This is a genomic window from Alcaligenes sp. SJTW-7, from assembly GCF_047716895.1.
Lineage (GTDB): Bacteria > Pseudomonadota > Gammaproteobacteria > Burkholderiales > Burkholderiaceae_B > Alcaligenes > Alcaligenes ammonioxydans.
Map to the genome: position 1 here is coordinate 3,091,464 of NZ_CP136682.1, position 230,686 is coordinate 3,322,149.

The following is a 230,686-nucleotide window of genomic DNA, read 5'->3' on the forward strand; positions in this document are numbered from 1 at the left end:
ACGCCACCCCCAGACCAATAAGGCGGCCATCCGGTTCGCCCTGGGCCTGACGCGCCAGTACCCCATCCACATCGACGGCCGCCAAGGCGCGGCGCAGGCTTTCCGGGTAATTGCCCGAGTCGTAGTGCTTATTGGCCACGTTGACATAAGGCATTTGTCCGCCTTGCACCAGATTCATCAGGCGGATTTCCCACGGGGTCTTGCCTACCGCCAGCGCGATCTGATCCATCATCTGTTCAATGGCCAGGCAAACACCCGTGCGGGCAACGCCGCGATACGGCATAAAGCCCGGCTTGTTGGTTCCCACGCCGCGCGTGCGGCAGCGGTACCCCCGAAAATCGTAAGGGCCGGGCAGATTGCCCAAGGCTTGACCGACCTCCAGACCCACCGTAAAGGGCCAGACGGAATACGCTCCGCCATCAATATCAATTTCGGCATCCAGAGCCAGCAAACGGCCTTCATCGCTGATGTGTGCTTTGAGCCGGTACTGGTGCTCCCGGGTATTGGCCCCCGCAATCAAATGCTCGCGGCGGTCTTCCATGAAACGGAACGGCTTGCGAAAGGTCTTGGCCAGCCAGGCCACACACAGCTCTTCCTGATGCAGCACGCACTTATAACCAAAGGCACCGCCCACATCAGGAGAAATCACACGCACCTGCGCCTGATCCATCCCCAGGAACTGGGCAATACCGGTGCGGTGCATGTGAGGGATCTGACTGCCGCAATACACCACCAGTTGATCGGCCTGGAAGTCCCAATACGCCAGTACCGCTTTGCCTTCCATCGGCAACATGCACTGTCGCGACAGACTGACCGAATGCTCGATCACGCGGTCGGCACGGGCGGCATGCTCTTCAAAAGCAATGTCTGAGCGCAAGGTCACAAATACATTGTCCTGCCAGCCTTCATGCAACAGCTCACCTTGCGCGGCCAAGGACGCCTGAACGCTGCCATAGACCGGCAACTCATCGTACAGAGCCTCTATCTGCTCCAGAATGTCCTCAGCCACGGCACGGCTTTCACCAAAGGCCAGGGCAACGGGTTCGCCAACATAGCGCACGCTGCCCAAGGCCAGCGGTGGCATGCGGGAGGACTGATAACTGGGCAGGGTGGAAGCGGCGTAAATATCCTGACAATCGGGCATATCGGCGCGGGTAATCACCTGCGCACGTGCCCTGTCTTCAATATTGATCTGACGAATTCGGGCATGGGCCATGGGACTGCGCAAGAAGGCGACTTCCTGCAGCCCCGGCATGGTCATGTTGCCGATGAAGTTGCCCCGGCCATTGAGATGGCGCGCATCCTCCTTGCGAAGAACGCGCGCGCCCACTCCTTGGCCACCCAGGCTTGACGGGTGACTGTGCTGACTCATTTCACTACCTTAAGAATGTACTGCTTAACCGCGCTTGCCCAACTCGCTGAAAGTGAAGTTGTCCAGGGCGCTTTCTGCCACCCGGAACCAACTGGCTTCCTGCTCCTGGAAGGTCTTCCAGCTTGGATAAATCTTGGCAAAATCGGCGTTGCTATCCGACAACTCCTTCCACAGCTCCTGAGACTTGTCGTAGGCAGCCTTCATGACGTCTTTGGGGAAGTAGCGCAGTTTGGCGCCATCGGCCACTAGCTTGCGCAGGGCGCCGGGGTTCAGGGCATCGTATTTGGCCAGGCACAGCATGGACTGCTCGTTACAGGCGGTCTCGAAAGCAGCCTTGAAATTGGCAGGCAATGCTTCCCAGGCATCTTTATTGACCATGGAGGTCAAGGACGCACTGCCTTCAAACCAACCGGGGGAATAGTAGAAGGGAGCAACTTTGTTCAAGCCCAGCTTTTCGTCGTCGTAAGGCCCAATCCACTCGGCAGCGTCAATCGTGCCTTTTTCCAGCGAGGAGTAAATATCGCTGGGAGGAATCTGCTGAGGCACCGCGCCCAGTTTGGACAAGACCATGCCGCCAATTCCACCGATGCGCATCTTCAGGCCCTGCAGACTTTCCAGGTCCTTGATTTCCTTGCGGAACCAGCCCCCCATCTGCACGCCCACGTTACCGGCTACAAAGTTCACGATGTTGTATTGGCTGTACATGTCACGCAGCAATTTCAGGCCGCCACCGTAGTGGATCCAGGAATTGTGCTGACGGGCATTCATGCCAAACGACAGGCCAGTGTCAAACGTCACGGCGGTGTTCTTGCCCACAAAAGCGGTACTGAGCACGTGATTGCATTCGACGGTACCATTGCTGATGGCATCCATATTCTGCGCGTAAGGCACCAGTTCACCACCGGGAAAAGCGCGAATCTCGAATTTGCCCTCGGTCAGTTCGCTGACACGTTTGCACAGTGCCTCGGCCGAGCCATAAATGGTGTCCAGGCTTTTGGGCCAGCCGGTGGACATGCGCCAGCGCACGGTGGGACTGTTTTGTGCAATTGCAGGGGCAGCTACCGCTGCCAGACCCGCACCGGCGACCGTTGCCGATTTCAACAGAAAACTACGACGCTCCATCACTCACCTCTTTGTATTTTTTAATGTATTTACACCCCTTGCTCGACAGGGGTCTGGGTTGTGCCCGCCAGTCTGGCCTGATGCCCGGACAGCAGCGGTCCAAACCTTGCCAAACCGTCCCCCCCGAGGGGCCAGACGGACGTTCCAAGCGGTGTCACTGCCCTGTGAAATTCACATTTACCGCTTCGATAATAGTAAGTGTGCTGATTAATTAATTTTTGGTCAAGCAGGGAAACTACTGACGCATGTCCTTGATGGGATAAAGGAAAGACGCATCAATAGCTTAAGCCTCAACTAGCGCAATCCCTTATAAAAACGATATTTTATTTTTCAATTTATACAGTATACTGACTAAATTGAATGCATAATCTGGAGACGACTTTGAACTGGATAAAAATTTCCGAAACCGACGCCATCGACAACGAAGAGTCCCTGGCTATCGACTGGCAAGGCAAGAAATTGGCCCTGCATAAACTGGACGACGAGTTCTACCTGACCGACAACGTCTGTACCCACCAATATGCCCTGCTCTCTGACGGCTATCTGGAAGATGGCTGTGTGGAATGCCCCCTGCATCAGGCCAAGTTCTGTTTGCGCACGGGCAAGGCCATGAACGCGCCGGCCACGGTGGATATCAAGGTCTATCCGTTACGCATTGAAGGCAATGATATTTTGGCCGACCTCAGTCAGGCCTGAGTTTTTTCCAGCGGACGAAACCAGCAACATCATGGCACACCACACCTCCGTACTGATCATCGGCGCAGGCCAAGCGGCGTCGGTACTGGCACGCGAACTGCGCGGCCTGGGCTATAGCGGCAGCATTACCGTGGTAGGGGAGGAGACTCACCTTCCCTACGAGCGCCCACCACTGTCCAAAGACGTGCTCAAAGCCAGCGCGTCCACCGAAAGCGTTTTCCTGCAAAAGGCCGAGTTCTATCAAGAACAGAATATTGAGCTTGTACTGGGCACCTCGGTGCACTCTCTCGATTGTGCGTCACGCCAAGCCCACCTGAGCAATGGTCAAACCTGGAGTTTTGAACACGCCGTGCTCGCCACGGGCGGCGCGGCCCGCGAACTGGCGCTGCTGCCTGCGACCCAGGCTAACGCCTTGTACCTGCGCACGCTGGATGATGCCTTGCGTGTGCAGGCCCGTTTGCATCCAGGCGTGCGTGTGCTGGTGATTGGCGGAGGCTTCATGGGTCTGGAGCTGGCCTCGACCGCCCATGAAACCGGTGCACAGGTCACCGTGGTTGAGGCAAATGAGCGCTTGCTGGCCCGCAACGCCCCTGCCCTGCTATCGCATTGGTTGCTGGAGCGCTTTGAATCGCAAGGTATCACGGTATGTTTGGGCCAGGGGGTAAGCCAGGCTCATTTTGCAACGGACAAGGAACATCCGGTTGAACTGGAGCTTAAGGATGGTCAGCGTTTACAGGGTGATGTAGCGCTGGTCGCCGCTGGCCTGACCGCCAACTCCGCCTTGGCCCGAGCCAGCGGCATTGCCGTAGACGAGATGACCGCCGGGATTATTGTGGATCGTCAGGGCCGCACCAGTGTGGCGGGCATTTATGCCGCAGGCGATTGCACCACACAGATTTGCCCCGACACGGCGGTGCGCACTCGCACGGAATCCTGGCAGAACGCCAACGAGCAAGCCCGTCAGGTGGCCCATGTGATTGCCGCACAGCCAGCGCCTGCCGCGCCCGTGAGCTGGTTCTGGACAGATGTGCTCGGTTGCAACATTCAGATGCTCGGTCAGGGCAGTCCGGATCTGGACTATCAGGTACGCGGCGTCATGGACAGCCAGGCCGATGCCATCAGCTTCATGCTATTGGCTTTCGAAGGCCCCTATTTGCGACATGCAATCGCCGTCAATGCCGGAGCGGACTTGCGCGCCTTGCGCAGCATCATGGAGCAGAACGTGCCCGTCGATCCAGCTATCGTGCTGGACCCATCGACCAAGCTGCGCCAGTACGTGAAAGAAGCGCTGCGTACAGCCCACGTCTAAAAAACAGAAGCGGCCTGCGCCGCCTTGTCATCACGATTCATTAAAGAGTTATCAGAGGAGAACCCCATGTATCAGACGCAAACGGTGATAGGCCAGACGGTCGGGTCCAAAGACCGCCCTGTCGAGCAATGCACCTGGCCCGAGGATGTACTCAACACGATTCCCGATTGGGTCTACACCAGCAATGACATCTACAACCGCGAGATGGAGCGGATTTTCCACGGTGACACCTGGAATTTCGTGGCCCTGGAGGCCGAAATTCCCGATTCGGGTGACTACAAGCGCTCGTATGTGGGCGCCACACCCGTGGTGGTCGCTCGTGCCGAAGATGGCAGCATCAACGTTTTCGAAAATCGCTGTGCACACCGTGGCGCTGAGTTCTGTCGCCACAACCAGGGCAACACTAATGAGTTTGTGTGTCCCTACCACCAGTGGTCCTACAGCCTGAAGGGCGACCTGCAAGGCATTCCCTTCAAGCGCGGCGCCAATAAAGAAGGCGGCATGCCGCGCAGTTTCAAAAATTCCGAGCATGGCCTGAAAAAGCTGCATGTGACAACGCACAATGGGGTGATTTTTGCGTCCTACAGCGATAAGGTCGAGCCGATTACGGAGTACCTGACCCCTGAGATTCTGAAGGACTTTGAGGCCGTGTTTCCCGGCAAGAAACTCAAGATTCTGGGTTACTACCGCAACGAGCTGCCTTGCAACTGGAAGATGTACCACGAGAATCTGAAGGACCCCTACCACGCGACCTTGCTGCATTCGTTCCTGGTGGTCTTTGGCCTGCTCGTAGCGGGCAACAAATCGCAGATGTATGTGGACCCTGTGCATGGCCGTCATGGCTATATGGCTTCGGCCAAGTCCGAGGACAAGTACGCCGAGGTCAGCGAGGACAACAAGAAGGAAATGCGTTCCTTTGTGGACGATATGCGTCTGCGCGACGAACGTTTCCTGGACTACATCAAAGAGTTTGATTCGCCTTGGTCAGTAACCATGCAGACCATCTGGCCCAACCTGATTGTTCAGCGTGAAATGAACACCTTGGGCGTGCGTCAGATTGTCCCCAATGGCCCCAACAGCCTGATCATGCAATGGACCATGTTCGGCTATGAGGACGACACTGAGGAGATGACGCGACATCGTCTACGTCAGGGCAACCTGATGGGACCGGCCGGTTTCCTGGGCCTGGAAGACAACGAGGCCATGAAATTTGTGCAAGAAGGCGTACGTCGTTCCAGTAGCGAGGTGAACATCATCAAGCTGGATGAGAGCAAGCTGGGCACGTCCAATACGCTGATCTCGGAAGCGGCCATTCGCTCCATGTACCAGTACTACCGCCAAGTGATGGATCTGTAAGACGAGCTGACTTATGAAAATGGATTTTTCTTTCAAACCTGCCCAGGTGCCTCTTGAGCGTGCTGTGACCCTGAAGGCGGAAATCGAGCTGTTCAATGCCGAGTACTGTGCCACCTTGGATCGGGGCAATGTCGAAGACTGGCCAATGTTTTTTGTGCAGGATGCCTTGTACCGGGTGACCTCACGCGAGAACGCAGATCTGAATCTGCCCGTGGGTCTGGTTTATGCAGAAGGTCGCGACATGATGCACGATCGTGCCGTGGCGATTGCTCGCACGCAGATGTACGCCCCGCGCTACATGCTGCATCTGGTCACCGATGTACGAGTCATCAGCGAGGCTGACAATGGCGATCTGGAAGCCGAGGCCAATTTCATGCTGATGCAAACGCTGGTGGAAGGGCCTTCTACCGTGCATCTGGTGGGCAATTACTTCGATACGTTCACACGTGTGGACGGTCGTTTGATGCTCAAGGAGCGTCAGGTGATTTTTGATACGTCCATTCTGGCGAACGATCTGGTGTTCCCCGTCTAGACCTGGTGTCTGCCTGTATTTTTAAAACCGTTTTTTGTGTGCTGTTTCCGAGCCACTTGAGTCAGAGGGTTTTCTGATTCTTTTAAGCACTCTTCTTTGTTGAGGGGTGCTTTTTTTTGCTTATTTACTGGGCACAGGGCTTATGGCTGGCGCAGTGTCAGAGATATGAGTCTTTACGACGGGTAGCGCAGGCTTGGGAGGACTATCAGGCCTGGGGACATTCAGCTTAGTCAGGGTCGGGAATAAAAGGTCTCTGTGAAAACGCCATTCAGTCGGCCTGCTGGGGTATCCGGGCTGAGCACTTGCCGGTGCTGCACACCGGTGCCCTTGTCAGGAGATAGCTACGGGCGCATCCTGAACTCGCGGGGTGGTTCGTCCCCCGGACGGACCACAAACGCCCCGCTCAAACAGCAGGATGCTTGCACCCCTACGCTATCTCCTGCCCGCGGCAAGTACTCTGATCCGCCCTGACACCCCAGCAGACCGACTGAACGGCTCACGATGGCTTTTTATCTACCCATCTCTTACAGGCTCTTTGAACAAATAGGGCCCTTTACCTTGCTCTTCTGCGTTTCCTAAGCGCCTAGCGATCTGCTTCGCGTAATAAGCCATAGGCAGTAAGCAGATGAGCATAAAGAACATTAGCTCTCTCCCACACGCAACGATCACCTCTCCCTCAAACACTCCACTGTCACGATGAGTTTTACATTCCCTCCAAACACAAAGAAACCATCAAAAGCCCCGCAATTTAAATTGACAAGCTGCAAGCCTTTGGCCTTTGGTCTTTGCCAAAGCAAACCCCATCTCCCCTTCCGTTCTCCACCCATCCAATCTGAGTCCCTACCCTCCACTCCCCTCTGCCAGTGTCGTTTGGGCTTTAAACAATGTTGCTTGTTTTCTTGTGGGGCCCGTGTTCGGCTTGGCGGGCGAGTCAGGGCCCTTGCCGCGGGCAGAGTACCGGGGTGGGAGGCAAGGGTCGCGCTGTTTGAGGAGCACGCTTGCGGTTTGTCCGGGGGACAAACCGCGCTCCGAGTTCACGACCCGCCCGCCCCGGGACTCTGACAAGGGCACCCACGCGCAGCGTGGGCAAGGGACCCGCCAAGACAAGCCGAACACGGGCCCCACAAGAAAGCTCCCCCTCTCTGACACAAAGCCCAAACAGCAACGTCCAGAAGAACTCCTCTAGTGCTCCCAAAGCTCCACCACACCCTTCTTAAAAAGATTCACAAGACAGCCCTCCCGACAGACAATCTGTCGATATACCATCCCCTTACTCAAGTCCGGTGACAGCAAGCCCTGCAAACCCATAAGGCGACCAGAAATAAAAAAGCCCCCGAGAGCCATACGGCTCCCAGGGGCACAGGTCCGATAGCCCGCCCCCAAGCGGCAGACCATCGATACTCAATCACAAGACTATCGAGACAGACTTGTTAACGACGACTCATGTCCATCAAGCACGGACGCCCATCCAGGCCATGATGAACCATCTTGTTCTTCTCAAACATGCAAGAGCTTGAATCGCTTTAAAGACCTATCAATTTCATGGCCTCTTCACGCGTCGCCACCGTGGCGTACTTCTGACGCATATCGAACAGGTTGGCCTCATGCGGGCCAATTGCCCGATCACCCACGCAGTCCGACACCACCAGGGGGCGAAAACCCAGTTGCATTGCATCGACCACGCTGGAGCGCACGCAACCACTGGTCACCGCACCCGCCACCAGCAGTGTTTGCACGCCACGCTGGGTCAGCCACGCCGCCAGGGGCGTACCAAAAAACGCCGACGGCACGTTCTTGCGAACAATAAATTCACCCGGTGCAGGAGCCAGCTCCGGCACGATGTGGCTGTTGTGCGCATCTTCGGTCAGACCCAGCATGCCGGGGACTTTGATGCTGAAGATATTGTGATCAGCGCCATCGTCGGCATACACGATACGTGTGTGCGCCACCGGCCAGCCCTGCTCACGCGCCGTTGCCAGCAACTTCTGTGTGCTCGCGATCGCCTCAGGAATATTGCCGCCACCAAACACCGCCGGGTCAGCAAAACCATTCACCAGATCAATAATCAACAAGCCGTAGGGAGCTTGAGGCTCCAGCGTCGATCCAAACCCTTGTTGAGCGTACACCGCTCCTTCATTCGTACTCACCAACACCTCCATCCAGTACTTTGCCATCACGCACCACCGCCCGGCCATCCAGGCTGACCGTGCAATGGCGCAAAGGAATATCAATGTGGCAGGCCGTCGTGCGATTGCCGCCCGCCTCGTTGTTTGGGCCCAGAGAGAACAGGAAGTTGCCCTCGAACGCGCGGGCATCCATACCAATGGTGTTCTCGCGCGAGTACAGGCCCAGCGTAGACCAGTGACAACGCGGTTGCAGACCCCAGCCAATGTGGGAGATCGCGTAACCTTCGGGATCGTTGAAGGACTTCATATACTCGTCCAGCAGCTCGGCTTCGACCCCCCCTTCAATCTTGGTGGCGTAGCCGTTTTCCACGGTCAGAATGATCTGTTCGGTCGAGTACTTCTTCTGTGGCAACAGGATGTCGCCCTTGTCGATCACGATGGTGCCGTTGGTACCCCGCTCATTGGGCCAGGTCAGCACAAAGCCGCTGGGCCAGTGATCCCACCGACCCGGCTCGTCCACAAAACCGTATTCACGAATCGCCGGGAACTCACCGAGCGGGCAACGCAGATTGGTACCGGCAGGAGAGGTAATGCTCATCTCCTTGGCGGCCTTGATCAAGGCCGCTGCCGCGGTCACGCGTGCACGATCGGCTTCGGTGGGCACCGTGCGAACCAGAATTTCAGGTGGCTCCACGGCCAGCAAAATCTTGGTACCCGACTTCAGAATGTCGATCTGCTCGGGCGAGAACAACAGGGTCATCAGGTCCAGCACCAGATCACTGGCCTTCAAGGCGGCGATCGCCGCCTCATTACCCGTCAAGGGCGTGGTACCCAAGTACGCCAGCGAGTCACGGCTCAAGGCTTTTTCCGCGTTGACCGGCAACAAGTCCAGGCGATTGACAATCGCTCCCATGGACTGGGCGGCAATCTGCGCGCACTGCAGGGTCTGCGGGTGCGTGGTCGAGCTAGTCAGCAAAGTCACCGTTTGACCCGCCTCCAGCTTGGACAGGCGCAGCACTTCTTGCCAGGCCTCGATGAGTTGATAATCACTAACTGCCATCTTGTCTCTCCTTGTGAGAGGCTCCGGCACTGAGGCGGAACCTCTGCATCACAACGGGCCGCCCATGCGGCCCTTTCAACATCACACCAGGCGCTGGCCCAGGAAGTCACCAAAGGCTTCGTAAAAGCCTGCTTCGTTATCCCAAGGGATCATGTGGCCGGCATTGGGCACACGAACGTGCTGAACGCCCGGGGCCAACTGCTCAATCTCGGCTACATCTTCATCACGCACCACATCGCCACGCTCGGCCGTCATCAACAAGGCGGGCACCGTCAAGTGCGGGAAGTCCACGTGGATATCGTCGGTGTGGAAACCTTCAAAGCTGGCCAGAATCGCCGGCTCGTGGCAGGTGTGCAGCCACTGGGCACGCAATTGCAATTGTTCTTCCGTCCAGGTCGGGCAAAAGGCACGCATGTCTTCTGCGGTACACCCTTTGCGGGCCATCGCCATGGAATCCACGTACCAGGGCAGCTTGGCCGGGTAGGCACGACGACCAGGGCCGGAGACGGGCGGGTCCACCATCACCAGACGGTTCAAACCTTCGCTGTTCTTGTGCGCGGCACGCAAACCAATGCGGGCACCCATGGAATGACCGACCACGATGTAGTCTTTCAGGCCCAGGGCCTGGGCCAAGGCAATCAGGTCATCGGCCTGCGCATCCAGGCTGTAGTCCATGCCTTCGGCCGCTTCGCTCAAACCACGGCCACGCACGTCCTGAATATAGGTGTCAAAGTGCTGGCCAAACTGCTCGCCCACAAAACCCCAGGTCACCGCCGGGCTGGTAATGCCGGGAACAATGATGACCGCAGGACGCTGATCGCGCCCACCGACGGAGCCACCGTAACGCAGGTAATGCTGACGAATGCCATTGGCGTGAACATGGCCGCCATACAAAAATGTGCTCATCCTTAGCTCCGGTCCAGCTTGAACAGACGAGCCGCGTTGCCGTAACACACCAGCTCGCGGGTCTTGTCATCCATCGGCGCTGACTCGATGAAATCGGCAGCCAGCTCGGTGGATTCATATGGGTAGTCCACGGAGAACAACACGGCCTCGGCGCCCATTTCACCAATCGCGCCCATCAGGGTCGGGGCGGAACAGACACCAGAAGTGGTGATCAGAATATTGCTGCCGATGTACTCGGACGGCTTGCGCTTCAGGGTGACACCGTGTGGGTAGACCGCAAAACGGCTGTCGTAGCGCCAGCGCTGAAATGGCAGGCCTTCGCCCATATGCCCCAGCACCAGCTTCACTTCCGGGCAGCGGTCAAACACACCACCGAACAACATGCGCAATGCGTGGGTACCGGTCTCTACCCCCCACCCCCAGGTTGCGCCCATCAGCTCCGGGTGGCCGGAATAAGCGTGTGGCATTTCATAGGCATCAAAGGGATGCAGGTAGAAGGGCACATCCAGCTTCTGCACGGTTTCCCAAAACGCGTCATATTCGCGGCTGTCGTAATACACGCCATGGGTGTGACCGTTGACCAGGGCCCCTTTCAGACCCAAATCCTGCACGGCACGCGTCAACTCCTGCGCGGCGGCTGCCGGGTCCTGCATGGGCAAAGTGGCAAAACCACCCAGACGATCGGGGTGGTGTGCAATTTGCTGTGCCAGGAAATCATTATTCTGACGAGCGCGCGCGATTGCCACTGACACGTCTTTTTCCACCTGCACGCCAGGACCGGTCTGGGACAGCACGACATACTCGATGCCAGCGCGGTCCATCACTTCCAGACGCTGCGCGTCAAAGTCCTGCAAACGGGCCATCAGTTCGCGCGCGTCGGCACTGTCGATATGTTTGACAAAGGCCTTGGAATAATCCTCAAAGCCCACGGCGTTGAAGTGCTCCTCCAGTGCTATTTTTTTAATACGTTTCACCGTAAATATTCCCTAAATTATTGATTTACATAAGGTCAATCGTTTGACCCCCCAACAATATCTATCAGTATGCTGATTATTATTGTTTTCAGCAAGTCGGGAAATCACATATACTTTGGGGCGTGGACAGCGCCTGTAGAAATGACTACAAATCAGAAATCAGGGCTTTTGTTCACCTTAGCGTAGCCCTGCTTTCCTTGTAGACGCCGACCTTGCAGCCGTACCCTTTGCAGGTCGTCCCGCTTTCAGTGTGCTGCCTTTCTGGGCAACAGGCTGAAGGCCACTCAATCGATGACTGACTTATCCATGAAGAATCACGCCGAGCTAAAGCAAGAAGAACGACTGGAAGCCGACGAGGCCGAAATCCTGGGTCCAGTGGAAGAAGAAAATGCCGAGCTGTATCGACGCAAACTGTGGTCCCGGCCCGGTTTTCTGGTTCGCCGTCTTAACCAGATTCACTACGCCATGTTCTACGAGGAGTGCAAAAGCGACCTCACGCCTGTCCAGCACGGAGTCCTGTCGGTGTTGATGGGCTCCCCCTGGCTGGATCAGACCACGATTGGTTACGAGCTAGGCCTGGATCGCACTACCTCCGCCGATGTCATCCGCAGGCTGGAAGAAAAAGGCTTGCTGGGGCGACGCATCAACCCCGAGGACCGCCGTTCCCGCCAAACGTACATCACCGAAGCCGGTCTGGCGGCCATGAAGGAAATCAGTAGCGGCATGAACCGGGCACAAGAGCGGCTGCTGGACCCACTGACCGCCAAACAACGTCAGACGTTTATGACCATGCTGACGCGCGTGGTGGAGCACAACAATCAGTATGGTCGTGCTGCGCTGAAGAACATGTGAGAAGTTCGGGGGGCCCCAGGCCCCTCGCGCATACCAAACCGGTAATTCAACCGTGTGCGCTGGCAGTCGGAGACTGGCTCCAACTGCCGCCACGATCTCATGCACAACAAAAAAGCCTGCGGCAGCAAGAAGTCTGGGCGCTTGTCTCATCCCATTTCTCTATGGGTTGCGCCCGAGAGAAAGCCCAATGGCAACACCACACATTTCATGGCAAAAAAAACGGGCCCCAGGGGCCCGTAAACAGAACCCATCATCGAGCGATGAGTGACGGTTCTTTCGAAAACACCGTTATATAGTAAAGCACATAACGAAAGAGAACAAGGGCCCAGAACATGAGGGTGCAGGTTTTCCCGTCTTCACAATGAGCGACATCTCGCCAACAATACGGCCGTACTGAGCATTCTTATCGGAATGCTGTCAGCAAGATGCCCGACCAACAGGCATCCATACACTCTCAAAACATCTGGACCCGCGCAAATACTGGCGCAAGTCCACAGGAGCACACTCTATGTTTAAAGCCATGACGCGCGGTTCGGTCCGCCTGGTTGAACGCTATCTTCCCGATCCGTATATTTTCGTCATCCTGCTCACCTTGATTGCCGGCATTGCCGCCATGGCTTTCGAGCAACGCTCTCCGATGGAGATCATCCAGTACTGGGGCAACGGTTTTTGGGGACTGTTGACCTTTGCCATGCAAATGCTGCTGGTTTTGCTGACCGGACACATGCTGGCCAGCACACCCTTGGTGAAAAGCTGGTTGCGGGGACTTGCCTCTCTGGCCCGCTCTGCCGGCTCGGCCATTATTCTGGTCACCCTGGTTTCGCTGGCCGCCAGCTGGATCAACTGGGGTTTCGGCCTGGTCGTCGGCGCCTTGTTTGCCAAGGAGCTGGCGCGTCAGGTTCGCGTTGATTACCGTCTGCTGGTTGCCAGTGCGTACTCGGGTTTTCTGGTCTGGCACGGCGGCCTGGCCGGTTCCGTACCACTGACCATTGCCACCTCGGGACATTTCTCCGAAGACAAAATTGGCATTATCAGTACATCAGACACTATCTTTGCCTTCTTCAACCTGGCGATCGTGATCGCCTTGTTCATTCTGGTCCCGCTCGTCAATCGCCTGATGCTGCCCAGCGACAAGGAAAGCATTTATGTAGACCCAAGCCTGCTGGAAGATGCGCCCGATGATGTCAAACAAACCACGGACCGTCCCGCAGATCGACTGGAAAACAGTCGCCTGATCTCAATCGTGATTGGTGTGGCGGGCCTGGCGTACCTGTTTGATTACTACGTGCTGCGTGGGGCCACTCTGAACCTGAACGTGATCAATTTCACCTTTCTGATTCTGGCCATCCTGCTGCACGGTACCCCTCGACGTCTACTCAAAAGTCTGGACGAGGCCATCCGCGGCGGTGCCGGTATTGTGATCCAGTTCCCCTTTTACGCCGGCATCATGGCAATCATGATTGATTCCGGTCTGGCGGCCAGCTTGTCCGAATGGATGGTGTCCTTTGCAACCGCCACCACCCTGCCCTTCTGGACCTTCATGAGCGCCGGTCTGGTCAATATTTTTGTACCTTCGGGCGGTGGACAGTGGGCGGTACAAAGCCCGGTTGTAATTGCTGCCACCCAGGCCTTGGACGCCGATATGGCGCGTACTGCCATGGCCGTTGCCTGGGGCGATTCCTGGACTAACATGCTGCAACCCTTCTGGGCTCTGCCAGTGCTGGCAATTGCGGGCCTGAAAGCCAAAGACATCATGGGCTTTTGCCTGATTCAACTGATTGTCTCGGGCATCGTGATCTCGATCGGTCTGACCTGGCTGTAACGCCAAGCAGTCTGCCTTGATCTAACATCAAGGCCTGACTGAACAAAAAACGCCCAGTGATGCGTCACTGGGCGTTTTTGTTTTCAAGCACGGGCCAGTACTGCTCACCTCAACCATCGGCTGTCGGCAACCGACGACCTGAACTCAGCTCACCTCAGCGGACACAGGCCGGACAAGGACGCAGGCACGCCGCCGCAATAAGGGCAATGTTCGATAGCAAAGGGGGGAAATAAAGAAAAGCGAAGATGGTGGGCGGTACAAGGTTCGAACTTGTGACTTCCACCGTGTGAAGGTGGCACTCTACCACTGAGTTAACCGCCCGTAGCTTGCAAGAGCTGCAAACTGCGAAGAAAAAGACTATAGCATGGCCTTGCCTGATTAACAAGGTTTGGCCTGCTATTTTTCCTGAATAATTATTCGGTAACTGGCTGGAGCATCTCGCGCCACATGGGTGGCTTTTTGTTCTGCTTTTCCAGCAGGTCCATGTATTTTTCATGCTCGGCTTGATCGGCTGGCGAAGCGCGCAGCACTTTCAACACGCTGGGATCAAACTTGCCCAGGCTCAAATCGCTGCCCTGTCCTCCTTGCCTATCGGACTCGTCAAAGTCCATCAACAAGGCATCCTGACCCCGCGTCATGGCCAGCCAGACATCGGCCAGCAATTCCGAGTCCAGCAAAGCGCCGTGCAAGGTGCGGTGAGAGTTGGAAATACCGTAGCGCTCGCACAAGGCATCCAGGGAGTTACGCTTGCCGGGGTGCATTTCCCGGGCCACCAGCAAGGAGTCGGTGATGCTGGCGCAATACTCCGAGAAAGGCCCTTTACCGACTCGTTCCAGTTCGGCATCCAGAAAGCGCGTGTCGAACGAGGCATTATGAATAATGACCTCTGCATCCTGCACAAAATCCAGCACTTGGTCGACCACATCCTTGAAACGTGGATGCCCGGCCAAAAACTCGGTGGTCAAACCATGAATGGCCAGCGCTTCGGGATCGGAGTCCCGATCCGGGTTCAGATACAGGTGCAAATGGCGGCCAGTCAATTTGCGGTTGAACAGCTCCACCCCACCCACTTCAACGATACGGTGTCCTTCACGCGGCTCCAGACCGGTGGTTTCAGTATCCAGAATAATTTGACGCATTCACTTTTCCTACAATAGTCGATCACGGCACAAAGCCTTGGCTGGACAGACGCCCCGTAGCCGCCCCGACCCTCAGTTTAGAGAGAGGCCTGGGGCTTATCAATCAGCTCAAGCTGCTCGTCCTGCCCCGCTTTGCGCCCTGCTATCAGCGTATAGGCAACAGGCACCACAAACAGGGTTAACACGGTACCCAACGTCAAACCGCCGACCAGCACCCAGCCGATCTGCTGACGCGATTCAGCCCCCGCTCCGGTGGCATAGGCCAGGGGCAACACCCCCAGCACCATCGCGCCGGTCGTCATCAGGATGGGACGCAGCCGCATCTCGCAGGCCCGCACTACGGCATTGTACAAACTGGCTCCGGCCTCGCGCTGCTGGGTGGCAAATTCCACGATCAAAATGCCATGCTTGGTAATCAGGCCCACCAGAGTAATCAAGCCAATCTGACTATAAATGGACAAGGTTCCGCCCGAGAGCCACAGAGCCAGCAAAGCGCCTGTCATGGACAGAGGCACGGACAGCATGATGATGAGCGGATTGCGCCAGCTTTCGAACTGGGCAGCCAGCACCAGGTAAATGAAGGCCAGCGCCATCAGAAACACCAGATAGATACTGCCCGAGGAGTCCCGGAACTCACGCGATTGTCCGTCCAGATCGGTCTGTACGGTTTCGGGCAGCGTCTTGCGCGCCACCTCATTCATGTGTTCGAGCACCTCTCCCAAGGCATAGCCAGGAGCCACCGAGGCCTCCACAATCACGGCACGCAAACGATTGAAGTGGTTCAGCGATTGAGGGGACACGCTTTCGCGAACTTTCAGGAAATTGGATGCCTGAACCATGCCGCCGTCCTTGGTGCGAACATAAATATCCAGGATATTCTGCGGGCTGGAGCGAGCCTGTTTATCTACCTGCACGATCACATCGTACTGTTCACCATCACTCTTGTAACGGGTCACCTGACGCCCGCCCAGCATGGACTCCAGGGTGCGTCCCACGACCTCTACCGAAACGCCCGTATCGGCCAGCTTGTCGCGATCCACATCAATGCGGATTTCAGGCGTGTTCAGGCGTAAGTCCGTATCCACATTCAACAGTCCCGGATAATCCTTCAGCTCCGCCAGAAAGCCGTCCACAATTCGAGCCAGCTCCGGATAGGGAGCCTGACTCATGATGACAAACTCCACGGGTTTGGAAGTGGCCCGCTGCCCCAGGGAAGGCGGGTTGGTGGGAAAGGCCCGTGCGCCGGGGATGGCCGAGAAATGCGGCTGCAGTTCACGCGCGATCGACTGCTGAGTGCGCGAGCGCTCCTGCCAGGGTTTCAGACGCAAGATGGCAAACGAGTCTGTCACGGTGGGAAAACCAATAATGGACTGATAGCCCTCGGTTTCCGGGATGTCGCGATACAAGGCTTCGACTCGCTCCACATTGTGCAAGGTGTAGTCCAATGTAGCGCCTTCGGGCGAACTCACAATGCCGAAGATCACGCCACGATCCTCAACCGGGGCCAGTTCGCTTTTAATAACCGTAAACAGCAAGGCACTGCTGGCCGCTACGGCAACGCCGATCAGCAAAACCAGCCAGCGCCAGCGCAGGGCCCCGATCAAGGCCCGGCGGTAAGTTCGCGTGAGCCACACCAGAAAATTCTCGATCCCCTGACTGACACGGCCTACTTTTGCCCCCTGAGGGCGCAACATACGCGAGCACATCATGGGGGTCAGAGTCAGGGCCACAAAGCCCGATACCAGCACGGCAGCCGCCAGCGTCAGGGCAAACTCAATGAACAGCCGTCCCGTGCGTCCAGTGGCAAATGCCAGCGGCGCATACACCGCCACCAGGGTCAGCGTCATGGCAATCACGGCAAAAGCAATCTCACGCACACCTAAAAAAGCAGCCTGCATGGCAGTTTTGCCTTCTTCGATATGCCGATACACGTTTTCCAACACCACAATTGCATCGTCCACCACCAGACCAATGGCCAGTACCATCGCCAGCAAGGTCAGGGTATTGATGGAAAAACCCAGCATGTACATGATGGCAAACGCCCCGATCAAGGAGATCGGAATTGTCACGATGGGAATGAGGCTGGCGCGGAAACTGCGCAGAAAGAACACAATCACCAGCACCACCAGCAAGATGGCTTCGGCAATCGTGGTGTACACCGAATCAATGGATTCCTGAATAAAGATGGAGCTGTCGTAAGCCACGGTCAGCTTCATATTGCCCGGCAGACTTTCATTGATGCGCTCGACTTCCGCGCGCACCGACTTGGACAGATCCAGCGGGTTGGCCGTGGACTGCTTGGTCACACCAATATTCAAACTGTTTTGTCCATTGAAACGGGCCAGCACCCGCTCTTCGGCAGGTCCGATCCGCACCTCGGCAATATCGGAGATACGTACCGGGTAGCCGGCCGCCTGACTGATGATGATGTCGCGAAACTCCTCGGGCGTTTCCAGGTCGGTCGATGACACCACCGAAAATTCGCGCGCATCCGACTCGATGCGTCCTGCCGGGATCAGCACGTTCTGTTTGCGCAGCGCATCTTCCACGTCCTGTACCGTCAACTGATAGGCCGCCAGGCGGGTTCGGTCCAGATCGATACGCATGGCAGGCAGCCGCTCGCCAAACACCCGGACTTCGGCCGCACCGGGCAGAACGGACAAACGCGTCTTGATATACCGGTTGATGTAGTCCGAGGCCTCCAGCATGCTGTAGTTGCCCGTGTCGACCCCCACATAAATAATGGGAGTGGAGTCGGCCTCCACCTTGTTGATGATGGGCTCGTCCACTTCGTCAGGCAGAAAGCGTCGAGCGCGCGAGACCTTGTCGCGCACATCGGCCGCAGCCGCATCCGGGGCCCGGTCCAGATTGAACTTGATATTGATCAGGCTGCGCTCGGAGCGGCTACGCGAGGTCATCACATTGACGCCCTCAATCCCCGACAGTTGATCTTCCAGCGGCTTGGTCACCTGAGATTCAATTACCTCCGGCGACGCGCCCTTGTAATTGGTGATGACAGACACCACGGGCTCATCAATGGCAGGGTACTCGCGTACCGTCAGACGTTCATAAGCAATGAAACCGACCAGCACGATCACCAAGGACAGCACCGTGGCAAATACCGGACGGCGGATACATAAATCGGAAAGCACCATGATCCTGTCCTATTGCTGCGGCTGTGCTTGCACGTCAATCACTTCCTGAATGTCGACGGGCACACCATCACGCACCTTTTGCAGCCCCGCCACCAACACGCTGTCTCCCGCTTGCAGATTGCCCGTCACCTGTACCCAGCCTTGCTCTCGCACGCCCACCTGCACCTGACGACGCTCTGCCCGACCATCGTTGACCACGTAGACGTACTGGTCCTGACCAGCAGGCGCCAATGCCGTTTCCGGCACCATCAAGGCCTGATAACGCGACAGTTCCAGCCGGACCCGACTGAACAGGCCGGGGCGCAAGGCGCCGTCCTCGTTGGGTACCTGCGCCCGCAGCAGAATCGAACGGCCGGCGGCATCCACCACCGGGCTGACTGCCAGTACCGAGCCTTTGCGGGTCTGGCCTGGAAAAGCGTCAAAACCCAGTTCAACGGGCATGCCCGGTTTCACATCGGCCAGATATTGTTCGGGAATGCGAAAGTCCACGTTCAGACTGGAGATCGCCTCCAGTCGCACCAGATCGGTGCCCGGCCCCACGTAATCGCCCACAGACACGTTGCGCAAACCCGTGACTCCATCAAAAGGGGCACGGATACGGGTCTTGTCCAACTGTACCCGTGCCAGTTGCACTTCGGCCTGCTGCACGGCCAGGCGACTGCCTGACTCATCTTTGGCCTGCTGGCTGATAAAGCCTTGACGGCTCAGTTGGGCAGAGCGCTGATGCTGACTACTGGCCAGATTCAAATTGGCCTGAGCCTGATTCAGTTGTGCCTGCGCCATGGCTGGGTCCAGTTGAACCAGCAGTTGCCCCTTGCTGACGGGCTGGCCTTCCTCAAAACTGATGGCTGAAATGCGACCGCTAATCTCGGGGCGCAGCATGACCGATTCCCTGGCCACCAAGGTCCCTACCGCGGCTACATCACGAATCAATTCGCTTTGTCGCACAGGCAGCACTTCTACTCGCGTGGCTCCGGACTGCGCCCAGCCTGGCGTACTGCTCAGGAACAGCGCAAAAAACAAGAAAAAAATCGTGAGGCGCAGCGTGGAAATCATGGGCGGCTTATCCTGACCGGTCAGGCCGGCACAGCAGTCTGACAAAATATGACGAGTGGCTAATAGTACTATCTGCAGGCCGGGAATCTGCGCACGATCTTATAACTGCCTGGCGATTTCCACCCCTTCATTGGCCAGCTGATCTGCCCGTTCATTACCCGGATCGCCAGCGTGACCGCGCACCCACAGCCAGGTCAGCTCATGCTTGGCTGCCTGCTGTTCCAGCTCCTGCCACAAATCGGCATTTTTGACAGGCTTCTTATCTGCCGTGCGCCAGCCACGGGCCTTCCAGCCCGGCAACCATTCGTTCATGCCTTTTTGCACATACTGCGAATCCGTATGCACCCGCACCTGGCAAGGACGTTTCAGGGCTTTCAAGGCCTCGATCACGGCCATCAGTTCCATACGGTTATTGGTGGTATTGGCCTCGCCACCACAGATTGCTTTCTCGCGCCCACCGTGGCGCAGCAAAGCCCCCCAGCCACCCAAACCCGGGTTGCCCTTGCAGGCCCCGTCTGTCCAGATCTCAACAACATCACTCATGTCTTGCTTATTCCTTCATCGGCAGCGCGTCCGGCAACCACCATAGGCCGACGCACACGTCGACGATTTTTCTTCCATTTGGGGCCGACCAGGCGCAGGGCGGGTGTGCGCTTGACGGCACCCACCATGTAAACCGCCCCGGCAAAGCTCCACCAGCGTGCACCGCTGCGCTCCATCCAGCCCCAGCGATCCAGCCAGGCCTGCTGACGGCACAAGGGGGCATAACAACCCATCTGCGCGCTTTGCACATCAAAGGACAGGAGTTTCAACCAGTCGCGCAAGCGCCAAGGAAAGATGACATCGCCAGGCAGGGTGGGCGTACCCCGATCCAGACCCGGTATCCAGTCATGAACTCCCCAGAGGCTGACGGGATTGAAGCCTGTCAGGATAATGCGCCCCTCAGGCACCAGCACACGCTCGGCCTCGCGCAACACCTGATGTGGATCACTGGCGCTTTCCAGCGTATGGGGCAAAATCAGCAGATCGATGCTTTGCGTATCGAAAGGCAGATGTTCAGGTTGGGCATAAACCAGATTTTTCTGATCGGCAGGCAAGACGCCGGCCTGAGCGGTACACACCTTGAAACAGACCCGACTTTGCGCCAGGAGGTCCCAATGCGGCAATCCGATTTGTATGGCATGATACCCGAAGGTGTTGACCACCTCCGCATCAATCGCGGCTTGTTCCCAGGCCCGCACATATCGCCCCGGTACGGTTTCCAACCACTGGGCAAATTGATCATTCAAAGTCTGCTCCACTGGCGCTTTCCCCCTCTACCATGATGAATGCATTTACCTGGCCTGTGCCAAGCGATGTTCGCCTGATTCCACTTCCTGCTCTAAATGACAACTATATATGGGCTTTGGCTCGAGCCGGTCGCGCTCTGGTTGTGGACCCCGGCCAGGCCGCCCCGGTATTGGAATGGCTGGCGCGCGAATCCTTACAACTGGATGCCATTTTACTGACACACCACCATGGTGACCATGTTGGCGGTGTCAAGGATATCCTGGCAAAGCATCCTGCACGCGTATGGGGCCCGGCCCACGAGCGTCTGCCTGTCTGTGACGTGCGTGTGGGACAGTCCGACAAAGTCGATTTGCCCACCCTGGAACTGACGCTGGAGGTGCTGGATATCCCCGGTCACACTGCCGGACACGTTGCGTACTTTGGTCAAAATGAGGTAAAACAGCCCTTTGTTTTCTGTGGTGATACCTTGTTTGCCGCCGGTTGCGGACGTCTTTTTGAAGGCACCCCGGCTCAAATGATGGACTCCTTGGGCAAGTTGGCGACACTGCCTGCGGACACCCTGATCTGCTGTGCGCACGAATACACCTTATCCAATTTACGCTGGGCTTTGCAGGTAGAGCCAGACAGTCCCCACCTGCATGAACGTTGGGAACAGGATAAGCTCAAGCGTCAGCAGAACTTGCCCACGGTGCCCTCCACCCTGAAAACAGAATTGGCTACCAATCCGTTTCTGCGTTGCGAGACGACTGCTGTTATCAAGGCTGCCGAGCAGTACGCCGCCCGGCCTCTGAATAATCCTGTCGAGGTATTTGCCAGCCTGCGCGACTGGAAAAACAATTTCTGAAGATTCCGCAATGAACCTAATGAGACTTTTTGCGCTGCTATGCGCTTTCGTGCTGGCAGGTTGCGCCACAGGCCCCAAGGTCAGCCCCCAAAAAGCCGCCAAAACCTCCACCAGCATTGCCGCCGATACGTCTCGCACGATTGATCTGACCCACCCCCCAAAAGATGCCTGGGACCGTATGCGCCGAGGCTTTGCCATCCCCAATCTGCATACCGACCTGGTCGATTACTGGACCAATTATTACGCCTCCCACCCCGAGTCCATCCGCACCATGAGCCAGCGCGCCTCGCGCTACCTTTATCACATCATGGACGAACTCGATGCCCGGGGTCTGCCCTCGGAACTGGCGCTGCTGCCTTTTGTGGAAAGCGCCTATAACCCGGTCGCCTATTCGCGCTCTCATGCTTCGGGTCTGTGGCAGTTCATTCCCAGCACCGGCACGCAATACAAGCTGGAGCAAAACTGGTGGGTAGACCAGCGCCGCGACCCGGTCGAGTCCACCCGTGCTGCCCTGGATTATCTGTCGTATCTGTACGAGTTTCAGGGTGACTGGTATCTGGCACTGGCCTCCTACAACTGGGGCGAAGGGTCGGTACGACGCGCCATGGAACGCAACGAACAAGCCAACCTGGACGTTGATTACTTATCACTGAAAATGCCGGACGAAACGCGCAATTACGTCCCCAAGCTGCAGGCCATCAAAAATATTGTGGCCAACCCCGAGCGCTACGGCATCACCTTGCCTCCAGTGAGCAATACGCCCTATTTCACTGCGGTGCGCAAGAACAAGGACATTGACGTCGCCCTGGCGGCCGAACTGGCCGAGATTTCCGTGGACGAGTTCAAGGCATTGAATGCTGCCCACAATCGCCCCACCATTCCGGCCGAACGCGGCACCTTGCTGTTGCCCGCCAACAAAGTAGACATCTTCAAAGCCAATCTGGCAGCCTACCAAGGCAAGCTCAGCAACTGGAAAGCCTACCAGGCCAAACGCGGCGAAAGCTATTTGTCCATCGCCCAGCGACACGGCATTACCCTGTCGCAACTGCGTTCCATTAACGGCTTGAGCAGCAAACGCAGCAAAGCGGTCGCCCAGACACTGCTGGTCCCCAGCACGACCTTGGGTGAAGGCAGTCTGCAGTTGGCCTCCCTGACCAATACACCGGCCGCTCCTGTTGCCCAGAGTGCCCGCCAGGCGCGCGCGCAAACGGCCAGCGTCAACCGCAAGAGCGACACGGTTGTGTTGCGCCGCGGAGCCAATGTCCGTACCCACACAGTCCGCCAGGGCGATACACTCTACGCTTTGGCCAAACGGTACGACACCTCGGTGGCTGAACTGCGACGCCTGAACAATCTCAAAGGCAACTCTCTTTCCAGGGGCACACGTTTGCGTGTTCCCGGTTCCAATATTCGTGGCTAAGTCCACCCACTAATTACATAAAGGATTTTCAGCATGGGTTTCCTGCAAGGAAAACGCATCCTGGTCACAGGCGTTCTCTCGAACCGCTCCATTGCTTACGGGATTGCGCAAGCATGTCGCCAACAAGGTGCTGATATTGCCCTGACCTATGTGGGCGAGCGGTTTAAAGAACGCGTTGAAGGCTTCGCCCAGGAACTGGGCACGGATATCGTCTTGCCCTGTGACGTGTCTGAAGACGCGCAGATTGAACAAGCCATGGCCTCGCTGGGCGAGCGCTGGGACGGTCTGGACGGCCTGGTTCACTCCATCGGCTTTGCTCCTCGTGAAGCCATTGCCGGCAATTTTCTGGATGGTCTGTCGCGTGAGTCGTTCCGCGTGGCTCACGACATTTCCGCCTATAGCTTCCCGGCGCTGGCAAAAGCCGCCCTGCCCTTGCTCAAGGGTCGCAAGAGTTCGGTACTGACGCTGACCTATCTGGGCGCCGAGAAGGCCATCCCCAACTACAACACAATGGGCGTGGCCAAAGCCGCTTTGGAAGCGTCCGTGCGCTACCTGGCCGTCGCTCTGGGCGAGTACGGCATTCGTGCCAATGCCATCTCGGCCGGTCCCATCAAGACCCTGGCTGCCAGCGGCATCAAGGACTTCTCCACCATCCTGAAGTTCGTCGAAACCCACGCCCCCCTGCAGCGCAACGTTACCATCGAAGAAGTGGGCAATGTGGCCTCCTTCCTGATGTCCGAACTGGCCAGCGGCATCACGGGCGAAATCACGCACGTTGACGCCGGCTTTAACTGCATCGTTCCCGGCATGCAGGAGTAAGGTTTCACCGCCTGGCAGTACGATAAAAAAATAGCGGCCTTGGCCGCTATTTTTATGTGACTGCGCCGCTAAGGAACCCTGCGGCTGCGCGGGACAAGTCGGCCCGCACACGCTCTTTGCCCCCTTGCTACGGCAAAGCTTCCCCGATCAATAAACACAATAAAACCACGGCGGCCTGCAGCATCGACCACGTCAGCCTGCACCTCTGTCAAAGACAAGCCTTTGCCACCACCGGAAGAATCAGCTCTGTGGCAGGCCCTCTTCCACAAAATCGCTGCGTGAAATACCGTGACGCTGCAGCTTGTCATAAAAGGTTTTGCGCGGGATGCGCAGATCCTGCAGTGTCGCTTTGATATCACCCCGATGACGTGCCAGGGCCTGCCGGATCTGCTGCGCCTCGAATTGTTCCATGCGGGCGGGCAGACTTAACTCCTCTCCCACCCCCTCCCTGGCGAGCACAGGCTGCACGCCCAACACCTCACGCTGTGCAAAATGCGCCAGTTCGCGCACATTTCCCGGCCAGTGATGGGACTGCATATAAGCCAGGCTGTGTGCATCGGGAATCTTTTGCGCCATGCCGTATTTTTTGGCGGCGAGCGCAGCGAAATGCGCGAACAGCATGGGAATATCTTCTTTGCGCTCTCGGAGCGGCGGCAGGCGCAAGGTCACCACATTTAAGCGATAGTACAAATCCGCCCGGAAGTTCGCACGTTGTCCGGGATCGGACAAATCTACCTTGCTGGCGGCCACTACCCGAATATCGACCGGGTGCTCTTCATTGGTGCCCAAAGGCGTCACGCAACGGGTTTCCAGCACGCGCAGCAAGCGTACCTGCGCAATCATGGGCATGCTTTCAATCTCATCCAGAAACAGAGTGCCCTGATGAGCATGCTCCACACTGCCTACCCGTCTGCGCTGAGCACCGGTAAAAGCGCCCGCCTCATGACCAAACAACTCGCTTTCAATAATGGTTTCGGGCAAGGCTCCGCAATTGAGCGCCACAAACCGATGCTGAGCTCGAGCGCTCCAGCGATGCAGCAGCATGGCCACAACCTCTTTGCCCGTCCCCGTCTCCCCCTCCACCAGCACATCCACATCGGACTGGGCCAGGTGGCGCAGCGTAGCGCGCAGATTGATCATCACCTCCGAGTTGCCCAGAAGCGCCGGGCCCTGACCATCCTCGTCCAGCTCCTCGCGCAAGGCCCGGTTCTGCAAGACCAGACTGCGTTGCATGGCGGCATGGCGAATCACTGTCAACAATCGTTCTGCCTGGTAAGGTTTGCTCAGAAAATCAAACGCACCGTCGCGCATGGCTTGTACGGCCATGTCAATGTCGCCATGGCCGGTAATCAGAACGACAGGCTGATCCGGGTCGCGGGCATGCAAGGCGCGCATCAGCGCCAGACCATCCATGCCGGGCATCCGGATATCGGTTACCACCACCCCAGGATAATCCGTGGGCAAGCGACTCAACGCCTCCTGAGCACTGGCAAAAGCCATTACCTTCAAACCTGCCAGCTCCAGACTTTGCTCAACGGCAGCACGCAGATCGGCATCATCATCAACAAACGCGACTTCCATTTTCAACCCTCTCCCTGGTCCTGCTTGCTGTCAGCATTCCGCAGCACAATGTGAAACGTGGCCCCGCCCAAACGCGACGGCCCTTCTTCCAGACGGCCACCGAGGGCCGCCACAATATCGTGCGAGATCACCAGGCCCAATCCCAGTCCTTGGTGCCGGCTGGAACTAAAGGGGGTGAACAGGCGCTGGCGAATTTCCGCACTTAGGCCTGGCCCGTTGTCGGACACCACGATGCGCACATGTCGCGTCTCGTTCATCACCTCGATACGAATACGTCCCTGAGAACGCCCCTCAAGAGCATCGAGCGCATTACGCAACAAATTCACCAGCACCTGCTCCAGGCGGACCGGCAAGGCCCATACCTGTACGGGCTCGCTCATGCCCTCCTGCTCCAGCGCCACCGCTTGCGCCCGCGCCCGATGTTCCAGCAACTGCCAGGCGCTCTCGACTGCTGACCGCACCAGCACGGGCCCTTCCTGCTCCTGCGGCTTGCGAGCGTAATGACAAAGCTGGGATGTGATGCTGCCAATACGCTGGGTCAGCGCCTGGATGCGACTCAGGTTCTGGCGAGCGGTCTCAGTCTGCCCCTGCTCCAGCAGGCGCAAGGTGTTATCAGCGTAGACTTCAATGGCGGCCACCGGCTGATTGATTTCGTGGGCCACTCCTGCCGTCACCTGCCCCAGAAACGACAATTTTTCGGCCTGCTCCAACTGCTCTCGCAAATCGCGCGCACGCGAGCGGGCCTCCTGCAAGGCCTGCATCTCCTGCTCCAGGCGACGACGCGCCACCTGCAACTGAGCGGTGCGCGACTCCACGGCCTCCTCCAGAGCGTCGCGCAACAACGCCTGACGCGCCTGGGTTTCACGGCGCTGCTGACTGCGCTGCAAGCCCAGGGCAGCCAGCACCAGAGCCGCACACAACAAGCCCATAACGGTCAGACGGGACTGAAAGGCCTGCGTCCGCAAGGCGGCGTCCATGGGTGCCATCGCATGTAGCGTCCAGTCGCTGCCCATCACCGCTTGCTGTACATGCAAGAACCGCTCCTGCCCCAAGGTCCAGAACGAGGCCCGGTTTCCAGAGTTCGACATGCGCAGCCCCACCGGCTCCAGAGCTTCGCTGCCAAACTGCCGGCTGGCTCGCAGCTGGGCCAGTTGTTCGGGTGCGGCCTGATCCAGACTGTGCAAACGCCAGTCCGGCTCACCACTGAGCAAGATCACGCCATTCGGATCGCTGACAAACATGCGGTCGCCATAGCCTTCCCACTCTTTTTCCAGCAGATCAAACACCAGCTTGATCACCACCACGCCGACGGCCTTGCCGTCCTGCCCCTGCACCATTCGGGAAATATACAGCCCGGCCTTGCCGCTGGAGGTTCCCAAAGCAAAGTATTCAGCGTGCCCCTGCTCCAGGGCTTTGGTGAAATAAGGGCGAAAGCCATAGTGATTGCCCACAAAGCTGTCGGGCGCCTGCCAATTGCTCGAGACCAGCGTTTGCGAATGAATATCCAGCAAATACAGCACCGGTGCACCGGTGTCCTCGGCCAACTGCTCGAACTTGCGGTTCAGTGCCTGGGCATCGCCATAGGCGGGGTTGCCCATGAGGTACTGACGCAAGGCCTCGTCCTGCGCCAGGGCAAATGACAATGTGCGGAATTTGTCACGGATGGTCTGAATCCAGCCCGCATTGCCACGCATCAGGGAATCGAGCCGCTGTTCGCTTTGTGTGAGCAAACGGGCCGTGCCCAAATCAGCCGAGCGCCAGAAAGCGAACAGGCCCAGCACCACAGCCACGCTCAGCAAAAACAGCCATTCGAGCCTGAAGCGCCGCCGCAATCCCGAAGAAACCGGAATGGAATTCATAAAATCCGTGCGAAATTTCGCCAAAAAATAATAATCGTTGTGCGGATTTTCGCACACATAAACAGAAAGCGGGGAAGTCTCCTGCCCGCAAGCCGCTTATTTGCTGACTTCCTGTTTACGAACAGATTGGCACGGATGTTGCTTTAGCTAAGAGCTTATGGGCCGGAACACGGATTCCGGCGAGCGTAAACCGCCTGCCCACACACAATTCCAAGCAGGCCACCAGCTGACTGCCAGGTCGGCTACATCAAGTCACGGAGACGACATCATGATGGATATAAGCACAGGAGAGCATCCGGTACCGCAGATTGTCAAAATCAAGTGGTATCGAATTTTGTACGTTCAGGTCATCATCGCCATCACCATCGGGATATTGCTGGGTCATTTTTATCCGTCCTTGGGCGAGAGCATGAAGCCCTTGGGCGACGCATTCATCAAGCTGGTCAAGATGATTATTGCACCGGTTATTTTCCTGACGGTCGCCACCGGCATTGCCGCCATGACGGACCTTCAAAAGGTGGGACGGGTGGTCGGCAAGGCCATGATTTACTTTCTGACCTTCTCCACCCTGGCCCTGATTGTGGGCATGGTGGTGAGCAATATCGTGCAACCGGGCCACGGCATGCACATTGACCCGGCCTCGCTGGACTCCAGCGCCATCAAAGGCTACGTCCAGCAGGCTCATGACAGCACCCTGACGGGCTTTTTGATGAACATCATCCCGGCCACCCTCATCAGCCCTTTTACGGGGGGTGACATTTTGCAGGTGCTGTTCGTGGCCGTGCTCTTTGGCATCGCTCTGGCCGCCGTGGGCGACCACGGCAAGCCAGTGCTCAAGTTCCTTCAGGCTTTGATGGCACCGGTCTTCAAGCTGGTCGCCATCTTGATGAAGGCCGCCCCTGTGGGCGCTTTCGGCGCCATTGCCTTTACCATCGGCAAATATGGGATTGAGTCAGTCTCCAGTCTGGCGCTGCTGGTGGTGACCTTCTATGTGACATCCGTGCTTTTTGTACTGGTCATTCTGGGGGCCGTAGCCCGCTACAACGGATTTTCCATCACCAAGCTGATCCGCTACATCCGCGAAGAACTGCTGCTCGTACTGGGCACCAGTTCCTCCGAAGCGGCTCTGCCCACTCTGATGCAGAAAATGGAACGGGCCGGGTGTGCCAAGTCGGTCGTGGGCCTGGTGGTGCCTACCGGCTATTCCTTCAATCTGGATGGGACCAATATCTACATGACCATGGCTGCCCTGTTCATTGCCCAGGCCTGTGATATTCCCCTGAGCTTGCAAGAGCAGGTGCTACTCTTGCTGGTCGCCATGCTCAGTTCCAAAGGAGCGGCTGGCGTGACCGGCGCCGGTTTCATTACACTGGCGGCCACCTTGTCCGTGGTGCCCGCGGTGCCTATTGCCGGCATGACTCTGATCCTGGGTATTGACCGCTTTATGTCCGAGTGCCGCGCCCTGACTAATCTGGTGGGCAATGCCGTAGCCACCATTGTGGTCGCCCGCTGGGAAGGAGAGCTGAATGCCGATCAGCTCAACAGCGCCATGAATGGGGAACTGCCCCCCCTCGATACCAGCGTCACCCTCCATCAACGAGGTGGCCAGGAGATTCCAGCTCAAGAAAGCAGCGAACCTCGCGCCAGCGTTGCGGTCTGATTCCGCTCGCAGCGACAAGAAAGGCCGATTTTCCCTTGAAAACCGGCCTTTTTTACTGGTCCATGCCGGAGTGGTCGCAGTTGCCTCGCCGTGCGGGTCGCTTTGCTTTTCACTCGTCGTTCCGCCTCGAAACCCACGCAGAAGAGCCCGGCGAGGTGTTAAGCCACGCAGTCATCAAGTACAAGGCCGCAGGGACTGCCAAACAGAGTGAGTCAGGCAGGCAGTCAGCCTGCCGGAAAAAGTACCATTTCGCTGTCCGGCGTCCAAGCGGGATACTTGCCCATGATGCTCGCAAACAAAGTGCTGGATTGAAAATTCACGAGCCAGCTCGACAAGGCTGCCCACGGCTGGGCGTCGAACCAGGCTCGATCCACCTGAGCGAATTGCCGCACAAAAGGGGCAATGGCCAGATCAGCCAGACAAGGCGTCTTACCCACCAGATAGCCCTCTTGCTCGATACGGGCATTAAGGCCCATCAGTATTTCACTGGCTTGCGCCCGATGCAGGGCCGAGAAACGCGTCGCCTCCGTGAACTGCTCATCATCCGTATGACGATCCGGGTACTTATAACAGTCCAGATGCTTCTTGAACGGGCCGTCGTTGGCAGCAATCAAGGCCTCCATCTGCTCGTGCTGACCCTGTCCGGGCTGTAAATAATGGCAGGGATCGTGAATCGCCAAGGCCCAGCGCATGATGTCCAGGCTTTCATCAATCACCCTGCCATCAGACAGGACCAGCACAGGCACGGTTGCTTTGGGAGAGGCCAGACGCAGGGCGTCCGGTTTGTCGCGCAGCACGACCTCGCGCAACTGGCAAGACACGCCGCTGGCCGCAATCGCCAGCCGTGCGCGCATGGCGTAGGGGCAGCGGCGAAAAGAATACAAAATGGGTAAATCAGATAAGGACATGCTCGATACCGATGGAAAGCCGCGCATGAGCGCGGACTTAGCGCGATGGTGCGTGTACAAGTCGCCCTTCCAGGGAAGAAGGGCGACTTGTTAACAGCCCAAGGCCAGAATCAGGCTGATAGAGGTAACACAGCAGCCCGATACAGGCTAGAGGTCCTTGCCCTGCTGGGCCAGCAGGCGCTGCTCCTCGGCCTTGCGACGGGCGGCTTCGCGGCGCTCTGCCAATTCATCCATGCTGACGCCAATATGGCGCTCTTCGCGTTCGCGAGCCAGAGCCACCTGCTTCTGGCGCTCCCGAAACCGCTCGATCTGTTCGGGCGAGCTGTGGCCGTGACAGTAAGGGCAACTGACGCCCTCTTCAAATTGGGCTGACTGCTTTTCCTCTTCACTGATGGGCATGCGGCAGGCGCGGCAAAAACCGTAATCACCCGGCTCCAGCCCATGCCGGACCGACACACGCTCGTCAAACACAAAGCAGTCGCCATCCCACAGGCTTTCCTCTGCCGGAATTTCTTCCAGATACTTCAGAATACCGCCTTGCAAGTGATAGACCTGTTCAAAACCCTGCGAGCGCATGAAAGCGGTGGATTTCTCACAGCGGATACCGCCCGTACAGAACATGGCCACACGGGGCTTGCCGTGTAAAACGCCACCTTCCTTGGACTGTTCGGCAACCCACTGCGGAAACTCCGTAAAGCTCTGGGTTTTGGGATTGATGGCCCGGCTAAACGTCCCGATGCCCACTTCGTAATCATTACGCGTGTCCACGACCACCACATCCGGATCGCTGATCAGGGCGTTCCAGTTTTCGGGGGCGACGTACTCACCCACCATCTCGGCCGTTTTCAAATCCGGCACACCCAGTGTGACGATCTCTTTCTTGAGCTTGACCTTGAGGCGATAAAACGGGGCCTTGTCGGCGTAGGACTCTTTATGGACCAGACCGGCAATGCGCGCATCCGAATTCAGGTACGCCAAGACAGCACGAACACCCTCCTCAGGTCCGGCAATCGTGCCGTTAATTCCTTCGCGTGCCAGCAACAGCGTGCCTTTGACCTGGTGCTGCTCACAAAAGGCAAACAGGGGATCACGCATCTGGGCAAAATCGGGCAATTCCACGAACTTATATAAAGCCGCGATCAGGTAGGTAGACATAGGTAAACGAATTCTCTGGATAGAAGCGATGGCGCGGCCCGCAGGCAGTAGGACAGCGCGGGCCATCGTACACTATACGCCACTGATACCCTTGGAGCCTTTGAGCCCTGTCAAAAAAAACAGGGAAGACCGGGCATTCAACTTTAAAATCATAACGCTAAAGCCGGCAGGCCGCATCAGGCCCCGGCCCTGTTTTTCTTCGTACGAGAGCTATGGATTCCGTAACACAAGCCGTTCTGGGCGCCAGCATTTGCGGCTCCCTTCTGGGGCGTCAGTATGGTCGCAAGGCGGTCCTGTCCGGTGCCATCATCGCCACCCTGCCTGATCTGGATGTCTTTATCCAATATGGCGACCCGATTACGGCCATGGTCAGCCATCGGGGGTTCTCGCACTCTTTATTTGTCCTGAGCGCGGCCACCCTGCTGGTCGCGATCCTTTGGAAACTGCTGTTTGCACAGGCGCGCGTGTCAGCAGGGCGACTAGGGCTGGCCGTCGGGCTAAGTTTGATTACCCATCCCCTGCTCGATGCCTTTACCAGTTACGGCACCCAGTTACTGTGGCCCCTGCCGGCCACTCCAGCCACCTGGTCCAGCATTTTCATTATTGACCCGCTCTATACCGCCCCCCTGCTGATCGCAACACTCATTGGCTTGATACGAGGCCCTGCCGCCATCACGCCGCGAGCCTGCAACTGGGCCCTGCTATTGAGCAGTGTGTATCTGGCCGCCTCGGTGGGAGCCAAGTTCTGGGCCGAACATCAAGCCACGGCACAATTGAAAGAGCAAGGGGTCAGCATCCAACGGGTATATTCCGCCGCGCAACCCATGAACATCCTGCTTTGGCGAGTGTTGGTACGCGATGCGCAAGACCAGGAATGTGAGGTGGTGGTGGGGCTGCTCGATCACCTGCGCGCGCCCAAAGGGCACCGGTACGAAACACTCTGCCTGCCCCTGAACAGCGACTACACCCAATTGTTTCCTCCTTTGACACAATTGGAGCAACTGCGCTGGTTCTCGGATAACTGGCTGCGCTATGACGTTATTGACGACCTTCTGGTGGTCAGTGATGTCCGCATGAGCCTGGGCCCAGGCCAATACAGCTTTCGCTTTGTGGTGGCGGAAAGGATTGCTCCAGACTCCTGGCTGCCCGTGATCCCCTATCGCTGGGCCGGCGGCCACAATATGGCGCTCCTTAAGCCCGTGCTGCGCCGCATCTGGGAGCCTGTACCTGCCCTGCCCCTGCAAGAGTGGGCCCAACGCATTGATGCCGGTGTCCCTATTCCACGCGCGCCGGCAGACTTTGATTAGGCACTCGCTTTGGCCAGGCGTCAGGCTGTGAGCTGAGCCGGACAGGGCATGCCTCTTGCCCGCGTAGAGGTGCGCAAAAAAACCCCCGGGCCTGGTACGGCTCAGGGGTTTAAATTTACCCACTACGGTCACTACACAATGACACCCGGCGCTCTGCCAAACCCGAGCATCAACAACCTTATTTCAGCATTCCTTCCACGCGCTGACGCAAGGCAGGGTCCTGCTGAATGGCCAGGCTGATACCGTTGTAATCGGCCAGATCCATGCCATTGGAGGTCACAACACCAACCAGACGCTGGTCGGCTTCCTGAACGATGGCCTGACGCTCTGCATCACTTTTGGCCGCATCCAGACGCGGCTGATATTCCGAAGCAGTCTGGGCGACCTTTTTATAGGTGCGCGCATACTGCTCCAGTTGAGAATCCGTAGGTTTAACAATCTGGGTAGCCGCCGGGGCTGCCGAGTTGGCCGGAGCCGCATTGCCCTGGGCCATCGCAAAAGGGCTGTACATGCCAAATGCGACTGCGGTAGCAGCGAGAAAAGCTTTAACTGAGGGCTGCATAGATGGAACCTCCTGAACAGAGTCAATGAACGGTCATCATGACAAGAGCGGCAGCAGCTTACAAGTTTCTCAATGTAGTTTCGTGTATCTGCATGCCACCCGTTTACTGACCACGATCAGTCGCGCGAGTAAGGCCGGCCCTTGAAATCGACTGTGATCAAGTTGCCATCCAGCTCACCCATTCCGGGCGAATTGGCAGGCATGCCCGGTGCGGCCAGGCCACGGATGCTGGCGTCGCTCATCATCCGTTTGACGACATGGGCCGGCACATGGCCCTCCACCCGCTGGCCAGTCTGTTCCACCACGGCAGTATGGCAAGAGGCCAGCTCGGCTGGTACGCCAAGTTGCTGCTTGACCTGCCACATGGCCTGGGTCTTGACGGATTTGACCTCGAAGCCTGCCTCGCTCATGTGCTGGGCCCAACCCTCGCAACAGCCGCAATTGGGGTCCTGGTAAACCGTCACGGCAGGCGCCTGTGCCAGGGCCAGGGAACTGAAGGCCATCAAGCCGGCCGACAACAATAAGGGTTTAATCACAATTACATTCCTGTTTTGCAGCGCCAGGGCGCTCTGGTTGACACACACATGCACTTGGCTAAGACTAGGCCCCAGCAAAAAAGTTTAACAAAACATCCTATTTCGTTCCGATCACCATGAGTCTTGATTCCGTCAAACAGTTCTTGAGCGAATACGCTGCTGATATCCAGATTATTGAAACCACAGAAAGCACGGCAACAGTCGCGCTGGCCGCGCAGGTCCATCAGGTCGAGCCCGGGCAGATCGCCAAGACACTCAGTCTGAAAGCGGGCGATAAAGTGGTTTTGCTGGTCGCCCGGGGCGACGCCCGTCTGGACAATAAGAAACTGCGCAACGTTTTTGGCACACGCGTCAAAATGCTGGATCTGGCCAACACTGAAGCCCTGACGGGCCATCCGGTGGGCGGGGTATGCCCCTTTGGTCTGGCTACGGCGCTCGATATCTACTGCGACCTGTCCTTGCAGGACTTCGATACCGTATTGCCTGCGGCCGGTTCGATCAACTCTGCTGTACGCATTACCCCCCAACGCCTGGCCGAGCTGACCCGCGCCCAGTGGATTGACGTTACGCAGGCCCCCCAGGCCAGCGTCTGATCCGGCCCGCTAATTCCTCTTTCGCCATGCACCTTGTCAACTGCTCGTGTCCAGCCATAAAACGCGGGGCCGAACCAGTAAACAGATGTGTAAGTTGAATGTGAGCATGTCAAGGCACACAAAATGAGCCTGGCTCACTTTGGCACAAGGGCGCGTCCACCGGCCCTTTGCCCAAGGGACATACTTTCCGCCCTGCCATATCTGGTAACGGACATGAACAGGATCGTGTCTAGGATGAAACATCAGCCCTGAATCCTGGCTTGACTTGTTTACAGAGGAAAACGATGCCCCACCTATTACTGCTGGAGACAGATACCGCACTTAACAGCACTTTCCTGGCACTGGCGCGGCAAATGAATTTTTCTGCCATCACCGCCCGGACAACTGATGAAGCTCTGATCCGTTACCATCAGAAAATACCGGACGCCCTGCTTTTTGGGCCCAATATCAGCGCCTTACAGGCTCAGGATCTCAGCCGTCGGGTAGGTCTGGATGCAGTGGAAAGCTACACTTTGCCAGCCTTGAGCGGCTCGGAGCGCCATGACCATGCCCAGCTTCGCACCTTGCTGGAACAGTTAAAGTCCAAGTACCGCAATGAGGCCCCCGGCTCCTGGGCGTGCCAGACGGAACAGCATTACGATTTTGGCGAGTTTGTGGGCCGCTCCGCTCCGATGGAAAAACTCTATACCCAACTGAGCAAAGTAAGCCGCACTGAACTGCCCGTCTTGCTGATTGGAGAGAGTGGAACGGGCAAGGAGCTGGCCGCACGCGCAGTTCATCGCTGCAGTTCGCGTCGCCAACAAGCTTACGTGCCCATCAACTGTTCGGCCATTTCAGAACAACTGATAGAAAGCGAGCTATTCGGCCACGAAAAAGGCAGCTTTACCGGAGCCGATCGCCATCGTCAGGGCTATTTTGAGCTGGCCGACAAAGGCACGCTGTTTCTGGACGAGATCACCGAAATGCCCATAGAAGCACAAACCAAGCTGCTGCGAGCCTTGGAAAACGGTGAATACATGAAAGTAGGCGGTGACCAGCTCATCAAACACGACGCACGAATCATTGCTGCCACCAACCGCAGCCCCATGCGGGCCATTGAAGAAAAAAAGCTGCGCGAGGACCTGTATTACCGACTGGGCGTTTTTCCCATTCTGATTCCGCCCCTTCGGGATCGGGGCGACGATGCGGTGCTGATTGCCCAACATTTCATCGAACAGATGAATGAAGAACATCAGCAAAACCGAAGTCTGAGCCTGGCCAGTGTGAAAAAGATCGAGCACTACCACTGGCCAGGCAATATCCGTCAGCTACGAAATGTTCTGCTGCGCAGCTATGTCATGAGTAATCAGGATCAGATCGACATCAATCTGGATTCGGACCCCTTGCCGTAAACGCTGCACGTGCCGCCCTGACAGCTCCACTTACTGAGCCAGGGCAGGTTTCATGGAGTCTGCCAGCACATGAGCATGCTGCAAATGCTGCCTGAGCAAAGGCAAGGCATCCTGAGCAAATCCCATCAGTTCCCTGTCTCTGCCTTTTTCAATGTAATCCTCAAACAGCTTGATCGTAGTTTCATGCGCCTTGAGTGCCACCTCATTCGCATAGTCTGCATCGAACTGCTCGCCCTTGGCTTCCTGCAGAAAAGCGAGCTTGCCCCGCTGCATCAACGTGGGCGTGGCAGGCAGTTCCACGTGACGGGCTTTGGCCAGCGCTGCCAGTTCCTGGGCAAGCTGCTCATGATCCTGAATCATCATGGTGGCAAAATCGGCCACCCGCTCATTACTGCTGCGTTGCAGGGCCAGTCGGGCAGCCTGAAGCTCAAGATGCCCCGCTTGCGCGGCGTCCTTCATAAAGCCCTTGTCTGTCGCGGCCAACCCTCTTGCATACGAGCTACGCACACACAAGCCCATCACCACGCCAGCCGCTACCGCCAAACACGCCATCTGTTTCAGTCGCATCACACACCTCCGAAGGAAAACAGGTCCGCTAAAAAGAATCTGACCTCCCATGCCCAAGCACAGGACCTGTCTGGCAAGAGAAGCCCGGCTCCTGACATAGCAAAAAACGTACCGCCGTCAAGGAGTAAGGCGACAGGCACAAAACTTGCTACATAGATAGCGCAAAGGTCCTGACGCCCTCGTTGGTTATTGCAGGAAATGATCCATTTGGCCCCCTATAACCCAGGAGACGAGAAATGAAGCTAGAGCTGGTTCCACAGTTACAGATGCAGCACACTCTCTCGCAGCGCCTGCAACAATCTGCCCACATTCTGCAGCTCTGCGTGCAAGAGCTACAGACGCTACTGCATGAAAGTCTGCAGGACAATCCTCTGTTGGAGACTACGGCAGAGGCCGAACTGGACTATACCGTGCGGGAAGGGGTCACACCGCCCCGTTCCAGTCACAACAATGACTTCTCAGCCCCCGGTGATATCAACAGCAGCCTGCGCAGCCGGGACGAACAAATCATGGAGAACGTGCGGCTGAGCCGGGCCAGCGAACGTTGCCAAGCCTTATGCGCTCTTATTGTCAATGCACTGGATGACAACGGCTATCTGCAGGATCGCTTCGAGGACCTGCTCCCTGCCAACTGTGAGGCGGTCTCCTTGCAAGAATGGGAAACCGCTCTGGCCCTGGTGCAGGCCTTGTCACTGCCAGGCACGGCAGCGCGCTCTGTTTCAGAGGCCCTTGCACTGCAAGTCCAGGCCCGCAAACACCTTAACCCGACGGTCAAGCGTGCTCTGCTCAAACTGATTGCCACCGAACTGGACTGCCTGGCGCAGGGCAACTGGAAAAGTGCCCGTCAAAGGCTGGGCCTGTCTGTCTCCGTGTTTGAACAAGCGCTGCGCGAGCTGCAAAGCCTGGACCCAAAGCCTGGGCGAGCTTATTTGCCTTGCCCTCAACAGGCTATCGTTCCTGATGTACATGTCCATAAAGAAGGCAATCGCTGGCGTATCGTGGCAGACCCACGCAGCCTTCCACGCGTGCGGGTCCAGCAAGACTACGCAGCCGCATTGGAACAGCAGGCCCGCGCCCGCCAGGATCGACAGTTACAGCAAACGTTAACCCGAGCACGCTGGCTGGCCGAGGGGCTGGCCATGCGCCGCAGCACCATTTGTCGGGTGGCTGAACAGATCGTGCAGCGGCAAGCTCTGTTTTTCGAGCTGGGTGAACAAGCCCTGCAACCCATGCGCATCAACGATCTGGCCAAAGAGCTGGCGTTGCATCCGTCCACCATATCCCGCGCCACCGCCAACAAATTCATGAGCACGCCTTTTGGCACATTGAGTTTCCGTCACTTTTTTTCAGGTGAGCTGGAAACGGATTTTGGCGGCAGTTGTTCCACGGCTCTGGTCAAGGAACAAATTCGCCGTCTGATTGCCAGCGAATCGGGCGACACTCCCCTGAGCGATGTGGAGCTGCATCAAGCATTACGTAATAACAGCGTGGAGCTATCCAAAAGAACCGTGACCAAGTACCGCTTGCAACTAGGCATTCCCAATGCCCGCGAACGCCAGCAACGGGCCCGTCTGCGTGCGCTGGGCGCCCATTTGCAGAGGGCGGCAAACTAGCACGGGTACGCAATTTGCTGATTCCTCAGGGTACATCCTTTAACCAACCAGCGAGAATCAGCATGAGCAAAATCATCGTGGTATCGGTACGGGTCGCCAGCGCAAAACAGCCATGCACCGGCGGACTGGCAGTGGCGGTTGACCAGTTGCTGCGTCAGCGAGATATCCAAGGCGTATGGCTGGGCTGGAACGGACAATGTGATCCGGCAGCGGGAACCTTGCATACCGAGGATCGTGGCCGCTACCAGGCAGTCACTTTTTCCTTCAGCCAGGAGCAATATGAGCAGTTTTACTGCGGGTACGCCAACACCTGCCTGTGGCCGGCATTTCATTACCGGCTGGACCTGATGGACTTTCAGACACATCACTTCCAGCAGTATCTGGAAGTGAACCGGCAAATGGCCACGTTCCTCAGTCAGATTGCCGGGCCCGATGATCTGATCTGGATACACGACTATCACTTGATGCCCCTGGCGCATTTTTGCCGGGAACAGGGGATGCCACAGGCAATGGGACTGTTTTTGCATACCCCCTTTCCCTGCCCGGAAGTGTTGCGTGCCATCCCTAGACATGAGTCCTGGATGAGCATGCTGCATCAATATGACCTGATCGGCGTTCAAAGCCCCAGCGACCACAGCGCTCTGCAAGCAGGACTGCAGGCCACGCCACCGCGCGCCGGGAACAGCCGAACACGTACGGGCGTTTATCCGATCGGGGTGGATGTGGACCTGATTCAATCCCTGGCCAGTGCGTCCTCCTGGACGCACGAGGGTGCCGCTGAAGAGCCGCTCAATGGCGCTGAAACCGTTATCAGTGTGGACAGACTGGACTACAGCAAGGGACTGGCCCATCGTTTGCGCACATTTGATGCGTTGCTGCGTCGCTACCCCACGCTGCACGGTCAAGCCACTTATGTACAGATTGCTCCCTCCACCCGTAGCGATATTCACGACTATCAGCTCATGCGCGAAGAGCTGGAAAGTCTGGCCGGACTGATCAATGGCCAGTTCGCCACGCCCGGCTGGAGCCCGATTGTCTATATGAACCGTGCCTTTCCCGCCCCCCAGCTGATGCGCATGCTGCGCCGCGCACGAGTAGGATTTATCGCGCCCATGCGCGATGGCATGAATCTGGTCGCCAAGGAATATATCGCCGCCCAGGACCCAGCCAACCCAGGCGTGCTGGTCCTGTCCACCTTTGCAGGAGCGGCCCAATCGCTACAGGGCGGCTATCTGGCGGTCAATCCCTTTGATATAGAAGGCACCGCTCACTGCCTGTATGAGGCGCTGAACATGTCCTTAGCCGAGCGTCGCCATCGCCACCAGACTTTGTTGATGCAACTACGCCAACAGGATCTGGGGCAATGGTGCCAGCAGTTTCTTGGCGATCTTAGCGGTCAGGCGCCACATCAACAGGCTGAGTCGGCGATGGCTGAGCTTCCAGCATCCTGACCCGCACGAAAGCCTGCGGCTGATGCTGCGCGAGATAGGCCACCAGACCCTCGCGCAGCAGACAGCGCAAATCAAACAGACGCCCCGAGTCCGCAGCGCTAACCAGAAAACGCAGTTGCATGCCCCACTCATTGGTATCGATCACCTGCAAGACCTGCACGCGACGGTCCCAGAGCTCGGAGGACTCGCATAATGCTTTGAAAGCCGTATTCAGGCCCTGCATATTGACGGAGTAATCCACCCACAGAAATACCGTACCCAGCAAGGACGCACTGCGTCGGGTCCAGTTCTGGAAAACCGTCTCGACAAACCACTGCAAAGGCACTATCAGGCGGCGCTCGTCCCACACGCGAACGACGACATACGTCGCTGTAATTTCCTCAATCCGCCCCCATTCCCCTTCCACAATCACCACATCGTCAATCCGGATGGGTTGCGTAAAAGCAATCTGCAAACCCGCAATAAAGTTGCCCAACACAGGTCGTGCGGCGATCCCGGCGACCAGACCGGCCACCCCCGCCGAGGCCAGCAGACTGGTCCCTATCTGACGTGCCCCCGGCAACACCAGCAGGGCAAACGACACCCCCAGAAGAACCAGCAAAAAATGCGTGCTGCGCGCCAGCACACGTGCCTGTGTGTAGATCTGCCGCGAGCGCAGATTATCCGTCACGTTCAAGGGATGACGGGCGACAACCAGCTGGAACAAAGCCTCTACTGCGCTCATCAGCATCCAGGTGGTGCACACAATCAGCACCATCATGTCGCCGACAATCAGATAGGCCTGCCACTTGGCCGTGATGGGCGCCAGAGGAATACAAAACCGCAAAAAGACGGCCAGCAGAAAAACGCGGGACGGCCACACAATGCGGGCGCACAACAGGCCCAGAAAGTGTTCAGCCGGAACCAGACGCACAATCAGCTTGCCGCCCAGATAGTGCAACAGCCACAGCGATGTCCATCCAGCCGCCACTATCAGCAGCCATGCCCATCCGCTCATTGCCATCATGTTCGCTCTCCTGACTCAAGTCCTGAGCCCGTGCAGCAAATTGTGTGCCCCTGCCAAACCAGGCGGACCAGGCACGCTTTGTGCTGGATGAGTCCTGATCAATCACGGGATTGGCGTTCATTCAATCAAGGAGCGTGTTGTGACCAAACACACAGACAATCAGGATCGCCAGGATCAGCGCGGTTTTGCCTCGATGAACGACAAGAAGCAGCGCGAGATTGCCGCCGAAGGCGGCCGCGCCGCGCACGAGTTCACCCCGCAAGAGGCCCGCAAGGCCGGCGCCAAAGGTGGCAAGGCCACCCAGGAGCAGCGACGCTAAGCCTTAGCCAAGCCCCAGTTGGACGCGGCGCACCCACCAGGGCCGCCGCGCCCTGTCCCATTCTTTGTCTATTTCAGGAGCCATCATGACAACGCGTCAAACAGTGAACGAGCAACGTCACCTGCAAGAACAGCAGGATCAGAAGGACAAGAACGGGGTCGGCCAGAACGAGCCCATCACGCATGATAAAAGCCACCCGGGCAGCGATTACCCCACTCCCCCCCTGCCCCAACAACACCTGGAAAAGCCCGGCCACGAAAGTGATCTCGATCCCGCTCCTCGTTATGAGGCCGCTCACTATAAGGGCAGCGGCAAGCTGGAAGGCAAGGTGGCCATCGTGACGGGAGGCGACTCCGGCATAGGACGAGCCGTTGCCGTGCTTTATGCGCGCGAAGGTGCGGATGTAACCATTATTTATCTTCATGAGGACGAGGATGCCCAAACGACACGCCAGGCCGTGGAGGCGGAAGGCAGGCAATGCCTGACCCTGCGCGGTGATGTCAAAGATGCCGAGTTTTGTCGTCAGGCGATCGAGCAGGTCCTGGATCGCTTTGGCAAGCTCAATATTCTGGTCAACAATGCCGGCTTTCAAGAACACGCCCAATCCCTGCTGGATTTGACGCCCGAGCGCCTGGACGAAACATTCCGCACCAATATCTACGGCTACATTTATATGGCCCAAGCCTGCCTGCCGCATTTGCATGCGGGCGATGCCATCATCAATACGAGTTCGGTGACCGCCTTGCGCGGTGCTGCCCATTTGCTGGATTACGCCAGCACCAAGGGGGCCATCATTGCCTTTACCTATTCACTGGCGGCCAATCTTGCGCCCAAGGGCATACGCGTGAACGCGGTGGCCCCTGGCCCTGTCTGGACCCCCTTGAATCCGGCAGACGCTCCTGCCGAGGAAATCCCTGACTTCGGGGCGCAAACCGTATTTGGACGCCCGGCCCAGCCCGAGGAACTGGCCCCAGCCTATGTGTATCTGGCCAGCCCCATTACAGCCAGCTACATCACCGGGATGGTGCTCCCCATCACAGGCTACCCAGGAACCTGACATGAACCGCGCGATCGAACTGGAACAGGCCGCTTTGTATCTGGACCTGGATGGTACGCTGGTGCCCCTGGCCCAGCGCCCCGAACAGGTGGCGCTGGCCTCTGGCACCGCCGAGCTGCTGCTAAACCTGCACGCTGCCTGCCAAGGCGCCGTGGCGTTGGTCTCGGGACGGGATTACGCCAGCCTGCAACAGGCCTGCTGCAGACTGCCGCTGGCGATGATAAGCAGCCATGGCGCAGCCATGCATGATGCAGACGGGCAGAAATGCTGGCACACACCTCTCAATGCGGCGCAGCATCACAGCCTGTCGCGTGCAGCAGCCACGCTGATCCACCCCCACCCCCTTGTCTGGATGGAACGCAAATCGCACGGCCTAGCGGTCCACTTTCGGCAATGCCCGCAATTGGGCGATGTGCTCCACAGCGAGCTGAACATGCTGTGTTCGGACTATCCGGGCTTTGAGCTGATCCGCGGCCATTGTGTGATCGAGTTGCGTCCGGCCGGCGTGGACAAAGGCCAGGCTCTGGCCCGCGCGCACAGTCTGCCCCCGTTTGCCGATCGCAAACCCATCATGGCGGGTGACGACCTCACCGACGAGGCGGCCTTTCGTTTTGTCAATCAACAAGGCGGCGTAAGCATCCGTATAGGCCCCCCCGAACCCGCGAGTGCGGCCCAGCTTTGTCTGCCCCAACCCGCCGATCTGCTCAGGCTTTTGCAAACCAGTTTGCTGGAAACCCGTTTCTTCTCTGCTGCCCCCCTACGCTCAAAGGACAGTCAAACCGCTGCTCCTTAAGTGAGCAACCCACCTCATTTTCAAAGGATGGACTATGAGCACAATCGCCATTCCCCGATCTACGACATCGTTGCAGATCAGCCTTCCGGTCAGCGGTTGTGACTGTGGCACAGTTCAAGGTCTGCAGTTCATGGCCAGGGAACTGGCGCAGTTTCTGGACCTGTCTCATATCTACATAGCCTATGAAGACCAACTGGAGGGAGAGGTCCGCGACGCCTTTTACCTGCCCGCCCAAACCCTGAACCTAGATCAAGCCAAACGTTTAGGCATCCATTGCGCAGCCCAACTGTATGGGGGCGTGGTCCCGCATGATTTTCTGGCCTACAAAACAGTGGCTCACCCACTCGCACAGTCCGACATGGACCGGCCCGCGGGCTGGAACAATGATCTGGCAAAGGCCTTGGGTCCTACGGTGCTACCCGGCTACAGCGCCTTCTCGATTCCCGACGCCTTGCGTGCGATGAGCCTGCTGGATCAGGCGGGTCATACCGGCATACGGATCAAGCTGGCCCGCGCCAGTGCAGGCGAAGGCCAGCGGGTCGTCTACAGCCGCCAGCAACTGGAAGAGCTGCTGGCACTCCCTCCCTGGCAGGAGCAGGTTGAACATGGCCTGGTTCTGGAGGAAAACCTGCTCGAGAGCCAGACCTTCAGCGTTGGTCAGACACAAATTGGCGAACACCTGTTTTCCTATATCGGTCAACAGCATCAGACCCACAACCGACAGCAGGAATCGGTTTACGGCGGCACCACCCTACTCATGGTCCGAGGCGGATTTGATGCCTTGCTGCAGCTCTCGGGGATGCAACGCATTCAATATCTGATCGATCTTGCGATGAACTATGAAAGCAGGATTACGCAGGCCTACCCTTCTCTGTATGCCTCACGTCGCAACTACGATGTCATTGTCGGGCGCGATGCACGGGGCAATTATCAGGCTGCGGTACTCGAACATTCCTGGCGCTGCGGAGGCGCTTCCATTGCCGAAATACTGGCCATGCGCAGCCTGCAAAATCATCCCGAGCAAGGCCACACGCACGCCTGGACACGGGAACGCTATATGGACGATCCCGATCCAGTGCGGCAATCCCCCCACCTGTACAGTTTGCAGCAACTCGGCAATGGCTATCTGGCACGCTTTGGAGGTCCCTTGTCCTCATGAGCACTGACATATTCAAGACCACCATCAAGGTTGCGCACCAGCAGCTCGACGCTCGCTTGCTGGTGCCCCAGTCCCCCATACCGGGAATTCTGTTCGTACACGGATGGGGCGGCAGTCAACGATTTGACCTTAAACGGGCCCACACCATTGCCGGCATGGGCTGCATCTGCATGACGTTTGATCTGGCGGGACACAATGCCAGCGACCAGGAACGCCAAAAAGTCAGTCGTGAACAGAATTTTCAGGATATCTGCGCCGCCTTTGATACCTTGGCCAGTCATCCCATGGTCGATGCCAATTCCATTGCTATTGTCGGCCACAGCTATGGGGCGTACCTGGCCTGCCTGCTCAGTGAATTTCGGGCGGTCCGCTGGCTCAGTCTGCTTGCCCCGGCGCTCTACCCGGATGAGGACTGGCTAGCCCCAAAAGATCAGCTCAAACGCAGCTTGCTTCAGGATTACCGCCTGCAAAGCCATACCCCGCAGGACAACCGGGCGCTGCATGCCTGCTCGAAATTCACCGGCGACGTCATGCTTTTTGAAGCCGAGCATGACGAACTGATTCCTCGCCAGACCTTGCTGACCTACCGACAAGCATTCAGCCAGGCCAACTCTCTGACTCATCGTGTGCTCAAGGAAAGCAACCATGCGCTGGACGAAAAAATCGCCCAGCGCAATTACTCTGTGCTGCTGTATCGCTGGATTCAGGAAATGATTATTGGCGCACGCATCGGCCACCTGCCCAAGGACATCGCGTAAATCAGACCACTGCAGCCCGGTTGGCATACCCGGAGACGAACTCCTTGGCCTGCCCGGTCTGCGGATCAAACACATGGCGGCGTACCTTGCCGATATCCGCGCCATAAACGTGAATGCTGATGGACACCTGGTCGTCATAGACATTGGAGACCTCGTGTATATCGCCCACCGTGGGTGACACCACTTCCACCACGCCCGGCTCCAGAATCTGCGTATCTTCTTCTGTCATCTGGCCGGTCTGAGGATCACGGTCAAAAGGCCGGGATCGTTCGGCACCACGCAACATGCCAATCAAGCCCCACACAGTATGGTCGTGGATGGGCGTTTTCTGGCCGGGGCCCCACACAAAACTGACCACGGAAAAGCGCTCCTGTGGACAGCAATACAGCAAGTACTGTTGATAGAACTGTGGATGGGGCTGGGTGTATTCGGGGGCCAGCCAATCGTCCTGGGCCACCAGTTCGCCCAGCAGGACGCGGCCCTCACGCAAGATATCCTCCTCGCCGACGGCGGGGCGGGCGGTCAATTCATTCATCCCTTGGATAAAGCGCTCAAAACGGGGGTGCATAAGGGGATGTCTCCATAGTTGCCTGGGCCTTGCGGCCCAATTCGTGAATCAGTTCTTATTTGTTCAGATACACCGGGGCACGTTTTTCCTTGAACGCGTTCATCCCTTCCTTGGCATCATAACTATCCTCGATCGCCTTCAGTTGGCGCATGGTGCGCGCCATTTGCTCGGACGGCCCCCGAGTCAGCACCTCATTATTGATAAAGCGTTTGAGGGTCTGCAAAACACGGGGCGACATCTTGGCCAGATCCTGAGCCATGCGCACGGCTGCCTGAACTTGCTCACCGACCGGCACCACCTCATTGGCAAAACCCAGATCATAAGCACGACGGGCTTCCAAGGTACGGCACAACAGAATCACTTCCATGGCGGCATGATGCGGAATGCGCGAGGCCAGGCCGGAGATAATGCCGCCCGTAAAGCCCAGCTTGGCTTCCGGGTAGGAGAACTTGGCGCTCTCGGAGGCCACCAACAAATCCGTCATCATCGCCATCACCAGGGCCCCACCCACGCACCAGCCACTGACAGCCGCAATAATGGGCTTGTCGGTTTCAAAGCCTACCGTGGGGATGGCACGCCACAACTCGGGCCACTCATTAATATCGGCACCGGCAGAAAAAGCGTCATTACCTGCCCCGGTCAGCACGGCTACACGACGTGTGGGGTCCTCATCAAAAACCAAAAACGCCTGCTGCAGCTCCTTGACCACCGTGGCGCTCAAGGCATTGCGGCGATCAGGGCGATTGATCGTAAAGATGGACACACCGTCATCGTGGTTTTCGACAAGAATGCACTGATAATCCGACATGGTTTACTCCTCCTGGGTATTGTTAAAAGAATCGATCTTGGTTTTATGCGCCTATGGACAGGCGGGCATCGACGGCGTGACAACGGGTGGCCGCCACGATCAATGGGTTGATATCCAGTTCAAACTCGGTGTCGCGCAGGTCGTGAGCCAGGAAGCTGACACGCACAATCGCATCGAGCACCCCGGCCCGATCCAGCATGCGCCCCCGGTATCCCTGCAACAGCTTGTCGATCATCAAAGTAGACAAGAGTCGATCCGCATCAGCCAGAGTCAAAGGAGCGGCGGCAATCACCCGATCCGAGAGCATTTCCACCAAAATGCCGCCCGCCCCAAACACCACCACCGGGCCAAACTGCGCATCCTGACGTGCTCCGATCAACAGCTCCACATCGCCTTTGGCCATGGCCTGCACCAAAACACCTTCCAGACGGGCATCCGCCTTATAGGCTTTGGCATTCGCGTAGAGCCGGGCAAAATCCCGTCGCAAGCCAGCCTCGTCGGCCACATCCAGCGCCACCCCGCCCGCTTCGGTTTTATGAACAATGTCGGGAGAGACAATCTTCATCACCACCGGGTAACCCATCTGCTCGGCCTGCGCCACGGCCTGTTCCACGTCCTCACATACCTGGCCCAGATTCACCGGCAAGCCGTAATGCGCCAGCAATCGTTTGGACTGATCTTCATTAAGAACACCACGCGGCATCACACTAGGAGCCTGGCAGGCACTGGGGCGCATCGCTACCTGACGCGGCACGAACTTCCCATGTCGTTTCCAGGCTGACAAGGCCAGGGCCGCTTCCAGACTGGAGCTGGCATACGCATGGCCGTGCTGGGCCAGCTTCTGCCGCAAAGGCTCGGATGTTGCACCCGCATCAAACGCCACCATGACGGGCTTGGCCCAGTGCGGTTCGGGATGGATGATTTTTTCAATCAGAGCCGCCATCCATTCCTGCGGACACATGGAGGCCGTAATCAATACCGCATCGCTTTGCTGATCCTGCATCAGGGCATCCAAAGTGGCGCGGGCCACTTCGGTGCAATCCTGGGTCAGACGGGCGCCCAGATCCACCGGGTTATCCGCCTGCCCGGCCGGGTAGTGGACAGCCAAGGCATGCTGGGTAGAAGCAGAAAAGCCGGACAGCTCCACGCCCTGCTCTGCCAAGGCATCTGCGGCCAGGGCTCCGCCGCCGCCCGAGGGCGTCACAATCGCAACTTTGGAAATCGTGTTGCTGGTAAAGCGCACCATGCTGTTTGCCAACAGAAGCATGGCTCCCATATCGTCCATCAGGCTGATGCCTTCATCGCGGCAGACACTGGCAAACACATCATGGTCCCCGGCGACACTGGCGGTATGCGAAAAGGCGGCTGCCTTGCCCGCACTGGAGCGCCCGGCCTTGACGGCCAGCCAGGGCTTGCCCGCGGCCTGCGCCCGGCGAGCCGTACGGCGCAAGGCCTGTGCATCCTTGATGCCTTCGATATAGGTACAGATCACCTGCGTCTTGGGATCATCAATCAAGAAATCCACAAAGTCGCACAAGTCCAGATCTGCCTGGTTACCTACCGAGAAGCCATAGGTAAAGCCGCCGCCCATCGCCCATGCACGATCAAAGTAGGTGGTCATCAAGGCACCGCTTTGACTGACAAAACCAATCGGACGCTCGGGCAGGCTATCCCTGTCCAGCACCGGCGACGAACACAACACCAGCTTGCGGCCGGGGCTGATCATGCCCAGGCAGTTGGGTCCGATCAGACGCATGCCCGACTCCCGGCAAATGCGCAGCAGCGCCTGCTCGCGCTCCAGCCCGCGCTCACCTGCATCAGCAAAGCCCGCCGAGATCACCAGCAGACCACGCACTCCCATTTGAGCCGCCATCTGCGCCTGCTCCAGAACGGTATCGGCCCCCACCGTAAACACGGCCAGATCCGGGGCGCTGTCCAGCGCAGCCAGACCGGGCACAGCGGGCAAACCAAACAGACTGCTGCGACTGGGATTGATGGGCAGGACCTTGCCGCCATACCCGTGCTTGAGCAGCATGCGAAACAGTCGCCCGCCAAACTTGGACTGATCTTCCGAGGCGCCGACCAAAGCTATGGATGCCGGGTCCAGCAAAGCGTCCAGCGTGCTGGCGCAAGTGACGGTTTCCATCACGTTTGTCTCCTGTTGGTGGTTCTGTGAGCGTTTAGTTATCGCTCATCTTGATAGTCTTGAGCAGCTCGCTGTAATAAGCCCGGCTCTTTTCCAGATCCTTCGCATAGGCATCGCCATCTTTCCAGCTGGCGCTGACACTGATACGGTGGAAGCGTTCCTGCGTTTGCGGTTCGGCCAGAATTTCTTCGGTGGCCTTGGCCAGCTTGTTCATGACATCGTCAGGTGTGCCTGCCGGTACAGCCAGTCCCCAGAACCCCTCAAAAGGCAAGGCCAGATCAAAGCCCGCTTCCTGAGGAGTGGGCACGTCCGGCAGTTCTGGATGACGCACGCTGGCGTACGTCACCAAGGCTTTGGCCTTGCCACTTTTCACCAGCTCCAGCCCCACCCCATCGATAAAGAAGTCAATGTGATTGCCCATGAGGGCCGTCATGGTATCTGCCGAGCCCTTGAAGGGGACGTGCAGCAGGTCCAGCTTCTGGGCATTTTCCAGAATCTCTCCTGCCAAGTGGCCTCCAGACGCAATACCGGCCGAGCCATAGGTCAGGGTGCCGGGCTCTTTGCGCGCCAGTTCCACAAACTCTTTCAGGTTGGAGACGGGCAGGTCATTGCGTACCGTCATGATGGGAAGATAGCCAGCCAGACTGCCGACAAACTCAAAACCGTTTACCGGGTCATAAGGCACATCGCGTATATAGGGCAACACGGTAAAGGCCGTGCTGGTCGCCAGCAACAAGGTATAGCCATCAGGTTTGGCGCGCCCCACCATCGACGTCCCCAGCGAAGTGGTGCCGCCGGGTCGGTTCTCAATAACGACAGGCACGCCCAGCTTGACGCGCAGGCGGTCGGCAAATACTCGCGCCAGGTTGTCACTGTTGCCGCCGGGGGGATAAGGAACCACAAAGGTCACTTCACGGCTGGGGTAGGCGTCAGCCGCACTGGCCGCCGGTACAGAAAAACTGCTGACTGCAGCCAGCCCCGAGACCAGCAAAGTACGTAGCAACCCGGTGGGCGAAAAAAAAGAACTGGACATGATCCTTGCCTCCTGTGTGAGGGAGCAACCCTCTTTTGTTCCAATATATAGAACGCTGTTCTTGTTTTTGATATTAAAAATGCCGCGTAAACGGCTTGAATACAACAGACAGCAACAACACAAGCAACTGAGGACAACGGCTCAAATATAGGGAGATTTGATTTCAAGTGTCAACTATTAATCCCCCTCGGGATTTCCCCAGTCTCTTGATCCTGGTGCTTTAGGCTTGACCGCAACGCGCTTCTGGATAAAATGAAAATACTGCTTTTTTTATGTCATTTTGAAGAACGCTGTTCCAAATATCAGAACACAACTCTTAACTGATCGAAGGAATTCATTCATGTTCTCTGCCATTGTCATCGACAAAACCGACGACCAATACAAAGCCAGCCTGCAATCCCTGGACGAGTCCGCCCTGCCCGAAGGCCAGGTCACGGTTCGCATCGACTACTCCACCCTGAACTTCAAAGACGGTTTGGCCATGACGGGCAAATCGCCGGTAGTGCGTCAGTTCCCCATGGTGCCCGGCATCGACTTCGCCGGTACCGTCACTGACAGCAGCGACCCGAATTTCAAGCCCGGCCAGAAGGTAGTGCTTAACGGCTGGGGCCTGGGTGAAGTGCATTGGGGTGGCCTGGCCCAGCAGGCACGCGTCAAGGGCGATTGGCTGATCCCCCTGCCCGAAGCCTTCTCCACCCAGCAAGCCATGATGATTGGTACCGCGGGCTACACCGCCGCCCTGTGCGTACGTGCCTTGCAGCGCCAGGGCGTCACGCCCGACAAGGGCCCGATTCTGGTTACGGGAGCCGCGGGTGGCGTAGGCAGTGTCAGCGTAGCCCTGCTCCATGCCCTGGGCTACACCGTGATGGCCAGCACGGGCCGCCCTCAAGAAGAAAGCTATCTGAAGGCGCTGGGCGCCAGCGAAATTGTGGACCGCAACACCTTGAGCGAACCCGGCAAGCCGCTCGGCAAAGAACGCTGGGCCGGTGCCATCGACAGCGTGGGCAGCCACACCCTGGCCAATGTGTGCGCGGGCACGCAGTACTTGGGCGCCGTGGCCGCTTGTGGTCTGGCTCAAGGCATGGACTTCCCTGCTTCCGTGGCCCCCTTCATTCTGCGCGGCGTGCAGTTGATTGGTGTGGATAGCGTGCATTGCCCCAAACCCGAGCGTTTGGCGGCTTGGGACTTGCTGGCCAAGCATTTGTCTATTGAAGCCCTGGAGCGCATCGGTGCCAGCACCATCACGCTTTCCCAAGCCATTGATCAGGCCGGTCAGCTACTGGAAGGCAAGGTACGCGGCCGCATCGTGGTTGATGTCAACGCTTAAGGCCGGGTCGGCCCCCCCCTTTACCTGTCACGCTCTGGAGCTGATTCATGGATACGACATTGCCCCTGAACGGGGTTCGGATACTGGAATTTTGCAATGTGGCCGCTGGCCCATACTGCGGTATGTTATTGGCCGATATGGGGGCCGACGTCATCAAGATCGAGCACCCCAAAGGGGGTGACACCTTGCGAAGCTGGCCACCCATCAACCAGGGCTATAGCGAGAACTTTGCTTCGCTAAACCGCAACAAGCGTTCAGTAACGCTGGATCTGAAAAACCCCGATGATGTGGCCAAGGCACGCCAGCTGGTACTGGATGCCGACGTCTTGCTGGAGAACAACCGGCCCGGCGTCATGCAGCGTTTAGGGCTGGATTATGAAAGCCTGAAGGCCCTGAATCCCAGGCTGCTGTATTGCTCGATTTCGGCCTACGGGCAAAGCGGTCCGCGCTCGCAGGAAGGCGGCTTTGACCTGACCATCCAGGCCATGAGCGGCGTGATGAGCGTAACGGGCGAAGCCGGCGGCGCCCCGGTCAAGTGTGGTGTGCCGCTGGCAGACTTTGCTGCCGGTTTATATGCCGCTTTTGCCATCAGCGCCGCCCTGCCGCAAGCACGCGCCACCGGTCAGGGCGCGCATATCGACGTCCCCATGCTGGGTACTACGCTGGCCATCGCTGCGCTGCAAACCTCGGAATATTTTGGCAGCGGCCGCGATCCGGACAAGCTGGGCTCCGCTCACCCACGCAATGCTCCCTATCAGGCATTCCAGTGCAAAGGCGGTTACTTCGCCATGGCAGCGGGCAACGATGCACTATGGCGATCTGTCTGTCAGGTCGTTGAACGCCCTGATCTGACCGAGGACGAGCGTTTTACCAGCACCACCTTGCGCGCCAAACATCAAGATGCCTTGCGTGAACTGCTGGAAGCCATTTTTGCGCAACACGACTCCGAACACTGGCTGGCTCAATTCCGTGCCCAGGGCGTACCGTGCAGCCCCATCAACCGCTATTCCGACGTCTTGCGCGACCCGCAAGTCGAGCACATGCAATGGGTGCAAAACATCCGCCTGCCGGGTACGGATACCGAAACCCGCACCTTTGTCTCGCCCCTGCGTATCAATGGGGTGGGCTTGCCCGTCCGTCTGGCACCACCCGCGCTGGGCGAGCACAACGACAGCATCCTGCACGGAGTCACCCCATGACCGCGCGGTACGGCAGCAGCAGCCCCAGCCTGAACGTGGACTGCCAGGATAAAGTCTGGACCCTGACACTGAACCGGCCTGACAAGCGCAATGCCTTGTCAGCCGAGCTGGTAGAAGCCTTGATCGCGGCCGTGCAGGCCGCAGAACAGGCCCAGGCCGATTTATTGATTCTGCGCGGGGAAGGCCGCAACTTCAGTGCGGGTTTTGACTTCAGCGACTACGAGCAGCAAAGCGAAGGGGATCTGGTACTGCGATTTATCCGCATCGAAACCCTTCTGCAGCTGCTGGCTCACACACCATGCGCCACCTTGGCCCTGGCGCATGGGCAAAACTTTGGGGCAGGCGTGGATTTGATTGCGGTCTGCCGTCAACGCGTCGCCAGCGCGGATGCTCGCTTTCGCATGCCTGGACTGCAATTTGGCCTGGCACTGGGAACCGGCAGACTGGCGGCCTTGATTGGCGGCCAGCAGGCTCATCAGCTCCTGGCAGGCAGCCAGGTGTTTGATGCTGCCAAAGCAGAGCAACTGGGTTTTATTGAAGGGATACAAGAGCCTGACACATGGCCTGCTGTCATCGAGCAAGCGCAACAGACAGCAGGCTTGCTGGACGCAACCAGTCGCGCCTATCTGCATCAGTTAACCGGCTGCCCACAACAGGTTGATCGGGATATGGCGGCCTTGGTGCGCTCTGCGTCCGCACCCGGTATCAAACAAAGAATTGCGGCCTTCAGGCAGGCCGCGACGTCTTGAGTTCTTTGGTTTGAATTGAACTGTCCCAGAAAACCGGGGCAAGCTCCAAACTGTGACAACCGCTCAAAGCCGGGCTGCTTCATCCAGCCCGGAACCTATCCGCTACAGCGGTTTAGCGACCGCTATACCCTAATCGGCGCGAGATCTGCGCGGCGGCCGTCACCAGTGTTTTACCGGCCTGCACCAAGCGGGCCTCCTCCAGCCGTTCCGCAGGCCCGGAAATCCCCAAAGCCGCCACCACCATTCCACGGCTATCGTAAATAGGCGCGGCCGCGCCCACGACCTGTTCACGCCATTCGCCACGATTGAGTGCAAACCCTTGCTCGCGCACCTGCTCCAGCTCGCGACGCAGATCACCAAACTTGACCAGGCTACGGGGGGTATAGGGCTTGAGGCGGTTCTTGAGAAGATTGAGCGTGTCTTCACTGGCCCAGGCCAGCAGAGCCTTGCCCGTGGCCACGCACTGCGCAGGCGAGCGTCCGCCCACGGTGGTGTAGGCTCGCACCGGCTGCGGACTGTCCATCTTTTCGATATACAGCACCTCTACCCCATCGAGCAGCGAGAGGTGGACGGTTTCCTGAGTCTGCTCGGCCAGCTCTTTCATGAAGGGCAAGGCCTCCATCCGCACATCCAGCCGGTTGGCCAGGCCCGAGCCCAGCTCCCAGAGCTTCATGGTCAGCTCATAGCGTCCGGTGTCTTCGTTCTTGCGCGCAAAGCCTTGATGAACCAGCGCCTGCAGCAAACGATGCACATTGCTTTTATTGAGCATCAGTTGATTGGCCAGCTCGGTCACGCCCGAGCCTCGTTCGTGCTTGGCCAGGGCTTCCAGGAGCACCAGGCCCTTAACAAAAGTCTTGTCCAATCGAATATCCCATCCATCACTAAAAGTGCATGAATTGTCTCATGGAACCGGACTTCTGCCTGTGAGAGTGGGGGAACTGACTCAAAAACAAAACAGACTGCTCGACCTTTGCCTGTTCATCTAAAGCATTGCACCTGGCACGCGCCTGTCCGCAGGATTGAGGGCTGGCTGGCGGACTATTATCCCACTCTCTCTCCCCTGACAGATTGACCTGCAAGATGGCAAACGTGTCGGTGGGCTGACAGGTTGCAGCCTGTCACGCGAGAAGCCCGGGGTATCAATTACACATGGACGCCCTCTGCGTGCCCTCAAAATAGGCCAAGCATCACCCAAAACACAATCTCACTTGCCGCTTCCCAGCCTTTGCCGAAAGCGTGTAAAAAGAGTCTTTATGCCATGAATCAAAAAGCAGACCGGAGCTCAACCCTGATGGACACCCCTTCTACGCCCGTTGCCCTTGCCGCCATCGTACATGCGGGCAAAGGCAGTGCTGATGCCCTGCTGCTGGAATTCATACAGGCGCTGCGCGCTCAACATTACCGTGTCTACGGCCTGGTGCAAGGCCCCGCCATCCAGAAGGGAGATCACAGCCTGCGCACCGTGCAGGATCTGGACAAAGGCACTCTCTACCCCATCACTCAGAATCTGGGAACCGAATCCAGCGCCTGTCGCCTGGATATTGGCGCCTTGCTGCACGCCAGCGAAGTGCTACGACAGGCGCTGGACAGTCATGCCGATCTGGTGATTGTGAATCGTTTTGGAATTATGGAAGCCGATGGTCAAGGTTTTAACGACGAAATCCTGGCCTTGATCGATAAAGGCTACCCGGTACTGACTGTTGTGTCTCATACCTACCTGCCTGCATGGCGCGCGTTCACAGGGGGCCTGGCGGTGGAACTGGAGCCCGAGCATCAGGCGCTGTGGAACTGGTTCGAGAGCAGCCGTCAGGCCGCCTGAACCGGACGCCTGACCGGACTACGTTGAGCGAGCTTGCCTGACTGCCGGAGTCGCTCCGCCAGCCAGGCAAGCTGACGGGACACACACAGACAGCAAGCGTTCAAAATGACGACTAACAAGGCCTAGAACGCCCAGTTCAGCGACACATTGCCCGAAATATCCGCCCGGCTATTGCCCAGTAAACGGGTTCCCGCCGACACCCCCACACGCAAACGCTCCGAGCTTTGCAGCGTCAATCCTGCGCGCAAGGCCAGCGCATGACTGTCGACCCGCGCATAGCGACCATCAAAACCCGTCTGGGGTGAGGCTTCAAACCGTGCGTACTGCGTCTGCTTGCGGCCTAACAAAGCCTGCTCCCAGGACGCGGACACTTCGGCCTGCAAACGACGACCCTGTTTCAGCTCCCAAGCCTGGCTGACCGCCAGACCCAGCGAGGCTTGCAAGGACTGGGCACGGGTCGAATCCAGCTGCAAGCGGCTGCCTGCATCGCCTTGCTCACTGAAACCGGGACGGCTGTAACGCAGGTAATCCAGAGCCAGAACGGGACCTATGCTGCCAGCCTCGCCCAAGGGCCAGTTATAGGCTGTCTGGATGCCCGCTGCAAAGGTGTGACCGGTCCAGTCGGACTTGGGGTTCGCTTGATAATCAGAAAACGCGATGCGTCGGTTCAGCTTGCCCTGCTCCAAACCCACACGGACTTGCGCCAGACCTTGCCAACCCTCGCGAGCATCGGCACGATACAAGGCATGGACGCCGGCGCCCAAACCCGTCAGCGTGCTCTTGCCCTGATAAGGGGCATCTATATTCAAACTCTGCTCATTGGCAGTTGCATGAGCCCCCAGGCTCCAATCGCTGCCAGCAGCGCGATGCTCCGCGCCGAACACCACCCCGTAAGTCTGACTGCGATGGTCGACCTCATTAGCAGTTAACTGCCAGTGGTAACGGCCCCCAAAAGGCTGAATAAAGGTTTGCCATCCATCCTTGCCCAGACCAGGTCGCTGACGCAGTTGCTCGGACACCAGTTGCTCTCTGCGCAAGCTGGCAGCCAATTGCGCCCCGTACGCGCCGGCACTGAGCTGATTGAGTGCGTCACCGATCTGGCTGCCATCCGCGCTGGAAAAGTCTAGCGCCTGGTAGACAGACGCCAAGGGACGCTGATTGTCAGTAGAAGCCTGCTCCAGACTGCGGCCCACGGCCCCTGCATTAGGATTGCCTGCATAGGGCGAGTAAGCCGCCGCGTCACGGCTAACCGACCAACCGCCGTTATTGACCTGAACACGCAGGCTGGGCGAGTTCAGGCTGGCTGTCAGCAGATCAAATCCACCCTGAGTCTGTGTGGCCTGAAAGACCGTGTTCTGGCTCAGGGACCAACCATCGGCATACCAGTCCGGCTGCAACTGCACTTTCAGTTCACCAGCCAGTTGAGCCAGCCCCTGCACCTCGATCCGATCATGCTGACGCGTGTCCGCTTCAATCAACACCCGGCCTTCGGGGGCCTGAATGAAATCGCCTTGAATCGTCATCTGACCAAATGAATTACCCGGACTCAAGGTACCGTGGTTACTGAAGTTGCCTTCCGGATTGATGACGTAACTGCTGTTGCCGCTGAGCGTGGCGCCTGCATCCACACGCAGACCATGCAATTGATGCTGGCCATTGAGCGAGCTTTCCCCGCCCGCAATCACGACGGCCAGATTATCGACACCCTGAATATTACCCTCGTAGCGCAGACGGAAATCAGGATCGGCCTGCCTCGTGGCGCGCCCTTGATCATCGGCTTTCTGCCCAAAATTCACATGGGTAACAAACAGCTCGCCATTGCTTTGGCGAGTGGAATAGTCAGACAGGATATCGCCCTGAATCCGGGCCCCCTGCAGGACATTGATATTTTCAACCTGTGCATTGTCGGAAATCTGAATGGCCGCTTTCCTGCCCGACAACAGGCCGGACAGGTGGTAGTCCTTGATCAGCGCGCCCTGCAAAGCCAAGGGTAATTCCTCGGCGGCAACCAGGGTGCCCCGGAAATTCACCAACCAGGAGCCACGATAGTCACCTCCCTCAATACCATCTGCAAAACTGCCCATGGCGTTATGACCGAAGTCAAACAGCGCGGCAACGCCGTCCTCTCCCTCAGCGCGTACTTCGCCCCGCTGCACAATCGTGTGTTCGCGACCATAGCTGAACTGCAGGCCGCGGCCATACCAGCCTTGCGCGTGAATACGGGTACTTTCGGGAATGATGAGTGTGTTTTCGCTGCCATCCACGCGCACACCGACTCCGCCGGGACCGGCACTTAACAAATCAGCCGCCTGGGTCAGGGTGTTGCGCTCCCCATAAATATGCAACCCCACGCCTTGAGTAGCCTGGTTGTATTGGCCCGGCAGATAAGCCGTCCCTTCGCTGTTTCGAGCAAAAAAACCATTTTTGCTCGTCAATGTGAGCCCATCGCCGTAGACAGAATAGCCATAGAAATTACGTCGGTCGATCTTCAAGCCCATATCCTGCAAGGATGCCAGCTCCGCTTCCATCATCGTGGTGTAATTGCGATAAGACTGGTGGCTCATCAAGCTGTTGCGCAGCTCTGAATGCGCCATATAATCCGTATCCACCCCGAATGGCTGCGTATTTACATAGCCCAAAATCCGCACCGGTATGCCGGGCATGGCGCCGTCCATGACTTCCTGCACATGCTGGCCCGTGAAATAGCCCTGGTCCTTGCGCAAGTCAAACGCGTCTGGGTCGTAAGCGTTATTGCACATCGAGCACAGCACCGCCTGTCCGGGCCGGGCCGCATTGCCATTGTCATCGCGCAAACCCTGCGCCCATGACGTCAAAACCGGACGGATGTACGGCGTATCCGACCCTAGTCCCCAGGCGTCCACGGCCACACCAATCATTCCCATCGTATGGCCAAACTCATGGAACATGACAGCCGCATAATCTGCCTGGGCATTCAGGGGAAGTTGGCTGGGCCGAAGCGCAGCGGTATCAAAATCGATGGTTCCCACCACAACCTCGGCAAGAGGGTGCTTAAGTTGATCGCTGTCCAGCTTATTGAGTAAGGCAGCCTGAGGCAGAAGCAGGTAAAGCGAGCCTGCGGAGTCTGGGTCAGGCGTCACCGTGGTCCCCGCCCGAGCATCCTGACCGCCTACTGTGCCAATATTGATAATGGCGGGCACATGCCCCGGCTTCAAAGAGACGATTTCTGCCCAGCGACTTAAGGCGCCTCGAATTTTCGCATGCGCATTATCGTCCAGATCAAAAACGGATCGTGGCCCATTGACCGGATCATCGATAGAGTAGGAGCCATCCTGCGTACCGTAAATGCGTAGTTCAAATACAGCCTCCCCTTTCTTGTTATGGATCGTTTCAGACTGATAGGCTTGAGCGCTCACCGACGCTGCCAGCAAGACACCAGCACTGAACAGGGATTTCAAGGTCGCGGACATAAACAAAGGTTCCTGGCTTGAGTGTGGCACAAGGCGTCCCTGGCCATAAACCCACCACAGACCGCCCTCGAGCCAGCACCTTAATGCAAATAATGCACAGAAAACGTTTAATCCATACCCGCCAAAGACCCTTGTCGTCGCATCGCAACAAACACTCGGTCAAGCCACGCGGTCCTGAGCACCGTCCTCAAGGCGTCACGATGTTGAACCACAAGCCAGGCTCCTCAAACAGACCTCCAAATTCCTGAAACTTACGGCCCAGACCTTGAAGCTTGGCGCGATCCGTTTTCATGGCCGTTTTCCAGTCCAGCATCTTGCCTTGAATCAGCTTGAAATCCGCCAGACTGACTGACATGGTGGCTTGAGCCGGCAAACCGGGGCGCGTACTGTAATTAAGCACCGAATTGCCAATGCTGACGGTATACGTCGTGTCCATATCCACAAAATGAAAAGCAACAGTCAGCTCCTTGTCTTTGACCTTCTCGTCGTCCAGACGCACGGCCATCAAGTCAAACATCATCTCTGGGGTCAGGGCAGCGAGCAGATCGGCATTATTGTTGGGAGGCACAGGTAGATCCGGCGCACCCTTGCGCAGCTCCAGGGCCCCTTGCAGATAGATGGACCGCCACGGCCCGGACTCGGCCTGATAACCCAGTTGCTCGTAGCTATTGGCCAGCAATTGGCGTGCTTCTGCATCTTTCGCATCGGCAAAGACCAAATGCTTCACCACCATGGCAACCCATCTATACTCACCGCGATCAAAGTCTTCATTTGCTTTTTGCAGGAGCCGATCACGCCCTATGTATTCCACATACTTCGCCCCTGCTGCCGTTGGTGGCAAGACATCCAGACTGGAGGGATTGCCGTCGTACCAGCCCATGTAGTACTGATACACCGCCCGTGCATTGTGTTTAAGTGAGCCGTAATAACCGCGCGTTGCCCAGTCTTTCTGCAAAGACTCGGGCAGCTCGATCAGCTCGGCAATTTCTTCGCCGGTATAGCCCTTGTTCATCAGGTTCACACTGCGATCGTGAATGTACTTGTACAAATCACGCTGCTTGACAAGGTAATCGTGGACCTGCTCCTTGCCCCACACAGGCCAGTGGTGCGCCTGAAACTTCACCTCCGTGCTGTCGCCAAACAGGTCAATGGTTTCATTGATGTAGTTGGCCCATTGCCTGGCATCCCGCACCTGTGTACCGCGCAAGGACAGAATATTGTGCATGGTGTTGGTCGTGTTCTCGGCCATCCACATGGCTTTGAATTGTGGCAGATAGGTATTCATCTCTACCGGAGCTTCAGTGCCCGGTGTCAGTTGCATGACCATTTCAACGCCATCAACCACCAGTGTTTCACCGGATCTTGATATCGAACGCGTCGGTGCAATCAAGGAGACCGAACCCAGCGGATTGGTCATGCCCAGCCCCGAGCCTACGCTATGCTCCGGGCCGCGCGGCAAGAAGGCCCCATACATATAAGTCGCACGACGCTTCATGGCATTGCCTGCAATCACCCCCTCGCTGATGGCATGCTCCACAAAACCTTCTGGCGCAATGATCTGCACCTGTCCTGAGTCCACCGCAGCCTGATCCACCAGTCCCTTGACTCCGGCGTAATGGTCTATGTGGGAATGACTGTAAATAATCGCCTTGATAGGGGCGGCCTGCACATGTTTTTGCAACAAGGCATACGCAGCAGCGGCCGTTTCGGTAGAAGTACCCACATCAAACACAATCCAGCCGCTTGTGCCGCGTACAAAGGTGATGTTGGACAAGTCATAGCCGCGCACCTGATAAATATTGTCCGTCACCTTGTACACACCATCGAGCAAATTCAACTGCGACATGCGCCACAAACCGGGATGCACCGTGCTGGGAGCAACGCTATCTGGCTTGATAAAGGCCTTGTAAGAATCCAGATCCCACACCACATTGCCGTTCACGCCTTTGATCTGCAGGCTGGGCTCGCGATAAATCAAACCGCGCTGGGCGTTCTTGAAGTCCTGGGTATCATCAAACGGGAGTGTTTTCATCCATTGAGCATGGCGCTCCTGAGTTGCCTGCGTGGCAGGCGCGGCCTGTGCCTGAACCAAACCCGCACTGACTACTGCCGCCAGCATGACTGTTCTTATTGCTGCATGTGCCATGGCACGCTCCTCCTGATGGGCTTTTTCAACAAGCGTCTCATTCTGCGAGCAAAGCGGACCCGATAGCCCAAACGGCGACTTTGCCACAGTGGCCCGCTTTAAATGCTTTTTCAACGCCGCCTTCCTACCTTCAGTTTTTCGAGGAGGTATGCATATGCAAAAGACAATATTTGGCCTGTTGGCCACCAGCCTGATCAGCTCGGGGGCCCTGGCTCAGTCCCAGAACGACGCCAATAACCCGTTAAGCCCCCGGCCCATGGTCAGCTTGCACGACTACTACGTACCCGAGCTGTACAAGCTCGAGAATGCGTGGGCAAATCAGACCGTGCTGCGTGCCGTCCTGCCCAACAAGACCTTTGGTCTGCCGCAGCTGTGGCGTTTGAATGTACCGATTGTGGCCTTGCACCACGATCGTCTGGGCAGCAAATCTGGCTTGGGCGACATCACGTTCATGGATGTATTCATGAAAAACGCTGGTAGTTTTTCCTATGGCATCGGCCCCTTGCTGGTGATGCCTACGGCGTCGAACGATTGGCTGGGACAAGGCAAATGGCAAATTGGCAGTGCCGCAGCCTTGGTTGCCAGCAGGGACTGGGGGCTGGCAGGCGGACTGCTGACTTTTCAGCAATCCTTTGCCGGGGACTCGGACCGCGAGAGGGTCAAGACGGCCACCTTCCAGCCCGCCCTGTTCTATAACCTGCCTAATGGTTTTTACTTGCGCTCGAGCGGGGTGTGGACCTTTGACCTGCAAAACCATACCCATCACATTCCCGTGGGCCTGGGTCTGGGCAAAGTATTCAAACCTGGCAAGAGCGTGATCAACGCCTTTATCGAACCGCAATACTCTGTCGATAAGAAAGGCGCAGGCGCACCAGTGTGGCAAATTTTTGCGGGTATCAACGTCCAGTTCTAACCGGGGTGGCGCTGAACCCACACACGACGTTCCGCCAGATCGGGGAGGTGCTCGCGTCGTTGCCTGAGCCAACCTTCATAGGCGTACAGGCCGCTGCGCAAGACTTCTTGCTGGGCCTGAGCCCAGCAAACCTGCGCCTGGTCTCTATCCGCACTGACCCAGGCCAGATCCCCCCTCAAGCAGTCAAGCTCTGGCAGATACAGGGTAGAAGCCCGCTCCTGCCCTATCTGGCAGACTTGATCCAGGGCTTGGCTGGCACGTTCAATTTCCCCTTGGGCCAGATGGCAGCGGGCCAAAATACACAGAAAAGCATCCGTCGCCAACGGCATGCTGCGCGCAAACTCAGGCAGCAAACCAAGCAAACGGGCCAGCTCAGACCTAGTCTCCTCACCTTTGACCAGGCGGCAATACAGCACATAGGTCTCGGCAACCGCACACCAGACACTGTCCGGCAAGACAGGCTGCAACGTGGACAGCAAAGCCTGACTACGTTCCGTCAGCACCTCCAGATCACCTTGCAAATACAGAATGCGCAGCATCTGAATTTCAGCAATTACCGCCGAAATGCGCGACTGACTTTGACTGGCCAGAAACTGGGCATGGCGGGCACTGGCCACACCCTGCTCAAAGCGCCCCTGCAACACCTGAGTCAAGCCCAACAGGCTATGCACCAAAGCCGGACAATGATGACCCAGGGCCGTATCCATGGCCGGAACGGGCTGTTCGTAAGCCAGCGCACGCAGCGCCTCGTCCAGGGCCAGCTCGGCTGGTTGCACACGGCCTTTCCAGAACAGGTATTGCGCTTCGGCGTACAGGCCCCAACCATACCAGGCGCTATGGCCCTGACGCCGGGAGTGTTCCTGCAACTGCTTGGCGTGAGCCAGACTTTCCGGCAGCCTGCCTGCGCCGTGCAGCATCACCCATTGCCCCCATAGCACGGGCAGATCATCCTCGCCGCCCTCGCTGCGTCCGGCCGCCTGCGCGTACGCTCGCGACACGGGTATGGCAGCAGGCCCACCACGACTGATCTCCAGCGCCCCCAAGGTGACATAGCTGTCGCGCTCGTACTGACGGCGCAACTGCACATCGCTCATGTACTGCAAGCTGCTCAAGACCTGCGACAACTGTTGTGCCGCCTGCAGGCTATCGCCGCTGCGCAGCGACGTATCAATGGCCTTGCGCCACCAAATGGCCGCTTGTGCGCTTTGGGCCTGTACCAGACAAGCGGCTATTTCTTCTTCTGCCTGCTGCATTTGAATCAGGCTATGGGCAAGCTTACCGTACAGGACTTTGCTTTCTTCCTTAGCAATCAAACGACGCAAGGCGGAACGCATCAAAGGGGCGCATACAATTCGGCCCTCGCTGTCTTGCTGCAACAAGCCTTTGTCCAACAGGCTGATCCTGGATTGCTCTACGACGCTCAAAGGCAAATTACAGGCCTGCGCCAAACCCGTAGGCGTGGCGCGTTCCCACAACACCATCATCAACAACACGCAGCGGCGATCCGCATCCAGTTGCTCCAGATCCAGCAGCAAGCGGTCTGCCAGACGGGGCACATAATTGAACGGCATGCCAAAGCGCTGTAAATGCAGCATGTCTTTAATCAGCATGGGATTGCTCAAACACTGAGCACGAATCTGCGCATTCGCCTCCGAGGAAAGGCGCTTGCCGCGTGCATAAAAACCGATCGCCTTGCCCACCTCCGACCCGGTTAAGCGGCGCAAGGTCATACTCTGGGCAAAGTCCAACGCCAATAGGCTCTGACGTGACAAGATCACTAGCAAGACTCCGGCCGGCTGCTTTTGAACCGCACTCCATATAGCCGCCAAGCTGTTTTGACAGCCGGTATCCAGCGCATCCACATGATCCAGAATCACCAGCACGGGCCGGCTCTGACTGGTAAAGGCCTGCACCGCCGCTAGCAGCAAATGGCACGGATCGGGCACCCCTGGAAGGCCTTCCGTTTTTAGACGATGCGCCTGTTGCAGCACCTGATCCCAATGGAGATCAGACAGGCCAAACCAGTCGCGCAGGCACTGACTTAAGGCCAGCGGCAAGTCCTGGGTGGCAATGCCGTCATCCAGACGAGCCTGCATCATCTCGCGCACGCCTTGCAGTACGTCCTGGCGCGAAAAATCAATCAGCAAGGGCTGCCCACCATCGCGCACAATGTAGCTGTGCAAGGCTTGGGCTAAACGGGATTTGCCCGACCCCAGATCACCATGAATTCGGTACGCGGCCTTGCGGGACAGGCGGCTGCACTGCTGCCATTGCGCCACCAACTGCTCGAACTCGGGCTGGCAGCCGTAAAGAGGGTCGTTCATCCATTTCCCCTCTCCCAAACTGAAACACACCCCCTCCGGGCCACGATGCTGCTTGATCTGCCAATCCGCCATCCGAGCAACAGCCTGAGCGCTCAACAGAATCTCACCATGCCTGGCCTTCCACACCAAAGGCATGACCAGTTGCCCGAACAGACTATGTGTATTGACCTGCTGTTCGTCCACTAAAGCCAAGCTGACGTGCACGACCTGACCGATGCAGATCCCCGGTGGTGTTCGCAAGGCACGAATCACACAGGCCAGCTCAACCGCCCGATTCACCGGCTCGGACTGTGCATGTGGCCAAGCAAAGTGGGCCAGCAACGTAGACCCGCTGGACTGGCTTATCCATGCACCGTGCGCACGCAAAATATCAAGCAATTGCTCGTGCCAGGATTCCAGATAAGACACAGCCTGATCCGACATCAGCTCCCCATCCAGATGCACCTCAGAGTCATCGGCAGGCAGCCAGGACAAGGCCAAGGCCAGCGTAGCAACCGTGCGATGACTCTGGGTGGACGTTGGGGGGGCATGGCTTGCGGCCACCGGCCATTGGGCTTCAGCCAGACGGCGTGTTTCAGGGTCCGGGCGTACTCCCAGGTACTGACGCAAAGCCTGCTCACAATGGGCATAGGCTTGCAAGGCGGCCTGCCTGTCTCCTCTTTGCATCAAGGCACGGATCAAAAGGCGATGATAGACCTCCTGCTCGGGGGCCTGCAGCACCCAATCCTGCGCCAGTGCAAGCGCCTGATCCCACTGATGGGTCTGCAAAACCTGCTCGAACAGACGGGCACGCACGCTGAACAACTCCAGGGTGAGGCGATCTTCCCAGCTTCGTCGCCAGGAAATGAACGCTTCGGCATCGGGAGATGGAATCGCGTCCAGAAAACGACCGCCATACAGGCTCAAGCGCTGCAACAGACACGCGTTCTGCGCGGCATCGGCCTGCATGAATTCCAGCACATCCACCTGCACACATTCAGGCTTGAACGCCATGGCGCCTTCGGCGTGGGCGACCAGGCAAACAGCCTGCTCGCCCAAGGCCTTGCGCAACACATGCAAGGCATGACGCAAGCGTGATAGCGCCTTGTCGCGTGCCAGATCCGGCCACAGCATATGTGCCAGCCGCTCACGATGCAGCACTTTGCCGTTCGCCAGGCACAGCACCGCCGCCAGCAGTTTGACCTTGTCATAGCTCAGCGATGCGGTGCGATCCACCTGATCGACCGTAAAGCGAAATGGGCCCAGCAAACCTAGCACGATCATTGAACGATGCTCCGAGCACAGGGCTCTTTGCGCCCAGCCTCTCTCGTGTCAAATTGACAGCAAATCCGACACTATGTCTAAAAAAAGCTGTAATTAGCTGCCGATTGTACTCAACGCCCTTCTTTGTTCAATCAAAAGAGTGTTAATTGTGTCTAGAAATTTCCCCATCTCCTCGCTTCTGGGCAAGCCTTGGGATGGCGCAAACACCTTCAAACGACCACATAGACGCATCTGTGAGTTTTAGGCTACTGTTCTTGAAGAGGCCATGACAGTCAGTGGTAATCATTCATCCATTTGCTGCCCACATCCCATGCTGTCAGGCCGGCCTGCCAGTTCTGTTTGATTGACTCCCAGGGAGGATGGAAACCATGCTTGGCATGATGATGAATACCCCGCTGTTAGTGTCATCCATACTGCGACATGCAGCGAACTATCACGCAGACACAGAGATCGTCTCCCAAACCGTTGAAGGCCCGGTACACCGGTACACCTATAGCGACCTGTCCAAACGCAGTCAGAAGCTGGCCAATGCACTCCAGAACATGGGACTGAAACACGGTGACCGTGTCGCAACCCTGGCCTGGAATGGCTATCGCCATCTGGAGCTGTATTACGGTGTTTCCGGGTCTGGGCTGGTGTGTCATACCATCAACCCACGTCTGTTTCAGGATCAAATTGCCTACATCATCGAACATGCCGCTGATAGCGTCCTGTTCGCCGACCTGACGTTTATGCCGATTCTGGAGACCTTGGCCCCCCAGTTGTCCACACTGAAAGCCGTGGTCATCATGACGGACGAGGCACACATGCCCCAATCCGACCTGCTGCCCAATCTGCGCTGCTATGAGACCCTGATTGCGGCCGAATCCGACCATTTCGAGTGGCCCGTATTCGACGAAAATACAGCATCGGGCCTGTGCTACACCTCCGGTACCACGGGCAAACCCAAAGGGGTGCTCTACAGCCATCGCTCCACCATCTTGCACGCCTTTGCCCTGAGCCTGCCCGACGCCCTGTGTCTGTCGGCCAACGACACCATCACCCCCATCGTACCCATGTTCCACGTCAATGCCTGGGGTCTGCCCTACGCCGCCTTGATGGTGGGCGCCAAGCTGGTCTTGCCGGGCCCGAAACTGGACGGCGCCAGCCTGTACACGCTATTTGAGAAGGAAGGGGTCACCATGACGGCCGGCGTACCCACCGTCTGGCTGGGGCTGCTGGACTGGATGCAGGCCAATGGCAAAACCTTCAGTAGCTTGCAACGTCTGGTGATCGGCGGCTCATCAGCTCCTCCGGTCATGATCAGCCGCTTCCAGAAGCTGGGCGTCCAAGTGCGCCACGCCTGGGGTATGACGGAAACCAGCCCCGTCGGTCTGGCGGCGGCCTTGTTGCCTAAACACGAGGCTTTGCCTGACAAGGAGAAACTCAAGTTGCTGGCCAGACAAGGTCGTCCTCTGTTTGGCGTCGAGTTCCGCGTGGACGGCGATGATGGTCAGCCTATTGCTCGTGACGGCAAGATGTTCGGTGCCATGCTGGTGCGCGGCCCGTGGATTGCCAGCGCCTACTTCAATAGCACGGATACCTCTGCCCACACCGAAGATGGCTGGTTCAATACGGGCGATGTAGTCACCATTGATCAGGACGGCTTCATCCAGATCGTGGACCGGAGCAAGGACGTGGTGAAATCCGGTGGCGAATGGATCAGCTCGATCGAACTGGAAAACATTGCCCAGGCTCATCCGGCCATCAAGGAAGCGGCCGTGGTGGCCAGACCCGACGAGCGCTGGGGCGAACGGCCAGTCCTGGTCGTGCAATTGCAAGACGACGCCACCTTCACCAAGCAGGACATGATCGAGTTATATACCGAGCAAGTCTCCAAATGGAGCATTCCTGACGATCTGATCGTGGTGGACGAACTGCCCCACACGGCAACCGGCAAGCTCTTGAAAACCGCCATTCGCAAGCTGATACAAGAGGAACTGGACAAATTGGCGGCCGACAAAAAGGCAAATTAAGGAACAGGCGTGCCGCGAAGGCGTAAGGCGGGGACCGCGGCACGGATGCCTTCCATTATTTTTACACCAATTTTCATTATTTTATTTTTTATTGTTTTATATTTTTAATATCAATAGCCATATTAAATACTCTTCTTTTAATAAAAAACAAAACCCATTAATTTTTTAATTGTACTGACAACGCCGTCTGGGAGACCAGACGGGCAAAGCATGCTGACATCCGGCCTGCGCCCGTAGCGTCAGCATGCCTCTTTATGACACCGCGTTGGCAAACAGTAGCGAGGCCCCCAAGCCAAACAAGGCCGCCCCAATCCCTCTGTCCAAGATCCCTTGTCGAGCCAGCAAAAGGGTACGCAAATGCATCGTTGAAAATGCCAGGGCCACGATGCTAAACCAGACCCAATGGAGCAAAGACATCAGCAAACCATAGGCCAAATTCAGCCACAAGGGCGCGTTTGGCTGCACACACTGTGTGAACGTGGCCACAACAAACAACATGGTTTTAGGATTCAGAGCATTGGTCAGGAAACCCATACCAAAAGCTTGCCAGGCGCTGGGCGTATTTCCCGTTACCTCCCCTACCGTCAGCCCAGCGGCGTTATGAAAAGTCCGGTAACCCAGGTACATCACGTACAGGGCACCCGCCCCCTTCATCAGCCAAAACACACCAGGCGACTGCGTAATCAAAATTGCCAGCCCGAACACGGTATAGAGTACATGCACCTGCACACCGACCGCGATACCCAGGGCCGAGATCAAGGCGATCTTGCGTCCAAAACCATAGCCATTGCGCGTGACCAGGGCAAAGTCAGGTCCAGGGCTGACCACCGCCAAAAGAGTGATAGTGGCAACTGCCAAGAGTTCATACATTTCTAACAAGCCTAAGTTTGATGAAATCGGGGTGACAAGCTAGATTGCCGCCCGCCAAAAGCAGGGGTTCGTCCTACACTCTACGAATGGGTTGGCCACGCTGAGCTCGTTCTGTCCATCGGCAAAAACTGCTTGCCTCAGACAGGGAGAATCCTTCCTGGCGACGCATGTATTCATCGAATATCCATCGTTCTTGTTATTCTTTATGAAAACAGCGCTAATTTTTAAACGATGAAATAAACTCCCCATAACCTTTTATTTAACTAGCTGACACAGAATTTCATTATTGATAATCCGGTGCTAATTTAAAAACGATAAATTCTGCGCCTTTTCTGTGAGTTTTCATTGACTATGCATCTTCCCAACCTCACGGCCTTCCGCTACTTCGACACCGCGGCTCAGGCAGGCAGTTTTGTGCAGGCAGCCCAACTGCTGCATGTCACTCATGGTGCAGTCAGCCGCCAGATTCGGGCGTTGGAAGAATCGTTAGGCGTGGAACTGTTTGAAAGACGAAATCGGGCCGTATTTCTGACACCGGCAGGCCGCCAGCTACTACACGTCACCACCCCCATGTTTGAGCGTCTGGAGGATGTGGTCCGTCAGTTGCAGCACACTCAGCGTGAGCATGCCCTGGCCGTATCCTGTGAGCCCACCATCGCCATGAAGTGGCTGATTCCCCGCCTGGGCAATTTCCATGCGCTGCATCCCACCATCACCGTGCATTTGATTACAGCGGGAGGGCCGGTAAACTTTGCTCAAATGGGCGTGGATCTCGCCATCCGTCGTGATGACTTTCATTGGGCGGACTCGGTCTGCGGCTTGAGGTTGTGCGAGGAAACGATCGGGCCCGTTTGCCAGCCCCATTACCCCTACAACGAGGAGGCGGGCCAGCAGGTGCTCATACAGAGCAGTTCCCGCCCTCAAGCCTGGGCCACCTGGGAGCGGCTGAGCGGCCAATCTCTCCACGCGGCCAACAAGCTGGAGCTGGAACATTTTTATTTATGCATTCAGGCCGCCATGTCCGGACAAGGCATAGCCCTGGTGTCGCGTTTAATGGTGGAAGACGAACTGAAAAGCGGTCAGCTCATCGCCCCGCAGGGCTTTATTCCGGACGGCTCGGCGTACTACCTGCTCTCTCCCCAGACTCTGGATCAGAATCCTCGCGCAGAAGTGTTTGCCGACTGGTTAAGTGAACAACTGACCGCCTAGCACTGCTCGGCTCGGCTCGGCTGGCAAATCACACCATGCACCCAGTTGCTGGGCCCTCGACTGCTCATGCCGCTCATGCCGCTCATGCGGTGAGATCGTACAGATCGTTGTTCTGAACGCTGCTGTTGCCCTTGTTGCTATCCTTGCTGTTGCTCTCATTGCGCTTGCTGTGGTCTCTGTCCTGGCCGTTGGTATCTCTTCGGCGCTGGTCCCTGCTGCTATTGCTGTTGTGACGATTGTTGCCATGGCTATGGCTATGGCTATGGCTATTAGTGTGGTGTCTGCGTCTATCGTTGCCTTGACCCGCCCCCCGAAACTGAGCGCTCGCGATGGCCTTGGCTTCGGTCGTGGCCTCGGCCTTGGTGACGGCCCCTGCTCAGATCTTGGCCTCAATCTTGATCCGGCTCCTGGTCGCGGTCTGCGCTCGCTTCCGAGTTGGCAGGTGTTCCCTGTCCTGACCTCAGCCCCGGCTGGGGTCTTGGCCCTGAGCTTGACCAATACCGTAGCGATTGTCTTCATGCCTCAAAAGCATCCGTAGTTTGGAGTCTGAAGTCTGAAGTCTGAAGTCTCCAAAAAACAAACATAGATATTTAGTTCAATGATTGTTGAATTATTGTATTATCGCCCTATGGAAGAATCTCACGTTATCCGCTCTCTGGCTGCTCTGGCCCATGAAGCCCGTCTCCGGGTGTTTCGCGCCCTGGTCGTCACCGGCCCATCTGGGCTGACGCCGGGCTCCCTGGCCGAACAATTGGGGATTGCGCCCAATGCTTTGTCCTTTCACTTGAAAGAGCTCAGCCATGCCGGACTGATTCACGCCGAGCGTCAAGGTCGCAATCTGTTGTACAGCGCCACCTTTTCCACCATGAACGACTTGCTCGCCTACCTGACCGAGAACTGCTGTCAGGGCGAGGACTGCGGCACCGCGTCAGACGCGTGCCGGCAATGCTAAACCGGCCTCGGAACGCTACACCATGCTTGCTGCAATACTGATTTTCATCACCACCTTGACGCTTGTCATCTGGCAACCCAAAGGCCTGGGTATAGGCTGGAGCGCCTCCCTGGGGGCTGCCGCGGCCTTGTTGCTCGGGGTAGTGCAATGGACAGATCTGGCCCTGGTCTGGAATATTGTCTGGAACGCCACTGCCACCTTTGTGGCCATTATCATCATCAGCCTGTTGCTGGATGAGGCGGGCTTTTTTGAATGGGCCGCCCTTCACGTGGCACGCTGGGGAGCTGGCAATGGACGCCGGCTTTTTGCCTTTATCGTGATTCTGGGCGCAGCGGTTTCGGCCTTGTTTGCCAATGATGGGGCAGCCCTGATACTGACGCCTATCGTCATGGCCATGTTGCTGGCATTGGGCTTCTCGGCCCCTGCCACCCTGGCATTTGTCATGGCAGCGGGTTTTATCGCCGACACCGCCAGTTTGCCGCTGGTTGTCTCCAACCTGGTGAACATCGTCTCTGCGGACTACTTCAAACTGGGCTTCACGGACTATGCCTGGGTCATGGCGCCCGTCAATCTCGTGTCCGTGCTGAGCAGCCTGATTGTCCTGATACTGTATTTCCGGCGCGACATCCCCGTCCGCTATCACCTGGAGCAATTACGACAACCCTCGCAGGCCATCAAGGACATCGCCACTTTCAGGGCTGGCTGGCTCATCCTGGCTTTACTGCTGACCGGTTTTTTTGCGCTGGAGCCCTTGGGTATTCCCATTAGTGCAATTGCCGCCACCGGTGCGCTCATCCTGCTGGCCGTTGCCGCCCGCGGCACGACCATCAACACCAAAAAAGTGCTGCAGGGCGCGCCCTGGCAAATTGTCGTGTTCTCGCTGGGCATGTATCTGGTGGTATACGGGCTGCGCAATGCAGGGCTAACAGACTATCTGGCTTTATTGCTGGACAAATTTGCTGAGGCTGGCGTGTGGGGCGCAGCGATGGGGACCGGCATGCTATCCGCCTTCCTGTCCTCAATCATGAACAATATGCCCACTGTACTGGTCACCGCCCTGTCCATTGACGCCTCCAGCGCCCAAGGCGCCGTCAAAGAAGCCATGATATATGCCAACGTCATCGGCAGCGACCTGGGCCCCAAGTTCACGCCGATAGGCAGTCTGGCTACCCTCTTATGGCTGCATGTGCTGGCGCGTAAAGGCACCACCCTCAGTTGGGCCTATTACTTCAAGGTAGGGGTCATTCTGACTACCCCCGTCTTGCTGATTACCCTTGCCGCTCTGGCACTACGCCTCGATCTCGTCGCCTGAGCCGCTCACACGAAACAACGCCATGACAGACATCATCATCTATCACAACCCCGCTTGCGGCACTTCCAGAAATACACTGGCCCTGATTCGCAATAGCGGACAAGAACCCACCATCATCGAGTATCTGAAAACGCCGCCCGAGCGCGATACCCTGATTCAACTGATTCGAGATTGCGGTCTGAGCGTGCGCGAGATTCTGCGACAGAAAGGAACGCCCTATGAAGAACTGCATTTAGGCGATCCTACGTGGACTGATGAACAACTCATTGACTTCATGCTGGAGCATCCCATTCTGATCAACCGGCCCATTGTCGTCACACCACGGGGCACACGTTTGTGCCGCCCTTCGGAACAGGTACTGGAAATACTTCCACGACCACAACAAGGAGCCTTTCGCAAAGAGGACGGCCAAGCCATCATTGATGAACACGGACAAAGAATTGAATAAAGCTGACTTAGCCCATCTGGACGAACAAGCGTTCAGAGTCCCGGATCTGGCAGAACTGCTGCCCAAGGATCGTGCAACCCACCCACCTCGCATCCTGCTGTTGTACGGTTCCTTGAGGGAACGATCCTACAGCCGCTTTTTGACCTGGGAAGCCGCACGACTATTGGAAGCAATGGGAGCAGAAACCAGGGTTTTCGACCCACAGGGCCTACCCCTGCCTGAGGGCGCGACAGATGACCACCCCAAAGTACAGGAGCTGCGTCAGTTAGTGCAGTGGGCTGAAGGCATGGTCTGGACCTCGCCCGAACGACACGGCGCCATGACTAGCGTCCTGAAAGCACAAATTGACTGGATACCGTTAAGTATTGGCGCGATTCGCCCGACTCAAGGCAAAACACTGGCGCTGATGCAAGTATCTGGTGGCTCCCAGTCATTTAATGCGTTGAACCAGATGCGGGTGCTGGGCCGCTGGATGCGTCTGATCACCATCCCCAACCAGTCTTCGGTCGCCAAAGCCTTTTTGGAGTTTGACGAAGAAGGCCGCATGAAGCCCTCGTCCTACTATGAACGGGTGGTGGATGTGATGGAAGAATTGGTGAAGTTCACCTTGCTGACGCGCGACTGCGCTGCTTATCTGGTGGATAGGTACAGCGAACGCAAGGAAACGGCGCAGGAATTATCCAGGCGGGTGAATCAAAGAAGCATTTAAAAGGTGACACCGCCTGAACAGCGCCATTTCGCTTTTCACGGCCTTGCCTGGCCCTGTTAACGATAAGGTACACAGGGCTGAGCGATTCACGTCATGAACCAAGCCCTCGAAACCATTCGGCTTCGAGGGCCAGAGTCACAGCTTATAGTCGCAATGACCTTAGCAGCCAGGCGTGCTCAAGCCGTGGCCTATCGTTACCGCAGTCACTTTGACGTCTTTAAATGCTTGATGCGCCTCAGCATCAAAGCGCCGGTCACAATTAAAGCGTGTGTCCATGACAAAATCCTCTCCCGCCGCTTTAGTCATATGGTCTTGCCAGAGGCTGGCCGCATCCAGCGCATCACCGTCTACCAGAACCACCTCCAGCATCACTTCCATAAACCCCGCCGCCCGGGGCCCTTCCCACAAGGCATAGACCGAGGGATCAGCGGCATTGCCGCAGAGAGACAGGCAATCGGCAAGATAGCTCAGGCCTCCGCCCGAAGACTCTTCAAAGGCTCCCGGCGTTAATGTCTGCCCTGCCGGCGGCGCATAATCGCCGATAAATGTGCCCAGATTGGCCTGGCATTGGCCGCCCAGTTCCATACTCAATGAAGCCACTGCACCATTGTTGATGGTGGCTGTGATGTCGCACCCTTGCACGCGGAAAACATGTGAGTCTCCATAAGACTGGCGCGGTATCCCGGCAATCGATTCAAAGTACCGCTGATTCGTACCCAGCATTTCCCCATTGAACACTTCCTTCACCGTTGCGGCCTGTGCCCCGGTTGCCAGCATACCGATGACGCTAGAGATGGCAAGAGCTTTAAAATAATGCGACATAAGTAGAGTCCTTAATTGGGCTGAACCCCAATTCTTAAAAACCAAGATCAGTGTGAGAAATGAAACGTACCAGTCAACAATCCGAAAGCAGGATAAGCGATAAACATGAAGAGAGCTCTGAATAGTCTATAGACTTTTAATTTTAAAAATTCAAAAAAACCATACAGATAGACGGCTAAATAATGCTCATCGCACAGATCAAGCGGTACCGGATACGGCGTATCCGCAAAGACGACACTATACCGTTGTTTGAGCTCTTTTATAAATCCAAAAATGTGAAAACCCATCAACAAAACACATTGAATGGAAAACAAAAATAATCACAAAGCAGCAGCAAAAAAAATTAATAGTATTTCTACATAATTAACGTCAAAACCCCGTGACTTGAACGTGGTCTGATCGCTTTGCTGCAGGGCCTCGCAATCCCACCACGCCTGTCGGGCCATAAGCATCAGAAAAAAATCAGAGCAAAACCGTTTGCCTATGTCAGCAAAACAAATGCAAAAAGAGCAGCAGCTTCACCCTTCCGGCTACCTGTTTATCAGCGCATCAGACAGACGGGCACTCCCAACGCCCCGCCCCCCACCCCTTTCAAGCCCGTGAATGCAAGACTAGGTCCCGTTTCAAACCCTACAGACAATAAAAAACCCGCCGAGCGATGCGCTGGGCGGGTTTTCAGATCTAATTCTTGGCGGACAGAGGGGGATTCGAACCCCCGATACGCTATAAACGTATACACGCTTTCCAGGCGTGCGCCTTCAACCACTCGGCCACCTGTCCTAATTATTCTTTGGCCAAGCAATGTGAAGCTGCTAATGCCAAGTCCATAATAATAGCAGCACTTGTCCTTGTAACGCAAGCATTCAATTTTTTCTTGGACGAATTGTTGGCAAGGCCGTACTGGAGAGGTGGCTCACGCTCAAGGCCCAGGCAAAGTGACGCTATTGAGCGAGCGATACAGGCACTTGAGTCTGTCGCCCCGCTTTCATCGGCTTCTTGCTCATACGCCTGAGCACACCGACTTAGGGGGGAAACGGCTTATTCCGAATCGGGAGGATAAGCCCCGCCCACCGCACGCAACAAAGCATCCCAGTGATCACGCTGACGAGCAAGAATACGCAGGTCAGCCCCCAGCAGACGCACGTCGGTGAACTCGAAAGGTTCGACATCCTCCAGGCCCGACAAAGCCGTAATGTCCGCCACACCGCGGCCCTGCCCCAAAATTTTAGGGGCCAGATACATCAGCAGTTGGTCTACCACGCCAGCATCAATCAATGCCCCCGAAAGTCGTGCTCCCGCCTCTGCATGAACTTCATTAATCTGTTGTTCGGCCATCCAATCCAGAATGGCACACACATCCACCTGGCCCTCGTGCAAAGGCATGGGAATAACCTGAGCATTGCGGTCTGCCAACTCAGCCTCACGCTCGGGATCGCGACGATGGCTGAATACCCAACACAAGGTGCCATCCAGCAAGGCAGCCTTGGGGTCAAGGCGCAAATGGGTGTCGAGCACGGCTTTGATAGGCGGCCGGGGAGTGGAAACCGCCCGCACATTCATCAAGGGATTATCCGCGTTCACCGTACCGATGCCGGTCAAGACAACGCAACTGCGAGCGCGCCAGTGGTGACCATCATCACGGGCCTGCGGTCCGGTAATCCATTGAGATCGCCCATCCGGCAAGGCACTGCGACCATCCAGTGAGGCGGCCATCTTCATCCATAACCAGGGGCGTGCGCGTGTCATACGAGCAAAAAATCCGGCGTTGATCGCCAGCGCCTGCTCGACGCACACAGGGCCATCCACAGAGATGCCCGCCTGACGCAAGCGTGAGACGCCGTTGCCTGCCACCAAAGGGTTAGGGTCGTACATGGAAAAGACCACGCGCCCAGCTCCCGCCTTGACCAGCGCATCCGCACAAGGAGGCGTACGCCCATGATGGCTGCAAGGCTCCAGGGTGACATAAAACGTCGCGCCGGCCACGTTCACGCCTCGCTCTGCCGCCTGTCGCAACGCCATCACTTCTGCATGAGGTCCACCAGCCTGCTGTGTGGAGCCTGAAGCCAACAACTGGCCGTCGCGCACAATCAGACAGGCGACTCGGGGATTGGGGGCACTGATATAAAGGGATTGCTCGGCCAGCTTCAGAGCCTGCCGCATCCAGACGACGTCTTCTTGTTCGACCATAAGCCTTAGCCGCGGTCGGGATCGTTCATTTCGTCGATCGCCTCTACAAACTCGCGGATGTCCTTAAAACTCTTGTAGACCGAGGCAAAACGCACATACGCCACCTGATCCAACTGCTTGAGTTCGGCCATGACCAGTTCACCGATAGTCTCCGAGGAGACTTCACGCTCGCCAGTCAGTTGAAGTTTTTCTTCGATGCGCTGCACGGCAGCATCGACTTGCGCCATGGGGATGGAGCGTTTGCGCAACGCAACGCCCATGCTCGCCCGCAAGCGGGCGGGGTCAAAATCCATACGGGTGCCATTGCGCTTGGCCACAACGGGCAAGCTCAGTTCAGCACGCTCGTAAGTTGTGAAGCGCCGTTCACAGGCCGAACATTTACGACGTCGCCGTATGGCGTCGCCTTCTTCGGTGATTCGGGAATCGATCACCTGGGTATCGGCATGGTGGCAGAACGGACACTTCATTCAGAATCGCGGGCCTTGCGGCCCGCTCCGGCTGGATTACTTGGAGGAGTAGACGGGCAACTTGGCAGTCAGCTCGTGTACACGGCGACGAACATCTGCCAAAACGGCTTCGTCGTGAGGGTTGTCAAGTACATCAGCAATCAGATGTGCCGTCAATTCCGCCTCGGCTTCTTTAAAGCCGCGCGTAGTCATGGCAGGCGTACCCAGACGCACACCGCTGGTGACAAAGGGCTTCTCAGGGTCGTTCGGAATGGCGTTCTTGTTGACGGTGATGTGCGCCTTGCCCAGGGCCTCCTCAGCCACTTTACCGGTAATACCTTTGGGACGCAGGTCCACCAGCATGACGTGGCTTTCGGTACGGCCAGAGACGATGCGCAGACCGCGTTCGACCAGGGTGCGAGCCAGTACGTCGGCGTTTTTCACGACTTGAGCAGCGTAAGTCTTGAACTCGGGGGCCAGCGCTTCCTTGAACGCCACGGCTTTACCCGCAATGACGTGGATCAGGGGGCCGCCTTGAATGCCGGGGAAGATCGCAGAGTTGATGGCTTTCTCGTGCTCAGCCTTCATCATGATCACGCCGCCACGAGGGCCACGCAGCGACTTGTGCGTCGTCGAAGTCACAAAGTCAGCGTGAGGCACAGGGTTGGGGTACACCCCGCCTGCAACCAGACCAGCATAGTGAGCGATGTCCACCATGAGCAGGGCACCGTTCTCATGCGCAATGCGCGCCATGCGTTCAAAATCAATGCGCAGGGAATAAGCCGAAGCACCACCCACGATCAGCTTGGGCTTGTGCTCTTTGGCCAAGCGCTCCAGTTCCTCGTAGTCCAGCTCTTCGTTGGCGTCCAGACCGTAGGACACAAAGTTGTACAGCTTGCCCGAGGCATTCACCGGGGAACCGTGGGTCAGGTGACCGCCTTCGGCCAGGCTCATACCCAGCACAGTGTCACCGGGCTTGAGCACAGCCATGTACACGCCCTGGTTGGCTTGCGAGCCGGAGTTGGGCTGGACGTTGGCGGCCTCGGCGCCAAACAGTTCTTTCAAACGATCAATAGCCAATTGCTCGACCACGTCCACGAACTCACAACCGCCGTAGTAGCGTTTGCCAGGGTAACCTTCCGCGTATTTATTGGTCAGTTGTGTGCCCTGGGCTTGCATCACGGCAGGGCTGGTGTAGTTTTCCGAGGCGATCAGCTCGATGTGCTGCTCCTGGCGCACATCTTCGCTTTGAATCGCAGCCCAAAGATCGGGATCAACTTTGTCAAGAGTCGCAGAACGGTCAAACATGAGGGTTCCTAAGGATAAAGTAGGTAGCAAACTAAGAAAGCAACATTTTAGCGCGGAAGCGCGTCAAACCACCGAGACAAACGTCTCCGGTGGCAGAAACCCCATAAAATGCGGAAATAACGTTAGGCGGCAACGGGCGGACTCAAGAGAATATGAATAAAACTCAAATAGTCCGCCCCGGGGAATCAGGATTGCTGAATCAAACGGGGATTCAGGGTGTACAGACCTGTCAAGGTCGCACGAGCCAGAATGTGTCCTTCCATGGCACGCAGTACATCCTGGCCGTTAAAGCGCCCCTCCAGAGGCAGCTCGGCAATGTCCAGCGCGTAGACCGTAAAGACATAACGGTGTGGCAAGGCGTCGTTCCACGGCGGACACGGGCCATCGTAGCCAAAGTAATCACCGTTCATGTCGCGATCGCTGGCAAACCAGTTGGTAAAGTCATTCACACCCTGGCGCGTATCATCCAGCGCCAAAGGGCCGGCTTTACCGCGTGGCGTAATACCCTTGGAGTACGAACCTTCGGCCAGACTTCGCAATTGGGGGGAGATGTTGATCAACACCCAATGAAAGAAATCCACCCGTGGCAGATCCGCCGGCACCTCGCGCCCATCCTGGTTCACATCGTCCGGTTTACTGGGGACATCGGGGTCGTGGCAAATAACCACAAAGGATTGGGTCTGCTCGGGAACATCGGACCATTCCAGATGCGGATTGGCATTACCAGCCAATGCAACTCTCGACTGTGCGTCGTATCGGCAAAAAGCCAGACGCTCGGGAATGATGCCCTGATCTTGAAAAGAATCACTACGCAGTTTCATTGCAGACCTCCACAATCAATCAGCCGGTCAAGGTGACCCGCGCAAACTTGCGCTTGCCTACTTGCAGCACATAGCTGCCCGGCTCCAGTTGCAAACCCTTATCGTCCACACGCTCACCATTGATGCGTACGCCGCCCTGCTCCACATTGCGCTGGGCCTCGCTGCTGGAGGCGACCAGACCTGCTTCACGCAACACGCGCAACAAGGCCAGCTCACCGGCCACCGTAACCTCGGGCATGTCCTCGGGCATTTCGCCCCGACGGAAACGGGCATCAAATGTTTCCAGTGCCTGGGCCGCAGCCTGGGCGCTGTGGAAACGCGTGACGATCTCCTGTGCCAGCTCCACTTTGACCTCGCGCGGGTTCCGGCCCTGGTCGATCTGCTTTTGCAGGCCGGCAATGTCTTCCAGACTACGGAACGACAAGAGCTCGAAATAACGCCACATCAAGGTATCGGAGATGGACATCAATTTGCCGAACATCGAGTCCGGCGTTTCACTAATACCAATGTAATTGCCTTTGGATTTGGACATTTTTTCCACGCCGTCCAAACCCACCAGCAAAGGCATGGTCAGAATGCATTGCTGCTCCTGCCCATATTCTTTTTGCAATTCACGTCCCACCAACAAATTGAATTTCTGGTCGGTACCGCCCAATTCCACATCGGCTTTCAATTGAACCGAATCGTAGCCTTGCAACAAGGGGTACAAAAACTCGTGTACCGAAATAGGCTGATTGGCCTTAAAGCGTTTGGTGAAGTCGTCCCGCTCCATCATGCGTGCCACGGTATAACGGGAAGCCAATTGAATCATGCCACGTGAGCCGAGCTTGTCGCACCATTCCGAGTTATAGCGAACTTCGGTGCGGGCAGGGTCCAGAACCAGCGCGGCCTGATCGTAATAAGTCTTGGCGTTGGCAATGACCTGCTCGGGCGTCAAAGGCGGGCGGGTGGTGTTGCGCCCACTGGGATCGCCAATGGTGGAGGTGAAATCGCCAATCAGGAAAATAACGGTATGCCCCAGATCCTGCAACTGGCGCATCTTGTTCAGCACCACGGTGTGCCCCAGGTGAATGTCAGGAGCCGTGGGGTCCAGACCCAGCTTGATCCGCAGCGGCTGTCCTGTTGCATGGCTGCGCGCCAGTTTGCGGGCAAACTCGGATTCGACGAGCAATTCGTCGCAGCCGCGTTTGACGATGGCTAAATCAGCCAGGACTTCTGGAGAAAGGGGCTCTGAGGGGGATGACATAACAAATCTGGTGACAAACTAATGAGTAAAAATGCTCGAAAAATTAAGCCTAATGCGCTAGGATAGCCTGCTATTGCGAGACGTGCTTAATTAATGAGCAAGGTTTCGTAAACCACCCTATTTTATCATTCCCGCGCAGGTCAGATCGCCAGGGCTGGAATGTTCTGTCCGCCCAGTACAACTGACCTCCGCCTGCAAACCGGGTGGACGGTAAACCGTACGTCCAACAAGGTTCTGGTTTTATGTTCAGCAAAGGGAAACGCTCCTCCTCCCACCTTAACATCCACCAGCCTCGGTTCGCCCGAGCCCTCATTATCCGCACTGGTTTGGTCACGCTGGCCCTGGGTTCCTTTGTCGCCGCCGGCGCGCTGGCCGTGGTGATGCCCAGCAGCCCCGAGCCCCAGATTTACCAAGCCCGCACTGCCTTGACCCTGCCGTCGGATCTGACGGTATTGCAAGCCCAGGATCAACAAGCCTACGTCACGGAAACCCGCATTCGCCGTGGCGATACCCTGTCCGCCCTGCTGCAGCGCATGCAGGTGAGCGAAGAGGGTTTACTGCAGTTTCTGACTCACGACAAGCAGGCGCGCTCAATCTACAAGCTCTATCCGGGTCGTACCGTGCAGGCAGCGCTGGATGCCAATGGTAATTTGCAATGGCTGCGCTACCGCCACACCCCGTATTCCGAGCAATCCGGTCAGGGCCAGGCCCGTTGGCTGGAAGTTCGGCCCGACGGGCAAGGCGGTTTTGTCGCTGAGGAGCAAAGCGACCAGACCCAGACCCGGGTACGTGTCGCCCAGGCCACCATCAACAGCTCGCTGTTTGGCGCCAGCGACCAAGCCGGCATCCCCGACAACATCACGCTGCAAATGGCCGATGTCATGGGCAGCAAGATTGACTTTCTGAAAGACCTGCGCAAAGGCGACAGCTTCCGCGTGGTCTACGAATCCTACGGCCATGAAGGGCAGGACGTAGGTTCGGGTCGCCTGCTGGCGGTGGAGTTCATCAATCAGGGCAAAGTTCATGAAGCGGCCTGGTTCCAGCCCGAAAACGGCAGCGGCGGCTACTACGATTTCAGCGGCCAAAGCCTTAAAGGCGCTTTCCTGCGCACCGCCCTGAAATTCACCCGCATCAGCTCCACATTTGGCGGTCGTCGCCATCCCGTACATGGCGGCTGGCGTGACCACAACGGTGTGGACTACGCGGCCCCATCGGGTACGCCCATTCATGCCACAGCCGATGGCACCGTTGAGTTCATTGGCCGTCAAAATGGCTATGGCAACACCATCATTCTCAAGCACCACGGCCAGTTCACCACGCTGTACGCTCATCAAAGCCGCTTTGCGGCCGGGCTGCGCAAAGGCGATCGTGTCGAACAGGGTCAACTGATCGGCTATGTGGGGTCGACGGGCTGGGCAACGGGCCCGCACCTGCACTACGAATTCCGTATTGCGCAAAAAGCCGTTGATCCTTTGTCGGTAGATCTGCCTGTCGCGCGTGTTCTGGATGCCCCCCAACGCAAGCAGTTCCAGCAAACCCTGGCCTCCTATCAGGACAGCTTCGCTTTGCTGCATACGGACGCTGAGCCCGTGCAATTGGCCAGCCGTTAAGCCCCATGTCAGCCCCCCTGTATATCGGACTCATGTCCGGGACCAGCATGGACGGTGTGGATGCCGTGCTGGCTTCCTTCGGCACACAGGGGGCACAGATACACCAAACCCGCAGCCTGCCCATGCCGGCCGCTTTGCGAGCCGAGCTGCTGGCTTTGCAACACCCGGGACACAATGAGCTAGCGCGTGCCAGCATTGCCGCTGTGCAACTGACCGAACTCTACGCCCAGGCGTGCCTGCCCTGGACCCAAGGCGCAGAAAAAGAGCTGATCCGCGCGATTGGCGTACACGGCCAAACCATCCGCCATGCACCTGACCAGGGCTACACCCTGCAACTGAACGCCCCTGCCCTGCTGGCCGAGCGCTGCGGCATAGATGTGATTGCAGACTTTCGCAGCCGGGATATTGCCGCGGGCGGCCAAGGGGCACCCTTGGTGCCTATCGTCCATGAGGCGCTTTTCCGTCACGAGCACGGCCGCGTCATTCTGAATCTGGGCGGGATTGCCAATATTTCCCTGCTACTGCCGGGGCGTGAGGTATTTGGCTTTGATACCGGCCCGGCGAACATGCTCCTGGATGCCTGGGTGAACAAACATCAAGGCCAGCCTTATGACAAGGACGGTCAATGGGCCAATAGCGCGACGTCTGATCCTGCCCTGCTTGCCAGCCTGTTAAGCGAACCCTGGCTTGCGCTGCCCGCCCCTAAATCCACGGGCCGTGATCTGTTCAATTTGGTTTGGCTGCAAAAGCATCTGGATCTGGTTGATCCCAATAGTGGGCTTTCAGCGGCCATCGTGCAATCCACCCTGATGGATCTGACGGTGCATACCATTGCGCAAGCTATCCAGCCTTACGCCGCTCAGGTGCAGGAATTGATTGTATGTGGCGGCGGCGCGGCCAATCCGGCCTTGCTGAAACGCCTGGGCGATCAACTCATCATGCCCATCCGCTCAAGCGCCGAACTGGGCATGGACCCGCAGTCCATTGAAGCCCTGGCCTTTGCCTGGCTGGCTTATGCACATGTTGAACGTATTCCTGCGGGGCTGCCTGCCGTAACCGGAGCACGTCGCGCAACCGTACTCGGCGCTTGCTATCCGGCCTGACAAACGCTGGCACCCCGCCCCTGACACAAGAGGCAATCCGATAACGCTAGTGCCCTGAAGCATCTGATCAGGCACAGCCCCGCAAGATGAAACCCTGACAAACAAATGACAGGCACTCATCCATCCCAACTTCAAGCATCCCAAGCCTCAAGCACGTTCTCCCGCCCGCGCTCCCCTCATTCACGGAACTATCCACCTCGCCTGCCCCTGCTACAGAGCCCGGAAATGCGCAGATTCATCAAACACGATATGCTCACGCGCACAACTAAAACACCCCAGACCCTGCATTCAGAGTCTGGGGTGTTTGTGTACAAATCCTGCTAAAGCCGATCAGCGCTGAACGACCAGCGCTGACGCCACCTTCTTACATCGTGAAGGAAGAGCCGCAGCCGCAGGTCGTTGTCGCATTAGGATTACGGATAACGAACTGAGCACCGTCCAGATCGTCTTTGTAATCAATCTCTGCGCCCACCAAGTATTGGAAGCTCATGGCGTCAACCAGCAGTTGTACGCCGTCTTTATCAATAATGGTGTCGTCGTCGTTAACCAGTTCGTCAAAAGTGAAGCCGTACTGGAAGCCGGAACAGCCACCACCTTGCACGAAGACGCGCAGCTTCAGTTCGGGGCTGCCTTCTTCAATCAGGAGCTCACGGACCTTCTCAACCGCTGAATCGGTAAAGATCAGTGGGGAAGGAGGGGCTTGCAGATCAACGGATTCGGTAAGAGTGCTCATGTGGTTCTCCTGCCGGCCCCCGCCGGCATGAATAATTATCATGTGATCGCCTTGCACATGACCACCCGCGGGTAAGGTGATTAGTCTGGCTGGGCGATTTTTTCCTGGCGAGAAGCGCGGATAACGCTTCCTTCCAGAACATTCAGCGTCAAGGCGGTGGGCTCAAAGCCTGGCGGCAACGCCAGCCAACCCATAGCGCGCTGAAACTGGTTAAAGTTTAAGATCAAAGGATCAGTCTGTTCTACAGACGACTCTGCCAGCCCCGAATCTGGCCCGGAACTGGGTGTTAAATCGATTTTAACGTTTTTTCCGTCTTGCCGCCCGGTCAGCTGAAACTGCAGGCGACCAGAAAATGGCTTTCCTTCCGGGGCGTTACGTTGCAGCAGGACTTTATACTCCAGCAGATCTCCCCTCTTACTGACCTCCAGGGCACGAACCGTAATGGAACCACTGGGGCCAGGGGGCAGCAACTGTTCGTAAAAAGCCAGCTGTTCGCGTGTTTGCGCCAGTTCGGTCTGAGTGGACAGCAAGGATTTTTCCAGCCCCTTGCGTGTGCTCTCCTCCAACACCAACTGCCCGCGCAGCACCTCAAATTCGCTTTGAATCTGCTGCAGGGATTGCTGACTACGTGCCAGATTCTGCATCGCCAACTGAATTTGTTCAGACTGGTCTGCAGGCTGGGTCAGGCTGCGGTATAGCCATAGGCCACCGCCACCCAATAACATACCCGCCAATACCGCCAGTGCAATGACAGACGCTCCGCCCCGCGCACGGGAAGGAGCGGCAGTCTGAGTCGTGGTTTGTGGTGATTCAGTCATGGATATTTGACCTGTTCACCAAGACCAAGTTCCCCTTAAGGCAGAATGGCAACGTGATTCAGGCCAGTTTGTTCTGGCAGGCCGAACAGGATATTCATATTCTGCACGGCTTGACCGGAAGCACCCTTCACCAGATTATCCTGCACCACCAGAATAATCAGCTGATCGCCGTTACCGGGCCGCTGCACGGAAATACGCAGCTGGTTGGAAGCGCGCACCGAACGGGTTTCAGGCAGGGTACCAGCCGGCAACACATCCACAAACGCTTCCTGCGCGTAGCGCTGCTCATACAGGGCCTGGAAGTCCGTGTCCATCGCCTCAGGCTTGATGCGGGCATAGATCGTGGAAAACATGCCGCGAATCATGGGCACCAGGTGGGGCACGAAGGTCAGACCAACCGGGCCGCCGGCCAAACGCTGCAACTGCTCCACAATCTCCGGATGGTGACGGTGACCCGACACGCCATAGGCCTTGAAGTTGTCGCTGGCTTCCGCAAACAGATTGGGAACCGAAGCCCCTTTGCCAGCACCGGACACACCGGATTTGCAATCGGCAATCAGGTGCTGAGTATCAACCAGCGCCTTGCCACCTTCCAGCAAGGGAGCCAAGCCCAGCAGAACCGTAGTGGGATAGCAGCCGGGGTTACCGATCACCTTGGCGTGAGAGATCTTGTCGCGCAGCAGCTCGGGCAAGCCATACACCGATTGGCTCAAAATATCGGGGCAGCTGTGTTCCATCTTGTACCACTTCTGGAACACGTCCGTATCTTGCAGACGAAAGTCCGCTGCCAGGTCGATCACACGCACGCCTGCAGCCAGCAAACGCTCGACCTGGCTCATGGCAACACCGTGGGGAGTGGCAAAGAACACCACGTCGCACTGTTCCAGATTGGCATTTTCAGGAGTAGAGAATTTCAGATCCACATGGCCACGCAAGTTCGGATACATATCCGAAACCGGCACGCCATCCTCTTTGCGCGAGGTGATGGCGACCAGTTCCACCTGAGGGTGCTGACTTAACAGACGCAGCAACTCGACCCCGGTGTAACCTGTACCGCCGACAATCCCTACCTTGATCCGGGTATCGCTATGTGTAGCCATGAACTTTCCTGAAAGAGAGACAAGCAAAAATTCTATCTTAACGTAGTCCTGCCTGTTCTCAAGCAGCAGACCCGGTAAAGCAGGACAAATGTAGCCAGCAAACAAAAACCCCGGACAGGTCCGGGGTTTTTGAGCACCATAAACAGGTCGCGAGGCGAATTAACGCTTGCTGAACTGTTTGCGGCGACGTGCTTTGTGCAGACCGACTTTCTTACGCTCAACTTCACGAGCATCACGAGTCACCAGGCCAGCTTGTTTCAGAGCCGTCTTCAGTGTTTCGTCGTAGTCGATCAGAGCGCGGGTGATGCCGTGACGGGCAGCACCGGCCTGGCCGCTTTCGCCGCCGCCATGCACGTTGATCTTGATATCGAAGGATTCAACATGGTTGGTCAGCACCAGAGGCTGACGCACAATCATGCGACCCGTTTCGCGAGCAAAGTATTCGTCAACAGGCTTGCCGTTGACCACGATTTGGCCCGAACCTTTCTTGATGAAGACACGAGCGACGGAGGTCTTGCGACGGCCCGTACCGTAATTCCAGTTACCGATCATGACCTATCCTTAGATGTCCAGAGTTTTAGGCTGTTGAGCACTATGAGGATGCTCGGCACCAGCGTAAACCTTCAGTTTCTTGGCCATGGCGTAGCCCAGAGGGCCCTTTGGCAACATACCCTTGACGGCCTTTTCGATGGCACGGCCTGGGAAGCGCTCTTGCATGGTTTGGAAGTTGGTTTCGTAAATACCGCCTGGGTAGTTCGAGTGACGATAGTACTTCTTATCCTGTGCCTTGTTACCGGTTACGGCAATGTCAGCAGCGTTGATGATAATGATGTAATCGCCGGTATCAACGTGAGGGGTATATTCGGGTTTGTGCTTACCACGCAAGCGGCGTGCGACTTCGCTGGCCACACGACCAAGGACTTTGCCTTTAGCGTCAATCACAAACCAGTCACGTTTGACTTCAAGCGGCTTGGCCACGAAGGTCTTCATGATGGTTCCTAAATATTAAAATTTCGGGTCAAGGCAACATGCCTAACCCCTACAGTCCACCCGCTTTTTCAAGCAAGGCAGCTCTATTTGACCCTGCCAAGACGTTATATTCCGCCCGTGCATTTCTGCCAAATAGCTCGCCATAATAACATAAATAGTGGAAAACACGAGGGTTTTGTACGAAAGCACCGATTTTTTGCCACACCCAGGCCGCGCTTCATAAAAAGAAAGCACGGGTTTCATCTCTGCGCACGCTCCAGCAAGGCTGCGAGTATTTTTCCACCTCAACGCAACACTCTCTTGCGGCGCCTTCCAAAAAGCCTCCCTACCTTTAGATCCACTGATCAGACCCACCCCGTACCCCAGAGCACCAGCCAATAAAAAAACCCCTGCTTCCAACCGGGAAACAGGGGTGAACAAGCTGGACCTGCCAAGCCCGAACAGAGTGCTCTGCCCGGACTCCGATACTGGGATCAGCCTTTTTTCTGGTTTGCCAGAGCAATGCCCAGGTAGTTGTCGTAGGAGCCTTCGGCCACGCGGAACCAAGGCACAAGCGCATCGCGGAAACCCATGTAATCGTCGTGAATCTTCTTGAACATGGGGTCCTTGTCGCAGAATTCCTTGTACACGATATTGGCTGTTTTGAAGGACTCATCCATCACATCACGCGGGAAGGCTTTCAAAATGGCGCCGCTGGCGATCAGACGACGCAAGGCGCCTGGGCTTTGCGCGTCGTACTGGCACAGCATGCGCTCGCCGGCAGCACGCGACGCAATTTCAATCAGCGACTGGTATTGCTTGGGCAGTGCCTGGAAAGCGGCGTCGTTAACGTACAGCGACACTTGCGCCGAACCTTCCCACCAACCGGGGTAGTAGTAGTATTTGGCCACTTTCTGAAAGCCCAGCTTTTCGTCATCCACGGGACCGACGAATTCCACGGCATCCAGCGTGCCTTTTTCCAGCGATGGGTAGATATCGCCCGGCGGCACTTGCTGAGGCACCACACCCATACGGGCCAGCACTTCACCGGCAAAACCGGCCGTACGCATCTTCAGACCTTTCAGGTCTTCCAGAGAATTGATTTCCTTACGGTACCAGCCGCCCATCTGGGTGCCGGTATTCCCGAAGGAAAAGTTGATGATGTTACGGGTCGCGAATAACTCACGCAGCAGTTTCGTCCCGTTGCCTTCCTGCATCCAGGCATTCATCTGACGCGCGTTCAGCCCAAATGGCACTGCCGTATCAAAGCTGAACGATGGATCTTTGCCGTAGTAGTAATACGAAGCTGTCTGACCACACTCAACGGTGCCGTTGCTGACCGCATCCATCACACCAAAACCGGGAACGATTTCACCGGCCGGGTACAAACGGATATTGAAGTTGCCATCCGAGGCCTCTTCCACCATCTTGCAAAACGCCTGAGCGGTCGAAAACAGCGCCGGGGTGGCGGGGCCGTATGTCGATGTCAGCTTCCAATTAACCTTGGGATTGCTCTGGGCAATAGCAGGGGCAGCAATAGCGGCAGTACTGGCGACCGCACCAAGACCTGCCTTTTTCAGAAACGAGCGACGCTGCATGAATAAGCTCCTTGTGGGGATTCAATAACCGGGAAATATTTTTATGCTAGGGATAGTACACTGGCGCGACCCGAATGGGGGGCTGCGAAAGCCCGGATTATCCCGCAAATCGGGGCTTTGATCGTCGGCTCCTTGATCTGGCACATTGGGCAGGCACTTTCATCAAAAACGCCCCCCCAACCCTCATAGGGAAACCGCGTCCTCGCCGGTCTGGCGGCTTGCGGCACCGTTAAGGACAGACCAGGCACTGGCACGGCAAACAGATCAGGCGCCGGCTACCGACATCTGTTCGATCAAAATCGAGCCCGTGCGCTTGGAGCCGGCGGCAAAGGTGTCCGCCCCCACAGCCACGATCTGGGCAAACATCTCAGCCAGATTACCGGCAATGGTCACTTCCTCCACCGCATGCTGAATACGGCCATTTTCCACCCAGTAACCAAATGCGCCCCGCGAATAATCACCTGTCAGGTAATTGACTCCCTGACCGATCAGCTCGGTCACCAGCAGGCCGCGGTCCATCTTCTTGAGCATGGCATCCAGATCATCCTCAGGGCGGGTGAGCCGCGAGCTAAGCAGCAGGTTGTGTGAACCACCGGCATTACCCGTGGACGGCATACCCAGCTTGCGACCCGCGTACGACGACAAAAAGTAGCCTTTCAGCTCGCCAGCACGCACCACGTCGCGGTCCGCCGTGAGCACGCCTTCCGAATCAAACGGCGCACTACCCATGGCAGCTGCCAGATGCGGGCGCTCCAGCACATCAATGTGCTTGGCCATGACGGTCTTGCCCAGCGAATCGAGCAGAAAACTGGTTTTGCGATACAGGGCCGACCCGCTGGTGGCCTGCACCAGAGAGCCGATCAGGCCCACAGCCAGCGGAGCCTCGAACAGGACTGGGTAGCGACCCGTAGGAATACGGCGCGCCGACAGGCGCGACAAGGTACGCTCGGCCGCGTAACGCCCGACCGATTCGGGACTGGCCAGACGGGATGGATCGCGCGAGCTGCTGTACCAGTAATCGCGGTGCATATTGTCACCCTTGCCAGCAATAGGGCTGACACTGAGCGAATGACGGCTGTAGGGGTAGCCGCCCAGAAAGCCGCGGCTGTTGCCCATCACAAAATGTCCTTCCAGCGTATCGACCGAGGCGCCTTCCGAATTGCTGATCAGAGGGCTCAGTTCCAGCGCGGCCTGCTCGGCGCAGATAGCCAGTCGGGCAGCCTGATCAGCATCCAGCAGCCAGGGATGGTGCAAATGCAGGTCGGGATACTGCTGCGCCAGCATGTCTGCTTCAGGTAAACCGGCAAAGGGATCTTCAGCGGTATAGCGGGCAATATGCCAGGCCGCCTCCACCGTCTCACGCAGCGCCTTGACGGAAAAATCGGAGGTGGAGGCCGAGCCGCTGCGCTGGCCCGCAAACACGGTCACACCCAAGGAGCGGTCTTGCGTCTGCTCTACCGTCTCCAGTTCCAGCTGACGCACGGAGACCGCCAGGCCCTTGTTTTCGGAGATATCGACGGCAGCATCACTGGCGCCCAGTTTTTTGGCATGCCGCAGCGCCTCGTCCACCAATTCACAAAACTGGAACTGATTGGCACTGATCGACAATTGAGAAATAGTTGGATGACTCATTGCTACTCTTTGAGGGTTAGGCGGTTATCATAGCCAATTGGCGACAATCTTTGCTATTTCACTTCTTATGGCCCGTCCACGCACTGAAATCGATGAAAACGGTTACGACCGTCCCAGCAAATCGCAGGTAAAACGCGAGATGCACGCTCTGCTCGATCTGGGCAAACGCCTGATTGAGCTCTCGGACGACAGACTCAAACAGTTAGATCTGGGCGAGCCCTTACTGGCCGCCATCAAGGATGCCAAACGCATCAGCCCAACGGCGCGGGAAGGACGGCGCCGCCAGATCCACTATGTGGGCAAGCTCATGCGCAATGTGGACCCTGAGCCAATCCTGAAACAACTGGATGTCTGGGAAAATGGCTCCAAAGAAGAAACCCGTGCCATGCACAGGCTGGAGGCTTTGCGCGACCTGTTGTTGCGTGATGACGACGCTTTGACCGAATTCATGAATGAGTTTTCCAGGGCCGACATCCAGCAATTGCGCACCCTGATTCGTGCCGCACGCAAAGAAGCGGAGAAAAATTCCACACTGGCACAAGGCCAGGACCCGCAGCGCAAACACTACCGTGCCCTGTACCAGTACATCAAGACCTTGGTAGATCTTTCGGAGTCCGCATGAACCCTCTGCTTGAGTCGATTGAGATTGAAACCGGTGCCACCCCCCAGCATGCCATTATCTGGCTGCACGGTTTAGGCGCCGACGGCCATGATTTTGCCCCTATCGTGCCCGAGCTGGGCCTGCAAGACGCTCCGGCCATTCGTTTCATTTTCCCGCATGCCCCCATCCAGCCTGTCACCATCAACGGTGGCATGGCCATGCGTTCCTGGTACGACATTTATGTGGCGGATCTGGTGCGCCGCGAGGACGAAAGTGGTCTGCGTCAGTCACAGATCGAAGTGCAGAACCTGATCGCCCGTGAAAACGCCCGTGGTATCCCCACCGAAAATATTGTGCTGGCCGGCTTTTCCCAAGGCTGCGCCATGACCTTGCAAACAGGCCTGCGCTTGCCCGAGCGTCTGGCGGGCATGCTCTGTCTGTCGGGCTACCTGCCTTTGGCCCATGCCGTCGAAGCCGAGCGTCATCCCGCCAACCAGAATACCCCCATTTTCATGGCGCACGGCAGCATGGACCCGGTCGTCCCCCTCAGCCGTGCTGAAGCCAGCCGCCAGCAGCTCGAGGCAATGGGCTATCAGGTGCAATGGAATGTCTACCCCATGCCCCACGCAGTCTGTCCGGAAGAAATCAGCGCCATCGGCGGATTCCTCAGACAAGTCCTGCGCTAACAGGACCATGGAACAAAAACACCGCTGCAATTGCAGCGGTGTTTTTTTCAGCCTTTGCTGATTACTGATACATCCGGGCGATTCGCTCCTGCCAGGTTTTCTCACGAACCAACATGCCGTCCTCTTTCAGTTCCCGCGTGAAAGTGAGATAAAAATAAGACTCATCGGACTCGATCCTGGCACGCGCCAACAAATCAATCTCCCGTCCCTTGATGGTAAAGAGGTTGCGCCGCTCGCCCTGATAACGCGCCTGGGCAGGGCGGGCGTCATTGACCTCCCAGCGGTAGCGCTCCTGGGAACGGTACAGATTGTCATGCAGGACCCAACTGAGTTCATTGCTGGCGGTAAAACTCGAATCCCCCGTCTCCTCATCACGGGTACTGCTAAAGACAGGGCCATCCGAATCAATCACACGTCCGAACGGAGCCGCTTCGCTGGCCTGGGGCGGTGACATCCGGCAGGCCTGGGACCCTTGGTCACGCAGGGGCACAACCGGCAAATCCACCCAGGTATCCACACCCGTAAACAGACTGGTCGCCCCCGGCGTCGGACTAGGCCAGATCATGGGGAACTGTGCATTACTCACTGCAAGGCGGATACGGTGACCAGGTTTGAAGCGCCACGTTGTAAAGTGAATGGCGGTATTCAAGATAGTGGGTTCTCCCGGCACCAGGGCTTGAGGCTCCAAGCGCGAAAACCGCTGCGAAGGATTAATGACCGCTCCGCTGACCAGTGAAACGCGCCCGTCCGGGGCCACATCCTCCAGGCGCACGCTCCATTGGTAGAAGGGTGCATCGGCTGCCACTTTCAGGCGCACCTGGGGCATGCCCATAATTTCCATAGCCTCTGTCAAAGGCGCGGAATCATAGACCAGACTGTGCATATCATCGGCCGCCATATCCCCGGTCTGCTCACCCCACCAGCCGCCGCCAGCCAGCCCTGCCCCCGCCTTGTAACGCAAGGTCTGGGCCAGGCCGGATGCGGCGGGCGCAGGCGACAGCCCTTGCCCTGCTTGAGGATACCGACGTTCAGTAATGGCCCCTTGCACCGGCCACTGTGCATCGCAACGCCAATAACCAGGTACGGTTTTCAGATCGGTAGCGGGCGCATGACCGGTACGCATGAAAGCCATGCGAGCGGGTTCCTGCAAGATCCCGGTGTCAATGCCCTTGAGCCAGTAATCCCACCAGCGCAATGCCTTCTGGCGCCATTCATAGTTGGGGCCCGGTACGCCGTATTCCGGCCAGGCATGGTTCCAGGGCCCCATTTCCACAATGACGGGCGCCGTGGAGGTACGGCTGACATCCAGTGCAAAATCGCGATAGCCATCGAGCAACCCCCCAATCAAATAGGCCGGGACCTCCAAAGGTTGTTGCTTGAAGGCCAGAGACTGCGCGCGCCAGAACTCGCCATCCTGTTGTTGACGTAACCAGGTAAAAATCCAGGGTTCACGATCAAAGCGGTTCTTGAAGTAGGCCTCGTCAATCCGGTAATCCGGACTTTGCGGCATGGCATTATCGGTATCGATCTGGTGCGCATACGAGTCGATATGCAAGGCGCCGTCAATATAGTGGACATCGTTGTAGAACAGATCGGTCGAACCATGGGCCGCAATAATCGCCTTGAGCGCCGGCGGTTTTCTGTGGGCCGTCATTAAAGAGTTGAATGCGCTCCAGGACAGGCCGTACATGCCCACCTTGCCATTGGACCAGGGCTTGCGGGAGAGCTGATCAATCAGCTCCTGGGCATCGGCAATCTCGGCGGCGGAATATTCGCTGACAGGAACCGGCCCGGTGCTGCCTCCCGTGCCACGCACATCGACCCGGGCCAGCACATAACCGCGTTTCGCAAAGTAGGAGCCGTAATCGTAGTCGCCCAAGGCGAAGAAATCGTCCTTGCGATACGGCAGCATCTCCAGGATGACCGGAAAGCTCTCATCCGGAGAGCGGGCCAGTGGCCGGTAATAAGTCACTGCCAAACGTACGCCATCTCGCATTTCCAGGAAGTCGTTCTCCATGGAAAACTCGTAATGGTTGTTCTCTGGTGTCATCCCTGTTTGCCCCGAGCAGCCCAGCAGGCCAAGCACCAAGAGCAAACCAAGCATCCATCGCTGCCAGGCAGCCAGCATCAATCGCATCATTATGTCCCCGGTATGGGATGCCATCGTTGGCGGGCATCCTCCATGCAGATGACAGCAGCCCGCACCATGCGTACTGGCTGCCAGCACCAGCGCATCATAGACCCGTCACCGTTGAGTGAATCGGGACATCAAGGGGACAATTAAACGGGTATTTCCCGTTAAACGAGGAGCGGCATGCCTGTGCCTAGTCCGAACGACGCGTCTCACCCAGATCCAGCCAGACCCGACGCATGCTGGGATCTTCCGGGTCTGCGTCGTTCTGGAAGCCCAACCGCTTCATCAGGGCCTGCATGGGCGTATTGGAGGCCAGCACATAACCATCAATGTACGTCAGGCCCTGTTCGGCGGCGGCCTGAATCAACGCCTCCATCAGGGTCACACCCAGGCCGCGACGCTGCCAGGCGTCCCCAATGACCAGCGCATACTCCGCCCCCCGTCCATCACCGTTACGCAAATAGTGGGCAAAGCCAATGATTTCGTCACGGGGATGGTTACGATTGTCCGGATTGGGGGAACGCACGGTTGCAATCAGCGCCAGCTCCCGGTCGTAGTCGATACGGGTGTAGCGCGACAGCATCCGTGGGGTCAGCTCACGCAGCATGGACACGAAACGCATGTAGCGGCTTTCATCCGACAAGCCCCGCATGAACGTCTGCAGGGCCTCGGCATCTTCCGGACGGATAGGCCGCAAGGTCCAGCGCTGTCCATCCTTGAACTGGCGCCGCTCGATCATGTGACGCGGATAAGGATGAATCGCCATGTGGCGGTAGCCCGCCGTCTCGGGCAGCACCAGCATGGACTGCCTGCTCAGCGAGATTGAGATGCTCTTGATATACAGGCTGTTCTCGCCCGCCATGATGGGATCGAGCACAACCCGGCGCACGCCGGGCAGCTCGCTCATCAAGTCCGACAAGCGTTCCAGGACCTGCAAAAGCTGCGTCAGGACCAAAGGCGTCAGTTGCGAGGACAGGCTCTTGCGCCAAAGGGGGCTACGTTCGACCAGCTGGCGCGCCAGATACCGGTTCAGCGGAGGCAATTCGACCGCGGGATAAGACGATGAAAGCCAATCGGCATGATCGGCTGCGCCAAAAACGGCATAAGGGCCGAGCTTGTCATCGGTCTCAAAGCGAATCCCCATCAACGGCACATCCGGGTCGGGCTCGCCTTGATCGTGGGTCACCCGCAGATCAATCACGGGAACATGGAAATAACGCAGCAGATCACGGCACTCCTGCTCGCTGGCTTCACGGCGCTCACTTTGAATCTGCCGTACCAGCTCACGGGCAGGCTCCACCTCTGGCAAAGTGCCCAGCGGCAAAGGCGGCAGGGTTTGCTGTGACAAATGCTGGTTGTAGTGATAACGAGCCAGCAGGTCAAAGGCGTTGGCAGCCGTATCCGGGGTACGGAAAGCAGGCGTGCCCACGCCATCGAGCAAATGACGCAAGGGGCGCATATCCGCGTCCCCAATCAGGCAAGTGATGATGGGTTTGCGCGCACTGGCCGACAACATGGCCAGCTCGCGGGATACGGCCGGCATGTCGGCCAGCGGATCGGGCGTGAGCAAGACCAGGACGCCGTCGATATCCTTGTCATCGAGCAAGGTGGAAATAACCGAATCGATGCGCATGGGCGTCAATGGCACATAGGTCACCACCGGGTTCTGAACCTGATCTCCAGGAGCCAGGAGGTTATCCAGGGCTCGCTGGGTCGAGGGTGCCAGTTCCGGGCACGTCACTGCAGCATCCGCCCCTAACACATCCAGGGCCATCTGCGCAGCCCCATTGCCGTTAGAGAACAGGGCAATGCGCCGCCCTTTGGGGCGACGGGTGTAAACCAGCACTTTCAGGGCCGAGAACAGCTGCACAAAATAACGTATGCGTACCGCCCCCACACGCCGCATCAAGGCATTGAACACGGCCTCGTGCGCCTCACCCTGCTGACGCTGGGCGCCAACTTTCAAGACCACCACTGGCTTGACCGCCGCCACCGCATGTAAAGCGCTGGTAAAACGACGCGAGGCCGGTGTGTGCTCCAGATACAAGGCGATGCTGTCCGTGCGTGGGTCCATGGCCAGATACTCCAGCACTTCAGGCACGTCGATCACGGCCTCGTCCCCGACGGACACAATGGCAGAAAAGCCCAGGCTGACATCTTCAGCCCAGTCCATCAAGGCCGAGGTAATCGAGCGTGACTGGGACACCAGAGCCACCCGGCCCGCCAGCGCCATTTGTGGCTCATGACTCAAATTGATGCCTAGATGCGGCCGCTGTATTCCAAACGCGCGCGGCCCCAGCACCAGGCAATTATTGATGCGCGCCCAGGATCGGGCATACACCATGTCTTCCATGGGATCGCGGGAGGCCAGATTCGAGGGCAAGAGCAGCACCACTCGGGGCTTGTGGACGCGAATCGCATCCAGCGCCTGCGGCAAGCGCACCGGCTCGATACAGACCAGCGCCAGATCCAGGCGCTGTGTACCTGTCAGCCCTTCAAGCCGGTCGGGCACGATAACCTGGGTCGCCGTAATACGGGCCTGGGTAATGCGGCCCGCCAGCCGCCCCGGCACATCCTTGATAAGCGGCAAGGGTAATGTGGATACGACCAATACCGAACGGGGCTCAAACAATGCTGTCAGACGATGCCTTAAGGCTGCCATGATTGTTCCGCCATAAGAAGACCACACACCAAAATAAACAATTCCCTCATCTTAAGCACAGCTGTCTACAAATAAAAGAGACCGGACTGGCGATATCTGTTTTGTGTCATACATCCGTTTTTTTTCCTCTACGAGCTATTTATATACTTTCGTATAGGATTCATACGCCAATGCCTGGGCAAAAACCTCGCAAAGCCAGTCGCAAAGCGGCTTGCAGCACGTAAAATAACAGTCGTTCGGAAAGCGGGACCTTTCGTTCTCTCTGACAGGAAAAAACACATTATGTCCAACGACGGCAGTCGAAGAACGATGCTGCCCAAGCCCACCAGACAGACATAACCCGCGGGTTTGACTGCTGAAGCGGCTTGCGCAGCACGATCAGGAGTCAACCATGCATCGCCTTACTCATACTGGACCGATCCGGGCCCTAACCCCGTCGGGCTCGCATCTTGCCACACCTTGCCCTCGCGAGCGCGCGGTTCCCAACCGCCGCCCCGCTCTTGCCTGGCGCATCAACACGGCTAGCCGCAAACCAGAAATCCACTGGCTTGCAAACAGTGACAAACCCCCATCAGCGCAAATAAGGCGCTGCATCTTGCGCCGCCACTAAACGTTGGCCTGACGCCGACTTAATTCGCCAGTTCTTACCTGTAGTCTGCCGACCCTCAAACCGGTCGGCAGGATCTGCTGCGTCCATCCCCCGGAATGGACGGCACAGTCACGCCTGTACCCCAGGAGCATTACCATGAGCATTCAACAACACCGTTCGCCACTGCGCTCAGTGGACCACGACGCCAAACTGCGCACGGCTACCGAAACCGGGCTGAGCCTGGAGACGACTCTGGCCGCTGTACAGGCCAACCTGAACGGCCTGACCGATGCCGAGGCCTTGAGCCGCCTGACCGAATATGGCCCTAACGAGGTCGCACGGGACAAACCCGCCCACGCCCTGATTCAGCTGGCCCTGGCCTTCAAGAACCCCTTTATCGCGGTGCTGATGGTGCTGGCTGCGGTCAGCGCCGTCACTGACATCATCCTGCCCATGCGTTCGGGCGAAGCAGCGGACTACACCGGCGTGCTGATTATTGTGGTCATGGTCACCTTGAGCGGCCTGCTGCGTTTCTGGCAGGAATATCGTTCCGGCAAAGCCGCCCAGGCCCTGAAAGCCATGGTGCGTACCACCGCCAGCGTGCAGCGACGCTCCACCGTCTCCAGCGCGACCGTATTGCGCGAAATCCCCATGAGTCAGATCGTGCCCGGCGATATCGTCCGCCTGTCGGCGGGCGACATGGTCCCGGCCGATCTTCGACTGATCGAGTCTCGCGATCTGTTCGTCAGTCAGGCCGCGCTGACCGGTGAAGCCCTGCCGGTCGAAAAGTACGATGTCTTTAGCGCCGTCAGCAGCAAAAGCGCCACGGCACCCCGTGCCCAGACCGGCGTGCTGGAACAGAACAACCTGTGCTTTATGGGCACCAACGTGGTCAGCGGTACGGCCACGGCAGTCGTGGTGGCCACCGGCGCGAAAACCTACTTTGGCTCGCTGGCCAAAGCTATTGTCGGTTCGCGCGCCGAGACTGCTTTTGACCGGGGCGTGAACAGCGTTAGCTGGCTGCTGATTCGCTTCATGCTGGTCATGGTGCCTGTCGTGCTGCTGATCAACGGTTTTTCCAAAGGCGACTGGACTGAAGCCTTCCTGTTCGCACTGGCCGTTGCCGTCGGCCTGACCCCTGAAATGCTGCCCATGATTGTGTCCTCCAACCTGGCTAAAGGCGCGGTTGCCATGGCCAAGAACAAGGTGGTGGTCAAACGCCTGAACGCGATCCAGAACTTTGGCGCCATGGACGTACTATGCACCGACAAGACCGGCACCCTGACGCAAGATCGGATTATTCTGGAGCACCATCTGGGTCTGGATGATCGTAACTGCCCACGCATTCTGGAATTGGCCTTGCTCAATAGCCTGCACCAAAGTGGCGTCAAGAACCTGATGGACCAGGCCGTGCTGCGTTTTGCACAAAAGACCCCATCTGCCCTGCAAGCAATCGGTTCCTATCGCAAGATCGATGAACTGCCTTTCGATTTTGTGCGACGCCGCCTGTCGGTCGTGGTGCAAAACCCGCAAGGCGAACAGCTCATGGTTTGCAAAGGCGCCGTGGAGGAAATGCTCAGCGTCGCCACCCATCTGCAAGACGGCGACCAGCGCCGCCTACTGGACACCGAGCAGCGGGCCCGTCTGCTGAAAATGGCTTACCGCTACAACTCGGACGGCTTTCGTGTCTTGCTGATTGCCACTCGCCGCATTCCTGTCGAACAGGCCAAGAGCCGTTACGAAGCCCAGGACGAGTGCCAGATGACGGTGCAAGGCTTGCTGACCTTTCTGGACCCACCAAAGGAAAGTGCTGCCCAGGCGATTGCCGCCCTGACCGAGCACGGTGTGGCCGTGAAAGTCCTGACCGGCGACAACGAAATCATTACCGCGAAAATCTGCCGTGAAGTGGGCCTGGAGCCCGGCCAGCCTTTGCTTGGACCTGATATCGAACGCATGCAAGAGCCCGATCTGCGTTGCGCTGTCGAGCGCCACTCGGTATTTGCAAAACTGACGCCGCTGCAAAAGTCGCGTGTTCTCAAAGCGCTGCAGGCCAATGGTCATACCGTCGGTTTTCTGGGCGATGGCATCAACGACGCCCCCGCCCTGCGTGATGCCGACGTGGGCATTTCGGTAGATAGCGGCACGGATATTGCCAAAGAGTCGGCGGACATCATCTTGCTGGAAAAGAGCCTGCTGGTTCTGGAAGAAGGCGTAATCAAAGGCCGCGAGACTTTTGGCAACATCATCAAGTACCTGAACATGACGGCCAGCTCCAACTTTGGCAATGTGTTCTCCGTGTTGGTGGCCAGCGCCTTCATCCCTTTCCTGCCCATGCTGGCCATCCACTTGCTGATTCAGAATCTGCTCTACGATATCTCCCAACTGGCTTTGCCCTGGGACCGCATGGACAAGGATTTTCTGCGCAAGCCCCGCAAATGGGATGCCAAAAACATTGGCCGCTTCATGATCTGGATCGGGCCGACCTCGTCCATCTTCGACATCACCACCTTTGTCTTGATGTGGTACGTATTTGGGGCAAATACGCCCGCAGTGCAATCGCTGTTTCAGTCCGGCTGGTTTATTGAAGGCTTGCTCTCGCAGACACTGGTTGTTCACATGCTACGTACGCAAAAAATCCCCTTCATCCAAAGCACAGCGGCCCTGCCTGTGATGCTGATGACCTTCCTGATCGCCGCTGTTGGCATCTACCTGCCCTTCTCCGGCGTGGGTGCCATGGTGGGCCTGCAGCCTTTGCCTTGGGAGTATTTCCCATGGCTGGTCGGCACCTTGCTGGCTTACTGCCTGGTCGCACAAGGTATGAAAATACTGTACATCCGCCGCTTTGGTCAGTGGTTCTAAGACTGACAGGCCGGGGCTCCTCGCCATCCTGGCGGGAGCCCGGGCCCTGACCTGTAATCAGACACAAGCCCGGGTATATGATGGCGGCACGACGGACACGATCCTGCTGCCTGACCTGGACACGAACGATATGAAACCACCCTTTAGCGCCTTGTCGAGCAACACCTACCGCGCCTTGGCCCTGGTGGGCCTGTGTATTTTAATGGTGCTGGTCTTTATCGCCGACACCGTGACCAACTATGCAATTGCTGCCGCTGTCTTTCATACGCCGCTGCTGCTGATTGCGATTCGTTTTCTGTCTGCGCGGCTGGTCATTGCGCTGACCGGCATCAGCATGGCGCTGACCGTAGTCAGTGTCCTGCTGACTCGTTCGGGCGATTACGAAGTGGGCCTGATCAATACCGGAATCAGCCTTGTTGCGATTGCGGTCACTGCGTACCTGGGCCTCAAGCTCAAATCCGTGCAGGCAGCCGCCCATGAAACGCGTGAACATTTGCTGCGCCTGTCTCGCTTGACCACCCTGGGGCAACTGAGCACCTCGATTGCCCATGAGGTCAGCCAGCCCCTGGCCGCCATCAACAGCAGCGCCGGTGCCTGCCAACGCTGGCTGGAGGCCTCGCCACCCAATATAGAGAAAGCCCAAGCTGCCGCACAGCGAATCGTCTACGACGCACAGCGCGCCAAAGATGTGCTGGATCGGGTGCGCAGCATTACCCGCAACGAGGCGCCCGCCAGCAGTGCTTTTGATTTGAACCTGGCCTTGACCGAACTGCTCAGCCTGTCGAGTGGCGAGATGCAACGCCATCATATTGACCTGCGTCTGGCCTTGCAGACTGACTTGCCCCCCGTCTATGCGGATCGCGTACAGATTCAGCAAGTAATGGCCAATCTGCTGCTCAATGCCATTGAAGCGCTCAGCCCTCCTTCGAGTTCCCACGCCGCGTGCATCAGCATAGAAACCAGCTTCCTGCCCGGTGACAAACCTCAGACTGGCAAGGTGCTCTTTTCCATTAAAGACAATGGACCGGGTTTATCCGGCACCCAGTTGTCTGAGCTGTTTAATACGTTCTGGACCACCAAACCCACTGGACTGGGGCTGGGCCTGACCATCAGCCGCACGATTATCGATGCCAATAACGGCCATATCTGGGCCACCCATCAAACCGACGGCGGCGCAGCCTTTCACTTCACCTTACCTTTGGCGCCATGACAGACAACCTGGACTCTTCTTTGACCACGCCCACGGTCTATATCATTGATGATGACCCTTCAATTCGCGCCGCTCTGGACGATCTGCTGGCCAGTGTGGGAGTAAAGGCACTGAGCTTTGCCTCTACCCGCGATTTTCTGGCTCATCCGCTGTCCGATGCGCCCGCCTGTCTGGTGCTGGATGTGCGCATGCCCGAACAAAGCGGCACGGACTTTCATGCACAGATGGCATCACGCGGTTTGCATATGCCGGTCATATTCATGACCGGTCATGGTGATATTCATATGGCGGTCAAAGCGATCAAACAGGGGGCCTGGGACTTCCTGACCAAGCCTTTTATGGATCAGGCTCTGATTGATGCCGTGCAGTCCGCCCTGGCAGCCGATGCCCAGCGCAAGGAACAAGCCAGGTCCCGGCTGACCTTGCAGCAGCGCTGGGACAGCCTGAACCCCGGCGAGCGTGATGTGTTTGTGCGTGTGGTACAGGGCTTGCTGAACAAACAAATTGCCGCCGAACTGAATGTGAAGGAAGTCACGGTCAAAGTGCGACGCGCCCGTGTCATGCAGAAAATGCAGGCTGGCTCTCTGGCAGAGCTGGTGCGGCAATTCGATCAGCTCAATGCGGAGACAGGGCCGTAAGCCCGTTCTGGCCGGCAGTTCTTTTTTAGTTCACGCACTGGGTTAAAATATTCAGATTCGGTCCCGCATGGGGGCTTTACAAGGTCAAGGCCACACACAAGTTATGAGCACGTCTACTTCCAACGTCATCCGCACCCGTTTCGCCCCCTCTCCCACCGGTTACCTGCATCTGGGCGGCGCGCGTACTGCCCTGTTTTCCTGGGCTTTTGCCCGCCATCATCAGGGCACCTTTGTGCTGCGCATTGAAGATACAGATCTGGAGCGTTCCACCCCCGAGGCGGTGCAAGGCATTCTGGATGGCATGCAGTGGCTGGGCCTGGATGCAGACGAAGGCCCTTTCTACCAGATGCAGCGCATGGACCGCTACCGCGAGGTCATCGCCCAGTTGCTGAAGGACGGCCATGCTTATTACTGCTACAGCAGCCCGGAGGAAGTGGAGGCCATGCGCGAAAAAGCGCGGGCCATGGGCCAAAAGCCACGCTACGATGGAACCTGGCGCCCTGAAGCCGGCAAGCAATTGCCGGCCATTCCTGCCGACCGCAAGCCTGTGGTGCGTTTCAAAAGCCCGCAGGCTGGCGCAACCAGCTGGGACGACATGGTCAAGGGCCGCATCAGTTTTGACAATAGCGAACTGGACGATCTAGTCATTGCCCGTCCTGACGGTACGCCAACCTATAACTTCTGCGTGGTGGTAGACGATTGGGACATGGCAATCACACATGTGATCCGCGGCGATGACCATGTCAACAACACCCCTCGTCAGATTGTGATCTTGCAGGCCCTGGGCGCAACCCTGCCCGAATACGGCCATGTGCCCATGATTCTGGGTCCCGATGGCGAAAAGCTCTCCAAGCGTCACGGTGCGGTCAGCATCATGGATTACGACAAGGACGGTTATCTGCCTGAAGCCATGATCAATTACCTGGCCCGTTTGGGCTGGAGCCATGGTGATGACGAGCTGTTCACTCGCGAGCAGTTGGTAGAGTGGTTTGATACGCGCAGTCTGAGCAAGTCGGCTTCGCAGTGGGACCCCAAGAAGTTGAACTGGGTCAATGCCCACTACATCAAGGCCAGTGACAATGCAGATCTGGCCGAACGTGTCGCGCCACGTATCGAGGCCCTGGGTGGCAAAACGGATGGCCAGGATCTGCCCGGCATCATGGGTTTGTTGAAAGACCGTGCCGAGACCTTGAATCAGCTGGCTGAGGGCGCCTTATTGTTCTGCCGTCCTTTCGAGCCTGCCAGCGATGAACTGATGGCGGAGGTCCTGACACCGGAGGCCCGTGTCCTGCTGCGCGATTTTGCCAATAAGGCGATCAGCTTGCCGCAATGGAATACAGAAAACCTGGCCGCCTTGATCAAGCAGGTCCTGGCCGAACACAACGTAAAAATGCCCAAATTGGCCATTCCTTTGCGGGTTGCCGTAACAGGCCAGAAGCAAACGCCTGCCGTGGATGCCGTGCTGGCATTGATGGGACGCGATAAAGTATTGGGACGACTGGCAGGTTTGTAAAAAACCGCGGGCACCGATGAAAAAGGGCATCTCAAGCGAGATGCCCTTTTTGTTTCAACCCGTTCTTGTCGCCTCAACCAAAGCGCTGCGCGACGCATGGCCGCTGTCTTTTAGGGCTCGTTCAAGCCGCCGCGTTAAGGAGGCTAAGCTCGATGGTAGCCTCACCTTTCTCGCTGCTGGCCCAGACAGTGCCATCCTGAACATTCAGATTGATCGTCATACCACGCTCGGCCATGGCGGCCAGCGCGTCAGTCCCCGCCACATCCAGCGCATAGACCTGCACATTGCGCGCACGACTGATCTTGTCCTTGATGCCACCCCACCAGACCGGCACATTGCGGCCATACGCAAGCACCGTGACCTTATCGGCACGTCCGCTGGCTTTGATCAGCCGTCGATCATCGGGCAGCCCCACCTCCAGCCAGTGCAGCAAATTACCGCCCAGATCATGCTCCCACAAGGCCGGCTCATCCGAGTCGCTCAGACCGCGCGAAAAACTCAAGGCTTCGTCAGACTGCACATACAAGCCGTATGCCAGCAAACGCACCATCAGACGCTCTTCGGTCTCGGAGGGATGGCGGGCCAGCGTCAAGCTATGACTGCCGTAGTAGGCCCGGTCGTTATCGGCCACATTAAGTTCAGCTTTATAAATCGTTGCGCGCAGGGCCATGAAGCGTCCAGCAAAAGAAACAGACAAAAAACGGGCCGCCCCCAGGACGGCCAGGAATTACTCAAGCCGATAAGGCTCAAAACGGTAGACGATAGCCTGGCGACATTCGGGTCAGGCGGTACACCTTGCCACCTTGATCGCGCAGCACCAGATTACGGGCGGTGAGACTGACAATGTTGTAGTGGTTTTCGTAAATCGGGTCGCCCGGTTCGGTCACGACACCATTGGATTCCTGCGTATTGATCTGCAGGTTATTGCCTTTGCGTACCCAGCAACCGCTTTCATTCAAACCTTGCGAGGGCTTGTTGGGACGCTTGACCTGTTCGGTGTAGGCCATTGACCCATCTGCCTGCAAGGTAAACAAGGTGCGCAACTCGCCAACCACGCCTTTTTGACGGTGCTTGCTCAACCAGTTGCCCGCCAGTTGTTCCCCTTGTGCAGCCGGCTGGCAGGCAGGGTGAACCGGCTTGGCCGCAGCAGTCTGGGCAGCAGGCTCGGGTGCCGGCGCTTTGACCGCGCAGGCGCTTAGGAAAACTGTAGCCAGCACAGCGACCCAGCAAGAGCGTCGCAAGATATTCGCCTTCGTCATAAAACCCCGTCCTTCATGCTTACATACCGACCCACCACAGGCCGGCGAATCCTGATTATTCTACCCGAACGCATTGGTCTTACCCCATAACAAGTTGCTTCAAAGCGGTAAAGGCAGGCGGGTCACATTCTTGATTTCACGCATGGCCACAATGGTGCGAGTCTGGCGCACACCGGGCATATTAAACAAGAAACGATGCAGGAAATCATCGTAGGACTCGGCGCTGGGGACCATGATTTTCAACAGAAAATCCGCATCGCCGGTCACCGCATGACACTCCAGAATCTCCGGCGCATCACGTACCGCACGAATAAAGTTGTCAACAATTTCACCTGAATGCCGGTCCAGACTGATCTGCGTGAACATGCAACTTTGCAAACCGACCTGACGGCGATCGACGCGCGCATAATAGCCTTGGATGACCTTGTTTTTCTCCAGGTTTTTGATACGCCGCCAGACAGGTGCCGTAGACAGCCCCACCTGCTCGGCGACCTGTTGGGCAGAGGCGCGGCCATCGAGCTGCAAGACGTCCAGGATTTTTAAATCAGTTTTATCCATATTTGAATAATTTCGAAATAAACATTTCAAAGAATAGGGAATACACGCAACTATAACGCAAAAAAAAACGAGGGCAGACTCTCTATCATGACTCCTATCTGGAGGTTTCATCATGACGCAGTCCGTCGACACTCAATACAAGCTTAGCGACAACCTGACCGCGCAGTCAGGGCGCATCTTTTTAACTGGCACCCAGGCTTTGGTGCGCATGCTGCTGACCCAGGCTCGCCTGGATAAAGAGCGGGGTTTGAACACCGCCGGTTTTGTCTCCGGTTACCGTGGTTCGCCACTGGGCGGTGTGGACATGATCATGTGGAAAGCCCAAAAGCACCTGGATCAGGCCAAGGTCCGTTTTCAGCCTGCCATCAACGAGGACCTGGCTGCGTCCATGATTATGGGCACCCAACAGGCCGGTGAACGCGCAGACCGCACGGTCGATGGCGTATTTTCCATGTGGTATGGCAAAGGCCCGGGTGTGGACCGTGCGGGCGATGCCTTGCATCACGGCCACGCCGCCGGTGCCTCCCGGCACGGCGGTGTCTTGATGATTGTGGGCGATGACCACGTCGCCTCCTCCTCGTCCATTCCCCACGCCAGCGAACAATCCCTGATCGCCTGGGGTATTCCGGTGGTCAACCCCAGCTCCGTCGAAGAATACGAGCGCTTTGGCGTCTGGGCCTGGGCCTTGTCGCGTTACTCCGGTTCTTGGGTCGCCTTTAAAGCCATTACCGAAACCGTGGAAAGCGGACGCTCCTTTGAGATTGCTCCCTTGGACGATCTGGCTCCGGCCCTGGCTGACCAGCAAGGCGGCAAACATCCCTACGACCCCAGCAAATTCCTGACTCCGGCCATGGAGGGCACCCTGGATGCCCGCCTGGAAAGCGTGCGTGAGTTCGCTCGCAAGCACAGTCTGGACCGTATGCTGGAGGCCGCGCCACAGGCCCGCATTGGCATTGTGTCCACCGGCAAGGCCACCTTGGATACGCTCGATGCGCTGCAGCAGCTCAGCACTCTGGACAATCTACCGGCCATTCGCCATCTGAAAATTGGTCTGAGCTGGCCTGTTAACCCGCAATCGCTGGAAGACTTTATCGAAGGCCTGGACCACGTTCTGGTCATTGAAGAAAAGGGCCCAATCATTGAAGACCAGTTAAAGAATCTGCTCTTTAATCGTGCCCAGCGCCCCTCGGTGTCAGGCAAGCGCGATATTGAAAATGAGGCGCTGATTCCTGCCGATGGTCAGCTCAGCCCGGCCCGTGTGGCCGTTGGTCTGCGTCGCTGGCTGGGTCATCACGCCAATGTGCAGTTGCCTGCCTGTACAGAGCAAAATCTGGCACCCATTGATACCCATGGCCTGACCCGTCGCCCCTACTTCTGTTCGGGCTGTCCGCACAATACCTCCACCAAAGTACCCGAAGGCAGCCAGGCCATGGCCGGTGTGGGTTGTCACTACATGGCAACCTGGATGGACCGCAAAACCCGTGGTCTGACCCAAATGGGGGGCGAAGGCACGGACTGGGTAGGCCTGTCGCCCTTTATCCAGACCGGACACATGTTCCAGAACATGGGTGAAGGCACGTATTTTCATTCGGGCTACCTGGCGATTCGTCAGGCCATTGCCGCGGGTGCCAACATTACCTACAAGATTCTGTTCAACGACGCGGTTGCCATGACAGGCGGCCAGCCCGTTGACGGCCCGATCTCCGTGCCCCGTATTTGCCAGCAAACCATTGGAGAAGGAGCGCGCCGCGTGGTCATCACCACCGATGAGCCCGAGCGCTATCGGGGTGTCAGCCTGCCGGCTGGTGTGGACGTTCACCATCGTCGCGAACTGGATCGCCTGCAACGAGAACTGCGCGAGATTCCCGGCGTCACCATCTTGATTCACGACCAGACCTGTGCGGCTGAAAAGCGCCGTCGGCGTAAAAAGAACGAGTACCCCGACCCTGCGCGTCGCCTCTTTATCAACAAAGCAGTCTGCGAAGGCTGTGGGGATTGCGGGGTGCAATCGAACTGCCTGTCGCTGGTGCCGGCTGAAACCCCTGAAGGCCGTAAGCGTCAGATCGATCAGTCCAGTTGCAACAAAGACTACTCCTGTGTGGAGGGCTTTTGCCCCAGCTTCGTATCCGTGATGGGCGGGGCCTTGCGTCGAGGAGATCAAAATGGTCAGGCCGACATGAAGGCGCAACTGCTGGCCAAGCTGGACACCCTGCCCCAACCTGCCATTCAGGCACGCGATTGCAATGTCATCGTTGCAGGCGTGGGGGGAACCGGCGTCATCACCATTGGTGCCGTGTTGTCCATGGCTGCACACCTGGAGGGGCGCTCCAGCTCCGTGCTGGACATGACGGGTCTGGCACAAAAAGGCGGCACGGTCATCAGCCACATCCGCCTGTCTGCCAGCCAGAAGGCTACCGGAGCAGTACGTGTTGATCCTGGACAGGCGGATCTGGCCATCTTGTGTGATGTAGTGGCCGCCGCCCACCCTAATGCGCTGTCGTGCCTGCGCCCAGGTCATACTCACGCCATCATCAACGAGTATCTGGCACCCACGGCCGAATTCACCCGCGATCCGGATGCGCCTCTGGATGCGCTACTGCTGTTGAACCAGTTAAGGCGCGCCGCCGGCGAAACCCGGGTGCATTCCTTCAATGCGCATCAGGCCGCCACCCTGTTATTTGGCGACAGCCTGCTGTCCAACATGCTTTTGATGGGTATGGCCTGGCAACAGGGCGCCATGCCTGTGAGCAGCGCAGCGCTTGAACAAGCCATCCGTCTGAACGGTGTGGCCATCCAAGCCAACCTGGATGCTTTCCATCTGGGGCGTGTGCTGGCCCACGACGAGCAGGCCCTGGCCAAACTATTGGCCCCGGCGGCTCAAGTAGTAACTTTGCAGCGCCGCGAGACGCTGGAGCAGATCATGCAACGGTGCACTGGCAGCCTGGAGCAGTACCAGAACGCCGCCTATGCCCAACGCTTCACGCATACCATCGAGGCGCTGCATGAAGCCGAACAGAAACTGCGCCCGGGTCAGCGTCCTGTCCTGACAGAAAAAGCCGCGCGCAGCCTGTACAAGCTCATGGCCTACAAGGATGAATACGAGGTGGCCCGTCTGTTCAGCGCCCCTGCTTTCCGTCAGGATCTGGAGCAGCAATTCGAAGGAGACTTCTCCTTGCGCTTTCACTTTGCCCCCCCGCTGCTGGCACGCCGGGACCCGTCAACAGGCCGCCCTCGCAAGATCACTCTGGGGCCCCGTACCGCTACCCTTTTGCGCTGGATGGCCAAAGGAAAAGCGCTGCGCAACACCCCACTGGACCCGTTTGGCTACACCCATGAACGCCGTATGGAACGTCGTCTCTGGCGTCAATACCAGAACCTGCTCAAGCGCTTGAGCACGCATCTGAATCACTCGAACTACGCTGCCGCCTTGGAGCTGGCTGAGTTGCCCCAGCAACTGCGCGGCTTCGGTCCAGTCAAAATGGAGTCAGCCAAGAAATACGAAGCCCGTTTTGCCCAACTATCGCACCATCTGTTCAATACCGGGAATACGACGGAAGCGCTGACACAAACGCTGGCCTAAACACACCCGGGTCTTCACCCACCAAAACAGCAAGCAGGCCCTGTTACCGACAGGGCCTGCTGCTTTTCAGATAATTACGAGAGCATGGACGCAAAGTGCCAAACCCGGGTGATTGCCAAACCCATCATCCTGCAATGAAGGCAGCCCTTAGGTAATAGCGGGCACCATATTGAATGACACTGACGCCGTCGAGGTTCGGCCTGGATAGGTAGCGCGATCCCTACTTAGAAACACACCCGAAATGTAGTGTCCCTCAACTTCGTATTTCACATATCCGGAGTAGCTTTCGCCTTGACCCACCTGCATCCCCCTCCCATCAAACAAGGTGAACTTGACCTCATCCATCAGGCCCTGATATCTCATCTCAACCGTCTTAATCAGAGATCCATTCAGGTCGAAAACATCGCGATTGCCCACCCGTTCACCGAGCAGGCTGCTGTCACCATTTTCATAGATTATTTCCAAACCGCCTATCCTGAACAAGCTATTGATTCTTGGCCCGCTATAGCCAATGATCTGGACGATTCTATTGGCCTGCTGCCCAAAGACTTCTGGACATAAGGGTTGCGCCATCTCGCTGTCCGGAGTCAAGGCCTGGGCGATCATTCCCCCCGTAATCGTCCCAACCACCGTGGAATAGCTGATCACATTGATATTGAATCGCTTATCAAAATCCAGATCACGGATATTTTTTACGACCTCCACCGCCTCGACGCCATGCAGCAAACTATAGCCCCGGACGGCAAACATATTATTGGCCACTTCGTCAGGCCTGGAATTTTCGTACGTTCTATCCAGTTCCGTTTCATATATTCTATTAATATAGTTTCGGGATGAGTCTGCGAGATCATCTATGTGATTTTTCAAACTATTCAGGTCAATGCTCGACAAGCCAATTTGATCTTTTTTGTCGATGCCCATTTTCCAGTAGCTGGCTTGCAGCAAGATCATGGAGGCATACATGGGCATCAGCTTATAGTTGGTCAGTTCATCAAAAGAACGAAACTTTTCGTCTTTTCCAACCAGATAAAACTGCAGGTTCTTATACTCCGAACACGCTTCCGGTGAGCCCGGAGACTCTTCCAGCAACCTCGCCACATACTCCATCTTCTTTTGAATCTCGCGCAGCTCCCCGTTCAGAATTCCTTGTATTGTTGCCAGAATCTGATTGTCAATGTACTCCCTTAGCTCATCCAGGGACTTTTGCCACACGTCTTTTTCATTTTTTGGCCAGAACAAACCCACGATGGTCGACAAGGCTTTGCCCACAACCGGGATCTGTCCCAATCCAAACATGACCGAGCTTTTAATAATCGCGGAGTAGTCCCAATCTCCCAAAGAAATAGATCGTGTATAAAACCTTTCCTGCTCCTGCTCACTATATACGCTCTTTAACTCAAGCAATTTCATAGCATCCGCCTCAATTCAGGATTATTTAGCCACCGTGACACTGACAGTCGCATTCTGATCAGTACCGTTGAACAAAACAACTTTGCTGTAGTACAGAGAATTGGACGGAGCCTGCAGCTTCTTTTCCTCTCCTATTCCGACCTCGACAGAAGAGTATTCAAACCAGCTGGAGGTAAAAGAATGAGACCAATAAAAAACAGCTTTTATTTTATTTGCCTTTCCGGCATTGAATATCCAGTAAGACTTATGAATTTCAGGGATAACTGGTGTGCTATATTTCGCAGCCTGCACAGAACCGTGCTTGGGAACCGTAAACGTACCACCTGACAGAAGTTGTACAGACTCGTCTGCCGGACTCGTTTCCAGACCCACCCCGCGCGACAACTTTTCAATTTCGTTATTGCTGAACTGATCTTTCATTGTTTACTCCTTAAAAAACACCAGGCACAAGAAACATCGTTCAAACAATATAAATGTAAAAATCAGTCAAATTTAGAAAAGCCAATACACCGCAAGCCTTAATAATCATAACTACGAGCCACGTGTTACCATAAATGCGATTTTTAATTTATTGCCTTACGATAAATAAGCTTAAGAATAATCCGCCATTAAGTAACCAGATCATTATTCAAAATCCCCCGTATAAACATTGTTCTAAAAAACGCCCCTCGAGCCGAATCATTCAAGCCTTCCAGCGATCCAGCCCTCGACCTATCCGCCCAGATTCCGCCAGATGCTTGTAGGTCGATGCCGGAACCGGGAAAAGACAGCACCCCGTCCACAGCACGCCATCTGACCCGCAACCATCACGTCATTTCCTGCCTCCAGGTCGAACGGTCAAAACCAGCACGGAAAAAAGCAATTTTTGTTTTGTCGCCAAGGCCCCTTTGTTCAGTCTGAAAAAACACATATGCGCAAAACGGCAGTCGCACAGAACGCAACTTATTGGAGACAGCAAGCGGGGTTAACAAAGCCATATGCGTGTGCTACATGATTAATACTTGACTGTGTAGGGGCTTGCGTTAGACTTCTATGCGTATAGGGTATTGGCCCTGAACGCCTGCGTCATTTGAAAAAGGCCATTGCAGTTTTCCAGGCCAGGACAAATGGGTGTGGACAAACTAAAGACTTGTTCTCAAGGAGCATGATCATGGCAACAGCCAAGAAAGGCGCAGCAAAAGCAGCAAGCAAGAAAGCCGTCAGCCCCAAAAAAGCAACGCCAGCCAAAACAGCCGCAGCACCCGCAACCGCTACTGCTACCAAGACCAGTCCCAGCAGCAAAACCGCTGCCTCCAAGTCCCCCGCTAAAACCACGGCTTCCAAGACCGGCAAAGCTGCTGTGAAAGCGCCTGCCAAAGCGGCAAGCAGCGCCCCAGCCAAGAAAACTGCGACAAAAGCAGCGGTAAAGAAAACCACGGCAGCAAAGCCCGCGGCAAGCAAAACAGCCACAAGCAAGCCAGCCGCCGTGAAAACCGTCGCCAAAAAAGCAGCTGCTAAAAAGACCAGCGCCAGCAAAGCCGTTGCCCAAAAAACGGTAGCCAGAAAAGCGCCCGCCAAAAAAGCGGCCGCTCCCAAGACAAACACTGCTAAAACAGCAACTGCCAAACCTGCTGCCACGGCTGCCGACAAAAAGCCGGCCAGCACCAAGGCAAGCACATCCGTGGCAAAGAAAGCCACGTCCAGTAAAGCGACAGCCAAACCTGCCGCTAAAACCGGCACTAAGGCAACAGCCAAGACAGCGGCAAAAAAAGCCAGTCCCGCTGCCAGTGCAGCAAAATCCGTAGCTCCCAAGAAGAAAGAAGTTAAATCCGTGACCGCAGAAACCAAAACCCCAAAGACCAGTACAACGTCCAAAACCGCCGCTAAAGTTGGCAACAAGACCGCCGCACGAAAAGCGACCAAAACCGCTGCTGCGCCTGCTGAGCCGCGTCGTGAAGACATCAACCCTGCCGGCTCCTGGCCGTTCCCAACCGGCAAGCGTCCTTAAGCGCACCTCGTTTGCACGTTTTTCCTAAAGAGCCACCCCGATCGGGTGGCTCTTTGGTTTGACGCACTTGCATGCGACAATTCTCTCTTCTATCAATTCATACCAAGCAACTATGTTCAGTGAAGTCGCCCTCTTCCTAATCCATATTGTTCTGTCACTGCTGGGCACGATTTTGCTACTGCGTGCCTGGGTTTATGCGCTCAGAATCCACCCCTTCAATCCCTATTCACAAGCCATGTTCAAAGTCACGGACTGGCTGATCATGCCTTTGCGACGGGTGATCAAAAGTGGCAATCATTGGGACTGGACCTCCCTGTTCGCCGCCTGGCTAAGTGCCTTGGTTTACCTTGTTCTTAGCGCCATGGTGCTGACCGGTTCGGTCTCCATGCTCTCCAACTTCCCCATGTTCTTGCTGGCCGCCGTCTTTACCGTGCTGCGCTGGACTTTGAGCCTGATTTTCTGGGTGGTGCTGCTGCAGGCCTTGCTGTCATGGATTCAGCCTCAGTCTCCCAGCATGCCTTTGCTGCGTTCCATTACGGCGCCCTTGCTGGACCCGATCCGCCGCGTCTTGCCCGATCTGGGTGGCCTGGATCTGTCGCCATTAGTGTTGCTGCTGTTGACACAGGTGCTCAATATGGTCATCACACGCACAGCTTTCAGCCTCGTACCTATCTAGGCTGGCACGCCATCTTGTCTGAAGAAGCCTGAACGTATGTTCAGGCTTTTTTTTGCTCCCCTGCACCTGGACATTCAACTACAACCCCATCAACACTCCCCCTCCCGCCCCGTCAATGGAGCCCCCCGACACACAGTCCACCCAGTTTTCATGACATGAATTCAAGAGCAAGAATCAGGGTGCCTGCCCCCAAGGTGGACCTTATACTGGTCTTACCTTCAATCAGCCGAGCACTGGCATGACTCGCCTTTTACCGAACCCGGACTTGGACGGCCGCTATCGCAAGGCCGAAAAATTTCTGGCCGCACTGGACCCTGACTGGCAGGCACTGATTGCCCATGTCGGCCCCTGTGTTCACCAGCCACGCCCAGAACGCGACCCTTACGAGGCACTTATCCGCTCTGTGGTCTATCAGCAGTTGCATACCCGTGCAGCTGAACGCATTTTGCAGCGTCTGCTTGATCTCTATCCCCACGGCCATTGCCCAGATCCAGAGGAAGTGCTGGCCACACCGTATGAGACGCTGCGGGCTTGCGGCTTGTCCGGCGCCAAGGCCACCAGCATCATGGGGCTGGCACAAGCGCGGTTGGATGGCCTCATTCCCGATCAGGCACGTGCCGTGCAGATGTCCGAGAAAGAACTCATCGAACGGCTGACCACCTTGCGTGGCATCGGACGCTGGACGGTTGAAATGATGATGATGTATACGCTGGAGCGTGAGGACATCCTGCCTGCAGATGACTTCGGAGTGCGTGAAGGCTACCGCAATCTGAAGCGTCTGGACAAAGCCCCCTCGCCCCGCGCTCTGCGTGAGATTGCCCAAGCCTGGGCCCCGTATCGAAGCGTGGCCTCCTGGTACTTGTGGCGCATGCCCAAGCGAGCAGCCGCTACTGCTTTTTCACAAAGCGACGAACACGTTTATATCCCGGCGGACAAGCCGGCCATTACACGGCGTCGCTCAGGCCCAAGCGGGCCGATTCATTTTGGCATCACCGCGTGCAGCCTGGGTATGTTGCTGGTCGCCAGGAGCGAACGCGGGATTTGCGCAATTTCTTTGGGTGATGACGCCGCAGTCATGCTCCAACAACTGCAGAATCAGTTCAAAGCAGCCACGCTGATTCAAGCAGAGGTGCAGCTCCAGCAAGAACTGGCCTACCTACAAACCTTGGTAGACGAGCCGGATCAGGAAATGAACCTGCCTCTGGACATTCAAGGCACCGCTTTTCAACAACAAGTCTGGACATTGCTGCGCGAGATACCCCTGGGCCAGACCATGAGCTATACCGACATTGCCGTCCGGTTGGGCATGCCAAACGGAGCCCGGGCAGTCGCTCAAGCCTGTGCCAGCAACCTATTGGCCGTTGCCATTCCCTGCCATCGTGTTCTGCGACAAAGCGGGAGTCTGGCAGGATACCGCTGGGGCCTGGAGCGCAAGAAAATCCTGCTTGAGCGTGAGCGCCGCCAGGCCAGCCAGCACAGACAGGCATAAAAAAACCCGGCCATGAACCGGGTTCTTTATCACGTGAAGCCACGGGGCACCACTTACATGGGCACCACACGCGTAGGACCATTACCGCTGAGCATGCGTACACGCTGGCCGACGGACAACGGTACATCGGCTTCCTGAGCCACGACACGAGTCTCACCGTTGTCCAGCTGCACCGTAATCTCCAAACCCTGGGTCTTACCCATACGGTTCTCTACGGCATTACCAACCAGGCCACCCAAAATAGCGCCACCGATACTGGCCAGAATACTGCCGCGCCCGCCACCGATACTGCTGGCTGCCACGCCACCCAAGGCGGCTCCCCCAACCGTACCCACGCCCGAGTTCTGGTCTTCCTGAATGGTGACGGCTCGTACCGACACCACCGTACCTAAACGCACGATCTGTTCGCGCTGAGCCTGACCGTAGCTGTACACCGAGCTGGAAGCCGATTTATTGGCACAACCGGCCAGCAGGAACACGGGCGCCGCCAGGCTCGCCACTACCAGCAGACGTACTTTGGGTCGATCGAAAAAAGAAACGTACATACGGTTTACTCCAAAAAACGTGGCTGGCCGAATCATAGAAAACGGCTGAGTGCTCTCTTACAGACTACGTTCGATACCATAGTGCTGTTTTAGCATGGCCGAGATATCAGATCGTTTAAATTCATGATTTTGCGGACCATCAGCTTGAATTTTAATACTGCCCATCAAGTTGCCCAAGCTGCAGGCCTCTTGCCAGCTCCACCCTTTTGTAAGTCCATATAACAGGCCGGCGCGATGCGCGTCGCCGCAACCGGTGGGATCAACCAGATTTTCCACGGGGACTGGAGCAATGTGATAAGTCTGGCCTTGATGATAAAGCGTGCTGCCATGCTCGCCACGCGTCACCACGGCCGCTTGCAAGCCTTGTGCGATCTCGGCCATGCTCTTGGAGGTGCGCTGCTCAATCACTTCGGCCTCATACTCGTTAGCCGTAAGAACTTGACACAGTTCAAGCATTTCATGCAGGTCTTCACCCGCAAACAAGGGCATGGCCTGACCCAGGTCGAAGATAAAGGGGGTGCCCTGCGCATGCAAACGGCGCGCATGGGCGAACATGCCATCTTTGGAATCTGGCGCCACAATACCCCAGGCCGCTTCCTGGCCCGACAGGTCAATCTGGGCCGAGCTCACCATCGCGCCGGGATGAAAAGAAGTAATCTGGCTGGCGGCCAGGTCGGTGGTGATGAAGCACTGAGGGGTGAACATGTCTGGCATCACCCGGACCATGCTGGTGTCAATCTCCAGATCCTGGAGACGCTGTACGTAGTCCACGCCATCACTACCGACTGCCCCTACCGGCACAGGCTGGCCACCCAGCATATTCAAGGTGTAGGAAATATTACCTGCGCAGCCGCCCCACTCTTTACGCAGGCTGGGCACAAAAAAAGACACGCTCAGGGTCTTGATGCTGTCGGGCAAGATGTGATCTTTGAAGTACCCCTCGAAAACCGCGATCGTATCGAACGCGATCGAACCACATACCAGCACTCGCTCGGTCATAAATTACCTTATGGAAAAAAAGGGCTAATCTGGTAGCCATTAACTTGTAGCTGCCCGGTGTTCAAAGGCAGGCGCACCATGAGCTCACTGCGCGCTGCAAAAGCAGGCTCACGTCGCTCGGGAGCCAGATACTGGTCGGGCGTGATATTGCGCCGTGCGATCAGAGCTCCGGAAAAATCTTTCAAATCAAGAACCAGCGTGGGCCACTCCTGGGGACGCTCAAAGTCGTTACGCAGCGTAAAGCCCAAGGTGGATTGACCAGGCTGGCTGGGCGCCTTATGCAAAGCCGAAGCCTGCACCCGGATCTGATCCAGGCGGCGCTCATAGGGAACCTGGCAGGACAACGTCTCACAGGCACGCTCGAACACGGGACGCAACAGGGGCACCTGGCTCACAATCTGCACACGGTAGACATACATCAACTGCGCGACAAACAGCAGCGCACCCAATACGCACAAACTGGTCCAGAACAGAGCGCTCACACGCTGACCCAGGCTGGCCTCACCTTCATAGCGCGTCTCACGCTGCAAGGCAGGGTTAGGCTCAATAAGCCAGTCCTGCTGCACATGGTCGCTATCATGCGTGCCATCAGCCTGACGGGAGGGAAATGAAGCTCGCAACGTGCTGGCGCGATCACCAACACTGAATTGGGGTTCTGCACCTGTCCAGGAAGCCTGACCGATATGATGCCCACGCTCTTGCTCAGGGGTCAGATCAGCAGACACAAAAAATGCTGCTTCCCCGTCATCGCGCGGCGTACGCCCTGCTCTGGCACGAGCACGAATCACGGCAGGGTCAGCCGGTGTAACGGGCGCCTGCGCGAGAATGGAGTCCGGAAATTTACGGACCTGCAAAGACTCATGGGCACTGCCTTCATCGCGGGGTGGGGCGTGACGGGAGTGCTCAACAAAGCGCGGTCCCGGGATGGGAGCCTGCAAATCGACCGCCTGCACCTGTTCGCGCCGGGCCGACACCGTCGGCTCAGGCGCCAGACGCGGCTCGATCGGTTCCATCACAGGGGGAGAAACATAGGTAGGCTCAGGGGCTTGCTCATCAATGACTTCTTCAAAGCCATCGAAGATATGCGCACATTGAATACAGCGTATATAGCCCCGGCGGCGCTGCAGCACTTCCACACTAGCTGCAAATGAGGTCCCGCAACGGGGGCAGCGAGTCTTTAGCTCCATAAACTCACCTTAAGTTCTGCCGTCTTACAACGGGCGTTGACCAGCCAAACACACCCAGCCATCCCGTTCCTGCCAGACCGACAAGGGCAGATAGGAGGAGTAGACATCGATCATTTCCTCAGCCTGCCAATTGTAAATACCGGACAAAATCAGATGCCCGCCCGGTTTGACGCGGTTGGCCAGCATAGGTGCCAGCATACGCAGGGGATTGGCCAAAATATTGGCTACAACCAGATCCGTTTGCCCGGCGGGCATCGCGTCGGGCAGCAAGCCCTCCACCTCGACCTGATTGACTTGCGCATTGTAGCGCGTGGCAATCACGGCCTGCTCGTCAATATCCACACCAATCGTATGACCGGCACCCAGCTTGCGGGCGGCAATGGCCAAAATGCCGGAGCCACAACCATAATCCAACACGGTCTGACCTGCCTGCACATGGTGGGCCAGCCAATCCAGACACAAATGTGTGGTTGGATGACTGCCGGTGCCAAAGGCCAGACCGGGGTCCAGTTCAATCCGCACCAGTCCGTCATCACCTTCCTGAGCAGGAGGCAGATCCTCATCATCCTTGTGCCAGCTAGGCACAATCAGGATACGCTCGCCCACGGGAATGGGACCGAACTGGGACTGGGTCAAACGCACCCAATCCTCGTCAGGCACTTCGCGCAGGCTCCACTGGGCCTTGTCGCGATCAAGCACACCCGCCTCAAACAGCGGTTGCAGCAACTCTTCCGGCTCAAGCTCCTCGGGCAGCAACGCCACCACCCAATTGCGATCCCAGGCCAACACATCCGGCTCAATACCCGGCTCACCAAACAAGGGCTTTTCCTGATCGGTATCACCGTCAGCATCTTCCACCGACACCGACAAGGCGCCCGCTTCCAGCAGGGCATCGGACAAACGTTCAGCTTCGTGTTCCTGGCAGCTCAGTAAGAGTTCACGCATACATAGTTTCCATAAAGCAAAACAGGGGGCTTGCCCCTGTTTTACATAATCATCATTCTTGTCAGGTCAGGCCATCGGCCCGACCCGTTGCTGCCCTTATTTGCTACGTTGGGACAGCTTTTGTTCCAGGTAATGAATACTGGTGCCACCTGCCTTGAAGTTGGCGTCCTGCATCAATTCCCGGTGCAGTTCCACGTTCGTCTTGATCCCTTCCACCACCATTTCGGACAAGGCAATGTCCATACGGGCGATGGCCTGCTCACGTGTCTTGCCATAGGTAATCAGCTTGGCAATCATGGAGTCGTAATAGGGAGGCACGGTGTAACCGGTAAAGACGTGTGAGTCGATACGCACGCCAGGGCCACCGGGCGTGTGCCACTTGGTAATCAAACCAGGGCTTGGGACGAAATTGAACGGGTCTTCTGCATTGATACGGCACTCGATCGAGTGACCCACGAATTCGATGTCACGCTGGCGCAATACAAATTTCTCGCCTGCAGCCACCTTGATCTGCTCTTGCACCAGATCAATACCGGTAATCATTTCCGTGATGGTGTGCTCGACCTGAATCCGGGTGTTCATCTCGATAAAGAAGAACTCACCGTTTTCATACAGGAATTCAAACGTGCCCGCGCCACGATAACGCATACGGCGACAAGCGTCGGCACAGCGCTCACCGATACGTTCGATCAGGCGACGCGGAATGCCCGGTGCGGGCGCCTCTTCAATCACTTTCTGGTGACGGCGCTGCATGGAGCAATCGCGCTCACCCAGCCAGATGGCGTTGCGGTCGCCATCGGCCAACACCTGAATTTCGATGTGGCGTGGATTCTCGAGGTACTTTTCCATGTAGACCTCGGGATTGTTGAACGCCGCCGCTGCTTCAGTTTTCGTCGTAGCAACAGCTGTCAACAGGGCCGCTTCGGTGTAGACCACGCGCATGCCGCGACCACCACCACCGCCCGAGGCCTTGATGATGACGGGATAACCCACTTCGCGAGCAATGCGCACGATTTCTGCCGGATCGTCAGGCAAGGCACCGTCCGAGCCGGGAACCACGGGCACACCGGCCTCGATCATGGCTTTCTTGGCCATGACCTTATCGCCCATTGTGCGAATGTTCTCGGGACGAGGGCCGATAAAGACAAAACCGCTCTTTTCGACACGATCAGCGAAGTCCGCATTCTCAGCCATAAAGCCGTAGCCAGGGTGAATGGCTTCCGCATCGGTGACTTCCGCCGCCGAGATGATGGCAGGCATGCTCAGGTAGCTGTCACGGGCCTGGGCTGGGCCAATGCATACGGCCTCGTCAGCCAGACGCACGTATTTGGCACCACGATCTGCTTCAGAATAAACGACGACTGTCTTGATACCCATCTCGCGGCAGGCGCGCTGGATACGCAAGGCAATTTCGCCCCGATTGGCGATTAGGATTTTTTCAAACATATCATCAACCGATGATGAACAAGGTCTGACCGTATTCCACCGGCCCGCCGTTTTCAACCAGGATTTCCTTGATCACGCCGGACTTGTCGGCTTCGATCTCGTTGAGCAGCTTCATGGCCTCGATAATGCACAGGGGCTCGCCTTCCTTGACGGTCTGGCCCACTTCCACAAACGGAGCGGCGCCCGGGCTGGGGGCACGATAGAAGGTACCGACCATCGGAGCCTTGACGGCGTGGCCTTCGGGAGCTGCGGGAGCAGCCGGGGCGGCAGGAGCACCGGCGGGCGCCACCACCTGGGCTACAGGAGCCTCAGGGGCGTACACCACGGGAGCGGCCGAGCTTTGCGAAAATTTAACAATGCGAACCTTGTCATCACCTTCGGTGATTTCCAGCTCAGCAATGCCAGACTCGGCGACCAGATCGATCAGGGTTTTGAGTTTTCTAAGATCCATGCGTACTTCCCGCAACGCCGCACTAGCCACTGACTGGGACAGGACGGCATTAAAAAAATATTGGTCAAAAAAACGAAACGAACCGCCTAACTATTCAAAGCGAACCGCAAAGCGGCCTCATAGCCGTACGCCCCTAAACCCACAATGACACCGCAAGCGGTGTCAGAAAGATAGGAGTGGTGGCGGAACGGCTCACGACGGTGAACATTGGACAGATGAACTTCAATAAACGGAATACCGACACCGGCTAGCGCATCCCGTATCGCCACGCTGGTATGGGTATAGGCCCCAGCATTGATCAGGATGAAATCGACACCCTGGTCACGAGCTTGATGAATTCGATCAACGAGCCCGCCTTCGTGGTTACTTTGAAAAAAATGACACTGCGCGCCATGCTGATCGGCCAGCACCCGTAAACCACTGTTGATATCTTCGAGAGTCTGGTGTCCGTAGACATCGGGTTCTCGTGTTCCCAGCAGGTTGAGGTTGGGCCCGTTAAGGACCAGGACATGTTTCGCCATAGCGGATTTTTCGTCAAGACAGACCGCCTTTTTACGCTAAATAACGTCATTTGTCCATAAACCTGCTTGGCTTACAAACAGTTAGGATTGGTTCCATCCCGTTTGGGGCAGGCTGCCCACAGAGCGGAAATTTAACGAAATTAAGCGAAAAAGTCGGCCAGTTAGCGTTGAGCCTTAATAACTTCGTCCAACTTTTCGGGATCTATCTGACCCAAAATCCGTTCGCTGATCCGACCATTGCTGCCAAACACGACCGTAAAGGGCAGGCCGCCCTTTTTATTGCCCACGCTGCGCATCTGTTTCAGACCCGCCGAACCCGCCAGCAAAATATCGTAGCTGACCGGAACGCGTTCCAGAAACTCCGTGACGTTATCGAGCGAGTCCACCGCGATGCCGACAAAGTGCACGTCGGGATAGCGTTCGTGCAGGGCTTGCAGGTCAGGCATTTCCTTGACGCAGGGCGCGCACCAGGTTGCCCAGAAATTCACGACCAGCGGCTTGCCGCTGTAGGCGGACAGCGCACGATCCTCGCCCTGAAGATCTTTGAAGCTTTGCGCCAGAAACGGGTCGGAAGGCAGCAAACTGGCCCATGGGGCAGGATGCAGGGCCAAAAGGCTTGCACACACCAGCGACTGCCGCAGAAAAAGACGCCTACGCATACCGGCTTACACCTGAAAAAATATCATTCAGGGATGATAGCACCGGCCCTCACCAAAGCTCACGCATCAGATCAAACAGTCGTCTAGAATACAGGCCGGAGGATTGTCATGCATATACACATACTAGGAATTTGCGGCACATTCATGGGTGGTCTGGCCCTGATTGCCCGTTCGGCTGGCCATACGGTCACAGGTTGCGACGCCGGGGTTTACCCGCCCATGAGCACCCAACTGGAAGAGCAAGGCATTGCACTGATCGAGGGCTTTGGCGCAGAGCAAACCGAACTGTGTCCTGATCTCTATATAGTGGGTAATGTGGTCACCCGCGGCAATCCCCTGATGGAGGCCATTTTGGATCAGGGCCTGCCTTACACGTCCGGTCCGCAATGGCTGGGCGAGAACATCCTGCACCAGCAGCACGTATTGGCCGTGGCAGGCACACACGGCAAGACTTCCACCAGCTCCATGCTGGCTTGGATTCTGGAGCAGGCCGATCTGTCGCCTAATTTCCTGATCGGTGGCGTGGCCCCTGGTCTGGGCGTCTCGGCGCGCTTCAATCCTGGACAATCCTTGTTTGTGATCGAGGCCGACGAGTACGACACCGCATTTTTCGACAAACGCTCCAAGTTTGTTCACTATCGCCCCCGCACAGCCGTTCTGAACAATCTGGAATACGACCATGCCGATATCTTCCCGGATCTGCATGCCATCCAGACCCAGTTTCACCACCTGGTGCGCACCATTCCTTCCACTGGGTTGATTGTCCGTCCCACCCACACCCCCAGCCTGGATGAAACCCTGGCACGTGGTTGCTGGACGCCGGTCGAGCAGTTCGGCCCTGAAGGAGACTGGGACAGCAAAGCGCTGAGTCCCACTTCCTTTGAAGTAAGTTTCAAGGGCCAGCCCCAGGGCATCGTCCACTGGACCTTGACAGGCGAGCACAATCGTCTGAACGCTCTGGCCGCTATTGCTGCCGCCCACCATGTGGGCGTACAGCCTGAGCGGGCTTGTCAGGCATTGAGCCAATTTGCCGGTATCAAGCGTCGCATGGAAGTACGGGGTGTCGTCAAAGACATTACGGTCTACGACGATTTTGCTCACCACCCCACAGCCATTGCCACCACCCTCGCCGGCCTGCGCAGTCAAACCGGTCAATCAAGCCGGATTCTGGCGGTGCTCGAACCGCGCTCCAACACCATGAAGCTGGGCGCCATGGCGGCCCGCCTGCCAGGCTCGCTGGAAGAGGCAGATCTGGTATTTTGCTACGGCGAGACCCAAGGCAAGCACGCGCTGGGCTGGGATGCGGCCAAGGTCCTGGCCCCTTTAGGGGATCGTGCCACAGCGTGGAATGATTTGGATAAAATGGTTCAGGCTATTGTTCAAGCCAGCCAGCCCGGCGATGCCATTGTTGTGATGAGTAACGGCAGCTTTGGCGGCATTCATCAGCGCCTGCTGGATCAACTGTCACGCTGACCCTCTTATCTATATAGCAGGTGCTCCCATGATTCTCTATCTTCACGGCTTTCGTTCCTCGCCTTCGTCCTATAAAGCGCAGCGCCTGAAACAAGCCTTGCAGGACAGAGACATGCTGCACCTGTGGCGCTGCCCGCAATTGCCCGCCAGCCCGGCCCAGGCCATTGCCATGTGTAAACGCATTGTGGATACCGAACTGCAGGCAGGCATGAGCACGGATCAATTATGTGTGATCGGCTCCTCGCTAGGCGGTTACTATGCCAGTCACCTGGCGCAGCACTATCACAGCCGCGCGGTACTGCTCAACCCAGTGGTCTACGCAGGACGGGATCTGGCCACCCAGGTGGGCGAACATGTCTGTTATCACTCGCCCGACCCTTTTCATTTCCTGCCCGACTATGTCGATGAGCTCAACGACATTCATGTCCCACGCCCAAGCGATCCCCAGCGTTTTTATCTGCTGGCCGCCAAAGGCGATGAAGTTCTTAACTGGCGCGAAATGGCGGATTGGTACAAAGGCAGTCAAGGGCAGATTCTGGAAGGCGGCGATCACGGTCTGACCGACTTCGACCCCTGGATCGACGATATTTTGCGCTTTGCCCTGCAACAACCTTAAATCTATTTACCGGATGGCCAGCACCATCCAGATGGAAAATCATGTACGTCCTTTTTGAAGACAGCGGTAATTTCAAAGCAGAAAAAATATTTTCTGACAGCGATACCACCATGCAGGTGGAATCCGCGTCTGGCAAGCGCAGCAAAATCAAGAAAAACAGCGTTCTGTTTACATTCGATCAGCCAGCCCCTGCAGAGCTGCTGGAAAAAGCCCAGGCCCTGGCCGACTCGCTGGATATCAATTTCTTGTGGGAATGCGCACCGCAGGACGAATTTGAGGCGGCCGAACTGGCCCAGGAGTATTTTGGCCACCCTCCCAGCGCCATCGAAAAAACCGGCACCATTTTTGCTCTGCACAGCGCACCGGCCTACTTCCATCGTCGGGGCAAGGGACTGTATCGCCCCGCTCCCCCGGAAATCCTGCAAGCCGCTTTGGCCGCCATTGAAAAGAAGCGTCTGCAGCAAGAACAGATTCAAACCTGGGCCGAGCAGATGATCAAGGGCGAGTTGCCACCCGAAGTGGCAGCCAAAGCGGGGACCTTCCTGACCCAGCCGGACAAAAACACGCTGGAGTGGAAAGCCTTCGATCAAGCCCAGAAGGAACTGGGTGTCAGCACCGAGAAACTGCTACTCTCGCTGGGCGCCTGGTCCAACCCCCTGACCTTGCATCAGCATCGCTTTTTAACCGCTCATTTCCCCAAAGGCACCGGCTTTCCGGCAATCTGCCTGCAAAACTGGGGCCAGGACCTGCCCGAAGCGGATGTCATTGCGTACTCCGTGGACGATGCCAATACGATTGAGATTGACGACGCCTTGTCGGTCCAGCATCCCGAGCCGGGCCGACTGCGAGTGGGTGTCCACATTGCCGTACCGTCTTTGGCGATGAGCCGTGGCAATGAAATCGACCAGATCGCCCGCAATCGCATGGCAACGGTTTACACGCCAGGCTACAAGATTCCCATGCTGCCGCCTGAGCTGATCGCGCATTTCTCACTGGACCAGGGTCAAACACGCCCTGCCTTGTCCCTGTATGTGGATGCCGACATCAGCACAGGTGAAATCCTGTCCCACCAGACCCGCCTGGAACGCATCACCGTGGCGGGCAACCTGCGCCAGCATGAACTGGACCCGCTGATCAGCGAAGCGGCCCTGGCCGACGAAAACGCCGAGCTGCCTTATGCGCAGTGGCTGCGTCCGCTGTGGAATTTCTCCCGCCAACTGTCGGCCCAGCGCGAGGCAGTACGGGGCAAACCGGAAAACAACAACCGGGTGGAATACAGCTTTGAACTGGAAGGCCCGCACGATGACCCGAATTCCATCATCCGGCTGGTGCCGCGTGTGCGCAATGCTCCGCTCAGCCTGCTGGTGGCCGAATACATGATCCTGGCCAATCAGCTCTGGGGTGGCCTGCTGGCCGAACATAATGTGCCCGGTATCTATCGTTCCCAGCAATTCATGCGCACGCGCATGTCCACCACGCCCGGCCCGCACGAGTCCATTGGTGTACCGCAATACATCTGGTCCACCTCGCCGCTGCGCCGCTATGTGGACCTGATTAATCAAGGACAAATCCTGGCGGCCGCCCAGCATGGCATCTCGGCACGTCTGGCAGCCCCTTTCCAGCCCAAGGATGCAGACCTGTATGCCATTATTGGCGCCTTTGAATCGCAATACACCCAGTGGGCGGATTACCAGTCCTCTCTGGAGCGTTTCTGGTGCCTGCGCTGGTTGCAGCAAAACGACATCAAGCAAGTTCAGGCCAGCTTCATCAAGGAGGATCTGGTGCGCTTGACTAACGCCCCTCTGGTTCTACACGTTCCTGGCCTGCCGGCGCTGGAGCGAGGTCAGGAGGTGACCCTGGATCTGCTGTCGTTTGACGAACTGGCCTTGACCGTAGAGGCCCGTTTGCGCTCGGTCGCGACGGCCGACTGACAGCCATGAGCAAGCTTGAGCGCCTCAACCTGCCCAAAGATTATTTGTGGCTGGCGATCGCTCTTTCCGCCCTCATTCATCTCGTGCTGATTTTCTGGCCTGCCCGGCCACCCGCCCCGGCTGCCGACTCCCGTCTGGACGTGGCTCTGGTCAATTTCAGCACCGACTCCGTGCCTTTGAGTCCCCAGTTGCTGGCGCAGCTCAATCTGGATGGCGGCGGGGATCACCTGCAAGGTCAGGCCAGCAATCCTTTGCCGCTGAGCGACCCCAATCTGCCCAATCGACTGGTCCTTGAAGCCTTGCGGGCCCGTCAGCAAAGTCTGGAAGCCGAGCAGCAACGTCTGCTGGGCGAACTGGAGAGCCGCGATAAGGCTCCGCCCTCGACACCTCGTACGGAGTATATCGGCGCATCACTGGAGCCCGGTCCAGATGATCAGGATCTGGAGCCGCAACGTCACAACAGTCAGTTGGCCATGCTGCGCGAGCAGATTCGGGAGCAGCAGCGCCAGCCGCGTTATCACTATGTCGGGCCCAGTGCCAAGGCCAGTGAACAAGCGCGCTACCTGGACCAGTGGCGAGAGAAGATCGAACAAACCGGCACACGCCACTACCCGCGGCAAGACGGAATACAGCTCTACGGCCAGCTCCAAATGACCGTGTATATACGGCGAGATGGCAGCCTGCTGCGCGCTCAGATTACTCAGCCTTCCGAACAGCCCGCCCTGAATCTGGCGGCACGACGTATTGTGGAGCTGGCCGCCCCCTTTGCGCCCTTGCCCGAACAACTGGCCCCGAACGCAGATGTGCTTGTGATTACCCGCAGTTGGCACTTCACCCGTGACGGACTCAATATGCAGGGTGGGGATGGGCAGTAAGGCTGTATTGCCCATGGCAAACAGAAGCGAAGCCAGACCCTGGGGTAAAATACGTGGTTTCAGCCTTGGTGCTGACACCTGACAACACGACAAGCATCGCTTAACCATGCCCGACACGACTTCTGTCCAGCGCTACGGCGTTATTGGTCACCCCATCGAGCACAGCCGCTCCCCACAAATCCATGCCCAATTTGCCAGCCAGTTCAATCTGGCCCTGAGCTATGAGAGGATTTTGGCCCCCCTCGATGGTTTCGCCTCCACCGTAGAGCAGTTCTTCAAAACGGGCAGTGGCCTGAACGTGACTTTGCCGTTCAAGGAACAAGCCTACGAACTGGTGGGCCCACGCCTGAGCCGCCGGGCCCGCATGGCAGGGGCCGTCAATACGCTATGGCTGGAGGACGGGCAACTGCATGGATGCAATACCGACGGCGTGGGTTTGTGTTCGGATCTTCTGCGTGTTGGCCACAACCCGGAGGGCAAGCGCATCTTGCTGATCGGTGCGGGCGGCGCCTCACGTGGGGTCGTGTTTCCCTTGCTGGAGGCCGGCTGCGAGCTGCTGCACATCATCAATCGCACCAGTGCCAAAGCCTATGAAATCCGCGAGCAGGTAGTGGCTCTGGACCCGGATGCCTCGCGCCGCCTGAGTGCAGGCGGGCTGGACGACCACTGCGGTGACTGGGATATCGTCATCAATGCCACCTCGGCCAGTCTCAATCAGAATCTGCCCGACCTGCCCGATGCCCGCTACCGCAGCCACTCGCTGGCCTACGATATGTTTTATGCCAGCGAGCCCACCGCCTTTATGCGGGCCGCCCAGCAGGCAGGCGCCACACAGAGCAGAGATGGTCTGGGCATGCTGGTGGGCCAAGCTGCCGCCAGCTTTCAGATCTGGCATGGCTTGCAAGCCGATGTCGAACCCGTGCTGGCCGCCTTGCGCCAGGACCTGGGACAAATCTGACGTGCGTCGCCTCCTGGTCCATCCCTGGAAACTGGCCGGCCTGGCCGTATTAACCCTGGCCGCCGCCGTTCTGCTCTATCAGATTGCCCTGTTTGTGATGGTGCTCTGGTATAGCGTGGTGCCCCCACGGATGACCTCCTTCATGGCGGCAGAGCAAGGTCAGTTGCGCAGCTCCGATGCCGATGCAAAACTGCGCTACCAATGGGTGCCTTACGACAAGATCAGCGCCAACCTGAAGCGCGCGGTCATCGCCTCCGAAGACTCGAACTTCCTGAATCACTCGGGGGTTGAATGGGATGCCATTCGTAAAGCGTGGGAATACAACCGACGCCAATCAGAAAAAGGCTCGACCCGTCGGCGCGGGGGCTCAACCATCTCCCAGCAATTGGCCAAAAATCTGTTTCTGTCAGAGTCGCGCAGTTATTTGCGCAAAGGACAGGAACTGATTCTGACCTATATGATTGAAACCGTCATGAGCAAGGAGCGTATTCTGGAGCTGTATCTGAACGTGGCTCAGTGGGGTGAAGGCGTATTTGGAGCCCAGGCGGCGGCGCGCCACTATTTCAAGACTGATGCCGCCACCCTTAGCGCCATGCAGGCCGCCCGGCTGGCAGGCATGCTCCCCAACCCAGCCTATTATGACAAAAACCGTAACAGCGCCTATTTGCAGTCGCGCACTCGCACCATCAGTCAACGCATGCGTCAAGTCGCTATTCCCTGACTGCAATCCGCATTTTTGTTAAGCTAGCCACGTCTTTCCTGGGCCCTATTTTCATGCGCACCGCTCGCCGCTATCTTGCTTCCGAAATCTATCGCTCCAGCGCCGTGGTGCTGCTTGCACTGCTGGGCCTGTTCACCTTTTTCGCCCTGATCGAAGAACTGGACAAAGTCGGCTCCAAATTCACCCTGGCCAATCTGTTCTACATCCAGGCGCTGGAATTGCCGACTCGTTTGTACGACCTGCTGCCCATTGGCTTGCTCATTGGCGCCACCCTGGCCCTGGCCAGCCTTGCCCAACGCAATGAGCTGGTGATTCTGCGCGCCTCGGGGGTCAGCGGCCTGCATATGATGATGATGCTCTGGACCATTACCTTGCCGCTGGTGGCCGGTGCTTTTGTCCTGTCCGAGTATGTCACGCCCATGGCCGAGATCAAATCCAGCGAGCAAGGCATGGCCTTGCTGGGACGGTCGGGTAGCGGACGGCTGGAAAGCGGCTATTGGTTCAAAGAGAACAATCCTCAAGGTGGAGTGCGCATCATCAACATTGCCAACCTGCAAGGCGACGGCAAAGTAAGTGATGTCAGCGTGTTCGACTTCTCGGACGGACAACGCTTAAACGCCATGATGCAGGCACCGAGCGGGCAATTTCATAAAAACCAGCTGGACTTGCAAGACGTCACCGAAACGCATGTCAGCGAGCAGTCACACACCGTCCTGAGCCAGGACAAAGCCCCTGAGCAAGCGCTGGTGAAAATTGAAAAGCGCCCCACCCTGACGCTGACCACTACGCTGACCCCGGACCGACTGATCGCGCGCGTCGTCACGCCCGAACGCATGTCCATTCTGGATTTGAAGGACTATATTGGTTATCTGGACGCCAACAAACTGCAAACCAAACGTCAGGTTGTAGCGCTGTGGCGCAAAGTTGCCTATCCGTTCACCTTGCTGGTCATGATTACCATTGCCGCACCCATCGGCTTTATGCAGACACGCCATGGCGGTGTGGGCACCAAGGTCTTTACCGGCATTTTACTGGGCGTGGGCTTTTTCATGATCAACCAGCTTGCCTTGAACGTGGCCATGCTCAGCAATCTGGCACCCTGGGTCACCGCTCTGGTACCGAATCTGATCGCCATGGCGCTGGCCTTGAGCGCTCTTATCCTGATGGAAAACCGGCACAACCGGCGACGTCGCAAACCCAGTGCAACACATTAAACCATGTCTTTAGCTACTTCCCCTGCCATCTGGGCAATTGGTGATGTTCAGGGCTGCTGCCGCCCCCTGGACAGCTTGCTCGGCCATCCGGATGTGGCCGCTGACAGCCAGGCCACTTTCTGGTTTGCTGGCGATCTGGTCAACCGTGGCCCCGACTCTCTGGGTGCTCTGCGCCTGATTCGCTCCCTGGGGGAGCGCGCTGTTTGCGTGCTGGGTAACCATGACATTCACTGCCTGGCGGTTGCCGCCGGGGTACGTAAATCCAGCAAGCAAGATACGCTGCAGGACTTGCTGGCTGCGCCCGACGCCCAGGAGCTACTGGACTGGTTGCGCCATCAGCCCCTGGCCCATTACGAACACGGGCATTTGATGGTTCATGCAGGGGTTCATCCAGCCTGGAGTCCCGAGCAGACACTGGAATATGCACAGGAGCTGGAAACATTGTTGCGTGCCGATGACTGGCAGCACACGATCATCGAACTGTTTGGCAACAAACCGGATCGCTGGGAAGCAGGGCTCAAAGGCTACGACCGGCTACGCGCCATTGTCAGCACCCTGACCCGCATGCGCATGTGCGACGCAGCCGGACACATGGATTTCAAGCACAAAGGCGCCCCCGATGCCGAATCAGGCTTGCTGCCCTGGTATGAGTTACCGCAACGTGCCTGCGCTCAGGTGCCCATCATTTTTGGTCATTGGTCTACGCTGGGCTTGTTGAACACCCCTACGCTCATCAGCCTGGATACCGGTTGCGTCTGGGGCCGACAACTCAGTGCAGTCCGCCTGCAAGACCGGCACCTGGTTCAGATTCACTGCCCGGAAAGCAAAAAACCCGGTTAACGCGCTGGGCCGGTGTCAGCAGCCGACTCGTGACAAACCACTGCGCGTATCCGCTCGCGGGCCTGATGGGCCGTTTGTGAGCGCCCCCATTGCGTGCAGGAGAGCGCGGGCATCACATCCAGAAAGTGGCAGTGCACAGACACATGGCGAGCACTGAGCAGGACCCAGATGTTGCCTACCAGGGACTGCTCGCCCACAAAGGCAAAACGCTCACTGCGCCGTCCCTGATGCTCAAACACCAGCGCCACAGGCTGAATATCCACATTCAGGCTGATCGCTGTCTCAAACAAGCTGGCATGAAACGGTCGCACCTCCCACCCCGTGGAGGTGGTGCCTTCGGGAAACAGGCCTACCGCGTCGCCCCGTTCGAAACAAACCGCCATTTGCTGGCTAACAATCTGAATGGCCCGACGTTGGCCACGTTCAATGAACACCGTTCCCGCGCCAGCAACCAGCCAACCGATCACGGGCCAGCGACGGATATCACTTTTTGCAATGAAGGAAGTGCAGCGCACGCTGTTGAGCACAAAAATGTCCAACCATGAAATATGGTTGGACACATAAAGCACGGAGCGATCCTGAACCGCCTGACCATGCAGGATGACGCGCACACCACAAATAGTCATCAACAGGCGGGACATGCGTAGCACCATCAGACGGCGTCCGCCGGAGCGCAAGACGGGAAAAAGCAGGCCAACACTGAACAGGCCGACCACAATCCACACGATCAGAGCGACAGCACGCCAACTAAAACGAAATAAACTAATCAAAAGGCTGCAACCTTGTAGAGAGCTCAAGCCGCAGGCAGGCTATCCAGATATCGCTGCAGGATCACGCACGCTGCCATGGCATCATCATCGTCATTATTGCCCAGCAATTCTTGAGCCTCCATGCTGGAGCCCCGCTCATCGACCAGGTCTACCGCAACGCCATAACGACCGTGCAACTGGTTGGCAAAACGTCGACACCGCAGCGAAGCATACTGTTCGCCACCGTCCAGGGTCAAAGGCAAGCCGACCACAACCCGATCGGGCTGCCATTCCTTGAGTAAAGCCTCAATAGCCGCAAAGCGCTGCTCCCGTGTAACGGGCCGCAAAATCGTATAAGGCCGGGCCTGACGCGTCAAGGTATTGCCCAATGCAACGCCAATTTTTTTCAGGCCATAGTCAAAAGCCAGCAAGGTCTGTGCCGAGCTGGCCGTTGATGGTGTGTCGTGTTCAGGCATGGCCTGCCGCACCTGTCAGAGTAAAAGGACTGATTCCCAACAGGGCCAGGGCGCGATCATACCGCTCCCCAACAGGCGTGGAAAACAAGATTTCATGAGTCGCCTTGATGCTCAGCCAGGCATTATCGGCCATCTCGCTTTCCAGCTGACCGGCGCCCCATCCGGCATAACCCAGGGTCACCAGCATGTGGACCGGTCCCTTTCCCTGTGCCACATCCTGCAAGACATCGCGGGATGTGGTCAGGGTCAGATCGCCCACCCCCAGGCTGGAGGTATAGGTTTTATCCGAGTCATGCAGCACAAAGCCGCGATCCGTCTGTACCGGCCCACCGAAGTACACCGAGGTTCCGGCCAGATCGGCGCGTTTATCCACATCAACCTCGATGCGCGACAACAGCTCAACCAGACTCAGATCTGTTGGTCGATTGATGACCAGGCCCAAAGCACCTTGTTCATTATGTTCACAGACATAAATCACCGTGTCGGCCAAGCTGCCCGATACCACACCGGGCATGGCAAGTAACAGGTGGTGCGTAAGATTAGCGCTTTCTTGGATTAGCGGGGACTGGCTAGTGGCACTCATACACACCTCCCGTCAAAACAAACCACCTTGGAACCTGAAATGATCACACCTGGATCATTTCGAAGTCTTCCTTACGAGCGCCGCATTCGGGACAGACCCAGTTTGGAGGGACATCTTCCCAACGTGTGCCCGGTGCAATGCCTTCTTCAGGCAAACCCGTTTCTTCATCATAAATCCAGCCGCAAATCAGGCACATCCACGTACGCATAGTATTCCTACTGTATTTGTAAACATAGTCCGATCCGCGTGCAAATCGGGGCAATCCATTAAAATGGGGTTCATATTACTAAATTACTCAACCCGTGACATCCAGAGCCTTGTCTGGCCCTGCCGGTGTATCCAAGATAAGATGGCTGCTGAAATCAAAAATTCAAGTCCTGCCCTGGCGCTCGTGCTGGCCCCTTATGATCCCAGTGGCGGCGCCCATCTGCCGGCAGATGCTCTCACTGGTGCCCGTCTGGGCTGCCATATCGTCAGTGTGCCCACCGCCTTGCTGGTACGCGACAGCGCGCAGCAGGAAAACATCCAGACGCTGGCCGAGGACATCGCCGATGACCAGGCACGTTGCCTGCTGGAAGACATGAACATTCAGGCCATCAAGTGCGGCCCCGTTTACAGTCCTGAAATCGCCAGCATGGTTGCCGAGCTGTGTTCCGACTACCCGGAGCTGCCTTTGGTCCTGCACCTGAGCGCCATGCCCACTGGCCTGGACGAGCTGGACGCGGACGACGCCCTGGACGCCAGTTTACGCCTGCTTTTACCACTGAGCTCCTTATTGTTGATCGACCACCCCAGCCTGGAGCGCTGGCAGGCCGACGAGCTGTTGGGCGACACGCCCGACGCCGTGGAAACCTTGCTGAACAATGGGGCCAATGCCGTGCTGGTGACGGGCGTACCGGGCACAGCCGGGCAATGGCACACCCGTTTCCAGGGTCATCATGGCCGTCTGGATTACAGCATGCCGCTCGATGGTGGCGTGCGTCAGCAGGATATCGACAGTTTGCTGGCTACAGCCTGCCTGAGCTTTCTGGCCCAGGGTCATGAGCTGGATAACGCGGTAGAATCAGCCTTGTTGCACCTGCAGGAACGTGCCGGTGACACTTTTCAGCCCGGTATGGGCCACCGCCTGTTCAACCCTGTTGCTCCCCAAAATGACTGACGCCACCTCCCTGCGCTTTCCTGCCGGTCTTTACGGCATTACTCCCGAATGGGACGACACAGCCCGCCTGCTGAACGCAGTGCGCGCCGCTCACGAGGGTGGTTTGCAGGTCTTGCAGTTTCGCCGCAAAAACGGCCCGGAACCCATCCGCCAGCAACAACTCAAAGAGTTGGTCAAGCTGTGCCTGTCTTTGGATCTGCCGCTCTTGGTCAACGATCACTGGAGTTGGGCGCAAGAGTTTGATGTGCAAGGCGCACACCTGGGCAAAAGCGATGGCGACCTGAGGCAGGCACGCCAGGCTCTGGGACCGCAAGCCCTGCTGGGACGCTCGTGCTACAACAGTCTGGACCTGGCGCGCCAGGCTCTGGCTGACGATGCAGACTACATCGCCTTTGGTGCCATGTATCCGTCCAGCGTCAAACCCGAAGCGCCCCCGGCAGAACTGGATACCTTGCGACAAGCACGACAGCTTTGCCAAGAACAAGAACACGAGGGACGGCGTGCCGCCATTGTGGCCATCGGCGGCATCACACCCGAGAAAATGCCCGAACTGCTGCAAGCAGGCGTCGATAGCGTTGCCGTTATCAGCAGCCTGTTTGAGACCAGCGATATACGCGCTACGGCGCAACGCTTTACCGACTACTTTCACGCCCAGGCCCCCTCGCGCTTTATGCGCTGATCTTTTGCCTGGCCCCGACCTTTTATCTCTGGATTTTTGCCTCATGTCCCGTAATTCCGAACTTTTTGAACGTGCCTGCAAAGTCATCCCCGGCGGCGTCAACTCGCCCGTCCGCGCCTTCGGTTCTGTGGGTGGCACACCTTGTTTTATCGAACGCGCCCAAGGCCCTTACATCTGGGATGCAGACGGCCAGCGATACACGGACTACGTGGGTTCCTGGGGCCCGGCCATTCTGGGCCACTCCGATCCGGACGTGATCAAAGCGGTACAGGACGCTGCCGTACACGGCCTGTCCTATGGGGCGCCCACCGAAGGCGAAGTGGTTCTGGCCGAAACGCTGACCAAGATGCTGCCATCCATCGAGCAGGTTCGTCTGGTCAGCTCGGGCACCGAGGCCACCATGAGCGCCATTCGTCTGGCCCGTGGCTTTACCGGCCGCAACACCATCATCAAATTCGAAGGCTGCTACCATGGCCACGCCGACAGCCTGCTGGTCAAAGCCGGCTCCGGCTTGCTGACCTTTGGCAACCCCACCTCCGCCGGCGTGCCGGCCGAGTTTGTCGGTCACACCCTGGTTCTGGACTACAACGATCTGGACGCCGTGCGCGATGCCTTCAAACAGAAAGGCAGCGAAATCGCCTGCGTTATCGTTGAGCCCTTTGCCGGCAATATGAACCTGGTCCGCCCAGCCCCCGGTTTCCTGGAAGGCTTGCGCGAGCTATGTACCGAGTATGGCGCCGTGCTGATTTTTGACGAGGTCATGACAGGCTTTCGCGTGGGCCCGCAAGGCGTACAAGGCCTGACCGGCATTCGTCCTGACCTGACCACACTGGCTAAAGTGATTGGTGGTGGCATGCCCGTAGGCGCTTTTGGTGGTCGCCGCGACATCATGCAATGCGTGGCTCCCGTCGGTGGCGTTTACCAGGCAGGCACCCTATCCGGTAACCCTGTTGCTGTCGCTGCGGGGCTGGCAACCTTGAAGAAACTGGCTCAACCCGGTTTCTATGACACCCTCACAGCCAACACAGCCAACCTGATCCAGGGCCTGAAGACCGCAGCACAAGAAGCAGGCGTTCCTTTTACGGCAGACCATCAGGGCGGCCTGTTCGGCATCTACTTCAGCGAAAACGTTCCTACGTCCCTGGCCGAGGTCTCGGCTGGCGACATCGAACGCTTCAAGCAGTTCTTCCACGCCATGCTGGACAAGGGGGTGTACTTTGCCCCCTCAGCCTTTGAAGCCGGTTTTGTGTCGGTGCAGCATACCGCCGATATTACCGACGCGACGGTGCAAGCCGCCCGTGAGGTCTTTGCCTCCTTCAAGAACTAGTACGCCGGATGCAAAAAAGCGGGCCTGAGCCCGCTTTTTTTTCCTGAAAGAATCAATGCTGTGCCATTTGGCGCAGCACAAATCGCTGCAACTTCCCTGTCTCGGTCCGAGGCAAAGAAGTCACAAACTCAATCGCGCGTGGGTACTTGTAAGGCGCGGCATTCTCTTTCACAAAATCCTGCAGCTTCTTTTTCAAGTCATCGCTGGGCGTAAAGCCAGGCTTGAGCACGATGAAAGCCTGCACGATCTGGCCCCGTTCTTCATCCGCGGCGCCTACCACTCCACACTCTGCCACCGCCTCATGTTTGAGCAAGGTGCCCTCCACCTCCGGGCCGGCAATGTTGTAGCCCGAAGAAACAATCATGTCGTCGTTACGGGCCTGATAGTAAAGGTAGCCGTCCTCGTCCATCTTGAAGGTATCACCCGGGAAGTTCCAGCCGCCCTGGACAAACTGCTTCTGACGTTCGTCGTTCAAATACTTGCAACCGGTGGGGCCTTTGACCGCCAGACGTCCCACCGTGCCCACCGGCACCGGATTCAGATCATCATCCAGAATCGTGGCGACATACCCAGGCACCACCTGACCAATGGCACCGGGGCGCACTTTCTCGGGCGGGCTGGATACGTACACGTGAATCATCTCCGTGCCGCCTATGCCATCGGTCATCTCAATGCCGCTGGCCTGCTTCCAGAGCTGGCGGGTTGCATCGGGCAACGCTTCTCCTGCCGATACGGTGGCCCGCAAACTGGCCAGAGAATAACGATCCACCAAACCGGCCATCTGACGATAAAAAGTAGGCGCCGTAAAGCTCATGGTCACCTTAAAGCGGTCAATCATGCCCAGCAGGTCCGAAGGTGTCAGTCGCTCCAGCAAGACGGTAGAGGCCCCCACCCGCAGTGGAAAGCAAAGCAGACCACCCAGACCAAAGGTAAAAGCCAAAGGCGGAGTACCACACACCACGTCATCCGGTGTCAAACGCAATACATGGCGGGAAAAGGTATCGCACATCGCCAGCACATCACGATGAAAATGCATGCAGCCCTTGGGCTGACCGGTCGTGCCGCTGGTGAACGCAATCAGGCACACATCATCAGCCGCCGTATCGCACGCCGTGAAATCCTCAGGTTTGTCAGCCAACAAGGCCTCCAGACCCTGGGCGCTCTCATCGTTAAAGCACAGCAGTTGCTTCAGGACAGGGGTGTAGGAATCATGAGCGGCATCCATGCAATGCTCCAACTCCTGACGCAGACGCTCATCGCACAGAGCGGCATGAATCTGGGCCTTGTCCAAAATGGTCTTGAGCTCCACCGCACGCAGCAAAGGCATGGTGGGGACGGTAACCAGACCCGCCTTGATACTGGCCAGCCAGCAGGCCGCCATCATGGGGTTGTTGGGACCGCGCAGCAATACCCGGTTGCCGGGCACCAGCTTCATGTCCTCAAGCAGAACATGCGCAATACGATTGGTCAGCACGTCCAGCTCTTTGTAGGTCAGACTGCGATTTTCCTCGCCCTGAGCCCACTGTATGGCCACGCGGTCACCATGCCCTGCTGCGACCTGCTCCCCCAACAGCGCCACGGCGCAATTGAAACGAGCGGGGTAGTCCACATCCGGATTTCCCTCCAGCAACATGTCTGGCCACCACTCCATGGGGGGCAGATTGTCGCGTGCAAAGGTATCAAGGTGCGCTGAACGTTCCATCCTTATCTCCTGCGTAGATTACGCCCCACTCAGGCGTAGACCCTGCTGCATCAAAGGCATCGGCCAAAATTGGCAAGGTCTATATTGTTTAGTTCTAAAGGATATTAGCAAAAAAAACCTCTCGACATCAGCCATACCGACTACGGGTTATCCGCAGTAGCGCATCCTCACCCACTATTTAAACCCGTATCCTGACATCGCTCGAGCTCGCTTCGGGCGGCAACCCACGCATAGGAAAATAAATAATAAATTTCAGCTGGTCAAAAACCAATCCATGTACGCCGCACTTTTTTTCAATTAAGAAAAATTTACGGTAGACATTATTTTTGAAACAAAAAAAGTATCAAAAAAAACGGAAAACGGATTATTTTCGTCGGCTACCGTGATGCAAATGTCTTATACTTCAACTAAATAATCACTTGAATTTAGCCAGCTTATAGCCTTGGAGCCGCGTCAAAGCGTCTGCGTAACCGTATTCAAGGCGGTGATCATGAAAGTAAATAACAGACAGAAATTTGCATTTCATTACTCAATGCTTTGTCAACTGGACCTGCGCTTTCAATCAAGTTGATTAATTTAAGCTAAAAACGAATTTACTTTGATCTGTCGCAATGTCAAACTTCGAACCAGCCCCTAAGATACCTTCCAAGCTAACCCAGCTTGCTCATGGCTGCGGTCTGCGTCCTTCAAAGCTAAACATTTTGGACATGCACCATTAAGGCAAGCTATCTATGATCATGAACGATATCCCCGCTTCCGCCGTCGCCGATGCTGCTCCCGACTTGGAAAGCCGTGCCCACAGCGATGACCACTTCGACACCCGTCTGTGGTTACGCTTGATGGCCTGCACCAATCTGGTTGAAGGCGAAATTCGTAGTCGTCTGCGTACCGAACACGCCACTACCCTGCCCCGTTTTGACCTGATGGCTCAATTGCAGCGCCAGCCCGCGGGCATGAAAATGAGCGAACTGTCCCGCCACCTGATGGTCACCAACGGCAATATCACAGGCATTACGGATCAGCTGGAAAAAGAGGGTCTGGTCGAACGCATCAAGGTACTCACCGACCGCCGCAGCTCCCTGATCCGCCTGACGCCCAAAGGCAAGCGCCAGTTCAAGAAAATGGCGGCTTCCCACGAGCAATGGCTGCAGGAGATGTTTGCCAACCTGTCGGACAAGGCGCGCGTCAACCTGTTTGAAGCCTTGGGTGAACTCAAACTGATTACCCGCAACAACGTGGCAATGGCCTCTCGCGAGAACTGACACCCCCACGCGACCAAAGATATGCTCAGGCGGCTCAAAGCAAGTATCATTATTGCTTTGAGCCGCCTTTAACATTGTTTTTCGGATCGCGTCATGGCCGTCAATCTGTTCATCCCCTCTGAATCTGACATTCACCCCGTTGCCGGTGTCAAAATCGGCATTGCCGAAGCCGGTATTCGCAAGGCCAACCGACGCGACCTGACCGTGTTTGAACTGGCCCCTGGCACCAGCGTAGCCGGTGTCTTTACCACCAACCGTTTCCGCGCCGCTCCCGTTCAGGTGTGCGAAGCGCATCTGGCTACCCACGATGGCATCCGCGCCCTGGTAATCAATACCGGCAATGCCAACGCCGGTACCGGTCAGGCAGGTCTGGAAAAAGCCCAGCAAACCTGCAAGGAAACAGCGCGTCTGTTAAATATTCTGCCTCAGCAGGTCCTGCCCTTTTCCACCGGCGTAATTCTGGAGCCGTTGCCCATGGATCGCCTGCTGGGTGCCCTGCCCGCAGCGGTCAGCGATCTGTCGGACAACAACTGGTTCAATGCTGCCCACAGCATCATGACCACCGACACCCAGCCCAAAATCGTGTCTCGCCAAATCCAGCTCTCGGGCAAAACGGTCACCCTGACGGGTATCAGCAAGGGTGCAGGCATGATTCGCCCCAATATGGCCACCATGCTGGGTTATCTGGCCACCGATGCCGGTATTGCTCCCGAATTGTTGCGCGATATGTGCCGTCTGGCGGCAGACCGCTCTTTCAACCGCATTACGGTTGATGGCGACACCTCCACCAACGACTCGTTCATCATCATGGCAACCGGCCAAAGCGGTGTCACAGTAGAGTCGATTGCAGACCCGAACTACAACACCTTGCTGGACGCCCTGGTGGACGCCTCGCGCGAACTGGCCCAGAAAATCGTGCGTGACGCCGAAGGCGCCACCAAGTTCATGACCATTCAGGTTGATGACGCCGGCTCCAGCGAAGAAGCACTGAAAGTGGCTTACGCCATTGCTCACTCGCCTCTGGTTAAAACCGCCTTCTTTGCCTCCGATCCGAACCTGGGCCGCATTCTGTGCGCCATTGGTTACGCAGGCATCACAGATCTGGACGTGAGCAAACTGCGTCTGTGGCTGGGGGATGTGCTGGTAGCGGTGGACGGCGGACGCAACCCCGAGTACCGCGAAGAAGACGGTCAGCGCGTCATGAAGGAAGCCGAAATTCTGGTTCGTGTCTCCCTGGGTCGCGGCCAACATAGCGAGACGGTCTACACCTGCGACTTCTCGCACGAGTACGTCACCATTAACGCCGATTACCGCTCCTGATAAAAAAACCGTCTTCCCCTGACGGGCGAAGACGGCTTGGTGTTTCAGACGGGCCCGCCTCAAGCGGGCCTGCTCTATTTCTTGGCCATGCCCTTGATAAGCGAGAGCACCGCCAGAATCAGGAACACGACAAACAGGATCTTGGCAATCGAAGCAGCACCAGCGGCAATACCTCCAAAACCCAGCACAGCCGCGACAATGGCAACAATAAAAAAGATTACGGCATAGTAAAGCATACGATTCTCCTCATCATCAGTACGTACAGGATCAACACTTTGTCTGGCAGGCCGTGACGGCTTCAATCATCAGGTTCCAGACAAAAAACCGGGCCCCGCCTCACTAGCGGTCGTACTTGTCATAGAAATCTTTTACTTCACGCTCCGCCTCTTCGCGGGTGCGGCCATAGCGCTCTTGGACCAGACCCGCCAATTGGGTGGCGTCGCCTTTCATCTTGGCCCAGTCGTCATCCGTAATTTCCCCCCAGACACTGCGGGCCTTGCCGGCCAGCTGTTTCCATTTGCCTTCGATCGTGTCCTTATTCATACGCTTCCCCTTATCAGGTTCGAAAAATAAATGACTTACGCTCTGTGAACGCAACGCCTCTACCCTAGCGGAAGCCTTCTGGCCCAAAGGCCACAGAATGAGGAAAAGTGTAAGCGTTTGGGGCAAGCGACAATTTTGCGTGAATCGGGGTCCCTGCCCTGCCTGCGCCGGTTCAGTGACAATACGGCAGGGCCATCTCCCCCCTGACCGAGGAAAGGATTGGATGCAAAATACTGACAGGCGAAGGCCCAAACCATTGACAGTAAAGCCTTTTTATCCTATTATTTTTTGCTTGGCATTTTGCGTGTCAAGATTTTTTTATGTTAGAGGGCATGGCTTTGGCTGAAACTAGCCTTATCCACCATGCCTTTTTGACTCTCTTTAAGGGATTCCCTATGTACGCGGTTATAAAAACCGGCGGTAAGCAATATCGCATTACTGCTGGCCAAAAACTCAAAATAGAACAGATACCGGCAGACATTGGGCAAGAAATTTCGCTTGACCAGGTTCTGTCCGTCGGCGAAGGTGAAGCACTGCAAATCGGTGCTCCTTTCGTTGCTGGCGCTGTGGTCAAAGCTACTGTTCTTGCGCAAGGCCGTCACGACAAGATCAAGATTTTCAAAATGCGCCGTCGCAAGCACTACCGCAAAACGCAAGGCCATCGTCAAAACTACACCGAAATCCGCATCGAAGCGATCAACGCCTAAGTTGTTGCTGAAAGCGAATCTGGTATTTTCTTCATCTAGGAGCTAAAGAAATGGCACAGAAGAAAGGCGGCGGCTCTACGCGGAACGGCCGTGACTCACAGGCCAAACGTCTGGGCGTTAAAGTCTACGGCGGTCAGGTAATTTCGGCTGGCGGCATTATTGTTCGTCAGCGCGGCACTCAGTTTCACCCCGGCGTGAACGTGGGCATTGGCAAAGACCATACCCTGTTCTCTCTGGTTGATGGCAAAGTTAAATTTTCCATCACCGGTGCACTGAACAAGCGTACCGTTTCGGTCGTTGCTGCCGAATAAGCACTCGCTCACCGCGTAGTTGCCACGAAAAGCCCTGCCGCCTTAGGCAGGGCTTTTTTCATGTACGGCCATCGTGCCCCCCTGCCCTCGCGCCTATCCGACCTGGTCAGTCTCCCTACGGCCACAGCAAGAGATTAAAAACCGGTCACTCTCACCGCACATACCGGCAGATAAGCCAATCTCCTATACACTAAGCAATTGGGGTTTTTGTTTAAAATGGTCTGTTCCCAGACCAGCAGCCCATACGGTTCTGCGGCCCCTGGACCTATACAGAACTCATCACCATGAAATTCGTAGACGAAGCGACCATTGAAGTGGTCGCAGGCAAAGGTGGAAACGGCGCTGCCAGTTTCCGCCGAGAAAAATTTATTGAGAAAGGTGGCCCCAACGGCGGCGACGGTGGACGTGGCGGCAGCATTTACGCTGAGGCCGACCGTAACGTCAACACCTTGATCGACTACCGCTACGCCCGCCTGCACCGCGCTCGCAACGGCGAAAACGGCCGTGGGTCCGACCAGTATGGGGCGGGTGGCGAAGACATTACCCTGCGTGTGCCGGTAGGCACCATGATTTTCGACGCCGAAACCGGCGAGCAGCTGTTTGACATGAAGCGCCACGGCGAACGGGTCACGTTGGCCCAAGGCGGAGCCGGCGGTTTGGGCAACCTGCATTTCAAATCCAGCGTGAACCGTGCGCCGCGTCAATTTACCTATGGCAAGGAAGGCGAACACCGCAAGCTGCGCCTGGAGCTCAAGGTGTTGGCCGATGTGGGCCTGCTGGGTATGCCCAATGCCGGCAAATCCACCCTGATTACCCGTATCTCCAACGCCAAGCCACGCATTGCCGATTACCCGTTCACCACTCTGCACCCCAACCTGGGCGTGGTCCGCTCGTCCGAAGCCCACAGCTTTGTAGTGGCGGATATTCCTGGTCTGATCGAAGGTGCGTCTGAAGGAGCTGGCCTGGGCCACTTGTTCCTGCGCCATCTGACCCGCACCCGTATCCTGTTGCACCTGCTCGATGTCTCCAGTCTGGACCCGGACGAGGATATTGTGGCCAAAGTGGCGGCAGAAGCCCGAGCCATTGTGGAAGAACTGCGCCTGTACAGCGAAGAGCTCTACGCCAAGCCACGCTGGCTGGTTCTGAACAAGCTGGACATGGTGTCCGATCCAGAGGATCTGAAAGCCCGCCTGCTCAAAGAGCTCAATTGGGAAGGTCCTGTTTTCGGCATCTCGGCCTTGACCGGTGTGGGCACTCAGGATCTGGTTTACCAGCTGCAAACCTGGCTGGATCAGGAAAGCCGCAAGGAGCATATCGAACAAGATATTGCCGACGGTACGCATATTTACGACGAGAGGTTTGCTCCAGACTGATCGTGCCACACAGACCCAGGGTCTCACCCCTGGGACTGAACCCCAAAATGCCCGGAAGACGCGGTCCATTCAGCCGCCCTACTCCTGGCATTTTCTCTATTTACTCGCCAAGCGATAGATTTCTGAACTCCTCATGCAGCACTCTTCTCATTCTGAATCGGCCGTTGCGCAGTCGCGCCGACTGGTTATTAAAGTAGGTTCCTCCCTGGTCACCAACGAGGGCAAAGGGATTGACCTGGATGCCGTAGAGCAATGGGCGACCCAGATTGCTCAACTGCATGCCCAAGGCAAGCAACTGGTGCTGGTCTCCAGTGGCGCCATTGCCGAGGGCATGGCCCGTCTGGGATGGCCGCGTCGACCGAAGGCCATGAATGAGTTGCAGGCAGCGGCCGCGGTAGGCCAGATGGGTCTGATACAGGCTTATGAAGTGGCCTTTGCCCGCCACGGTGTGCGCACTGCCCAGATTCTGCTGACCCATGAGGATCTGGCAGACCGCCGCCGTTATCTGAATGCACGCAGCACCATCAACACCTTGCTGGACCTGGGCGTGGTCCCCATCGTGAACGAAAACGACACCGTGGTGACCGATGAAATCCGCGTGGGTGACAACGATACCCTGGGCGCGCTGGTCACCAACCTGATCGAAGCCGAGACCCTGATTATCCTGACCGACCAGGCCGGACTGTACAGCGCCGACCCTCGAAGCAACCCCGACGCACAATTCATCTCGCTGGGTCAGGCGGGTGACCCGACGCTGGAGGCGATGGCGGGCGGCTCGGGCAGCAATATCGGCACTGGCGGCATGATTACCAAGATTCTGGCTGCCAAGCGTGCCGCACAAAGCGGTGGCCACACCATCATTGCCTCGGGCCGTGAAAAGCAGGTGCTCTCGCGTCTGGCCCAAGGGGAGCGCATCGGCACGGAACTGCGTGCCACCCTGCCGGTACGCTCGGCCCGGCAGCGCTGGCTGGTCGACCAGTTGCGCGTGCGTGGCCGTGTATCGCTGGACGAAGGCGCGGTACGTGCGCTGGTAGACGGACACAAAAGTCTGCTGCCGGTAGGCGTCACCCATGTCGAGGGCGAATTTGACCGTGGCGATGTCGTCGCTTGCGTGGATAAGCATGGCGTGGAATATGCCCGCGGTCTGATCAACTACTCGTCGGACGATACCCGTCGCATCATGGGTCAGCCCAGTCACCTGATCAATGAGTTGCTGGGCAGCGAACACGATACGGAGCTGATCCACCGTAACAATATGGTGTTTCCGCGCAGCAGTCCGGATCAGGACTAAACCTTGACCCCTACCCTGCCCGCCTGTTGAAATAGACGGATAAAACGTATCGAATTGCGACAGCATGCGCGGTTATACCGCGCCCGATCGCAACACTTTCCCTCTCGGGCGATGCGCCCAAGGAACCGTATGAAGATCCTCGTGCTAGGTGCTGGCGTCGAAGGCGTAACCAGCGCTTATTATCTTGCCCGCCAAGGACACAGCGTCACGGTCATTGACCGCATGGCTGGGCCCGCTCTGGAAACCAGTTTTGCCAATGCCGGCCAACTTTCCTTTGGTTATGCCTGCCCTTGGGCTGCGCCAGGTATCCCACGCAAGGCGATCAAATGGATGTTCGACGAGCATCCTCCCCTGACCATCCGCCCCGATGGGACGCTCACCCAAATCAAATGGCTGCTGGCCATGTGGCGCAACTGCACGGCTGACCGCTACGCCATCAATAAAGAGCGCATGGTGCGCTTGGCCGAATACAGCCGCCATTGCATGGCTGAGCTACGCGCTCAGACCGATATTCAGTTTGAGCATCGGGCCCAAGGCACCTTGCAAGTGTTCCGTACACAACAACAATTGGATAACATCGCCGCCGATATCGAGGTGTTGAAAGAGGCCGGCGTACCTTATCAGTTGCTGTCGGCTTCCGAGCTGCACACCATTGAACCGGCGCTCCGTCACGTCGAGCACAAATTGAGCGGTGGTCTACGTTTCCCTGAGGACGAGACTGGCGACTGCCAGATGTTCACACGTCGATTGAGCGAACTGGCTGAACAGGAAGGGGTGGAGTTCCGTTGGAACCAGACGATTCAGCGCATTCACAGCAACGGCTCGGAAATCAGCGGTGTGCAAAGCTCCGATGGTTTACTGACTGCTGACGCCTATGTGGTGGCGCTGGGCTCCTGGTCGAGCGGTTTGATGAAAAACCTGCAAGCTATCCCGGTTTACCCCCTGAAAGGCTATTCGATTACCGCCACAATTGCAGACGCCTCCCGCGCCCCTCAATCCACCTTGCTGGACGAAAGCTACAAAATTGCTTTGACGCGCTTTGACAATCGCATTCGTGTGGGTGGCATGGCCGAGGTAGTGGGTTTTAACAAGCAGTTGAACCCACGGCGCGAACACACCCTGCTGATGGTGTTGAACGATCTTTTCCCCGGCAGCTATCACAGCGACGCAGACCTGCATTTCTGGACGGGACTGCGACCCAAGACACCGGACAGCACCCCGATTGTGGGACGCAGCCGTTATCCCAACCTGTTCCTGAACACGGGCCACGGAACGCTGGGATGGACCTTGGCTACCGGCAGCGCGCAACTGCTGGCTGATCTGATTAGCAACAAGGAGCCTGCCATCCGCGCCGATGACCTGTCGGTGCAGCGCTACGCTTAAGCTGCGCTCCTCAATGCATAGTCAAAGGCTCTGAGCGGTATGACCGGCAGAGCCTTTTTCAGTGCCTTTTCTCTAGTCCCGTGCCCCATCGAGCAGTAACTGGCAGTTAGCGGCAAACATATACCCCCAGTTATGAAGTGACCGTATGGGCAGTGTCGTCCCGCCCTGGCTGAACTTGCGCCGCATGCGACTGACCAATACCCCCAAACGATTAATGTGCAGGGCACTGGGCGGATTACTGATCACATCTGTTTTGCTGGCCACTGCACACATCAGCTCGTAATGGCTGGCACGACGATCCTCCCGAGCCAGCAGGCAAACCATGAACGCGCGCTCGGTACTGGTCAGGCTAAACGACATGCCAACTGGCGAGATCAAGGTCCAGCCCTCTTGGTCCAATACCCACTCCTGGGTTGCCGATGGCTCTGGAATAGAGGGGATCTGCATCAGACGCCGTTGCAGACTGTGCAAACTGGCGGCCAACAACTCCAAGGAGGCTTGTTTGGGACAAAACTGATCCCCCCCGCTATGCAAGGCCTGCAACATGGCTGAGTCCGTTGCTTCGGACTGCATCAGGATTCCGATTTGTGGACATAGCATCCGTAAACGCACAGCCGCCGAGCAGATTTCAGCCAAGCCGCCCCCCAACCAGGCAATGCATACCGTACCCGCATGGCGCGTCCGTGTCTGGGCTGACTGCAGCAAGGCCGTCACATCCGGACAGAAAATAAGTCGATAACCACGCTCAGCCAGTGCCTGAATTTTTTGTTCTAGTTCGATTCGATCAGCAATGGCAGTGGCCAGATACAGCACAACAGGACCGCCAGCAAGTTCATTTGCAACCGACATAGTTGACACCTTAACTATAATGACATCTGATGACTATGTCGGACAGTATAAATCACGACCGTGATTTTATCTAAACACCATCGTGTTCGGCTTTACATCAACAATCTGTTGTGTGAAACATTTCTCCGAACGCCTTCGCCATGCACGCCAACACCGCGGTCTTTCTCAGGCTGGTTTGGCACGTCTGTGCGGATTGAGCCAGAGCGCCATTTCCAATTACGAAAACGGTACTCGTCGAGATGCCCGTGAAATTCTGGATCTGGCCCGCGCGTTGAACGTCAGCGTTTTGTGGTTGCGAAAAGGCGTTGGCAAAATGGAGTTCACGGATGACACCTACCTGCTGTCCGAACCCTTGGATGGCCCTCCGATCGTTTCCTGGCCTTTTCGCCTGTTCTCGGTTGATGAAGTCGTGGCCTTGGCAGAGAGTGAACGAGATTTGCTCGATCGCACCATGCGGCATTTACTGGACGGCATGAAACCGCGTTAGCCCTTGCGCGAGTGGACGAACCTTTATCGTTCGTCGGCCTACCCTTTTTATCACATACGACATATCCATACAAAACCATCGTGCAGGTCGTTCCATGAACAATCTGTACTGTGAAACACTTCTCTGATCGCCTCCGTCACGCCCGCCTGCAACGTGGCTTCTCACAAGCCGAACTGGCTCGTCTGTGCAACCTCAGCCAAAGTGCCATCTCCAATTACGAGAGTGGTACACGACGTGACGCGCGCGAAATCCTGGACCTGGCAAAAGCACTGAATATCAGTGCCCAATGGCTCAAGAGTGGCTTGGGCACGATGGAGTTAAGTCCAGCACATGCTGCCAACTTGCAAGACTCCGGCGAAGGCCCACCCATTGTGACCTGGCCGTTCAACCGCTTTTCCGTAGACGAAATTGTGGCTTTGCCGCCCAAAGAGCGGGATCATCTGGATCAAACCATCCGTCACTTGCTCAACGGCATGAAAAGAAAATAAGCCTTATACGTCCACAAGCAGCCCGAAGCTACCTATACTTGTCAGCACGCAGGGGTACTCGCCGTTTGGCGGGTTGAGATAAACCCTCGTACCAGTACGGATAATGCCGATGCTGGGAGCGTGTGCAGCAGGTGCAATGCCTGCACTGCACTTCTTCCTATATCGGCTCCACCCTCTTTTTGGAGCTGCAATGACAAGCAAAACCCCTTCTTTTACGGCCACAGCGGCCAGTGTCGACCCGGCTGCAATCCAGCCTTTGCCCAACTCCCGGAAAATTTATCAAACTGGCTCACGGCCTGATCTGCGTGTGCCGTTTCGGGAGATTTCCCTGGCTGATACGCCCAGCCATTTCGGCGCCGAGCCCAACCCTCCCCTTAGCGTGTATGACACCAGCGGTCCCTATACGGACCCCACGGTACAGATCGATATTCGCAAAGGTCTGCCTGCCTTACGCCAAGCCTGGATTTCCGAGCGCGGCGATACGGAGTTGATGGCTGGACTCAACAGTCAGTACGGTCAGGCGCGTCAGGCAGACCCGGAACTGGACAGCCTGCGCTTTGAACTCAAACGTCAGCCACGACGCAGTATTTCGGGTGCCAACGTGACGCAAATGCATTACGCTCGGCGCGGCATCATCACGCCCGAAATGGAGTTCGTCGCTATTCGGGAGAATCTGCGACGCGAGCACTACATTGAGAGTTTGCGCGCCAGTGGGCCACAAGGTGAGGAAATGGCTCGTCGCCTCACCAAAGTGCATCCTGGCCAAAATTTCGGTGCCAGCCTGCCCACAACGGTCACGCCTGAGTTTGTACGTGACGAGATCGCGCGGGGGCGCGCCATCTTGCCTGCCAATATCAACCACCCGGAAACCGAGCCCATGATTATCGGTCGAAACTTCCTGGTGAAAATCAACGCCAATATCGGTAACTCGGCCCTGGGTTCCACCATTGGCGAAGAAGTCGAGAAGATGACGTGGGCCATCCGCTGGGGAGCAGACACGATCATGGATCTGTCCACAGGGAAAAATATCCACGAAACGCGCGAGTGGATTATCCGCAATTCACCCGTGCCAGTCGGGACGGTACCCATTTACCAGGCCCTGGAAAAGGTCGGTGGCATCGCCGAGGATCTGAGCTGGGACATTTTCCGCGACACCTTGATTGAGCAGGCTGAGCAAGGCGTGGATTACTTCACGATTCACGCCGGCGTCCGTTTGCCCTTTATACCCATGACGGCCAGCCGCATGACAGGCATTGTGTCGCGGGGAGGCTCCATTATGGCCAAGTGGTGTCTGGCGCATCACCGCGAGAGCTTTCTGCATGAGCATTTCGAAGACATCTGCGAGATCATGAAGCAATATGATGTGGCCTTCTCGCTGGGAGATGGCTTGCGCCCAGGCTCAGGCTACGACGCCAATGATCAGGCTCAGTTCGCTGAACTTCGCACCCTGGGTGAGCTGACCCAGGTCGCCTGGAAGCATGATGTTCAGGTCATGATTGAGGGGCCTGGCCATGTGCCCTTGCATTTGATTCCTGAGAACATGCAGTTGCAGCTGGAGCACTGTCATGAAGCCCCGTTCTACACCCTGGGGCCTTTGGCAACCGACATCGCACCGGGTTACGATCACATCACCTCCGGTTTGGGGGCCGCCATGATTGCGTGGCAAGGCACGGCCATGCTGTGTTATGTGACACCCAAGGAGCATCTGGGTTTACCGAACAAGAAGGATGTCAAGGACGGCATCATCACCTACAAAATCGCCGCCCATGCGGCGGACCTGGCCAAGGGGCATCCTTCAGCAGCGTTCCGCGACAATGCTTTGTCCAAAGCGCGCTTTGAGTTCCGTTGGGACGATCAGTTCAACTTGGGGCTGGACCCGGATACGGCGCGTGAATTCCACGATGAGACTTTGCCGAAAGACTCGATGAAAGTGGCACATTTCTGCTCTATGTGTGGGCCCAAGTTCTGCAGTATGAAGATCTCGCAGGATGTACGGGACTACGCCAAGGCTAATGGCCTGGATGAGCAGTCCGCTGTGGAGCATGGAATGAAGGAAATGTCAATGCAGTTTGTGCAGCAGGGCAGCAAGCTGTATCAGGAGGCTTGACGCTTTGTTGAGGCCCCGCCTGGGGTGAACATGATCTTTGTTTGATCAGGCCTTGATGGGGTAAAGCCCTGGGTGGATTTTTTCTGCCTGGGGCTTTTTTGCGGGATTCGTTGCTTCATTTGTAGGAACGCGTGGTTTGTCAGGCAAAAGACATCGGTGCAGGAGACGCCCGTTGAGCTTAGCCTCAGGGGGTCCGGGCTGAGTGTTTGCCGGTGCTGCGCGCCGGTGCCCTTGTCGGAAGATAGCTACGGGCGCATCCTGAACTCGCCGGGTACTTGGTCCCCCGGACCAAGCACAAGCTTCCGGCTCAGACAGCAGGATGCTTGCACCCCTACGTTATCTCCCGACCGCGGCAAACCCTCTGACCCGCCCGCCCCCCCCTGAGGCTAAGCTCAACGGGCTCACCATCGTTTTTTTCTGAATAATTCAAACTGCATGCTTGGATGACGTGTGACACTTTCCTGGCCTGCGTCGAATCTCTGACATCTCACCTCAGACCTCTTGCCTCTTGCCTCAGACCCCAGACCTCAGACCTCAGACCTCAGGCTTCAGATCTCAGATTTCAGATCTTAGACCCAGATCCCAGATCCTCAATACATGATTACTTGAATAGCCACGGTATGAGCCATTGGGGGCGGTGGGGACCCGGAGGGGCGATTCAGAGTACGTGCCGCAGGCGGGGGCATGATCCGGGGTGCAAGCACTCTGCTGTTTGAGCGGGACGCTTGTGGTTCGTCCGGGGGACGAACCATCCCGCGAGTTCAGAGTGCGCCCGGATGATGACCTCGACAAGGGGCCCGGTGCGCAGCACCGGCAAGTGCTCAAGCCCCTCCGGGTCCCCACCGCCCCCAAGGGCGTGTTCATTACCGGGTTCTCCTGAATAATCAGCCTTACCACCCAAGCAACGGTGAGGTCATCAGCGACAACAGATAAGCACCCATTGGCAGCTCACAACTCACAGCTAACAACAAGCAACAAGCAACAAACAACAAACAACAAACAGAGGATCCTGCCCTACAACTCCATTACTCCCCGATCGAGCACAAAAAAAAGCCCGGCTAAAAACCGGGCCTTTTATCAGCACCCCCGAAGGGGTGCAAGCAGAGACTTACTTCTGCGGCGCGTACAGATACAACTCCACGCGACGGTTCATGGCACGGCCTTCTGCCGTCGCATTGTCACCAATAGGCGAGTTCGGACCGCGGCCTTCCACCATCAAACGACCTTGGCCTACCCCTTGCTGATTCAGATAATTGGTCACAGCACTGGCGCGGTTGACCGACAAGGTCTGATTGGTCTGTGCCGAACCCGTGCTATCGGTATAACCAATCGCCTTGGCGCGCAACTCAGGATGCTGATTCATGGCACGCGCCACACTATCCAGAACAGGCAGCAAAGCCGGTTTCAGCTGATAGCGACCCGTATCAAACGAGACGCTGCTTGGAATATTGACCCGCAAGCTGCCGTCAGCCATTTCGGTCACATCCACGCCCAGGCTGGTAGCGCCGGACTGCTGAACGTCTTTCTTGATACCGGACCAGTTATAGGCCGCGATCCCGCCAGCCAATGCACCAATACCGGCTCCTATCAGGGCCGCCTTGCTGCTATCGCCAATCAAGGCTCCAATACCCGCCCCCACTGCAGCGCCGCCACCGGCTCCAACGGCGGTGCGACCGCCCGTGCTCATATTGTCCATCGTGCCGCACGCGGCCAAGAAGGAAAAAACACCAGCACATGCTGCAACTTTTGCAGACCGAATGAAAATTGTCATTATTGGCTCCGTAATCTCAAATTAAGTACCAGGACCACTTGGATGCCTCCCATACTAGCAACGGGCATCTCAAGCAGGTACTTCAAAACAGGCTTCACTGCCTTCTTTAACAATTCTTGATCTTGCGAGCGGCCATCCCGACTTCAGTCACTCATTGCCTGTAGGGCTAAGCCTTTGAAAGCTTAGAATAACTCGGCTCCCGAATCGGCAACGACTTCTTTGTACTTCTTAAGATCATTGCTGACAAGCTCACTGAACTCAGCCATGGTACCAGGCTGCACGTCAGAGCCCATCGTTGCCAGTGCTTCCCGCACGGCCGGATCCATCAAGGCCTTGGCATAAGCGGCATGCAGCTTGTCCAGAACAGGCTGCGGTGTACCGCCTGTTGCAAACACGCCGAACCAGGTACCCAGGTCAAAAGGCTTCACCCCAGCCTGCTCCATGGTGGGCACGTCGGGGAAAAAGCTGGAGCGCTCCAGCGTCGTCACTGCCAAAGGCTGGACAGTCTGCGCCTTGATCAGAGGAGCAGCCGAGGCCAGATTGTCAAACATGAAATGGACTTGGCCTGCCAGCAATGCGGTCTTGGCCGGGTTGGCGCCGGCATAGGGAACATGCACAGAATTGATATCGGCACGCGTATTGAGGACCTCTCCAGCCAGGTGGCCCGCACTGCCATTGCCGCCAGACGCAAAATTCAGTTGGCCGGGGTGCTCTTTGGCGTAAGCAATCAGATCCTGCACGGATACAATCTTGTTCTGCTCGGCAAACTCCTTATTCACAATCAGGATATTAGGCACCGAGGCAACCAGCGCGATAGGCTCAAAGCTCTTGACCGGATCAAAGGGCACCGTCTTGTACAACCACGGATTGATGGCGTTGATTGCCACCGCTCCCATCATCAGGGTGTAACCGTCTGGAGCGGCCTTGGCCACGATGCTGGCACCAATATTGCCACCCGCGCCGGACTTGTTCTCCACCACGACCGTACCCAGATCACCTTTGACACGTTCGGCCAGCAAGCGCGCCATGCTATCCAGTGGACCACCTGGCGGGTAAGGCACCACAAACTGAATAGGTTTGGAGGGGTAGGAATCCTCTGCCATCACGGCAGGTGCAGCCATGACAGCCGCAACACCAGAGACCGCCAGCAGCCACTTACAGACACGAAACATCACTTTTTTCCTTGAAATTAAAATGCATATGGGCTGCGCAAGGCAGCCCATTCAGAGCAGCCATCGATCTTAATGAATGATCTGGCTGAGGAACTCGCGCGTTCTTTCATTACGTGGCGAGTCAAAGAACTCATCAGGCGTATTTTGCTCGATGATTTCACCCTGATCCATAAAAATGACCCGATCGGCCACTTTACGCGCAAAACCCATCTCGTGGGTCACGCACAACATGGTCATGCCGGTGTGGGCCAGCTCAACCATCACTTCCAGCACCTCCTTGACCATTTCAGGGTCCAGGGCCGAGGTAGGCTCATCGAACAACATGATTTTAGGCTCCATGCACAAGGAGCGGGCTATGGCCACACGCTGCTGTTGCCCGCCCGAAAGCTGACCGGGATACTTGTGGGCCTGCTCCGGAATACGGACCCGCTCCAGATACTTCATGGCCAGTTCCTGAGCCTGTGCCTTGGTTTTACGTCGTACCCATATGGGCCCCAGGGTCAGATTCTCCATCACGGTCAGGTGCGGAAACAGGTTGAAGTGCTGGAACACCATGCCCACATCGCGCCGGATGGCCTCGATCTGGCGAAGATCATTGGTGAGCTCTTCGCCCGCCACGATAATCTGGCCTTGCTGATGCTCCTCCAACCGGTTAATGCACCGGATCAGAGTGGACTTGCCCGAGCCGGACGGTCCGCAAATCACAATGCGCTCGCCCGCAGCCACTTCCAGATTGATATCGCGCAGCACATGAAACTGCCCATACCATTTATTGACGTTCTTTAGCTGAATAATGGCGTCTGCCATGCAAAACTCCTTGTCTGGCCGGCAAAGCATCGGATTTGAGCCAAGGCTTTGCCGCCTGTGTCAGCGTTCATAACCCGTTTGCAAACGTCGCTCCAGGGAACGACTGTAGCGAGAGATGGAGTAGCAGAACACAAAATAAATCAGTGCGATGAACAGATACGCTTCCCGGCTGAACCCGCGCCAGGCCGAATCGGCCAGGGCCACTTTGGCCGCCTGGGTCAGATCGAAAATGCCGATAATGACCACCAGGGAAGTGTCCTTGAACAGGGAAATGAAAATGCCGACCAGCGGCGGAATCACGATCTTGAGTGCCTGGGGCAAGATGATCTGACGCATGGTGCGCCAATAGCTCAAACCCAGGGAGGCAGCCCCCTCGTATTGCCCTTTGGGAATTGCCTGCAAACCGCCACGTACGGTTTCGGCAATATAGGCAGCGGCAAACAAAATGATGGCAATCTGGGCGCGCAGCAACTTGTCGATGTTAAAGCCCTCGGGCATGAACAAAGGCAGCATGACCGAGGACATGAACAAGAGACTGATCAGCGGCACACCGCGAATCAGCTCAATGTAGACCACGCATACAGCCTTGACAGCAGGCAGGCGGGACGTCCTTCCCAAGGCCAGCAACACGCCCAAAGGAAATGCAAACGCGATACCGAAGGTTGCCAGGATCAGGGTCAGCGGCAAGCCGCCCCACAGGCTGTTTTCCACATAGCTCAGGCCGAGCACCCCGCCCCACATCAGAATGCCTACCACTGTCAGGCCGGCCAGCCACAACAAAGGTAGCCAGGGCTTCCAGAACCAGCGTATGCAACTGCACACGATCAGCAAGGTCAACAGGATAGTCGCCAGCAAAGGGCGCCACTGCTCGTCATAAGGGTAGATGCCAAACAGGATCAGACGATGCTTTTCCCGAATAAAAGCCCAGCAGGCACCGGCACTGGCACGACAGTCCTGAGCCGTTTGCGCATCGAAGTTGGCCTTGATGAACAGCCAGTCGATCGTGGCGGGCACCGTCAACAAGAGCAGCCAGGCCGACAGGACTGTCAAAATCGCATTTAACGGGGATGAAAACAGATTCTGACGCAGCCAGCCCAAAATACCCGTCTGTAGAGGGGGCGGCCCGCTTACGGTGGATGTAGGCGTATGACTCATTTAGCGCTCCACCAAGGCAATACGGTTGTTGTACCAGTTCATGAAGACCGAGATCGACAAGCTGACCGTCAAATAGGCCGCCATAATGATCAAAATGCCCTCAATCGCCTGCCCGGTCTGGTTCAGGGTGGTATTTACCACAGACACAATATCGGGATAGCCAATGGCAACAGCCAGCGAGCTGTTTTTAGTCAGGTTCAGGTACTGGCTGGTCATGGGAGGCACGATCACACGCAATGCCTGAGGCAGGACGACCAGACGCATCATGCGCGCACGGGACAAGCCCAATGCCTGAGCGGCTTCCCACTGCCCCTTGCCCACGGACTGAATACCCGAGCGCACCACCTCCGCCACAAACGCTGAGGTATAGGTAATCAGACCGGCCAGCAAGGCGGCAAACTCGGGCGACACGGTCACGCCCCCCACAAAGTTGAACCCTTGCAAACGCGGCAGGTCCAGGGCCAGGGGCGTGGGACTGATGAACAAGGCCAGAGCCGGTATCAAGAACAACAGGAGCACACCCACGCGAAGGGTGGGAAAAGGAACGCCGGTTCGCTCCAGACGACGCCGTGCCCAGTGTGCCATCAGCACCCACAGCACCACGGCAATGCCCAGACCTACGAAGATCCAGTCCATTGCGTCGCCCTGCAAGGTGGGCAGCTTCAACCCCCGGTTCGATAAAAACACGCCAGACATCGGATTCAAGGCCTGCCGCGGCCCGGGCAGGGTTTCGGTAATCAGGGCGTACCAGAAGAACAATTGCAGCAGCAAAGGCACGTTGCGCATCACTTCCACATACGCGCCCGCCAGTCGGGACACCAACCAGTTCTTGGAGAGCCGCGCAATGCCCAGCAAGGTCCCAAAGACAGTGGCGGCAATGATGCCTATGACCGCGACTTTAAGCGTGTTGACCAGGCCAACCAGAATGGCCCGCCCGTAGCTATCGGAGGGCGAGTAGGCCAGGTCCGATTCGCCAATCGCAAAGCCTGCCTCTCGATGCAGAAAATCAAAGCCGGTGGAGATATTGCGAACGGCCAGATTGTGTAAGGTATTGGAGACCAGATACCACACACAAAAGCCCAGCACGCCCAAGATCAGCACCTGATAAATAATGCCGCGCGTAAACGGATCATTCCAGGACAGGCGCCGTCTGGGCGTGGCTGGTGTGGCAGGTTTATTTTGTGCCATAGCGTAAAACCCATGGATGCAGCACTACGCGTAGCCCTGCGAGGTGGCGCGCGTCTGGCCAAAGCCAGACGCAACAACAAACAGTGAAGATCGAAATCTTAACGCACTGGCCAGCCGTACATCACCCCACCATCGCGCCATTGTGCATTCAAACCGCGCTCGAGCTTCAATGGCGTGGATTTACCCAGGTTACGCTCGAAGCTTTCACCGTAATTGCCGACCTGTTTAATAATGTTGTAGGCCCACTTGTTATCCAGCTTCAAGCCTTTGCCCAGCTCGCCGGACACGCCCAGAATACGCTGGACGTTAGGATTGTCACTCTTGGTCTTTTCATCCACATTGGCACTGGTAATGCCATACTCCTCGGCCTCCAGCATCGCATTCAGAGTCCAGCGCACCAAGGTAAACCAGTCGTCGTCGCCCTGGCGTACAAAAGGCCCCAACGGCTCTTTGGAAAAGTCCTCGGGCAAGATGTCGAATTCCTCCGGTGTAGTTTGAGCCGCGCGCACGGCAGCCAACTGGGACTTGTCACTGGTAAAGCCGTCACAACGCCCAGAAGTGAAAGAGCGCATGGCCTCTTCCGGGTTATTGATCACCACAGGGTTGAACTTGATCCCCTGACCGCGGAACCAATCAGCCAGGTTCAGCTCAGTGGTTGTGCCCGGCTGTACGCAAATAGCGGCCCCATCGAGCTCTTTGGCACTTTTCACCCCCAGATTCTTTTTCACCATGACGCCCTGGCTGTCATAGTAGTTAATGCCAGTGCTGACCAAGCCCAAGGTCGTATCGCGCGAGATTGTCGCGGTGGTATTACGAGTCAGAACATCCACTTCACCCGATTGCAAGGCCGTAAAGCGCTGCTGGGTAGTCAAAGGCGTTACCTTGTATTTTTTCGCATCCCCAAACACAGCAGCGGCGATCGCACTGCACATATCCACGTCGATGCCAGACCAGACCCCCTTGCTGTCGGCCAGCGAGAATCCAGCAATACCCGTTGAGACACCACACTGCACAAAGCCTTTCTTCTTTACCGCGTCCAGTGTTTCGCCCGCCTGCGCATTGGCGGCCAGGGCCATCAACGCAACACTACATGCCAAGGTTTTCACTAAGGTCATGGAATATCACCTCCTGTTTACTTTTGGTAAATGGATGCAGATTACAATTGCAGCTAAGCTGTGGTGTCCAATCGTAGAACCAGTCTGTACAAACACAAATCGGGGGTTTCCCTCTGACAGCCTGATAATTGCGTTGACCTACGCCGACATTTTCATGCGGGCTCCCGCCCTCTTTTGCCGGGGGCTTTCCAAGCAGACTCCTCTTTAATTGTGCGTCGCGATGATCGAGTTCCAACACGTTTTTAAATCGTATGGCCGCAGTAAAAATATTCTCGCCGATATTAATTTCCGTATTGATAACGGCGAATTCATTTTTGTGTCGGGCCCGTCGGGAGCAGGGAAATCCACTTTGCTGCGCCTGATCGGTGGTCTGGAGCTGCCCAGTCGGGGCTCTGTCCAGGTCAACGGGCATCGGCTGGATAAACTTCCTGCGCGTGCGCGGCCCTACCTGCGACGTGCGGTGGGCGTAGTGCTGCAAGATACACATTTGCTGCAAGATCGCAGCGCCCTGGCCAATGTACTGCTGCCACTGGCAGTCGTGGGGCTGGAGCCTCGCATCGCCCAGGCACGGGCCCGGGCTGCGATGGAAAAAGTTGGCCTGCGCGGCAAAGAAGATTTGAAGCCGGTGGAAATGTCCGGCGGAGAGCAGCAAAGGCTGGCAATTGCGCGCGCCATTGTGAATCGGCCAGCCATCTTGATCGCTGACGAGCCCACGGCGAATCTGGACGCCGATAATGCCAAACGTATCATGGACGTCTTAATGGACTTTAACCGGGTGGGGGTCACAACCCTGATCGCCTCGCACGATCTGAACCTCATGGCCCGCTACGCCCGTCGTACCCTGTTGATTCAGGATGGCCGCTTTTCCGATCACCCAGGAGTGCTGGCATGAGAACCTGGCTGCGTCACCATCAATATGCCTTTCTGGTCGCCCTGCGTCGCCTCAAAGTGCAGCCCTTTTCATCGCTGTCCAATCTGCTGGTCATTGCCTTGACCCTGGCTGTCCCGGTTCTGGGTGCCAGCATCCTGCTGGCCGCCCAACCGGTCGTGCGCGAAATCCCCACCTCGCCCGAAATGACCGTGTTCATGAAACAGAACAGCACGCTGGAGCAGGCTCAGGTCTTCAGCCAGGCATTGGGCAAAGAATTTCAGAGCGATCTGGCCAACATACGGCTGGTCAGCAAAGAGCAGGCTCTGAAGCAACTGCAAAGCAACCCCAGTTGGACACAAGCCCTGGGCGCGCTACCCAGCAATCCCTTGCCCCACGCTATTGTGCTGACGCTGCATGAAACCCCGGATCTGGTGACGCGTGCCGATTCGCTTGCCCAGGCCCTGCAAGGCCGTGAGGGAGTCGATAGCGTGCTGCTCGACAGTGAGTGGGTGCAACGCCTTGCCGCGATTCTGAGCTTTATCCGCATCGGTTTGTGGATTCTGATGGCCGGCGTCGGCGTGGTGGTCATTGCCACCGTGTTCAATACGGTGCGCCTGCAAGCCTTGAACCAGCGTGAAGAAATTGCCGTGGCCCGCCTCGTGGGGGCAACCGAGGCTTTCGTGCGCCGCCCCTTTTTATATATGGGCGCGCTGACAGGCTTGCTGGCCAGCGCCTTGGCGTGTGGACTGGCCCTGCTGGCGCTAACGCCCCTGAACAAGGCGCTCTCCAGCCTGGCCCAAAGCTACGGCGTGCAATTTACGCTCCGGCTGCCGGAATTTTCTCTTTTACTGACGGCTGCGGTTTTGGTCGCCATTCTGGGCGCACTGGCAGCTCGCTGGTCTGTTACCCGTAGTACCCAATATTGATGTCACTTCCCCAACCCTGCCCCCAAAACCTGGCCGAAAAAGTGGTGGCCTGGCAAAAAACTTCCGGCCGCCACCATCTCCCCTGGCAAAACACGCAAGATCCTTATCGCGTCTGGCTGTCCGAAATCATGCTGCAGCAAACCCAGGTAGCCACGGTGCTGGGCTACTATGCGCGCTTTCTGGAACGCTTCCCCACCGTTCAGGATTTGGCTGCGGCCGAGCAGGACGAGGTCATGCCTTACTGGGCAGGCCTGGGCTACTACGCCCGCGCCCGCAATTTGCACCGCTGTGCCCGCGAGGTCATGGAAAAGTGGGGGGGCCGCTTTCCCGCCACCGCCGCTGATCTGGCCACCCTGCCAGGCATAGGCCGCTCTACTGCCTGTGCCATCGCTGCATTCTGCTTTGGCGAACGCAGCCCCATCATGGACGGTAACGTCAAACGGGTTTTTACACGCTATTTTGGGATCTATGGTCCCACGCAGAAAAAGGCCGTAGAAAATACCTTATGGGCCAAGGCCGATGAGATTGTGGAACTGGCCCCGGCCGATCTGGACATGGCCGCCTACACACAAGGCCTGATGGACCTGGGCTCGCAATGCTGTACCCGCAGCAAGCCCACCTGCAGCCTCTGCCCACTGCAAAGCGACTGCTATGCCCACACCCATCAGGTGCAGTCCGATCTACCCAGCCCCAAAGAGCGTATCCGCCAGGACGAGCGCTATGCCCATCTATTGATTCTGGAGCTCAATGGTCAGGTTCTGCTGGAGCAGCGACCCGACAAGGGCATCTGGGGTGGTTTGCTCACCCTGCCCCAGTTTGACGATGCCAGCAGCCTGCACGCTGCCGCGCTGCGCTGGTCCGGTAAGGAAGCTGTGGCGCTGGCTTCATTCCAGCACGTGTTCTCGCATTTCAAGCTGCACATCACGCCCTGGCTGCTGCACGTAGATGAGACTCTCCTGGCAGAGCCGACTGCAGGCCAACAATGGCATGATCATGAATCGCTGGAGCAAACAGCCTTGCCGGCCCCTGTCCGCAAGCTGCTGCTCGGTTTGTATCAGGGCAAGAACAGTGAGCAATTGATCTTGAGCTGACAGGGCCCGGGGGCTTGGCTGGCCCCCGGCCAAGTCTGCAACAATAGTCCGCCGTCAACGCCCTTAGGCCGGGCGGGCCGGTTTATCGTTGCTGATACTCATCAACATCCCGCAGGCCACGCCCAGGGTCATCAACGCCGTACCGCCATAACTCAGGAAGGGCAAAGGCACCCCCACCACGGGCAAAATCCCCGTCACCATGCCTATGTTTACAAACACATAGACAAATAACATCATGGCCATGGAACCCGCCAGCAAACGACTGAACTGGGTATGCGCTCCTGCGGCAATCGACAGGCCACGCAAAATAAGCAGGGCATACAAGACCAGCAGCATGATGCCGCCGTAAAGCCCGAACTCTTCTGCAAATACAGCAAAAATAAAGTCGGTCGTGCGCTCGGGCACAAAATCCAGATGAGACTGGGTGCCCATCATGTAACCCTTGCCGTACACGCCTCCCGAACCAATCGCAATCATGGATTGGATGGTGTGAAACCCGCGGCCCAAGCGGTCACTGCCCGGATTCAGCAATGTGCAAACCCGGTGTTTCTGATAGTCGTGCAAAACGACCCAATCCAGATCGGGCACGCAAATATAGTCTTCGTAATACAGCAAGGCGCTGATGCCCAGCACCAGTACCACCACGATGGGAACAATCAGCTTGAAGGACAGGCCCGCAAAATAAATCACGCAAAAGCCAGCGGCGAACACCAGCAAAGCCGTTCCCAAATCCGGCTGCCGCACGATCAGCAAAAAAGGGATCATCAGCAAAATGCCGGCCACCAGAAAATCCAGCAGGGTCATTCTGGGCCGCTGGTAACGGTGAAAATACCAGGCCAGCATCAAAGGAACGGAAATCTTGAGCATTTCCGAGGGCTGAATCCGCGCCACCCCCAGGTCCAGCCAACGCGTTGCGCCTTTGCTGGTTTCGCCAAAAAACTCCACACCCAATAGCAACACCACGCCCACGGAATACACCACTGGCGCCAGCTTCATCCACATCGCTGGCGGGATCAGGGCAGCCACCCACATTACCCCAAATGCCAGCAGGAAATTGCGCACCTGATCGGCAAAACGCCAGTCAGTCCCGCCCACTGCCGAATGCATGACCGTCATGCCCAGCGCGGCCATCAAGACCAGCAGGAGCAACAAAGGCCAGTCAAAGGCGGAGACGGCGCGAAGGCCCAGTTGCAAAATCCGCTTCATTGCATCTGCCCTCGCTCCACCAACCAGTAATCAAAAACCTTGCGCACAATAGGCGCAGCCACTGATCCGCCCCAACCCGCATTCTCCACAATCAAGGCAACCGCAATCTTGGGGTTGTCGGCCGGCGCGTAAGACATGAACAAGGCGTGATCGCGCAAGCGTTCATCAATGGCGTTGGCGTTGTACTTGGCGCCTCGCAAGCTAAAGACCTGAGCGGTCCCTGTCTTGCCGGCGGCCTGATACGCTGCCCCGGCAAAAGCGCGGCGGGCGGTTCCCAGACGCACGACATCCACCAGCGCGCGCTTGATGACGTCCACATTCGCCTGCTTCAAGGGAATCAGCTTGGCATCAATGCGCACCGGCTGTTCAATTTCCGGATCATGGGGGTTCAGGGTCTGGGTAACCAAATGCGGTGGCCTGACGATGCCATTGCTGGCCAGCACCGCGGTGGCATGAGCAAGCTGCAACACGGTAAAAGAGTTGTAGCCCTGCCCCACTGCCACCGAAATACTTTCTCCGGCATACCAGCGCTGCTGGGCAGGTTTGCGATAGGCCTTACGCTTCCACTCAGTCGACGGCAGTATGCCTTGCCGCTCACCGTCCAGGTCAATCCCGGTCTTTTGTCCAAAGCCGAACTGTTTCATGAAGTCGTGCAGATTGTCGACTCCGATTTCCGGCCCCAGGGAATAAAAATACGTATCCGAGGACACCACGAGCGCACGGTGCATATCGGTAGAACCATACACCGCCCCCCCTGCATTGCGGAAACGCTGCCCGCCAAACTCGAAATAGCCGGGGTCGGAAATACGGTCGCTTGCCTTGCGCTTGCCTGTCTCAAGGGCAGCCAGAGCCACAAAGGGCTTGTACGTAGAGCCGATGGGGTAAGTGCCATACAAGGGACGATTAATCAGTGGGTGATCGGGCGAATCATTCAGTTTGCGCCAGTTCTCCACGTCAATACCGTCAATAAACAAGTTCGGATCAAACGAAGGGGCCGAAACGAAGGCCAACACCTCGCCGGTGCTAGGTTCAATGGCTACCAAAGCACCCCGGCGTCCCGCGAACAGGCCCTCGGCCATTTTCTGCAGGCCGATATCCAAAGACAAACGCAGGCTGGCACCTGGCACCGGGTCCACACGGCTTAAGGTGCGTACGGGCCGACCCGAAGCCGCTACTTCCACTTCCTCGATGCCGGTGCGGCCATGAAGGGTTTTTTCCCAGGTTTTCTCAATGCCCTTTTTGCCGATCACCTGCGTGCCGCGATAGTTGCCCGTTTGACCCGTTTCCTCAAGGCGCTGTTGATCGGCCTCCGAAATGCGCCCCACATAACCCAGCACATGCGCCGCTACCTCGCCCTGCGGATACTCGCGCACCCAGCGAGCCTGCAAGTTCACACCCGGAAACTTGAAGGCATGAGCCGCAAACCAGGCGGCTTCATCATCGCTCAGATTATTACGTAGCAAGATTTCGGAATACCGGCTGTTTTGTGCCACACCCTGCTTGAATCGGCGACGGTCACGGGGGCTTAGCGCCACCAGTTCCCCGACACGATCCAGCATGTCATCGACCGGTTCCGTCAGGCTGGCCGGTACCACCGACAAGGTGTAGTCGCGATAATTGCGGGCCAGAACCTCGCCATTGCGGTCCAGAATCTCGCCACGTCGGGGAGTGATCGGGATGACGGCAATACGGTTCTGATCGGCTCGGGCAGCAAAACCTTCATAGCGCACCACCTGCAAATACCATAGGCGCACGCCCAGCACCCCGAGCAGAACGCAAGCCAGAACAGCCGCAACCAGCGCACGAAACAGAATGCGCTGGCGCAACTGATGCGAGGTTTTTTTGAATTCAAACATGGCCGCCCATCCCGTCAGGACGAACCGGAGTCGGACTCGTCCAGACGCCGCTGCGGCAGGAACAGCACGCTATCGGCCAGGGGCCACAGGGCGGCGGTCAGCAAGGTGCCGCCCGCCCACTGCCAGCCGGACCACTCCCCCACCAGCCAGGCGTGCAGGACGCGCACCAGCAACTGGGCCAACAGCATGACGATTGCCATGTGCAAAAAGTGGGTCCACATGCCGAAATTCAAAATGCGCTTGCGTAACAGCAAGGCGCCGTACACCACCAGAATATAGGTCAGCGCATGCTCGCCCAAGAGGCTGCCATCGTGTACATCAACCAAAATGCCCAGAAAAAACGCTAGGGACATGGGGACACGACGTGGCTCATGGACCGCCCAAAAAGCCAGCACCAGCATGAGCAGGTCCGGTGCAAACGGCAACAGTCGCCAAGGCAACATGGAGCCCAGCCACATCAAAAGAATCGATCCCCAGACCAGCCAGGGGCTGGACGCGCGCGAGAAGGGGCTGCTGTCGATGGGCTGCAGGCTGCTCAGGTTGGACGCCCGGCTTGTGCGGTTGGATGTGTCGGGGGACTCAACGCGGCGCGTCATGGGCTTCGTCCTGTTCAAGCGGGCGCTCGCTCTCGGGCACCAGCAAAATCAGAAAATGGCGGTAGCGCTCAGGATGCGACAAAGGCGTGACCAAGGCCAGGGCAAAGCCCGAGGCGTCATCGCGCTCAATGCTGCTGACGATACCCACGGGCAAGCCGGCAGGAAACAAGCCCCCGATCCCGCTGGTAATCAGGGTGTCGTTGGGCTCCAGATCCACATCGCTGGTCAGGTACCGCACTTCCACCTTGCCGCCCGGATTGCCCCCAAAAGCGATCAGACGCAGGCCGTTGCGCAGCACCTGCACCGGTACCGACACCTTGTCGTCGGTAATCAAGGCCGCCTCTGAGGTAAAACGCGTGACACGCACCACCTGGCCCACCACCCCGCCCTCATCAATTACCGGCATGCCCGGGCGAATGCCGCTGGAAGAGCCTTTATTGAAGATCAGATGGCGGGCATACCCGTTGGGCGGCTCATACAGCACTTCCACGGCTACTGACGGTTGCGTCACGGCATCAGCCACCTGCAGTAGACGGCGCAATTGCTCGTTTTCGGCAGACAGCTGGGCGGCATGGGTGGAGAGCTGAGCCAGCTCGATACGCTGGCGTTGCAAGGCTTCTTTTTCGGAACGGGCAGTTGAGGCCGCATCCGTCCAGCTGCTGAAGTAAGTGACCAGATCACGGGGAGCGAGCATGACACGCTGAAAGGGGTACAGAACAGCAGCGACAGCCTGCCGCACCGGTTCGAGCACCGCAAAACGCGCATCCGTAATCAACAAGCCCACCGCCAGCACCAAAAGAGCGGCCAGACGCAGCTCAGCGGATGAGCCGCGCCTAAATAGCCGGATGGAGCCTTGTTCTCGCATTACTCAAACACTCGATCGCTTGCCTTCCACTGGCAGACCACGCCGTGGAGCCCAAGCAAAGATCAATCGTAAATAAATACGGACTCCAGACGCTCCAGATGTTCCAGAGCCTCGCCGCAACCCCGTACCACGCAGGTCAGAGGATCTTCAGCCACCACCACAGGCAGGCCGGTCTCTTCTTGCAACAGACGATCCAGGTCATGAACCAGGGCACCCCCGCCGGTCAGGACAATACCTTTATCGGTAATGTCCGCACCCAGCTCAGGAGGAGTTTGTTCCAGCGCAGTTTTAACCGCAGAGACAATTTGATTCAGGGGGTCGGTCAACGATTCAAGAATCTCGTTGGACGAAACGGTGAAACTACGTGGCACCCCTTCGGACAAATTGCGACCCTTGACTTCAATTTCACGAATTTCGGTGCCGGGGAAAGCAGAGCCAATCTCTTTTTTGATCAGCTCGGCCGTGGGTTCGCCAATCAGCATTCCGTAATTACGGCGGATGTAGTTGATAATCGCTTCGTCGAACTTGTCGCCACCAACGCGCACCGAACCCTTGTAAACCATACCGCCCAGGGAGATGACGGCCACTTCGGTGGTACCACCACCAATATCGACCACCATGGAACCGCTGGCATCAGAGACCGCCAGGCCCGCACCGATTGCGGCGGCCATGGGCTCTTCAATCAGATAGACCTTGCTGGCACCGGCACCCAATGCGGATTCTTTGATGGCACGGCGCTCCACCTGGGTCGAACCACACGGCACACACACGATAATGCGCGGGCTGGGAGCAAACATGCTGCGTGGGTGAACCATGCGGATGAACTGCTTGAGCATCTGCTCGGTGACGGTAAAGTCCGCAATCACGCCATCTTTCATGGGCCGGATGGCTTCAATATTGCCAGGCACCCGACCCAGCATTTGCTTGGCCTCCTGCCCGACGGCCTGAATGATTTTTTTACCATTAGGTCCGCCCTCATGGCGGATGGCTACAACGGACGGTTCATCCAGTACGATACCCTTGCCGCGTACATAAATAAGGGTATTGGCCGTACCGAGGTCGATTGCCATATCGCTGGAAAAGTAACTGCGTAGGAATCCGAACATGGGCGCGCAAAGTGTAAAGTGTTTGGGGAAAAAAGGCAGGTAAATTCGGCGCGGAACTCAAGCGTAGAACGACAGGCACAAGAACCAGGCAACGAATTCAAAAATACCTGGGAAGGAAACGGTCAATGATAACTTATAATTGCTCTACATTAGGACTGTTTTAATGGTCAGTTAAGTTCTGTAACCCCCGCATTTGCTGTAAAAGTGCCAAACTGTCCTTAACTGACAGATTTCCGCTTTTTTTTATTACTCATTTTCCAGTACCCACCCACATGTCTATCACTGAACAGGATGTTGCCCGTATAGCGCAACTGGCGCGCCTTGATCTTTCTGCTGAACAAGCCTCCCAGGTCGAGCACGATTTGACGCGCATCCTGGGCCTGATCCAGACTTTGCAAACCGTTGATACTCAAGGCGTTGAGCCAATGGCCCACCCCTTGTCCGCCCGCCAGCAGATCAGTCTGCGCCTGCGCGAGGACAAGGCTCTGCCGTCCGGCACGGTCGAAAGCCGCCAGGCCATGATGCGCAACGCCCCCGCCGAGCAGGATGGCCTGTTTCTGGTGCCCACGGTCATCGAATAAAGCAAAACCATGTCTTTTACCCCTGAATTCGCGACGATTGCAGCGCTACGCCACGCTCTGCACAACAAAACCGTCAGTGCCCGCGAGCTGGCCCAGCATGCGCTGGACAATAGCGCCCGCCAAAAAGCGCTTAACGCCTTTGTTCAGCAGGACCCTGACCTGACTCTGGCCCAGGCCGATGCCGCAGACGCACTGATTGCCCAGGGCAAGGCCGGCCCACTGACCGGCATCCCCATCGCACACAAGGATCTGTTTGTCACCAAGGACTGGCAGACCACCGCCTGCAGCAAAATGCTGCAAGGCTACCTCAGCCCCTTTGACGCTACGGTCGTCACCAAGCTGCAGGCAGCCGGCACAGTCTCCCTGGGCAAACTGAATTGTGACGAGTTCGCCATGGGCTCTCGCAATGAAAGCTCGGTATTTGGCCCGGTGCGCAACCCCTGGGATCATTCCATGGTTCCCGGCGGCTCCTCAGGCGGCTCTGCTGCCGCAGTGGCCGCAGGCCTGGTCGCCGGGGCAACCGCCACCGATACGGGCGGCTCCATTCGCCAGCCCGCCGCCCTGTGCGGCGTCAGCGGCATCAAACCCACCTATGGCACGATTTCGCGCTTTGGCATCATCGCGTACGGCTCCAGCCTGGATCAGGCCGGCCCCATCGCCCGCAACGCGCGCGATTTGCTGGATTTGCTGGAAACCATGTGTGGTTTTGACCCGCAAGACGCCACCAGCCTGGAATTTTGCGACGATCAGCCCAATACTGGAACCCGTATTCGTCAGGAATTTGAACAGCACCAGTCGCAGCAAGACGCGCAAGGCAGCCAGCCCCTGAAAGGCGTGCGCATTGGAGTGCCTGCGCAGTTCTTCGGTCCTGGCCTGGACCCGGCCATCGCCGATGCGATCGAGGCCGCGCTGAAAACCTACGAAAGCCTGGGTGCGGAACGCGTCACGGTGCAACTGCCCTTGACCGAACTGTCGGTTCCCACCTATTACGTCATCAGCCCTGCTGAAGCCTCGACCAACCTGTCGCGCTTTGACGGGGTGCGTTTTGGCCACCGCGCCAGCCAGTACACCGACCTGAACAGCATGATCTCGCGTTCCCGCTCGGAAGGCTTTGGCCCTGAAGTCGTGCGCCGCATTCTGGTCGGCACGTATGTGCTCTCGCACGGCTACTACGACGCTTACTATCTGCAAGCTCAACGCGTGCGCCGCATGATTGTGGACGATTTCCAGAAAGTCTTTGAGCAGTGCGACCTGATTCTGGGCCCTGTCACGCCCGCTCTGGGTCGCAAGCTGGGCGCCACCATCGAGGACCCCACCACCGACTGGCTGGGCGACGTCTATACGCTGGGAGTCAGCCTGGCTGGCCTGCCTGCCATGTCCGTTCCCTGCGGCTTCAGTCAGGGCGAACGCCCCTTACCCATCGGCCTGCAGATCATTGGCAACTACTTCCGTGAAGGCCAGTTGCTGGCCTTTGCCGACCGCTTCCAGCAAGTCACCGACTGGCATCAACGTCAACCAGGACAACAATAATGGAATGGGAAATTGTGATCGGGCTGGAAACCCACACCCAGCTCTCGACCGAATCCAAAATCTTCTCCAGCAGCAGCACCCGTTTTGGTGCGTTGCCCAATACACAAGCCAATGAAGTGGACATGGCGTTGCCCGGCGCCTTGCCCGTCTTTAACCGTGGCGCAGCTGAACGGGCGATTCGCCTGGGCCTGGCCGTGGGCGGACGCATTGCGCGACGCTCCGTATTCGAGCGTAAAAACTATTTCTACCCGGATCTGCCCAAGAACTATCAGATCAGCCAGATGGAAATCCCGGTGGTCAGTGGCGGCACCATCAGCTTCATGCTGGACGGCGAAGAAAAGACCATTAATCTGACTCGCGCCCATCTGGAAGAGGACGCCGGCAAATCCCTGCACGAAAACTTCCGGGGCCCCCACGGCGAATCCAGTACCGGGATCGACCTGAACCGCGCCGGGACCCCGCTGCTGGAAATCGTGTCCGAACCCGAAATGCGCTCGGCCGCCGAAGCGGTGGGCTACGCCCGCGCCTTGCACAGCCTGGTGGTCTGGCTGGGCATTTGCGATGGCAATATGCAAGAAGGCTCGTTCCGCGTGGACGCCAACGTGTCAGTCCGTCCCAAAGGCCAGAAAGAATTTGGCACCCGTTGTGAGCTGAAGAACATCAACTCCTTCCGTTTTCTGGAGCGTGCCATTCAATACGAAGCACGCCGCCAGATCGAACTGATCGAGGACGGTGGCAAGGTCATCCAGGAAACCCGCCTGTACGACTCCGACCGCGACGAAACCCGCAGCATGCGCAGCAAGGAAGATGCCCACGATTACCGCTACTTCCCCGACCCGGATCTTCCCCCCCTGTTTATCAGCGAAGAGTGGATCGAGCAGGTTCGTCAGGACATGCCCGAGCTGCCAGCACAAAAACTGGCCCGCTTCGAGCAGGAGTTTGAGCTGAGTCGCTACGACGCCTCGCAACTGACCGTGGACCGTGCAACCGCCGACTTTTTTGAGGCAATTTTGCAAGCAGGCGCCAAGAGCAATGCCAAACTGGCTGCCAACTGGATTCTGGGCGAGCTGTCCGCCGCCTTGAACCGCGAGGAAATTGGCATTGAACAATCCAAAGTCAGCCCGGCCCAACTGGCCCAGTTAATTGCCCGTATTGCCGACGGCACCATCTCCAACAAGATTGCCCGCGACGTGTTTGCCGCGCAATGGGATGGCGAACTCAATGGCGATGTGGATGCCATCATCGAAGCACGCGGCCTCAAGCAGATCAACGATGTGGGCGCTATTGCCGCCATGGTCGATGAGGTGCTGGCCGCCAATCCGAGCATCGTTGAGCAGCACCGTGCCGGCAAACCCAAAGCCTTCAATGCCCTGGTCGGTCAGGTCATGAAAGTGGCCAAGGGCAAAGCTAATCCGCAGCAGATCAATGAAATGCTCAAGCAAAAGCTGGATGCCTGAATCTGGATGCAGTGCTGAGCGGATACAAAAACACCAGGCCCAGGCCTGGTGTTTTTTTTGTGCAGTACCGACACAAACCTGCGTGTGACGATCAGACGCCGTAACGATCCCGGTAGGCCTTGACCTGAGGAGCATGAGCAGCCAGCGTGGTGTCATCTGCCAGCACCGCCATGATGTCCGCCAAAGACGCAATGCTGATGACTGGAATACCGTAGGTCTGCTCTACTTCCTGAACTGCCGAATGAGCGGACAGTTCCTGATCATTGCCCGCCCGCTCCATGCGATCCAGTGCGATCAAGACAGCAGCAGGTTGCGCACCAGCCGCCTTGATGATCTGCATGGATTCACGCACCGAGGTGCCGGCAGTAATAACGTCATCAATAATCACCACCTTGCCTTGCAAAGGAGCGCCTACCAGGGTGCCGCCTTCACCGTGATCTTTGGCCTCTTTGCGGTTAAAGGCAAAGGGCACGTCACGCTCACCGATTTGAGGGTGCTCGGCAAGGGCGATGGACGTAGCCGCTGCCAATGGAATGCCTTTGTAGGCGGGGCCAAACAACATGTCAAAGGACACGCCCGAATCGAGCAGGGCCTGGGCATAAAAGCGGGCCAGTTGCCCCACGCTGCGTCCGGTATTGAACAGGCCGGCATTAAAAAAGTAAGGGCTCAAGCGTCCAGACTTGACCTTGAACTCCCCAAAGCGCAGCACTCCCTGTTCCAGGGAAAAGCGCACGAAATTGCGACGATTATCGTTATTGGCCGACATGACAGAGTATGAAAAAGATAGAGACAAAAGCATTTTAGCGTGTTGTGAGCCATCACTTGGCAGGTTCGGCCAGTTCTTCGAGCAAGAAGTCGATAAAACTGCGCACTTTAGGCGTCAAATAGCGCCGGCTGGCATAGACTGCATGCAGTTGTTGCAGCTCTTCACGGTAATCGGGCAAGAGACGAACCAGGCGACCGGACTCCAGGTCGTCCATCACCAGCCATTGCGGCAAGTAAGCCAAACCTGCCCCACCCAAAGCGCAGTAATAGGTCAGATTCGTATTGTCAGAACGCATAAAAGGATTCAGACGTAAGGACTCCGGCCCGTCCGGCCCCAAAAACTCGAAACTGGGCTGCTGCAAGTAACTGGGACTGATGGCAGGCAAACGCATCACGTCCGCGCAGTTACGGGGCATGCCGTATCGGGCCACAAACGCAGGGCTGGCCACTAGATGAAAAGGGGTGGGACAAATCAGGCGGGCGATCTGATGGGGGGCCGGTTCGCGCATGACGCGCAAGGCCAGGTCAAATCCTTCCGCCACCAGATCCACCTTGTGATTGCTCAAGCTCAGCTCCAGCGTCACCTCAGGAAAGCGTGTTTGGTAATCCTGTAGCAATTGCGCCACTTTGCGGTTTGCAAACCACACTGGGGCAGTCAGCCGCAGCACTCCTTGCGGCTGATGCGCGGAGCCCGACAAGGCTTGTTGCCCGCGCTCCAGCGTGTCCAGTGCCTGCAAACAATAATCGAAGTAAGTCTGCCCCAGCTCGGTCAGACTCAAACGACGACTACTGCGATGAAGCAGCCGGGCGCCCAACTGTTTTTCCAGGTTGGCCAGGTGCTTGCTAACCATCGGCGCTGACATGTCCAGACGCTGAGCCGCTGCCGCAAAACTGCCCGCGGCGACGATTTCGCGAAACACCCGCAGGCTCTGAATAGTATCCATGCTTTCCTAATAAGAAAGTATCTAATGAAAATAGGGCTGTTTATTTCCTGATAGTAATTGATTAAGCTTGAACGAGCGCTAACCCGATGCCTGTCTGGGCCTTGAATGGGCGGGACCAGCTTCAGGCTGAGATCGAATCTCAGGCACTCCCCGGGCCAGGTGCTTTTTTTACCGCTACCGTCAACTTTCCAAAGGAAAACACATGAACGCCCTTACTTCCAGCTGGACTCCTCGCATCCTTAGCCTGCTGCGCATCGTCACAGGCTATTTACTGCTGACACACGGTACTGCCAAGATCTTGGGCGTCCCCCAAGTGGATATGTTTGCCAACCTGCAAATCGCCTCTCTGTATGGCGTGGCAGGCATCCTGGAGCTGATTCTGGGCGGCTTGCTGGTGCTTGGGCTGTTTTCCCGCTTTGCAGCCTTTGTCGCATCCGGCCTGTGCGCGTTTGCTTACTTCATTGGTCACGCCAGCGCCAGCACCTTTGCCACTCCAATCCTGAACGGCGGTGAAGCAGCGGTTCTGTTCTGCTTTGTCTTTCTGTATCTGGCCTTTGCCGGCCCAGGCCCCTGGAGCATCGACGCAGGTCGCAGCGCCGACTGATTACCCTAACCAAGCCCTTACCCCACCCTGCCCCTCCAGGGCAGGGGTCGGAGATCATCATGACGATGCCTACCTATTTCATTTCGCACGGCGGCGGCCCTTGGCCCTGGATGCCCGAGGCGCAAACCATGTACGCCCCACTGCGTGCTGCCTTGCAGGATATTCCGCGCCAATTGGGACGCAACCCAAAAGCGATCCTGATGGTCTCCGCGCACTGGGAGGCACAGCAGGAAAACCTGCTGGTTGCTGCCGCTCCCCAGCCCAGCATGGTGTACGACTACTACGGTTTTCCATCGCACACTTACGAGATTCACTATCCGGCACCGGGCGATCCGGCGTTGGCTCAGCAAGTCTGTAATTTGCTTGAGGCCGCTGGCCTGCCCACCCGCCTGGACAGGGAGCGTGGCTTTGACCACGGCGCTTTCGTACCCGCGTATGTCATCTACCCGCAAGCCAAAGTGCCGATGGTGCAACTGTCCATTCACGCCAACTACGACCCGGCCCTGCACTACGCCATGGGCGAAGCCCTGGCTGCTTTGCGGGACGAAGATGTGCTGATTATCGGCAGCGGCCTGAGCTATCACAACCTGCGCAATATGGGACCAGGCGGGGTCGAACCGTCCGCCCGGTTTGATACCTGGCTGGACCAGAGCCTGAGCCTGCGTGACCCCGCTGCCCGCCGTCAAGCTTTGATGGACTGGGAGCAGGCGCCTGCAGCCCGTATTGCCCACCCGCGTGAGGATCATCTGGTGCCGCTCATGGTCGCCGTCGGTGCGGCTCAAGGGGATGCGGCTTACCGCTTTCACCATGAGACCCAGGCTTTTGGCGGGCTGACTGTATCCAGCTACCGTTTCGGCTGAACCCGGTAACAAGCTCTGACGGCCACTGACATGCTGACAGTTTACGGGTTAAAGTGCTGACGCTATAAGGAGAATTGCCACGTGTTACGCGTCACCTCGTTAAACGTCAACGGTATTCGGGCTGCTTTTCGTAAAGGGCTGCCCGCCTGGCTGCAAGCCCAGAAGCCCCATATTGTCTGCATGCAGGAAATCAAGATCAGCGAACCGGATCTGACACCCGATCTGACCCATCCCGGGCAGTATCACGGCCACTTTCACCATGCCCAGAAAAAAGGTTACAGCGGCGTCGGTCTGTATTTGAGCCACCAAGCAGAAGCCGTGGCCCAGGGCATGGCCTGCGACGAGTTTGATGCCGAAGGCCGTATCATCCGCGCCGACTGGAACACGCTCAGCGTCATCAGCGCCTATCTGCCCTCAGGCTCATCGGGCGATGAGCGCCAAACGGCCAAGTACCGCTTTCTGGATCATTTTGAACAGTGGATAGCGGGCCTGATGCAAGAGCACCGCGAAACAGGCCGTGAGTTCATTATTTGTGGTGACTGGAATATCGCGCACCACGAAGCCGATTTGAAAAACTGGAAAGGCAATCTGAAAAACAGCGGTTTTCTGCCTGAAGAGCGCGCTTGGATGAGCAAAGTGCTGGGCGAGCTTGCCTGGGTGGATATCTACCGCAGCCTGCACCCCGATACCACGGACGAATGCTACACCTGGTGGAGCAATCGTGGTCAGGCCTGGGCCAAAAACGTAGGGTGGCGCATTGATTATCAAATTGCCACCCCAGGTATTGCCGCCAAGGCGCGCAGTGCAACGATCTATAAAGAAGAACGTTTCAGCGACCACGCCCCCCTGACGATCGATTACGACTGGAGCTTGTAAATGCCCCAGACAAGGCCGATGCCCTAACTGGCTTTTTCAATCATGTAGCGCACCACACTGCGCAATTGTTCATCAGTGGCCTTAGGAGCCGCACCGCGGGGGGGCATGGCGCCCTTGCCATTGATGACCACCTCCATCAAGGCGTCTTCACCTTTGGCGATCAAGGGCTCCCAACGAGCCTTGTCACCCAGACGGGGGGCATTGGCCATACCGGATGCGTGACAGACCATACACGAGGACTTGTACAGTTTCAGAGCCTCGTCGGAGTCGGCGTGGGCTGCAGGCGCGGCAGCCAGCAAAAGCAAAGCGGCCATGGCGGAGTACATCATGGTGGCGGGACTATCGGTTCTCATGGGTTTACCCTTTAAACAGTCGGCATGAACGCATGCCCGGCTGATACGTCGTGTTTTGAACAGGGTAGCTTCGGCCCTTGGCCTGCCACCCTGCTGCCTGCTTGATTACTGCACTAGCTGTTGACTACCAAAAATCCCGAGCGAAATTGCTTTGTACACCAGAATCTCAATTCCGCACATCGGGCCCGCCTGCCTGTCTTAGGCTTTGATCGGGCCAGGAGGGCTGACTTGCTTCATCAAGTCATCGTTCCACTCGCCTTCGACCAGCACGTGACCGGCTGCGCCCAGCTCCATCGCCTCGATCAGGTTGTGGTTCACATAGGCGTACACACCGGGCTGCTTGAAGGTGTAGAGTGCCACACCAGCAGAACCACCACGAATGAACCAGGTCTCCAGGTTCTTGGCAGGAGGGTCATCAAACTTGCCCAACTCCCAGACCCAGTCGCCGTGACCGCCAATCAGGTGAGGACGGGTGTCGCGGTTGGCTTGCGAGTGGATGAACAGCACGGTTTCACCGACCTTGGCTTTCATGGCGCCGTCGCCCATCAGGGCACCCACCTTGCCGTTGAACACCACATGGCTGGGGATCAAGCCGCGCATGGTTTCCAGCGTATCGCCGTAGCTTTCAGCCGAGGAACCATATTTTTTGAAATTGCCCTTTTCGTCGCGGGGAATGTAAAGGTCAAATTCACCAATCGTGTAAACACGGTCGTAATGCAAGGCGTTGCCTGCCGGGTCCTTCAGGCCGTCGCGTGGCAATACCATGACCGTGCCATGCATGCCCTGGACCACGTGCCAGGCTACCGAGCCCTCGGGAGCGCAGTGGTACACAAAGGTACCGGTGCGATCCGCCTTGAAGCGCAAGGTGGCTTGTTCGCCAGGGTTCACGTTGGTCAGCTTGGCACCGCCCAGCGCACCAGTCGAGGCGTGAAAGTCGATGTTGTGCGGCATGGTGTTGGTGGCCGGATTCACCAGCGTGAGTTCCAGGTAGTCGCCTTCATGGACCACCATGGTAGGACCGGGCATGGAGTCATCGAACATCATGGCGTGCATGGTGGTCCCATCCCGATCGACCTCGATCTCGCGCTCGGAAATGGTCATGCGAAATTCCACGACACGTGGCTCGGGGCCGACTTTCTGCTCGTGCTTGTGGACCATGGGAGGCGCAACCAGATCCACCTTGACCCGTTCCAGCTTGGCGATCTGATCTTCCGTACGCGCTGCCAGCCAAGGCGCGTTCTTTTTGGGGGCGGCTGTTTCGCGGGCTTGTACTTGCGCCGCCAACAAAGTGGTTCCTGCGGCGACACCTAGGCCAGCACTTTTCAAGAAATGACGACGTTCCATACTACCTCCGGTTTGATCCAGGCGTAATGCCTGCTGATTAAATGTTTTTCAGATCTAACAGTTACTGAATGTATTGGACCGCAAACAGACTTCGCACTCTTTGCTGCAGCGCAAGCATCTCGTAGAAGCAACAAAAAAACCGCCCGAAGGCGGTTTTTTTCTTAGACGGAATCTCACAGAAGAACAGAGTCCATCCTGGCAAGGGATCAGGATGCCTTTACTGCGCCTGCAGCATGCGCTGCGGCACTGCGACGGCCAGCCATGATACGTACCAGAACTTGCTGGAATACGAGCAGAGCACCGGCAATGAACACAACGTCACCCAAGGTGCGCCACCAGCGCAGGGACTGCAAAATCGGCTGCTGCATGAACGCTTCGCTACGTGCGTACCACATGCCCTCGGAGATGCTGGCCCAGGCCTGGATAATCCCGGCAGGCAGCAAGCTTACGAACATCATCAGAACCAGCCCCCCGTTCAATGTCCAGAACCCCCAACTCATCAGACGATCGTTGTAGCGAACCTCTGGCGAGATATAGCGCACCACCAGCAGGACAAAGCCCAGCGACAGGAAACCATACACCCCGAACAAGGCAGCATGGGCATGCAACGGTGTGGTGTTCAGACCCTGAATGTAGTAGAGCGAGATCGGCGGATTGATCAGGAAGCCAAATACACCGGCACCGAGCATGTTCCAAAATGCCACGGCCACAAAGAACATGACGGGCCAACGCAGATCGTTCATCCAGCTTGCCTGCTTTTGCATCTTCCAGTTGTGGAAGGCCTCATAACCCAGCATGATCAAAGGTACCACTTCCAACGCGCTAAAGGATGCGCCAATCGCCATAATGGGCGTGGTCGTGCCGGAGAAATACAGGTGATGCAAGGTTCCGGGCACACCGCCTACCAGAAACAGGGATGCAGCAGCCAGTCCGGCAATCGTGGCACTGCGTTTGGAGACCAGGCCCAGGGTCAAGAAGATAAAGCCCATGGCAACGGTGGCAAAGACTTCAAAGAAACCCTCTACCCACAGGTGGACCACCCACCAGCGCCAGTACTCCATGATAGTGATGTTGGTATGTTCACCGTAGAACAGGCCCGTACCGTAAAAGAGGCCAATTGCCACGGTGGAAATGGTCAAGAGCACCAGCAGATGATTGTCGCCCTTGTCACGGCGCAGCGCTGGCCACATGCCACGCAACATCAGCAAGAGCCAGAAAGCCAGACCGATGAACTTGATGATTTGCCAGAAACGACCCAGGTCCAGGTACTCGTAGCCTTGGTGACCGAACCAGAAATTCAGTTCAGGAGGCAGGATATTCTTGATGGCGAGGAAGTTGCCGGCAAACGAGCCAATGAAAAGCACGACCAGGGCACCGAACAGCACATCTACGCCCAGGCGTTGATACTTGGGGTCCTCGCCACCGTTAATCAACGGCACCAGAAACAGACCGGCGGTTAAAAAGCCGCTGGCAATCCACAGCAGCGCAGCTTGAATATGCCAGGTGCGGGTCAAGGAGTAAGGGAACCACTGCGATACGTCTATGCCGTAAAACATCTGGCCTTCAACGGTGTAGTGTGCGGTAAACCCACCCAGAAACACCTGAATGACAAACAGGGCGACGGTCAAAAAGGCGTATTTTTTCAGCGCACGCTGCGAAGGCGTCAGACGAAACGCCAGCACCGGGTCTGTCGCGGGTGCAACCGGCGCGGCCTCCTCTTTGTGGGTGAAGGCCCAGATCCAGACCAGCAGGCCGATGCCGGCCAGCAGTAAAACAATACTGACAATGGACCAGACGATATTGGCCGTGGATGGATGGTTGTCCACCAAGGGCTCGTGCGGCCAGTTATTGGTATAGCTGACGGTCGTGCCGGGACGCTCGGTAACCGTCGCCCAGGACAGCCAGAAGAAAAAGCGGGTCATGTCCTGACGGCGCTGCAGCTCCGGCAAGGTGTTGTCCTTCATGGCAAAGCTTTCACGACTGGACTTGAGCTCAGGGGCGTCGCCAAACAGATCAATATAGTACTGAGCCGTCGTGTCGATGGCCTTGGCACGCCGCTCGCTGATCTGCAGCACACCCGTGGCCTCATCAATGCGGTTGGGACGATATTCGTCCTGCAATTCCTGACGCAAGGTAGCCTGCTGACTGCTGGTGAGCTGGTCGTAATTGAGCGAATAGGTTTGCTGCGCGGCCAGATCCAGCCAGGCCAGCGCTTCGCGGTGCAACCAGTCTGCGCTCCAGTCCGGAGCCTGGTAGGCTCCGTGACCCCAGATTGATCCCAATTGCATTCCGCCCGTGCTCTGCCAGGCAGACTGGCCGCGATGTATCTGTTCCTGTGATGTAAATTCACGTCCATCCGGGGTAAGGACCTTGACGGGCATCGGAGGTGCTTGACGATACACCTCCACCCCAGTCCAACCGAGAATGGCAAAGGTCACCATGGTGACTGCCACCAGGGACCACCATAGTTTCTTGTAGCTACTACGCATGTTGTTCTCCGTCTCGCTGATGTGTCAAACGACCTATTCTCCCCCGGTCCTGGCCGGACCTGGGCAGGGGGTCATAAGCGGAGTGGGCACTGCCCCATCGCGATGAGTGACTGCCTGAAAAAGAATCCAGCCCGGTCTCCCGTTGCGCCATGGGCACTGCCGGGGTGCGGAACTGTTTAAGAAGACTGGCCACGGAGGCGCTGCCTGGCTGTTGCAAGCGAGCCAGAACGGCAGCATCTCCTACTGAATCCGGCGTCTCTAAGGACCCGCCAAGGAATCGATGTCTAAAAAAAACCGGCCTGTTTGCATCGTCCGGGCCGCCAAGCGGTGGACGAACCGGAGCACAAGCCGTGTAGCGATGTTCTGCTAAGTCGGGGGTCATGTCATCGTCCTTAAAAATGTATGACAAAACACTTAAAGCAAAGACCGTGCCAACTTAAAAACGATATGGATCAATGGTTCGCTTCCAAACCAGGTATAAACTACCCTAAGAAAACCGGGTATTTTTCACCATAAGGGTATTTTTCACCCATGCTAGATCTCATGATTGCCGATTTGGCCACTGAAATTCCAGGGCCGCTACGCCTGCAGCGCATGGTTCATCTGCTGGCGCGACATTTCGGCTGTGATGCCGCCGGTTTGCTGAAGCTGGACGACACCGTATTGCGCATTGTGGCGGCCAGCGGTCTGGGTCATGACACCTTGGGCCGGCATTTTGTCATTGCCGATCATCCCCGGCTGACACGCATTTTGCATACCCCTGGCCTGACGCGCTTTGAGCCCAACTGCGGTCTGCCCGACCCCTACGATGGCCTGCTGGATGACAAGCTGGGTCAGCCGCTGCCGGTCCATGATTGCGTGGGAATCCCCCTGCAGATCCAAGGTGCGGCCTGGGGGATTCTGACCCTGGATGCCTTGCGCCCCGGAACCTTTTCTGCCTCCACGCTGGTGGAACTAAAACACTGGTGCATGGTGCTGGAAAGCGCCATCCGCATCAGCGAGCTGGAAGAGGAAAATCGCAGTCTGCGCATGCTCTCTACCCTGCCCCCTGATTATTTGTCGCGCCACAATTCGACTTCCATCATTGGCAACAGCAAGGCGCTTTTGGAGGTCATCCAGCTGCTGGACACGGTTGCCACCTCCGAACTGCCGGTTCTCTTACTAGGCGAGACAGGCGTGGGCAAAGAGCTGTTTGCACAGCGCCTGCATCAACGCTCGGCTCGCCACCACTCCCCCCTGATTTACGTGAACTGCGCCGCTCTGCCCGATTCGTTGGCGGAGAGCGAACTTTTCGGCCATGTCAAAGGCGCTTTCTCGGGGGCGCACGAACATCGCGCCGGACGCTTCGAGGCCGCGCAGGGCGGCACCCTGTTTCTGGACGAAATCGGAGAGTTGTCTTTGACGATTCAGGCCAAGTTGCTGCGTACGTTGCAAAATGGCGAAATCCAGCGCCTGGGGGCCGACCACCCCATTAAACTGAATGTGCGGCTTGTTGCGGCCACTAACCGGGACCTGAGTCAGCAGATTGCACAAGGCGGTTTCCGGGCCGACCTGTACCACCGCCTGTCCGTTTTTCCCCTGACAATTCCGGCCTTGCGCGAACGCCATCAAGACATTCTGCTGCTGGCCGGTCATTTTCTGGAAATGAATCGCTCCCGACTGGGCTTGCGTGGCATTCGCCTCTCGCCCGACGCGGAAGCCGCTTTACTGGCTTATCATTGGCCAGGCAATGTTCGCGAATTGGAACATCTGATCAGCCGTGCCACCATCCGCCTGTTGGTCGATACGCCAGACCGTAACCAAATATTTACGCTTAGCGCCGATAATCTCAATTTGTTACCTTCTACCCTGGAGCCTGCGGCAGCGACCACGCAATCTCTGGGAGTGCCACACCCCTCCTTGCGTCAGTCCGTTGAACAATTGCAAGGACGCTTGATCCGGCAGGCTCTGCAGGACAACGACGGTAACTGGAGCCAGGCTGCCCGACAGCTTGGCATGGACCCCAGCAATCTGCATAAGCTGGCCAGCAAACTAGGGCTTAAAACCCGCTCAGAAAGCTTAAGTGATGACTGACATTTCCTACCCCTCCTTGTTAGCCAGCCTGCCCCTGTTCTCTGACCTGGACGCGGCCAGCATCGACCAGCTCTGGCAAGAAGGACGGCTGATCCACTATGACAAGGACAGCCAGGTCTTTCGCCAGGAGCAAAGCAGCGATCATTTTTTTGTGCTGCTGCAGGGCTTGATCAAGGTCGTACGCACCATGCCCAATGGCTCCCAGTTACTGGTCCGTTTCGCCCTGCCCGGCGATGTGATTGGCATTGCCCCCGCCCTGCGGCGACGCAACTACCCGGCCACTGCCATCAGCGTCACGAGCAGCGCCGCCCTGGCCTGGCCAGAAAAGTCCTGGGACAGCCTGACCCAACGCTTTCCTTGCCTGCTCAGCTCGGCGCAGGACACAGTTGCCCAACGTCTGAGTGACGCGGACGACCGCCTACTGGAAATTCACAGTCTGGAAGTGGAGCAGCGACTGGCCCACAGTTTGCTGCGCCTGATTCGCCAGGTGGGCCAAAGCGGTGCGCAGGGGACATCCCTGAGCATTCCCGTGACCCGACAGGACCTGGCCGATCTGGCTGGGACCACCCTGTATACGGCCAGCCGTGTCGTCAGTAGCTGGGATCATCAGGGCTTGATCCTGGCAGGGCGCAAGCAGATAACGATTGCCGACCTGGACAAATTTGCCCGAGCCGTTCTGGAACGCGGCTAAGCGCCCTTAGTCCTCCGTGACAAGACGCAGACCCAGATAGCGCGGGGGCACGCCGACCGAACATGCCCCGGTTTTGGGGTCACGGATGAAGTCGGGCATCACCGCGATATGCTCTCCTCCCAAGGTGCGGACGCCGCAGTTTTCCAGACGGGATTCCGCGCGGGGCATGCTGATGCGGTGAACGCGCACATGACAGGTATTGGTCCATTCGGCCACCTGTCCCCCGGCATCAAACACGCCATAGGCATTGGCAGTACCCTGGCCCAGGGGCGCCAACGGCACCTCCTGCTCCTGCTTGCGCTTATAGCTGTCCTGATATTCCTGGAGCCACAAGGCGGCCTGCTCGTTCTCATCCAGCCCGCCCTGGGCCGATTCAGGCACTTTCTGGTCTGCGAAGTAACTCCATTCCAGATAATCCGGCAAGCGGAACTGCTTGCCGGTGCGCTCGCTGAGCCAAGCCGCATAATCCTGCCCGTCCTGCCAGCTCACCCCCACAACCGGCCGATCTTTGGCCTGTCCCCGGCCCACCGCATCCGCGGCCTTGCACCGCTCGGCACGAACACATTGATCGTAGTCGTACTGGCTGACTTGATACTTCATGACTTTCAAGCTGGGAGCCGGGGCATACATCACGGTATCGGACGCAATCAGGCGCCCATCGAGCAAGTACTCACCAGCCTGCATGACTTCGCGCGCCGGACCGGCCACTTCCACCAACTCTGGCAAGGCGGCTGAATTGTTGGGCTCGCCAGCCGAGCATCCGGCCAAGATGGCCGCTAACAGCACGGTTCCCACTACACGGCTTTGCATTGTGAACTCCCAAAAGACAGCCACCATTGAAACGTAGCCAGTGGTTCATGTCCTTGCGCCAAGGCAAACAGCGTCCTTAAGGCATCAAAATTCTCCGCTCACCCGTTCCTGCCCCTTCCTTGAGCCTTATACTGCTGGTCTCCCATCGGCTCCTTGAACCCTCAGGCCAAAAAAATGAATGCTGACTTGACCACAGGTTCCGAAGATATGGCGGCGGCAGTGCGCCGTCTTGTCCATCTTTATCAAGGGCTGACGCCAGACCGGCTATCCGAGCTGGAGGTCTGTTATGCGCCTGACGCCCATTTCAAGGACCCCTTCAATGAGGTAGAGGGCGTTGCGGCCATCCGCGGCATCTTCGAGCACATGTTTACGGCGTTGCACTCGCCACGCTTTGTCATTACGCAGCAGATCGTCCAGGACCAACGAGCCTTTCTGGAATGGGAGTTCCGCTTCCGCATCAAACGTTGGAAGCCGGATCTTGAACACTGCATCAGGGGAGCGTCAGCGCTGTCCTTTGACGGACAAGGTCGGGTGACCCATCATCGCGATTATTGGGATGCGGCAGAGGAGCTTTATGAAAAGCTGCCCTTGCTGGGTTTATTGATGCGCTGGCTGCGACGCACGATGTCCACATCGGAAAAGTAGCCCCCCTCACACTCCGTCCCCAACACCGGCAGGGTGCGCAGCCTCGGCGCACCGTGTAGTCAGGCATCCACCAATGAAACAAGAGCAGCGTCGAGGCCACGGGGTCCGGCAGGGGGTGCCGGACGGATTCCGGAGACTGTCTTACTGTGCCAAGGACGTACGGCCCGCGCCTGCCAGACCATCAAAGGTGGTGCTGCTCACCCATTCAATGATCTGCTCGTGGGTGTACTGCCCCGACTCTTTAAGAAGGCTCACCACAGGGTCACATGCACGCGCAAACAAGGTGTAGAGCACCAGCTCGACTGGCAGACCCGATTGCAGGCTGCCTGCCGTCTGCGCCTCGATAATCCAGGTGCTCAGACGATTACTCAAGGCAATCAGGCGATCCATGTACTCATCATTTGACTGGAGCGAGGCGCTAAGGCTTGAGTTCTGCGCGGGCAGCGACGGCATTTCCCCTTGCAATTGGGTATCCATCGTCCAGCGCACCACGGATTTGAGCTGATCAATCGCCGTAATGGCTTGGCCTGCTTCAGCAGCATCCTGAGCCTGTTTGCGCAGCTCATCCACAAAAGCCAGGGCGCGATCGAGCACGCCCACCATCGCCGCAGCAGCCAATTCCTCCTTGGATGTAAACAGCTTATATAAGCTGGCCTTGGCCATGCCTGCCTCGGCGGCGACTTGGTCGACCGTCATGGCATCGTAGCCTTTGGTCGCCAAAAGACGGTTAACAGCGGTCACGATGGCTTCTACGCGTACGCGCTGGATTTGTTCTTTGATTGAGGATCGAGCGTTCATGAGATCTATTTTAGGACGAATGAGATCATCTTGCATACCAAATAGTGCAAAAATATTATTTAAGGTTTATAGTTTGAACTAATGAGTTCACTGTTTGATCTTTCCGGTTCATAACCCCCTGCGCAACACCCCAAGGAGCTGCCATGCGTCGTATCGCTGTCATCGGTTCGGGCATATCCGGCTTGGCCGCTGCCTATCGTCTTGCTCACTCCCAAGACACGCATCGCGTCTGTCTGATTGAAGCCAACTCTTATTTCGGCGGACATGCCAATACGGTCGAGCTCAGCCTGGATGGTATTAGCCACGGGGTCGATACCGGTTTTTTGGTGTTCAACCACCGCACCTATCCCCTGCTCACAAAGCTGTTCAAGGAGCTGGAGGTAGAAACCGCTCCCTCGGAGATGTCCTTCTCCGTGCAGATTCCCCACCCTGATGGCAGACCGGGGCTGGAATGGAGCGGTAGCTCTTTAGGCAGTGTGTTTGCACAGCGCAGAAACTTGATCAGCCCACGCTTTATTGGCATGTTGCTGGAAATTTTGCGCTTCAATCGTCTGACAACGGATATCGCCCAGCGCCAGCTTGAGTCACAACTCAATACGCCCATAGAAACCTTTCTGGATCTGCATGGCTTTGGCAGCACATTTCGCAACAACTACCTGTTGCCCATGATTGGCAGCATCTGGTCTTGTCCGACCGATCAAATGCTCCGCTTCCCCGTCGCTACCCTGATTCGCTTTTGTCACAATCACGGGCTGATCCAGATCACCAACCGTCCCCAGTGGCACACCGTTCGAGGCGGCTCTCAACGCTACGTAAGCCGCATCATTGAGCGACTGCAAGAGGACGGCCGCCACGAAATCCGATTGAACACCCCTGTGTTCAGCCTTAAACGTGAAGCACAAGGCGTCATGGTAGAAATGCCTCACGGTACCGAGCAGTTCGATGCTGTCGTGCTGGCCTGCCATAGTGATCAGGCATTGCGCCTGCTGGGCCAGGACGCAACCCAGACAGAGCGTGCCGTGCTGGGCAGCATTCGTTATCAAGCCAATGAAGCCGTATTGCACACCGACACTGCCGTCTTGCCACAGCGCCAGGCCGCCTGGGCGGCCTGGAATTATGAACGCGCCAGCTCGGCGGCTTCCGAGGAAACCGGAGTGTGCCTGCATTACCTCATCAACCGCCTGCAGCCACTGCCTTGGCAGCAAGCCGTCGTGGTCTCGCTCAATCCGGCCCGTCCCATAGCAGCGGACAAGGTACATGCGCGCATTACGTACAGCCACCCAGTCTTTGACCATGCCGCCATCCTGGCACAACAACAGCTTGAAAAGTTGCAGGGCCAACGCCGGACCTGGTTCTGCGGTGCCTGGTGCGGCTACGGATTTCACGAGGACGGTTTGCGTTCGGGTCTGAGCGCCGCTGACCAGGTTTTGCTGTCCCTGAACCGTGCAGCGCAGGCGGCCCACACTGAGCTCAGGCAGGAGGAAACCGTATGAACGCCTCCGCTCTCATTGGCTTTGGTCATATCTGGCATCGGCGGCTGCGGCCAGTCGAGCACGCCTTTCATTACCCTGGTTATTTCCTGCTGCTTCCCATGCGTAGCCTGCGGGAACACCCAGTCCCCGTCCTGCGCCGCAACCAACGCGGCTGGATCAGCTTTCATGACAGCGATCATGGCAATGGCGGTAATGACGCTCTGGCCTGGTTTGAATCTCTGTTAGAGCAGGAAGGTATTGAGGATGCGGATGGCGAGATCTGGCTGCATACCTTTCCGCGCGTCCTGGGCTATGTCTTCAAGCCCGTGAGCTTCTGGTACGCCCATCGGGCCGACGGTTCGCTGGCGGCGATTCTGGCCGAAGTCAACAACACCTTCGGTGAGCGTCATGCCTATCTCCTGGCAGGGCCGCATCTGGGCTGGGATTGCGAACAAGTTGCCAGCAAGCAATTTCATGTGTCCCCGTTTTGCGAAACCCACGGCGAATATCGCTTTCGATTCTCGCGCAATGAAACTACCAACCTGGCGCTTGTCGATCTGTACGACGACGCAGGCCCCCTGTTACGCACAGGTGTTCAAGGAACGCTACACCCCCTGAATGCGGCTACCGTACGCAGGGCATTTTTTGGCACGCCGCTGATGACCCTGGGGGTCATTGTTCGCATCCATTGGCAAGCACTGCGCCTGTGGGCGAAGCGGCTTCCCTTCCATCGCAAACCACCAGCGCCCAAGCGCTCTGTCACACGATGAATACAAGCACCGCCACTCTCTTGAGCAAGTCCGCAAAAGCAAGCAGCGACTTGTCACCTCACGCGAACCGCGTCCTGAAGCTCTTGACGCACCTGCCTCATGGCCAGTTGGAGCTTCAGTTGCCCGATGGGCAAGTGCGGCATTTTCCCAAGCAAAATGCAGTGGAACCCGACGCCCGCTGCGCAATCGGGCAGTGGGAGGCGCTGGACCGCATCCTGAGCTCGGGCGACATTGGCTTTGCCGAAGGCTATATAGAAGGTCAATGGGACACCGATGACCTAAGCGGCTTGCTGCGTCTGTGCATCCGCAACCGCGATCACCTGGAACAACTGGTGTACGGTCACTGGTGGGCTCGACTGGGCTTCAGACTGCGCCATATGCTTCACCGCAACACGCGGGCGGGCAGCGCTAAAAACATTCATGCTCACTACGATCTGGGCAACGACTTTTATCGACTCTGGCTGGACCCAAGCATGAGCTACAGCGCTGCCTGGTTCGAAGGTCTTGACGGCTCGGCCTTGCACAAGGCTGATCTGGAGCAGGCTCAACGCGCAAAAACCAGACGGGCGCTGCGTGAGACAGGACTGCAGCCGGGGCAACGACTGCTGGAAATTGGCTGTGGCTGGGGAGCGCTTGCCCAGACAGCGGCCACGGAGTTCGGCGCGCAGGTGACAGGTGTCACCTTGTCACGCGAACAGCTTGACTGGGGCATGCAGCGCATAAACGAAGCCGGCCTGCAGGAACAGGTTGATCTGCGTTATCAGGACTACCGGGATCTGGCGAAAGAACACGCGGCGCAGCCCTTTGACGCCATTGTGTCCATTGAAATGTTCGAAGCTGTCGGGCACGAATACTGGCGCACCTACTTCAAGACTTTGCATGATTGCCTCAAACCGGGCGGCTATGCCTGCGTGCAGTCCATCACCCTGCGCGAAGACCTTTTTGCCCGTTATTTGCACTCCTCCGACTTTATCCAGCAATTCATTTTTCCCGGAGGGCTGCTGCCCAGTGTCACGGCCTTCGAGCGTGAAGCCCAGCGAGCCGGCCTGACCGTGGTTCGAACAATGAGCTTTGGCAAGGATTACGCCGAAACACTCCGACGCTGGCGTCAGGCTTTTGAGCAAAAGCTCGATGCGGTCCGCAGCCAGGGCTTTGACGAGCGCTTTGTGCGCATCTGGCGATTTTATCTGGCCTATTGCGAGGCTGCCTTTGATATGGGCAACACCGATGTAGTCCAGTTCACCTTGAGAAGGCCTGACCATGACTGATATTCGACGACGCCAAGCCCTGATCGTGGGCATCAGCCTTCTCGCCCCTACCCTTATTGCCATGACCCCTAATCTCTCGGCGGCCGCAGCGGCTGCCCCCCAGGAGCTGCGCTCCACCCTGCCCTCTGCCCATCTTGTTGGCAGTGGTCCCATGCGCTTTTTTGGACTGCGGGTTTACGAGGCGCGACTGTGGGCCATGCCGGACTTCGAGCCCAAAGAGTATGCACGCCAGCCCTTCGCACTGGAGCTGATCTATGACCGCAAACTGGAAGGCGAAGCCATTGCCGAGCGTTCAGTTGCCGAAATGCGGCGTGTGGGCAGTTTCTCCGAGCAGCAGGCTCGCCAATGGCTGCTCCTGATGAAAAAGGCTTTTCCGGATGTCCTGGCACAAGATCGCCTGCTGGGCGTGACGGACGGAACCGGCGATGTCCGCTTTTTCCACAATGGACGTGAAACCGCCCGTATTCAGGACACCGAGTACGCGCGCCTGTTTTTTGGAATCTGGCTGTCTGAGCAGACTTCAGCACCGGGCTTGCGAACGGCCCTGTTAGGCAAACGCTGATAAAGGCACAACCATGCGCCCCCCAGGCTCCCGCCCCTTAAAGCCGCTGCATTGGCGTACGGGACTCTCCTATGGAAGTCTTGGCCTGCCGCTGGCATTCGTGTCGCTCCCCTTATATGTGAACCTGCCGCATTACTACGCGGCGGTGGCCGGGGTGCCGCTGGCGGGCCTGGGCGCCGTGCTGCTGGCTACCCGAGCCGTTGACGCGGTGCTCGACCCTGCACTGGGAAGGCTGGCCGATCGTCTTTTGCATCGAGGCCTGGGCCAGGCCTGGCTGGCCGCTTTGTTGGGCAGCCTGATCATGGGCTTGGGTTTTGCCGCACTGTGGCATCCTCCCGAGGGTGGCCCACAAGAGGTGCTGATCTGGCTGGCGCTCAGCCTGCTGGTATGCACCTTGGCCTATAGCGCCGTCAGCATCTTGCATCAGGCCTGGGGGACCCGCTGGGGTGGTGATCCCAATTGGCGTGCGCGTGTCACCGCGTGGCGTGAAGGCGCCACGCTTCTGGGTGTCTTGCTGGCCAGCATATTGCCCACCTGGTTAGGCTTTGATGCGACCAGTGTCGTGCTTTTTCTAGCCTTGGCCATAGGCCTGTTCGGGCTGCATCGCCTGCCGCCCGCTATCGCTCAACCCATGGGTTATGCGCGGGGGCACAGCAGTCCTGCATCAACCGCCTCGCCCTGGGCTGATGCCAGTTTCCGCAGGCTGTTATTCGTCTTCATGCTCAACGGCGTAGCCGCCGCCATACCCGCTACCTTGTTGCCCTTTTTCGTGGCGGACCGCCTGCAGGCCCCGGAGATGCAGCCGCTCTTTCTTCTGTGCTATTTCGGCGCCGCCGCGGCAGGGCTACCTTTATGGGTACGGGCTGTCTCGCGCTGGGGACTGGCACCCAGTTGGCGGGCCGGCATGCTGACAAGCGTTGTCGCCTTTTCCCTGACACCCTGGCTTGATGCCGGCGACGGTGGCGCCTTCCTCGTTATCTGCCTGGCAAGTGGGCTGGCTCTGGGCGCGGATCTGGCCCTGCCGGGCGCCCTGCTGACCGGTGTCATCCATGAATCCGGTCAGGGCGGCTCGGGCGAAGGACGATATCTGGGCTGGTGGACTTGTGCTGCCAAGCTCAACCTGGCCCTGGCAGCCGGTCTGTGCCTGCCCCTTCTTTCCGCCCTGGGTTACCAGAGCGGCACAAGCGACCCGGCTGGCCTGCAGGCGTTGGCCTGGGCTTATGGCGGCCTTCCCTGCCTGTTCAAACTATTGGCGTGGGCTGGCCTGTGGCGCGCCGAGCATCTGCACTCATCCTGGAGACTGATATGAAACTGACAAACAGCCTTGTCTCAACCCTGCCCTGGCGGCGCGTCGCCCTGGGACTGACACTTATGGGCACCCTGGCCGGATGCGTGGGACCCACGGTGCAGGACTATGCCCAGGAACGCCCCGAACTGGACCTGCGTCAATATTTCAACGGCCCCCTGACGGCCCACGGCCTGTTCACAGACCGTTCCGGCAAAGTGGTCAAGCGCTTTACCGTGCGCATGACGGGCACCTGGAAGGGCGATGAAGGCGTGCTCGACGAGCATTTTGTCTACAGCGATGGCACCACTCAGCAACGGATCTGGCATTTGAAGCATCTGGGTGATGGCCGCTACAGCGGACGCGCTGACGATGTGGTCGGCCAGGCCCAGGGCCAGACCGCGGGCAACGCCTTTCATTGGAATTACGTGCTGGCACTGCCGGTGGACGGCAAGGTCTGGAACGTGAACATGGATGACTGGATGTACTTGATGGATGGCCGCACCATGCTCAACCGCGCCGCCATGAGCAAATTCGGCATTCATCTGGGGGATGTGACACTGTCCTTCATGAAGGAGTAAGTGTGATGACACTGCTACACGCAAAACTCAATCCGCCGCTCAGTCACTGGCAAGGAAAATACGCCTGGATTGTCGGTGCCTCATCAGGCATAGGCAGAGCCACCGCGGAGGCGCTTCATGCGCAAGGCGCGCAGGTCATTGTCTCGGCCAGAGACGCCGATGCACTGCACGAGCTGGCCAAAGGCCGAAACGGGTTTGTCGTCGTCCCGCTGGATGTCACCGAACCTGAAACGCTGGCTGCGGCCAAGCTGAAAGTTCAAGCCTGCGTCGATATTGCTCCCGATCTGGTGCTGTATTGCGCAGGCAGGTACCTGCCACAACGGGCGACCGAGTTCAATCTTCTGGAGATGCAGAAACATCTGGCAGTCAATTATGTGGGTGCGCTGCATCTGCTCGATGCGGTCATCCCGATGCTGCTTGAGGCCGGACGCGGCCACCTGGCCCTGGTGGGTAGCGTGGCGGGCTACCGCGGGCTGCCAATGTCCCTGGCCTATGGGCCCACCAAAGCCGCACTGAATAATCTGGCGGAGAACCTCTATTTGGATCTGCACCCGTTGGGACTGGGCATTTCCATTATCAACCCCGGCTTTGTAGACACCCCGCTGACCGCCCAAAACAGCTTCAAAATGCCCGCGCTCATCACCCCTGAAGAAGCCGCCCGTCATATCTTGCACGGCTGGAAACAGGGGCAGTTTGAAATGAACTTCCCCCGTCGTTTTACCCGCTGGGTAAAGCTCATGCGATGCCTGCCCGATAGCTGGTACTTTTCGGCGGTACGTCGTGTCACTGGAATGTAAACGCAGCCGCACATGGAGACAGCACGCCACGCGCACTACCGCGCCCACACTCTGCGCCTGATACTGGGCGACCAGCTCAACCCACAGCACAGTTGGTTCCAGCAGGTGGACAGGCAGGTGGTTTATGTACTGATGGAGGTGCGTCAGGAAACCGATTACGTCTTGCATCATGCACAGAAAATTCTGGCCATTTTCGCTGCAATGCGCGACTTTGCGCAGCAGTTGCGAGCCGCTGGCCATCGGGTGCGTTATGTGACATTTGAAGACCCCAGCAACCGTCACTCCATCCCCGACAATCTGACGGCACTCGCGGCGCATTACGGTGTGCGCCAGGTGCAATGGCAACACGCTGACGAATGGCGACTGGATACTCAATTGCAACAGTGGGCGGACACGCAGGCCCTGACTTGCTCAGCGGTGGATAGTGAACACTTTCTGACCAGTCGTAATGAACTGGCCACTCAGATGCGCGGTCGTCGTCAATGGCTGATGGAGCATTTCTATCGCCGTATGCGCCGCCGATACCGGTTGCTGCTGGATAATCATGAACAGCCGGTCGGTGGCAAGTGGAACTTTGACCATGAGAACCGCAAACCCTGGCGTGGCACACCGGCTGAACCCACTGACTGGCGGCCCTGCCACGACCACCGTGTGCTTTGGGAAAAGCTGCAGCGTTGTGATGTGCCCAGCTTCGGCGACCCCCAGGCCAACGCCTTTCGCTGGCCACTGAATCGCCAGGAAGCGCTGAGCTGTCTGGAAGCCTTCATCACCCATGCACTGCCGCATTTTGGCGACTACGAAGATGCCATGTCCAGCCAGGCACCACGGCTGTTTCACTCCCTGCTCTCGTTTTCCCTGAACGTCAAAATGCTCCACCCGCTTGAGGTGCTGGAACGGGCCGAACGGGCCTGGCGGGAAGGTCAGGCTCCTTTGGCTGCCGTGGAAGGCTTTACACGTCAAATACTGGGTTGGCGCGAATACGTGCGCGGCATCTACTGGGCCCACATGCCGGGCTACGAAAGCCTCAATGCATTCGGGCACGACTTGCCGCTGCCGCACTGGTTCTGGACAGGGAACACCCGCATGCGCTGCCTGCAACAGTGCATTCAGCAGTCCTTGCAAAGCGCTCATGCTCACCATATCCAGCGCCTGATGGTGATCGGCAACTTTGCTCTGCTGGCTGGGCTCGACCCGGCTGCTGTCCACCGCTGGTACCTGGGCATCTACATTGACGCTTTCGAATGGGTGGAACTGCCCAATACCCTGGGCATGAGTCAGCATGCCGACGGTGGCCTGATTGCCACCAAGCCCTATATCAGCAGCGCCGCCTATTTACACCGCATGAGCGACTACTGTCAGGGGTGTGTCTACAAGCCCACGCAGAAGACAGGGCCACACGCCTGCCCCTTCAATGCCTTGTACTGGGACTTCCTTGCCCGCAATGCCCAAGAGCTGGGTGACAAGGGACGGATGACATTGATGTATCGCCAATGGCAGAAAATGCCTCCCGAACAACAAGCTGCTCTGCGCACCCACGCAGAGCAGCTGCGCCAGAACCTGGGCACTCTGTAAGCCCCCCACATTGACCGAGGCCTGACATGCAATCCCTGCCCACCGCTTACCGTGCTCTTATTCTGGGCGGCTCTGGCGCCATTGGCGGTGCCATGGCCGCCCAGTTGGCCGCCGACCCTCGCTGCAGCGAGCTTGTTAGCCTGCACCGGCGCAGCACACCCGCCCTGGACTTCGATCAGCCACAGACGATCGCCGCAGCGGCCCGAACCTTGAGCACACAAGGCCCCTGGCATCTCATCGTGCTTGCGACCGGCATGCTCAGTGGTCCTACCGGGGGCCCTGAAAAGCGCTTGGCCGATCTGAATGCCGATCACCTGATGGCCAGCTTTAACACCAACGCGATAGGCCCGGCCCTGGTATTGGCCCATTTTGCACCGTTGCTGCCCAAGCACGAGCGCGGCATCCTGGCTGTGCTGTCGGCAAAGGTAGGCAGCATTGGCGATAACCGCCTGGGCGGCTGGTACAGCTACCGGGCCTCCAAGGCGGCGCTGAACATTCTGCTCAAAACCGCATCGATCGAGCTGGCACGCACCCATCCTCAAGCCGTGCTGGCCGCGCTGCACCCGGGCACTGTTACCTCAGCCTTGTCGGCTCCCTTTCGGGGCGCTCAAATCGGCCGCCCGCCTGCCGATGCGGCGCACGCGTTGCTGGCCACGCTAGACACACTCAGCCCAAAGGACAGTGGTGGTTTCTGGGCCTACAATGGTCAGGGACTGCCTTGGTAAGTTCTTTGCTCACCTTCACACACGGAGAATTCCATGCGCATCCTTCTGACAGGAGGCACGGGCCTCATTGGACAGGCCCTTTGCCGACACTGGCAACAACACGGCCACGAACTCTGGGTGTGGAGCCGAAAGCCCCAGCAAGTCCCCCAACTGTGCCCAGGCGCAACGGGCATCGCCGTGCTGGACGAGCTCAATGGCAGCGCGCCATTTGACGCGGTCATCAACCTGGCCGGAGCCCCAATTGCCAATCAACGCTGGACTGAGGCACGGCGCCAGCTTCTATGGCAAAGTCGGGTCGATCTGACACGCCGTCTGGTGGACTGGATGGGGCGACAAGCGTCGGTGCCCCCCGTCTTGATCTCGGGCTCAGCGGTAGGCTGGTACGGCGATGGCGGAGAGCAGCAACTGACCGAGGCCAGCGCACCGGGCAACAAGGACTTTGGCAGCCAGCTTTGCGTGGCCTGGGAGCAAGAGGCCGAACAAGCTCGCCAATGGGGGGTACGCGTGGTCTTGCTGCGTACCGCGCCCGTCTTGGCCAAAAACGCCGGGATGTTGGCTCGGCTGCTCCCCTCGTTCAGGCTGGGACTGGGTGCCAGACTGGGCGATGGGCAACAATGGATGCCGTGGATACACCTTGAAGACCAGGTCGCGCTTATCGACTACCTATTGCACAACCAGAGCTGTGAGGGCCCTTATAACGCGTGTGCGCCTCAGCCGGTGCGCAATGCAGAGTTCACTCGCGTCCTGGCTCAGGAGCTGGGCAAGCCAGCACTGTTTCATGCCCCGGCCTGGGCGCTGCGTCTGGCCTTGGGAGAGATGTCCGTTCTGCTGCTCGGCGGGCAACACCTGATTCCGCTGCGGGCCCAGCAAGCAGGTTTCAGCTGGCGCTACCCTGATCTGTCCGAGGCCTTGAGGGATCTGCTTCACAAAGCCTGAAAGCACGGTGTACAAGGACAGCGCCGCGATTTTGCCCCACGACCCTGCCCTATGAAACGGCCGCGCCCAATAGGCGCGGCCGTCGTCTTGTCTGCTTAAGTCAGGAAGTTCACAAAGCCAGTGATGATGACGGCGTTGAAAAAATCGATGAACAAGGAGCCGACCAGGGGAATCACAAAAAAGGCCTTGCGCGAAGGGCCATTATCTTCGGTGAAAGCCTGCATATTGGCCATGGCATTAGGCGTGGCACCCATGCCGAAACCACAATGCCCGGCCGACATCACTACCGCGTCATAATCCTTGCCCATGACCTTGAACGTCACATATCTGGCAAAGAAGAACATCAACACCGTTTGCGCAATCAGGATGACCAGCAGCGGCCCGGCCACCTCGGCCAGTTCCCACAATTTCATCACCATCAAGGCCATGACCAGGAAAAAGGCCAGGGACACATTGCCGATGATTTCAAACTCTTTTTCAGGCAGACGATAGCGACGCCAGTCAATCACGTTGCGGATGATGGCAGCCACCAGCATGGCTCCCAGATAGGCGGGCAACACAATCCCGCGCTCGCTCAGCCATTCGATAATGACACTGCCCACACCAATCGCGATGGAGAGCAGCACCACAGCATAAACAGGCATCTCAAAACCGCCCTCGTCGGTCTGAACAACTTCTTTAACCGTGGTTTCTGTAGGGTGAGCGGCATCCGCACCTTCGTGCTGGCGACGGTGGCGACGGTGTGGAGCGGGACCGTCGATCTTGTATTTCTTCATCAAGCGCTTGCCCAACGGACCACCAATGACGCAGCCCATCACCAGCCCCCAGGTGGAAGCGGCAATGGCGGCAGGCAAGGCGCCTACGGCGCCGGCACGCTCAAGCAAGGGACCAAAGGCAGCCGAAGTACCGTGGCCGCCCGTCATGGAGATGGACCCGGCCGCCAGACCCAGGAGAGGATTGGCGTTCATCAAAGCAGCCAGGCTTACGCCCATCACGTTCTGCAGAATAATCAGGGCAACGGCACAGCCCAAAAACAAGCCGACCGCCACGCCCCCTTTTTTCAGCAGCTCGAAACTGGCTGAAAAGCCGATGGTGGTAAAAAAGGCCATCAGCAAGAAGTTGCGTATATCGTCGTTGAACGCAAAGCTAAACGAACCGGTCTGGTGGCCAACCAAGGCGATCAAAGCAAAAATCAAACCGCCAATAATGGGGCTGGGAATAAAATATCGGGCCAGCACAGCAACACGATTCTTTATATATTCTCCCAGCACGAGAAAAACAGCCGCCAAACCTACCGTTTGCGCTATATCGAGCTGAATGTTCATCTATCCGTTCCTTACATCTTTGGGATAAGGGGCCTGTACCTATGTGTCTGACAGAGGCTTCAAACCAATTTGTTCAAATAGGCATGTCCATCGTCGCTACTTCGTCCTTGTGGGGCAAAGGCATGACCACCAACAGCGTAGTAAAACCGAGAAAAATAACACGAACAGGTGCCTAATGCCGCCAATTCCCACGAATAAGACCGCTCTATTACAAAAAAACCCGCCACAAGGCGGGTTGGAGAAAGAAGCGGAGTTAGCGGTCGCGCTCTACCGAAAACGCGCACAAACTTAACAAAACCTGTTTGAATTCGCTCTCGGGCACATCCGCCAGCGCCTGAACCGCCAGTTGTGCTTCGGCCTTGGCCGCTTCACGGGTGTAAGTGAGCGCATCAGTCTGTTCGATGGCGCGGGCCACTGCGGCAAAATCGGCATCGCCGGTTTCAATCGCCGACTTGATGAGTTGAACCTGCTCGGCCGTACCCACTTCCATGACACGGATCAGAGGCATGGTCGGTTTGCCCTCACGCAGATCGTCGCCTACGTTCTTGCCCAGGGCCTGGGCGTCGCCAGTGTAATCGAGCACATCGTCCACCAGTTGGAAGGCCGTACCCAAATGACGACCGTAAGCGGCCATGGCCGCTTCCATGTCGGGCGAGGCGCCCGCAACAATCGCACCTACCTGTGCAGCCGCCTCAAAGAGCTTGGCCGTCTTGTAACGCACCACCTGCAGGTAACGCTCCAGCGAGACGTCGGGATCATGTACGTTCAGCAGCTGCAAAACCTCGCCTTCAGCGATCACGGTAGTGGCTGCCGAGAGCACGGCCATGGCAGGCATGGAATTGGACTGCACCATCATCTCGAACGAGCGCGAGTACAGATAGTCGCCTACCAGTACGCTGGCTGCATTGCCATACACCGCATTGGCGGTATGACGACCGCGACGCATATCGGACTCGTCAACCACATCGTCGTGAAGCAGGGTGGCCGTGTGGATAAACTCCACCACGCCCGCCAATAAATGGTGTGTGCTCCCCTGATAGGCCAGCGCGCGGGCTACCAGCAACAGCAGCGCAGGACGCATGCGCTTGCCGCCTGCACTAACGATGTATTCACCAATTGTGCGTATTAGCACCACATCCGAATTCAAGCGTTCACGAATGACGACATCAAGAGCCTTCATGTCGTCGGCAATAGGTTCAATCAGGGTGGACAGGTTCAAAACAGAATTCCGGACGAGTAAGGGAGGGGGCCGCTGTCGGCCAATCGTAACTTGGTGATTATACGATTTTGAATCGCTTTGGGCCCATTGTTACGCCTCAAGCACAACAGTGATCGCAGAAAAAGGTGCCAAATTAGCGATAATAAGCGTTTCAACCTGAATCGGAGACCGTCTTGAGCTCGCAAGACCTGAGTACCCTGATCAGCCGGGCCGAGCGGGTTCTCGCTCAACTGGAAGCCTGGTTGCCGCCTGCTCCCCCCCCTATCGACTGGGACTGCACGGCGTTTCGCTGGCGCAACAATGGTTCGCGTGGCTGGCTGGAGGGCGTGCAGCACGTCGCCACCATTCGCACCGACGATTTGCATCATATTGAACGTCAAAAGAGCATTATTGAGCGCAACACCCGTCATTTTCTGGACGGCAAACCGGCCAATAATGTATTGATGACAGGGGCTCGCGGCACCGGCAAAAGCTCGCTGGTCAAAGCCATGCTGGCCAAGTTTGCCGATCAGGGCCTGCGTCTGATCGAAGTGGACAAATCCGATCTGGCGGACCTGGGGACCATTATCGACCTGATCAGCTCCCGCCCCGAACACTTCATCATCTTCAGCGATGACCTGTCGTTCGAAGAAGGTGAAGCGGGTTACAAAGCGCTCAAATCCGTTCTGGACGGCTCCGTGGCCTCGCCCGGCGACAATGTTCTGATCTACGCCACCTCCAACCGACGCCATCTGATGCCCGAATACATGAAAGAGAACCTGGGGGTCTCCACATCGGCAGACGGTGAGATCCACCCCGGCGAGGCAGTAGAAGAAAAGGTATCCCTGTCCGAGCGCTTTGGACTATGGTTGTCGTTTCACCCCTTTAAACAAGACGACTACCTGGACATTGTGTACTACTGGCTGGGCGCATTGGGCTGCCCGGCAGAACACATCGAAAGCTCGCGCATGGAAGCCCTGCAATGGGCGCTGGAGCGCGGCTCGCGCTCGGGCCGGGTAGCACGTCAATTTGCTAGAGATTGGACCGCTAGACATGTCTAAACCCACGCTGGAAGTGGCCGTTGGCGTTTTATTGAACCCCGACGGCCGGGTGTTGCTGGGAAAACGCCCGGCCGATAAACCGTGGCCGGGCTGGTGGGAACTGCCGGGCGGCAAGATTGAGGCGGGCGAGAGCGTTCTCGAAGCGCTGGTACGGGAACTGCGCGAAGAGCTCGGAATTGAAACCACGCTTGCGCATCCTTGGGTCACCTACACCCACGAATACCCAAAAAATTTCGTCAAACTCTCTTTTTGTCTGGTGCGGGAATGGGAGGGCGAGCCCCAATGCCTGGAAGGACAGGAGCTTGCCTGGGTCAACCCCCAGGGGCCGCTGGAGGTAGGGCCTGTGCTGCCGGCCACGGAGCCACCCATGAAGTGGCTGCAGCTGCCCGAACGCTACCTGATTACCCATATTGAAGAACCAGGCCGCCTGCCCGCCTACCTGGAACAGCTGGAGCAGGCCCTGCAACAGGGACCGGCCCTGGTCCAGTTTCGCGAACCGGCCTGGGCTGCCCGCCCCGATGCCGAATTTCATCTTCATCAGGCGTTCCTGCAGGTCGTCACGCTGTGCCAACGGTATCAGGCCCGCTGCCTGGTCAACAGCCTGCATCCAGAAAGTTGGTGGGATCACGCCGATGGCGTGCACTTGCGCGCCAGCGACGCCCAAGCCTTGTCCGCCAAATGCCACGATACCCTGACAAGCGTTCCCGCGATCAGCAAGGGCCTGATCGGCATGTCCACGCACAATGAAAGCGATATTGAAATCGCCCGCAAAATCCAGGCAGATTTCCTCGTGCTGGGTCATGTGCTGGACACCGCTTCGCATCCCGACGAACCCGGCATGGGCTGGGCCCGCTTTGCCCGTCTGGCAGAACAGGCTGGCCTTCCCGTCTTTGCCATAGGCGGACAATCGGCGCATACCCTGGCCGACGCACGCACGCATGGCGCACACGGTATTGCCGGCATGCGTCACATGCTGGACAACAACCCGGCATGACGCCCCACGTCACCATTTCGGAGCACGAAGGTGTCCGTTACCTGCACCTGGGTTCAGCCTGGGTGCAGGGGGCCATGCGCCTGGCCGCCCCCGATCAGCTTGAGCTGCACTACATCCGACAGATGATGATCTGGACGCTGTTTCAGCATGCCCCTCAACGCATTGCCCAGCTCGGGCTAGGCGCAGGCAGTCTGACACGTTTTTGCTACCTGCATTTTCCACAAGCGCGTATCGACGCGGTGGAAATCAACCCGGAAGTGGTGCGAGCCAATCGCCTGTTGTTCCATCTGCCGCCCGATGACGAGCGTTTGAGCGTGCATACGGTCGACGCACTGGACTACCTGGATGCCCTACATGGCGAACTGGATGTGCTGCAGGTGGATGTGTACTCCGATCAGGCCGAACATCCCGCCCTGGAAAGCCAGGACTTTTACCTAGCCTGTCGGCGAGCCTTGGGTCCGCAGGGTTTGTTGACGGTCAACCTGCTGGGCTCTGAGCTGGTTCATGCTCGCAATCTGCATGCGCTGCAAAAAAGCTTTGCCGCCGTAGTCTGGTTACCAGAAACACACGACGGCAACCTGGTCGCGCTGGCGTTTGTTGACCCGCCACAAATTGATTTTGATGATTTATACAAGCGTGCCGATCAGATTCAAGCCACCTTGGGCTTGGCTGACGGCGAAGAATGGGTAGAGGGACTCTACGCCTGGATGGACCAGGAATAAATCCCCCCTCGCAAGCACGCCAAGGCATCCGCAAGCTGGAAGAACGATCCCGTGTCAGCGGGCAGGCCCCCGCACGTCCTCACTGGGCGGCGGCACCTGATGCGCTTGCAGCCGGCTGCGCGGCGACTGTTTTCTTCATACCCGCTTTTGCCACTTCTTCAGCTGTCAACCCGGTTTGTGCGTCCCAGCCCCCTCCAAGTGCCACCATCAGCTTGACCGCTGCCCGCAGGCGCTGGGACTCCAGATCCAGCGCCTGCCGCTCTGCCGACAAGGCCGTTGCCTGAGTTTGTGCCAGACTCAGAAAATCCACCAGGCCAGCATCAAACTGATTGCGCGTCAAACGCAGGGACTCCCGTGCAGCGGCCAAGGACCGTGCCTGACTGGCCTGCTCCCGCTCCAGCCCATAAAGCTCGGACAAGGCATCTTCCACTTCTTTGAGCGCATCCAGAACAGTCTGGCGATAGCCCGCCAATTGCTCGTCATAGCTGGCTTGCGCCTGCTCGACCTGAGCGCGTCGCGCGCCAAAATCCAGCAACGTCAAGGCAAAGGCCGGTCCCAGTGACCAGACACGCGCTGGCGCGGTCAGCCATTCACTCAGATCACTACTACTGAAACCGCCACTGGCTTTCAGGTTCAAACTGGGAAACCAGGCGGCCTTGGCCACCCCGATCTGCGCATTGGCCTGCGCCATGCGACGCTCGGCGCGCGCGACATCCGGACGGCGCTCCAGCAAACTGGAAGGCAGGCCCACCGGAATATCCGGGGCCACCGGCCAAGGCGCATTAGGCACCACGTCAAACTGCGAGGGCGGGCGTCCGACCAGAACCGCCATCGCATGCTGATAGCTGGCCTTCTGGCGATCCAGGGCCAGACGCTGGGTCCGTGCCCCTTCAAGCTGACTCAAGGCAGCGGCTACATCCGCGGGTGTCGAAAAACCAGCCTCCAGGCGATTCTGATTGATTTGCAAGGAACGCTCATACGCCGCCACGGTTTCATCCAACACCCGCGCACTGGATTCGGCACTGCGGTACTGCAAATAGGTCTGCGCCAATTGGGATTGCAAACTCAGCCGCGTTGCCGCCAGGTCCGCCGCACTGGCCTGCAGGCTCGCATCGCCCGCTTCCACCTGACGGCTGATCCGCCCCCACAAGTCCACTTCCCAATTCACTGTGACGCTAGCGTCATACGCACTGCTGCTTTGGCTGGTAGCACCCGAGCCGCTGCCACGTCGTGTCGTACCGACCGAACTGCCCACCTGCGGAAACTGTGTCGCCCGGGTACCTGACACCGTGGCCTGGGCCTGACGCACCCGTGCCTGAGCCTGCTGCAAGGTGAAATTCTGCTCGTTCAGACTTTGCATCAAGGCATTCAGCACCCCGTCATTGAGACTTTCCCACCAAGGGCCACGGTCATTCAGATCTGCCGGCTCAGCCGGCTTCCAGGCCGTCGCGCGTACTGCTTCCCGAAAATGCTCACCGACTGGCGCCTGCGGCCGCTGATAGTCAGGGCCGACAGCGCACGCAGACAGGGCCATCACCATGGCTGCCAATGCAAAACGCGGAAAAATCAGGACGTTGGAAATAGGCATATCAGCTTATAGAGTCGAAGTTGTCTGGTTCTTGCGGCGCATGAAACGATGACGCAGACGATCCAGATAAAGATAAACGACCGGAGTGGTATAGAGCGTCAGAATCTGACTGAGCACCAGCCCGCCCACAATCGTGACCCCCAAAGGCTGGCGCATCTCGACACCGGGCCCAGAGGCCACAATCAGGGGGATAGCGCCAAAAATGGCAGACAAGGTCGTCATCATGATGGGGCGAAAACGTACCAGGCAGGCCTCATAAATCGCCTCACGCGAGCCCATGCCGCGCTCACGCTCCATTTGCAAGGCATAGTCCACCATCATGATGGCGTTTTTCTTGACGATACCAATCAGCAAAAACACCCCGATCATGGCAATCAGGTTGAACTCGCCACTGGTCATCATCAGGGCCAGCAACGCGCCGATTCCGGCCGAAGGCAAGGTCGACAAGATAGTCAGCGGATGCATATAGCTCTCATAGAGCATCCCCAACACAATATACAAAGCCACCAGAGCCGCCAAAAACATCAAGGGCTGCTTGGCCAGGGCATCGAGCATCTGGGCCGTGTTGCCTTCAAATCCGGCCTGAATCTCGCGGGTGGGCAATTGAATGCGCGCCATGGCCTGCTCGATTGCTGCTGTCGCCTCGCTCAGGGTGACTCCTTCGGCCAAATCGAAAGAGACAGACTCGGCCACCAACAGTCCCGTGTGGTTGATGCTGCGCGGCGCAGTTCCCGCACTAAAGCGGGTAAAGGCAGACAAGGGAACCCGGGTTCCATCCTTGGCCACCACTTCGATTTCCTTAAGCGATTCCAGGTCCTGGGCAAAACGCGGCTCCACTTCCATCACCACGTAATACTGGTTCAAGCGACCATAAATTGTCGAGACCTGGCGCTGGGAAAAAGAGTTATTCAGCGTTCCAGCCACCATGGCCATGTCAATGCCCAGACGGGACGCCATATCACGATCGATCTCCAGCTGAACCAGGCCCGCCTTATCGTCCGTACCGGTATCCACGTCCACCAGTTCAGGCAGTTCGGCCATGGCCTGCTGCACCTTGGGCAACCAGGTTTTCAACAGCTCCAGATCGCTGCCCATCAAGGAGTAATCATAGGAGCCGCTACGCCCCCCTCCTCCGCTGCCTACCGGGATATCCTGTTGCGGCACCATGAACATGCGTGCACCCGGCGTAGTCGACAAAGGCTCGCGCAGGCGATTGACGATGTCCGTCGTGCTGGCCTTGCGCTCATCCATGGGCTTGAGTTCCACCAGAATAAAGGACGAGGTACTGCCGCCCCGGCCCCCGGCAAACACCGCAACCGAGCGAATGTCCGGGTCCTGATTCAGGATGGAGCGAAAGTGCTCCAGCTTGGGCACCATGGACTGAAACGAGGTACCCCTGTCCACCCGGAAAAAACCCATCAACTGTCCGGTATCTTGCTGAGGGAACAGCCCCTTGGGCACCACGGTATACAGATACACATTCAGACCGATGGTGGCAAACAAGGAAAACAGCATCAGACGATGATGTTTGAGGGCCCACTGCAACGAGCGGCGATACGCCCGCCAGCTGACATTGCCAATCCAGCCCAAAAAGCGGCTGATTGGATGCGAACCCTCCGACTCCTGCGGCCCGGGGCGCAGCAAGCGGGCCGACATCATCGGAGTGAGCATCAGAGAGATCACCAACGACACCAGAACGGCCGTACACAGCGTGACTGCAAACTCCATGAACAGCCGCCCTGCCAGCCCCCCGATCAACCACAAGGGGATGAACACCGCCACCAGCGACAAGCTCATGGCCGTTACGGTAAAGCCCACTTCACGAGTCCCGCGCAAGGCCGCCCGCATCGGTGACAGACCTTTTTCCAAATAACGCATGATGCTCTCGAGCACCACAATCGCATCATCCACCACAAAACCCGTCGCCACGATCAAGGCCATCAGGGAAATGGTATTGAGCGTGAAGCCGAACAGATGCATGAACGCAAAGGTACTGATCAGGGAGGCCGGGACCGCAATGGCGGGAATCAGGGCGGCCCGCCAATTTCGCAGAAACACCAACACCACCAGCACCACCAGGGCTACCGCGATAATCAGGGTAAGCTGAGCCTCTTCCAAGGTGGCCCGGATACTGGGCGTGCGGTCCTGTGCGACCGTCAACTGCGCCTGACTGGGCAGCATTTCCTCGATATCGGGCAACCGTTCGCGAATGGTGTTGACGGTCTCGATAATATTGGCGCCCGCCTGACGACGCACAATCAACAACACGGCTTCCTGGTTGTTCAAATAGCCCAGGCTGTGAATGTTCTCCACAGAATCCTCAACCTTGGCGACATCGCCCAAACGGATCACCTGTCCGTCCTGGTTTTTCAGCACCAGAGGCTCAAAAAATCGTGCCTGGTTGTACTGCTTGCCCGAGTTGATCTGCCATTGACCCTGCTCGCTTTCCAGATACCCGTTGGGACGCAAACTATTGGCGTTATTGATGACTGCACGCACATCATCCAAGGCAATGCCAGCCGAGGCCAGGGCTTTGGGATTCAAGCCAACCCGCACCGCCGGCAAGGAACCGCCCCCCACATCCACCGAACCCACACCCGGAATCTGCGCCAGCTTTTGCTGCACAATGCCGCTGGCCATATCAAAAAGCTGGGCCTTGCTGGCCGTTTGCGACGTCAGCGCCAGCACCATGATGGGCATGGAGGAGGGGTTGACCTTCTCGTAGGTCGGGACGCTGGACATGCCCGAGGGCAGCATGGGCCGTGCCTGATTGATGGCAGCCTGCACATCGCGGGCGGCCCCCTCAATATCTCGATCCAGATCAAAAATCAGCATGATCTGGGTGGAGCCTTCGCTGCTGCGCGAACTCATCTCTGAGATCCCGGCAATGGAACCGAGGGCCTGCTCCAGCGGCGTTGCCACACTGGAGGCCATCGTCTCAGGGCTGGCGCCTGGCAAGTTGGCTGAAATCGCGATCACCGGAAAATCCATTTCCGGCAAGGAGGATACCGGCAAGAGGCGCAATGCCAATGCGCCCACCAGCACCATCGCCAGCGCCAGCAGGCTGGAGCCCACTGGACGAAAAATGAACAAACCTAGCAAACGTTTCATGTCGACTCGCGCACCGACTTGGCACCACGGCGGGTAAAGCGATCAAAAAACAGATAGATCACGGGAGTCGTAAACAAGGTCAGCACCTGACTGACCAGCAGCCCCCCCACCATGACCAGGCCCAGGGGCTGGCGCAGCTCTGCGCCAGAGCCGGTTGCCAGCATCAGGGGGATGGCGCTGAACAAAGCCGCCAGGGTGGTCATCAAAATAGGGCGAAAACGCAGTAAAGCCGCCTGATGAATCGCCTCCTGAGGACTGACCCCCTGCTCGCGCTGAGCCTCCAGCGCAAAGTCGATCATCATGATGGCGTTCTTTTTCACGATGCCAATCAACAGGATGATCCCGATCACCCCGACCATATCCAAATCCCGCCCGGCCAGCAGCAACGCCAGCAAGGCCCCGATCGCGGCAGAGGGCAAGGTAGACAGAATCGTGATGGGGTGTATGTAGCTTTCATACAAAATCCCCAGCACGATATACATGGTCAGCACCGCAGCGAGCATCAGCCACAGCGTGCTGGACAAGGACGCATGAAAGGCTTTGGCCGCACCCAGATAGCGGGTGTCCACCGAGGATGGCATGCCGATCTCGTCAGGGACGGTTTCAATCGCTTCAATCGCGTCGGACAAGGAATAGCCGTCCGCCACATCAAAGGACACATTCACGGCGGGAAATTGACCCAGCCGCTCCACCGACAAGGTGCTTGGCACCAGCTCGATACGCGCCAGGGAGGTAATGGGCACCGGCGTACCTGCCGTGGTCATCACGTAAATATTTTCCAGGTCCTGCGGGTCCTGGCGATACTGGTCCTTGACCTCCAGCACCACCCGATATTGCGCAGACTGCGTGTAGATCGTGGAGATCAAACGCTGACCAAAAGCGTCATACAGGGCATCGTCGATATTGGCCTTGGTCACACCCACGCGGGCTGCGGCATCCCGGTCGATATCGAGCAGCACCTGCAAGCCCTTGTCCTGCAGGCTCATGGAAGCATCTTTAATCTGCGGCAAGGCTTTGACCGCCTCCAGCCAACGCGGCATCCAGCGAGTCAGCACCGCCGTTTCCGGATCGGACAAAGCCATCTGATACACATTACGGCTGATCTGGTCATCCACCGTCAGTTCCTGAATGGACTGCTGGTAAACCGTCAAACCCGGAATATCCTTCAGGCGCGCATCGAGTCGGGCCATGATTTCGTCGGCCGTGGCACGGCCCGAGCCGATCGGCTTGAGGGCAATTTGCAGGCGACCATTATTCAAGGTGGCATTGGTGCCATCCACGCCGATAAAGGAGGTCACGGCCTGCACATCCGGGTCTTCAAGGACGATGGCAACCGCTTGCTGCTGCAAGTCCCCCATGGCACGGAACGACGCGGTTTGAGGCCCCTGCGTAATCGCCTGGATCAGGCCGGTGTCCTGTTGCGGAAAAAATCCTTTGGGAACCACCAGGTACAACAGCCCTGTCATCAGCACCGTGCCCAACGCCACCCATAGAGTCAAGGTCTGGTGACGCAACACGACCCGCAGGCCACGATCGTACGCGGCAATGATGCGATCCATCTGTTCGCCCAGCCAGGTCGTGAAGCGGCCATACTGACGCTCATCCTCGGGCTTGAGCATGCGCGCGCACATCATGGGCGTGAGCGTGAGCGAAATGAACAGGGACAACAGGATAGCCACCGCCAGCGTAATGGCAAATTCACGAAACAGACGGCCGATCACATCACTCATAAAGAGCAAGGGAATCAACACGGCAATCAGGGAAATGGTCAAGGACAGCAGCGTAAAGCCAATCTGCGCAGCCCCCTTCAAAGCGGCCTGCAACGCGGATTCACCTTTTTCAATGTAGCGGGCAATGTTCTCGATCATCACGATCGCATCATCAACCACGAAGCCGGTGGCCACAGTCAGCGCCATGAGGGTCAGATTGTTAACGCTGAAGCCCCACATCAACATGATGGCAAAGGTGGCGATCAGGGAGATAGGCACCACGACGCTCGGTATCAAGGTGGCCGTCCAGGTGCGCAGAAAAACAAAGGTCACCAACACCACCAGCACGATGGCCAGCATCATTTCCTTTTGCACATGGTCAACCGAATCGCGAATGGTCTGCGTGCGGTCCGTGGCCACCTCAACGTCCACGCCCACCGGCAAGGAACGGCGGATCTCGGGCAACAGACTCTGAATCTGATCCACGACATCAATGACATTGGCCCCGGGCTGACGCTGAATATTCAGCAAGATCGCCGGGACTGTGCCCATCCAGGCCGCCTGACGCACATCCTGGGCATCCCGCAGCACCGTGGCCAATTCCCCCAGGCGTACGGCTGCGCCGTCCTTGTAGCTGACAATCAGGTTTTCATAGTCCCGCACCGTCTTCAACTGCTCGTTGGCGCCGATGCTGGTCGAGCGCTGGGGACCGTCCAGATTCCCTTTGGGTTGATTCACGTTGGCGGCAACGACTGCCTGCCGGATGTGGCTGAGAGTCAGATTGCGTGCAGCCAGGGCATTGGGATCTGCCTGAATACGTACGGCAGGCTCCTGCCCCCCGGCAATACTGACCAGGCCCACGCCTGTGACCTGTGACAGTTTCTGCGCAACACGCACGTCAATAAGATCACGCACCTCGTGCAACGGCATATTCGGGGAGGTCACCGCCAGAGAAATGACCGGGGTATCAGCCGGATTGACCTTGTTGTAGATGGGGGGGGCCGGCAAATCATTGGGCAACATATTTGAGGCGGCATTAATGGCCGCCTGCACTTCTTGCTCAGCCACATCCAGGGGCAAGCCCAAATCAAACTGCAAGGTAATGCGCGATGCGCCGCCTGAGCTGGACGAAATCATCTGCGACAGGCCCGACATGCTGCCAAACCGCCGCTCAAGGGGGGAGGTAATTAAAGACGCTACCACATCCGGACTGGCGCCCGGATACAAGGTAACCACCTGAATCGTGGGATAGTCCACCTGTGGCAAGGCGGCTACAGGCAGCATACGATAGGCCAGCAAACCCGATACCAGCAGGGCTACCATCGCCAGGGTGGTAGCTACCGGGCGCAGGATAAAAATACGCGACATGCTCACGGCTTACTCGCTTGCTGGACGTGGACGGCGACCCTCACCCGTACGCGGATTCTGCGCTGTGCCGGCGGCATCAGCCTGAACAGGCTTTTCAACGGCCTGACCATCCTGGTTCATCACCTCGACCTGCGAGCCTTCACGCAGACGATCGGTGCCTTCTACCACAACGCGATCGCCTTCTTTCAGACCGCTTGTCACCAGGGTTTGCTCCAAGGTGGCTGTTCCTAGCTCCACCACTTGAATATGAACCTTGTCCTCGGCATCCAGGGTATAGACATAGGTTCCCACCGCCCCCCGCTGCACCGCATGAGAAGGAATGAGCAATCCCTGGTCCTGCCCCAGAAACACTCGAGCATTGACAAACTGATTGGCAAACAGGGTTTCATCGGCATTTTCAAACTCGGCCTTCACCTTCAAGGTGCCGGTATTGATGTCGATCTGGTTGTCCAGTGCCTGCAAGCGGCCTTTATCCGACAAAATCTGTCCCTTGCTGTCGATCAGGGTCACGCGCAAGGGGGACTCACTTTGTCTCATGGCCTCCAGCAAGCGACTTAGCTGGTTTTGAGGCAAGGAAAATTCCACACCGATGGGGTCAATCTGGGTAATCAGAACAATGCCATCGGTATTGCCGGCTGACACCAGATTGCCCTGGTCCAGCTTGCGCAAACCCAGGCGGCCCTCCAGGGGCGCGGTAATGCGCGTGCGGTCCAATTGAACCTGGGCACGCGCCACCTCAGCCTGATTGGATTTGATCTGCGCCTGCAATTGCTGAACCGCCGTTTCCTTGGTCTCCAAAGATTGACGGGAAATCGAATTTTGTTGAAATAGGATGCGGTGGCGTTGCAGCTCTTGTTGCGCCCCTTTTAACTGGGCCTGATTTTGCGCCAATTGTCCGCGAGCCTGATCCAGCTGCACCTGATAGGTGCGCGGGTCAATCTCGGCCAGCAGCTCGCCTGCTTTCACACGCTGGCCATCGTTGAAATAGATGCGTTCGAGCACGCCGTCGACCTGCCCACGCACAGCCACCGTTTGTAAGGGCTTGACGGTGGCAATCGCATTAACGGTTTGATCGATCAAACCTTGCTGCACGGTCGACACATGAACCGGAACTTTCGTTGCCCCCATCATGCCGCGCGGCCCCCGCAAAGGGCCGGCGGTATCAGAAGAGGATGACAGGGCGTAATAAACAAGGCCTGCCGTGACCAACAGCCCTACCACCACCCAGACATAGAAAGATCGGGACCGCCGACCCCTGCCTGCGTTCAACTCCGACATGAATACTCCCCGGCTAAAACTCAATTGTCTCTACGCACAGTCTAAAGAAGCGTTTAAACGTCTCCATCGCTGTAACGACAGGCATTATGCCGCCAAATATTGGCAGCCCGACCGGTCAAACGACAAAGCGTCCCTCACGCCAGACCGCGCTGGCACAGCAAGTATAAAAGCGGCTGTCTGAACCTTATATGAACAGCGTTTTCAGCCGAAGTTGCAACGAGCCAGCCGAAAGGGAATATCCACGGTCACGGCCTGCGGTTTTAATTGATTGTCTTGCTGTACAAAGCGTATCCAGATGACATACCGGTTCGCGCTCATTTCGGGATAGATGCACGCCCCCGCATCCACCCAGACGCGCAGCAGCTGGAAGGTTTTGCCAGCCAGCATCTCCTGATAGGAGCCATCGCGGGCAATCTGGTCGGCCGAGTCGCCGGACTGACGCAGCAGACGCAAGATCAAGGCCAGGCCTTGATAAAGCGGTAAAAAAGACTCGGACCAGCGGCGCAAATCCTGAACGCGATCCTTGTCCGGCCGCTGTTGCCAGGAATAATAAGAAGGCATATCCACCGGGGAGGTGCCGCCGGGCACGGCGACCCGGCCGCGCAAGCTGGTCAGCCATTCATTCTCACGCAAACCTTGTCCCACCCGCCCTTGGGCAGACAGGTCGGCGGCCGCGCGCACGATCTGCTCGATCATCTTGTCCAGTGCCTGCAACTGCACCCCAGGGTGCTCGCGCAGTGCGGCCAGCGCCACGCGCTGACGTTCCAGATCCTGCAAAACGGCCGAACGCAAGTCGGTTCGATCTGCAATGTCCAGCAAATCAAATAAAGTCGCTACTGCGATCTGGTGCGAGTACGCATCCTGGTTGGCCGAAAAATGAAACAGCCTATCGAACAAGTATTCGACTCTCAGTAAAGCCCGGACACGCTCATTGCATGGGTATTCGTATAGAGTCACGCGTTTAAAAACCTTTATTTGTCGGCTGGGGGTCAGACACGGTGTGGTGTCAGGCAGTCAAGGCACACCAGCGTTGGTGGACAGCCCGCGCCCGCTCTTCCAACACGGGCAACGTCGTCTGCCCATCGTTCAGAACCACATCATCAGCCACCGCCAGGCGTTGCTGACGTTGCGCTTGTGCGGCCATGATACGTTCAATTGTGGCCACTGCCAGCCCGCTGCGCTTTTGCACGCGCGCTATCTGGGTCGCCTCATCACAATCGACAACGCAAATCCGGTCCACACGGTCGCTCCATCGTCCTGACTCCACCAGCAAGGGTACAACCACAACAAGATAACATCCCTGCGCCTTCAAGGTCTGTGCTTTTGTTACGTTCCAAATCAGAGGATGAATGATCGCCTCCAGGCGATGACGGGCGGCCGGATCAGCAAACACGCAGGCTCGCATCCAGTCCCGATCCATCGAGCCGTCAGCGGCCAGGGCTTCGGCACCAAACGTATCGCGGATAGGCTCAATGGCCAAGCCACCGGGCGCGGTCAGCTCATGGGCGATCACATCCGTATCCACCACCGCCGCCCCCCAGGAAGCAAAAAAATTGGCCACCTGGCTTTTGCCCGATCCAATTCCACCAGTCAGCCCAATTGTCAGCATGTGCAATCCACGGATAAAAAAACAAAACTGTAACGTACCCGCGCCAATCCTCCTACCCTCGATAGGTCTGATACTGTCCCGCCAGGCCAGGTCTAGCGTAGAATTCAGCTATCACCAGTCCACGGAAGCCCGCCATGTCTTTCCTCAAGATTTCTCCTCTGCGTTCACTGCCCCTGCTCTCGCTTGTTTTGCTGGCAGCCTGCGCCCAGGCACCCGTTCAGCCCACCCCTAACGAAGGCCGTGACTCTACCCAGAAAGACGCCCTGCGCCAGGCACAAGGCAGCAGCACCGCCCGTGCCCCCTCGCAAATCAATCTGGGTTTTGGCAATCAGGAAGGTCTGCGCGCCATTACCCCGGCCAGCGCCGAGCAAGCCCCGGCCGCCCAGGCCGATCACAGTGTTGCCGAACTGGCCGAGCCCAAAACATTTCTAGGCACCCTGTCCTGCCCGCCCCAAGGTGGCATTTGCGAACCTTACAAAATCAGCGTGACCCTGGCGCCAGCCGGTCAATGGCGTTTAAGAGCCACCCCGCTGGGTGCTGGTCAGTCTTACCACAAGGGCGGTTGCTGGGTCCCCATCGGCACACAGCCCACCCGCATCGCCTTGTTGGCGGACAATGACTCGACCCTGGCAGATCTGAGCTTTGTAAACAACAATGTCTTGCGCGTTAACACCTTCAACCAGCAACGTCCCACGCTGGAGAGCCACTTGACCCGACAAGCGGATCTGGACCCGGTCAGTGAGCTGGACAGCCAGCCAATCCCCGCCTGCCGCTAAGTGCTATGGTGCAGACTGCCCGCCCATCAAACAGGGCGGTAGCACATCGCGCAGCGCCGGCTCACTAAAGACAAAACGAGTCAGCTCAACCGCATTGCGCACGCGTAACTTCTGAAAAACGCGTGCCCGATGCGCTTCGACCGTGCGCTGGGAAATCTCCAATTCGGCCGCAATCACTTTATTCGCCTTACCCGTCGCGATATAGGACAGGACATCGCGCTCACGCGGGGTCAGGCTTTCAAAAAGCACAGAAGCGGGAAGGTGGCTATTCAATACCATATCAGTCTCGTATATCTGTACCAGGCGGCCAGGCCACCTGTAATGTGAAGAATTAACCATAGACAGAGTTTGTCATTTTAGGCAGGGACTACACGACTGTTAACTTGTGCAGGATGTTTTTGTCATAGGACTAATATAAATAGCCACGTTTCAGTAACCCAAAAAACAGCTATTTACCAGCCCATATCGGCGCTTGAAATCTGCGACGGCGAGTGCGCTCCCCCAACCAGACTCCGGCAGCAGCTCTAAAGAGACACCCACCCTGTACAGGCCCGACGCTTGCACTGGGTCCAGGGGCTAGGTACCGCGCCAACTGAGTCCAGCCTGCCCCTGCCCTTCTCGCTTTGGGATGCCCCTGCCCCACGGTCAATAAGACAAAAAGACAAACAGACCAAAAGCACGCAGATATGAAAAAAGCACAGTAAAAACTGTGCTTTTCTAACCAAATAACACAAGAAATCAGGCTTTAGTCATTTCCAGATTATCAATCAAACGCGTTGCACCCAGTTTGGCCGCGGCCAACGCCACCAAAGGCTCGCCTGCCTGTATCTGCTCCTCGCTCGGTTCGAGCAAGTCCGACTGACGACGCAAAGCCATGTAATCCACTTTCCATCCCAGATCGGTCAATTTGCCGGTCGCATACGCCTCAATCTCCTGACGGCTTTGACCTTGTTGCAAGCGTTCCTTCATCTCTTGCAGCGTCTGGTAAATCTGCGGGGCCTGGGCGCGCTCTTCCGGACTCAAATAGCGATTGCGCGAGGACATGGCCAAACCATCCTCTTCTCTGACCGTCTCGTGCGCCAGAATCTCCACCGGCAACTGAAATTGACGCACCATCTGACGCACCACCATCAACTGCTGGTAGTCCTTTTTGCCAAAGACGGCGACACGCGGCTGTACACAGGAGAACAGCTTCAGAACAACCGTACACACGCCTTCGAAAAAGTCGGGACGGAAATGACCTTCCAGAATCCGCCCCAGATGATCGGGCGGGCTGACGCGGAAACTCTGCGGCTCGGGGTACATTTCGCGTTCCGAGGGCGCAAACAAGACATACACATCGCGCTCTTGTTCCATCTTCTGCGCATCTTCCTGCAAGGTGCGGGGGTAACGATCAAAATCCTCGTTAGGACCAAATTGCAGGCGATTGACAAAAATACTGGCCACCACCGGGTCGCCATGCTGGCGCGCCATCTTCATCAGGTCCAGGTGAGCCCGATGCAAATTCCCCATGGTTGGAACAAATGCCACGCGTGTCTGGCCCTGAAGCTGATCGCGCAGTTCTTGGATGTTATGAACGACTTTCAAAAAATTCTCCGCTACGGAATAAGATCAGGCCCATCGGCCTGCGCTCGAATATACGTCAGGCGCAAATAAATAGGAGCGTAGGGCTCGGCCTGCGTGATTTCAAGCAGTGACTCTCGTGCCAATTCCAGCATTGCCAGAAAATGCACGACAAGCACCGCTGTCGGATCCCCCTGATCCAGACGTTCATTGAACAGCTCACTAAACTCCATAAAGCGAACATGCTGCAAACGTCGCAGAATCTGGCTCATGTGATCCCGCACCGACAACTGCTCACGGGTAATCTTGTGACTGGCGTTGAGCTTGGCCCGCTTTAAAATCCCCAGCCAAGCCTCGCGCAAATCCTCTGCACTCACCTCCGGCGGGATCGCCTCAATAACCAGTTCGGCCTGGGCATTGGCCAGCAGAAAATCGCGCCCCGCCAGGGGCAACTGGTCCAGACGGCGCGCCCCTTCCTTCATGCGTTCGTATTCCAGCAAACGGCGCACCAGCTCCGCACGCGGATCATCCACTTCTTCACCCGTGTCCGCACGTCGCACCGGCAGCAGCATGCGGGACTTGATCTCGATCAGCAGCGCAGCCATCAGCAGGTACTCACCCGCCAACTCCAGATTGCTGGCGCGAATCTGCTCCACATACGCCAGATACTGCCCGGTGACCTGGGCCATCGGAATATCGAGCACATTGAAGTTCTGCTTGCGGATCAGATACAGCAATAAATCCAACGGGCCTTCGAACGCATCCAGAAACACTTCCAGCGCATCGGGCGGAATGTACAGATCCTGGGGAATCGCAAACAGCGGCTCACCATAAAGACGCGCCAGCACATCCTCGGGCTGAAGAGCTGGCGTGTCCACAACAGTCTGCTGTGCAATCTCGGTCACAGGCGCCGGCGCAAGGATTTAGTTGTTTTCGTAGTACACGTAAGGTTTCTGGGGCGTGCGGGCCGCCTTGTAACCATCTTGCAGTTCCTGATCAATCTGCTTGTCCCACAGACGATAACGCCCCTCACGCTGACGCGCTTCGGTATCGGGATTCTGAGCTTTATATTGTTTGAGAAACTGGGTAATTTCGGATTCGAAATTCTTTGCCATAATACCTGTACGCCTAAATAAATTGGATAACAGAAAAGTTTGAGTTTACTGCACCGCACACCAGAGAGTTCGCCGCATGGCATCTGAACAGACCGAAGCTGCCCCACCACCGGCAACCCTGTCCCCTCAAGAGCGTCGGGCCATACGCATTATTCCCTACATCGTGGGATGTGCCTTGTTCATGCAAATGCTGGACTCGACCGTAGTGGCCACAGCCCTGCCCACCATGGCCTTGTCGCTGGATACCAGCGTCATCCGCATGAATACCATCATTACCAGCTACCTGCTGGCAGTGGCTGTGTTCGTGCCTATCAGCGGGTGGGCTGCGGACCGCTTTGGAGCGCGCAAGGTGTTCCTGGCCGCCATTCTACTCTTTACCGCCAGTTCTGTTGCATGCGCCCTGTCCCAGACCCTGACCCAACTGATCATTTCCCGGGTGGTCCAGGGCATGGCGGGGGCCATGATGGTACCGGTAGGACGCATTATCTTACTGCGGCGCGTCCCTAAAGATCAGCTTTTAAGCGCCATGGCCGTGCTGACTTTACCCGCCTTGCTCGGCCCTATCATCGGCCCGCCCGTGGGTGGTTTTTTAGTCACGTATGCCAGCTGGCACTGGATTTTCCTGATCAACATCCCCGTCGGAGCCTTGGGTATTGCCCTGGTACTACGCTATATCCGCGAGGACTATCCCACCGACCGGCCTCCCCTGGACTGGCTGGGCTTTATCTTGAGCGCCATCTGCCTGGCCACCCTGGTAACCAGCTTTGAGAACGTCGGCCACGGCACCCTGAACTGGTCCACCCTGGGCTGGCTGACCCTGGCCGGACTGATCGCCGGCCTGTGGTATGTCTGGCACGCCCGCCAGGTAGCCTATCCCATCATTGACCTGTCCTTGCTGCGCACCAAAACCTTTGCCATATCGGTACTGGGCGGCAACCTGTGCCGCTTCTCGCTCGGAGCTTCCCCCTTTCTACTGGCAATCATGTTGCAAACCAACTTTGGCATGAGCGCGCTGGCAGCAGGTCTGATCACCTTTACCGGTGCGATTGGTGCACTGGGCATGAAGCTGGTGGCCCCGCCCATCATCCGGCGCTTTGGCTTTCGCAATGTACTGATCATCAATGCCTGGCTGACCGGCCTGTTCATCGCCTTGTGCGCCCTGTTCCAGGCCACGACCCCAATGTGGCTGATGATTGCCGTGCTGACGGCAGGTGGTTTCTTCCGCTCCCTGCAGTTCACCGCAGTCAACACCCTGACCTACGCCGACCTGGAATCCGAGGCCATGAGTCAGGCCAGCAGCTTTGCAGCCATGGCGCAGCAGTTGGCCATCAGTCTGGGCGTGGCTTGCGCGGCCGTCACCTTGAACATCAGCATGGCCCTGCGTGGTGCCAGCAGTGTGCAGACGCAGGATACGATTTGGGCTTTCCTGATTCTGGGTGCGATTACCGCCTTATCCAGCCTGTCTTTTGCCCGACTATCCCCCACTGATGGCGATTCGTTGCAACAGGCGCCACGCACGACCAGAAAAACGAAAGCATAGGGCTCAGTCCGAAGGTATGCCGCCTGCTTTGGCAAGTCTTGCCCAACGTCTCCTGGCGCACCGATCTGCTGTGTCTGCCTTAGTCCGGCTCCGCTGCCCGCGAAGCCTGATCAGTGAGCAGCATCACCAACTTGCAGTCCGGCCGGATAGCCAGCCGGAACGTAAACTGCTGAAAACGCTTGACACCTTTTTTGGGATGGCGGAAATCCCGCAATCCCCCCTCCCGCTCCACCACGGTCTGGCGTCCCCACCAGAACGCGAATACCTGGCTTTGCTGCCCCAGTTCCTGAATAAGCGCCTGTATATCGGCCTCATCCGCATGTGCGCCGACATCGGCGCGAAACTCGGCCACGACACGGCTGGCACGCTGCTCCCAGTCCACCACCAAATCGCGTGCGGCCGGGTCCAGAAAGATGTAACGCAGCAGATTGGGCTGCTCGCTGCGATCGGGCCAGCCATCAAACAAGTCCAGCAAGGCCTCGTTACGCGCGAGAACATTCCAGCTGCGGTCCAGAATATAAGCAGGCGCGGAGATACTGTCGACACAGGCGCTCAAGCCCTGCGGCAAAGGCTGAATATCACCTTGCCAATGCTCAGGATCGGCGCAATCGGCCAGCTCAAACAGGTAATGACGTTCCGCTCTGGCCAACTTCAACACGGTGGCCAGCCGGGCACAGACAGTCGGGGACACGGTCACATCGCGGCCCTGCTCGATCCAGGTGTACCAGGTGGTGCTGATATCGCACAGCTGGGCCACCTCTTCGCGGCGCAAACCAGGAGTACGACGACGCACTCCCGGGGCCAGACCGACGTCGAGCGGCCGGATACGTTCTCGCGCATGACGCAAAAACCGCCCCAAAGCCTGACGTCGGGTTTGGGAGGTGCTCTCGGCGCCTCCCGTACCAGGCCCCGTCGTTCCCATATCAGCCCAGCACGCCCGACAAGGTGCGGCGCACATCTTCTTCCGTACGGCCACTGCGCTTGATGTAGTCCTGCAACTGATCCTCACCAATATTGCCCACGTTAAAATACTTGGACTGCGGGTGGCTGAAGTAAAAGCCCGACACACTGGAAGCCGGAATCATGGCGTAACTGTCGGTGATGAACATCTCGATGTCTTCGCACTGCAGAACACGGAACATGTCGTGTTTAACCACGTGCTCCGGACACGCCGGGTAACCCGGTGCGGGACGAATACCCTGGTATTTCTCGTCGATCAGTTCTTCGTTGGACAGACGTTCGTCCGTCACATACCCCCACAAATCCGTGCGGACACGAGCGTGCAGACATTCTGCAAAGCCTTCTGCAAAACGGTCCCCCAGTGCTTTGATCATCAGATCTGAGTAATCGTCCCCTGCGGCCTGGAAACGCTCGGACAGCTTGTCCACGCCAATCCCGCCGGTGACTGCAAACATGCCGATGTAATCGGCCACGCCGCTTTCTTTGGGAGCAATGTAGTCGGCCAGACACTTGCTATCTACGCCTTCACGCTTGACACCTTGCTGGCGCAGATTACGCCAGGTAAACAGGACTTCGCTGCGCGATTCGTCCGAATAGACCTCGATGTCCTCACCATTGACCGTATTGGCGGGGTAAAAGGCAATGACGCCATTGGCGGTCAGCCAACGGCCCTCAATGATCTTTTTCAACATGGCCTGTCCTTCGGCAAACAAGGTCTTGGCCTGCTCGCCCACCACCTTGTCCTCCAGAATGGCCGGGTACTTGCCAAACAAGCTCCAGGTCTGGAAGAACGGCGTCCAGTCGATGAACTGGGCAATATCGGCCAGATCATAATTCTTGAAGGTGCGGCGTCCAATGAACTTGGGGCGTGGCGGGACATAGGTTGTCCAGTCAATCGCAGGCTTGTCCTGGCGCGCTTTTTCCAGCGAAATCAAAGGGGTGGCTTTACGATTGGCATGGCGCTGGCGCACTTGTTCGTATTCCTCGCGCACTTCGGCCAGAAACTCTTCCACATTATCCGAGACAAGCTGCGTGGCCACACCGACGCAGCGGCTGGCGTCCGGTGTGTAGATGACCGGGCCGTCGTAATGCGGCGCAATCTTCACCGCCGTGTGGACCCGGCTGGTGGTCGCGCCACCAATCATCAGAGGGATATTGCGTTCACGGAAGTAAGGGTCACGCTGCATCTCGGACGCAACATAGGCCATTTCTTCCAGACTGGGGGTGATCAGGCCGGACAGCCCCACGATATCGGCTTCCACTTCTTTGGCCTTGGCGAGAATCTCGGCGCAAGGCACCATCACCCCCATATTGACCACTTCGAAGTTATTGCACTGCATCACGACGGACACAATGTTCTTGCCAATGTCGTGTACGTCGCCTTTCACCGTGGCAATCACCATGCGGCCCTTGGAGCGCACATCCCCACCTGCCGCTTCAATCTGGCGCTTTTCTTCCTCAATGAAAGGGACCAAGTGGGCGACGGCCTGCTTCATCACACGCGCAGACTTCACCACCTGCGGCAGGAACATCTTGCCTTGACCAAACAGGTCACCGACCACGTTCATGCCGTCCATCAACGGCCCTTCAATGACGCTGATGGGACGACCGCCCTGAGCAGCGATCTTCTGACGCACCTCTTCCGTGTCTTCCACGATGAAGGTGGTAATGCCATGCACCAGCGAGTGGATCAAGCGCTGCTCGACCGTGGTTTCACGCCAGCTCAGATCTTCCTCTTTTTTGGCGCCCGAGCCTTTGACGCTCTCGGCCATTTCCACCAGACGCTCGGTGGGGGTGCGCTCATCAGCCGGATCGGTTTTGCCCTTAGGTTCGGCCCGGTTCAGAATCACGTCTTCAATCAGATCGCGCAGATGCGGTTCGATATCGGCATACACACCCAGTTGGCCCGCATTCACAATCCCCATGGTCAGGCCTTCCTGAATGGCGTAGTACAGGAAAACGGTGTGGATGGCCTCGCGCATGGCTTCGTTGCCACGGAAGGAGAAGCTGACGTTGGAAATACCGCCGGACAAGCGGGCGTGCGGCAGATTTTTGTGAATCCAGCCTACACCCCGAATAAAGTCCAGCCCATAGTTGGCGTGCTCATCCATGCCGGTTGCCACGGCAAACACGTTGGGGTCGAAGATGATGTCCTCAGGCGGAAAGCCCACCTCATCCACCAGCAAACGGTAAGCACGTTCGCAAATCTCTACCCGACGCTCGTAACTATCGGCCTGACCCTGCTCGTCAAAGGCCATCACCACAATGGCGGCGCCATACTTGCGGCACAAACGAGCGTGCTCCAGGAAAGGCTCAACGCCCTCTTTCATGGAGATCGAGTTCACGATGGCCTTGCCTTGCACGCAGCGCAAACCAGTTTCAATGACGTCCCATTTGGAGCTGTCGATCATGATGGGCACGCGCGCAATGTCCGGCTCAGAGGCGATCATGTTCAGGAAGCGATGCATGCAGGCTGCTGAGTCCAGCATGCCCTCATCCATATTGATATCGATAATCTGCGCACCGTTTTCCACCTGCTGCCGCGCCACCGACAAGGCTTCTTCGTAGTTTTCCTGCTGAATCAGGCGCAAGAAAGCCTTGCTGCCCGTGACGTTGGTACGTTCACCCACGTTCACAAACAGGGTGTCTTCATCAATGTTCAAAGGCTCCAGACCCGACAGGCGGGTTTTAACGGGCACCTCAGGAACAACTCGTGGAGGCAGCTTACGGCACAGCTCGGCAATGGCGGCAATGTGCTCGGGCGTCGTGCCACAGCACCCACCCACCATATTGACCAGACCCGCTTGCGTAAATTCCTGCAGCAGGCTGGAGGTATCGGCGGGGGTTTCATCAAAGCCGGTTTCGGCCATGGGGTTGGGCAAGCCGGCGTTCGGGTAGACACAAACGTAGGTATCGCAAATCTTGGACAGCTCGGCCACATAGGGGCGCATCAAGGCGGCACCCAGCGCACAGTTCAGGCCAATCGTAATCGGACGGGCATGACGCATGGAGTTCCAGAAGGCTTCCACCGTCTGGCCGGACAGAATGCGGCCCGAAGCGTCCGTGACCGTGCCCGACACCATGACAGGAACGCGCTCACCACGTTCGTCAAAGACCGTTTCCAGGGCAAAGACAGCCGCTTTGGCATTGAGCGTGTCAAAAACGGTTTCGATGAGCAGGATATCCACGCCGGCATCGAGCAAGGCACGCACCTGCTCGGTGTAGGCCACCCTCAGTTGCTCAAAGGTGACGTTGCGGGCGGCGGGGTCATTCACATCGGGAGAGATGGAAGCCGTTTTAGGTTGTGGGCCCAGCGCACCAGCCACAAAACGCGGCCACTCGGGCGTGCTGAAGGCATCACGCGCCTGACAGGCCAGTTGCGCCGACGCCAGGTTCAGGTCATAGCTGATGCCCTGCAAATCGTAATCACCCTGGGCTATATCCGTCGCACCAAAGGTGTTGGTGCTGATGACATCGGCCCCGGCCGCCAGGTACTGGTCGTGAATCTCGCGAATAATGTCGGGACGCACCAGCGACAGCAATTCGTTATTGCCCTTCACATCCTTGTGGTGATCCGCAAAGCGTTCGCCACGGAAATCGGCCTCGCCCAATTTGTACCGCTGAATCATGGTGCCCATTGCACCGTCCAGAATCAGGATTTGCTGCCCCAGACGTCGGGCAAACTCCGCACCACGGGTGTAGGCAGAGATCGGGTAAGGCAAAGCGGGATAGGACACTAAAAACTCCGTAACACGAAACGGGATGTTGACAGCCTCTGGCAGCAAGAAGCACAAGAATGGTGGATTGGCGCCACAATTGTAGCGCTTTGTACGGGAAATCCGACCTAAACACTTAACCTTTGCCCCCACGGCATGTAACATTTTCGGCTCGGAAAGAGGTGCTTTCCGGCCCACACTCCGCTGGGCCTGGGAAAGTCAAATGGGAAACGTGAGCGGTTCATACTGAAACTGCCAAACGTGCTGCCCCCGCAACGGTACCTGCTACGCGCAAAGCCCGACACCAGCCTGCTTCTGACCCTGACTTTACGGCCGTCCTCCCGTGGACGGCTTCGCTTATCGATGTGCGGGGACGCACATCTCACAGGAATCTCCATGACTCTACTGTCCATCAGACCCTTGATGGTCGCCCTGGCGGGCGCCCTGCCCTTGATCGCCACGGCCCAAACCACTTCTGTCACCAAGCTGGATCACATTGTGGTTACGCCAAGCCGCCTGGCACAGCCACTGAAAAACGTGGTGGGTGACGTCACTGTCATTGATCAGGAAACCTTGCAAAAAGCAGGCCAGAGCAGCGTCGCCGATATTTTGCAGCGTCAGCCCGGAGTAGAAATCTACAGCAGCGGTGGCCCACAAACCACAACCGGCGTCTACCTGCGCGGCACCAACCCGCAACATACCCGCGTGATGATCGACGGCATGCGCATCAACAGCTCTGCCAGTGGTTCGGTGAACTGGCAGGCAATTGATCCAGCCCTGATCGAGCACATTGAAATTGTGCGTGGCGCCGGCAGCAGCCTGTATGGCTCGGATGCCATCGGAGGGGTGGTGAACATCATCACCAAAAAAGGCGGCAGTGAACGTGCCTTGAGCGCCTGGGGAAATATGGGCCTGGGCTCGCAAGATACCTTCAAGGCCAGCGCCGGTTTTTCTGGTGCGGCCCAAGGCTGGGATTACAGCCTGGCCTCCAGCTACGGTAGCAGCGATGGCTTCAATGCCACCAATCCCCTGTCCTTTAGTTACAACCCCGACAAAAACGGCTACACCCAGCACGGGCTGAACGGCTCGTTGGGATATGAATGGTCAAAAGGCCAGCATTTGGGGCTGACCGCTATCAACAGCTACATGGATGGTCAGTTCGACAACGGTCTGTTCGAGCGCCGTACCCCCAGCACACAGACCCGCCAGCAAGCCTATGGTTTGACCAGCACCAACCAGTTGTCCGAAAAGTGGACCAGCCGCCTGAACGCCTCATTGAGCAAAGAAACCGTAGAGAACCGGGCTTTTGCCGCTCGATACGCCACCTTGCAGCGCCAATACAGTTGGCAAAACGACCTGACTGTCGCCCAGGGTCAAACCGTCTCCCTGCTGGCCGAACGTCTGGAAGAACGGATGAGCCACAGCACCGTGCACAAGGACGACAAGCGCAACACCAATGCCTTTGCCCTGATTTACCGTGGCGATATTAATCAACACCACCTGCAAGCCAGCGTGCGTAATGACAATATCAGTGGCTATGGCAACAAGGTGACGGGCGGCCTGGGCTATGACCTAGACATCACCAGCAACTGGACAGTAGGTGTCGCCGCCAACACGGGCTTTCGTGCACCTACGTTCGCGGACTTGTACTCGCCCTACAATTGGGGCTTTCAGGGCAATCCGGACCTGAAACCGGAGAAATCACGCAATGTGGAAGGCCATATCCGCTATACCGACGACACGACCCAACTGGGGATGGTGGTCTACCAGAACCGCATCCGCGACATGATCAACCCATATGTGTGTGATGCCAATTTCGAATGCACAACCAGCAATACGGAAAAAGCACGGATCACGGGCCTGACCTTGACAGCCGTCAAGCAACTGGGCGACACCACCTTGAGTGCCAGCGCCGACTTTGCCGACCCCAAGGATAGAAATACGGACAAGCAACTGATCCGCCGTGCCAAGCAAAACTACAAAGTGGCCGTGGAACACACGTTCGGGGATCTGAAAACCGGCGCTGAATACCTGTTCGCTTCCCACCGTTATGACGATGCGAAAAACGAACAACGTCTGGGCAGCTATGGTCTGCTTAACCTGACCGCCAGCTACCCGCTGACCTCCAGCCTGGAAGCCCAGCTGCGCTGGAACAACGTGTTCGACAAGGACTACACCCTGGCTCGCGGTTATAACAACGCTGGCTCCAGCGTGTTCCTGAACTTTGCCTGGCGTATGTAAGCTGTTCACTTGGCCTTGGTCAATTCTGGCACGGCCCCGTTCAGGGGCCGTGCCATTTACGGAGGCTGCATGATGCCCTCTTTGCCTGCGACTTGTCGTCTACAGCCCGCCAAGCGCTCTGTCTGGAGCGGACTGCGGCGGTGGAGCTTGCGTTGCCTGTTCGTGCTGCCTTTGGCATTGCCCGTCCCGGCCCCAGCACAGGTGCAGACTCAAGTACAGCCCGAGATACAGACCAGCACGGAACACAGCACGCCAGAAATACAGAACAAGCAAGAAGATACAGAAACACAAAACGCCACGACCGATCAGGAAACCCAATCCTCACCAACCGTCGCTACAGCCCGCGCACGCGCAATTAGTCTGGCCCCTCACATCACTGAGATCCTGTTTGCGGCTGGAGCACAAGACAGCCTGATCGCCGTCGACAGTTCCAGCGACTACCCGCCTGCTGCCAAGGATCTGCCCAGCATTGGGGACGCCTTGCGGGTCAACCCCGAACGACTGCTGGCGCTTAAACCCGACCAGGTCTGGGCCTGGCAGCCCAACCAGATCGGACCTGAATTGCAAGGACAATTGCAACAAGCCTCGATCCGCCTGATCTTTGCCGCCCCCAAGACACTGGACGATATTCCCGCCTTCATCCGTCTGGCTGGCGACCGTCTGGACACCGCCGAGGCCGCTGTGCCTGCCGCCGCTTTGCTGGACCAGCAAATCGCAGCCCTGCGCCAGAATAGCCGTCTGGGCCACACCGTCAGCGTATTTCTGGAAATAGGCTCCGAACCCTTGTACACCTTGGCCCGCGACCCCTTGATCCAGGATGTGCTCAGCACTTGCAAAGCGCAGAACATCTACGCCCGCCACGCCGCCGTCGCACCCGCTATCAGTCTGGAAGACGTTCTGCACAAGCGTCCGCAAGTGGTCATCCTGGCTTACCGTGACCCCGCCCAGCTGCGCGCGCGCCATCTGTTCTGGGAAAAGCATCTGGGGCTCAGTCCCCACGCGTTACTGAACCTGAACCCGGACGCCCTGTACCGTCCCGGCCCAAGGCTGATAGAGGCCACTCGCCAGTTGTGCGAACAACTGGACCGCTATCGGGCCCAGGCTTTTTGAACGGTTTTTCTTCTGCCGCTTAAAACTGATACTTCACTGCCAGCATCATATTGCGCGGCTCACCCCAGGTGTAGGTGCTGTACCTGACCGGCGTAACCGGGCCGGCTGACCTCCCCCCACGTTTTGCTTTGCCAACGTGCGCCACCGCCCAAGGTCAGTCCCTTCCAGCCGCCCTCGAAATCATAGGTGGTGTAGCGCTTGAACTGATGCTCGGGTGACAAGATGGACACGTTATCGCCGTCCTGGCGCGAGAGCTTGTAAGCGTAACCCGCATGCATCTGCCGTTGCGACGTCAGTTGACCCGCCAGCTCGAACTCTACCCCATGGGTGCGCACGCCAGGCACCGCTCCATACGCGATGCCGCCCGAGGGCGTACGTCCTCTCGTTTCTTTACCGAAGTTGTCCTGCCGCAGCTGAAAATAAGCCAGGCTGGACGTCAGTCGACCTTCCATGAATTCGCCTTTGAGCCCAACCTCAGAGTTATCCCCGCGCAAGGGGTCCAGGACACGACCGCTCTCGTCTTGCAGGTCTTGAGGCTGGAAAATCGTGGTGTAGCTGGCGTAGACCGAGAAGTTGTCATTAAGGTCATAAACAGCCCCCAAGTAAGGCACCCATACGCCGGTCTCGCACATCTCTTCCTTGCTGTAATTGGCTTGTAGAGGGGAATAAAGACAAAAAAGCGTACAGCGCCAGACAGGACGTCCAATCAACGGGGACGGCACATTAACCGTCCCCGTGGGTCCGCAAACGAGGTAAAGCGAAGCGCGGGCTGGTGGACCATCCTCAGAACCAGCCACACTCAGCGTAGGCTTGCTGCACTCTCACATCACAAAGGACGGCAGGGTCAATACCGCATGGGTAGGTTGACGACGCAAGCCCTCCACATCATCCAGACGGGTTTGAGCACGCCGAGACAGATGCTTGAGCACTTGACTGCGCTCCACAGTAGGCAACGTCGCCAGAGCGTTTTCAATGGCGCGCCCGGACAGATCATTGAGCGCATAAGCGTATTCGCGGGCGCCGTGTGTTTGCAGCAGCTCCAGCAAATAATCCTGACGCTGGCGGGTGGCAGCCTGACGCAGCGCTTCTTGCAAAGCCAGGTTGCAGGGAGCAGAGCGAAACAGCGTGAGACGGAACATAGCATTCTCCTTCAGACCCGGGGTCCAGAAAGAGTGCTCATCTTCTTAGAGAAGCCCGCTTCGTGGTCCGGCGTCCGTTTGATTGGTCATTAAGAAGGCCGCCCTGGAACAGGGACAAAGCCATGAAGAGGGATCAGGGTCCATTGCGTTGTAAACCTGAGTGGTTAAACAAGAAGATCCGAAGGTTTTCCGAACCGGCACTATTTTCGCATCGTGCCCCAGGGCTTGTCTGCAAGGCATTGGCCTACGTGGCCTCACCCTTTGGACATCCCTTTTACACTTAGGGATACCTCCTTTTGCCGTTCGCCTGCAAAGGCTGGCCAGTGTCGTGCCGCGGCCAAACTGCCCATTCCAGCTGGGCGACCGACAAACTGGCGTGGCTTAAAATTGATGGGTCACACCCAGAGCGACACGGCTGGTACGCGGTTCACTGACATGGACGGCTGTCTCCATGTCATAGCGCCGCCCTTGGGCCGCAAAGACATAAAGGCTGGTGCGCGGCGACAAAGGATGCACATAAGCGACAGACATCACCTGGAGGCGGCCAGCCTGTTCCCCGGTCGCTTCCCACCTCCAGTTCGGGCGCCCCAATGACCACTGCCACTGAACCTCGCCCTTGCCAAGCGGAATGGCCGAGCCCACGTACCAGGTATCCAGGCGGCCGCCCTGAACAAACTCCGTCGGCCCCAGGCCACCCAGCCCCCTCTGCTGCCAATACGTCGGGCCTTCATCGCCATTCAAGCCCACAAAACCGTTGCTCTGACGACTCCAGCCTGCCGCCACACGAGCAAATCCGAAGTCATAGCTGGCCCCCAACTGCAAGGCGGTGGGCCGATTGGATTCGATCCGGCTCAAACTCTCATGACTGGCTGCCAGTAACCAAGGGCCCTGCTCATAACGCAGCGCCAGGCTGTATAGCTTTGTGCGCGCATCAGCCAAACCAGACAAGCTCTGCTCGCCAACATCGCCGCTGTAGCTCAGTCCGAGCTGCAGGCCCGCCCACTGTGGGCTACGCCAGCTGAGCTGCTGAGAGACCTGATAATTGTCCGAGGCACGCATCAACGCCCCCATCCCGAAGTCTTTCCAGGAGCCCACTTCAATAGCAGAGACAAACTCCTGACCGACGGTGTGCTGACGTCCAAACCGCAGTTCACCCCACTGATCGCTCCCCAGCCCCAGCCAGGCCTGGTAGTTGAATAGCCGCGCCGACTCGTCGCCCCGTCCTGTGGCCAGATCAATGCCACTTTCAAGATTGAAGGTGGCACGCCCCCCCTCCCCCAGAGAGTCCTGGCCCCGAATCCCCCACAAGGAGTCTGCCTGTCCGCCACTGAGAACGCCTCGTTGCGAGCCTTGACCGCTCACATGCGTCCAGCCCAAACCGGCATCCACAGTGCCATAGAGCTGCGCGGAGGTTTCGGCATCACTGTGACCCGGCACCAACACGCCACCAAGCCCGCCCAAGGCCACGCACACCACCCAATAAGTACTGCGCAAACGCAAAGGCCGGGCGTGGCAGACCCCATGACCCTGGCCACGGTGCCTCAGGTGTCTTGAAGCCGGTTCTGCAAACAGACTGGGGTCAGGGTAAAAAGACTCGGTCGGGTTCATGCGCACCTCTCGCTCGTGATACAAGGACAGCCATCCAGCCCGGCTTGGACACGAGCTGCTTTCTTGTCATCGTAAAAAACAAAAACCGCTATTTATCATCTCAGACGTGCCCAGCCCGACCCTCTGTCCGATCCCTTGATTGCGCCTTAGGACGGCTACAAACGGGAAAACGCCCACCAACTCCATCCCCCGCAGACTCTGACCCGGCGCTGGAACCGACCGGTGTGGGCAGACCCACCCTGCTTGGCAGGCCCGTGCATCAGGAGCAACAGGATTTTCGCATCGCGGCCCTGACAGAGCCAGTGGGCATTAGGCCTGTCTGCATAGACTTGAACATAAGGCGACTATGCCAAGGTATAGCGTTGCCCGGTCGACAGCCCAATGTGGCCAGCACATCGGGTCATGCTTTGGCCCGAGCCGCCTCCCTGCCCCGCACCGGCAAGGCCGCCTAAGGGTTTTCCTGCGGGCCCCGCCCAAATGGATTATTCTTGCAATGTTTGCCCAGCAAAAAACCAATTCTTGATCCGTCCACAGGCACGGATGCGCAACAAAGCACCACCATGACCCAAACAGTGAACAACGATCCTTTTATCCTGGCCGGAACCCACTACCAATCCCGGTTATTGGTAGGCACCGGTAAATACAAAGATTTTGATGAGACGCGTCAGGCGATTGAAGCGAGCGGCGCTGAGATTGTGACTGTGGCTATTCGCCGCACCAATATCGGCCAGAATGCCAACGAGCCAAACTTGCTCGATTACCTGCCGCCTTCCAAATACACGCTGCTGCCCAACACCGCCGGCTGCTACACGGCCGAGGATGCCGTGCGCACCCTGCGCCTGGCGCGTGAACTGCTGGACGGCCACAAGCTGGTCAAGCTGGAAGTGCTGGGCGACTCCGGCAATCTGTTTCCCAATATGCCTGAAACCCTGAAAGCCGCCAAAACCTTGGTGGATGAAGGCTTTGACGTCATGGTGTACTGTGCCGACGATCCTATCCAGGCACGGATGCTGGAAGACATCGGCTGTGTCGCCATCATGCCTCTGGCCTCCCTGATTGGTTCGGGGATGGGCATTATCAACCCCTGGAACCTGCGCCTGATCATCGATCAAAGCAAGGTGCCGGTATTGGTGGATGCTGGCGTAGGCACCGCTTCGGACGCCGCCATTGCCATGGAACTGGGCTGTGATGGCGTCTTGATGAATACCGCTATCGCTGGCGCCCGGCAGCCTGTCCTGATGGCCAGCGCCATGAACCTGGCGGTACAAGCCGGTCGCCAGGCTTATCTGGCGGGCCGCGTGCCGCGCAAATACTACGATGCCGACCCCAGCTCCCCAACCGAAGGGCTGATTCACTCCCGTACCTGAACGAGACATGATTCCCAATACGCTGACCATTGCCGGAGTTGACCCCTCCGGCGGCGCCGGTATTCTGGCTGACGTGAAAGCCATGAGCGCCCTGGGCGCTTATGCCACCGCTGTCATTGCCGCGTTGACGGCACAAAACACCCAAGGGGTAAGCGGCATCAGTCCGGTTCCCGCCGAATTTGTACGCCAGCAGATCACCACTCTGTTTGCCGACGTACGCATTGATGGCGTCAAGATCGGCATGTTGGGCCAGGAGGCCGTCACCACGGTGGTGGCCGAATGCATGGCTCAATTCAAACCCAAGCATCTGGTCCTGGACCCGGTCATGATCGCCAAGAGTGGCGATCATCTGCTGGAAAAATCCGCCGTGCATGCCTTGCGTGAACAATTGGTACCCCAGTGCACCATGATCACGCCCAACCTGCCCGAGGCCGGTGTATTGCTGAACGCCCGGCCGGTAGAGACCGTCAAGGAAATGCGCCAGGCAGCCGAGCGTCTGCGCCGTCTGATGAACCACAGCGATGAACGCTGGGTTTTCCTGAAAGGCGGCCATCTGCCCGGCTCAGAATGCATCGATTTGCTGCATGATGGCGACAAAATGATAGAAATGCCGGCCCGGCGTATTGATACTGCCAATACCCACGGCACCGGTTGCACCCTGTCGGCAGCGCTGGCAGCCCTGCTGCCCCAATACGACCGTGTGCCTGATGCCGCTCTGGCGGCCAAAAAGTACCTGTACGAAGCCATCGCCCGTTCGGGTGAGCTGACGGTGGGCAGCGGCCACGGCCCGGTACACCATTTCCATAAACTGTGGCCATCGTCCTGATACGTGCCGTTTGATCGGGCCGCTTGATGGCCCCTGTCTTATGTCTACACTTGGAATTATTGTCGCCATGCGCGAGGAGCTGGAGATTGTGCTGGAGCGCCTGCAAGCGCCACAGACCATCCAGCGCGCTGGCATGAGCTTTCATCGCGGCAGCTATCTGGGCAAGCCCGTCGTCGCCGTGGTCTGCGGCGTGGGCAAAGTCAATGCCGCGGCATGCACCCAGATGCTGATCTCGGAGTTTTCCGTAGGCAGCATCATCAATATCGGAATCGCCGGCGCCGTTGAACTCAGCATCCGGCCTGGCGATATTGTGATTGCCGATACCCTGGTCCAGCACGATGTGGAGCTCAAAGCCCTGGGGCTGGCGCCCGGACAGGTCTTTCGCCTGGATACCTTTGATTTTCCCGCGGACCCGGCCCTGCTGGCGATAGCCCAAACCGCAGCCCAGCAAATCGAAGGGCATCGGGTTCATACTGGCCGAATTGTTACCGGCGACCAATTTATTGCATGTAACGATAAAATACAGTGGTTAAGCACCACCTTTGACGCTATCGCCTGTGAAATGGAAAGTGGCGCCATTGCCCAGGTGTGCTATCTGAATACCGTGCCTTTTGTCTGCATACGCAGTATTTCGGACAATGCCAACAACGAGGCACACATGGATTTTGATACCTTTTTGCCCATTGCCGTCAGTAACGCCAGCACTTTGCTGCATGCGATGGTGCCGTCCTGCTAAGCCCAAGCGCGCATCTTTATCCATGCGCTGGCTTATAATCGGCTCTTTGCCAAGCCTTTAGTTTTCTGGAAGCTATGAACCATATTGCGCTGTCTGAACTCGAACGTGCCCGTTACTACATGGTGGAGCAGCAAATCCGTCCCTGGAACGTATCCGACGAAAACGTGCTGCAAGCGTTGGTCGCGGTCCAGCGTGAACGCTTTGTGCCCCCGTCTTTGCGCTCGTCGGCTTTTTCGGACACCGAGCTGCCACTGATCATCAATGCCGTGGACACGCACGAGACCATGCTCTCGCCCAAAGTGGAAGCCCGCCTGACGCAGGAACTGCTCTTGCAGCCCAGCGACGGCGTACTGGAAATCGGTACTGGCTCGGGCTACCAGGCGGCGTTGCTCGCCCACCTGTCGCAGCAAGTGACCTCTATCGAGATCGACAGCAAGCTGGCCGCATTCGCTCAGGAGAACCTGCAGCGTAACAATGTGCGCAACGTCAAGGTGGAAGTGGGCGACGCCCATGCTGGCTGGGGTACGACCGAATACGACGCCATTCTGGTCACTGGCTCAGTCCCTGTCATTCCTGACGCCCTGAAATATCAACTCTGTATCGGCGGGCGCCTGGTAGTGGTGGTCGGTCAGAATCCGGTCATGACGGCAGTGCGCATCACTCGCACCAGCGCAGCCAGCTTTGAGACGACGCCCTTGTTTGATACCTGGATCAAACCGTTACGCGGCACCGCGGTTTCGCAGTTTCGCTTTTAAGCACGCATGCGGTGCATGATTTCCGTGCGACTGGCGCTGTGCTCGCTGCTTGCCTTGAGCAGCACCGCCCAGGCGCAGGATCTGTTGCAGGCCTGGAATCAGGCCTTGGCTCGTGAACCCCAATTTGGCGCCGCCCAAGCGCTCCGTCAGGCGGATCAGGAACTCGTTCCGCAAAGCCGGGCGCAATTATTGCCACACATCAGTGCGATTGGTACGGCCGAGCTCCAGGAGCGCCGTCAGACCGGCCAGCTATCCAATCAACAAGCGAGCAATCGGGCCGCCTGGACGCTGACGCTGAGCCAGCCCATCTACAACCGCAATGCCTGGGCACGCTACGAACGTGCTCAGTTACTGGCGCAAGGAGCCGATATTCAGCTTAGCCTGGAGCGGCAGGACTTGATGTTGCGCGTCAGCCAGCATTATTTTGATGTGCTGGCCGCGCAAGACACGCTCTCTACCCTGACCGCCCAGCAGGCTGCTATTGAGGAGCAGTTACGCGCGGCCGAGCAGAACTTTGAGCTGGGCGGCACCACCATTACCGACGCCTACGAAGCCAAATCACGGCTGGACCTGACCCGTGCCAACGTCATTCAGGCGGAAAATGCCTTGCAGGTAGCGCGAGACAAACTGGCAGCACTGACGCTGGAACGCGCTGAAACACTGGCTCGCCTGCGTGACCCCCTGGTCTTGCCTGCTCCCCAGCCCGCAAATCTTCAGGACTGGCTCGATCAGTCCCGTCAATCTGGCCTGAGCGTTGCCTTGGCGGAGATCAAGGCGCGAGCAGCCGAAGAGCAATTGAAAAGCATCCAGGCACTGCATGAGCCTACCCTGGCACTGAAAGCCCAGACAGGTAGTGGCAGTGACCAAACCCTGTTCGGCCAAACCGGCGGTGGCCCCCGCTCCTTAAACAGCGCGCTGGGTCTGGAACTGAGCATTCCCATTTTCCGGGGGGGTGAGACCCGCTCTCAAGTTCGTGAGCAAAGCTCGCGGCTGCAGCAGGCCCGCTACGACTACCAATTCGCCATTCAGCAGTCTCTTCAGCAGACACGCCAGTACTTCTCGGGTGTCACCACTGGTCTGGTGCGGGTAAAAGCACTGGAAACGGCCACCCAATCCAGCCAAGATGCACTGGAGGCCAACAAGCTGGCATACGAGGTCGGTGTGCGCGTCAATATCGACGTACTCAATGCTCAGCAGCAGCTTTATGAAGCCCGACGCAGTCTGGCACAAGCCCGCTACGAGGTCCTGATGAACAGTCTGCGTCTGAAAGCCGCCAGTGGCACCTTGAACGAAAACGACCTGCGTGCTGTCAACGATCTGCTTGAACCGGCATCCTGAAGCCTGCGCTGGCAAGAGACACGAACCAGGCACCGCAATCTGGCCCTAGAAGCATGACCTCTCCAGCCAGACTCGAGAACTCATACATACGCTCAATATCTGCCTCCGAGACACATACGCCCAGCCCACCAGATCAAGCACGAGGGCCGCATCACATCTTGCTCAGCCACTGATAAACGCAGGAGCAGTCCTGTCTGGCTTGGGCCCAATACTCCGGCATCTATCAAACACTAAACCATCCTGGGCATCAGCAGACCCTCGAGCTCCCTGCTTGCAAGCAAAAAAAATCCCAGACCAAGCCGGGATTAAACACATCCATTTGTATTTCGCTTTCAGTCGCGCAGCTTCTTGACCAGTGCTGTCGTGGAACGCTGAAACTCAAAGGGAATGGCGACGGCATCGCCTCCCCAGCTACGCACCAGTGCCGTTTCGGGCAAGGCTTCCATATCGTAGTCACCGCCCTTGACGATCAAGTCTGGGCGCAGGGCGGCAATCAAGGCTTCCGGGGTGTCCTCATCGAACAGGACCACGGCATCCACGCAAGCCAAGGCAGCCAACAAGGCGGCGCGATCCTGTTCGGAATTGATGGGGCGCTCCGGGCCTTTGTTCAAACGGCGTACCGACGCATCGGTATTCACCCCTACGATCAGTGATGCACCCAGCTGCGCGGCCTCATCCAGGTAGCTGACATGCCCGCGATGCAAGATGTCAAACACACCATTGGTAAAGACCAGCGGACGTGCCAGGCGACCCTGCTCCACAGCCTCACGCAACGCCTGCAGTTCCAGCACCTTGGCCTCGAAACGCGCACTCATATCAAGCCTGCACCAGGGACGAGTCCGATCCAACCTGACGAGCCAGTTCCTTACGGTAACGGTTCAATTCCTGAACGGTTTCAAACGAGCTGCCCATCAAAAGGGACATATTGTGCAGGATACGCGAGCTGACTTTATGCTCCCACTCCTTGTCAAAACGAATCTGCGTATCCAGCCAGTTTTCCAGCCAGCCGGGTGAAGGCAGCTTGGACTGCACGGTATCTTCCGGGAACATGGCCTTGTTGACGTGCAAGTTGGTGGGATGCAATGCCTGGGCCGTGCGATGCGCCGACGCCATCAGCACTCCAATCTTGGAGAAGGCCAGTCGGGCTTGCAGACCGAACTCCTGGCCCTTGTGTACCAGGGCACGCTTCATATAGCGCAGGTACGCACCGGCATGACGGGCCTCATCCTGGGCCACGATCTTGTAAATGGCCTTGATGACAGGTTCGGTGTGCCAGTCTGCGGCACGACGGTACCAGTGGTTCAGGCGAACCTCGCCGCAAAAGTGCAGCATCAGGGTTTCCATGGCGGGTGCCGGATCAAAATCAAAGCGCACTTTATGCAACTCTTCTTCGGTAGGCATCAGCTCGGGGCGGAAACGGCGCAGGTATTCGATCAGAACCAGTGAGTGTTTTTGCTCCTCGAAGAACCATACGGACATAAAGGCGCAAAAATCGCTGTCATCTTTATTGTCACGCAGGAACATCTCGGTTGCCGGCAAGGCAGCCCACTCGGTAATGGCGTTCATTTTGATGGTGTAAGCCTGCTCGTCGCTCAGCTTGCTGCCGTCAAAATCATCCCATGGTATGTCATGCGCAAAATTCCAGCGCACCGCTTCCATGGATTTAAATAAGTCATGGTAAAGCATAACGATTCCTAAAAAGAATCAAGCGGTTCCTTGAGGGCGGCCATTTACCGTCCGGAAGGCGCCGGAAAGCGCCAGCTTAGCAATACGCTGGCGGACCTGCGTCTATCGTAGAACCTGCAGTTATCAGAAATATGTCAGCCACAAAAAAACTGACACGCTGCGGGGTCGTCACACTTAACGCCCCACCAAAGCCCAGATGGCCACCCCGACCGCCACCGCCAATACAGCACATAAGGCGGTCAACAATCGGTTGGTCTGCTGCTGCGACTGACGCAGCAGCTTAAGTTCCTGGTTCAACGCCTGCCCTGTCTCTGGTCTATTCAGGCTGGAATAAACCAGACGCGGAAGCTGCGGCATGATCTGGGCCCACTGCCCGGCTTCCTGTTTCAAACGCGAGTAAAAGCCCGATGGACCAATACGCTGGTACATCCACTTTTCCAGATAAGGTTTGGCGGTATCCCACAGATCCAGTTCCGGATCCAGGTCCCGCCCCATCCCCTCCACATTCAGGAGAGTTTTCTGCAGCAGCACCAGCTGCGGCTGAATTTCCACATTAAACCGGCGCGAGGTCTGAAATAGACGCAAGAGCACTTGCCCCAGCGAGATCTCGGACAAAGGCCGATCAAAATACGGTTCACACACCGCGCGTACCGAGCCTTCCAGCTCTTCCTCGCGGGTTTCTGGCGGCACCCAACCAGACTCAATATGCAGTTGGGCTACCCGGCGGTAGTCGCGCCGGAAAAAAGCCAGAAAATTCTGTGCCAGGTAGTTTTTGTCGAACTCGGACAAGGAGCCCACGATGCCAAAATCCAGGGCAATGTAACGGCCCAGCGTCTCAGGGGCATCCGACACATAAATATTGCCAGGGTGCATGTCAGCATGGAAAAAGCCGTCGGTAAACACCTGGGTGAAAAAAATCTCCACCCCTTTGCGGGCCAGATCTTTCAAGTCCACGTTGGCCGCACGCAAACGATCAATCTGATTGACGGGGATACCCTTCATGCGATCCATGGTGAACACGGTGGATGCGCAGTAATCCCAATGCACTTCAGGCACGATCAGCAACTGGGTGCGCTCGACATCCTTGGTGAAATTGCGGCGCAGCTGACTGCAATTGGAGGCTTCACGAATCAGGTCCAGCTCGTCGTTCAGATACTTGTCGAACTCGGCGACCACCTCACGCGGCTTCAGACGACGGGCATCCGGTCCCAGACGTTCCATGAACGCGGCCAGAACCCGCATCAGGCGCAGATCTTTGTGAATGACCTCACGCATGCCCGGACGCAGCACCTTCACAGCGACCTCGCGGCCATTGTGAAGGGTGGCAAAGTGAACCTGGGCGATCGAGGCCGAGGCGACGGGCGTGCGATCAAATTCCTGGAACAGATCGTAAGGCGAGGCACCCAACGCTTTCTGAATCGTCGCCTCCGCCACGTCGGAAGGAAAAGGCGGCACACGATCCTGAAGCATGGCCAACTGTTCGGCGATATCCATCGGAATCAGATCCCGGCGCGTAGAGAGCACCTGACCGAACTTCACAAAGATGGGGCCCAGACTTTCCAAAGCCAGGCGCAAACGCACACCGCGCGGCAGCTTGGGCTTGCGGCCCAGACGCACAACGCGCAACAGGCGGGACGCCCAGGGATGGCGGATACTGGAGAGCACCAGCTCGTCCAGACGAAAACGGAATACAACCAGCAGGATGCTCAGCAGACGGCACAAGGAGAACATATTCAGGACTCCCGCCGACGTGCATCAAGACGACTCAAGCGCTGGTCCAGCTCGTTCAGACGCTGGACCAAACTGGACGCCTGCCCGCGCATCCGTTCCAGTTCGGGACGGGTGACCAGCAAGGCACTTTCCTCGGTCAGGTACTCGGTAGCATTGCCGGCCAGACGCTGCCCCAAATCCCGCAGCCCGGAAACAGCCCGTCGCGCGCCACTGAACAGACGCACCGCCATGACATCGCCCACTATCTTGGCCAGATCATGTTCCGCATCCCAGCGCAGATTGGCCGCCAGATCAGATACCAGATTAGCCAGACCGGCCTCACCTTGCACATGCATCAGTTGCGCCACCCGGCTGAAATCGCCATCCTGCAAAATTTGTGGCAGCTCCGGCAGCTTGTCCTGAGGCAGGGTCAAGGTCACATCAGGAACCACAGCGGGGTGGCCCTGCTCCAGCTTGCCCTGGGAAGTGATGGTGTAGACCAGTTGTAAACGGCCCACAATCAGCGAGACGGTTTTACCTGCATGCGCCTGCAAACGATCGCGCGCCCAGTCCTCGCGATCAAGCAAGGCATTGAGCAAACGCACGCCCACGGCGCTAGGTTCTAGGAATGAAGGGATACCAAGCATGTCCATGCAAGTCTACTGCCGGGGCGAGTAAACCAGTCCAATTAAAACAGCCAGTTTAACCCGACAGACACACGGCCGGATGCACGAGACTAAAGGAACACGGGCAGATGGGATCACAGAGAAACGAGAGCGCTCATAACAGAACAGCCGCCTGAACAAGAAGGCGGCTGTTTGTTTCGATAAAGATCAAGCGTTGGGGTCAACCGGGATCTGCTGAATGCCTGCCAGCAGCCAGCCGGCGCCGTCAGCTTTAAACAGATTCCAGACTTCCTCGAAGCGGAAGGCCTCGGCACCCGCCTCTTCACGCAACATGCCGGAGTAACGAACACTGGCCAGGTGACCATCGGCCACTTTTTCAATGCCCAGCAGCTCCGCATTGAGCAGGACCACCTCAGTCACGTTCTCACCCTGACGCTGGGCGATCTGAGGGGCAGCTTCCTTGAGCAGATCATCGGTCAAGAATGTACGCAGCTGTTCGACATCGCCCTTGTCCCACAGCTTCTGGATTTCCACAAACTGGGTCTTGGCATTGGCCAGGAACGTCGGCGTATCAAAGTCACCAGGGATAAACCAGCTCTCATCGACCGGAGGTGCGGGCACAGCGGCAGCAGCGGCCGGCTGTACAGCAGGGGCAGCGGCAGGAGCCGGTGCCGGCGCAGCCTGGGGCTGTTGCCAGGGGCTGCGAGCAGGCTCGGCATTACGCATCATGGACTGACCACCGGCTTGCTGCATGGCAGGACGAGCCGCCGAACCACGCAAACGGCGCACGATAAACAGCACAGCGAAAATAACCAGGCCAATCAGCAAGAGGCTGGACATCATTTCCAGGAACGCACCACCCAAGCCCATGCTGGAGAGCAAGGCGGCAATACCCAGGCCGGCGGCAATGCCGGCGATCGGGCCCAGGAAGCGGGACATACCCGACTTGGCAGCCGTACCCGCAGCGGCCGTACCGGCAGCAGCAGCGCCAGCAGCAGGAGCCGCCGAGCGAGTCGTGTTATTGGCCGCGGCTGGCGGCGTCGCAGCCGAGCGATTACTGGTGATATTGGAAGACTGGCGGCCAAAACTGGAGCCACCACCCATACGACGTGCTTCCGCATCGTAGGAAACGGTCAGCAAAGCGCCGGTGCTAAAAGCCAGCACAGCGGCCATGAAGTAACGAGAAAGCCGTCCAGACATAGTCACAAACTCCTGACCAGGACAAGCGCTTGACACACAGGGGGTTGAGCCCCCGGCCATACCATCCCAGTCGGTTATTCAAGAAAACTTACGATAAGCTGAACATTAACATGACACGTACACCTGCACCATGTTTTTTTTACCCTGTGTGACAGACAAAAAACAAACGGCACCCAAGGGTGCCGTGATAGAAAGACAGAATTCGCAGCGGATCAGTCCAGACGAATGCCTTCATGCAACGCAGCCACACCGGCTGTCAGATTGAAATACTGCACGCGCTCCAGCCCCACGTCCCGCATCATGTCCGCCAGCGTTTCCTGGTCAGGATGCATGCGAATGGATTCGGCCAGATAGCGATAGCTTTCCTCATCCTTGGCCACCAGCTTGCCGATA

203 protein-coding genes, 2 tRNA genes, 1 pseudogene and 2 riboswitches (2 of these 208 only partly in view) are annotated in these 230,686 nt (G+C 57.4%); of the genes and pseudogenes, 98 read left to right on the top strand and 108 right to left on the bottom strand.

The genetic code is table 11. The annotated features are described in order from the left end of the window. Nucleotides 1–1,372, bottom strand: the 5' portion of a protein-coding gene (locus tag RSQ48_RS14000) for a xanthine dehydrogenase family protein molybdopterin-binding subunit (protein WP_003802217.1). 1,031 nt of this gene lie to the left of the window's left edge; only the first 1,372 of its 2,403 coding nucleotides appear in the window; the start codon lies at nt 1,370–1,372; its stop codon lies off the left edge, out of view. Nucleotides 1,373–1,396: 24 nt separating this feature from the next. After that, nucleotides 1,397–2,494: a TRAP transporter substrate-binding protein gene (locus RSQ48_RS14005; protein WP_003802214.1), complete on the bottom strand. Its 1,098-nt coding sequence runs from the start codon at nt 2,492–2,494 to the stop codon at nt 1,397–1,399. 381 nt (nt 2,495–2,875) lie between these two features. On the opposite strand from RSQ48_RS14005, the gene RSQ48_RS14010 reads away from it, so the two are divergent. The 4 genes from RSQ48_RS14010 (at nt 2,876) to RSQ48_RS14025 (ending at nt 6,387) form a co-directional block, all read left to right on the top strand. Next, a complete protein-coding gene (locus RSQ48_RS14010; RefSeq protein WP_003802212.1) occupies nt 2,876–3,190 on the top strand; it encodes a non-heme iron oxygenase ferredoxin subunit in 315 nt (104 codons plus the stop codon). A gap of 31 nt (nt 3,191–3,221) precedes the next feature. Then, on the top strand, nt 3,222–4,499 hold the full coding sequence (locus RSQ48_RS14015) for an NAD(P)/FAD-dependent oxidoreductase (protein WP_415301907.1): 1,278 nt from the start codon (nt 3,222–3,224) through the stop codon (nt 4,497–4,499). A gap of 66 nt (nt 4,500–4,565) precedes the next feature. Continuing rightward, nucleotides 4,566–5,855, top strand: a complete 1,290-nt coding sequence (locus tag RSQ48_RS14020) for an aromatic ring-hydroxylating dioxygenase subunit alpha (RefSeq protein ID WP_003802208.1) — start codon at nt 4,566–4,568, stop codon at nt 5,853–5,855. Nucleotides 5,856–5,868: 13 nt separating this feature from the next. Beyond that, nucleotides 5,869–6,387 (top strand): aromatic-ring-hydroxylating dioxygenase subunit beta, encoded by a 519-nt coding sequence (locus RSQ48_RS14025; RefSeq protein WP_003802207.1) that lies wholly within the window; start codon nt 5,869–5,871, stop codon nt 6,385–6,387. A gap of 1,523 nt (nt 6,388–7,910) precedes the next feature. Here RSQ48_RS14025 and RSQ48_RS14030 read toward each other — a convergent pair. From RSQ48_RS14030 to RSQ48_RS14045, 4 genes are all read right to left on the bottom strand, one after another. After that, complete coding sequence (locus RSQ48_RS14030; RefSeq protein WP_415302359.1) at nt 7,911–8,513, bottom strand: N-carbamoylsarcosine amidohydrolase; 603 nt, start codon at nt 8,511–8,513, stop codon at nt 7,911–7,913. Between the two features lie 7 nt (nt 8,514–8,520). Further along, the gene (locus RSQ48_RS14035) at nt 8,521–9,573 is read right to left on the bottom strand and encodes a 2,5-dihydroxypyridine 5,6-dioxygenase (RefSeq protein WP_240209613.1); all 1,053 of its coding nucleotides are present in this window, start codon (nt 9,571–9,573) and stop codon (nt 8,521–8,523) included. Nucleotides 9,574–9,654: 81 nt separating this feature from the next. Continuing rightward, the gene (locus RSQ48_RS14040) at nt 9,655–10,479 is read right to left on the bottom strand and encodes an alpha/beta fold hydrolase (RefSeq protein ID WP_131070868.1); all 825 of its coding nucleotides are present in this window, start codon (nt 10,477–10,479) and stop codon (nt 9,655–9,657) included. A gap of 2 nt (nt 10,480–10,481) precedes the next feature. Continuing rightward, nucleotides 10,482–11,453, bottom strand: a complete 972-nt coding sequence (locus RSQ48_RS14045; RefSeq protein WP_059318290.1) for an amidohydrolase family protein — start codon at nt 11,451–11,453, stop codon at nt 10,482–10,484. Nucleotides 11,454–11,744: 291 nt separating this feature from the next. On the opposite strand from RSQ48_RS14045, the gene RSQ48_RS14050 reads away from it, so the two are divergent. Both RSQ48_RS14050 and RSQ48_RS14055 read left to right on the top strand, forming a co-directional pair. After that, nucleotides 11,745–12,305: a MarR family winged helix-turn-helix transcriptional regulator gene (locus RSQ48_RS14050; RefSeq protein ID WP_003805514.1), complete on the top strand. Its 561-nt coding sequence runs from the start codon at nt 11,745–11,747 to the stop codon at nt 12,303–12,305. Between the two features lie 508 nt (nt 12,306–12,813). Then, nucleotides 12,814–14,127 carry a short-chain fatty acid transporter gene (locus tag RSQ48_RS14055; protein ID WP_003805516.1) on the top strand — a complete coding sequence of 438 codons (1,314 nt, stop codon included), beginning with the start codon at nt 12,814–12,816 and terminating at the stop codon, nt 14,125–14,127. Between the two features lie 246 nt (nt 14,128–14,373). On the opposite strand, the gene RSQ48_RS14060 is transcribed toward RSQ48_RS14055, so the two are convergent. The 6 genes from RSQ48_RS14060 to RSQ48_RS14085 all read right to left on the bottom strand — a co-directional run bounded on the left by RSQ48_RS14060 (nt 14,374) and on the right by RSQ48_RS14085 (nt 20,778). Further along, nucleotides 14,374–14,448 (bottom strand) — tRNA-Val (locus tag RSQ48_RS14060). 92 nt (nt 14,449–14,540) lie between these two features. Further along, complete coding sequence (gene dnaQ / locus RSQ48_RS14065) at nt 14,541–15,266, bottom strand: DNA polymerase III subunit epsilon (RefSeq protein ID WP_415301908.1); 726 nt, start codon at nt 15,264–15,266, stop codon at nt 14,541–14,543. A gap of 77 nt (nt 15,267–15,343) precedes the next feature. Beyond that, nucleotides 15,344–18,421 (bottom strand): efflux RND transporter permease subunit, encoded by a 3,078-nt coding sequence (locus tag RSQ48_RS14070; RefSeq protein WP_415301909.1) that lies wholly within the window; start codon nt 18,419–18,421, stop codon nt 15,344–15,346. Between the two features lie 9 nt (nt 18,422–18,430). Continuing rightward, nucleotides 18,431–19,477 carry an efflux RND transporter periplasmic adaptor subunit gene (locus tag RSQ48_RS14075; protein WP_415301910.1) on the bottom strand — a complete coding sequence of 349 codons (1,047 nt, stop codon included), beginning with the start codon at nt 19,475–19,477 and terminating at the stop codon, nt 18,431–18,433. Between the two features lie 99 nt (nt 19,478–19,576). Then, complete coding sequence (gene rnhA / locus RSQ48_RS14080) at nt 19,577–20,020, bottom strand: ribonuclease HI (RefSeq protein WP_003805526.1); 444 nt, start codon at nt 20,018–20,020, stop codon at nt 19,577–19,579. After that, on the bottom strand, nt 20,017–20,778 hold the full coding sequence (locus RSQ48_RS14085; protein WP_003805527.1) for a class I SAM-dependent methyltransferase: 762 nt from the start codon (nt 20,776–20,778) through the stop codon (nt 20,017–20,019). The genes rnhA and RSQ48_RS14085 overlap by 4 nt, the downstream gene beginning before the upstream one ends. Before the next feature lie 23 nt (nt 20,779–20,801). On the opposite strand from RSQ48_RS14085, the gene gloB reads away from it, so the two are divergent. From gloB to fabI, 3 genes are read left to right on the top strand one after another with little or no spacing between them, the layout of a single operon-like run. Beyond that, nucleotides 20,802–21,611 (top strand): hydroxyacylglutathione hydrolase, encoded by an 810-nt coding sequence (gloB, locus tag RSQ48_RS14090; protein ID WP_059318344.1) that lies wholly within the window; start codon nt 20,802–20,804, stop codon nt 21,609–21,611. Between the two features lie 10 nt (nt 21,612–21,621). After that, on the top strand, nt 21,622–23,031 hold the full coding sequence (locus RSQ48_RS14095) for a transglycosylase SLT domain-containing protein (protein ID WP_039944112.1): 1,410 nt from the start codon (nt 21,622–21,624) through the stop codon (nt 23,029–23,031). A gap of 33 nt (nt 23,032–23,064) precedes the next feature. Then, the gene (gene fabI / locus RSQ48_RS14100; protein WP_003805533.1) at nt 23,065–23,850 is read left to right on the top strand and encodes an enoyl-ACP reductase FabI; all 786 of its coding nucleotides are present in this window, start codon (nt 23,065–23,067) and stop codon (nt 23,848–23,850) included. Between the two features lie 240 nt (nt 23,851–24,090). On the opposite strand, the gene RSQ48_RS14105 is transcribed toward fabI, so the two are convergent. Both RSQ48_RS14105 and RSQ48_RS14110 read right to left on the bottom strand, forming a co-directional pair. Further along, on the bottom strand, nt 24,091–25,431 hold the full coding sequence (locus RSQ48_RS14105) for a sigma-54-dependent transcriptional regulator (RefSeq protein ID WP_415301911.1): 1,341 nt from the start codon (nt 25,429–25,431) through the stop codon (nt 24,091–24,093). A gap of 2 nt (nt 25,432–25,433) precedes the next feature. Then, on the bottom strand, nt 25,434–27,290 hold the full coding sequence (locus RSQ48_RS14110) for a sensor histidine kinase (RefSeq protein WP_230406201.1): 1,857 nt from the start codon (nt 27,288–27,290) through the stop codon (nt 25,434–25,436). Nucleotides 27,291–27,558: 268 nt separating this feature from the next. Here RSQ48_RS14110 and RSQ48_RS14115 point away from each other — a divergent pair, with 268 nt between their 5' ends. Beyond that, nucleotides 27,559–28,950 carry a dicarboxylate/amino acid:cation symporter gene (locus RSQ48_RS14115; RefSeq protein ID WP_415301912.1) on the top strand — a complete coding sequence of 464 codons (1,392 nt, stop codon included), beginning with the start codon at nt 27,559–27,561 and terminating at the stop codon, nt 28,948–28,950. 224 nt (nt 28,951–29,174) lie between these two features. Here the strand turns inward: RSQ48_RS14115 and RSQ48_RS14120 are convergent, their stop codons facing one another. Next, nucleotides 29,175–29,858 (bottom strand): glutathione S-transferase, encoded by a 684-nt coding sequence (locus RSQ48_RS14120; RefSeq protein WP_415301913.1) that lies wholly within the window; start codon nt 29,856–29,858, stop codon nt 29,175–29,177. 147 nt (nt 29,859–30,005) lie between these two features. Further along, entirely contained in the window at nt 30,006–31,013 is a 1,008-nt protein-coding gene (locus tag RSQ48_RS14125; protein ID WP_415301914.1) for a rhodanese-related sulfurtransferase, read from the bottom strand. 212 nt (nt 31,014–31,225) lie between these two features. Between RSQ48_RS14125 and RSQ48_RS14130 the strand changes: the two genes are divergently transcribed. Continuing rightward, the gene (locus RSQ48_RS14130) at nt 31,226–32,320 is read left to right on the top strand and encodes a metal-dependent hydrolase (RefSeq protein WP_415301915.1); all 1,095 of its coding nucleotides are present in this window, start codon (nt 31,226–31,228) and stop codon (nt 32,318–32,320) included. 178 nt (nt 32,321–32,498) lie between these two features. Here the strand turns inward: RSQ48_RS14130 and RSQ48_RS14135 are convergent, their stop codons facing one another. Both RSQ48_RS14135 and RSQ48_RS14140 read right to left on the bottom strand, forming a co-directional pair. Further along, complete coding sequence (locus RSQ48_RS14135; RefSeq protein WP_003805547.1) at nt 32,499–32,882, bottom strand: DUF4168 domain-containing protein; 384 nt, start codon at nt 32,880–32,882, stop codon at nt 32,499–32,501. Nucleotides 32,883–32,998: 116 nt separating this feature from the next. Further along, nucleotides 32,999–33,418 (bottom strand): DUF411 domain-containing protein, encoded by a 420-nt coding sequence (locus RSQ48_RS14140; protein WP_131070888.1) that lies wholly within the window; start codon nt 33,416–33,418, stop codon nt 32,999–33,001. Between the two features lie 116 nt (nt 33,419–33,534). Between RSQ48_RS14140 and RSQ48_RS14145 the strand changes: the two genes are divergently transcribed. Next, nucleotides 33,535–34,011 (top strand): YbaK/EbsC family protein, encoded by a 477-nt coding sequence (locus RSQ48_RS14145; RefSeq protein WP_131070889.1) that lies wholly within the window; start codon nt 33,535–33,537, stop codon nt 34,009–34,011. A 284-nt stretch (nt 34,012–34,295) separates the two neighbouring features. After that, the gene (locus RSQ48_RS14150) at nt 34,296–35,402 is read left to right on the top strand and encodes a sigma-54 interaction domain-containing protein (protein WP_415301916.1); all 1,107 of its coding nucleotides are present in this window, start codon (nt 34,296–34,298) and stop codon (nt 35,400–35,402) included. 30 nt (nt 35,403–35,432) lie between these two features. Here the strand turns inward: RSQ48_RS14150 and RSQ48_RS14155 are convergent, their stop codons facing one another. After that, nucleotides 35,433–35,969, bottom strand: coding sequence for a DUF4142 domain-containing protein (locus RSQ48_RS14155; RefSeq protein ID WP_003801751.1), 537 nt, complete (start codon nt 35,967–35,969; stop codon nt 35,433–35,435). A gap of 236 nt (nt 35,970–36,205) precedes the next feature. On the opposite strand from RSQ48_RS14155, the gene rpoN reads away from it, so the two are divergent. Both rpoN and RSQ48_RS14165 read left to right on the top strand, forming a co-directional pair. Next, nucleotides 36,206–37,582, top strand: a complete 1,377-nt coding sequence (gene rpoN / locus RSQ48_RS14160) for an RNA polymerase factor sigma-54 (protein ID WP_415301917.1) — start codon at nt 36,206–36,208, stop codon at nt 37,580–37,582. A gap of 62 nt (nt 37,583–37,644) precedes the next feature. Beyond that, nucleotides 37,645–39,033, top strand: coding sequence for an alpha,alpha-trehalose-phosphate synthase (UDP-forming) (locus RSQ48_RS14165; protein WP_415301918.1), 1,389 nt, complete (start codon nt 37,645–37,647; stop codon nt 39,031–39,033). On the opposite strand, the gene RSQ48_RS14170 is transcribed toward RSQ48_RS14165, so the two are convergent. Next, nucleotides 38,972–40,039: a mechanosensitive ion channel family protein gene (locus RSQ48_RS14170; protein ID WP_003801756.1), complete on the bottom strand. Its 1,068-nt coding sequence runs from the start codon at nt 40,037–40,039 to the stop codon at nt 38,972–38,974. The genes RSQ48_RS14165 and RSQ48_RS14170 overlap by 62 nt on opposite strands. 139 nt (nt 40,040–40,178) lie before the next feature. Here RSQ48_RS14170 and RSQ48_RS14175 point away from each other — a divergent pair, with 139 nt between their 5' ends. The 5 genes from RSQ48_RS14175 to RSQ48_RS14195 all read left to right on the top strand — a co-directional run bounded on the left by RSQ48_RS14175 (nt 40,179) and on the right by RSQ48_RS14195 (nt 44,125). Then, complete coding sequence (locus RSQ48_RS14175) at nt 40,179–40,358, top strand: KGG domain-containing protein (protein ID WP_003801758.1); 180 nt, start codon at nt 40,179–40,181, stop codon at nt 40,356–40,358. Nucleotides 40,359–40,443: 85 nt separating this feature from the next. Continuing rightward, entirely contained in the window at nt 40,444–41,415 is a 972-nt protein-coding gene (locus RSQ48_RS14180) for an SDR family oxidoreductase (protein WP_059318281.1), read from the top strand. 1 nt (nt 41,416) lies between these two features. Beyond that, a complete protein-coding gene (gene otsB / locus RSQ48_RS14185; RefSeq protein ID WP_301605977.1) occupies nt 41,417–42,208 on the top strand; it encodes a trehalose-phosphatase in 792 nt (263 codons plus the stop codon). Between the two features lie 34 nt (nt 42,209–42,242). Beyond that, a complete protein-coding gene (locus RSQ48_RS14190; RefSeq protein WP_301605978.1) occupies nt 42,243–43,367 on the top strand; it encodes a DUF3182 family protein in 1,125 nt (374 codons plus the stop codon). Next, the gene (locus tag RSQ48_RS14195; protein WP_301605979.1) at nt 43,364–44,125 is read left to right on the top strand and encodes an alpha/beta hydrolase family protein; all 762 of its coding nucleotides are present in this window, start codon (nt 43,364–43,366) and stop codon (nt 44,123–44,125) included. Before RSQ48_RS14190 ends, RSQ48_RS14195 begins: the two co-directional genes overlap by 4 nt. 1 nt (nt 44,126) lies before the next feature. On the opposite strand, the gene RSQ48_RS14200 is transcribed toward RSQ48_RS14195, so the two are convergent. Genes RSQ48_RS14200 through RSQ48_RS14215 form a run of 4 tightly spaced genes read right to left on the bottom strand, consistent with a single transcriptional unit; the run spans nt 44,127 to nt 48,680 of the window. After that, entirely contained in the window at nt 44,127–44,693 is a 567-nt protein-coding gene (locus tag RSQ48_RS14200; protein ID WP_415301919.1) for a cysteine dioxygenase, read from the bottom strand. A 55-nt stretch (nt 44,694–44,748) separates the two neighbouring features. Next, complete coding sequence (locus RSQ48_RS14205; RefSeq protein WP_003801770.1) at nt 44,749–45,501, bottom strand: enoyl-CoA hydratase/isomerase family protein; 753 nt, start codon at nt 45,499–45,501, stop codon at nt 44,749–44,751. A 43-nt stretch (nt 45,502–45,544) separates the two neighbouring features. Next, a complete protein-coding gene (locus RSQ48_RS14210; RefSeq protein WP_415301920.1) occupies nt 45,545–47,647 on the bottom strand; it encodes an acetate--CoA ligase family protein in 2,103 nt (700 codons plus the stop codon). A 34-nt stretch (nt 47,648–47,681) separates the two neighbouring features. Then, on the bottom strand, nt 47,682–48,680 hold the full coding sequence (locus RSQ48_RS14215; protein WP_336580063.1) for a tripartite tricarboxylate transporter substrate binding protein: 999 nt from the start codon (nt 48,678–48,680) through the stop codon (nt 47,682–47,684). A 340-nt stretch (nt 48,681–49,020) separates the two neighbouring features. Here RSQ48_RS14215 and RSQ48_RS14220 point away from each other — a divergent pair, with 340 nt between their 5' ends. The 3 genes from RSQ48_RS14220 to RSQ48_RS14230 are packed head-to-tail and all read left to right on the top strand — an operon-like array spanning nt 49,021 to nt 51,955. Further along, the gene (locus RSQ48_RS14220) at nt 49,021–50,007 is read left to right on the top strand and encodes an MDR family oxidoreductase (protein WP_003801775.1); all 987 of its coding nucleotides are present in this window, start codon (nt 49,021–49,023) and stop codon (nt 50,005–50,007) included. A 47-nt stretch (nt 50,008–50,054) separates the two neighbouring features. After that, nucleotides 50,055–51,206, top strand: a complete 1,152-nt coding sequence (locus tag RSQ48_RS14225) for a CaiB/BaiF CoA transferase family protein (protein ID WP_003801777.1) — start codon at nt 50,055–50,057, stop codon at nt 51,204–51,206. Beyond that, on the top strand, nt 51,203–51,955 hold the full coding sequence (locus RSQ48_RS14230) for an enoyl-CoA hydratase/isomerase family protein (RefSeq protein ID WP_003801781.1): 753 nt from the start codon (nt 51,203–51,205) through the stop codon (nt 51,953–51,955). Before RSQ48_RS14225 ends, RSQ48_RS14230 begins: the two co-directional genes overlap by 4 nt. 112 nt (nt 51,956–52,067) lie before the next feature. Here RSQ48_RS14230 and RSQ48_RS14235 read toward each other — a convergent pair whose 3' ends face one another. Next, nucleotides 52,068–52,817 carry an IclR family transcriptional regulator gene (locus RSQ48_RS14235; protein WP_415301921.1) on the bottom strand — a complete coding sequence of 250 codons (750 nt, stop codon included), beginning with the start codon at nt 52,815–52,817 and terminating at the stop codon, nt 52,068–52,070. Between the two features lie 429 nt (nt 52,818–53,246). Here RSQ48_RS14235 and RSQ48_RS14240 point away from each other — a divergent pair, with 429 nt between their 5' ends. Beyond that, nucleotides 53,247–53,774 (top strand): DUF2478 domain-containing protein, encoded by a 528-nt coding sequence (locus tag RSQ48_RS14240; RefSeq protein WP_051010430.1) that lies wholly within the window; start codon nt 53,247–53,249, stop codon nt 53,772–53,774. A gap of 122 nt (nt 53,775–53,896) precedes the next feature. Here the strand turns inward: RSQ48_RS14240 and RSQ48_RS14245 are convergent, their stop codons facing one another. Together RSQ48_RS14245 and RSQ48_RS14250 are read right to left on the bottom strand one after the other, a co-directional pair. Then, on the bottom strand, nt 53,897–57,223 hold the full coding sequence (locus RSQ48_RS14245; protein WP_415301922.1) for an autotransporter domain-containing protein: 3,327 nt from the start codon (nt 57,221–57,223) through the stop codon (nt 53,897–53,899). A 187-nt stretch (nt 57,224–57,410) separates the two neighbouring features. Continuing rightward, entirely contained in the window at nt 57,411–59,369 is a 1,959-nt protein-coding gene (locus tag RSQ48_RS14250; protein ID WP_301605985.1) for an alkyl/aryl-sulfatase, read from the bottom strand. 154 nt (nt 59,370–59,523) lie between these two features. Here RSQ48_RS14250 and RSQ48_RS14255 point away from each other — a divergent pair, with 154 nt between their 5' ends. Beyond that, complete coding sequence (locus RSQ48_RS14255; protein WP_003801789.1) at nt 59,524–60,282, top strand: hypothetical protein; 759 nt, start codon at nt 59,524–59,526, stop codon at nt 60,280–60,282. Here RSQ48_RS14255 and RSQ48_RS14260 read toward each other — a convergent pair. Next, nucleotides 60,279–63,869 (bottom strand): BTAD domain-containing putative transcriptional regulator, encoded by a 3,591-nt coding sequence (locus RSQ48_RS14260; protein ID WP_003801791.1) that lies wholly within the window; start codon nt 63,867–63,869, stop codon nt 60,279–60,281. The genes RSQ48_RS14255 and RSQ48_RS14260 overlap by 4 nt on opposite strands. Nucleotides 63,870–64,237: 368 nt before the next feature. Here RSQ48_RS14260 and RSQ48_RS14265 point away from each other — a divergent pair, with 368 nt between their 5' ends. Continuing rightward, a complete protein-coding gene (locus RSQ48_RS14265) occupies nt 64,238–65,884 on the top strand; it encodes a long-chain-fatty-acid--CoA ligase (protein ID WP_415301923.1) in 1,647 nt (548 codons plus the stop codon). Nucleotides 65,885–66,136: 252 nt separating this feature from the next. Here the strand turns inward: RSQ48_RS14265 and RSQ48_RS14270 are convergent, their stop codons facing one another. Further along, a complete protein-coding gene (locus tag RSQ48_RS14270; RefSeq protein WP_003801794.1) occupies nt 66,137–66,754 on the bottom strand; it encodes a LysE family translocator in 618 nt (205 codons plus the stop codon). A 351-nt stretch (nt 66,755–67,105) separates the two neighbouring features. On the opposite strand from RSQ48_RS14270, the gene RSQ48_RS14275 reads away from it, so the two are divergent. The 5 genes from RSQ48_RS14275 to arsH all read left to right on the top strand — a co-directional run bounded on the left by RSQ48_RS14275 (nt 67,106) and on the right by arsH (nt 71,384). Further along, on the top strand, nt 67,106–67,963 hold the full coding sequence (locus tag RSQ48_RS14275; RefSeq protein WP_059318270.1) for a LysR substrate-binding domain-containing protein: 858 nt from the start codon (nt 67,106–67,108) through the stop codon (nt 67,961–67,963). Between the two features lie 628 nt (nt 67,964–68,591). Next, nucleotides 68,592–68,915: an ArsR/SmtB family transcription factor gene (locus RSQ48_RS14280; protein WP_039943427.1), complete on the top strand. Its 324-nt coding sequence runs from the start codon at nt 68,592–68,594 to the stop codon at nt 68,913–68,915. 22 nt (nt 68,916–68,937) lie between these two features. Next, nucleotides 68,938–70,227, top strand: coding sequence for an arsenic transporter (locus RSQ48_RS14285; RefSeq protein ID WP_003801802.1), 1,290 nt, complete (start codon nt 68,938–68,940; stop codon nt 70,225–70,227). Nucleotides 70,228–70,249: 22 nt separating this feature from the next. After that, on the top strand, nt 70,250–70,675 hold the full coding sequence (gene arsC, locus RSQ48_RS14290; protein ID WP_003801804.1) for an arsenate reductase (glutaredoxin): 426 nt from the start codon (nt 70,250–70,252) through the stop codon (nt 70,673–70,675). Continuing rightward, nucleotides 70,650–71,384, top strand: a complete 735-nt coding sequence (arsH, locus tag RSQ48_RS14295; protein WP_059318268.1) for an arsenical resistance protein ArsH — start codon at nt 70,650–70,652, stop codon at nt 71,382–71,384. Before arsC ends, arsH begins: the two co-directional genes overlap by 26 nt. A gap of 159 nt (nt 71,385–71,543) precedes the next feature. Here the strand turns inward: arsH and RSQ48_RS14300 are convergent, their stop codons facing one another. From RSQ48_RS14300 to tyrS, 7 genes are all read right to left on the bottom strand, one after another. Beyond that, nucleotides 71,544–72,206, bottom strand: a complete 663-nt coding sequence (locus RSQ48_RS14300) for a hypothetical protein (RefSeq protein WP_003801808.1) — start codon at nt 72,204–72,206, stop codon at nt 71,544–71,546. 689 nt (nt 72,207–72,895) lie between these two features. After that, nucleotides 72,896–72,986: transfer RNA gene (locus RSQ48_RS14305), tRNA-Ser, on the bottom strand. A 258-nt stretch (nt 72,987–73,244) separates the two neighbouring features. Next, the gene (gene ribD / locus RSQ48_RS14310) at nt 73,245–74,393 is read right to left on the bottom strand and encodes a bifunctional diaminohydroxyphosphoribosylaminopyrimidine deaminase/5-amino-6-(5-phosphoribosylamino)uracil reductase RibD (RefSeq protein ID WP_003801810.1); all 1,149 of its coding nucleotides are present in this window, start codon (nt 74,391–74,393) and stop codon (nt 73,245–73,247) included. A 5-nt stretch (nt 74,394–74,398) separates the two neighbouring features. Then, complete coding sequence (gene nrdR / locus RSQ48_RS14315; RefSeq protein ID WP_003801815.1) at nt 74,399–74,860, bottom strand: transcriptional regulator NrdR; 462 nt, start codon at nt 74,858–74,860, stop codon at nt 74,399–74,401. A gap of 36 nt (nt 74,861–74,896) precedes the next feature. Beyond that, nucleotides 74,897–76,147 carry a serine hydroxymethyltransferase gene (gene glyA / locus RSQ48_RS14320; RefSeq protein ID WP_003801816.1) on the bottom strand — a complete coding sequence of 417 codons (1,251 nt, stop codon included), beginning with the start codon at nt 76,145–76,147 and terminating at the stop codon, nt 74,897–74,899. Nucleotides 76,148–76,332: 185 nt separating this feature from the next. Beyond that, the gene (locus RSQ48_RS14325) at nt 76,333–76,968 is read right to left on the bottom strand and encodes a YbhB/YbcL family Raf kinase inhibitor-like protein (protein WP_003801818.1); all 636 of its coding nucleotides are present in this window, start codon (nt 76,966–76,968) and stop codon (nt 76,333–76,335) included. A gap of 19 nt (nt 76,969–76,987) precedes the next feature. Continuing rightward, a complete protein-coding gene (tyrS, locus tag RSQ48_RS14330) occupies nt 76,988–78,214 on the bottom strand; it encodes a tyrosine--tRNA ligase (protein ID WP_003801820.1) in 1,227 nt (408 codons plus the stop codon). A 242-nt stretch (nt 78,215–78,456) separates the two neighbouring features. Here tyrS and RSQ48_RS14335 point away from each other — a divergent pair, with 242 nt between their 5' ends. Together RSQ48_RS14335 and RSQ48_RS14340 are read left to right on the top strand one after the other, a co-directional pair. Continuing rightward, entirely contained in the window at nt 78,457–79,824 is a 1,368-nt protein-coding gene (locus RSQ48_RS14335; RefSeq protein ID WP_219235096.1) for a M23 family metallopeptidase, read from the top strand. Nucleotides 79,825–79,829: 5 nt separating this feature from the next. Next, nucleotides 79,830–80,927: an anhydro-N-acetylmuramic acid kinase gene (locus RSQ48_RS14340; protein WP_336580111.1), complete on the top strand. Its 1,098-nt coding sequence runs from the start codon at nt 79,830–79,832 to the stop codon at nt 80,925–80,927. A gap of 364 nt (nt 80,928–81,291) precedes the next feature. Here the strand turns inward: RSQ48_RS14340 and erpA are convergent, their stop codons facing one another. From erpA to pmbA, 7 genes are all read right to left on the bottom strand, one after another. Further along, nucleotides 81,292–81,660 carry an iron-sulfur cluster insertion protein ErpA gene (gene erpA, locus RSQ48_RS14345; RefSeq protein WP_003801826.1) on the bottom strand — a complete coding sequence of 123 codons (369 nt, stop codon included), beginning with the start codon at nt 81,658–81,660 and terminating at the stop codon, nt 81,292–81,294. Between the two features lie 80 nt (nt 81,661–81,740). Beyond that, nucleotides 81,741–82,478, bottom strand: coding sequence for a DUF6776 family protein (locus RSQ48_RS14350; RefSeq protein ID WP_003801828.1), 738 nt, complete (start codon nt 82,476–82,478; stop codon nt 81,741–81,743). 35 nt (nt 82,479–82,513) lie between these two features. After that, nucleotides 82,514–83,578, bottom strand: coding sequence for an N-acetyl-gamma-glutamyl-phosphate reductase (gene argC, locus RSQ48_RS14355; RefSeq protein ID WP_301605987.1), 1,065 nt, complete (start codon nt 83,576–83,578; stop codon nt 82,514–82,516). Between the two features lie 159 nt (nt 83,579–83,737). Further along, the gene (gene rpsI / locus RSQ48_RS14360; RefSeq protein ID WP_003801832.1) at nt 83,738–84,130 is read right to left on the bottom strand and encodes a 30S ribosomal protein S9; all 393 of its coding nucleotides are present in this window, start codon (nt 84,128–84,130) and stop codon (nt 83,738–83,740) included. Nucleotides 84,131–84,139: 9 nt separating this feature from the next. Then, entirely contained in the window at nt 84,140–84,568 is a 429-nt protein-coding gene (rplM, locus tag RSQ48_RS14365) for a 50S ribosomal protein L13 (RefSeq protein ID WP_003801836.1), read from the bottom strand. A 473-nt stretch (nt 84,569–85,041) separates the two neighbouring features. Then, the gene (locus RSQ48_RS14370) at nt 85,042–86,145 is read right to left on the bottom strand and encodes a TRAP transporter substrate-binding protein (protein ID WP_003801838.1); all 1,104 of its coding nucleotides are present in this window, start codon (nt 86,143–86,145) and stop codon (nt 85,042–85,044) included. A gap of 264 nt (nt 86,146–86,409) precedes the next feature. Next, nucleotides 86,410–87,777: a metalloprotease PmbA gene (pmbA, locus tag RSQ48_RS14375; protein ID WP_415301924.1), complete on the bottom strand. Its 1,368-nt coding sequence runs from the start codon at nt 87,775–87,777 to the stop codon at nt 86,410–86,412. A 67-nt stretch (nt 87,778–87,844) separates the two neighbouring features. On the opposite strand from pmbA, the gene yjgA reads away from it, so the two are divergent. Together yjgA and RSQ48_RS14385 are read left to right on the top strand one after the other, a co-directional pair. After that, the gene (yjgA, locus tag RSQ48_RS14380) at nt 87,845–88,399 is read left to right on the top strand and encodes a ribosome biogenesis factor YjgA (RefSeq protein WP_415301925.1); all 555 of its coding nucleotides are present in this window, start codon (nt 87,845–87,847) and stop codon (nt 88,397–88,399) included. Beyond that, nucleotides 88,396–89,064, top strand: coding sequence for an alpha/beta hydrolase (locus RSQ48_RS14385; RefSeq protein WP_415301926.1), 669 nt, complete (start codon nt 88,396–88,398; stop codon nt 89,062–89,064). The genes yjgA and RSQ48_RS14385 overlap by 4 nt, the downstream gene beginning before the upstream one ends. Nucleotides 89,065–89,125: 61 nt before the next feature. Here RSQ48_RS14385 and RSQ48_RS14390 read toward each other — a convergent pair whose 3' ends face one another. Continuing rightward, nucleotides 89,126–91,204, bottom strand: a complete 2,079-nt coding sequence (locus tag RSQ48_RS14390) for a CocE/NonD family hydrolase (RefSeq protein ID WP_235587676.1) — start codon at nt 91,202–91,204, stop codon at nt 89,126–89,128. Nucleotides 91,205–91,388: 184 nt separating this feature from the next. After that, nucleotides 91,389–93,860, bottom strand: a complete 2,472-nt coding sequence (locus tag RSQ48_RS14395) for a GNAT family N-acetyltransferase (RefSeq protein ID WP_003801847.1) — start codon at nt 93,858–93,860, stop codon at nt 91,389–91,391. 745 nt (nt 93,861–94,605) lie between these two features. Here RSQ48_RS14395 and mgtA point away from each other — a divergent pair. From mgtA to gltX, 4 genes are all read left to right on the top strand, one after another. Beyond that, complete coding sequence (gene mgtA, locus RSQ48_RS14400; protein ID WP_415301927.1) at nt 94,606–97,308, top strand: magnesium-translocating P-type ATPase; 2,703 nt, start codon at nt 94,606–94,608, stop codon at nt 97,306–97,308. A 130-nt stretch (nt 97,309–97,438) separates the two neighbouring features. Then, nucleotides 97,439–98,518, top strand: coding sequence for a sensor histidine kinase (locus RSQ48_RS14405; RefSeq protein ID WP_415301928.1), 1,080 nt, complete (start codon nt 97,439–97,441; stop codon nt 98,516–98,518). Next, nucleotides 98,515–99,156 carry a response regulator transcription factor gene (locus RSQ48_RS14410; protein WP_003801854.1) on the top strand — a complete coding sequence of 214 codons (642 nt, stop codon included), beginning with the start codon at nt 98,515–98,517 and terminating at the stop codon, nt 99,154–99,156. Before RSQ48_RS14405 ends, RSQ48_RS14410 begins: the two co-directional genes overlap by 4 nt. A 103-nt stretch (nt 99,157–99,259) precedes the next feature. Then, nucleotides 99,260–100,669 (top strand): glutamate--tRNA ligase, encoded by a 1,410-nt coding sequence (gene gltX / locus RSQ48_RS14415; RefSeq protein ID WP_415301929.1) that lies wholly within the window; start codon nt 99,260–99,262, stop codon nt 100,667–100,669. A 121-nt stretch (nt 100,670–100,790) separates the two neighbouring features. Here gltX and RSQ48_RS14420 read toward each other — a convergent pair whose 3' ends face one another. The 3 genes from RSQ48_RS14420 to RSQ48_RS14430 form a co-directional block, all read right to left on the bottom strand. Beyond that, nucleotides 100,791–101,339, bottom strand: a complete 549-nt coding sequence (locus RSQ48_RS14420; protein ID WP_003801858.1) for a YaeQ family protein — start codon at nt 101,337–101,339, stop codon at nt 100,791–100,793. A gap of 76 nt (nt 101,340–101,415) precedes the next feature. Continuing rightward, nucleotides 101,416–101,928 (bottom strand): hypothetical protein, encoded by a 513-nt coding sequence (locus RSQ48_RS14425; protein ID WP_003801860.1) that lies wholly within the window; start codon nt 101,926–101,928, stop codon nt 101,416–101,418. A gap of 99 nt (nt 101,929–102,027) precedes the next feature. Next, entirely contained in the window at nt 102,028–102,486 is a 459-nt protein-coding gene (locus tag RSQ48_RS14430) for an Lrp/AsnC family transcriptional regulator (RefSeq protein ID WP_003801862.1), read from the bottom strand. Between the two features lie 112 nt (nt 102,487–102,598). On the opposite strand from RSQ48_RS14430, the gene RSQ48_RS14435 reads away from it, so the two are divergent. Beyond that, complete coding sequence (locus RSQ48_RS14435; RefSeq protein ID WP_415301930.1) at nt 102,599–106,066, top strand: indolepyruvate ferredoxin oxidoreductase family protein; 3,468 nt, start codon at nt 102,599–102,601, stop codon at nt 106,064–106,066. 147 nt (nt 106,067–106,213) lie between these two features. Here the strand turns inward: RSQ48_RS14435 and RSQ48_RS14440 are convergent, their stop codons facing one another. From RSQ48_RS14440 to RSQ48_RS14450, 3 genes are all read right to left on the bottom strand, one after another. Then, entirely contained in the window at nt 106,214–107,476 is a 1,263-nt protein-coding gene (locus RSQ48_RS14440) for a hypothetical protein (protein ID WP_415301931.1), read from the bottom strand. 21 nt (nt 107,477–107,497) lie between these two features. Then, entirely contained in the window at nt 107,498–107,896 is a 399-nt protein-coding gene (locus RSQ48_RS14445) for a hypothetical protein (RefSeq protein ID WP_003801867.1), read from the bottom strand. Between the two features lie 645 nt (nt 107,897–108,541). Next, nucleotides 108,542–109,378, bottom strand: a complete 837-nt coding sequence (locus RSQ48_RS14450; RefSeq protein ID WP_415301932.1) for a hypothetical protein — start codon at nt 109,376–109,378, stop codon at nt 108,542–108,544. A gap of 197 nt (nt 109,379–109,575) precedes the next feature. Between RSQ48_RS14450 and RSQ48_RS14455 the strand changes: the two genes are divergently transcribed. From RSQ48_RS14455 to RSQ48_RS14465, 3 genes and pseudogenes are all read left to right on the top strand, one after another. Then, a complete protein-coding gene (locus RSQ48_RS14455; protein ID WP_059318260.1) occupies nt 109,576–110,139 on the top strand; it encodes a YggT family protein in 564 nt (187 codons plus the stop codon). A gap of 238 nt (nt 110,140–110,377) precedes the next feature. Beyond that, nucleotides 110,378–111,013, top strand: a pseudogene (locus RSQ48_RS14460) (DNA-3-methyladenine glycosylase family protein); the annotation flags it as partial. A 135-nt stretch (nt 111,014–111,148) separates the two neighbouring features. Continuing rightward, a complete protein-coding gene (locus tag RSQ48_RS14465) occupies nt 111,149–111,628 on the top strand; it encodes a methylated-DNA--[protein]-cysteine S-methyltransferase (protein WP_407927751.1) in 480 nt (159 codons plus the stop codon). A gap of 53 nt (nt 111,629–111,681) precedes the next feature. Here the strand turns inward: RSQ48_RS14465 and RSQ48_RS14470 are convergent, their stop codons facing one another. The 8 genes from RSQ48_RS14470 to RSQ48_RS14505 all read right to left on the bottom strand — a co-directional run bounded on the left by RSQ48_RS14470 (nt 111,682) and on the right by RSQ48_RS14505 (nt 118,381). Beyond that, nucleotides 111,682–112,173, bottom strand: coding sequence for a glycine zipper 2TM domain-containing protein (locus RSQ48_RS14470; protein WP_003801873.1), 492 nt, complete (start codon nt 112,171–112,173; stop codon nt 111,682–111,684). A 57-nt stretch (nt 112,174–112,230) separates the two neighbouring features. Beyond that, nucleotides 112,231–113,172: a carbohydrate kinase family protein gene (locus RSQ48_RS14475; protein WP_415301933.1), complete on the bottom strand. Its 942-nt coding sequence runs from the start codon at nt 113,170–113,172 to the stop codon at nt 112,231–112,233. An 8-nt stretch (nt 113,173–113,180) separates the two neighbouring features. Continuing rightward, nucleotides 113,181–114,359 carry a zinc-ribbon and DUF3426 domain-containing protein gene (locus RSQ48_RS14480; RefSeq protein WP_080584978.1) on the bottom strand — a complete coding sequence of 393 codons (1,179 nt, stop codon included), beginning with the start codon at nt 114,357–114,359 and terminating at the stop codon, nt 113,181–113,183. Nucleotides 114,360–114,383: 24 nt separating this feature from the next. Beyond that, nucleotides 114,384–115,304, bottom strand: coding sequence for a 50S ribosomal protein L11 methyltransferase (gene prmA, locus RSQ48_RS14485; RefSeq protein WP_003801876.1), 921 nt, complete (start codon nt 115,302–115,304; stop codon nt 114,384–114,386). A gap of 96 nt (nt 115,305–115,400) precedes the next feature. Further along, nucleotides 115,401–116,750, bottom strand: a complete 1,350-nt coding sequence (gene accC, locus RSQ48_RS14490) for an acetyl-CoA carboxylase biotin carboxylase subunit (RefSeq protein WP_003801877.1) — start codon at nt 116,748–116,750, stop codon at nt 115,401–115,403. A 4-nt stretch (nt 116,751–116,754) separates the two neighbouring features. After that, complete coding sequence (gene accB, locus RSQ48_RS14495; RefSeq protein ID WP_003801878.1) at nt 116,755–117,201, bottom strand: acetyl-CoA carboxylase biotin carboxyl carrier protein; 447 nt, start codon at nt 117,199–117,201, stop codon at nt 116,755–116,757. A gap of 86 nt (nt 117,202–117,287) precedes the next feature. Then, entirely contained in the window at nt 117,288–117,722 is a 435-nt protein-coding gene (gene aroQ / locus RSQ48_RS14500; protein WP_003801879.1) for a type II 3-dehydroquinate dehydratase, read from the bottom strand. A 161-nt stretch (nt 117,723–117,883) separates the two neighbouring features. Continuing rightward, the gene (locus RSQ48_RS14505) at nt 117,884–118,381 is read right to left on the bottom strand and encodes a TlpA family protein disulfide reductase (protein WP_003801880.1); all 498 of its coding nucleotides are present in this window, start codon (nt 118,379–118,381) and stop codon (nt 117,884–117,886) included. Between the two features lie 108 nt (nt 118,382–118,489). On the opposite strand from RSQ48_RS14505, the gene mpl reads away from it, so the two are divergent. The 8 genes from mpl to RSQ48_RS14545 all read left to right on the top strand — a co-directional run bounded on the left by mpl (nt 118,490) and on the right by RSQ48_RS14545 (nt 127,009). Then, a complete protein-coding gene (mpl, locus tag RSQ48_RS14510; RefSeq protein WP_003801881.1) occupies nt 118,490–119,854 on the top strand; it encodes a UDP-N-acetylmuramate:L-alanyl-gamma-D-glutamyl-meso-diaminopimelate ligase in 1,365 nt (454 codons plus the stop codon). 28 nt (nt 119,855–119,882) lie between these two features. Further along, entirely contained in the window at nt 119,883–120,470 is a 588-nt protein-coding gene (locus RSQ48_RS14515) for a YqiA/YcfP family alpha/beta fold hydrolase (protein WP_003801882.1), read from the top strand. A 41-nt stretch (nt 120,471–120,511) separates the two neighbouring features. Continuing rightward, nucleotides 120,512–122,401: a ribonuclease catalytic domain-containing protein gene (locus tag RSQ48_RS14520; protein ID WP_003801883.1), complete on the top strand. Its 1,890-nt coding sequence runs from the start codon at nt 120,512–120,514 to the stop codon at nt 122,399–122,401. Nucleotides 122,402–122,406: 5 nt separating this feature from the next. Then, nucleotides 122,407–123,276, top strand: a complete 870-nt coding sequence (locus RSQ48_RS14525; RefSeq protein ID WP_415301934.1) for an energy transducer TonB — start codon at nt 122,407–122,409, stop codon at nt 123,274–123,276. A gap of 106 nt (nt 123,277–123,382) precedes the next feature. Further along, entirely contained in the window at nt 123,383–124,234 is an 852-nt protein-coding gene (gene aroE, locus RSQ48_RS14530; protein WP_003801885.1) for a shikimate dehydrogenase, read from the top strand. Between the two features lies 1 nt (nt 124,235). After that, entirely contained in the window at nt 124,236–124,955 is a 720-nt protein-coding gene (mtgA, locus tag RSQ48_RS14535) for a monofunctional biosynthetic peptidoglycan transglycosylase (RefSeq protein ID WP_059318253.1), read from the top strand. Nucleotides 124,956–125,008: 53 nt separating this feature from the next. Beyond that, nucleotides 125,009–126,169, top strand: a complete 1,161-nt coding sequence (gene lptG / locus RSQ48_RS14540) for an LPS export ABC transporter permease LptG (RefSeq protein ID WP_059318252.1) — start codon at nt 125,009–125,011, stop codon at nt 126,167–126,169. A 3-nt stretch (nt 126,170–126,172) separates the two neighbouring features. Continuing rightward, nucleotides 126,173–127,009 carry a symmetrical bis(5'-nucleosyl)-tetraphosphatase gene (locus RSQ48_RS14545; protein ID WP_003801888.1) on the top strand — a complete coding sequence of 279 codons (837 nt, stop codon included), beginning with the start codon at nt 126,173–126,175 and terminating at the stop codon, nt 127,007–127,009. On the opposite strand, the gene RSQ48_RS14550 is transcribed toward RSQ48_RS14545, so the two are convergent. The 4 genes from RSQ48_RS14550 to RSQ48_RS14565 form a co-directional block, all read right to left on the bottom strand. Further along, the gene (locus RSQ48_RS14550; RefSeq protein WP_240209269.1) at nt 127,006–127,779 is read right to left on the bottom strand and encodes a lysophospholipid acyltransferase family protein; all 774 of its coding nucleotides are present in this window, start codon (nt 127,777–127,779) and stop codon (nt 127,006–127,008) included. The genes RSQ48_RS14545 and RSQ48_RS14550 overlap by 4 nt on opposite strands. 23 nt (nt 127,780–127,802) lie before the next feature. Next, a complete protein-coding gene (ruvX, locus tag RSQ48_RS14555) occupies nt 127,803–128,234 on the bottom strand; it encodes a Holliday junction resolvase RuvX (protein WP_219235123.1) in 432 nt (143 codons plus the stop codon). Then, complete coding sequence (locus tag RSQ48_RS14560; protein ID WP_003801891.1) at nt 128,227–128,748, bottom strand: YqgE/AlgH family protein; 522 nt, start codon at nt 128,746–128,748, stop codon at nt 128,227–128,229. Before RSQ48_RS14560 ends, ruvX begins: the two co-directional genes overlap by 8 nt. Before the next feature lie 112 nt (nt 128,749–128,860). Continuing rightward, entirely contained in the window at nt 128,861–129,025 is a 165-nt protein-coding gene (locus tag RSQ48_RS14565; protein ID WP_003801892.1) for a rubredoxin, read from the bottom strand. 141 nt (nt 129,026–129,166) lie between these two features. On the opposite strand from RSQ48_RS14565, the gene RSQ48_RS14570 reads away from it, so the two are divergent. The 3 genes from RSQ48_RS14570 to hemL are packed head-to-tail and all read left to right on the top strand — an operon-like array spanning nt 129,167 to nt 131,982. Continuing rightward, entirely contained in the window at nt 129,167–129,976 is an 810-nt protein-coding gene (locus RSQ48_RS14570) for a bifunctional hydroxymethylpyrimidine kinase/phosphomethylpyrimidine kinase (protein WP_003801893.1), read from the top strand. Further along, entirely contained in the window at nt 129,969–130,655 is a 687-nt protein-coding gene (gene thiE, locus RSQ48_RS14575) for a thiamine phosphate synthase (RefSeq protein WP_003801894.1), read from the top strand. The genes RSQ48_RS14570 and thiE overlap by 8 nt, the downstream gene beginning before the upstream one ends. Nucleotides 130,656–130,698: 43 nt before the next feature. Further along, nucleotides 130,699–131,982, top strand: a complete 1,284-nt coding sequence (gene hemL / locus RSQ48_RS14580; protein ID WP_059318251.1) for a glutamate-1-semialdehyde 2,1-aminomutase — start codon at nt 130,699–130,701, stop codon at nt 131,980–131,982. A 52-nt stretch (nt 131,983–132,034) separates the two neighbouring features. On the opposite strand, the gene RSQ48_RS14585 is transcribed toward hemL, so the two are convergent. After that, nucleotides 132,035–133,684 carry an AMP-binding protein gene (locus RSQ48_RS14585; RefSeq protein WP_059318250.1) on the bottom strand — a complete coding sequence of 550 codons (1,650 nt, stop codon included), beginning with the start codon at nt 133,682–133,684 and terminating at the stop codon, nt 132,035–132,037. A 731-nt stretch (nt 133,685–134,415) separates the two neighbouring features. Here RSQ48_RS14585 and RSQ48_RS14590 point away from each other — a divergent pair. Further along, nucleotides 134,416–134,946, top strand: coding sequence for a MarR family winged helix-turn-helix transcriptional regulator (locus tag RSQ48_RS14590; protein ID WP_003801897.1), 531 nt, complete (start codon nt 134,416–134,418; stop codon nt 134,944–134,946). A 93-nt stretch (nt 134,947–135,039) separates the two neighbouring features. Continuing rightward, on the top strand, nt 135,040–136,266 hold the full coding sequence (gene argJ, locus RSQ48_RS14595; protein WP_003801898.1) for a bifunctional glutamate N-acetyltransferase/amino-acid acetyltransferase ArgJ: 1,227 nt from the start codon (nt 135,040–135,042) through the stop codon (nt 136,264–136,266). A gap of 74 nt (nt 136,267–136,340) precedes the next feature. On the opposite strand, the gene RSQ48_RS14600 is transcribed toward argJ, so the two are convergent. Beyond that, nucleotides 136,341–136,502, bottom strand: a complete 162-nt coding sequence (locus RSQ48_RS14600; protein WP_003801899.1) for a DUF1328 domain-containing protein — start codon at nt 136,500–136,502, stop codon at nt 136,341–136,343. Between the two features lie 103 nt (nt 136,503–136,605). Next, entirely contained in the window at nt 136,606–136,809 is a 204-nt protein-coding gene (locus RSQ48_RS14605) for a CsbD family protein (RefSeq protein ID WP_003801900.1), read from the bottom strand. Nucleotides 136,810–137,204: 395 nt separating this feature from the next. On the opposite strand from RSQ48_RS14605, the gene rplU reads away from it, so the two are divergent. The 5 genes from rplU (at nt 137,205) to RSQ48_RS14630 (ending at nt 141,874) form a co-directional block, all read left to right on the top strand. Next, nucleotides 137,205–137,516 (top strand): 50S ribosomal protein L21, encoded by a 312-nt coding sequence (rplU, locus tag RSQ48_RS14610; RefSeq protein WP_003801901.1) that lies wholly within the window; start codon nt 137,205–137,207, stop codon nt 137,514–137,516. A 50-nt stretch (nt 137,517–137,566) separates the two neighbouring features. Next, on the top strand, nt 137,567–137,827 hold the full coding sequence (gene rpmA, locus RSQ48_RS14615) for a 50S ribosomal protein L27 (RefSeq protein WP_003801903.1): 261 nt from the start codon (nt 137,567–137,569) through the stop codon (nt 137,825–137,827). 284 nt (nt 137,828–138,111) lie between these two features. Continuing rightward, complete coding sequence (obgE, locus tag RSQ48_RS14620) at nt 138,112–139,200, top strand: GTPase ObgE (RefSeq protein ID WP_003801905.1); 1,089 nt, start codon at nt 138,112–138,114, stop codon at nt 139,198–139,200. Between the two features lie 133 nt (nt 139,201–139,333). Then, entirely contained in the window at nt 139,334–140,491 is a 1,158-nt protein-coding gene (gene proB, locus RSQ48_RS14625) for a glutamate 5-kinase (protein ID WP_003801907.1), read from the top strand. A 129-nt stretch (nt 140,492–140,620) separates the two neighbouring features. Then, a complete protein-coding gene (locus tag RSQ48_RS14630) occupies nt 140,621–141,874 on the top strand; it encodes a D-amino acid dehydrogenase (RefSeq protein WP_003801909.1) in 1,254 nt (417 codons plus the stop codon). Nucleotides 141,875–141,946: 72 nt separating this feature from the next. Here RSQ48_RS14630 and RSQ48_RS14635 read toward each other — a convergent pair whose 3' ends face one another. Continuing rightward, nucleotides 141,947–142,723, bottom strand: coding sequence for a response regulator transcription factor (locus tag RSQ48_RS14635; RefSeq protein ID WP_003801912.1), 777 nt, complete (start codon nt 142,721–142,723; stop codon nt 141,947–141,949). 112 nt (nt 142,724–142,835) lie between these two features. Here RSQ48_RS14635 and RSQ48_RS14640 point away from each other — a divergent pair, with 112 nt between their 5' ends. The 3 genes from RSQ48_RS14640 (at nt 142,836) to thiC (ending at nt 145,805) form a co-directional block, all read left to right on the top strand. Continuing rightward, nucleotides 142,836–143,210, top strand: coding sequence for a helix-turn-helix domain-containing protein (locus RSQ48_RS14640; RefSeq protein ID WP_003801914.1), 375 nt, complete (start codon nt 142,836–142,838; stop codon nt 143,208–143,210). Nucleotides 143,211–143,320: 110 nt separating this feature from the next. Further along, entirely contained in the window at nt 143,321–143,698 is a 378-nt protein-coding gene (locus RSQ48_RS14645) for a helix-turn-helix domain-containing protein (protein WP_415301935.1), read from the top strand. A gap of 40 nt (nt 143,699–143,738) precedes the next feature. Further along, nucleotides 143,739–143,833, top strand: a riboswitch (TPP riboswitch). Between the two features lie 55 nt (nt 143,834–143,888). Then, nucleotides 143,889–145,805 carry a phosphomethylpyrimidine synthase ThiC gene (thiC, locus tag RSQ48_RS14650; RefSeq protein WP_415301936.1) on the top strand — a complete coding sequence of 639 codons (1,917 nt, stop codon included), beginning with the start codon at nt 143,889–143,891 and terminating at the stop codon, nt 145,803–145,805. A gap of 1,108 nt (nt 145,806–146,913) precedes the next feature. On the opposite strand, the gene RSQ48_RS14655 is transcribed toward thiC, so the two are convergent. The 6 genes from RSQ48_RS14655 to RSQ48_RS14680 all read right to left on the bottom strand — a co-directional run bounded on the left by RSQ48_RS14655 (nt 146,914) and on the right by RSQ48_RS14680 (nt 153,013). Further along, nucleotides 146,914–147,492, bottom strand: a complete 579-nt coding sequence (locus RSQ48_RS14655; RefSeq protein WP_003801921.1) for an OmpA family protein — start codon at nt 147,490–147,492, stop codon at nt 146,914–146,916. A 266-nt stretch (nt 147,493–147,758) separates the two neighbouring features. Further along, nucleotides 147,759–148,748 (bottom strand): Bug family tripartite tricarboxylate transporter substrate binding protein, encoded by a 990-nt coding sequence (locus RSQ48_RS14660; protein WP_415301937.1) that lies wholly within the window; start codon nt 148,746–148,748, stop codon nt 147,759–147,761. Between the two features lie 69 nt (nt 148,749–148,817). Beyond that, nucleotides 148,818–149,555, bottom strand: a complete 738-nt coding sequence (locus RSQ48_RS14665) for an amino acid ABC transporter ATP-binding protein (protein WP_003801924.1) — start codon at nt 149,553–149,555, stop codon at nt 148,818–148,820. A gap of 60 nt (nt 149,556–149,615) precedes the next feature. Beyond that, nucleotides 149,616–150,710, bottom strand: coding sequence for an amino acid ABC transporter permease (locus tag RSQ48_RS14670; protein WP_003801926.1), 1,095 nt, complete (start codon nt 150,708–150,710; stop codon nt 149,616–149,618). After that, complete coding sequence (locus tag RSQ48_RS14675) at nt 150,711–151,898, bottom strand: amino acid ABC transporter permease (protein WP_131070919.1); 1,188 nt, start codon at nt 151,896–151,898, stop codon at nt 150,711–150,713. 98 nt (nt 151,899–151,996) lie between these two features. Continuing rightward, nucleotides 151,997–153,013, bottom strand: coding sequence for an amino acid ABC transporter substrate-binding protein (locus tag RSQ48_RS14680; RefSeq protein ID WP_003801927.1), 1,017 nt, complete (start codon nt 153,011–153,013; stop codon nt 151,997–151,999). Nucleotides 153,014–153,233: 220 nt separating this feature from the next. Between RSQ48_RS14680 and RSQ48_RS14685 the strand changes: the two genes are divergently transcribed. The 3 genes from RSQ48_RS14685 to mutY are packed head-to-tail and all read left to right on the top strand — an operon-like array spanning nt 153,234 to nt 155,901. Next, on the top strand, nt 153,234–153,905 hold the full coding sequence (locus RSQ48_RS14685) for a cell division ATP-binding protein FtsE (RefSeq protein WP_003801931.1): 672 nt from the start codon (nt 153,234–153,236) through the stop codon (nt 153,903–153,905). Beyond that, nucleotides 153,902–154,810 (top strand): cell division protein FtsX, encoded by a 909-nt coding sequence (locus tag RSQ48_RS14690; protein ID WP_003801933.1) that lies wholly within the window; start codon nt 153,902–153,904, stop codon nt 154,808–154,810. Before RSQ48_RS14685 ends, RSQ48_RS14690 begins: the two co-directional genes overlap by 4 nt. Further along, a complete protein-coding gene (mutY, locus tag RSQ48_RS14695) occupies nt 154,810–155,901 on the top strand; it encodes an A/G-specific adenine glycosylase (RefSeq protein ID WP_415301938.1) in 1,092 nt (363 codons plus the stop codon). Before RSQ48_RS14690 ends, mutY begins: the two co-directional genes overlap by 1 nt. A 63-nt stretch (nt 155,902–155,964) precedes the next feature. On the opposite strand, the gene rodA is transcribed toward mutY, so the two are convergent. From rodA to RSQ48_RS14720, 5 genes are all read right to left on the bottom strand, one after another. Beyond that, a complete protein-coding gene (gene rodA / locus RSQ48_RS14700) occupies nt 155,965–157,107 on the bottom strand; it encodes a rod shape-determining protein RodA (protein WP_003801938.1) in 1,143 nt (380 codons plus the stop codon). Further along, nucleotides 157,104–158,963 carry a penicillin-binding protein 2 gene (gene mrdA, locus RSQ48_RS14705; protein ID WP_003801940.1) on the bottom strand — a complete coding sequence of 620 codons (1,860 nt, stop codon included), beginning with the start codon at nt 158,961–158,963 and terminating at the stop codon, nt 157,104–157,106. The genes rodA and mrdA overlap by 4 nt, the downstream gene beginning before the upstream one ends. A 14-nt stretch (nt 158,964–158,977) precedes the next feature. Next, on the bottom strand, nt 158,978–159,559 hold the full coding sequence (mreD, locus tag RSQ48_RS14710) for a rod shape-determining protein MreD (protein ID WP_131070921.1): 582 nt from the start codon (nt 159,557–159,559) through the stop codon (nt 158,978–158,980). Further along, nucleotides 159,543–160,424 carry a rod shape-determining protein MreC gene (gene mreC / locus RSQ48_RS14715; protein WP_131070922.1) on the bottom strand — a complete coding sequence of 294 codons (882 nt, stop codon included), beginning with the start codon at nt 160,422–160,424 and terminating at the stop codon, nt 159,543–159,545. The genes mreD and mreC overlap by 17 nt, the downstream gene beginning before the upstream one ends. A gap of 62 nt (nt 160,425–160,486) precedes the next feature. Next, entirely contained in the window at nt 160,487–161,530 is a 1,044-nt protein-coding gene (locus RSQ48_RS14720; protein ID WP_003801946.1) for a rod shape-determining protein, read from the bottom strand. 272 nt (nt 161,531–161,802) lie between these two features. On the opposite strand from RSQ48_RS14720, the gene gatC reads away from it, so the two are divergent. Genes gatC through gatB form a run of 3 tightly spaced genes read left to right on the top strand, consistent with a single transcriptional unit; the run spans nt 161,803 to nt 165,098 of the window. Further along, on the top strand, nt 161,803–162,111 hold the full coding sequence (gene gatC / locus RSQ48_RS14725; protein WP_003801948.1) for an Asp-tRNA(Asn)/Glu-tRNA(Gln) amidotransferase subunit GatC: 309 nt from the start codon (nt 161,803–161,805) through the stop codon (nt 162,109–162,111). A 9-nt stretch (nt 162,112–162,120) separates the two neighbouring features. Further along, nucleotides 162,121–163,641 carry an Asp-tRNA(Asn)/Glu-tRNA(Gln) amidotransferase subunit GatA gene (gene gatA, locus RSQ48_RS14730; RefSeq protein WP_219235130.1) on the top strand — a complete coding sequence of 507 codons (1,521 nt, stop codon included), beginning with the start codon at nt 162,121–162,123 and terminating at the stop codon, nt 163,639–163,641. Continuing rightward, the gene (gene gatB / locus RSQ48_RS14735) at nt 163,641–165,098 is read left to right on the top strand and encodes an Asp-tRNA(Asn)/Glu-tRNA(Gln) amidotransferase subunit GatB (protein ID WP_003801953.1); all 1,458 of its coding nucleotides are present in this window, start codon (nt 163,641–163,643) and stop codon (nt 165,096–165,098) included. The genes gatA and gatB overlap by 1 nt, the downstream gene beginning before the upstream one ends. Before the next feature lie 91 nt (nt 165,099–165,189). Here gatB and pyrE read toward each other — a convergent pair whose 3' ends face one another. After that, on the bottom strand, nt 165,190–165,864 hold the full coding sequence (gene pyrE, locus RSQ48_RS14740) for an orotate phosphoribosyltransferase (protein WP_003801955.1): 675 nt from the start codon (nt 165,862–165,864) through the stop codon (nt 165,190–165,192). Between the two features lie 52 nt (nt 165,865–165,916). Continuing rightward, complete coding sequence (locus tag RSQ48_RS14745) at nt 165,917–166,807, bottom strand: LysR family transcriptional regulator (protein ID WP_131070923.1); 891 nt, start codon at nt 166,805–166,807, stop codon at nt 165,917–165,919. Nucleotides 166,808–167,009: 202 nt separating this feature from the next. On the opposite strand from RSQ48_RS14745, the gene RSQ48_RS14750 reads away from it, so the two are divergent. From RSQ48_RS14750 to RSQ48_RS14760, 3 genes are all read left to right on the top strand, one after another. Continuing rightward, nucleotides 167,010–167,411 (top strand): DoxX family protein, encoded by a 402-nt coding sequence (locus RSQ48_RS14750; RefSeq protein WP_003801958.1) that lies wholly within the window; start codon nt 167,010–167,012, stop codon nt 167,409–167,411. A gap of 59 nt (nt 167,412–167,470) precedes the next feature. Then, the gene (locus RSQ48_RS14755) at nt 167,471–168,271 is read left to right on the top strand and encodes a DODA-type extradiol aromatic ring-opening family dioxygenase (protein ID WP_059318241.1); all 801 of its coding nucleotides are present in this window, start codon (nt 167,471–167,473) and stop codon (nt 168,269–168,271) included. A gap of 81 nt (nt 168,272–168,352) precedes the next feature. Then, nucleotides 168,353–169,147, top strand: a complete 795-nt coding sequence (locus tag RSQ48_RS14760) for an exodeoxyribonuclease III (RefSeq protein WP_415301939.1) — start codon at nt 168,353–168,355, stop codon at nt 169,145–169,147. A 23-nt stretch (nt 169,148–169,170) separates the two neighbouring features. Here the strand turns inward: RSQ48_RS14760 and RSQ48_RS14765 are convergent, their stop codons facing one another. From RSQ48_RS14765 to RSQ48_RS14775, 3 genes are all read right to left on the bottom strand, one after another. Further along, nucleotides 169,171–169,500, bottom strand: coding sequence for a c-type cytochrome (locus RSQ48_RS14765; RefSeq protein WP_003801964.1), 330 nt, complete (start codon nt 169,498–169,500; stop codon nt 169,171–169,173). Nucleotides 169,501–169,698: 198 nt separating this feature from the next. Next, the gene (gene nirK / locus RSQ48_RS14770) at nt 169,699–170,844 is read right to left on the bottom strand and encodes a copper-containing nitrite reductase (RefSeq protein ID WP_003801966.1); all 1,146 of its coding nucleotides are present in this window, start codon (nt 170,842–170,844) and stop codon (nt 169,699–169,701) included. 206 nt (nt 170,845–171,050) lie between these two features. Then, entirely contained in the window at nt 171,051–173,333 is a 2,283-nt protein-coding gene (locus RSQ48_RS14775; RefSeq protein WP_003801969.1) for a nitric-oxide reductase large subunit, read from the bottom strand. Nucleotides 173,334–173,864: 531 nt separating this feature from the next. Between RSQ48_RS14775 and norR the strand changes: the two genes are divergently transcribed. Together norR and RSQ48_RS14785 are read left to right on the top strand one after the other, a co-directional pair. Further along, nucleotides 173,865–175,406 carry a nitric oxide reductase transcriptional regulator NorR gene (norR, locus tag RSQ48_RS14780; RefSeq protein WP_059318238.1) on the top strand — a complete coding sequence of 514 codons (1,542 nt, stop codon included), beginning with the start codon at nt 173,865–173,867 and terminating at the stop codon, nt 175,404–175,406. Beyond that, a complete protein-coding gene (locus RSQ48_RS14785; RefSeq protein ID WP_003801973.1) occupies nt 175,399–176,097 on the top strand; it encodes a Crp/Fnr family transcriptional regulator in 699 nt (232 codons plus the stop codon). The genes norR and RSQ48_RS14785 overlap by 8 nt, the downstream gene beginning before the upstream one ends. A gap of 6 nt (nt 176,098–176,103) precedes the next feature. Here RSQ48_RS14785 and RSQ48_RS14790 read toward each other — a convergent pair whose 3' ends face one another. Next, a complete protein-coding gene (locus RSQ48_RS14790) occupies nt 176,104–176,907 on the bottom strand; it encodes a formylglycine-generating enzyme family protein (protein WP_003801976.1) in 804 nt (267 codons plus the stop codon). Between the two features lie 174 nt (nt 176,908–177,081). Here RSQ48_RS14790 and RSQ48_RS14795 point away from each other — a divergent pair, with 174 nt between their 5' ends. After that, nucleotides 177,082–177,552, top strand: coding sequence for a nuclear transport factor 2 family protein (locus RSQ48_RS14795; protein ID WP_131070925.1), 471 nt, complete (start codon nt 177,082–177,084; stop codon nt 177,550–177,552). 141 nt (nt 177,553–177,693) lie between these two features. On the opposite strand, the gene RSQ48_RS14800 is transcribed toward RSQ48_RS14795, so the two are convergent. Continuing rightward, complete coding sequence (locus tag RSQ48_RS14800; RefSeq protein WP_039943394.1) at nt 177,694–178,350, bottom strand: TetR/AcrR family transcriptional regulator; 657 nt, start codon at nt 178,348–178,350, stop codon at nt 177,694–177,696. A gap of 143 nt (nt 178,351–178,493) precedes the next feature. On the opposite strand from RSQ48_RS14800, the gene RSQ48_RS14805 reads away from it, so the two are divergent. Genes RSQ48_RS14805 through RSQ48_RS14850 form a run of 10 tightly spaced genes read left to right on the top strand, consistent with a single transcriptional unit; the run spans nt 178,494 to nt 188,318 of the window. Continuing rightward, nucleotides 178,494–179,843: an NAD(P)/FAD-dependent oxidoreductase gene (locus tag RSQ48_RS14805; RefSeq protein ID WP_415301940.1), complete on the top strand. Its 1,350-nt coding sequence runs from the start codon at nt 178,494–178,496 to the stop codon at nt 179,841–179,843. Then, complete coding sequence (locus tag RSQ48_RS14810) at nt 179,840–180,592, top strand: DUF1365 domain-containing protein (protein WP_009458773.1); 753 nt, start codon at nt 179,840–179,842, stop codon at nt 180,590–180,592. Before RSQ48_RS14805 ends, RSQ48_RS14810 begins: the two co-directional genes overlap by 4 nt. Beyond that, nucleotides 180,589–181,860: an SAM-dependent methyltransferase gene (locus RSQ48_RS14815; RefSeq protein ID WP_131070928.1), complete on the top strand. Its 1,272-nt coding sequence runs from the start codon at nt 180,589–180,591 to the stop codon at nt 181,858–181,860. The genes RSQ48_RS14810 and RSQ48_RS14815 overlap by 4 nt, the downstream gene beginning before the upstream one ends. Beyond that, nucleotides 181,853–182,422, top strand: a complete 570-nt coding sequence (locus RSQ48_RS14820) for a chalcone isomerase family protein (RefSeq protein ID WP_207307428.1) — start codon at nt 181,853–181,855, stop codon at nt 182,420–182,422. The genes RSQ48_RS14815 and RSQ48_RS14820 overlap by 8 nt, the downstream gene beginning before the upstream one ends. A 13-nt stretch (nt 182,423–182,435) precedes the next feature. Then, complete coding sequence (locus RSQ48_RS14825; protein ID WP_003801990.1) at nt 182,436–183,731, top strand: MFS transporter; 1,296 nt, start codon at nt 182,436–182,438, stop codon at nt 183,729–183,731. Beyond that, nucleotides 183,728–184,288: a DUF3833 domain-containing protein gene (locus RSQ48_RS14830; RefSeq protein WP_219235139.1), complete on the top strand. Its 561-nt coding sequence runs from the start codon at nt 183,728–183,730 to the stop codon at nt 184,286–184,288. The genes RSQ48_RS14825 and RSQ48_RS14830 overlap by 4 nt, the downstream gene beginning before the upstream one ends. 5 nt (nt 184,289–184,293) lie before the next feature. After that, a complete protein-coding gene (locus tag RSQ48_RS14835; RefSeq protein WP_131070930.1) occupies nt 184,294–185,085 on the top strand; it encodes an SDR family NAD(P)-dependent oxidoreductase in 792 nt (263 codons plus the stop codon). A 12-nt stretch (nt 185,086–185,097) separates the two neighbouring features. Next, nucleotides 185,098–186,657, top strand: a complete 1,560-nt coding sequence (locus tag RSQ48_RS14840) for a cryptochrome/photolyase family protein (RefSeq protein ID WP_131070931.1) — start codon at nt 185,098–185,100, stop codon at nt 186,655–186,657. A gap of 26 nt (nt 186,658–186,683) precedes the next feature. After that, nucleotides 186,684–187,382: an SDR family NAD(P)-dependent oxidoreductase gene (locus RSQ48_RS14845; RefSeq protein WP_415301941.1), complete on the top strand. Its 699-nt coding sequence runs from the start codon at nt 186,684–186,686 to the stop codon at nt 187,380–187,382. A 33-nt stretch (nt 187,383–187,415) separates the two neighbouring features. Beyond that, nucleotides 187,416–188,318, top strand: coding sequence for a TIGR01777 family oxidoreductase (locus RSQ48_RS14850; RefSeq protein ID WP_059318230.1), 903 nt, complete (start codon nt 187,416–187,418; stop codon nt 188,316–188,318). 95 nt (nt 188,319–188,413) lie between these two features. On the opposite strand, the gene gltS is transcribed toward RSQ48_RS14850, so the two are convergent. Both gltS and ispB read right to left on the bottom strand, forming a co-directional pair. After that, nucleotides 188,414–189,643, bottom strand: a complete 1,230-nt coding sequence (gltS, locus tag RSQ48_RS14855) for a sodium/glutamate symporter (RefSeq protein WP_003802010.1) — start codon at nt 189,641–189,643, stop codon at nt 188,414–188,416. A 253-nt stretch (nt 189,644–189,896) separates the two neighbouring features. Next, complete coding sequence (ispB, locus tag RSQ48_RS14860; protein WP_003802015.1) at nt 189,897–190,862, bottom strand: octaprenyl diphosphate synthase; 966 nt, start codon at nt 190,860–190,862, stop codon at nt 189,897–189,899. A 173-nt stretch (nt 190,863–191,035) separates the two neighbouring features. On the opposite strand from ispB, the gene RSQ48_RS14865 reads away from it, so the two are divergent. From RSQ48_RS14865 to RSQ48_RS14875, 3 genes are read left to right on the top strand one after another with little or no spacing between them, the layout of a single operon-like run. After that, complete coding sequence (locus tag RSQ48_RS14865) at nt 191,036–191,902, top strand: ATP-binding protein (protein WP_003802018.1); 867 nt, start codon at nt 191,036–191,038, stop codon at nt 191,900–191,902. Next, nucleotides 191,895–192,896 carry a Nudix family hydrolase gene (locus tag RSQ48_RS14870; RefSeq protein ID WP_059318229.1) on the top strand — a complete coding sequence of 334 codons (1,002 nt, stop codon included), beginning with the start codon at nt 191,895–191,897 and terminating at the stop codon, nt 192,894–192,896. The genes RSQ48_RS14865 and RSQ48_RS14870 overlap by 8 nt, the downstream gene beginning before the upstream one ends. Further along, nucleotides 192,893–193,618, top strand: coding sequence for a spermidine synthase (locus RSQ48_RS14875; protein ID WP_415301942.1), 726 nt, complete (start codon nt 192,893–192,895; stop codon nt 193,616–193,618). Before RSQ48_RS14870 ends, RSQ48_RS14875 begins: the two co-directional genes overlap by 4 nt. A 79-nt stretch (nt 193,619–193,697) precedes the next feature. On the opposite strand, the gene RSQ48_RS14880 is transcribed toward RSQ48_RS14875, so the two are convergent. The 6 genes from RSQ48_RS14880 to coaE all read right to left on the bottom strand — a co-directional run bounded on the left by RSQ48_RS14880 (nt 193,698) and on the right by coaE (nt 204,281). After that, nucleotides 193,698–195,206 carry an efflux transporter outer membrane subunit gene (locus RSQ48_RS14880; protein WP_003802023.1) on the bottom strand — a complete coding sequence of 503 codons (1,509 nt, stop codon included), beginning with the start codon at nt 195,204–195,206 and terminating at the stop codon, nt 193,698–193,700. Nucleotides 195,207–195,212: 6 nt separating this feature from the next. Beyond that, nucleotides 195,213–198,317: an efflux RND transporter permease subunit gene (locus tag RSQ48_RS14885; protein WP_003802025.1), complete on the bottom strand. Its 3,105-nt coding sequence runs from the start codon at nt 198,315–198,317 to the stop codon at nt 195,213–195,215. Beyond that, entirely contained in the window at nt 198,314–201,400 is a 3,087-nt protein-coding gene (locus RSQ48_RS14890) for a multidrug efflux RND transporter permease subunit (RefSeq protein ID WP_039943396.1), read from the bottom strand. The genes RSQ48_RS14885 and RSQ48_RS14890 overlap by 4 nt, the downstream gene beginning before the upstream one ends. A gap of 3 nt (nt 201,401–201,403) precedes the next feature. Then, the gene (locus RSQ48_RS14895) at nt 201,404–202,672 is read right to left on the bottom strand and encodes an efflux RND transporter periplasmic adaptor subunit (protein ID WP_003802031.1); all 1,269 of its coding nucleotides are present in this window, start codon (nt 202,670–202,672) and stop codon (nt 201,404–201,406) included. A 201-nt stretch (nt 202,673–202,873) separates the two neighbouring features. Next, the gene (gene zapD / locus RSQ48_RS14900) at nt 202,874–203,629 is read right to left on the bottom strand and encodes a cell division protein ZapD (protein ID WP_039943397.1); all 756 of its coding nucleotides are present in this window, start codon (nt 203,627–203,629) and stop codon (nt 202,874–202,876) included. A gap of 49 nt (nt 203,630–203,678) precedes the next feature. Next, nucleotides 203,679–204,281, bottom strand: coding sequence for a dephospho-CoA kinase (coaE, locus tag RSQ48_RS14905; RefSeq protein WP_301606010.1), 603 nt, complete (start codon nt 204,279–204,281; stop codon nt 203,679–203,681). A gap of 134 nt (nt 204,282–204,415) precedes the next feature. On the opposite strand from coaE, the gene RSQ48_RS14910 reads away from it, so the two are divergent. Next, entirely contained in the window at nt 204,416–205,057 is a 642-nt protein-coding gene (locus tag RSQ48_RS14910) for a hypothetical protein (RefSeq protein ID WP_219235148.1), read from the top strand. Nucleotides 205,058–205,060: 3 nt separating this feature from the next. Here RSQ48_RS14910 and RSQ48_RS14915 read toward each other — a convergent pair whose 3' ends face one another. The 4 genes from RSQ48_RS14915 to RSQ48_RS14930 all read right to left on the bottom strand — a co-directional run bounded on the left by RSQ48_RS14915 (nt 205,061) and on the right by RSQ48_RS14930 (nt 207,735). Continuing rightward, nucleotides 205,061–205,336: a response regulator transcription factor gene (locus tag RSQ48_RS14915; RefSeq protein ID WP_003802043.1), complete on the bottom strand. Its 276-nt coding sequence runs from the start codon at nt 205,334–205,336 to the stop codon at nt 205,061–205,063. 459 nt (nt 205,337–205,795) lie between these two features. Then, on the bottom strand, nt 205,796–206,644 hold the full coding sequence (panC, locus tag RSQ48_RS14920; protein ID WP_003802045.1) for a pantoate--beta-alanine ligase: 849 nt from the start codon (nt 206,642–206,644) through the stop codon (nt 205,796–205,798). A gap of 11 nt (nt 206,645–206,655) precedes the next feature. Further along, nucleotides 206,656–207,498, bottom strand: a complete 843-nt coding sequence (locus RSQ48_RS14925; RefSeq protein ID WP_219235149.1) for a segregation and condensation protein A — start codon at nt 207,496–207,498, stop codon at nt 206,656–206,658. A 45-nt stretch (nt 207,499–207,543) separates the two neighbouring features. After that, nucleotides 207,544–207,735 carry a DUF3460 family protein gene (locus RSQ48_RS14930; RefSeq protein ID WP_003802050.1) on the bottom strand — a complete coding sequence of 64 codons (192 nt, stop codon included), beginning with the start codon at nt 207,733–207,735 and terminating at the stop codon, nt 207,544–207,546. A 76-nt stretch (nt 207,736–207,811) separates the two neighbouring features. On the opposite strand from RSQ48_RS14930, the gene RSQ48_RS14935 reads away from it, so the two are divergent. Beyond that, nucleotides 207,812–209,275: a DHA2 family efflux MFS transporter permease subunit gene (locus RSQ48_RS14935; protein ID WP_003802053.1), complete on the top strand. Its 1,464-nt coding sequence runs from the start codon at nt 207,812–207,814 to the stop codon at nt 209,273–209,275. Between the two features lie 79 nt (nt 209,276–209,354). Here RSQ48_RS14935 and RSQ48_RS14940 read toward each other — a convergent pair whose 3' ends face one another. After that, on the bottom strand, nt 209,355–210,197 hold the full coding sequence (locus tag RSQ48_RS14940; RefSeq protein ID WP_219235151.1) for a helix-turn-helix transcriptional regulator: 843 nt from the start codon (nt 210,195–210,197) through the stop codon (nt 209,355–209,357). Between the two features lies 1 nt (nt 210,198). Next, a complete protein-coding gene (gene metH, locus RSQ48_RS14945) occupies nt 210,199–213,972 on the bottom strand; it encodes a methionine synthase (protein ID WP_415301943.1) in 3,774 nt (1,257 codons plus the stop codon). Between the two features lie 142 nt (nt 213,973–214,114). After that, nucleotides 214,115–214,279, top strand: a riboswitch (cobalamin riboswitch). Between the two features lie 68 nt (nt 214,280–214,347). Between metH and RSQ48_RS14950 the strand changes: the two genes are divergently transcribed. Both RSQ48_RS14950 and RSQ48_RS14955 read left to right on the top strand, forming a co-directional pair. Further along, a complete protein-coding gene (locus RSQ48_RS14950) occupies nt 214,348–216,192 on the top strand; it encodes a TonB-dependent receptor plug domain-containing protein (protein WP_219235154.1) in 1,845 nt (614 codons plus the stop codon). A 69-nt stretch (nt 216,193–216,261) separates the two neighbouring features. Continuing rightward, a complete protein-coding gene (locus tag RSQ48_RS14955) occupies nt 216,262–217,302 on the top strand; it encodes an ABC transporter substrate-binding protein (protein WP_230406207.1) in 1,041 nt (346 codons plus the stop codon). Between the two features lie 59 nt (nt 217,303–217,361). On the opposite strand, the gene RSQ48_RS14960 is transcribed toward RSQ48_RS14955, so the two are convergent. The 3 genes from RSQ48_RS14960 to RSQ48_RS14970 form a co-directional block, all read right to left on the bottom strand. Further along, on the bottom strand, nt 217,362–217,934 hold the full coding sequence (locus tag RSQ48_RS14960) for a TonB-dependent siderophore receptor (RefSeq protein ID WP_219235155.1): 573 nt from the start codon (nt 217,932–217,934) through the stop codon (nt 217,362–217,364). A gap of 189 nt (nt 217,935–218,123) precedes the next feature. Then, nucleotides 218,124–218,441, bottom strand: coding sequence for a hypothetical protein (locus RSQ48_RS14965; RefSeq protein WP_003802063.1), 318 nt, complete (start codon nt 218,439–218,441; stop codon nt 218,124–218,126). A 381-nt stretch (nt 218,442–218,822) separates the two neighbouring features. Next, on the bottom strand, nt 218,823–220,049 hold the full coding sequence (locus tag RSQ48_RS14970) for a porin (RefSeq protein ID WP_003802065.1): 1,227 nt from the start codon (nt 220,047–220,049) through the stop codon (nt 218,823–218,825). A gap of 560 nt (nt 220,050–220,609) precedes the next feature. Here RSQ48_RS14970 and RSQ48_RS14975 point away from each other — a divergent pair. From RSQ48_RS14975 to RSQ48_RS14995, 5 genes are all read left to right on the top strand, one after another. After that, nucleotides 220,610–221,416 carry a thiazole synthase gene (locus RSQ48_RS14975; RefSeq protein ID WP_003802067.1) on the top strand — a complete coding sequence of 269 codons (807 nt, stop codon included), beginning with the start codon at nt 220,610–220,612 and terminating at the stop codon, nt 221,414–221,416. Nucleotides 221,417–221,423: 7 nt separating this feature from the next. Next, the gene (thiD, locus tag RSQ48_RS14980) at nt 221,424–222,242 is read left to right on the top strand and encodes a bifunctional hydroxymethylpyrimidine kinase/phosphomethylpyrimidine kinase (protein ID WP_003802069.1); all 819 of its coding nucleotides are present in this window, start codon (nt 221,424–221,426) and stop codon (nt 222,240–222,242) included. 40 nt (nt 222,243–222,282) lie between these two features. Beyond that, nucleotides 222,283–222,978, top strand: coding sequence for a 5'-methylthioadenosine/adenosylhomocysteine nucleosidase (locus tag RSQ48_RS14985; protein ID WP_240209291.1), 696 nt, complete (start codon nt 222,283–222,285; stop codon nt 222,976–222,978). Nucleotides 222,979–223,052: 74 nt separating this feature from the next. Then, nucleotides 223,053–223,733, top strand: a complete 681-nt coding sequence (locus tag RSQ48_RS14990; protein ID WP_003802073.1) for a protein-L-isoaspartate O-methyltransferase family protein — start codon at nt 223,053–223,055, stop codon at nt 223,731–223,733. Nucleotides 223,734–223,748: 15 nt separating this feature from the next. Beyond that, a complete protein-coding gene (locus tag RSQ48_RS14995) occupies nt 223,749–225,071 on the top strand; it encodes a TolC family outer membrane protein (RefSeq protein ID WP_240209292.1) in 1,323 nt (440 codons plus the stop codon). Nucleotides 225,072–225,403: 332 nt separating this feature from the next. Here the strand turns inward: RSQ48_RS14995 and rfaE2 are convergent, their stop codons facing one another. The 6 genes from rfaE2 to ubiE form a co-directional block, all read right to left on the bottom strand. After that, entirely contained in the window at nt 225,404–225,886 is a 483-nt protein-coding gene (rfaE2, locus tag RSQ48_RS15000) for a D-glycero-beta-D-manno-heptose 1-phosphate adenylyltransferase (protein WP_003802078.1), read from the bottom strand. A gap of 1 nt (nt 225,887) precedes the next feature. Beyond that, nucleotides 225,888–226,757 carry a ferritin gene (locus RSQ48_RS15005; protein ID WP_003802080.1) on the bottom strand — a complete coding sequence of 290 codons (870 nt, stop codon included), beginning with the start codon at nt 226,755–226,757 and terminating at the stop codon, nt 225,888–225,890. A 174-nt stretch (nt 226,758–226,931) separates the two neighbouring features. Further along, nucleotides 226,932–228,488, bottom strand: coding sequence for a ubiquinone biosynthesis regulatory protein kinase UbiB (ubiB, locus tag RSQ48_RS15010; protein WP_059318224.1), 1,557 nt, complete (start codon nt 228,486–228,488; stop codon nt 226,932–226,934). 2 nt (nt 228,489–228,490) lie between these two features. After that, nucleotides 228,491–229,120, bottom strand: coding sequence for an SCP2 domain-containing protein (locus RSQ48_RS15015; protein WP_131070941.1), 630 nt, complete (start codon nt 229,118–229,120; stop codon nt 228,491–228,493). A gap of 180 nt (nt 229,121–229,300) precedes the next feature. Continuing rightward, nucleotides 229,301–230,293, bottom strand: coding sequence for a Tim44 domain-containing protein (locus RSQ48_RS15020; protein ID WP_059318223.1), 993 nt, complete (start codon nt 230,291–230,293; stop codon nt 229,301–229,303). Nucleotides 230,294–230,505: 212 nt separating this feature from the next. Next, nucleotides 230,506–230,686 carry the end of a bifunctional demethylmenaquinone methyltransferase/2-methoxy-6-polyprenyl-1,4-benzoquinol methylase UbiE gene (gene ubiE, locus RSQ48_RS15025; RefSeq protein ID WP_039943448.1) on the bottom strand. It continues 590 nt past the right edge of the window, so 181 of the gene's 771 nt are visible here — the last part of the coding sequence; the start codon falls outside the window, past its right edge; its stop codon occupies nt 230,506–230,508.

What these genes read in the sequence shown, in the direction of transcription:
- RSQ48_RS14280 (WP_039943427.1), top strand. Translation starts at nt 68,592, where the DNA reads ATGGAAGAATCTCACGTTATCCGCTCTCTGGCTGCTCTGGCCCATGAA.
- RSQ48_RS14245 (WP_415301922.1), bottom strand. Translation starts at nt 57,223, where the DNA reads ATGTCCGCGACCTTGAAATCCCTGTTCAGTGCTGGTGTCTTGCTGGCA.
- RSQ48_RS14455 (WP_059318260.1), top strand. Translation starts at nt 109,576, where the DNA reads ATGTTCAGTGAAGTCGCCCTCTTCCTAATCCATATTGTTCTGTCACTG.
- gltS (WP_003802010.1), bottom strand. Translation starts at nt 189,643, where the DNA reads ATGAACATTCAGCTCGATATAGCGCAAACGGTAGGTTTGGCGGCTGTT.
- RSQ48_RS14275 (WP_059318270.1), top strand. Translation starts at nt 67,106, where the DNA reads ATGCATCTTCCCAACCTCACGGCCTTCCGCTACTTCGACACCGCGGCT.
- RSQ48_RS14910 (WP_219235148.1), top strand. Translation starts at nt 204,416, where the DNA reads ATGTCTTTCCTCAAGATTTCTCCTCTGCGTTCACTGCCCCTGCTCTCG.
- RSQ48_RS14690 (WP_003801933.1), top strand. Translation starts at nt 153,902, where the DNA reads ATGAGAACCTGGCTGCGTCACCATCAATATGCCTTTCTGGTCGCCCTG.
- RSQ48_RS14445 (WP_003801867.1), bottom strand. Translation starts at nt 107,896, where the DNA reads ATGAAAGATCAGTTCAGCAATAACGAAATTGAAAAGTTGTCGCGCGGG.
- gatB (WP_003801953.1), top strand. Translation starts at nt 163,641, where the DNA reads ATGGAATGGGAAATTGTGATCGGGCTGGAAACCCACACCCAGCTCTCG.
- RSQ48_RS14155 (WP_003801751.1), bottom strand. Translation starts at nt 35,969, where the DNA reads ATGCGACTGAAACAGATGGCGTGTTTGGCGGTAGCGGCTGGCGTGGTG.
- RSQ48_RS14205 (WP_003801770.1), bottom strand. Translation starts at nt 45,501, where the DNA reads ATGTCGGATTATCAGTGCATTCTTGTCGAAAACCACGATGACGGTGTG.
- rplM (WP_003801836.1), bottom strand. Translation starts at nt 84,568, where the DNA reads ATGAAGACCTTCGTGGCCAAGCCGCTTGAAGTCAAACGTGACTGGTTT.
- RSQ48_RS14655 (WP_003801921.1), bottom strand. Translation starts at nt 147,492, where the DNA reads ATGAGCACGGGCGGTCGCACCGCCGTTGGAGCCGGTGGCGGCGCTGCA.
- RSQ48_RS14145 (WP_131070889.1), top strand. Translation starts at nt 33,535, where the DNA reads ATGAGTCTTGATTCCGTCAAACAGTTCTTGAGCGAATACGCTGCTGAT.
- mgtA (WP_415301927.1), top strand. Translation starts at nt 94,606, where the DNA reads ATGAGCATTCAACAACACCGTTCGCCACTGCGCTCAGTGGACCACGAC.
- RSQ48_RS14960 (WP_219235155.1), bottom strand. Translation starts at nt 217,934, where the DNA reads ATGTGCGAGACCGGCGTATGGGTGCCTTACTTGGGGGCTGTTTATGAC.
- thiC (WP_415301936.1), top strand. Translation starts at nt 143,889, where the DNA reads ATGACAAGCAAAACCCCTTCTTTTACGGCCACAGCGGCCAGTGTCGAC.
- RSQ48_RS14745 (WP_131070923.1), bottom strand. Translation starts at nt 166,807, where the DNA reads ATGGATACTATTCAGAGCCTGCGGGTGTTTCGCGAAATCGTCGCCGCG.
- RSQ48_RS14915 (WP_003802043.1), bottom strand. Translation starts at nt 205,336, where the DNA reads ATGGTATTGAATAGCCACCTTCCCGCTTCTGTGCTTTTTGAAAGCCTG.
- RSQ48_RS14260 (WP_003801791.1), bottom strand. Translation starts at nt 63,869, where the DNA reads ATGATCGTGCTAGGTTTGCTGGGCCCATTTCGCTTTACGGTCGATCAG.
- RSQ48_RS14805 (WP_415301940.1), top strand. Translation starts at nt 178,494, where the DNA reads ATGCGTCGTATCGCTGTCATCGGTTCGGGCATATCCGGCTTGGCCGCT.
- RSQ48_RS14075 (WP_415301910.1), bottom strand. Translation starts at nt 19,477, where the DNA reads ATGATTTCCACGCTGCGCCTCACGATTTTTTTCTTGTTTTTTGCGCTG.
- pyrE (WP_003801955.1), bottom strand. Translation starts at nt 165,864, where the DNA reads ATGTCGGCCAATAACGATAATCGTCGCAATTTCGTGCGCTTTTCCCTG.
- RSQ48_RS14845 (WP_415301941.1), top strand. Translation starts at nt 186,684, where the DNA reads ATGCAATCCCTGCCCACCGCTTACCGTGCTCTTATTCTGGGCGGCTCT.
- RSQ48_RS14335 (WP_219235096.1), top strand. Translation starts at nt 78,457, where the DNA reads ATGTTCAGCAAAGGGAAACGCTCCTCCTCCCACCTTAACATCCACCAG.
- RSQ48_RS14765 (WP_003801964.1), bottom strand. Translation starts at nt 169,500, where the DNA reads ATGAGAACCGATAGTCCCGCCACCATGATGTACTCCGCCATGGCCGCT.
- RSQ48_RS14190 (WP_301605978.1), top strand. Translation starts at nt 42,243, where the DNA reads ATGAGCACAATCGCCATTCCCCGATCTACGACATCGTTGCAGATCAGC.
- RSQ48_RS14265 (WP_415301923.1), top strand. Translation starts at nt 64,238, where the DNA reads ATGCTTGGCATGATGATGAATACCCCGCTGTTAGTGTCATCCATACTG.
- dnaQ (WP_415301908.1), bottom strand. Translation starts at nt 15,266, where the DNA reads ATGCGTCAAATTATTCTGGATACTGAAACCACCGGTCTGGAGCCGCGT.
- RSQ48_RS14270 (WP_003801794.1), bottom strand. Translation starts at nt 66,754, where the DNA reads ATGTATGAACTCTTGGCAGTTGCCACTATCACTCTTTTGGCGGTGGTC.
- RSQ48_RS14885 (WP_003802025.1), bottom strand. Translation starts at nt 198,317, where the DNA reads ATGAAACGTTTGCTAGGTTTGTTCATTTTTCGTCCAGTGGGCTCCAGC.
- RSQ48_RS14170 (WP_003801756.1), bottom strand. Translation starts at nt 40,039, where the DNA reads ATGATGGCAATGAGCGGATGGGCATGGCTGCTGATAGTGGCGGCTGGA.
- RSQ48_RS14880 (WP_003802023.1), bottom strand. Translation starts at nt 195,206, where the DNA reads ATGCCTATTTCCAACGTCCTGATTTTTCCGCGTTTTGCATTGGCAGCC.
- otsB (WP_301605977.1), top strand. Translation starts at nt 41,417, where the DNA reads ATGAACCGCGCGATCGAACTGGAACAGGCCGCTTTGTATCTGGACCTG.
- rpoN (WP_415301917.1), top strand. Translation starts at nt 36,206, where the DNA reads ATGAAGCTAGAGCTGGTTCCACAGTTACAGATGCAGCACACTCTCTCG.
- RSQ48_RS14480 (WP_080584978.1), bottom strand. Translation starts at nt 114,359, where the DNA reads ATGGAGCTAAAGACTCGCTGCCCCCGTTGCGGGACCTCATTTGCAGCT.
- RSQ48_RS14600 (WP_003801899.1), bottom strand. Translation starts at nt 136,502, where the DNA reads ATGCTTTACTATGCCGTAATCTTTTTTATTGTTGCCATTGTCGCGGCT.
- RSQ48_RS14405 (WP_415301928.1), top strand. Translation starts at nt 97,439, where the DNA reads ATGAAACCACCCTTTAGCGCCTTGTCGAGCAACACCTACCGCGCCTTG.
- accC (WP_003801877.1), bottom strand. Translation starts at nt 116,750, where the DNA reads ATGTTTGAAAAAATCCTAATCGCCAATCGGGGCGAAATTGCCTTGCGT.
- arsC (WP_003801804.1), top strand. Translation starts at nt 70,250, where the DNA reads ATGACAGACATCATCATCTATCACAACCCCGCTTGCGGCACTTCCAGA.
- RSQ48_RS14410 (WP_003801854.1), top strand. Translation starts at nt 98,515, where the DNA reads ATGACAGACAACCTGGACTCTTCTTTGACCACGCCCACGGTCTATATC.
- gltX (WP_415301929.1), top strand. Translation starts at nt 99,260, where the DNA reads ATGAGCACGTCTACTTCCAACGTCATCCGCACCCGTTTCGCCCCCTCT.
- accB (WP_003801878.1), bottom strand. Translation starts at nt 117,201, where the DNA reads ATGGATCTTAGAAAACTCAAAACCCTGATCGATCTGGTCGCCGAGTCT.
- RSQ48_RS14095 (WP_039944112.1), top strand. Translation starts at nt 21,622, where the DNA reads ATGAACCTAATGAGACTTTTTGCGCTGCTATGCGCTTTCGTGCTGGCA.
- RSQ48_RS14895 (WP_003802031.1), bottom strand. Translation starts at nt 202,672, where the DNA reads ATGTCGGAGTTGAACGCAGGCAGGGGTCGGCGGTCCCGATCTTTCTAT.
- aroQ (WP_003801879.1), bottom strand. Translation starts at nt 117,722, where the DNA reads ATGGCGAAACATGTCCTGGTCCTTAACGGGCCCAACCTCAACCTGCTG.
- RSQ48_RS14115 (WP_415301912.1), top strand. Translation starts at nt 27,559, where the DNA reads ATGATGGATATAAGCACAGGAGAGCATCCGGTACCGCAGATTGTCAAA.
- nirK (WP_003801966.1), bottom strand. Translation starts at nt 170,844, where the DNA reads ATGGAACGTCGTCATTTCTTGAAAAGTGCTGGCCTAGGTGTCGCCGCA.
- fabI (WP_003805533.1), top strand. Translation starts at nt 23,065, where the DNA reads ATGGGTTTCCTGCAAGGAAAACGCATCCTGGTCACAGGCGTTCTCTCG.
- RSQ48_RS14250 (WP_301605985.1), bottom strand. Translation starts at nt 59,369, where the DNA reads ATGGCACATGCAGCAATAAGAACAGTCATGCTGGCGGCAGTAGTCAGT.
- RSQ48_RS14545 (WP_003801888.1), top strand. Translation starts at nt 126,173, where the DNA reads ATGTCTTTAGCTACTTCCCCTGCCATCTGGGCAATTGGTGATGTTCAG.
- RSQ48_RS14970 (WP_003802065.1), bottom strand. Translation starts at nt 220,049, where the DNA reads ATGAACCCGACCGAGTCTTTTTACCCTGACCCCAGTCTGTTTGCAGAA.
- RSQ48_RS14300 (WP_003801808.1), bottom strand. Translation starts at nt 72,206, where the DNA reads ATGTCGCATTATTTTAAAGCTCTTGCCATCTCTAGCGTCATCGGTATG.
- RSQ48_RS14755 (WP_059318241.1), top strand. Translation starts at nt 167,471, where the DNA reads ATGACGATGCCTACCTATTTCATTTCGCACGGCGGCGGCCCTTGGCCC.
- RSQ48_RS14240 (WP_051010430.1), top strand. Translation starts at nt 53,247, where the DNA reads ATGGACACCCCTTCTACGCCCGTTGCCCTTGCCGCCATCGTACATGCG.
- RSQ48_RS14560 (WP_003801891.1), bottom strand. Translation starts at nt 128,748, where the DNA reads ATGCCCGGTGTGGTATCGGGCAGCTTGGCCGACACGGTGATTTATGTC.
- yjgA (WP_415301925.1), top strand. Translation starts at nt 87,845, where the DNA reads ATGGCCCGTCCACGCACTGAAATCGATGAAAACGGTTACGACCGTCCC.
- RSQ48_RS14165 (WP_415301918.1), top strand. Translation starts at nt 37,645, where the DNA reads ATGAGCAAAATCATCGTGGTATCGGTACGGGTCGCCAGCGCAAAACAG.
- RSQ48_RS14070 (WP_415301909.1), bottom strand. Translation starts at nt 18,421, where the DNA reads ATGGTGCTTTCCGATTTATGTATCCGCCGTCCGGTATTTGCCACGGTG.
- RSQ48_RS14680 (WP_003801927.1), bottom strand. Translation starts at nt 153,013, where the DNA reads ATGACCTTAGTGAAAACCTTGGCATGTAGTGTTGCGTTGATGGCCCTG.
- aroE (WP_003801885.1), top strand. Translation starts at nt 123,383, where the DNA reads ATGCCCGACACGACTTCTGTCCAGCGCTACGGCGTTATTGGTCACCCC.
- RSQ48_RS14110 (WP_230406201.1), bottom strand. Translation starts at nt 27,290, where the DNA reads ATGAATTCCATTCCGGTTTCTTCGGGATTGCGGCGGCGCTTCAGGCTC.
- RSQ48_RS14350 (WP_003801828.1), bottom strand. Translation starts at nt 82,478, where the DNA reads ATGACTGAATCACCACAAACCACGACTCAGACTGCCGCTCCTTCCCGT.
- RSQ48_RS14020 (WP_003802208.1), top strand. Translation starts at nt 4,566, where the DNA reads ATGTATCAGACGCAAACGGTGATAGGCCAGACGGTCGGGTCCAAAGAC.
- mutY (WP_415301938.1), top strand. Translation starts at nt 154,810, where the DNA reads ATGTCACTTCCCCAACCCTGCCCCCAAAACCTGGCCGAAAAAGTGGTG.
- RSQ48_RS14785 (WP_003801973.1), top strand. Translation starts at nt 175,399, where the DNA reads ATGACTGACATTTCCTACCCCTCCTTGTTAGCCAGCCTGCCCCTGTTC.
- gloB (WP_059318344.1), top strand. Translation starts at nt 20,802, where the DNA reads ATGAATGCATTTACCTGGCCTGTGCCAAGCGATGTTCGCCTGATTCCA.
- RSQ48_RS14525 (WP_415301934.1), top strand. Translation starts at nt 122,407, where the DNA reads ATGAGCAAGCTTGAGCGCCTCAACCTGCCCAAAGATTATTTGTGGCTG.
- RSQ48_RS14585 (WP_059318250.1), bottom strand. Translation starts at nt 133,684, where the DNA reads ATGGAACGTTCAGCGCACCTTGATACCTTTGCACGCGACAATCTGCCC.
- RSQ48_RS14820 (WP_207307428.1), top strand. Translation starts at nt 181,853, where the DNA reads ATGACTGATATTCGACGACGCCAAGCCCTGATCGTGGGCATCAGCCTT.
- mrdA (WP_003801940.1), bottom strand. Translation starts at nt 158,963, where the DNA reads ATGTTTGAATTCAAAAAAACCTCGCATCAGTTGCGCCAGCGCATTCTG.
- RSQ48_RS14570 (WP_003801893.1), top strand. Translation starts at nt 129,167, where the DNA reads ATGGCTGCTGAAATCAAAAATTCAAGTCCTGCCCTGGCGCTCGTGCTG.
- RSQ48_RS14825 (WP_003801990.1), top strand. Translation starts at nt 182,436, where the DNA reads ATGCGCCCCCCAGGCTCCCGCCCCTTAAAGCCGCTGCATTGGCGTACG.
- norR (WP_059318238.1), top strand. Translation starts at nt 173,865, where the DNA reads ATGCTAGATCTCATGATTGCCGATTTGGCCACTGAAATTCCAGGGCCG.
- RSQ48_RS14720 (WP_003801946.1), bottom strand. Translation starts at nt 161,530, where the DNA reads ATGTTCGGATTCCTACGCAGTTACTTTTCCAGCGATATGGCAATCGAC.
- RSQ48_RS14660 (WP_415301937.1), bottom strand. Translation starts at nt 148,748, where the DNA reads ATGTTTCGTGTCTGTAAGTGGCTGCTGGCGGTCTCTGGTGTTGCGGCT.
- RSQ48_RS14590 (WP_003801897.1), top strand. Translation starts at nt 134,416, where the DNA reads ATGATCATGAACGATATCCCCGCTTCCGCCGTCGCCGATGCTGCTCCC.
- mreD (WP_131070921.1), bottom strand. Translation starts at nt 159,559, where the DNA reads ATGACGCGCCGCGTTGAGTCCCCCGACACATCCAACCGCACAAGCCGG.
- RSQ48_RS14395 (WP_003801847.1), bottom strand. Translation starts at nt 93,860, where the DNA reads ATGGCAGCCTTAAGGCATCGTCTGACAGCATTGTTTGAGCCCCGTTCG.
- mpl (WP_003801881.1), top strand. Translation starts at nt 118,490, where the DNA reads ATGCATATACACATACTAGGAATTTGCGGCACATTCATGGGTGGTCTG.
- RSQ48_RS15015 (WP_131070941.1), bottom strand. Translation starts at nt 229,120, where the DNA reads ATGGACATGCTTGGTATCCCTTCATTCCTAGAACCTAGCGCCGTGGGC.
- RSQ48_RS14040 (WP_131070868.1), bottom strand. Translation starts at nt 10,479, where the DNA reads ATGAGCACATTTTTGTATGGCGGCCATGTTCACGCCAATGGCATTCGT.
- RSQ48_RS14125 (WP_415301914.1), bottom strand. Translation starts at nt 31,013, where the DNA reads ATGTCTACCTACCTGATCGCGGCTTTATATAAGTTCGTGGAATTGCCC.
- RSQ48_RS14195 (WP_301605979.1), top strand. Translation starts at nt 43,364, where the DNA reads ATGAGCACTGACATATTCAAGACCACCATCAAGGTTGCGCACCAGCAG.
- argJ (WP_003801898.1), top strand. Translation starts at nt 135,040, where the DNA reads ATGGCCGTCAATCTGTTCATCCCCTCTGAATCTGACATTCACCCCGTT.
- RSQ48_RS14810 (WP_009458773.1), top strand. Translation starts at nt 179,840, where the DNA reads ATGAACGCCTCCGCTCTCATTGGCTTTGGTCATATCTGGCATCGGCGG.
- RSQ48_RS14015 (WP_415301907.1), top strand. Translation starts at nt 3,222, where the DNA reads ATGGCACACCACACCTCCGTACTGATCATCGGCGCAGGCCAAGCGGCG.
- RSQ48_RS14220 (WP_003801775.1), top strand. Translation starts at nt 49,021, where the DNA reads ATGTTCTCTGCCATTGTCATCGACAAAACCGACGACCAATACAAAGCC.
- rplU (WP_003801901.1), top strand. Translation starts at nt 137,205, where the DNA reads ATGTACGCGGTTATAAAAACCGGCGGTAAGCAATATCGCATTACTGCT.
- nrdR (WP_003801815.1), bottom strand. Translation starts at nt 74,860, where the DNA reads ATGAAGTGTCCGTTCTGCCACCATGCCGATACCCAGGTGATCGATTCC.
- RSQ48_RS14605 (WP_003801900.1), bottom strand. Translation starts at nt 136,809, where the DNA reads ATGAATAAGGACACGATCGAAGGCAAATGGAAACAGCTGGCCGGCAAG.
- thiE (WP_003801894.1), top strand. Translation starts at nt 129,969, where the DNA reads ATGACTGACGCCACCTCCCTGCGCTTTCCTGCCGGTCTTTACGGCATT.
- RSQ48_RS14230 (WP_003801781.1), top strand. Translation starts at nt 51,203, where the DNA reads ATGACCGCGCGGTACGGCAGCAGCAGCCCCAGCCTGAACGTGGACTGC.
- tyrS (WP_003801820.1), bottom strand. Translation starts at nt 78,214, where the DNA reads ATGTCATCCCCCTCAGAGCCCCTTTCTCCAGAAGTCCTGGCTGATTTA.
- RSQ48_RS14285 (WP_003801802.1), top strand. Translation starts at nt 68,938, where the DNA reads ATGCTTGCTGCAATACTGATTTTCATCACCACCTTGACGCTTGTCATC.
- rpsI (WP_003801832.1), bottom strand. Translation starts at nt 84,130, where the DNA reads ATGATCGGTAACTGGAATTACGGTACGGGCCGTCGCAAGACCTCCGTC.
- RSQ48_RS14370 (WP_003801838.1), bottom strand. Translation starts at nt 86,145, where the DNA reads ATGCAGCGTCGCTCGTTTCTGAAAAAGGCAGGTCTTGGTGCGGTCGCC.
- RSQ48_RS14965 (WP_003802063.1), bottom strand. Translation starts at nt 218,441, where the DNA reads ATGTTCCGTCTCACGCTGTTTCGCTCTGCTCCCTGCAACCTGGCTTTG.
- erpA (WP_003801826.1), bottom strand. Translation starts at nt 81,660, where the DNA reads ATGAGCACTCTTACCGAATCCGTTGATCTGCAAGCCCCTCCTTCCCCA.
- mreC (WP_131070922.1), bottom strand. Translation starts at nt 160,424, where the DNA reads ATGCGAGAACAAGGCTCCATCCGGCTATTTAGGCGCGGCTCATCCGCT.
- RSQ48_RS14870 (WP_059318229.1), top strand. Translation starts at nt 191,895, where the DNA reads ATGTCTAAACCCACGCTGGAAGTGGCCGTTGGCGTTTTATTGAACCCC.
- RSQ48_RS14635 (WP_003801912.1), bottom strand. Translation starts at nt 142,723, where the DNA reads ATGTCGGTTGCAAATGAACTTGCTGGCGGTCCTGTTGTGCTGTATCTG.
- hemL (WP_059318251.1), top strand. Translation starts at nt 130,699, where the DNA reads ATGTCCCGTAATTCCGAACTTTTTGAACGTGCCTGCAAAGTCATCCCC.
- RSQ48_RS14430 (WP_003801862.1), bottom strand. Translation starts at nt 102,486, where the DNA reads ATGGATAAAACTGATTTAAAAATCCTGGACGTCTTGCAGCTCGATGGC.
- pmbA (WP_415301924.1), bottom strand. Translation starts at nt 87,777, where the DNA reads ATGAGTCATCCAACTATTTCTCAATTGTCGATCAGTGCCAATCAGTTC.
- ruvX (WP_219235123.1), bottom strand. Translation starts at nt 128,234, where the DNA reads ATGCCTGAACACGACACACCATCAACGGCCAGCTCGGCACAGACCTTG.
- rpmA (WP_003801903.1), top strand. Translation starts at nt 137,567, where the DNA reads ATGGCACAGAAGAAAGGCGGCGGCTCTACGCGGAACGGCCGTGACTCA.
- RSQ48_RS14025 (WP_003802207.1), top strand. Translation starts at nt 5,869, where the DNA reads ATGAAAATGGATTTTTCTTTCAAACCTGCCCAGGTGCCTCTTGAGCGT.
- RSQ48_RS14775 (WP_003801969.1), bottom strand. Translation starts at nt 173,333, where the DNA reads ATGCGTAGTAGCTACAAGAAACTATGGTGGTCCCTGGTGGCAGTCACC.
- RSQ48_RS14035 (WP_240209613.1), bottom strand. Translation starts at nt 9,573, where the DNA reads ATGGCAGTTAGTGATTATCAACTCATCGAGGCCTGGCAAGAAGTGCTG.
- RSQ48_RS14255 (WP_003801789.1), top strand. Translation starts at nt 59,524, where the DNA reads ATGCAAAAGACAATATTTGGCCTGTTGGCCACCAGCCTGATCAGCTCG.
- RSQ48_RS14795 (WP_131070925.1), top strand. Translation starts at nt 177,082, where the DNA reads ATGAATGCTGACTTGACCACAGGTTCCGAAGATATGGCGGCGGCAGTG.
- RSQ48_RS14150 (WP_415301916.1), top strand. Translation starts at nt 34,296, where the DNA reads ATGCCCCACCTATTACTGCTGGAGACAGATACCGCACTTAACAGCACT.
- RSQ48_RS14935 (WP_003802053.1), top strand. Translation starts at nt 207,812, where the DNA reads ATGGCATCTGAACAGACCGAAGCTGCCCCACCACCGGCAACCCTGTCC.
- RSQ48_RS14840 (WP_131070931.1), top strand. Translation starts at nt 185,098, where the DNA reads ATGGAGACAGCACGCCACGCGCACTACCGCGCCCACACTCTGCGCCTG.
- RSQ48_RS14830 (WP_219235139.1), top strand. Translation starts at nt 183,728, where the DNA reads ATGAAACTGACAAACAGCCTTGTCTCAACCCTGCCCTGGCGGCGCGTC.
- RSQ48_RS14135 (WP_003805547.1), bottom strand. Translation starts at nt 32,882, where the DNA reads ATGCAGCCCTCAGTTAAAGCTTTTCTCGCTGCTACCGCAGTCGCATTT.
- RSQ48_RS14815 (WP_131070928.1), top strand. Translation starts at nt 180,589, where the DNA reads ATGAATACAAGCACCGCCACTCTCTTGAGCAAGTCCGCAAAAGCAAGC.
- RSQ48_RS14985 (WP_240209291.1), top strand. Translation starts at nt 222,283, where the DNA reads ATGTCTACACTTGGAATTATTGTCGCCATGCGCGAGGAGCTGGAGATT.
- rnhA (WP_003805526.1), bottom strand. Translation starts at nt 20,020, where the DNA reads ATGAGTGATGTTGTTGAGATCTGGACAGACGGGGCCTGCAAGGGCAAC.
- RSQ48_RS14390 (WP_235587676.1), bottom strand. Translation starts at nt 91,204, where the DNA reads ATGATGCGATTGATGCTGGCTGCCTGGCAGCGATGGATGCTTGGTTTG.
- RSQ48_RS15020 (WP_059318223.1), bottom strand. Translation starts at nt 230,293, where the DNA reads ATGTCTGGACGGCTTTCTCGTTACTTCATGGCCGCTGTGCTGGCTTTT.
- gatC (WP_003801948.1), top strand. Translation starts at nt 161,803, where the DNA reads ATGTCTATCACTGAACAGGATGTTGCCCGTATAGCGCAACTGGCGCGC.
- thiD (WP_003802069.1), top strand. Translation starts at nt 221,424, where the DNA reads ATGATTCCCAATACGCTGACCATTGCCGGAGTTGACCCCTCCGGCGGC.
- coaE (WP_301606010.1), bottom strand. Translation starts at nt 204,281, where the DNA reads ATGCTGACAATTGGGCTGACTGGTGGAATTGGATCGGGCAAAAGCCAG.
- RSQ48_RS14515 (WP_003801882.1), top strand. Translation starts at nt 119,883, where the DNA reads ATGATTCTCTATCTTCACGGCTTTCGTTCCTCGCCTTCGTCCTATAAA.
- RSQ48_RS14425 (WP_003801860.1), bottom strand. Translation starts at nt 101,928, where the DNA reads ATGACGAAGGCGAATATCTTGCGACGCTCTTGCTGGGTCGCTGTGCTG.
- RSQ48_RS14675 (WP_131070919.1), bottom strand. Translation starts at nt 151,898, where the DNA reads ATGGCACAAAATAAACCTGCCACACCAGCCACGCCCAGACGGCGCCTG.
- RSQ48_RS14120 (WP_415301913.1), bottom strand. Translation starts at nt 29,858, where the DNA reads ATGTCCTTATCTGATTTACCCATTTTGTATTCTTTTCGCCGCTGCCCC.
- RSQ48_RS14665 (WP_003801924.1), bottom strand. Translation starts at nt 149,555, where the DNA reads ATGGCAGACGCCATTATTCAGCTAAAGAACGTCAATAAATGGTATGGG.
- RSQ48_RS14505 (WP_003801880.1), bottom strand. Translation starts at nt 118,381, where the DNA reads ATGCGTAGGCGTCTTTTTCTGCGGCAGTCGCTGGTGTGTGCAAGCCTT.
- RSQ48_RS14630 (WP_003801909.1), top strand. Translation starts at nt 140,621, where the DNA reads ATGAAGATCCTCGTGCTAGGTGCTGGCGTCGAAGGCGTAACCAGCGCT.
- RSQ48_RS14435 (WP_415301930.1), top strand. Translation starts at nt 102,599, where the DNA reads ATGACGCAGTCCGTCGACACTCAATACAAGCTTAGCGACAACCTGACC.
- prmA (WP_003801876.1), bottom strand. Translation starts at nt 115,304, where the DNA reads ATGCGTGAACTCTTACTGAGCTGCCAGGAACACGAAGCTGAACGTTTG.
- RSQ48_RS14930 (WP_003802050.1), bottom strand. Translation starts at nt 207,735, where the DNA reads ATGGCAAAGAATTTCGAATCCGAAATTACCCAGTTTCTCAAACAATAT.
- RSQ48_RS14790 (WP_003801976.1), bottom strand. Translation starts at nt 176,907, where the DNA reads ATGCAAAGCCGTGTAGTGGGAACCGTGCTGTTAGCGGCCATCTTGGCC.
- RSQ48_RS14180 (WP_059318281.1), top strand. Translation starts at nt 40,444, where the DNA reads ATGACAACGCGTCAAACAGTGAACGAGCAACGTCACCTGCAAGAACAG.
- RSQ48_RS14670 (WP_003801926.1), bottom strand. Translation starts at nt 150,710, where the DNA reads ATGAGTCATACGCCTACATCCACCGTAAGCGGGCCGCCCCCTCTACAG.
- RSQ48_RS14465 (WP_407927751.1), top strand. Translation starts at nt 111,149, where the DNA reads ATGTTGCTGGTCGCCAGGAGCGAACGCGGGATTTGCGCAATTTCTTTG.
- RSQ48_RS14835 (WP_131070930.1), top strand. Translation starts at nt 184,294, where the DNA reads ATGACACTGCTACACGCAAAACTCAATCCGCCGCTCAGTCACTGGCAA.
- RSQ48_RS14440 (WP_415301931.1), bottom strand. Translation starts at nt 107,476, where the DNA reads ATGAAATTGCTTGAGTTAAAGAGCGTATATAGTGAGCAGGAGCAGGAA.
- rodA (WP_003801938.1), bottom strand. Translation starts at nt 157,107, where the DNA reads ATGAAGCGGATTTTGCAACTGGGCCTTCGCGCCGTCTCCGCCTTTGAC.
- glyA (WP_003801816.1), bottom strand. Translation starts at nt 76,147, where the DNA reads ATGTTTGACCGTTCTGCGACTCTTGACAAAGTTGATCCCGATCTTTGG.
- RSQ48_RS15005 (WP_003802080.1), bottom strand. Translation starts at nt 226,757, where the DNA reads ATGCTTTACCATGACTTATTTAAATCCATGGAAGCGGTGCGCTGGAAT.
- RSQ48_RS14990 (WP_003802073.1), top strand. Translation starts at nt 223,053, where the DNA reads ATGAACCATATTGCGCTGTCTGAACTCGAACGTGCCCGTTACTACATG.
- RSQ48_RS14950 (WP_219235154.1), top strand. Translation starts at nt 214,348, where the DNA reads ATGACTCTACTGTCCATCAGACCCTTGATGGTCGCCCTGGCGGGCGCC.
- RSQ48_RS14055 (WP_003805516.1), top strand. Translation starts at nt 12,814, where the DNA reads ATGTTTAAAGCCATGACGCGCGGTTCGGTCCGCCTGGTTGAACGCTAT.
- RSQ48_RS14215 (WP_336580063.1), bottom strand. Translation starts at nt 48,680, where the DNA reads ATGTCCAGTTCTTTTTTTTCGCCCACCGGGTTGCTACGTACTTTGCTG.
- RSQ48_RS14520 (WP_003801883.1), top strand. Translation starts at nt 120,512, where the DNA reads ATGTACGTCCTTTTTGAAGACAGCGGTAATTTCAAAGCAGAAAAAATA.
- RSQ48_RS14685 (WP_003801931.1), top strand. Translation starts at nt 153,234, where the DNA reads ATGATCGAGTTCCAACACGTTTTTAAATCGTATGGCCGCAGTAAAAAT.
- RSQ48_RS14130 (WP_415301915.1), top strand. Translation starts at nt 31,226, where the DNA reads ATGGATTCCGTAACACAAGCCGTTCTGGGCGCCAGCATTTGCGGCTCC.
- arsH (WP_059318268.1), top strand. Translation starts at nt 70,650, where the DNA reads ATGAACACGGACAAAGAATTGAATAAAGCTGACTTAGCCCATCTGGAC.
- RSQ48_RS14875 (WP_415301942.1), top strand. Translation starts at nt 192,893, where the DNA reads ATGACGCCCCACGTCACCATTTCGGAGCACGAAGGTGTCCGTTACCTG.
- RSQ48_RS14800 (WP_039943394.1), bottom strand. Translation starts at nt 178,350, where the DNA reads ATGAACGCTCGATCCTCAATCAAAGAACAAATCCAGCGCGTACGCGTA.
- RSQ48_RS14005 (WP_003802214.1), bottom strand. Translation starts at nt 2,494, where the DNA reads ATGGAGCGTCGTAGTTTTCTGTTGAAATCGGCAACGGTCGCCGGTGCG.
- rfaE2 (WP_003802078.1), bottom strand. Translation starts at nt 225,886, where the DNA reads ATGAGTGCGCGTTTCGAGGCCAAGGTGCTGGAACTGCAGGCGTTGCGT.
- ribD (WP_003801810.1), bottom strand. Translation starts at nt 74,393, where the DNA reads ATGGTCGAACAAGAAGACGTCGTCTGGATGCGGCAGGCTCTGAAGCTG.
- obgE (WP_003801905.1), top strand. Translation starts at nt 138,112, where the DNA reads ATGAAATTCGTAGACGAAGCGACCATTGAAGTGGTCGCAGGCAAAGGT.
- RSQ48_RS14340 (WP_336580111.1), top strand. Translation starts at nt 79,830, where the DNA reads ATGTCAGCCCCCCTGTATATCGGACTCATGTCCGGGACCAGCATGGAC.
- RSQ48_RS14850 (WP_059318230.1), top strand. Translation starts at nt 187,416, where the DNA reads ATGCGCATCCTTCTGACAGGAGGCACGGGCCTCATTGGACAGGCCCTT.
- RSQ48_RS14475 (WP_415301933.1), bottom strand. Translation starts at nt 113,172, where the DNA reads ATGACCGAGCGAGTGCTGGTATGTGGTTCGATCGCGTTCGATACGATC.
- lptG (WP_059318252.1), top strand. Translation starts at nt 125,009, where the DNA reads ATGCGCACCGCTCGCCGCTATCTTGCTTCCGAAATCTATCGCTCCAGC.
- RSQ48_RS14385 (WP_415301926.1), top strand. Translation starts at nt 88,396, where the DNA reads ATGAACCCTCTGCTTGAGTCGATTGAGATTGAAACCGGTGCCACCCCC.
- RSQ48_RS14325 (WP_003801818.1), bottom strand. Translation starts at nt 76,968, where the DNA reads ATGAAACTGCGTAGTGATTCTTTTCAAGATCAGGGCATCATTCCCGAG.
- argC (WP_301605987.1), bottom strand. Translation starts at nt 83,578, where the DNA reads ATGGCTACACATAGCGATACCCGGATCAAGGTAGGGATTGTCGGCGGT.
- RSQ48_RS14210 (WP_415301920.1), bottom strand. Translation starts at nt 47,647, where the DNA reads ATGGAAACCGTCACTTGCGCCAGCACGCTGGACGCTTTGCTGGACCCG.
- RSQ48_RS14955 (WP_230406207.1), top strand. Translation starts at nt 216,262, where the DNA reads ATGATGCCCTCTTTGCCTGCGACTTGTCGTCTACAGCCCGCCAAGCGC.
- RSQ48_RS14200 (WP_415301919.1), bottom strand. Translation starts at nt 44,693, where the DNA reads ATGCACCCCCGTTTTGAGCGCTTTATCCAAGGGATGAATGAATTGACC.
- RSQ48_RS14420 (WP_003801858.1), bottom strand. Translation starts at nt 101,339, where the DNA reads ATGGCCCTGCGCGCAACGATTTATAAAGCTGAACTTAATGTGGCCGAT.
- RSQ48_RS14975 (WP_003802067.1), top strand. Translation starts at nt 220,610, where the DNA reads ATGACCCAAACAGTGAACAACGATCCTTTTATCCTGGCCGGAACCCAC.
- proB (WP_003801907.1), top strand. Translation starts at nt 139,334, where the DNA reads ATGCAGCACTCTTCTCATTCTGAATCGGCCGTTGCGCAGTCGCGCCGA.
- gatA (WP_219235130.1), top strand. Translation starts at nt 162,121, where the DNA reads ATGTCTTTTACCCCTGAATTCGCGACGATTGCAGCGCTACGCCACGCT.
- RSQ48_RS14050 (WP_003805514.1), top strand. Translation starts at nt 11,745, where the DNA reads ATGACTGACTTATCCATGAAGAATCACGCCGAGCTAAAGCAAGAAGAA.
- RSQ48_RS14940 (WP_219235151.1), bottom strand. Translation starts at nt 210,197, where the DNA reads ATGGGAACGACGGGGCCTGGTACGGGAGGCGCCGAGAGCACCTCCCAA.
- RSQ48_RS14470 (WP_003801873.1), bottom strand. Translation starts at nt 112,173, where the DNA reads ATGTACGTTTCTTTTTTCGATCGACCCAAAGTACGTCTGCTGGTAGTG.
- RSQ48_RS14995 (WP_240209292.1), top strand. Translation starts at nt 223,749, where the DNA reads ATGATTTCCGTGCGACTGGCGCTGTGCTCGCTGCTTGCCTTGAGCAGC.
- RSQ48_RS14565 (WP_003801892.1), bottom strand. Translation starts at nt 129,025, where the DNA reads ATGCGTACGTGGATGTGCCTGATTTGCGGCTGGATTTATGATGAAGAA.
- RSQ48_RS14105 (WP_415301911.1), bottom strand. Translation starts at nt 25,431, where the DNA reads ATGGAAGTCGCGTTTGTTGATGATGATGCCGATCTGCGTGCTGCCGTT.
- RSQ48_RS14750 (WP_003801958.1), top strand. Translation starts at nt 167,010, where the DNA reads ATGAACGCCCTTACTTCCAGCTGGACTCCTCGCATCCTTAGCCTGCTG.
- ubiB (WP_059318224.1), bottom strand. Translation starts at nt 228,488, where the DNA reads ATGTTCTCCTTGTGCCGTCTGCTGAGCATCCTGCTGGTTGTATTCCGT.
- RSQ48_RS14225 (WP_003801777.1), top strand. Translation starts at nt 50,055, where the DNA reads ATGGATACGACATTGCCCCTGAACGGGGTTCGGATACTGGAATTTTGC.